Source organism: Epilithonimonas mollis (assembly GCF_900142325.1).
Lineage (GTDB): Bacteria > Bacteroidota > Bacteroidia > Flavobacteriales > Weeksellaceae > Epilithonimonas > Epilithonimonas mollis.
The window spans coordinates 288358-519043 of sequence record NZ_FRAM01000001.1 but is presented as its reverse complement, the minus strand read 5'-3'; the positions used below and the strand labels follow the sequence as shown (position 1 = coordinate 519043).

The following is a 230686-nucleotide window of genomic DNA, read 5'->3' as shown; positions in this document are numbered from 1 at the left end:
TCGTTTTTCGATTCTAAAACCCAAGGCGTTTCATCCAGTAACAATTGTTTCAGTTCCTGATTTTTTTCAAGATTCGAAATCAACAAACCTTTGGATTGGTATTCATCAAAAACGGTTTTAAGTTTCGGATTCGCTTTAAAAATTTCTGAAGCCAAAACAGCTGCAAACCATTTGTTGAAAACAACATCCGCAGAATTATTAGTGTCATCTTTTAAACTTGGCAGCGCAAACATAATCTCCCAAATCGGATTCGTAGTCAATTCCAAAGTGTTGGAAATATTAGTCAGAGTTTTAGAGTTGGAATTTTTCAAATTCTCCAAAGTAAAAGTTTTCGTTTGTCCTTCTTTAACAAAAATTGGAAGCGCATTTGTTACCAACATTCTGTTCGGAAGAACTGCGATTGCTTTTTGTTCACCGTCAGAGAAATTACCTCTTGCACTGAGCGGAGTCGAAGTGTTAGCAACGATTTTAATAATAATTGAAGAAACATTATTCGGCACTTTCAATTTCCACATTGCGGATGTATTTCCATTTGCATCCAAAGAAAAAGATTGCTCTTTATTATATCCGGAAACCGCGGTCAATGTGGTAATTCCGAATTTATCCGAAATATCTTCATTCGTAAAAGCGTCCAAAATCTGCAATTGTGCAACGCCAGTTAATTTTTGATTGACCAAACTTGAGATTTTAGTTTGAAGATTAAGTTCGTCGCCTTCTCGCAAGAATCTTGGGTAATTTGGAGTAATAGAGAACTCTTTTTGTGTTACTACAGATTTTTCCAAAATTGCTGTTCTTGCATCTTTGGTATGAGCCAAAAACATTAGTTTCCATTGTGTCAAAGCTTCCGGGGAAGTGAACTCGAATGAAACATTTCCATCTTTGTCTGTGAGAAGATTGGGGTAGAAAAATGCCGTTTCGTTAAGGTTTTGACGGATAGGGATTTTTTCTAAATTTTCTTGTTTTGTAACAACAGTGTATGAACCAACTTTCATTGAAACAGTTCTCTTCTCCATTCCTTCTTCATCATCTTCCATATCTTTTGTTTTTTCTCTATCTTGTATAGAAGCTACGCCTCTAATAACTATATCTGCTGCTGGTGCTGCTTCTTGAACAATATTCAATCCAGCAGCTCTAACACTACTATTATAAAGTCTACCATCAAACCAATTAAACTGAGGCGAATTAATATTATAATTCTTCAAAAACTCGAATCTCTTATTATAATATTGCTGCTCCAAGCCATTTCTTAATTCATAAGAACTTTGGTAGAAAGGCGAATAGAATTTCTGCCAACTCCAAGAATTCACAGCAAATTGGTCAAGCGATTTATCATACATATTCGCCAAAACTTCCGCATTGATTTTTTCCTTATCAGCGCCAGAAATTTTTATTGTCCATTTTTCTTTTTGCCCAGGCTGTAATTTGTCCCGGAAAGTCACGGTTTCGATTTTCAAATCATCTTTACTATCCGCAATTTTCAAATCAACCGATTCCGTTTTTACATCATTAAAAGCAACCAATTGGAACTGCAAATTCACTCTCGTGATACTTTCGTCTTTCGGAATCATCGTTTCATATTCCAAAATTCCGTTCTTGAAAGATTTAATTTCAGTAACCGTTTCTCCTTTTCCATTTTGAATGAAAATATTGACCAAAGCATCCGGAACGGCCGAATAAACAAAGACTTTTGCTTTTTCGCCACGTTTAAAATCCTGAGTTGGTTTAATCACTTCCAAAAACGGATTTTGATTTTGACCCAACGATTTTTTGTCCCAAACTTTGAAGAATTGCTCCGTTTTTATCGTGTCTTTTCCTTCGATATTATACAATTGAAGTTTGTAGATTCCGGCTTCCAGTTTTCCCAAATCTAATTTGGTTGTTGGTTGTTGGTTGTCGGTTGTTGAATTTTTTGTCACACTGAGCGGAGTCGAAGTGTTTTGTATTTTATCAAGAATAACTTTTTCCACCTTCCAGTTCTTCACATCATCATTTTTATCAAACCTGTCGTGCGGGAATTTCTGTGCAAATTCTTCTTTAGAAAGTTTCGGCAAATCCTGAACAACAGAAGCAAAATTCTCTCTGAAAATCTGTTTTGGTTCTTGCAGTTTTTCCAATTTTACGTTGTAAGATTTTGGCAGAACTTGGTCGTTGTAATTTTTGGTTTCAACGTTCAGTTTTACAGTTTCATCAGAAAAATATTCTGTCATGCTGAGCCCTGTCGAAGCGTCGTTCGCTGTGATATAGTGAGAAACCGAAGCGACTTTTACATTCGTATTCGCAGATTGCGTTTCGCCGTTGATGTCTGTCACAGAAGCGTTGATAGCATAATTATCAATCTGAATGCCTTCCAGCGTTTCATCTTTTTTCAACTCGATTTTGATGGTAAATTCTCCTTTATCGTTGGTTTTCACATTACCCAAAATCGAATTTTCATTGTCATTTCCGCGCGGATACCACCAGAAATATCTCCAACGGATATTCTGTTTTTTGATTTCATAATTCACTGTTGAGTTGCTAAGAGGAACGCCTGAGAACATCATCGCTTTTCCTTTCAGTTCAATAGTTTGACCATACTTATATTCGTCTTTAATCGGTTCAAAAGTCACTTCAAACTTGGGACGTTTATATTCCTCAACCTGGAAATCCATATACCCGGAAATGTTGTAACCTGAAGTATTGTCGCTTTCTTTGACTTGGATGTTAAAGTTTCCATTCAGTTTGTTTTTTGGAAGCGTAAAACTGCCACTAACAGAACCGAATTCATTGGTTGTCAGTTTCAGAGTTTGCAGTTCTTCGCCGTTGGCATCTTGTAAAGTGATATTCAAAGGAACCTTTTCAAGGACTTTAACTTTCTGAGTTTCACCGTTGATTCCTGTTGCTATAACTTTAAAATAAACAATTTGTCCAGGTCTGTAGATTTTTCTGTCAAGGAAAATTTGGGCTGATTCCTGGTTTTGAGACTTGTTTCGGTTATTGTAATTATCATAACCATAAACATTTATCATTGAGAAATTGTTCCCGTTATTAATGAGGAAATTTCTGTAGTAGTCTTTGTTGTCAGAATTCGGAATTTGGAAATTCCCCGATGCATCGGTTTTAACCGAATGTTTTACGATTTGTTTTCCTCGAACATATTCTGTGATTTCAAGAGTTTCATTCGCAAAAGCTTTTCCGTTTTCGTTATTAACGAGTTTCAGGATATTCGCTTTTGGATTTGCGTCATCTTTTTTAGAAAAGACAATTTTAGAATCTGAAACGATGAAATAATAATTTTCCTGTACTGAATTTTCAACAATATATTCTGCCAGATAAATCCCCTGCGGAAGTGCTTTCAGCTCCAAAGAAGTTTTATGCGTTTTGAAGTCCGAAGATTCGGGCAAAGTGAATTGGTCTTTTCTTATCAACGATTTTCTGACTTTCGCAAATGGTGTTTTATAAGAATCAAAAACATAATTCAGAAAACCGGCATTGTCATCAGCTTTATAAATATTTAATGAAAAGTTTTTGATATTTTTTCCTTCGGCAACAATATGAATCGGCTTGTTGCTTTGTGTTTCATTTTCATAAAACAAATTCAATTGAGGATTTTTGATTTGATTTTCTTTGTTCTTGATATTATTGATGAACTTCGATTTCGGAAACATTTCCTTTGCATTATTTGCCCAAATCAAAGCTTGCTTGAAATCCTGTTTTTCCTGAAGAATCTCTATTATATCATCAATAATCAAAACTTTGTAGTCACCTTTTGCAGATTCGTCTTGAACCAATTTTTCAAGGTGAGCCAATTTGTCTTTGCAATTATTTAATTCACAATTATAATTGATTTTTTGATGTCTGAAATACAACTGAGCATTTCCCGAAAGCGATGCAATTTCCGAGTTATAAATTTCATTTATTCTCTTGGTATTGACTTTCAGTTCATTCGGTGTGAAAAAGTTCTGATTGTTAAGAAACTCAAGATAATTATAATTGTACCAGTCGGCAAGAGTTGGGAAATATTCGAAATTGTCCGTCACATCAAATATTTCGCTGTATTTTTTCATCTGTATTTTTCTCAAAGCAGCATTGTCTTTTTCTAATTCCGAATAATTTTTGGATAAATAGTTTTTGAAATCCAGCTTGCTCCAGGTTTCTATTTGCGACAAGTCTGCATTGTCAATGTTAGTTTTTTGATTAATTTTCCAGGAATTGTTCTGATAATAATCATTGATAAATTCCAAAGTCAGAAGATAAAACAATTGCTTTTCGTCGCCTTTCAACTTGGCTTCCGTACTTTTAAGTTTTGCGAAAAAAACAGACTTTTCATCATTTTTGACATCATCATAAGTCTGTTTGGTGATACTGAATTCCGCTTTCAGAGATTTAATCAACTGAATTGAATTGTTATCTTTCACAGCCTGACTTTGTATTTCGAGAATGACCGGGAGATTGGATTTGTAAGTTCCTTTTTTATAATTGTCCTCGACTTTTTTCCATTGCTGGTCATAATAATTTTGTGCAGAAAAATTTATAGTGATAAGCATCAGCAAGAATACTGAAACTGACTTTATAGAGTTCATAAGTTTATTTTTTCTAGAGTGTAAGATAGTTTTTTCCGACATTTGTTAAAATAAAATGTCGATTTTAAATTTAGCAAAAAAATATGTCATTGACAGTCAGATATATGTTTCTTTGATGGGAACTGGTCTGGCTGCTTTTTTCATGCTGGAGCAAAACATATTCCGCTGGCCTAGTTTGCTTTTGATTTTTATTACTTATTTTAGCGGTTATCTTTACACTAAGTATCAGTATGACAGAAAAATATTCTTCAAAATACTGATTTTCAATTTTATATGTGGAATTATAAGTGTGATTCTTATTCTGAAAAATCATAATGAAATCCGACTTTTGAAATGGGCGATTATTGTTATTCTTGGCTTGCTTTACAATTCTTTTTTTCTTGAAAAATTTATTCGGAAGATTCCATTATTCAAGATTTTTTATGTTGGTTTGACCTGGGCTTTGATTAACTCCTGGCTGATTCTTCCGGACTTTGACTGGGAAATTTTCATTATTACCTGGCTGTTCGTCACAGCTTTGGTTTTACCATTTGATATCAGGGATATGAACAGTGATGATGTTATTACTTTTCCAATTCTGATTGGTGTCGGATGGACAAAAGCTATTGCTTACATATTAGTTTTTATTTCTTGCCTGCTGAGCGTTTTTTATCTTAACTTTGGATTTGCGGTTTGCTTTCTTTTTACAACAATAATCACATTTATATTAATTTATTTTTCAGAAAATGATAATAACGAATCGTACTTTTCCTTTATGGTGGAAAGTTGCAGTGGATTGCCTATGGTAGGGCTTTTAATTTATTGGCTTGTAAATTGATATTGCAGATTGGCTAAAATAAAATATTGATGAATAAATCGATTTTCTTGATCATTCCGTTTTTTTGTTTTTTTTCCTTTGTCAGGGCACAGGAAAAAAAAGATTCGATCTATTATAAGATTGAGGAATTTTCGGATAAAAGAAAATTTACAAAATTCATCCATCGTTTTATATTTCGTCGCGAAGCGGATTCGGCTTCAGTATCTTCCAGAACTGCGAAACAGTCCCAGGAAAGTTATGACGGAAAGTTTATCCGGAATATAAGAATAGAAACAATCGATCCATTCGGATACAACACAAAAGAGAAAAAAGAAAAGTCCAAATGGTATGATTGGTTCACGAACCATCTTCATTCCAACACGAGAATTTCTACCGTTGATAATTATCTTCTTTTCAAAAAAGATGAAGAATATAACGCTCAGAAACTCTACGAATCTGAACGTTTGCTAAGAGAGATGCCTTTTGTAAACCGTGTAAATATTGCGGTGACAAACACGACCACGGATTCAATTGATATTGTTGTTAAAGTGCTGGATTCCTGGAGTCTGAAACCCAGATTAAGTTATTCCGGAAGCAAAATCGGATTGGGTGTAACAGAAGAAAATTTCCTCGGACTTGGTCATGAAACTGATTTTCTTTACCGAAATGATTCCAAAGAAAAACAGGATTATTTCTACGGCAGTTATCTTGCCAATAATTTATTTGGCAGTTACATCGATGCTCAGATTTTAGGCGAGCGAGACTTCCTGAAGAATGAAAGGATCAATCTTAGCGCAAGGCGGGATTTTTTCTCACCGCTGACAAAATGGGCCGGCGGCTTTACCTTCGAATATTTTATGCGTAATGTAGCTTTGCCAATGGAAGATGTCACATCATTCCCGGAAGTTCAGATCAAAGTTTACAGTCAGGATTTTTGGGCTGGCTATCAGATTCCAGTTTCATCCAATCCGAAAGAAAGAATCTCCAGCAACATCGCTTTAATCGGTCGTTTTCAAAATTATCAGTATAAAGACAGTCCGGGAATAGATCAATACAAATTTTTCCGTTCCTATAACAGCTTTTTAGCATCTGCAGGATTCATTCAAAGAAAATTCTCTGTTCAGCAGCAGGTTTTCCAATATGATTTGCCGGAAGATATTCCTTATGGGAATTCTTTTAATTTTACTGCAGGATTTCTTTCCAGGAGTAAGGATGTCGTTCCTTATGCAGGTGTTTCTGCTGCTTATGGTGATTTTACAAACATCGGATATTTTAATGTTAAAGCACAGTTCGGAAGGTTTTTCAATGAGGAAAGGATCAACCGTGACGCATTCCGCCTGGATGGTACTTATTTTACCAATCTTATGGACTGGAGGTTTGCAAAAGTCCGGCATTTCTTTTCGCCAACTTTAGCTTTGGGAAATCCTCAGAATAATTATTCTTACAAAGACCGTATCAGTCTCTCTTCTCAGGACGAGTTTCCTGTTTACACGTATGATTATATCGGCACGAAGAAATTGGTTCTAAGATACCAGCTTCAGTTTTTCATTAATAAAACATGGAAAAATTTCCATTTCAGTCCCTATTTGACGACAGCTTTCGGCTGGCTTGGTGTTCCTGATGAAAAATTACTGAAAACCAATGTGAATACCAAAGTCGGACTCGGTGTTTTGATTAATAATCCTTACCTGGTGTTCAATAGAATTCAAATTTCCTTTATTTATTATCCGCGTGTTCCGTTTGACAATAATCCTGTTTTCGAATTTAACAGCTACCGGAACAGTATGATGCCGATTCATAATTTTGCGGCCGAAGTTCCGCATTTTGTGAATTTTGGAAATTAAATCATTTGGTAATAAATTTTGAAAACTTTTATTTTTAGACGACTTTTGTAATTGCAAATTTCTCTTATAATGGTCATCAAGAAGCTTTCACTCATCAATTTTAAAAATCATTCAGAATTGAATTTTGATTTTTCGGCGCAGATCAATTGTTTTGTCGGGAACAATGGGGTAGGTAAGACCAATGTTTTGGATGCGTTGCACTACCTTTCTGTTGGTAAGAGTTTTCTGGGAAACTCTGATTTTAATAATATAAACACAGGTCTCGATTTTTTCGTCATTCAATCAGAAATTCTGAATGAAGAAAAAGAAGATATCATCAAAATCCTTCAGCCAAAAGATTCCAAGAAAGTCATCAGGAAGAATGATAAAAGCTACGACAGATTGGCCGATCATATCGGTTATCTGCCAAGTGTAATGATTTCGCCGTACGATTCCAATCTGATTTCCGATTCCGGAGAGAGCCGAAGAAAGTTTCTGGATGCAATGATTTCCCAGACGGATTCATCTTATCTTTTTGATTTGATTCAGTATCAGAAAACGATTCAGCAGAGAAATGCCTTGCTGAAATATTTTGCGAAGAACAGAAGTTTTGATAAAGATTCGCTGGAGATCTATGACGAGCCAGTTTCCACTTATGGAACAAGGATTTTTGAAAAAAGAAAAGATTTTGTCCGGAAACTCAATCCAATTGTTCAGTATTATTACGAAATCATTTCCGGCGGAAAAGAAAATGTAAATGTTATTTATGAATCCCATCTTTTAACGGAGAATTTTTTCAGTCTTTTATCCCAAAGCATCGAAAAGGACCGTGTTTTGACCTATACATCAAAAGGGACGCATAAGGATGACCTGCTGTTTGAAATGAATGGGAATTCTATCAAGAAAATTGGTTCACAGGGTCAGCAGAAATCTTTTTTAATTGCTTTGAAACTGGCTCAGATCAACAGGATTAAAGAATTGACCGGGAAATCTCCGATTCTTCTTTTGGACGATATCTTTGATAAACTGGATGATACCAGGGTTTCTCAATTGATAGAATTGGTCAACAAAGAAAAATTCGGACAGATTTTCATTACTGACACGCACAAAGAACGCACGGAAAATGTGGTAAAGCGGATCAATGAAGAAAGCCGGATTTTTGAGATTTGATTTTAGTAATACTTATCTACAATCTTATGCTTCTACAAAAGCCATAGAACTGCCAATCCAGATTGCATCTTTTTTGTTGAAATCTACGTTTACCATTGACGCTTTTGTCATTCTCACAAGATTGATCATGAGCTCGGGGTTTTCTTTTTCCTGATCCCAGGCAAAAAGCAATCGGATCTCAGCTTTAGAAAAATCTCCATTAATGTCCTCAAAAAGTGGTGCGTAAGATACTTTTCTTTGAAGGATATAATTATTTTTATCTGTAATTTTATTGATTGTTTCCTTTGTTGGATTCAGGTTTACACCACTTCCGGCAAAAGAAAAAAGAGGCTTCAGAACAAAGTTTTCCAATGTTTCGGTTTCAGGAAAATCAGAAAGGAAATAACTTTTCGGAACATATTCGTGCTTAAGTTTTGGCAGGATATATTTTGATATTTTGAAAAACCAGTTAGGGTGTGTGATCCATTCTACGTCAACATGTTCCCGGAAGTCAAACTCTATTTCAAGGCCTTCGATTTTATCCAGTTCGTCAAAAATTACGCGGTTATAAATGCGATTAATCTGAATTAATTTGCCATTGTTTTCGTAGAATAATTTTTCGCCCTGCTTCTTGATTTTTGTCAGGCAAACCGTTCGGATTCCAAGATATTGCTCTGTCAAAACAAAATCAATCGCAGTTTTCTGTCTTTCAGGATAGATCTCAAGCAGGATCACATTTTCAGGATTTTCATCTCCTATAATGACTTGCTTTAACTTTTCGATGTATTCATTTTGCGGAATGGAACTTTTCAATCTGTTCAAAAAAGGATAAACTTCGGTAATCACTTCCTCAAATAATTTCTGGAAACCAAATAAACTCGGAAAAGCCTGAAGCTCTATCAGTTGCGGAATAATATCTCCCTTGTCATCCTTGCAAATCCCGAAATCAATGGCTAAAAAATGCGGTTTTTTTGTATCATTTGGAACATTGCAATTGGCTGGAATTGCTTTTGTCAATTCTCCTTCAGACATTTCCCTGATCTGAGAAATAATCGACTGAGATGTATCATTCAGTTTTTGCCAAAAATCCTGAGTAAGGAAAATCGGACTTTCAGAAAGTCGAAAAGCGGCTTCGTGACCGCATTTCTGTTTTATTATTTCGTTTGTCTTTTGATATTTTTCCTGAGAAAATTCTGTATTGAATTGTGTTCTGTATTTTGGAATCATAATTTGTGTTTTGGCTGTATGTATTGGTTTTAGTTTTATTTGTGGACAACTATTAATCAAATACTAATTTTTTGGTAATTTGTTCAGCAGCGAGTTGTAAAAATCTCGGGATGATCTGTGCCTGCGTCAGGATAATTTTATCTTCGTCATTCATTCGGTCAATGGTTTCCAGGTATTTTTCCATGCCGAAAGTTTCTATCATCGCTTGCTTGTTTTTTTCATTTTCAAGATTTTTCAAAAAGCCAATTGGATCGGCTTCCGGATGAAATTGTGTGCCGAAGATCTCATCAGAAAAACGAACTGCCATCACGGCTCTTTCCAAATGAACGGCGGGTCGGATTTTTTCCAATGCTACGACTTTCATTCCCAATTCCTCGATTTTTTGTTGGTTTGGTTCGATACATTGGTATGCTCTGGAATCTACACCATAGAAAGGGTCGGGAAGGTTTTTGAAAAGAAATTCGTTATCCCCTTCTTCAGATTTATGAATTGGCATCACACCGAAAGAGTAGGACTTGCGTTTGCAGACATTGGCAATTCCAAAATGGATAACCGCCAACTGAAAAGAATGACAGACCAGAAACAGGTATTTCTTATTATCGTTGATTCTGTTATGTTCCCAGATATGATCCAAAAAGTCGGCGTATCTGTTTTCCCATTCATAACCCTCACGATGTGGATTTCCTGGTCCGCCTGACGAAATAAAAATGTCAAAATCTTCAAGATGAGGTATTTCATTTTTATATCGGACATCAAAAATTTCTACAGCAACATCATATTCCGACTGATCCTGAAAGGTTTTTGAAAGTTCTTTTATATTTCTCATCCCTTGATTAGGATGATTATTATTCATATCAAGAAGCGCAATTCTTACATCATTTTTACTCATATTCATAAATTTACACAAAATTAAGAATTTTAAAATTGATTCAATTTATAGGTTGTAAATTTCTGACAGTTAAATAGTGGTTGTCAATAATTTATTACTGATCATTATTAATCACAGAAGTCCTTTCTCTGTTTCGTAAATCATATAATCCACTACTTTTTTCAAATCGCCGCCACTTTCGTTAAAGACTTTCAGTTGTCTGTCTGCACCAGTTCCCATCTTGCAGATTTCTCTAGCATATTCTACTTCATTTCTGCAACCCAAATCGTCCACAACATCATCAATGAAAGCCAGCAATTCTTCCAAAAGTTCACGATAAGGAACACTTGCTTCTTTCCCGAAGTCAATCAAATGTGCATCGATTCCATCCTTTGAGGCTCGCCATTTATTTTCGGTTAAAAGTAATCTTCTATAACTTCTGTAGCTCGTATTTTGCTGATGCATTTTGTAGATTTTTGCGACCAAAGACTGCATAATCGCCGCAAGACAAACGGTTTCGTCAATTGTCATCGGCATATCGCAAATCCTGAATTCAATTGTAGGATAAAAAGGATGAACGCGTAAGTCCCACCATATTTTTTTAGCATTATCAATCGTTCCGGTTTTAACCATCAGATTGACGTACGCGTCGAATTCTGCGACACTCCCGAAATAGCTAGGTAATCCGGTTCTTGGGAATTTGGCAAAAACTTCCTGCCTGTAGGATTTAAAACCTGTCAGTCTTCCAACCCAGAAAGGAGAGTTGGTGGATAATGCGTAAACGTGTGGTAAAAAATAACGCATCACATTTTGGATTCTAATTCCCTCTTCACGGTCAGGAATTCCGATGTGAACGTGTAAACCGAAAATCAGATTCGACCTCGCCACATCGCCCATATCGCTGACGATTTTGTCATAACGTGCGTCTTTTGTGATGACATTATCTTTCCAGTGGGAAAAAGGATGCGTTCCGCCTCCGGAAACTCGCAAGCCTTGCTCGTGGGCTGTTTTCACAAGATGTCTTCGCAGGTCGGTCAGTTCCTGACGAGCCTGCTGAATATTTTCACAGATGCCTGTTTCCATTTCAACAACGGACTCGTGCATCTCGTGTTTCAGATTTTCGCTGAGAACTGCTTTTCCTCCTTCTATTATTTTGGAAACGTGAGAAACCAAATCGCGGCTTTCCGCATCGATGATCTGATATTCTTCTTCAACGCCTATGGTAAATCTGTGCATTTTTTTCTTTTGTGTTAATTAGTTAGTAGTTAGTTATATTTATAATTTTAAGAAGAATTTCACGCAGCCAGACTTGAACGGAAATCCTTTTTTGCTTGCTCTAAACTGACATAAAGACTATAATAGTTTAAAGTTTATTGGTTACAAATTTCCCCCATTCGATATTGATTTTTCCAGGCTTGTAATCTTTTGCTTTTTCAATGGCCAGTTTTGCGGCGTGTTCTACAATCCATTGGAAATTTTCTTCACCAACAGAATTTCTGTCTGCATCTGGCGCAGGATTACAGAAATCAATCGCATAAGGAATGCCGTCTCTCACCGCGAATTCCACTGTGTTGAAGTCGTAACCCAAAGCTTCATTCATTTTCAGAGTATATTCTGTAATGGTTTTAAGTAGTTTTTCAAGTTCTTTTCCTTCTGTTTGATGCGTGGTTGCATATCTCAAATGATGTGGATTTCTCGGTTCGTAAGGCATAATGTGAACATATTTTCTGCCCAGACAATACACTCTATAATAGTCCTCGAAAACAATTTCTTCCTGAACCATCATCACCAGTTGCTCTGTTTCAGAGTGTTTTGCCCACATATCTTCCGGACTTTCAACACGGTAAACATTTCTCCAGCCGCCGCCATCATGCGGTTTCATATAAGCCGGAAATCCGATATAGTCGAAAATGTATTCCCAATCGTGAGGGAATTTCAGATTTCTGAAAGAAGTTTCTGATGTGTTGGTTGGTCTTTCGTGAGAAGGCAAAAGAACTGTTTTCGGCAACGGAATACCGATTTTTGACATCAATGCATTGTTGAAAAATTTCTCATCTGCACTCCACCAAAAAGGATTGTTGATGACGTAAGTTCCATTCACAGCAGCATTTTTAAGGTAAGCTCTGTAAAAAGGAACATCCTGCGAAATCCTGTCGATAATCACAGCATAGCCATAATCTGCACCTTGTTCCAGCTTGTCGATCTGAACAGGTTCTGCAATATATTCGCCTTTCCCGAGTTCATTAACTTTATCAATAAAAGCCCACGGAAAAGTGTCTTCCATTCCGAATAAAATTCCAATTTTTTTTGCCATAATGTTTTGTTTTTGGTCAGAAGTCCAATGTTGGATGTCTGAAGTTTGTATGTTTATTTATTTAAAGTTAATTGATTAACCAAAGAAAGTTCCGATGAATTTCGGGAAAACCATTCGCCAAAGCACCCAATCGTGGTCTATCCATTTTTGCTCATCGTACCAATGGTTAATTCCTTTTTCGGTTAAGATTCCTGCCATTTTTCTGGTTGGCTCCAGGCAAATATCACGGTCAGATGTGCTGAGTACAATGTGCATATGCTTGTATTTCCAAGCTTCGTCATTTTTAACAAATTCGTCTGGACAATTGAAATAAATCAATTGATCCTGATAGCCATCCATAAAACTTCTGATAGAAAAAGCACCTGACAGGCAGAAAAGATGCGAAACCAAATCAGGAAACCGGAATGCAAAATTCGCGGCGTGATAACCTCCAAAACTTGCGCCTGCAATGCCTATACGATGTGTGTTGTGCGTTCTTTGAATATAAGGAATGAATTCCTGGACCAAAAACTGAACGTACATTTCATAATTTGTGATTCTTTCATAAGGCGAAATTCCTTTGTCATAAAAACTGAATTTATCGATGGTTTGAATATTAAATAACTTCAAAATTCCATTATTTGTAAAGTGCGAAATGCTTCCGTTCAAATGGAAATCGGCATTCTGAGTATAAGAACCCTGCGAAGTGGGAAACATAATAATCGGATATCCGAAATGTCCTGTGATCTCGACCTGAAGGCTCATCCAAGGATATGTGAATAGTAATCTGTATGTGTTATTTGTGGCATCTTTTTTTAGTTGTCAGTATCAGTTAATAATTAGCTCGTTGGTTTGTCTTTTGGTGGCAGAATGTTTAAGATTTGTTCTGTGACAATTAAAGCGGCTTCATCCAATCTTTGTTGCACTTTTTCTGCAGTTTCAGCTTTATAAACAATACCGATATGATAATCAATGGGTAAGAATTTGTCGACTTCTTCATTTTGAAGATTGTGTGTGTCCGGATGTTTTTCTTTTGCCAAAGCGACGATGAGTCCGGAAAATAATTTTTTAGATTCTTCTACCGAATATTTATTGCCGGTTAACAAAGCATTTTCCAAAATTGCCCATTCCCGCCAGATATTCACGCCTGTCGCTGCTTCTACCATATCAGGAATGTGTGCGCCGCCAACTCTTGAAGATGTTTCCAGAAAATAATATTGTCCATCAATTCCTCTTATATATTCGCTGTGAGTTGCCCCATTCTGAATTCCGAATTTTTCCAGAACTTCTTTGTTGATTTTCTCCAGACCTTTTGCTTCTTGTGAATTTTTCTCCAAAGTTTTAGTGCGAAAAACACCACCTTCGTGCGACACCTTCATGGGCGGAGAAAGATATTTTGAATAACAACTAAACACAATTTCTTTATTATAAACCAGACAATCCACATGATAGACATCACCCGGTTTGAATGATTCCAGAAGAAATTTATACCGTTCATCACCAAGATTTTCCACTGCCGGCCAAAGTTCTTCTGCAGAATTTATTTTCTTGATTCCGCTTGAAGAAGCTTCGGAACGTGGTTTCAAAACCCAAGGTCCGGGAACATCTTGTGTGAACTGGTGAAGTTTTGCATCATTGAAAATGGAAGAAAATTCAGGTACGGAAATGCCATTGTCTTTAGCCTGCTGACGCATTGCCAGCTTATCCCGGAAATAACGGTGTGTCGTTTGTCCCATTCCCGGGATACGATAAGTTTCCCGGATCATCGCTGCTTTTTCCACATCATAATCATCCAAGGCGATAACAGCGTCAATCTGATGATTTTTCATCAGATAAGCAAATCCCTGAACCAGATGATCGAGATTCCAGACGGAAGGCTCGAGTTCTGGCATGTAATATACTTCATCTATAGCATGCCAAGGCCAGTTCTTTTCTTTCAGGTTCTCTGATGTAATCAAAATGACTTTATTGCCGAGTTTTTTACACTCGTCCATAAAGTCGTAGCCTTTGTAATAGCAAGAAATGCAGACAATCGTTTTTTCCATATTTAATTTCAAATTTGTATTGGTGTAGAAGTAAATTTACAATGATTTACTTTTTTAATTTTAATAATTTTCCAAAACATCTAATAATAGCTGGATGCCATAACCCGTTGCCGCTTTATCATTGGCATAACCAACATTTCCAAAAGCAACGCCGGCAATATCCAGATGTGCCCAATTCTCATGACGTTCTATAAACTGTTCCAGAAATTTTCCTGCAATAATGCAATCTCCGAAAGGTTTCATCGAGATGTTTTTAAAATCCGCAACATCCGAAGTGAAATCGTCTTTCCAGATATCCCAAAGTGGCAAATTCCAAAGTCGCTGATTGGTTTTGTCGGCTGATCGTTCCAGTTTCTTTTTCAGCTCATCATTGTTTGAAAAATAAGCACCACAAGTGTAGCCGAACATCCGCACAGAACTTCCAGTGAGTGTTGCCAAATCTATCAAAACATCGGTATTATAGTTTTTTGACAAGTACGAAAGTCCGTCTGCCAAAGTCAGTCTGCCTTCTGCATCGGTGTTCAGGACTTCGATTGTTTTTCCGTTATAGGCTGTAACAACGTCGCTTGGCAAATATGCATTTTCCGATACAGCATTATCAGTAATCGGAAGAATGGCGATGATATTGACAGGTAATTTCAGTTCAGAAGCAGTAATTAACGCACCTATAACAGCACTCGCGCCGCCCATATCGCTTTTCATATAATGCATATTGTCCGATGGTTTGATGGAGATTCCGCCTGTGTCGAACAAAACGCATTTCCCTACCAATCCAAAAGTTTTTGCATCGGCTTTTCCGCAATTGTATTCCAGGATCGTAAAAGCGGCTTCCTGCGAACTTCCCTGATTTACAGCCACAAATGCACCTAAACCTTCTTTTATCGATTCTTCTCTGTTGAATGATTTGTAGTTTAAACCATATTTCTCTGCCGTTGATTTCAGAAAATCTGAAATCTGATGCACTTTTTTGTGATTAGCAGGTTTGTTCAGCCATTCCATTCCGGCAAATTGTCCGTTGCAAAGTGCTTCGGTTTTTAAGGCTAAATTTTTAGCTTCATTATCAGAAATGTTCTCAAAATAAAGTTCGAAATTCTCCTGCCAAAACGGATGCGATTTTTCAAAAGGGTAGAGATAAGTTCCTAAAAACAAACCTTTCACAAATTCTTCCGTCAAATCCAATCCTAATTTTGAAACAACGGAAGTCGGAACAGATTGAATATTTTTCTTGTAATCATTTGCAAATTTGTTTGCTATTGCTTGGATTTCAAAACCTTTTGAATCTTTACCGATTCCAATGAAAAAACTGATTTCATCTGAATTAGTTTTGATGAAAATTTCATTCTTTTTTCCGTTGAAAAACAATTCAACATTCGGATGGTTCGATTTTTCCTGTTCCCAATCGTCTTCGCTGAACAGGAATATATTCTGAGTCGTTTTTTCTTTTTTATTATAAATTTTAATCATTGGTTTCGTTCTTTTCTAGTTCGTTTTTGGCTTTCACCGGACTTTCTAAACTATCGATGAAAAGCCATTCCACAGCTCTAGGAAATTCCTGTGACCAGAAAAATTCCTGATGCGTTCCTTTATCATTAATATTGGTTCTGACTTCAAAATCAAAAGATTTCTGAGTCGTCAGCTTTCTCAGTACTTTTTCAAATAGGCGGATTCTTCCCACCATTCTGGAACCTTCCAATCTTCCTCCATATAGATAAACTTTAATCTTATAAGGATTTGTGAAGTTTATCATTGGGAAATCATTTTCCGGTTCTACCCAAAGTGACGGCGAAAAAATCAACAATTTTGAATACACTTCAGGATATAGGAAACCACCATAAATACTGATCAGACCACCCAATGAACTTCCGCCGATACCTGTGTTTTCTCTGTCTTTCTTTGTTCTGTAATTTTTATCAATCCAAGGTTTCAAAGTGTCCGTGATGAATCTTAAATACTTTTTACCCTCAGCATTTTTCGTCACATCTTCATTATCGAAAATATATTCTTTGATTCTGTCGCCATTGCCATGTTCTACAGCAATTACAATCAATTCACCCCGCCCATATTCCGCAAGCAAGGCCAGTTTTTTGTCGATTTCCCAATTCCCGAATTCAGAACCTTCATTGAATAAATTCTGGGCATCCTGCAAATACAAGACCGGGTATTTTTTTTCCGAATTATAATAGTCATAAGGCAAAAGCGCCCAGACTTTTCTTGTTCTGTCCAACTGAGGAATGTAAAATTCATCATCCACCAATTCCACAATCGGGAAAAATTCTTTTTTGAAAGGTCCCCAATTCAGTCTCCATTTTTCTACACAATCCCGGGTTTTCTTTTTGTCCTTACTGACTTTTCTGTTGGGTGTTATGTTATCATATTTATCAATTTCTACATTTTCCCAGCCGCCTTTTGTAAACTTATATTCGATAATGTCAGCCAGTTTTTCATCAGCAATCTGAATGTAATAATTATGATCATCCAGTTTTTCCAGTTTGAATTTTGAATCTTTTGGATTCCATTTGTTAAAATTTCCGGTAATGAAAATTGCTCGGTCATCATTATCTTCTGAATTCAGAAAAAACTCCATTCTGTTTTAATACGGTTAATTGATTATAAATTTATAAAATTATTTCTATTAATGAAAAATTGTTGCGTATTTTTCTTTTAAAATTTAAGTTTATTAATAAATATTAATCTAATTTTTAAAAATGTTGAATTAATGGAAATTTAATTTTTCGAAATAATAATCTTAAAAAATAAAAAAGCTTTCGAAGATTAACTGCGAAAGCTTGAATTTCTGTCCGAAAATCTTAATTATTTATTCCGATTTTACAACCTCGGTTCTCTCCGAAATTCCATTTGCATTAAATGCTTCAATCTGGAAATAATAAGCATCTGTTCTGTCAGCACCCGTAAAGAAATACTCATTCTTGCCATAAACCATTATGCTTCCATATAATTTATCCGGTGATTTTCCCCAATAGATGACATATCCGTCAGCATCAGAATTCTGTTGCCATTTGAACCAGATGCTTCTTCTTTCGCCATATTTTTTCGGGTCGGCTCTTAATGAAACAAAATTCTGAACTTTTCCAGGTGCTTTGCCTGCTCCTTTTCCAAATACCCGGAGTCCGCTTAATGCAAATTTTCCTGTCGGCATTTTCAGATTTTCCATTTTCAGGAATCTTGCTTTCACAGGCGTTTGAAGTTCGATGTAATCGTGAGGAACATCGGTTTGATTTTTAGATTTGTCGACAATTACTTTCCAGTTTTTGCCATCGTTAGAACCATAGATTTTGTATTGATGCATCTTGCCAAGCGTTTTTCCCATAAACTCTGCATCTTGGTCAGCATAATTAACCTGAATCGCATTAATAGTAGAAACTTCCCCTAGATCCGTCTGGAACCATTCACCGGAATTTCCGGTCTTGGCAGACCAGTATGTTTTGATGTCTTCATCCACAGCATAATTAGAATGATAACCGCCCAAAGTCGATGAAACCTGAACAGGTTTATTGTAATTTAAAAGCATCCACCCAGGAAATAATCCTTTTGAAAAATCTTTTCCCTGGGCAAATTGCGGCAAAAGAGTTGGATAATCGCCGTAAGCTGTGTTGGTGTACATTACATCATCTTTATCAAAACCTGTTGGCCAGATTCCTAATCGTCTTTCAAAATTATTTTTTGTCGAAATGAAAATCGTCGAAACGTGCCACCAGTTTCCAAAATTATCTTCGAAGGTTGCTCCGTGCCCTGCGCCTCTCGCAAAACCTCCAGGTTTATAGGAAAACGGATTGTGCTGCTGATATTCAAAGCCTTCCAAAGGATTTTTGGAAACGTATACACCATCAGAATAACCACTGAATTCCGTAGCGGGTGCACCATATTGAAGATAATATTTGTCTTTATACTTAGTCATCCATGCGCCTTCCACAAAAGGCTGAAGAAAAACATTGTCATTATATTCTCCAAATCTTTCCCAGCCATGGTCTTCAGGTTTTAGTCGGATAACTGGCTTTACAAAACCTTCCGACTGCAGAGTTTTTGTTTTGACTTCGGTTCCGAGAAGTGGCCATTCGTTGCTGGAACCCCAATAAAGATACAGCTTGTCTTTGTCTTCATCATAATGAAAAGCCGGATCCCATGCGCCGACTTTCAAAGTATCAACAGCGATTTTCCAATCGTCTTTTGTTGGGTTTGTGCTTTTCCAAATCGGGAAATCCTGTTCCCAAGTGGAGCCGAAAACGTAAAGCGTATCTTTCATCGCCCAAACTGCTGGAGCGTTCAGATCATGCGTATATTTATTATCTAAAAGAAATTTTCTGTGGACAAATTTCCAATCCAGCATGTTGTCAGAATACCAATAACCTTCCTGATTTGTGGAAAACAGGAAAAGCTTTTTCTGGAAATTGACAATTACAGGATCGGCTGTTGCCCGGTGTTTTCCTTGCCTGGAAAAAACCTCGAAAGGTGTGTAGCCGTAATCTATATTAATAGGATTGCAGTAGGTTTTTTGCTGCGCAGACAATAGAGATACGACCGAAATAGAAATTATTAAGAGTAAATTTTTCATTTAAATTTATTTTAATTCCGAATATATTGAAAAATATCAGAGTGACACAATTTATTCCTTCCAATTTTCCTTGATCAGATCCAGAAGAAAATCAGGACATCTTACAATTTTATTGGTTTCAGCATCCAGAAAAAATAGGGTTGTAGAAGCTTCTGTGATTTTGATTTTATCTTGATTATAAATTTCATAATCGAACTCGATTTTCACACCCGGAATTTTTCTGATATAAGTATGAATTTCCAAAAGCTGGTCATAAAGTGCTGGTTTCAAATACTTAATTTTATATTCAGAAACGGGAAGAAAAATCCCTTTCTTTTCAATTTCGTCATAAGACATCCCAAGCTTGCGGAAAAGCTCAACTCTTGCTACTTCAAAATATTCTGCGTAGTTCCCGTAATAGACGTATTTCATCGGGTCTGTTTCTCCGTAACGCACTCGTATTGAGTTGGTTGTATGTATCATTTTAAGTCGTTAATAATTCATACAAATATATTTTTTAATAATCAATAGCGAAAAAATTTTTTTATGAAAATTAATAATTAGATATTTGTTGTCTTCTTAAAAAACTAAAAATCCCACCGGAAATAGCAGCAGCAAAATGAATGAAAATTTAGTATTGATCTGGGATAGATGCCTTCAGTTTATGAGGGATAATCTAAACGCAGCGGAGGATAACACAGACCTCAAAAAGTTAGAAAACTCTTTCGACTTGTTATTTGATAAAGTTCAGCCAATTTCTTTGGTGAACAATAATCTCACGTTGCTTGTTCCCAGTGATTTTTACAAAGAATATATCGAGGACAATTACTTGTCTTTACTGTCTGCTGCGCTTAAAAAAAATATCGGTAAAGGAGTAAAATTGTGGTATTCTGTGATGGAAAATAAACCTTCCGGAAAAGAAAAGCCTATTACTGTGAACGTGAAGGGGATTTCTACACAAACGCCGAAAATACAAGAAGCTCGTCCGGTTATTAAGGAAAATAATATCAATCCTTTTGTTGTTCCCGGAATTAAAAAAATCAATATTGATTCTAATCTGAAAGCAGATCAGTCTTTTGATAATTTTGTAGAAGGAGAAAGCAATAAATTTGCCTGCACAGTTGCAAAATCTATCGCAAAAAGACCAGGTTCAACGGCTTTCAATCCATTATTTGTATATGGAGGTTATGGCGTTGGGAAAACACATCTTGCTCAGGCAATCGGGCTGGAAGTGAAAGCTACTTATCCGGAAAAAGTGGTTTTGTACCAGTCTTCAGAAAAATTTATACAGGATTTTGTAAAGGCTGCGAAGTCTCAGAATAAAACCGATTTTCAGCATTATTATCAGATGATTGATGTTTTGATTATCGATGATATTCAGTTCTTGTCCGGTAAAGCTGCGACGCAAGACAGTTTCTTTCATATTTTTGATTACCTTCATCAAAATGGCAAACAGATTATCCTGACGTCTGATAAAGCACCAGCTGATATTCTGGATACACAGGAGAGAATTATTTCCCGTTTCAAATGGGGACTTTCTGCAGAAATCAAATCGCCGAATTTTGAGACAAGAAGAAAAATTATCGTTGATAAATTAAGCCGTGACGGGATCGAATTGACGGACGACATGCTGGACTATCTTGCTTCGGAAGTGAAAACCAACGGTGTCAGAGAGCTAATTGGCGTTGTGAATGCAGTGATCGCCTATTCTACAGTTTATAAATCCGACTTCAGCCTGGATCTTTTAAAAGATACAATCAATAAGTTAGCGACAACTCAGAAGAAAACCATCAATATTCCTTACATTCAGGAAGTTGTATGCGATTATTTCGGGATTCAAAGAGAGCAATTGCTGTCTAAAACCCGAAAAAGAGAAATCGCTTTGCCAAGACAATTAGCAATGTATTTCGCAAAAGAATATACAAATGCTACGTTTACGAAAATCGGTGAAGAAATGGGCGGGAAAGACCATTCAACAGTAATGTACGCCTGTGACACGATCCGGGATGTGTCCAAAATCGATAAGGAATTGAAGAAATACATCAAGGATCTGAAAGATAAGATTGCTCAATAACAATACAGGGATTTAAATTTTTTTAAATCCTTTTTTTTTTAATAAATTTAAAGTTATTACACTTTACAATTTTTGAAATTATGAAAATACTAATGGTTTGTCTCGGAAATATTTGCAGAAGTCCTTTGGCTGAAGGAATTTTGAAATCTAAGCTTGATGACAGTTATTTCATCGACAGCGCAGGAACTATAAATTACCACGAAGGAAATGGCCCGGACGAACGTTCGGTAAAAACTGCTTTCAAAAACGGAATCGACATCTCGATGCAGAAATCAAGACCAATCAAGAAATCAGATTTTGATGAATTTGATCTGATTTTCTGTATGGATAAAAATAATTATAAAGATCTTCTGAAAATGGCGGATGATTCTCAGAAACATAAAATCAGATTGATTCTCGATAACGAACTCGAAGTTCCTGACCCTTATTTTGGAGGAATCGACGGTTTTGATAAAGTTTATAAAATGCTGGATGAATCTTGCGAAATAATCGCAGAAAAAATAAAGAACAACATGATATAATTCATAAACAATTCTAAATTTGTAAGACAAGCCATTCTTATGAATCTCGACATTGAACAAAACCCAATAAAATCTAAAAAACTCTATAAGCATCTTTATATTCAGGTATTAATCGCAATCGTCTTCGGTGTTTCCCTCGGATATTTCTATCCTGAGTTGGGCGAGAAAATGAAACCTTTAGGTGATGGATTTATCAGACTGGTGAAAATGATCATTGCGCCAGTGATTTTCCTGACCGTTTCTACCGGAATTGCCGCAATGAGCGACCTCAAAAAAGTTGGGAGAGTTGCAGGGAAAGCTTTTATTTATTTCTTTACATTTTCTACTTTAGCATTGATCATCGGGATGATAGTCAGTCATCTTGTTCAGCCGGGAAAAGGTCTCAATATAGACCCGAATACTCTCAACGGCGCAGAAATCGAGAAATATGTCAAAGCCGCCCATGACAATTCGATGGTCAGTTTTATTTTCAACATCATTCCGGAAACGCTTTTCAGTCCTTTGACGGGTGATAATATTCTGCAGGTTTTATTGGTAGCTATTCTGTTCGGAGTTGCTTTGGCCATCACATCCGATAAAAGTCAGCCAATTCAGGATTTTCTCCAGACTTTGACGATTCCGATTTTTAAGATTGTAGAAATTCTGATGAAACTAGCTCCCGTCGGTGCTTTCGGAGCAATGGCTTTCACGATTGGAAAATACGGTGTAGAATCTCTGAAAAATCTGGCAATGCTTGTCGGAACATTTTATGTGACTTCGGCGCTGTTTGTTATTTTGATTTTGGGAAGTGTGGCGTCGTATAACGGATTCAGTATTTTCAAATTTCTGAAATATCTTAAGGACGAGATTTTATTGGTTTTGGGAACAAGTTCTTCTGAGCCTGCACTTCCCGGACTGATGAAAAAAATGGAAAACGCAGGCTGTGACAAAGGTGTTGTCGGTTTAGTCGTTCCTACAGGTTATTCTTTCAACCTTGACGGAACCAACATTTATATGACTTTGGCAGCACTTTTTATCGCTCAGGCCTGCAACATTGACTTGACTCTGGAACATCAGCTTGGTTTGCTTTTGGTGGCGATGCTTAGCTCGAAAGATGCAGCGGGTGTTTCAGGAGCTGGATTTATAACATTGGCGGCGACTTTGGCGGTTGTTCCGGAAGTTCCCATTGCCGGGATGACTTTGATTTTAGGAATTGACAAATTCATGTCAGAATGTCGCGCACTGACCAATGTCATTGGAAATGCTGTCGCTACGGTTGTCGTTTCCAACTGGGAAAACCGATTGGATAAAGAACGTTTGCAAGAAGTTCTGAATGGATAAAACTTAAAAGTAAGAGCGTATAAATCTCAATTTGTGCGTGTGTCTATTCTGATCCTTGTTGAAGATTCCGCTGGAGTCTAGGCTGTCGATCCTTACTTTTCCGTGGGCATGGATGATTTTCTGATCAGTCAGGATAATTCCAACGTGATGGATTCTGCCTTCCGGATTTTCAAAAAATGCAAGATCACCAGGCTTTGCTTCTTCGATAAAGGTTAATACTTCCCCAATTTCCGCCTGCTGGTAAGTATCTCTCGGAATTTTGATGCCATGGATTTTATAAATAATTTGCGTGAAACCGCTGCAATCGATCCCGAAAAAGCTTTTACCGCCCCAGAGATAAGGGACGTTTAAAAATTCTTTCGCACAGTTTACGATGCTTTCGCTAAGATTTTCGCCTCTGGTTGGAGAAGTGGTCTCAAAAGTCACTTCGGATCCGATGGAAAGCAATGTTCTTCCGTTTTCTGCCATCGCAGACTGGAAAGCCTCTTTTACAAGATTGATTTTTCTTGACTTCAGGAATTCCTCGGTAACAGGCGAGATTTGTTTTGTGTCCATCCACGCTTCATAATTATCGTAATGTGTTATGATTTTGGTCCAGTTATCTTTCACTTCGATGATATCCGCAGATTCACCGTAAAGAAGTTGGGATACAATCTCACTTTTGTCTGAGCTGTCCGCTCTCATCGGAGCGATGGAAACATTGCAGATGCCTTTGGTCATTTCAATCAATTATGAATTTAAAAATACGAATTATTTCTTTCTGATCAGATTTAATCCGTCTCGCAAAGGTAAGATTAGATTTTCGAAATCAGGATCATCGGAGATGATTTTATTCACGAGTTTGATTTGTTCCGTTTGCTTGTCTTTCGGATTATTTTCAAGGACTTTTCCATACCAAAGAACATTATCGATAAGAATGATACTTCCTGAACGTAGATTGGGTTTGATGAGTTTCAAATATTCCAAATAGCTTTCTTTGTCGGCATCGATGAAGATCAGATCCCAGACTTTATCTAATTTTTTGATTTCTTGTTTTGCATCACCGATGATGAATTCGATTTGGTCTTTGTAATCACTTTCCGCAAAATATTTTTTCGGAATATAAGCTAAATCTTCGTTCTTGTCAATCGTGTATATTTTTCCGTCTTTTGGTAAACCTTCAGCGATACTCAAAGCCGCATAACCTGTAAAAGTTCCGATTTCCAGAACGTTTTTTGGCTGGACGATATGGGACAAAATACTTAAGAGACGACCTTGCAAATAGCCGGAAATCATATGCGGCTGGGTCGTTTTCTGATACGTTTCTTTTCTTAATTTTTTGAGAATGGCAGGTTCTTCGGAAGCGGTTTCTTCCAAGTATCTGTCCATTTCTTTGTCTAATTCTTCAAAATAACTCATTGGGAGTTTGGAGTTTTTGGCAAAGGTACTAAATGTTTAAGTTAGACCAATGTTGATTGATGTCTAATCTGCAGCCCGACTTGAACGGAGCTCATTTTTTATGGCTGGAAAAGCAAAGGCAAAAAATAGCGGGAGTGGAAGGCGGATAAAGCTGCCCAAATAAAAAAACCTCGCCATTTCTGACAAGGTTTAGTTTTCTAAATTCTGAATGAAAAGCAATTATCATTCATCTTTTATCATTTATTTCTTAACTGGCGCAATGTCCATCAGCTTCATAAATTCATCCAGCTTAGGCATAATGATGATCTCCGTTCTACGGTTTTCGCCACGTCCGGAAACTGAAGCGTTGGTTGTTTTAGGATTATATTCTCCTCTACCACCTGCGGTAATTCTGTTAGGATTCACGCCAAACTGATTTTGTAAAACTTTCGCCACTGCTGTTGCTCTGAGTGCGGAAAGGTCCCAGTTATCTCTTGGAGCGTTAGCGCTACTAAGTGGTGTGTTATCGGTATTACCTTCAATCAAAACGCTGTAAGTGTCATAATCGTTTATGACTTTTGCAACCTTCGCTAAAACGTCTGCTGCAGCTGGCTGGATGTCATATTTTCCAACTTGGTAAAGCATCTTGTCTGATAATGAGATCAATACGACACCTTTCAGAACTTTCACATCTACATCCTGGTCTGCAACGTTATCAAGAGAACGTTTCAACTTGTTTGATAAAGCCAAGTTCAAACTGTCATTTTTGCTTTTTCCTGAAATCAATTGCTTGATGTAAGCATTGGAAGCGTTGATCTCCCCAACCAATTTATCAATGTTAGCAGAACCTTTTCCTGCATTAGATAAACAAGCGTCCAAACTGGATTTAAGAGCGTTGTTTTGTCCCACAAGTAAGTCGTTTTGACCTTTCAAAGAAGAGTTTTCTCCTTTCAAATCTTGGATTTGGCGCATTCTTTCACCCGCATCTTCTATACATTGTTTGTAGTTCAGATTAAGTGCATCGAATTGTTTTTTGCTGACACAAGAAGCAAGGGAAAGTCCCACAGCTGTAATGGTCAAAATTTTAAATAATCTCATAGTAAATATTTATTTGTTTATTGCTTTTATTGAGTGGTTATTGGTTTTATGGTTTTTAAATCGTTTCAAAAGTAAGAATTAATAACTGTATATTTGTGCTTATAACTTAATGTTTCGTTATAAAATTGTGTTAAGTCTCTTAAAATTTCAAAACCTGTTAAAGCAAATGCTCCACCAACCACAACAAAAAACATACCTTTTAGCTGTAAGTGGAGGGGTAGACTCGATGGTTTTAGCTGATTTATTTCAGGTTTCGGGATTTAATTTTCATATTGCGCACATCAATTATCATCTTCGTAATGAGGATTCTAACCTTGATCAAAAGCTGGTTTCTGACTTTTGTAAACAGCATCAGATTCCTTTTCATTTGTATGATGTTTCTCAGAAAGATAATCAACCGGAAAATTCGATTCAAAATTGGGCGAGAGAATTGAGATATCGATTTTTCAGAGAAATTCAACAGAAAGAAAATCTTGATTTCCTAGTAACAGCACATCATCTGAATGACCAATTGGAAACTTTTATCATTAATCTTTCCAAAGCTTCCGGCATCCGTGGTTTGAGTGGAATTCCACAAAATGAAAACGGAATTATTCGCCCGCTTCTTGATTTTTCTAAGGATGAAATTTATGAATTTGCAAAAGAGAATCAAATTGATTTTCGGGAAGATAAATCCAATCAGAAAACAGATTATCTAAGGAATAAAATCAGACACAAAATTATTCCTGAATTGGAAAAAATCAATTCAGATTTTCTAAATAATTTTTCGAAAAGTATCAATTATATTAATCAAGCTAAGGATTTTATCAATCAATCAGTTGATGAAAAAATTGAAATTCTCAAAATAACTTCTGACGAAAATCAAATCATCATCGATAAACAAACATTCTCCCAAGAATCTGAACTGATTCAATATGAGATTTTAAAAAGATTTGGTTTCAATGATGACAAGGAAATGCAAAAATTTCTAACTGCTCAAACTGGAAGCTCGTTTTATAATTCTGAATTTGAACTAATTATTAATCGACACGAATTGATTTTTAGACAAAAATCGAAAGTCGGAAATCAAAAATTGGAAGATTCAATTATTCTGGATATTGTAGGAAATGAAATTGTTATTCCTGAACATATTAAAAATGAAATAAAAACGTTTGGTAATTGTTTTTGGAAGATTGATAAAAATAAAATCCGATTGCCTTTGAAATTGAGAAAAAAACAAGAAGGCGATTTGTTTTTCCCTATCGGAATGATTGGTAAAAAGAAAATTTCGAAGTTTTATAAGGATGAAAAATTGTCTATTTTAGCCAAGCAAAAAATCTGGCTTCTTTGTGATGCTGAAGACCGAGTTTTAGGAGTTTTGCCTTTTCGTCAAGACGGAAGGTTTTCATCTTCAAATATTGAAAGTTTAGAAATAAAAATTTAACCACAAAGAATACAATGTTTTGTGGCAAAGCTCACAACGTTGTGTACTTTGTGACAAAACATTGTGAACCTTGTGGTGAAAATGAAAAAAGAAAGAAAAAAATGAAAGATTTAAAACTGGTGTTATCAACACTTTTTCTATTAATAATAACCCTATTCAACGCACAGATAAAAAATCCGGTTAAGTTCAAATTTGATGTGGTTTCCGTTGGAAAAGATGAATATGAAGCTGTTTTGACGGGAACTATTGAGGACAAATGGCATATTTATTCTCAGGATTTGCCACCAGATTCCGGTATTCCGACCGAGTTTAAAATCACATCAAAGCAAGGAATTCAGTTGCTTGGGAAAGTTCAGGAATTGGGGAAAAAACACGATGAATTTTCGGAAGCTTTTGGCGCTCAGATTGTTTATTATTCCAATAAAGTAGTTTTCAAGCAGAAGTTCAAACCAAAAGATGCGACGAAGCCAGCGACAATCACGGCTGAAATAATGTATCAGACTTGTAATGACCGCGTCTGTCTGGCCCCAAATACTCTCGAATTTGAAAAGCAGATCGAAGGCATCAAAACGGTTGCCTCTACTGAAAATGTTGATAACACAAAAGATACCGTCTATGAAGTTGCTCCGGCGGGACAAGTTGGAACCGTTCTGAAACCAACAAATATTGAATCGCCTGCAGTTGCAAAACAAGACGGTTTGAAAATCAATTCTTTAGATTTCAAGAATCCTTTGACCAATTGTGGAACTGCTCAGCAAAAACCAGCTAACGATAATTGGCTTGTTCTGGGATTAGGATTTTTAGGTGGACTGATTGCATTGTTGACACCTTGCGTTTTTCCAATGATTCCGTTGACGGTTTCATTCTTTACAAAAGGTAACAAAGACAAAGCAAAAGGGAAGCGAGATTCGTTTATCTATGGATTTTTCATTCTGTTGATTTTCGTTTTATTGAGTATTCCATTCCATATCATTGACGGGATTTCGGGTAATATTTTCAATCAGATTTCGACGAATATCTGGCTCAATTTATTCTTCTTCGCCATATTTTTATTTTTTGCATTGAGCTTTTTCGGCTATTACGAAATTACATTGCCAAGTTCTATTGCCAACAAATCTTCCAAAGCCGAAGAAGCGGGCGGATTGATTGGGGTTTTCTTTATGGCTTTGACCTTGGTCATCGTTTCGTTCTCTTGTACAGGTCCGATTTTAGGAAGCTTGTTAGGAGGAGTTGTTGCAGGCGCAACGAATGTTCCGACATTATTGACGTTTGCTTTGGCTGGTTTCGGATTGGCTTGGGCATTGGTTTTCGGATTGTTAGCATTGTTTCCTCAAGCGTTGCAAAGTTTACCAAAATCTGGTGGTTGGATGAACACTGTGAAAGTTGTGCTTGGATTCATCGAGTTGGCTTTAGCTTTAAAATTCTTATCCAAAGCAGATTTGGTTTCCAAAACTTTCTTGCTGAAAAGAGAACTGTTTATCGGGCTTTGGATAATCATTGCTATAGGATTAGTTATTTATTTATTCGGAAAAATAAGGTTTCCGCACGATGATAAAAATCCGAAAATCAGTTTGGGAAGAAGAATTCTGGGCGTCTTCGGAATTGTATTTGTGGTGTATTTGATTCAAGGTTTAATTCCTTCCGAGAAGCCAAAATTACAATTACTAAGCGGGATTCTGCCACCATTGAATGTTAGTTATTTCCATAAAGAAGAAGATGGAATTCTAGGTTTGAAACCTTATCACAATTACTTCGAAGCGATAGAAGTAGCGAAGAAAGAAAACAAGCCTGTATTGATAGATTTCACAGGTTATGGTTGCGAAAACTGTAGAAAAATGGAAGAGTTTGTCTGGAGTCAGGATGATATTTTACCGATTCTCCAGAATGATGTGATTGTCGCTTCGGTTTATGTGGATGATAAAGAAGAATTACCGGAGAATGAGCAAATCAAAATTGATATGGGCGAAGGGCAGATGAAGAAAGTGAAAACTATTGGCGACAAATGGAGTTTGTTCCAGCAAGTTAATTTCAATAATAATTCTCAGCCGCATTATGTTCTGGTCACGCCTGATCAAAAAGTTATTAATTCACCGGTTTCCGGCTATATGCCGAAAGAAGATTTCAAAAAATTCCTGAAATGCGGAATTGAATATTATAAAAATAAATAACTATGAATTTTAGAGAAGCTAATATTAATGATATTCCACAAATGCAGACTGTTCGTAATTCTGTGAAAGAAAATCAATTATCAAATCCTGATATTGTAAAAGATAAAGATTATGAAATCTATCTTAAAGACAAAGGAAAAGGCTGGGTTTGTGAAATTAAAAATAAAATTGTCGGTTTTGCCATTGTGGATTTAGCGAAGAATAATATCTGGGCGTTGTTTGTAAATCCGGAATTTGAAGATCAGGGCATTGGAAAACAACTACATAACCAGATGCTGAATTGGTATTTTAAACAAACAAAAACTCCTGTTTGCTTAGGAACAGAACCAGATACAAGGGCAGAAAAATTCTATAGATTTTCTGGTTGGGAAGAAATCGGGACGTACGGAAAAGAGATCAGATTCCAGATGACTTGGGAAAAATGGCAAAATTTATAATTCATTGAATAGTATTTTATAACAAAATAACGAATTAGGTATATAATTTGTATTCAAAAATCCATAATGATAACAAATCGTTATGGATTCTTATTTTATATTGCTAACTACTAAAAATTAAGACTATGGCAGAAGTACAAATTAAAGAGCAATCTACCGGAAAGAAAACGCAGAACAAAAAGCCGATTCGGGTAGATATGACGCCAATGGTGGATTTGGGATTTTTACTGATTACATTTTTTATGTTCACCACTAATTTTTCTAAACCAAATGTGATGAATGTCGGATTACCTGCAAAAGGACCGATCAATACAACAGAAGTGGACGTTAAAAATTCAATTAGTTTTATTCTTGGACAAGAAGGAAGAGTTTTTTATTATCAGGCTGATAAAAAAGATCTGACAGATAAAAGTCTGAAAGAAATTTCTTTTGATAAAGCTCAGGTTGCAAAAACAATTGAAGCTGCAAAAGCAAATGCTAAGGATAAGAATATTTTCACAGTTATCGTAAAACCGGCTGATGATTCACAGTACAAGACAGTGGTTGATATGCTGGATGAATTGGCAATCACGAAGTCGGAACGATACGGAATAGCTGAAATGAATGATAGAGAAAAAGAGTTGTATCAAAAAAGAATTGAATAATATTTACTAATAATTTTAATAAGAGTGTCTGTCAGACGCTCTTTTTTATTTATTTTCGTGAGGAAAATTGAAACTATGAAAAATATTTTAACGGTTATTATTTTACTTTCAATCGTTGCCTGTAAGAAATCTTCTGAATCTGTAACATCAAAAGCTGACAGCGTAAAAATCATTGATTCTATCAATGCAGCGAGAACAAAGATCAATGATAGTATTTTGAGCCACAATCGATTCAGAGACTGGGATGGCACACATATTCTTACACATGATATGATTGCCGGAAAAGGAAAAATAAGCTTTACAAAAACCGGCAGAGACGAATATAAAATCAAAGGTGAAATCCGGAACGGAAAAAATTATCTGACAATCGAAGGCACTGGTGATATGCTTTCTGAAAGACATCTCAGTTTTGAAGGGACAATCAGGCAAAGCATCCGTGAAAATGATAACGGAAAAACAGACATCAGAAAAGGGCGGTTAACATTCCTGACGAAAGACGGCGGAAAATCCTTCAGGCTGCAGCAATCTGTAAACAGTTCGGGATTCTCTGATGAGATCTATATTAAATTTTAAATAACTCAATTATAAAAATGCTTAATTATATTATAGAAGGTAACGGTCAAGAAGATCTGGTTCTTTTGCACGGGTTTATGGAGAATCTGTCAATTTGGGATGATATGATTCCGTTTCTGTCGGATAAATTTCGTTTGATTAAAATCGATTTGCCAGGCTTCGGAAAGTCCGAAATTGTTGCAGAAATCCAAACTTCTGAAATAATGGCAGATGAAGTCAAAAAAGTTATTGACGAATTGGGCTTGACAGAATTTCATTTGCTGGGACACTCGCTGGGTGGTTATATTTCTCTGGCTTTTGCTGAAAAATTTCCTGAGGTTTTGAAATCTTTCACCTTATTTTTTTCCACTTATTTTGCGGATGACGAAGCTAAAAAAGAGACCAGAAAAAAAGGTTTGAGAATCATCAAAGAAAATCTTCGTGCTTTCGTCAATGCTGGTGTTCCTAACCTTTTTAACCCCAATGAGCATGATATTCTTGAGCCTAAAATCAAACTTGCAAAAGAGATCGCATACGGCTCTTCTGTCGACGGCGTTCTGGCCTCACAAAAAGGAATGATAGAACGTCCCGACCGAACATCCGTCCTGGAAAACTTTGAAGGCAGAATTCTGGTTTTGTCCGGCAAACACGATTCGGCGGTCAATTCCGAAAAAACCATCAAAAACCTTCCCGACAAAACCAATATCAAATCATATATTCTGGACTGCGGACACAACGGACATTGGGAAAAGCCGGAGATTTGTGCCTCGGTTCTTAATACGGAATTGCTGCATCATTTACCCAAAAAACTTATTTTATAATATGGAAATAATCTCAAAAATCCTTATCGGAATTGTTGCGCTGGAACATCTTTATATTCTTTACATGGAAATGTTTGCGTGGGAAACACTCGGCAAAAAAACCTTTAAAACCATTCCGTCAGAACTTTTTAAACCAACGAAAGGTTTGGCCGCCAATCAGGGGTTATACAACGGGTTTTTGTCTGCAGGACTCATCTGGAGCTTATTGATCTGCGACCAGATATGGGCAAAAAATGTCGCCGTTTTCTTTTTGGTTTGTGTTATTGTAGCAGGCATTTATGGCGCAATGACAGCTTCGAAGAAAATCTTTTTCGTTCAGGCATTACCTGCAGTTATTGCGTTGATTGCCGTTTTGGTAAGATAATTTTGGAGCTGTTTCCCGCTATCCGCTATATCTTTTTTGCCGGGTTATTCCTCAGCAAAAAAGGATGCCGCTGCTATCGGGGCTAGGGTCTTTGTCTGTCAAATCGTGTTTCTGTACAGAAAATTAAATTCAGCTTTAAAATACTTCCTGTTCCACGATATCTTTAAAATCCTCGATGGTATCTTCAATCGACTTGAAATATTTCCCGCCGGAAGCATTGATATGCCCGCCGCCGTTGAAATGTTTTCTGGCAAACTGATTCGTGTCAACATTTTCTTTGGAACGGAAAGATATCTTGATAAAATCCTCGTAAAGATCTTCCATAAAGAAAACCGCCATTTTTGTCCCGGCAATACTCAGTCCATAATTTACGAAGCCTTCCGTATCACCTTTGTCAAAACCATATTCTTTCAGTTCGGAACGTTTCAGCCAGAGAACAGCTACTTTTCCTTCCTTTACAAGTTCTATTCTTCCGAGAACCAGAGAGAGCAAATGCAATCTGGAAATCGTATTCGTGTCCCAGGTGTTTGAGGTAATAATTGCGGGATCTGCTCCTTTTTCAATGAGTTCGGCAACAATCCTGTGTGTTGTAGCACTGGTAGAACGGAACCGGAATCCCCCGGTATCGGTCATGATTCCTGTGTAAAGGCATTGTGCGGCATCAGTATTTAGCAGGTTTTCTTCGTTATTTTCCTGGATGAAATGATAAACCATCTGGCAAGTCGCAGGAACCGTGGTGTCAGAATAAACATAATCAAACTGTTCCGGCATCTGATGGTGGTCGATAAGTACTTTTTTGGCTCTGGACTTGGTAACCCACTCACCGAGAATTCCTATTCTGGAAGGCGAATTGAAATCCAGGCAGAAAATCACGTCTGCGTTATAGATCGCTTCACCAGCTACTTTTCTTTTATATTCTCCGATCACGATTTTCTTAGCATCCGGCATCCATTTCAGGAACTTTGGAAAGTCATTTGGCGTAATGACGATGGCTTCTATGCCTTTTGCTTTCAGATAATGTTTAAGACCAAGAGATGAGCCAATGGCATCGCCGTCCGGATTATGATGCGTCACGATAACGATGTTGTTTTCCGGAACGAGAAGATGATTGATTTCTGAAATTTCTTTGGCTGTAAACATAAATGATTATTTGAAAAAAGTAAGGCTCCAAAGGTAAAACTTTAAAATAAAAAAATCGGCTCAAAAATGAACCGATTTTTATTGTTTTTTTATAGTAATTATTTTTTAATAATTTTCTGAATTGGTTGTCCGTCAACCTTCAGATAATATATTCCCGAAGGCAGATTTTTAATATTAAGTTCAGTTCTATCAAACTTAATAGAAGAAATTGTTTTTACCAATTTTCCAGAGCTGTCAAGCAATTCCAAAGATGAATTAGGTTTCAAATTATCTACGATAATATAATCTGTTGCAGGATTGGGATACATATTAATTTTAGCAAATTCGTTTTCTTTAACAGAAAGATTTGCGGATTTAAAATGAATTTCCTGAAAGATGGAGTTGCTGATAATTAATGTTTTTTCATTGCCGTTATCTTGTATGCTGTAATAATGACCGTTACCCACATTAAAAAAACTGCATAATAATCCGAAAAACTGGTTAACCTGGCCATTATCATCCATATAATCTCCCGAAGTACAAGATTTATTATTTACACTGAACATATTATCACCACTGAAAGTCAGGTTGGCTGAAACATTATTAAAAAATGATATGCTTAGCTGCGGAGGGCTGGTACTAAAAGTAGTGGATTGTTGATAGGGCATTGAAGGCGCATACAGATTGCCAGGTAATAATTCTCCCACAATTTTTGTGATTTGCCATTTTGTATTCAACAAATCTGGATTTTGAGCAACGACTAAGTTCGTAGTAAAAATTAAAAAGTAAAGTAGTTTCATAAGCGATAGTTTTTATTGGCTATAAAGTTATTAATTAATTAAAATAGAATTGTAAAATATTGACGGATTTACTATTATATAATCTAAAATTGTCCGTCAAAATTTCCGTAACTTTGCAGTGCATTAAAATTTATTCTCATATCTTTTCATGTTAATCATTTAATTTAAAATCAATGCATAAAGCAGGATTCGTAAATATAGTCGGAAAGCCAAACGCAGGAAAATCTACACTTCTTAATCAACTGATGGGAGAAAAGCTGGCCATTGTCACTCAGAAAGCACAGACAACACGCCACAGGATTTTCGGGATTTATAATGAAGAGGATTTGCAGATCGTATTTTCGGACACGCCTGGGGTTCTGGATCCGAAATACGGATTGCAGGAAAAAATGATGGATTTCGTAAAAGATTCTTTGCAGGATGCGGACGTTTTTTTGTTTATTGTAGATGTAACAGATAAGGCTGAGGCATCAGAATTCCTGATCGATAAACTGAACAAAATCCCAGTTCCGGTTTTGTTACTGTTAAATAAAATTGACCAGACCACACAAGGGGATCTGGAAAAAATTGCAACCGACTGGCACGAGAGAATACCAAAAGCAGAGATTCTTCCGATCTCCGCACTCAACGCATTCAATACAGACGTGATTCTCCCGAAGCTGAAATCCATGTTGCCGGAAAACCCGCCTTATTATGACAAAGACCAGTACACAGACAAGCCGGAACGTTTCTTTGTAAATGAAACCATCCGCGAGAAAATTCTCCTGAATTATGATAAAGAAATTCCATATTCCGTAGAAGTCGTGACAGAGATGTTCAAGGAAAAAGAAGGCATTATTTTTATCGATTCCATCATTTATGTGGAACGCGATACACAAAAAGGGATTCTGATCGGTCACAAAGGCGAAGCTATCAAAAAAGTGGGAACAGAAGCCCGCCTGGACTTGGAAAAATTTTTCAGCAAAAAAATACATCTCAATCTTTTTGTTAAAGTCAAAAAAGACTGGCGCAAGAATGACAGAGACCTGAAAAATTTTGGCTATCGTTAAAATCCTTTTATCTAAAGGATTTTTTTGTAGCTTTGATCTAAATTGTTTCAGAAATGAGAAATTTCAATTCTTCCCGGACAAGTGAAAATGTATTGAACCTTTTAACTCTGACACTTCGTCTCTTCATCGGAATATCAATGCTAACACATGGTTTGCCAAAATTGGAAAAACTGATTGCGAACGACAAGATAGAATTCATGAGTTTTCTCGGACTTGGCTCAGCGATTACGCTTGTTTTAGTTGTTTTTGCAGAGGTGGCTTGTTCAGTTTTCATCATTCTTGGATTTCTTACAAGGTTTGCTGCAATTCCTCTTATGATAACAATGCTGGTCGCATTTTTTATAGTGCACGGTCCGGATGAGTATTCAGAAAAAGAACTGAGCCTTTTGTACTTTTTCTTCTATTTTTCAATATTAATATTAGGCGCCGGAAAGTATTCTGTGGACTGGATATTTTCCAAAAAAGAAGCGGTTTATTAGTCAAACCACTGTGAAAAATAATCTCTGATGATAACCCAGAAATTCTTGCCTAGAAAATAGATCAGTGTTGAAGTGATAATGCCTTTTACCGTAAAAAAAATAATCCCACCGATTCCAAAACGTTTTACCCACAGTTTCCACTTCGGTATTTTAACGTCAGGTTTTTCTTTATTATCCATTTTTATTTTTTTCAAAAGTAAGAAAAATCCCGCAGTTTAGATTGATTCAAAATAATTAAAATTTTGACTGCCGTCTTTTCCGACTCTATCGTAATAAAGAGGTTGGTCTGCGGGCAGTTGCTTTCTGGTGGAAACTTGCAGCTTTTCACCAGAAGAGCTCCGATAATGCCTTCGCCTTCACGCATTGGTAATTCAATCATACCTCTCTGATCTCAAATTCTTTATTTTCATACTCAAAAGTATCTTATTAACACAAATACTAACGCTTGTTAGTTTTTTAATTTTGCCGGTCAAAATATATTTTTATCTTTAGGGACTTTAAAAAAATTAAAAATTTATGTCCTCAGTTTCGATATCAGAAAACCTGAAAAGATTAGGAATCACATCAGAAAACCATGGTACTTCCACAGGCCGGGATTTCTTTTCTTCAGGTGAAAAAATAGAAAGCTACTCGCCGGTAGACGGAAAACTTATTGGTTCTGTTAACGCTTCAGACCATCAGGATTATGAAAAAGTTCTTGCAAAAGCACAGGAAGCTTATATAGAATTCAGGCAGATCCCGGCTCCCAAAAGAGGGGATATGGTTCGTCAGTTCGGTAACAAATTGAGAGCGTACAAAGACGATTTGGGGAAATTGGTTTCCTACGAGATGGGGAAATCCCTTCAGGAAGGTCTGGGCGAAGTTCAGGAGATGATCGACATCTGCGATTTTGCAGTGGGCTTGTCAAGACAGCTTCATGGTTACACAATGCACTCCGAAAGACCAGGCCACAGGATGTACGAACAATATCATCCGCTGGGAATTGTAGGTGTTATCTCAGCTTTTAATTTTCCGGTAGCCGTATGGAGCTGGAACGCAGCCTTAGCATGGATATGCGGCAATGTTGTCATCTGGAAACCATCAGAAAAAACGCCTTTGTGTGCAATTGCCTGCCAGAATATATTCAACGAAGTTGCTAAAGAAAATAATCTTCCGGAAGGTATTTCAAATCTGTTGATTGCAGACCACGAGATTGGCGACAGACTGGTAAAAGACAAAAAAGTAGCATTGGTATCTTTCACAGGTTCTACAAGAGTGGGAAGAATCGTTGGAAAAAATGTTGCAGAACGTTTCGGAAAATCAATTCTGGAATTAGGCGGAAATAATGCGATTATCATTACAGAAAATGCTGATCTTAATATGTCAATCATCGGCGCAGTTTTCGGCGCAGTGGGAACAGCTGGCCAAAGATGTACTTCTACAAGACGACTTATCATCCACGAATCCGTATATGACGAAGTGAAAAACCGTCTGGTAAAAGCGTACGGACAATTGAAAATCGGAAATCCTCTGAATGAAACCAACCATGTTGGTCCGCTTATAGACCAGTCTGCTGTAAAACAATATCAGGACTCTATTGAAAAGTGTAAATCTGAAGGTGGAAAGTTCGTGGTTGAAGGTGGTGTTTTGGAAGGTAATGATTACAAATCAAGTTGTTACGTAAAACCTTGTATCGCAGAAGTTGAAAATAGTTATGCAATTGTTCAGCACGAGACTTTCGCTCCGATTCTTTATTTAATAAAATACAAAACTCTGGACGAAGCAATCGCAATCCAGAATGATGTCCCACAAGGATTGTCATCAGCAATCATGACGCAGAATCTAAGAGAAGCAGAATTATTCCTATCTTATGGCGGCTCCGACTGTGGCATTGCAAATGTTAATATCGGAACTTCCGGTGCAGAAATTGGTGGTGCTTTTGGTGGCGAAAAAGAAACCGGAGGCGGTAGAGAATCAGGTTCAGATGTATGGAAATATTATATGAGAAGACAGACAAATACCATTAATTATACAACCAGTTTACCTTTGGCGCAGGGAATTAAATTTGACCTTTAAAATACAAATATGATAACAGCTACAGAAAATAAAGTTAAAGAAACCCTAGGAAAACATATCCTTGCCGACGGTTTCGATTTTGTAATGGATTTTGAAAAATCCCACGGATCTTATATTGCAGACCGTCTCACAGGAAAAGAATATCTGGACATGTTCTCCATGTTTGCCTCAGCTTCCATAGGATACAATCATCCTTATGTATTGGAAAGAGCTAACTGGCTGGGAAAAATGGCCGTTTACAAACCAACGCTGAGTGATGTTTATCTTCAGGAATATGCGGATTTTATGGAGGTTTTTTCCAGAGTTGCAATCCCGAAAGAACTGCCTTATTGCTTTTTTGTCGAAGGTGGCGCTCTGGCGGTTGAAAACGCTTTGAAAACTGCTTTCGACTGGAAAACGAGAAAAAACTGGCAAAAGAATATTGACAAAGAAGCAGGAATTGTAATCCATTTCAAGCAGTCTTTTCACGGAAGAAGTGGTTATACATTATCTTTAACCAATACTTCTGACCCAAGGAAGCATCAGTATTTTCCAAAATTTAACTGGCCAAGAATTACCAATCCGAAGCTGAATTTCCCAATCACAGAAGATAATCTTGAGGAAACAGTCAAACACGAGCAATTGGCTTTGTTACATATTCAGGAAGCGATATTGGCAAATCCTGATGAAGTGGCTTGCGTTATTATCGAACCGATTCAGGCAGAAGGCGGTGACAATCATTTCAGAAATGAATTCTTCACTGAGTTAAGAAAAATCTGTGATGAAAACGAAATTCTTTTAATTCTTGACGAAGTACAGACGGGAATAGGAATGACCGGAAAAATGTGGGCTTATCAGCATCTTGACATAATTCCGGATATTATAACTTTTGGAAAAAAAACACAGGTTTGCGGGATTCTTGCCAATAAAGAAAAACTGGATCAAGTAGAAAACCACGTTTTTAAAGAAAGCTCCAGGATCAATTCTACCTTTGGAGGTAACTTTATTGATATACTACGTTTTCAATTGGTTTTGGAAGTGATAGAAAATGAAAATCTTGTAGAAAATTCCAGAGCCGTTGGTGAGTTTTTACTGAACGGATTGCAAAAGCTGGAACAAAAATTTCCGGACCATATTTCTGCAGCAAGAGGGAAAGGTCTGATGTGTGCATTCGACCTGAAAGATGGCGAGTCAAGAGAATGGCTGAGAAGCAGACTGTATGATGAGGGAATTATCATCCTGACCTGTGGCGACCAGTCGCTTAGATTCCGTCCGCATCTTAATGTAACAAAAGAAGAAATCCAGATTATTCTAGATAAAATTAATGATATATTTCAGGATTTAATATAATGAATTTTAGATTTTGATATTTTTTTCGTAAATTGCTTTGCTTTTAAAATCAAAATCTAAAATTATGGATGCAACAACTAGAGTGGCTGTTTATGAAAGCAACAGTCCGCAGGAGATCCAGCTGGTAAAATCGAAGCTGGAAGATGCAGGTATAAAATGCGATGTAGAGAATTCTTATCTTAGTTTTCTGTCTACACCCACTGCAACCAATACTTTTGTCAAAGTAGATATCAAAGACGAGAAAAAAGCTTTCGAAATTATCGACGAATATTTAAAATCAAACCAAAATTGATTTCATATTTTTAAATTTTACGTTTTACAGAAATCGGGTTCAAAATTTTTGATCCCGATTTTTTTTAGCATCAAAAAAATCCTTATCATTGCAAAAGAAATGGGGAATTAGCTCATCTGGCTAGAGCGTTAGACTGGCAGTCTAAAGGTGACGGGTTCGATCCCCGTATTCTCCACTTTTATTTTATTTAAATCAATCTTCTGAAATTCAGGAGATTGATTTTTATTTTGGCAAAAAATTTGTATGCTATTCCGTACAGTAATCGAGTTCATAGAAAACCCGATTATTGATTAAAGGGGGCACTAGTTGCCCTCTTATTTTTTTAGTTTATCGCAAAATTTATTATCGGCTGTTATTTTTTAGCGCATTTTTGTTTCAAATATTTGTTTTAAATATTTAACTGTGCTACTTTTGTTAGGTAATCGAAAATAAAAACTATCGGGGAAAAACTATTTTTTGCTATAACTCAATGAATAAAACTGTATTACTCATACTTCTCTCGATGGTTCTGATGTCTTGCGGCACTTCCAGCTCTGCCAGAAAATATACTTATAAAAAACCGACAGCTACGAAATCTGTCAATCTTAAAAAGCTTAATTCCAACTATGCCGGAAATGTTTCCGGGAAACGTGCTTCAGTTATCAACGACGCTGAATATTATCTGGGAAGTCCCTATAAATATGCGGGTAACACAAAAGCAGGCTTTGACTGTTCCGGATTGGTTTGTAAGGTTTTTGATGAGAATGATATGAAACTTCCCAGACGATCCCAGGATCAGGCTAAAGCAGGAAATTCTGTCGAGGTTTCAAAAGTCAAACCCGGAGATCTTCTCTTTTTTGCGACGGCCGGCGGTTCCACCATATCGCATGTTGGCATTGTCCACGAGATTACCAACAGCGGCGAGATTACTTTCATCCATTCTTCAACATCAAAAGGCGTTATTATCTCATCTCTGAATGAAGCTTATTGGAACAAAGCTTTCCTTTTCGCTAGAAGTGTGCTTTAGTTTTTTTATTTTTGCATTGGATGAAATTTAATCCAAGATAACATCAATTATCCGTTAATCAATTATCATTTATAAATCATATGTCTTTACAGGAAAAAATCGAAAAAGCTTGGGATAACCGCGAACTTTTGAAAGAAGAAGAATACCAGAATGCAGTGAGAGAAGTAGTTGCAAAACTAGATGCCGGCGAATTGCGTACGGCAGAACCAACCGAAAACGGATGGCAAATCAACGAATGGGTGAAGAAAGGCGTGGTGATGTATTTCCCAATCCAGACAATGGAAACGATAGAAGTTGGTCCATTCGAATTTCACGATAAAATTCCTTTGAAGAAAAATTATGCTGAAAAAGGGGTAAGAGTTGTTCCTCACGCAATTGCAAGACACGGAAGCTTCGTGGCGAGTGGTGTGATTATGATGCCTTCTTATGTGAATATCGGTGCCTATGTAGATTCCGGAACAATGGTTGACACTTGGGCTACCGTTGGAAGTTGTGCTCAGATTGGTAAAAATGTTCACCTGAGTGGCGGCGTAGGAATTGGTGGTGTGCTGGAGCCTTTGCAGGCTGCACCGGTAATCATCGAAGATGATGCTTTTATTGGCTCACGTTGTATCGTTGTTGAAGGTGTTCGTGTTGGTAAGGAAGCGGTTTTAGGAGCTAATGTTTGTCTCACAATGTCCACTAAAATCATAGACGTAACGGGAGATGAGCCTGTAGAAATGAAAGGTTACGTTCCGGAAAGATCTGTGGTGATTCCGGGAAGTTATACGAAGAAATTTCCAGCTGGAGAATATCAGGTTCCTTGCGCCTTAATTATCGGAAAAAGAAAAGAATCTACGGATAAAAAAACCTCTCTTAATGATGCTTTGAGAGAAAATAATGTAGCAGTTTAATAGCTATCATTTTTAAACTTATATTTGTCATTCTAATGGGAATTAACGTCTTGCTAGGATGACATTTTTAATTAATAACCAAAAGACTGTGAAAGGAAAGTTCTTAAAATTCATTTCGGATTACCGGATTATATTTGTGATTTACGTGATTGTTTCTGCGATCACGGCTTATAGCAAATACAGAAGAGGAACAGGCGGTTACAACAACTATCTGATTTTCAAAGGTGTGTTTTATAATACGTTGCAGGAACGAAATATCTTCTCGCAATATCCCGATTTGTTTTTTGACAGCAATCATTATGGTGTCTTTTTCAGTCTTTTGATTGCGCCTTTTGCGATGATGCCAGACGGTTTTGGTGCAGTTTTATGGAATGTTGCAAGCACTTTAGTTTTCCTTTTTGCGATTTACAAATTTCCTTTTTCAGATAGAAAAAAATCTTTTTTTGCGTGGCTGTGTCTTCAGGAATTTATCACTGCGGCGACTTATTTTCAGTTTAATATTATTCTGACGGGGTTACTGATGTTGTCTGCAATTTACATTTATGAAAGAAAAGAAGCCCAATCTGCTTTCGCTATTCTCATCGGAGTTTTTGTAAAAATCTACGGAATAGTAGGACTTTCCGCGTTTTTCTTTGTTAAGAATAAAACCAAATTCATTATTTCATTAATTGTAATCTCAATTCTATTTTTCGTCTTACCAATGATGATTTCAAGTCCGAAATTTGGAGTTCAATCCTACTTTGATTGGTACACTTCTTTGTCGGGGAAAAATCTTGAAAATCAAGCTTTGGGAACACGTCAGGATTATTCTTTGATGGGCGTTGTAAGAAGAGTTTTGGGCGATGCGAGCATTTCCAATTTGATTTTTTTGATTCCTGGATTTATTATATTTATGTTGCCTTATATCAGAACAAAACAGTTTAAATTTTTACCATTTCAAATGATGATTCTATCTTCAACATTATTGTTTGTAGTACTTTTCAGTTCGGGCTCAGAAAGTCCGACTTACATTATTGCGATTGCCGGGGTGATGATTTGGTTTCTGATGCAGAAAAAATTAACCAGAATTGACATTGGTTTATTGATTTTTGTAATGATTTTCACTTGTTTTGCATTTTCGGATTTATTTCCAAAATCAATCAAAGAAGATGTTTTTATGAAATATTCTACCAAAGCAATTCCGTGTATATTAGTTTGGTTCAGAGTGATGTATGAATTGCTGACAAAAGATTTTGGAAAAGATTATCAATTAGATTAATGATTTTAAACTGATGAAAAAGATTTCCATCGTTATCCCAGTTCACAACGAAGAAGGCAATATTTCCTTGATGCATCAAAGAATCCAAGCTGTCTTTTCCAAACTTGAGAATTACAATTTCGAGATGATTTTCGTGAATGATGGAAGTCGGGATAATTCTCAAGCGATTTTGGAAAAACTCAGTCAGGATTTTAATAATGTCAAATTCATAGAATTTTCACGAAATTTTGGTCATCAGCCTGCCGTAAAAGCAGGTTTGGATTTTGCAGATGGAAACGCCGTTATCTCGATGGACGCCGATTTGCAACATCCGCCGGAACTTATTCCAGAACTCATTCAGAAATGGGAAGAAGGTTATGATGTGGTTTTGACCAACCGAAAATATCCCAAAGAAATATCTTTTTTTAAGAAGAAAACCTCCGAAATATTTTACAGATTTCTTTCTAGAATTTCCGATGTCGATTTGAAAAATGGAGGTGGTTCCGATTTCCGATTAATGGATGCGAACGTTGTTCAGTCTTTCCGAAATTTCACCGAAGATGATTTGTTTCTAAGAGGTCTGACGAGTTGGATGGGTTATAAACAAACCACAATCAGTTTTGTTGCAGGCACGAGAAATGCCGGCGAGAGCAGTTATAATATCAAGAAAATGATGAAGTTTGCCTTCACGGGAATTACGGCTTTCAGTGTGAAACCTTTGTATCTTGCGGCGTATTTGGGCTTTATGTTTTCCGTGCTTTCTGTGGTTGGTTACGGGATTTATGTGATTGAATCCTTCGTCTCTGGTACCGAAATTTCAGGTTGGGCATCGCTGATTATGACCATTGTTTTCTTCGGTGGCCTGCAGTTGATTATTTTAGGAATATTCGGGATCTACCTGGGCAAAATTTTCAAACAAGTCAAAGAACGTCCTAATTATATCGTTCGTTCAAAAAAATTATAAATGATTTTACTAAGTTTCGACATCGAAGAATTTGATATGCCTTTGGAATATAATGGCGAGATTCCCTTTGCGGAACAACTGGCTATTTCCAGAAAAGGTTTGCAGAATATTCTGAAAATTTTAAAAGAAAATAAAATCAAGGCGACTTTCTTTTCGACCGTTGTTTTTGCGGAAACTAATCAGGATTTAGTCAAGCAATTACTTTCCGAAGGTCACGAATTGGCTTCCCACACTTGGTTTCATTCAGATTTTGAAGAAAAACATTTGTTGGAATCGAGACTGGAATTAGAAAAATTATTTGATACAAAAGTTGTTGGACTGAGAATGCCGAGAATGAGTCCGGTTTCGGAAGATGCGGTTTCTGAGGCCGGATATTTCTACAATTCTTCCATTAATCCCACTTATTTGCCAGGAAGATATAATAACTTCAATGTCAGCAGAAAACCTTTTTGGCAAAAGAAAGTTTTGCAGTTTCCGGCTTCGGTTTCTACAATATTCAGAGTTCCATTGTTTTGGTTAAGTTTTCATAACTTTCCGCTTTGGATTTATAAATTTCTATCAAAGTTGTCTTTAGATTCAACAGGATTTTTGAACATCTATTTTCATCCTTGGGAATTTGCAGACATCTCGAATCCAAAATATAAATTACCTGCTTTTACTTTCAAAAATACGAATGCTGCAATGGTCAATCGTTTCGATGATTTTATCAAATGGGCGAAGAAAAATAACTATCAGTTTTCCACAACCAAAGATTTTTTGGAAAACTGGATTCAAAAAAATAAGAATTAATGAAGATTGCTTACGACGCCAAACGTATTTTTTCCAGCTGGTCTGGCTTAGGAAATTATTCCCGCGATCTGGTCCGGGTTTTAGCAAGTTATTTTCCTGATAATCAATATTTATTATTCAATAAAAAGAAATCAGAACGTGGCGAAGCAATATTGAAATTGCCAAACGTGACCTTTATCCAGACAACAAAAGGAATGCTTTCGCGACAGCTCAAAACAGGAATCGATGCGCAAAATAATGGTGCAGAAATTTTCCACGGTTTGTCCGGCGAATTGCCTTTGCGATGGAACTCGAAACCCATCAAAAAAGTCGTAACCATCCACGATTTGATTTTCGAAAGATATCCGGAATATTACACTTGGATTGATAGAAAAATTCATTTTTGGAAATTCAAAAAAGCGGCTCTTTCTGCGGATAAAATTATTGCGATTTCCCAGCAGACGAAACAGGATATTATTCATTATCTTAAAGTTCCGGAAAATAAAGTCGAAGTGGTTTATCAAGGTTGTCACGCCGGTTTCAAAGAAAAACAATCGGAGGAAATTCTTAATCAAATCAAAGAAAAATTCAATCTTCCTGAGAAATTTCTTTTGAATGTCGGAACCATTGAACCTAGAAAAAATCTTTTGAATGTTGTCAAAGCTTTAAAAGATTCTAAAATTCCTTTAGTCGTTGTAGGAACAATAAAACCGAAATATTTTAGCTCAATCGAGAAAGAAATCCGGAAAGGAAAAGTTGAAGTTCAGTTTTTGTCTGGCGTTTCTATGGACGAATTAGCCGGGATTTACAAACTCGCAGAAATCTTCATTTATCCCAGTTTTTTCGAAGGTTTCGGGATTCCCGTTATCGAAGCCTTGTTCTCAGAAACTGTTGTGATTACAAGCAATACAAGCTGTCTTCCGGAAGCTGGCGGACCGGATTCTGTTTATGTGAATCCTGAAAATGTGGATGACATCCGCGCAAAAATCAATTTTCTCTGGGACAACGAATCTGAAAGAAAACGCCGTGCTGAAAAGGGTTTACGATTCGTACAGAAATTCAATGATGAGGTGATTGCTGATGAAGTGATGAAGGTTTACAAAAGTTTGTTTTAATTGAAGTTTAATTTTGCAAAGGCTTCGACCCTTCGACTTTGCTAAGGATGACAATCCCAACAACCATCGACTATCAACTAAAAACTAAAAACTAATAATTCCTTTCTCCAAAAATAGCCGAGCCAACTCTCACGGAATTAGAGCCACATTTGATTGCGAGAGGAAAATCGCCGCTCATTCCCATTGATAGAGTTTCTAATGGTTTCAATTCGGACAATTCATCGAAAAGATTTTTGAGTATAGAAAATTCCTCACGGATTTGAATTTCATCATCCACAAAACTGGCCATTCCCATCAAACCTTTGATTTCGATATTTGGATAATTTCCATTAAGATAATTGTTGAAAATATCTTTGGCTTCATCAACTGTTAAACCAAACTTAGTGTCTTCTTTTGCAATTTTAACTTGTAGTAAAATATTGATTTTCCGATTGTTTTTCAACGCTTCTTTATTCACTTCTTTCAATAGTTTTTCGCTGTCAATGCTTTCTATAATTGCAACGAAACCCGCAATGTATTTTACTTTATTGGTCTGAAGATGTCCAATTAAATGCCATTCGATATCATTGGGAAGAACGGATTCTTTTTCCAATAATTCCTGAACTTTATTCTCTCCAAAAGCGCGTTGTCCCAAGTCATAAACTTCTCTGATTTTTTCTACAGGATTAGTTTTAGAAACCGTTACCAGTTTTACATTTTCTGGAAGTTGAGAAATTATATCTTGATAGTTTTGGTAGATTGACATTTCAGTTGAATTTTAAAAAACTATTGCAAAAATAGAGATTAATTATGTTATAAATGAATTCCAGAATTGCTCCAGAATTTGTAAATTTGAGGAAATTTTTATTCGAATAATAATCACAAAGATATGAGTCAATTTGATGTAACCGTTATCGGTTCTGGTCCTGGGGGATATGTTGCAGCCATCAGAGCTGCGCAATTAGGTTTTAAAACTGCAATTATTGAGAAATATCCTACATTGGGCGGAACTTGTCTTAACGTGGGTTGTATCCCTTCCAAAGCTTTGCTGGACAGTTCTGAGCATTTCGAAAAGGCGAAACACGAATTTGCTGATTACGGAATTATCATCAACGAGCCGAAAGTAGATTTGGCAAAAATGATCGAGCGTAAAAACGGCGTAGTAGAGCAGACAACGAAAGGAATCAACTTCCTGATGGACAAAAACAAAATCACAGTTTTTGAAGGTCTTGGAAGCTTCGAATCTGCGACTCAAATCAAAGTGACAAAAAATGACGGTTCTTCGGAAATTATCGATTCAAAATATACAATCATCGCAACCGGTTCAAAACCTTCAAGTTTGCCTTTCATTAATTTAGATAAAGAAAGAATCATTACTTCTACAGAAGCTTTGAATCTGAAAGAAATTCCTAAGCATTTGGTAGTTATCGGCGGTGGTGTTATCGGTCTTGAGCTTGGTTCTGTTTATTTGAGATTAGGATCTCAGGTAACTGTTGTTGAGTTTATGGATAAAATCATTCCGGGAATGGATGGGAGCTTGTCGAAAGAATTGCAAAAAGTGCTTAGAAAACAGGGGATGAAATTTGAGCTTTCTACAGCGGTTTCTGCAGTGGAGAGAAACGGAGATTCTGTAAAAGTAACAGCTAAAAACAAAAAAGGCGAAGAAGTAAACTTTGAAGGTGATTATGTTTTGGTTTCTGTTGGCAGAAGACCTTATACAGACGGACTTGGTTTGGAAAAAGCCGGTGTAGAGCTGGACGAAAGAGGAAGAGTGAAAACCAACGACCATTTGCAGACCAATGTTTCTAACATTTACGCCATTGGTGATGTAATCAAAGGAGCAATGTTGGCTCACAAAGCGGAAGAAGAAGGAACTTTGGTTGCTGAAATCTTAGCTGGACAAAAACCTCACATCAATTATAATTTGATTCCGGGCGTAGTTTACACCTGGCCGGAAGTTGCTGGTGTTGGTAAAACAGAAGAGCAACTGAAAGAAGAAGGTGTAGCTTACAAAGTTGGGAATTTCCCGATGAGAGCTTTGGGAAGAAGCCGTGCTAGTGGTGACACAGACGGCTTTGTAAAAATCATTGCTGATGAAAAAACAGACGAAGTTCTAGGTTTCCATATGATCGGCGCAAGAGCAGCAGATTTGGTAGCAGAAGGTGTTATCGCAATGGAATTCCGTGCCAGCGCAGAAGACATCGCAAGAAGCTCCCATGCACACCCGACTTACGCAGAAGCCGTGAAAGAAGCCGCTTTGGATGCGACGGGAAAAAGGTCTATCCATATGTAAGAATTTTTTGACAGAATATTTAAAGGGAAGCTTTTAGCTTCTCTTTTTTTTTTCAATAATTTTTTACCTGATCTTTCTTGCCTGCTGAATCAGCTTATGAATCCTGGAATCTAAATCTTCACTGGTCAGGGTCTGTCGCAGACTATCCACTTTTATCGGGAAACTTAGTGGTGTAAAAGTATTGGCAAATTTCAGGATGACTTTTGATTTTTCGATTCTTTTGAAAGCTTCAACCAAGCGTTGCTCCTGCAGTTGTGCATTGAAAACTTCGGTGTAGGCCTGTCTCACCAAAAAATGATTTGGATCATAGTCTTCCAGCACTTTAAAAATCAAACCAGCAGAGCTTTGCAAAGATTTGTTAGAACGTTGGGTTCCTGCATAATTTTGAATGACCATACCCGAAATCAATGCAATATCCCGGAATTTCCGCCTTGCCATTTCCGCAGAATTGATACTTGATATTACATCATTCATCAGATTTTCTCTGGTCAGGATTTTCTCTAGATTTTCTTCATTCAAAGAGATTTCCTTATCGCTGAATAATTCAAAACCATAATCATTCATCGCCATAGAAAAAGAAATCGGAGATAGTTTAGATATTCGGAAAGCAATCAAAGCAGCCATCACTTCATGTACCAACCGGCCTTCAAAAGGATACATAAACAAATGATAGCCTTCACGGTTTTTGATTAATTCCACCAAAAATTCATCTTCTCTCGGAATATGCGACCGTTCTTCCTGATTGGCCAGAAGCGGATACAGAAATTTCAATTCTTTTTCAGAAGCTTTCGGATTCAATGCGCCGGATAATTTTTCTCTTAAAAAATGGCCGAGGTTAGAGCTCAACGGCAATCTTCCGCCTAAATAACTTGGAGCCTGAGCCTTTCCTTTTGAAGCCCGAACGAAAACTGTCATGTCTTTTATCATTGCAACTTCCAGAACTCTTCCTGCTAGAATAAATCTCTCTTCTTTCTTTAATCTTGAAATAAAATATTCTTCGACCATTCCGATATAACCACCGGAAATAAATTTAACTTTCAGCATTGCGTCGCTAACAATAACCCCCATATTCATACGGTGAAGCATTGCAATTTTTCGGGATGTCACTTTGTGCAAACCGTCTTCCATCACGACAATTTTGTGGAATTCTTCATAGCTTTTCAGAACGTTACCTCCAATCGTTAGAAAATCAATTATGGTTTTCCATTCTTCCTCGGTCATTTCCTGAAAGCCAAACGTCTGCTTGATTCTCGGATATAACTGCTCGGGATAAAAGCCGTCGCCAACCGCCAAAGTCATCAGAAACTGAACCAAAACATCAAAGCATAAAACCTGTGGTTCGCGAGGTTCAATCACTTTTTGTTTAACAGCTTCTTTCAGAGCGGCAACCTCTATTAATTCTAAAGAATGTGTCGGAACACAGAATATTTTTGAAGTTTCAAAAGGGGAGTGGCCACTTCGTCCGGCACGTTGTAAAAATCTCGCAACACCTTTAGCAGAACCAACTTGTATCACAGTATCAACAGGCTTAAAATCAATTCCCAAATCTAAAGATGATGTGGAAACCACCGCTTTCAGTTTTCCAGAACTGAGATTTTCCTCAATCCAGATTCTTAATTCAGCATCAATCGAACTGTGATGGATGGCGATTTGTCCGGCAAAATCTGGGTAAGCATTCAGCAAAAGCTGATACCACATTTCACTCTGGCTTCGTGTATTAGTAAAAACGATGGTTGATTTGGATTCCAGGATAATCGGCACGACATTATCCGCTAATTTTTGTCCGAGATGTCCTGCCCAAGGCAAAATTTCAACTTCATTCGGAAAGACGGAAAGAATCTCAATTTTCTTATGTTCTTTGGCTGTGATTTTTGTTTTTTTAATATCATAAGGAATCAATACGTCCTGTGCTTCATCAAGGTTTCCGATCGTTGCTGTGATGCCCCAGATTTTAAGTTTCGGCACATAATGAAAAAGCTGAGAAATTCCTAATTCCACCATGACGCCACGCTTTGAGCCCAATAATTCGTGCCATTCATCCACTGCAACGCAATGCATATTTTTGAAAAACCGCTGATTATCTTTTTGACCTAAAAGAAGATGTAAACTTTCAGGAGTAACCACTAAAACTTCAGGCATATGTTTCAGCTGTTGCTGACGGACTTTTGGATCAGTGTCACCGTTTCGTACATCAACTGTCCAGTCCAATCCGATTTCGTCAATCGCTTCCTGCATTGCTTTGGCAATATCTTTTGATAGGGAGCGGAGTGGCGTAATCCAAATCATTTTCAGTCCTGTTTTGTATTGTTCCGGATGATTTAAAAAGTCTGAAATTAATGCTAAAAAAACAGAAAAAGTTTTCCCAAAACCGGTCGGAGCTACGACCATTCCACTGTAGCCATTCCCGAATTTGTGCCAAGTCTGAACCTGAAATCTAAATGGCGAAATACCTTTATCGCTCATCCAGTTTTGGATGATTTTGTAGCCGGCGGTATTTTCGAATGTTGTCAAATAATTATATTTTATAAATTAAAAAAGTCTTCGATTCCGCTCAGACTGACATTGCTGAAAACATTTAGTATTAGAATTGTCACGCTGAACGCAGTCAAAGGGTTTATTGTATCAATTTCTTTATCTCTTCAATATCATCAATATCATCAACTGTTTTATCTTTCCGCCAGCGCAAAATCCTCGGGAAACGCAATGCTACACCACTTTTGTGACGGTTACTGAAACCAATTCCTTCAAATGCTATTTCAAAAACCAGTTCAGCTTTTACAGTTCGGACTGGACCAAATTTCTCAATTGCATTTTTGTTTACAAACTTGCTGACTTCCATAATTTCCTTGTCCGTCAAACCGGAATACGCTTTGGCAATCGTCACCAATTTATCGCCACTTTTCACGGCAAAACTGTAATCGGTGTAGTAGCCACTTCGTCGACCGCTTCCTTTTTGGGCATAAATCAGAACGGCATCAATCGTCAAGGGATTTATTTTCCACTTCCACCAATCGCCTTTTTTTCGTCCCGAATGGTAATGTGAATTTTTCTGTTTAAGCATCAATCCTTCACTGTTGATCTCTCTGGAATTTTCTCTGGTTTGGTTTAATTCGTTCCAGTTTTCAAACTCAATTTGCTGAGAAATTTTGATGTTTTCAGGATTTTCATTCAGTAATAATTCTTCCAGCATTGCACGTCTTCCGGAAACCGGTTTTTCCCGTAAATCATTGCCTTGTAATTCTAACAAATCATATGCAAAAACCTGAATCGGAATTTCGGAAAGTATTTTCTTGGTTAGGGTTTTTCTATTGAGACGCTTTTGCAATTCGTTAAAATTTAAAACTTTATCATCTTTTACAGCAAGAATTTCACCGTCAATTACAAAGTTCCCTTTCATTTGCTGAATGACATCTCTGATTTCTGGAAATTGTTCGGTAATCAGTTCTTCTCCTCTTGACCAGATAAAAACTTCGTCATTTCGTCTGATGATTTGACCACGTATGCCGTCCCATTTATACTCAATCAACCATTCATCAGGTTTTCCGAGATCTTCCAAATTCTTTTCCAGCGGATAAGCCAGACAAAAAGGATATGGTTTTGAATTGTCAGGATTGATATTTTCAGCCGAAATCAGTTCCTTAAAACTTACTTCATCAGGCTGCCATTTCCCCATCAGGCTGTGCATCAGAGTACTGGCTTCCTGTCCGGAAAACTTCGTCAGAGAGTTAATCAATGTCTTAGAAGAAACCCCAATTCTGAAACTTCCGCCTAGTAATTTATTGAAAATCAAACGTTCAGTGTAGTCTAAACCATTCCAGGAATTCAGAACAAATTCTTTCTTTTCAGCATCAGTTTTTGATTTTAACCCAATAATTTCGTTCATCCAGTCCGACAGCGTTTTCTCTATTTTTTCACTGGGTGGCGGAAGAATCAAAGAAATTGTCTCGCCCAAATCACCCACCGAAGAATAACTTTCCTGTAACAACCAGAAAGGGAGTCTTGTAATTTCTAACGCCCATTCTTTCATATAATTGGTGTTCACATTTCGCTTCGGTCTTTTCCCGGTAAACAAAGCAATAAACCACAACTTATCATTATCTGGCGCACGCTCCAGATAATCGACAATAGCATCTATTTTGGTATTCGTCTTATTGGTGCTTTCCAAAGCGTTGATGAGTTCTGCGAAATGTCTCATATTTCAGGATTTTCGATGGTTTCTTTTTCAACTGTTTCATCGTTATCGTCACCGTATAAAGTTTCCACTACATCAGATTCAATCCCGATTTCATTTAAGTATTTAGAAAAAACTTCGGTTTGTCCGTGTGTGACATGAACGATTTCAGCTTCTGTAGCTTTGACAGTCTGTAGAAGACCTTTCCAGTCGGCATGATCACTCATTGCAAAACCAGCATCAGCACTTCGCCAACGTCTTGCACCCCGGACCTGCATCCAGCCCGAGCAAATCGCTGTCGCCGCATCCGGAATTTTCTTGATCACATTAGAATCCAGCAAAGCCGGTGGAACAATAACTATATCGCCCGAAACGTTTTTTATATTTTCCCTGAAATCTGGAATTTCGTACTCCGGAATTACAATTCCAGCCTCTTCAAAGGCCTGATTAAGTTTGCCGATAGAGTAGTGCACGTGGATTTTCCCCATTCCTTCCACTGCTTTCATTACTCTTTGAGCTTTTCCCAAAGAATATCCGATGAATACAGAAGTTTTCTGGTTTTCCTGATTCCTTAAAACCCAGTTCTGCATTTTTTTATTCAGGTCATCCACTTCCAGCCAATTGTAAATAGGAAGTCCGAATGTACTTTCCGTCACAAATTCATTGCACTTCACGAGTTCAAAAGGCGTACTCAATCCATCGTCCTGAACTTTATAATCTCCCGAAATCACACTGACATAACCTTTATATTCCAAACGAATTTGGGCCGAACCAATAATATGACCTGCAGGATGAAGCGAAAGCTTAACTCCATTGATGTCTAAAACTTCACCATATTGTAAAGTCTGACATTCGATATCTTCAGCAATTCTTTTCTTTAAAATAGGTTTTGTAAAATGATGACATAGGTATTTTTTCATTCCCCATCGGGCGTGGTCGGCATGACCATGTGTGATGACCGCAAAATCTACAGGTCGCCAAGGATCAATATAAAACTTTCCTTGTGGACAATAGATACCTTTATTTGTGAATGTAATGAGTTTCAAACGATTGATGATTAGTGTATTCCTGATTATTCAAAAAGCTAACCAAATTCTTTCTTTTAAATATTTTTATTAATGTTTGAATATTGTGATCAAAAAAAACTCCAACAATAAACTTTATTGTTGGAGATTATATGATTAAATGCTAATTAAATTTTAGCGGTTCCTTCCACACCATCGGAATTGTCAGTTTTATTTCCTGTAATTGCAGCGGCAGCAAAGCTCAATAAACTTACTATTTTTCCTGCTTTCGTATCCCAATAATAAGTTTCCTTTGGTTGTACTCGAATAATAGAAACATTGGGATCATCTTTTCCGTCAAACCATGCGTTTGCCATTGGTGACCATTTATCTTCGATTGTTGAACGATCCGTGTAAACAAAAGCTTCGCCATAAACCGAAAGATATTCAGAATCGCTGTTGTTCATAAAATAGAGCTGAACACGATTGTCTTCCTTTATTTCAAAATTTTTGTTGCTTGTCTCGCTGCTTATGAACCAAAGATTTCCGTTATTGTCAGTTTCTTGCAAGCTCATTGGTCGCGAATTGACTGGTAATCTGTCAAGTTCTGTACAGAACATGCATATTCTTGCTTTTTCAGACAGTTCTTTGATTTTTTTTACTGCTTCTTGATTGTTAAGATTTTCTGTTGACATAATACTTTATTTTTTTTAGTGTTTTAAAACTATAAATTAGCCATTAACAATTTCCCCGCCATTCGGATGCAAAACCTGTCCGCTGATATAGCTTGAGTCCTCACTTGCAAGGAAAAGAAAACTTGGAGCTACTTCATTCGGCATCCCTGCGCGTTTCATTGGAGAATCACTTCCGAATTCCGAATTTTTTTTAGGCTCAAAAGATGACGCAATGAGTGGAGTCCAGATAGGTCCCGGAGCAACTGCGTTAACACGAATTCCTTTATCGATCAAATTGGCTGATAAGCTTCTTGTAAATGCTACAATAGCACCTTTCGTTGAAGCATAATCAATAAGTTCCGGACTTCCTCTGTAAGCTGTGACAGATGTTGTATTAATAATGCTGGCCCCCTTTTTAAGATGAGGCATTGCGTATTTTGTGATCCAGAAGTAAGAGAAGAAATTATTGTGAAATGTTTTTGTCAATTGTTCCGTTGTAATATCTTCAATAGATTTTGATTCCCAGTGTAATGCTGCATTGTTAACTAAAATATCAATTTTCTTGTGTTTTTTAATTACCGTATCAATGACTTTTTTACATTGATTTTCTTTTCCCAGATCACCTTTTATCAAAGTGCATTTCCTTGAATAGACCTCTACTTCTTTTTTAGTTTCCTCTGCATCTTTGGTTTCGTTGAGGTAAGCAATGACAATATCAGCACCTTCCTTCGCAAATAATAAAGCCACCGCTTTTCCAATGCCGCTGTCACCACCAGTTATCAGTGCGACTTTGTTTTTCAGTTTTCCTTCTTTTGGATATTCGATGGGGTCGGTCTCTGGAGTAGGAAACATATTTTTTTCAAGTCCCGGTCGGTTTTGCTGTTGTTTGGGTCGGATTTTCTTTTTGGTTTCTTTTTCCATTTTTACTTTCATTTTTCTAAAGCAGTTACAAATAATGTGCTATTTATTAAATGAAGTGAGATTAATTTAAATCATAAATTTTAAATACTTTATACTGATGGAATGTTTATTGTAGAAAATTAGATAATAAATGTTCATTATTAATATCAAATCAAGATTCTAATTATGAGAGCAATTTGGAATGGTGCCATCGGCTTTGGTCTTGTAAATATCCCTATCAAATTGTATTCGGCAACAGACTCAAGTACTTTGGATCTGGATATGCTTGACAGCAAAGATCTGAGTAATATCAAATTCAAAAGAGTGAATGCCAGTACAGGAAAAGAAGTGGTTTGGGAAAATATCGTGAAAGGTTATAAAATTGAGGATAAATACATCGTTCTGGAAGATGAAGATTTTGCAGCTGCCAGTCCGGAAAAATCTAAAATACTTACCATCAATCAATTTGTAAAAGAATCCGAAGTTGATACCGCTCTTTTTGAAACGCCCTATTTTTTAGAACCTCAGAAGAATGGCGAAGCGGCTTATAAATTATTGCTGAAATCATTAATCAAAACAAAAATGGCAGGGATGGGTTCCTTTGTTTTAAGGGAACGGGAAATATTATGTTTGATCAGACCGTATGAAGACAAAATATTAATGGTGAACAGAATGCGTTATCCGGAAGAAATGAGAGCATATGAAGATTTGAAAATCCCAACAGGAAATGCTCCAAAACCTGCAGAACTGAAAATGGCGGAACAATTGATAAAATCTTTGGCAACGGAATTTGACCCGGCCAAATATAAAGATACCTACAATGCTGACCTTTTGAAAATAATCAAACAAAAAGCAAAAGGAAAGAAAATTAAACTAACGGAAGTGAAAGAGCCGGAAGGCAAAGCAACGGATTTGATGGCAATGCTGAAAGCCAGTCTGGAGAAAGGCAAGAAGAAAGTCGGGTAAAAGAAATGATTAATAATTGACATTAACAATTAATAATTGAAAGAGATGGCTTTAGAAGACTATAATAAAAAAAGGAATTTCAAAGAAACTTCTGAACCGGAAGGAAAAGAAAAGGCAAGCGGAAAGAAACTGAAATTCGTGGTTCAGAGACATGCTGCATCCAGACTTCATTACGATTTTCGTTTGGAAATGGAAGGTGTTCTGAAAAGCTGGGCCGTTCCGAAAGGGCCTTCGCTCAATCCTTCTGACAAGCGATTGGCAATGATGGTGGAAGATCATCCGTTCTCCTACAGAACCTTTGAAGGCTCGATTCCGCAAGGAAATTATGGTGCGGGTGAAGTTGAGATTTGGGATGAAGGAACTTACGAGCCGATTGAAAAAATTTCCGGAAAAACGGATGATCTGGTGATGCGGGCTGAACTTCATAAGCAATCATTGAAATTCATCCTTCACGGTAAAAAACTGAAAGGCGAATTTGCACTGGTCAAAATCAAAAATCCCAAGGAGGACAATGCCTGGCTCCTCATTAAACATAAAGATAAATTTGCAGTGGATGAAGATTATGATGCCGAAGAACACACACTGAAAACCTCCAAAGTAACTGCTTATCTCGCTGAGAAAGAAGGTAAAAAAAAAATAGCGAATCCGGAGGAATAAAGTCTTTCAAAAATTATGCGCCCGCACTTTCCGGTGCGAAAAAACTGTCAGAATTCATCAAACCGATGCTCTGTAAAGTCTCTGACAAAGCTTTTGATGACAAAGAATGGGCGTTCGAAATCAAATGGGACGGTTATCGTGCAATTGCAGATCTGCGGAAAGATGACATCCGGTTGTACTCCAGAAATGGAATCGATTTTTCTCAGAAATTCAAAAAGGTGACTCATGCGCTGAAACTTCAGGGGCATCATCTGGTTCTGGATGGCGAGATTGTGGCTTATGATGAAAAAGGAAAACCAAATTTCCAATGGCTTCAGCAAATTGGCGATAATCCTAATCTGGCATTGGCTTTTCAGGTTTTTGATTTGCTTTGGCTGAATGGACATTCGACGGAAAATCTATCTTATCTGCAACGGCGGGAATTGCTAAAAGATGCTTTGGTGGAAAATGAGGTCATCAAGTTCAGTGACCATATTCTGGAAAACGGCAAAGAGTTTTTCCAGGCTGCGAAAGATTTAGGTTTGGAAGGCATTGTTGCCAAGAAAACAGACAGCCTTTATAAAGAAAATATCCGAAGTTCGGAATGGCTGAAAATCAAGATCAACAAAAGTGATGAGGCGATAATTTGTGGATTTACAGAGCCCAAAGGCTCACGGAAGAAGTTTGGATCCCTGATTCTGGGTAAATATCTGAATGGTGAAATGGTTTTCTGCGGCCATACAGGCGGCGGTTTCAGTGACCAGTCGCTTGCCGAGATCTATGATAAAATGCAATCTTTGATTACCCCGAAATCAGTTTTCAAAATCACACCGAAAACCAATACCAAAGCAACCTGGATAAAACCGGAACTGGTTGCGGAAATCAAATTCACGGAGCTGACCAAAGATCATATTTACCGTCATCCGATTTTTATGAGACTCCGGGAAGATATCGAAACGGATGATGTTGAATTCAATTCTGAAAATCAATCAAAAAAAGAAGTTATGAAGAAAGAAGAAACGAAAAAACGAACTTCCAAAGAAGATATCAATAAGAAGATAGGAAAGCAGGAGCTGAAATTGACCAATCAGAATAAGATTTACTTTCCTGATGATGATGTCACGAAGGGCGATGTGATTGAGTTTTACCAAAGTATTTCGAAATACATTTTGCCCCACCTGAAAAACCGTCCGCAATCTATGAACCGCTATCCGAACGGAATCGAAGGGATGAGCTTTTACCAGAAAGATGCTTCCGAAGAGACGCCGGACTGGATAGAAACACAGAAAGTTTTCTCGGAAAGCACAGATAAATACATCAATTATATCATTTGTAACGATAAGGAAACGATGGCTTATCTCAACAATCTGGGCTGCATTGAACTGAATGTTTGGACGAGTAGAATCCAGAAAGCAGACAACCCGGATTATCTCGTTCTGGACCTTGATCCCTCTGATAAAAATTCATTTGAAGATGTTATAGAAACGGCTCAGGCTGTGAAGGAAGTTCTGGATATGGCAGGGATCAAAGGTTATCCGAAGACATCGGGAAGTTCCGGAATTCATATTTATATCCCGATGAATGCGAAATATTCTTATGATCAGGTTAAGGATTTCGGACATCTTCTGATGCAAATGGTTCAGCAAAAACTACCTGGTTTGACAACACTCGAAAGAAGCCTGCAAAAGCGGGATAAGAATAAAATTTATCTTGATTACCTTCAGAACAGAAGGGGACAGACATTGGCCAGTGTTTACAGCCTCCGGCCAAAAAAAGGTGCGCCGGTATCTATGCCCCTGGAATGGGATGAGGTGAAAAACGGCCTCAAACCAACGGATTTTAATATTCATAATTCCTTGGAAAGATTGAAAGAAAAAGGTGATATCTTCAAACCGATCCTCGGCAAAGGTATCGATATGCTGAAAGCCATTAAACGGCTGGAAACATAACAATTGGTCCGGCTCCTGTTCTTAGTGGATCAGGGCAAATTCATTAATCCATTATTAGATATAAAAAACCTGCGCAGCTTTTGCCTAAAACCTGCCTAGGTTTTGCCCAACTTGTGCTTAGGTTTTGATCAACTCCTGCGCAGGAGTTTTCGCGGAGTTGGGCACGAAATAAAAAAGAGCACTCCCTTTCAGTGAATGCTCTTAGTGATAAAAACCTTAAAATTCAAAAAAAATTATAATGAAACCCCTCGTTTCCAGGGGATAAATACATCCTGCTTCAGTTGGTCAGCCTTTGTTTCTACGTTGCCGCTCGCCAATTCTATGATATAATCTACAATCTCTTCTCCAACTTCCTGAATGCTTTTTTCGCCCGTGATCACGGTTCCGGCATTCACATCGATGATGTCGGACATCCTGCTGATCAACGCAGTGTTAGAAGATATTTTCACAACAGGAGCAATTGGATTCCCCATCGGATTTCCTAATCCTGTGGTGAATAGAACGACTGTTGCACCAGATCCTACCAGTCCTGTGGTGCACTCTGCATCATTTCCCGGGGTGTTCAGTAGGTTAAGACCAGGTTTCGAAATATATTCGCCATAGTCCAACACATCGACAATCGGTGCTGTTCCTCCTTTTTTGGAAGCGCCAGCAGATTTCATTGCATCGGTGATCAAACCGTCTTTGATGTTTCCGGGCGATGGATTCATGTCGAATCCTGAACCTGCATCGACAACAGATTTTTCGAAAGCTTTCATCAGTGTCAGGAACTTATCTGCTTTTTCCTCATCCACACATCGGTTCATCAATTCCTGCTCCACACCGCACAATTCCGGGAATTCTGCCAGAATCGTTTTTCCGCCTAACGCAGCGAAAATATCAGAAACGACACCCAATGCCGGATTCGCAGAGATTCCTGAAAAACCATCGGATCCGCCACATTCCAGACCAATGCTCAGCTTGGAAACAGGCGCAGGTTTGCGTTCGATCTTGTTGGCTCTTTTAATTGCTTCGAAAGACTCTTTGATCACCATCTGGAACATCTTGTCCGTAGTTCCGATTTTCTGCTGTTCAAAGATCAGAACCTCCTTATCGCTGTTCGGACTCATTTCTTTCAGAGCATTTTGAAAAATATCGACCTGCAGGTTCTGGCATCCTAAGCTGAGAACTGTTGCTCCGGCCACATTCGGGTTGTTCACATAACCGGCAAGCAATTTCGCCAACAGTTCCGAATCCTGCCGGATTCCGCCACAGCCACCTTGGTGATTGATGAATTTCACTTCAATGTTATCCAGAAGATTTTCATTCCTGGATTGATCCTCCACTTCTTCCACACTTTTTTCTTCAATCAGGGAGCGCAGGAAGTTTTTGTACGAAACTTCTTTCTTCGGAAGCAATTCGTTTTCGAAGATGTCTTTCAGCTTTTCGATATTTTTGTTCTCACAGAAAACCAACGGGAAAAACAACCAGACGTTCTTGGTTCCGACCTGCCCGTCAGAGCGGTGGTAACCGTTAAAGGTCTTATCTTTCCATTTGTCCACATTTGGGGGTGTCCAGCCGAGATTCCCTGTCTTTTTGAAAACTTCTTCACTCTCGTGTTTCACGTTTTCCGTCGTAATGACTTCGCCTTTCTGAATCGGCTGATTCGCTTTCCCGACGATAACACCGTACATAATGATATGATCGCCCAACGAAAAATCTTCTGCTGCGAATTTATGTTTTGCTTTCGTATCTTTAAGAACCGTGTAATCAGCATCGTCAAGATGCACAATGTCTCCTGCAGGCAAATCCGTCAGTGCAACAATGATGTTGTCTTTAGGATTAACTTTTAAAACTTTCTTTTGCATAATTTTCAGATTAAATTATCTCAACAATTTTGGCAGCTATTCCGCCTGTAGTTTATACTGAGCTTGTCGAAGACTTTTCAATTATTGATTAATAAAACTTTTATAACCTTCTTCAATTCCTGTGGAATCGATTGCACTCAAAGCTTTAGTTATAGCTTCTGTCAACCCAGGAACTGCTGTAAGATCCTGATCCCAGAAACTTGGTTCAGACAATGCCGCTTTGGTAACTTCTCCAAGATCACTAGAGGACCAGATTTCTCTGAATCTTTCCAAAACCGGAGCATCATCGCTCACAGGAAGCTGTTTTCCATCAAACACACCTTGATAGAACCTGATTAGTGCTGCTAAAGCAAATGTGAGATTAGTAGGCAATTCATTTTTGATTTCAACATATTTCATTAAGCTTGGTAATACTCTGACCTTAAATTTTGAGACCGAATTCAATGCAATGCTGGAGAGCAAATGCTTCAGAAACGGATTTCTGAATCTGTCAAAAACTTCATCCGAAAACGCTGTCAATTCTTCCGTAGGTAAATCCAGAGTAGGAATGATCTCATTATAAACCGTATCGGAAATCCATTGTCCTGCAAAATCCGCATCAATCGCTTCTTTCACCGTTTCTTTTCCGTCCAGGACAGAGAATGCCAACATTGCGGTGTGAGCACCGTTCAGGATTCTGACCTTTCTGGTTCTGTATGGTGTGATGTCATCCACAACCAAAACCTGATCATCGATCTTATCAAAAGGAATCAGCGCTTTCAGTTTTTCATCACCTTCAATAACCCAAAGTAAGAACGCTTCACAAACCACCATCAGATTATCATCATAATCCAATTTAGCTTCGTATTCGTCTTTTTCTTCTCTTGGATAACCCGGAACAATTCTGTCTACCAAGGTGTTATGGAAATGATTGCTATTCTGTACCCAAGCTGAAAAATCTGCTTCAAGATTCCAAAGCTGGGCATATTTCAGAATATATTCTTTTAATGTCAATGCATTGTTTTCAATCAGTTCGCAAGGAATGATGTGAAGGCCTTTGTCATCAGCACCGTTGAAATGCTTGAATCTCTCATAAAGAAAAGAAGTTACTTTTGCAGGAAAATTCCTGTGAGGTCCTGAATTCAAAGACGTTTCCGACTCATCAAAAGCAATTCCGGCTTCTGTTGTATTCGATAAAATGAACTGTAGATCTTCACCTTTTGCCAGCTCAAGATATTCAGCGTAATTATCATAAGGACTGAATGAACGCTGAACGGCAGAGATCACACGCTGGTCATCCACAATCTTTCCTTTTTTCACTCCTCTCACGAAAAGCGTGTAAAGATTATCCTGCGCTTCCAGCATATCTACAAGTCCGCCCTGTGTTGGCTGAACAACGGCTACGCCAGCGTTGAAACCAGCTTCTTTGTTCATCTTGTCAATCAGGTAATCAACGAATGCACGAAGGAAGTTGCCTTCTCCGAACTGTAAAAATTTTATGGGTAGCTTTTCGTTTAAACCTAAGTTTTCACGGTTGAGTTTTTGTTTAATTTGATATTCCATTGTTTAATCTTTTATGATTTTATATTTCGGCACCAGTGATTTCATCACGAACCACGCAATCAGATAAGCTACTGCGCAAACTGAGAAAATAATCATGTAGCCTTTATCTATACCGTCAGATATTATTGCACCGGAACTTTTCAGTTGGGTTAACAGATCGTCAGGAAGTCTTGTATTCTTAAATTCCGGATATTTTTCTAAAAGCGGAACGCCGTCAATTGTTGTCCATGCCATGTGCGCATGGTCGAAAAGTAATCCAGAACCTTTATTGATCAGGAAAGAACCAATTCCGCCGGCCATGCCGCCAATTCCTGTAATGGTGGCAATTGCTTTTTTGGGGAACATATCGCCAACTGTTGAAAAGATGTTTGCCGACCAGGCCTGATGCGCTGCTCCTGCAATACCAATAATCAACACAGGAAACCAATATGATATCTGTCCAGCCGGTTGTGCAATAAGTGCCAATAGGGGAAAGAATGCGAAGATCAACATGGCACGCATTCTTCCTGCGTAAGGATTCATCCCTTTTTTGTCCACGAAATATTTTGGAAGCCAGCCTCCAACAATGGAAACCAGGGTTATCATATACAAAACGAAGAGTGGTAACGCACTTTGCGTGCTGTCCATTCCGTAAACCGAACTTAGGTAAGCCGGAGTCCAGAACAAATAGAACCACCAAACACCGTCTGTCATAAATTTACCAAAAATAAATGCCCAGGTCTGTCTGTATCCGAAAGCTTGTTTTAAGCTCATTTTTTTCTGATGAACTTCCGTTGTTTCTTCTATGACATCATCCTGATCCTGCTGAATGTATGCCAATTCGTGCTCGTTAACTTTCGGGTGCTGATGAGGTTTTTTGTAATAGAAAATCCAAAGTCCCATCCATAAAAATCCTAAAGCACCAATAATGATAAATGCCATTTCCCAACCCATAGATTTGGCGATGAAAGGAATGGTCACAGGTGCTGCTAACGCTCCAACAGTTGCTCCCGCATTGAAAATACTTGTAGAAAACGCCCTGTCTTTTTTAGGAAAATATTCTGCAGTCGTTTTAATCGCCGCAGGGAAATTTCCTGCTTCTCCAACCGCCAAAACAAATCTGGCAAAGATGAAAAGCGTTACACTTGTGCTTGTAACAAGTGAAATATCGTTTAAAGTCCCGATAATTTTCTTCGATTCTGCGAAGCCAACCAACCAGTTTCCCGTCAGTATTCCGGATGTTGCAATGCCGCAGAAGGCGTGTAAAATTGCACCAATCGACCAGATGAAAATTGCCCAGAGAAATCCTTTTTTTGTATCCATCCAATCCACAAATTTCCCTGCAAACAACATACTGATTGCGTAGAAAATTGAAAATAATGCCGTAATGTTTCCATAATCGTTATTATTCCAATGAAATTCGGGCTGGATAAAGTCTTTCCAAGTTAAAGAAAGTACCTGCCTGTCTAGATAATTAATCGTGGTAGCAATGAACAGAAGTCCGCAAATAGACCATCTGAAATTACTGGGTTTAAAGGATTTAACTGAACTCATATAGTTTTAGGAATTTAGTTTGTTCTATGATTATTTGATAGATCGGATGATTTCCAATACTTTTTTAGTTTCGTTTTCTATGGTTGTGTAATCTTTGGAGGCCATCAGTTCTTTACTTACTAATTTACTTCCCATTCCAACAGCAGAAACACCAGCTTTGAACCAGCTTTCGATATTTTCTTTGGTAGTGTCAACACCGCCTGTTGGCATAAATTTCAGATTCGGAAACACATCTTTGATGGCGCTCATAAATCCCGTTCCAAGTGCATTACCAGGGAATAATTTCACGAAAGTCACGCCTGCATTTTCAGCTTCGATGATTTCTGTCGGCGTCATACAACCCGGGCTGTAAAGGACATCTTTCGGAATCAGGAATTCAGCAACTTCAGAAACAAATCCTGGACTGATGAAAAAGTCAGCACCAGCATTATAATAATCTTCCGCTTGTTTCTGATTTTTTATGGTTCCGATTCCAAGCAGCATATCCGGCATTTCAGCATTTCGGATTTCTACCATTTTTGTGAAATTGCTTAGTGCAGATTCACCTCGGCTTGTGTATTCCACAGCTCGGATTCCTGCTCTGTAAAGCGATTTCAGTATTTCTAAAGTTACCGTTTCATCAGCATTATAGTACAAAGGCAAAAGTCCTTGCTTAATAATGGCGTTTGTAACTAATTGAATCTTTGTCATATTAATTTTGTTTAGCTAATTGCTAATGGCCAATGGCGAATAGCTTTTTATCTTTTAATTCTTCCTCCTGAATTGCCGTTCATTACTTCCAGAATATCGTTAGCGCTGCTCAGATTCACATCGCCCAAAATGGTGTGTTTGATGGCGCAAGCTGCGTTGGCAAACTTCAAAGCTTTCTCATCATCGAAGTGGATTAAACCGTAAATCAAACCTGCAGCAAACGCATCGCCGGTTCCGATTCTGTCCACAACAGGATTCACTTCCAGACTCTCTGTTTCAAAATATTGTCCGTTGATCAAAGCTCTTCCCTGAGTGGCCTGATTACTTGCCGTAATTCCAATTCTGGTTTTATCAAATACTTTTTTGATGGAAGGAATTTCTTTCATTAATGTCTCAGCAGCCTTGATGAAACTGTCTTTATCATAACCGAAAGTTGTTCCCAATATTTCATTGATTTCATTTACGCCACCGATGAAAATCGTGGAGGAGGAGATGAGCTCTTTAAGAACTGCGAATCCTTCTTTGCCATATTTCCAAAGATTGGAACGATAAGCCGGGTCCGCTGTGATTTCGATTCCTTTTGAATAAGCTAATTGTAAACCTTGCTTCAAAGTCTCGTAAGCACCTTCCGAAATTCCGGGAGAAATCCCTGTCCAGTGGAAATATTCTGCACCTTCGAGAGCTTTTTCCCAATCTACCTGTTCCGGTTTGATGTTGGCAAAAGAACCGTTTAATCTGTTGTACGAAATTCGGCTCGCACGCATTGCAGAACCAACTTCCAGGAAATATAAACCAATCGGATGTTCTGTTCTGTTGACGAATTGTGTATCAATTCCGTAACTTTTCATTGTTGCAATGGCTGATTCTCCGATGAAACAATCGGAAACATTGGTGATGTGTCTCGTTTCGCACCCCATAATGGCCAAAGACGCACCGACATTCATTTCTGTTCCTCCAAAGAAGAATTCCATTTCACGGCTTTGTCTCAGCATTTTGCTATCGGATGGAGACAGTCTCATCAGTACTTCGCCAAAGGTTACAACTTTGCTCATTAATTTTTATTTTTTTCTGAACCTCACAGGTTTTTAAAACCTGTGAGATTTGAGTTTTTACTTTATAAAATCTTCTCTAAACGGACTGAAAACATCTACCAAAATTCCGTCTTCCAGACATTCGACGCCGTGAAGAACATTCGAAGGAACGAAAAATGAATCGCCTTTTTTCAAAATTGAAATATCTTCGCCGATGTTCACTTCAAATTTTCCTTCCGAAACATAAGTCACCTGAATGTGCGGATGTTTATGCTTGTAGCCAATTCCGCCTTTTTTGAAACGGACATTCACCATCATTACAGATTCGTCGTAGCCTACGATTTGGCGGTCGATATAGTCATCGATTTTTTCCCATTCTGTTGTATCGGATTTGTAATATATTTTGGATGTTTGTTTTGTTTCCATTGCTTTGTTTAAACGTTAAATCGCAAAATTGTTAATTTGCAATTTGTTTTTAATTTCGTAATCCTTTGTATTACATTAAGATTACATTCACTAATTTTATTTTAAATTTTGTCATTCCGTAGGAATCTCAACTGGTTAGATTGACTTCGTCGAACCACTTCGTTAGGTTTCCTGCGGAATGACAAAAAATGCTTTTTTAATATTACTGCTTCTTCTATGTCGAATCTGCAGCCCGACTTGAGCGGAAATCCTTTTTTGCTTGTACTTGATTTCTTTTTAATGTGAAATCGTAGTGCAAAAAAGATTGGGAGCGGAAGGCGGATTAAGCTGCCCAAAAAATTTTAAAAAGTGAAATAGTCTTTTGCATTCTGATAACAGATGTCTGAGACGATTTTTCCTACTAAATCCAGGTCTTCCGGCAACTCGCCACTCGCCATTTCTTTTCCTAACAAGTTACACAAAACTCTTCTGAAATATTCGTGTCTTGGGAAGGAAAGGAAGCTTCTGGAATCGGTCAACATCCCAACAAATGTGCTGATCAGTCCCATATTAGAAAGAGCGTTCATTTGTTTTTCCATTCCGTCTTTCTGGTCCAAAAACCACCAGCCAGAACCGAATTGTACTTTTCCTTTCACAGAACCATCGTTGAAATTCCCAATCATTGTTGCCATAATTTCGTTATCGGCAGGATTCAGATTGTAAATAATCGTTTTGGTCAATTTATCTTTAGAATCCAATGTATTAAGGAATCTCGAAAGGTTCGCAGCCTGACTGAAATCACCAATGGAATCCCAACCTGTGTCCGGCCCCAAAACTTTCAACATTCTTGCATTGTTATTTCTCAATGCGCCCAAATGATATTGCTGAACCCAACCAAGAGAATGGTATGTCTCTCCCAAAAACAACAAAATGGCTGTTTTGAATTGCTCAATCTGATGTGGCGTCAATGTTTCACCTTTTCTTTTTATTTCAAAAATTGAGTTGATTTCAGAATCTGTGAACGTTTCAAAAGAAATGTTGTTCAATCCGTGGTCACACAATCTGCATCCGTTGGCGTGAAAGTATTCAATTCTCTTGATCAGCGCATCCTGTACATCCTTGTAAGAATTGATTTCGATTCCTGCAGATTCTCCTAATTTATCGATGTAAGCATTATAATCGTCGTTGTCAATCAAAATCGCTTTGTCGGGACGAAAAGCCGTGCTGACTGTAATTCCGATATTGTTTTGTTTGATTGTTTTATGATACTCTAAAGTGTCAATCGGATCTTCTGTGGTACAAACCGTTTCCACGTTTCTCATTTTCAACAATCCGTGAACAGATTTTTCTGGTGTTTGAAGCTGAGCTGAAACATTTTCATAAACGTCGTCCGCATTTTTTTCGCTTAACAAATCATAAACGTCAAAATATCTTGCTAGTTCCAAATGTGTCCAATGGAATAGAGGATTTCTCAACGTATTGGGAACTGTCTTTGCCCAAGCTGCGAATTTTTCTTTGTCAGAAGCATCTCCGGTGATGAATTTTTCGTTCACGCCCATTGTTCTCATCGCTCTCCATTTGTAATGGTCGCCACCAATCCAAACCTGAGTAATGTTCTCAAACTGACGGTTTTCTGCAATCTCTTTCGGAGGCAAATGGTTATGATAATCGATAATCGGTTGGTTTTCAGCAAATCTGAAATACAACTCCTCAGCGAATTTGTTCTTTAATAGAAATGTATCTGTGATAAATGGTTTTGTAAGTGTACTCATTTTTAATTATTAATGATAAATTATTAATTATGAATGTTTATTCGTTTGAAGGTTTTCCGATGGTTGCTAGGATTCCGCCGTCAACATAGATGATTTGTCCATTGATGAATTGACTCGCTTCTGATGCTAAGAAAATTGCTGTTCCAGCTAAATCTTCGGGATTTCCCCAGCGACCTTCCGGTGTTCTGCTGATAATGAACTCGTTGAAAGGATTGCCGTCAACTCTGATGGGTTCAGTCTGTGACGTAGCAAAATAGCCGGGACCGATGCCATTCACTTGGATGTTATGTTTTGCCCATTCTGTTGCCAGATTTTTGGTCAGCATTTTTAATCCGCCTTTTGCAGAAGCGTAAGCCACAACGTTGTCGCGACCCAGTTCGCTCATCATCGAACAAATGTTAATGATTTTACCTGATTTTCTGGCAATCATACTCTTTGCGACCAATTGGGACATAATAAAAGGTCCAACTAAATCTACATCAATGACTTTTCGGAAATCGGAAACTTCCATTTCTAAAGCAGGAATTCTTTTGATGATACCGGCATTATTAATAAGGATATCGATTTGTTTGTGATTAGCTTCGATTTCTGCTACTTTTTCAGCGGCGATTTTCTCATCGGTCACATCAAAAATATAGCCTGTCGCTTTATATCCTTTTGACTGGTAATAAGCAATGGCTTCTTCTAGTTTGGAAGGCGTAGTGCTGGTAACGACCAATTCTGCACCAGCAGAAGCCAGACCTTCTGCCATTGCCAAACCTAAACCGTGCGTTCCACCAGTAATTAATGCTACTTTTCCTGTTAAGTCAAATAAATTTGTCATTTATAATATTTTATTTCTCGCTGATTTTACAGATTTTGCTGATTTCAAATCTGCTTAATTAGCAAAATCTGCGAGAATATTTTATTATTTTAATTCATCAGTTTTTACAGTATCCATATCGCCGTAGTCCATATTTTCTCCGGCCATTCCCCAAATAAAGGTGTAACTGGAAGTGCCAACACCTGAGTGAATCGACCATTCTGGCGAAATCACTGCGTCATTATTTTTAAGAAAAATGTGTCTCGTTTCCTGAGGATGTCCCATAAAATGCGATATGGTTTGCCCTTCTTCCAAATCAAAATAGAAATAAGCTTCCATTCTTCTGGTATGCGTGTGAGAAGGCATTGTGTTCCAAACGCTTCCTTCGTGCAGTTCGGTCATTCCCATTTGAAGCTGACAGGTTTCCAGAACGCTGTTTACCAATAATTTATTGATTGTTCTTCTGTTTGCATATTTTGTATCACCTAATTCTACAATTTCCGCTTCATTCTTGGTAATCTTTTTTGTAGGATAAGAATGATGAGCCGGAGCAGAATTGATATAGAAATAAGCTTGTTCTCCATCAAGGTTCTCAAAAGTTACCTCTTTGTTTCCTTTTCCTATATATAACGCTTCCTTATTATTAAGTTCGTAAACAGTTCCGTCCACGGTAACTTTTCCTTTCCCGCCAACATTGATGATTCCGATTTCTCTTCTGTCTAGAAAGTTCTCGGCTTTTAATTCGTCAATAGTTTCAAGAGTCAAGGCTTTATCAACAGGTAAAATTCCTCCTACGATCAATCTGTCATACATTGTGTAAACCAGTTTAATAGTATTGGGTTGGAACAAATCATTGATTAAAAATTCTTCCCGAAGTTTTTCTGTTGTGTAATTTTTGGCATCGTTTGGATGATGCGCATATCGGAATTCTGATTGAGTCATCTTATTTTTATATATATGAACTGAAAATTAATTTGTGTAATCGATTGCATTAAAATACATTGATTTTGGCACAGAAAATTATTTGTGTAAATATATATATAAAAATTAATCAAAAAAGAAAAAGTTTAACTATTTTATAAAATACTGTATATCATTCATTTATATTCAGTGGTTAAGTGATTCAATACTGAAATTTACTATTTAATAATGTTGTGAATCCTCTCATAATGCAATTAATTGTGCAATATTCTATGTCTAATGTTTTTTTATACTGATTTGAATTACTTAAATGGATTTGTTTTTAAGTACTTGTTTATCAATTATTTAAATATTTCAGTTGTTCTTGTTTTATATATGGGGATAAAATGTTTGAGCTGAAATAATTAGCACTTAAAAAAATGAAATTTGCCAAAATTTATCTTCTTACGTTAATTTTTGGTTAAATAATTTTTGAAAAATTATCCTATTCTTTTGCCTGCTTGTCTGAAAATTAGATTAAAAAATTATTAATAATAAAAAAACTGACTCATAGATTATTTAATATAATGGATTTTATGTTATTGGTAATCAATGTATTATTATGTGTTTTATATTTTAATCATGCTTAATGTTAAATTAATATTAATAAAAAAGTATATTTTTTTATTTGCCAATTAAAAAATAATCTTAGTTTAGTCGAGTTAAGAAATCATAAAAATTTAAGTGCAATCGATTGCGCTTTTTATTGAAGTTTAATACCATTATTAAGTAAAAAACAAATTACTAATTATAAAAACTAAAAATATCTATGAGTGGTTTAAAATTAGGTATTCAAAGTGCTTTTGTAAAAACAACGATCGCTTCTGTGTTTTTGCTGCCTGCATTTGGATTGGCTCAGGAATTAATTAAAGTTTCAGGAACCATCACCTCAGAACAGAATAAGCCTCTGGCAAATGTGGAGGTCACTGTAAGGAATTCCAAGTTCTCTACAATGACTGACAAGTCAGGGAAGTACTCTCTCAATGTTCCGAAAAATGCAATACTGGTTATCCGTTCAAAAGGCTTTGAAGAGCAGGAGGTGAATGTCAATGGAAAAAACATCATCAATATTGCATTGGCGAAATTTGACGGTGGCAAGGAAAGAGCCATTGATGAAGTTGTTCTGGTCGGATATACAACGGTTTCCAAAAAAGATGTTACGAATTCAATCGCATCTGTAAAAGGTGACCAGCTTGTCGACATGCCTGTAAATACTGCTGCTGAAGCTATCCAGGGCAGAATGGCTGGGGTTCAGGTAACTTTTGGAGAAGGTTCTCCCGGCTCTGACCCGGAAATCAAAGTGAGAGGCGGAACATCTATTACGCAGGACAATGCGCCGCTATATATTGTTGACGGTGTCCAGATGGATAATGCATTATCGGTCATCTCACCAAAAGAAATCGAGTCTATAGAAGTTCTGAAAGACGCAGCTTCTACTTCTATTTATGGTGCAAGAGGTGCAAACGGTGTGGTTCTGATCACTACTAAAAGTGGCAGAAAAAACACCAAAACAATGGTTAATTACAACGGCTTTACCGGTATAAGGACAATTGCAAAAACGCTGGATGCCATGAGTCCGTACGACTTTGTACAATATCAGTATGAATTGCGTAACAGGGACGGTTATCAGGACCAGATAGACAAATTTATCGAACTTTATGGTAATTATAAACCCACTTATAATGATAAAGGGGAACTTATAGATGCGGGAATAGAAAAATACAGAACGATCCAGTCGAAAAATTGGCAGGAAGAGGTTTTCGGAAAAGAGGCTTTCAATTATACCCATAATATCAATATCTCCGGAGGTAATTCCAACTCTGCATTTATATTAGGTCTGAACCATGTAGAGGAAGATGGCATCATGCTGAATTCCGGATACAAAAGAAGTATGGCTAACTTCAAATATGATTTTGATATCAGTAAAAAGCTGAAAGTAGGATTGACTGCCAGATATAGCAGGACTTCCATTCTGGGAGCGGGAACATCCTCTTCGGGGACGCAGACTACAAACAGACTAAGAAATGTCATCCGTTACAAGCCTTTTGAAAATGGTGTAAAAACAGGAGCGGGTTCTGATGAATTCGATACAGATGACTTTGCAACTACCAATCTCATCAATCCTGTATTACTCGCTAATAATGAAATCAAGTTTAATGATGTTAACAATTTATTCCTGAATGGTGTCATCACGTACAATATTTTTAAAGATTTGACTTTCAAAAGTACGATTGGTTATGTTCAGAATGACCAGAAAATCAGCCAGTTTTCCGGACCATCCACTTATCTCTCCAGAATCAATGCTGATTTGTCTGTAGTTCAGTTAACAAATACACAAAGCAGAAGAATAACAAATAGTAATACACTTGCTTATAAAAAGAAATTCGAAAATAGCAAATTAGATTTATTGCTTGGACAGGAGATCGTACAAACAGATGGCAACAAAACAGATATGACAATAAGATGGTTGCCAACATCTTTATCAGCAACCCAGGCTTTTGCAAATATTATTCTTGCAACTCCTCCTATGGGAATGGTTCAGGAAGCTCCTGTTGCAGCAGTTCTGCCACCAATGAGATTGGCTTCATTCTTTGCAAGAGCCAATTATATCTATAATAACAAGTATATTGCAACATTCTCTATAAGAAGAGACGGTTCCAGCACATTTGGAACTTCTAACAAATGGGCCAATTTCCCTTCAGCATCATTGGCTTGGAAAATTGGGGAAGAAAACTTCCTGAAGGATTCTAAAATCATAAGTGACCTTAAATTACGTGCAGGCTATGGACAATCGGGGAATGACAGAATTGCATCTTTTTTGTTTGATACTTTCTACACGCCATCAAGTACTTATGGTTATACAGGTGGTGTAGGTATAATTACCGGAGCAGCCCCAAGTAATATCAAGGCTAACCGTAATATAAAGTGGGAAGCGACTGTTTCCCAGAATATTGGTTTGGATTATTCATTGTTTAATAACAGAGTTTATGGTGCTATCGATGCTTACATCACAGATACTAAAGATCTATTGTTACTGGCAAAAATTCCTCAGACTAGTGGTTACGAGTTCGAATATCAAAACTCAGGTAAAACCCAGAACAAAGGTTTGGAATTCAGCCTTGGCGCTATTGTAGTAAGCAATGAAAGCTTCCAGTGGAAAGCAGATTTTAACATTGCTGCAAATAAAAACATGATAAAAAGTCTAGGTTCAGTCACCAATTCAGGAACTGATTATTATTTGGTTCCGTCAGGTTGGGTAAATAACCTTTTTGATTTCAAAGTGCAAGTTGGGGCTCCAGTCGGGACTTTCTATGGCTATGTAACCGAAGGAAGATATGAGATCAGCGATTTTGACTTCAATCCGGCTACCAACAGATATACTCTGAAACAAGGCATTGCGAGTTCCGGATCTGTTGCATTAGGTAACAGAGCACCGCAGCCGGGAGATCTCAAACTGAGAGATGTTAACGGAGACGGAGTTATTGATACAAATGATCAGACTGACCTTGGAAATGCTCAACCCAAATTCTACGGTGGTTTCAACCAGACTTTCCGTTACAAGAATTTTGATATGAGCTTATTCTTCAACTTCTCTGTCGGGAATAAAGTTTATAATGCCAATAAGCTTGAATTCACAACCAAGTTCCAGTATTATGATCAGAATATGCTAGCTGATATGACCAACCGATGGAAATGGTTTGACGGCGATGAAAGAATTCTTGACCCTACGAGATTGGCAGCTCTGAATGCAAACACAACGATGTGGACGCCGACTACAGGTAATTATTTCCTGCATTCTTACGCCATAGAAGACGGATCTTTCCTTAGACTGAATAACGTAACCATCGGATATACTTTACCAAAGGATTCTTTGAAAATGCTTGGGATTACAAATTTCAGATTGTATGCCACAGCTAATAATGTATTCACCATTACAGGTTACTCTGGTTATGATCCGGAAGTTAGTACAAGAAAGAATGCGCTTACACCCGGTGTGGACTATGCGGCTTTCCCAAGAAGCAGGTTTTTCGTAACAGGTATTGATGTAACTTTTTAATTCAAAAAAAATGAAAATTAACAGATTAATTTATATAATAAGTTGTTTGGCTGTCTTCAGTACTTTTACAGCGTGTGAAGATTATCTTAACCCGGAGAATATTTCCAGTTCCAATGAGGCACAGCAATTTGACAGCACAGCCGATACATTCACAGCATTGATTGGTGTATATAACCAGATCATCGGTGACGATGCTTACGGACAAAGATTGAATCTTTATTATCCTCAGTCGGCTGACGATTTCAAAATATCAGGAGATTTTAACTGTAATGACAGAAGAGGAATCAGCACTTATGGTGCCTGTACTTCCAATCCTGATTTGAACAAACCGTTTTTAAAATTATATTCAGGGATAGAAAGAGCGAATCTTTGTATCAAAAATATTCCGCTTTCGCCGGTTTATAAAACCGGTTCTGCAGCTGAAAAAGCTTTGATGGATCGATATCTGGGAGAGGCTATGACACTGAGAGCGCAGTTTTACTATGACCTTATCAAAAACTGGGGCGATGTTCCGATGCAGATGGTTCCGTCTTCTGATCTGGAAACGGTTTACCTTCCGAAAACTGACAGAGATGTTATCTATGACAAGATCATTGCAGACCTTGCAGTAGCAGCTGACCTTATTCCATGGAAATCAAAAGCCAATACTTCTAACACAAGAATTACAAAAGCTGCTGTTAAAGGGCTGAGAGCAAGAATTGCTTTGGCAAGAGCCGGATATTCTTTGAGAAGAGATCCAAGAGTTATGGCAAAAGGCTCTAACTCCGAAGTGTATTACAAGATCGCTTATGATGAATGTAAAGATATTATGACATCTGGAGAACATTCCTTAAATCAAAACTTTGAAGCAGTGTTCAGAGCATTGCACGATAATTCGGAAGATGCTGCCAAAGAAGTGATTTTTGCGGCAGGCGCTTTCGGAGGTAATGCTGCAACTGACAGTAAGATAGGTTATTTTAACGGGATGAAGCATGATGATAACTCTAATTGGAAAGGAGGTGGGAATGTACTTGCACTACCGGTTTACTTCTACGAGTTCAGCAAATATGATGTGAGAAGAGATCTTAGCGTTGCTGTCAATAAAGTTAATAATGATAATCTTTCAGAATTATTGACAGGTGCTTTGTGGACGGATGGTAAATTCAGAAAATCATGGACGAATGTGACGGGAACTTCCCAAAACCTGGGAATCGATTGGCCATTGTTGCGTTATTCAGATGTTTTACTCATGTTTGCAGAAGCGGATAATGAATTGAATAATGGTCCGTCAGCACAAGCCATCAAAGCTGTCAGAGATGTGAGAGAGAGAGCCTATGCTGGAAATCTTGGACAGGCTGGAACTATTCCGACTGACAAGACAGGATTCTTCAATTATATCGTTCACGAAAGATTGTTAGAGTTTGGAGGCGAGGGTCTAAGAAAATATGACCTGATCCGTTGGAATCTGTTGGCAACAAAAATCGCTGAAACCAAACAGAATCTTACCAATTTCTTAAACGGTACCGGCAAGTACGCCAATGTTCCTTCTATACTATATTATAAGGTTTCACCATATGATAAAACAAAAACGGCACAGGCTACGCTTAATGGGATAGATATTTATGTTCCGGCTGGTGTCAGTAGAGAAGATGTGTTTTATACGCCAACACCAGGAACAGCACCATCAGGTTATAAAACTATCAACTGGAGAGTAGCGGTGAATGCAACTTATATCAATGATCCTCTGAAAGGTTATGCACAATATTTTGAAGCCAACAGAAAAGAACTACTTCCTATCTACAACGATATTATATTATCTAACTATAATCTGACACAAGATTATGGTTATTAGAAACAGTAAAATTCTGAACCGGAATTTTTAAGTTATTATATTTTTAATTTTTTTTGAAGACTCACTCTATCAGGGTTTTATATCCTGATAGAGCTGAATCTAAGGAGATTGTCATCTCTAATTCCAAAGAAAGAAAACACATTATTTAAAATTAGTTAATGAGAGGTTCGTTGATGATCAACACTAATTCTAAATGTATAAAACTCATTAAAATTCATTAAATATTTATATGAAAAAATTTAAACTACTTTATCTATTCCTGTTATTTGCGATGATGCAGGTTTCAGGTCAGTCTGTTACATTCAGTGAATCGAAAGGCTGGATAGAAACGGCTTTTGTAAAATGGCAGCCGGTACAAAACGCCAGCAGATACAATGTTTACTATTCCGGCGAAGGTGTCGTAAACAAGCAGGTTGATGATTATCTCATCCGTAGTTACGGATCTTATTTCAGAGCTGATGTTTTAGGGCTGAAAGCCGGAACTTACACCATTACAGTAAAACCCGTGATTCTGGGTGTGGAAGGAACAGGAGCTACAACAGCTTCTCTTACTGTTCTCCCACACGACAGAAACGGATTCGCATTTCATGGCGGAAGAGTTCCGGGAGGTTACAAGGCCGACGGAACTCCAAAAGATAATGCCGTTATTTTATACATCACTGAGAAAAGCAAAAACACAGTTTCTTTCAATGTAATTACAAATAATAACGGAAATACAACTAATTATGTCGGTTTCCAGAATATCTTTTCCGGAATCAAAAAAGGAATTGATAAGAGACCATATATCTTCCGTCTGGTTGGGAATATAACAGACTTTACTGATATGGAGAACGGTGATTTGGTAGTAGAAAATAAGAATAATGACCAAAGCTACATCACTGTAGAAGGTGTGGGCGATGATGCCGTTGCAAACGGATGGGGAATCCGTATAAAAAATGCAACTAATGTTGAAATTGCAAACCTCGGTTTTATGAACTGTGACAGTGGCGAAGGTGATAATATAGGGATGCAGCAGAACAATTCCTATATCTGGGCTCATAATAATGATCTGTTCTATGGCCATGCAGGAAGCGATGCAGATCAGATTAAAGGGGATGGCGCACTGGATAACAAAGGGACGACCTATGCAACATATTCCTACAATCACTTTTGGGACTCAGGAAAAGCAAGTCTTTTAGGACTTAGCGAAGGTTCAAATACAGGATTATATGTAACTTACCATCACAACTGGTTTGATCATTCAGATTCAAGACATCCGAGAGTACGTTATTACTCGGCACACATTTACAATAATTATTTTGACGGCGTTGCCAAATATGGTTCAGGTTCTACAGAAGGTTCGTCTTTATTTTTGGAAGGAAATTACTTCAGAAATTCCAAAAATCCTATGATGATTTCACTTCAGGGTACAGACGTCTGGAGTCCTTCCAAACAGCAGAATGATCCTGGCAATCAGGGAACTTTCTCAGGAGAAGACGGCGGTATGATCAAAGCATTTAACAATACAATGGATGCTGACATAGCTACCAACTCAATGCGTTTTGTAGCTTATGCTGACCCGAATCCTTTATATAATATCCCGGGTAAAATCAGCTCTACAATAGATTTTGATGCTTATGTGGCAACAACACGAGGCGAGCTTGTTCCTAATTCTGTTAAGTCTTTTAAAGGAAATAATGTTTATAACAATTTCGATACTGATGCTTCTCTTTATGTTAAAAATCTGACTGTGGAAAATCCTGCAACAGCAAGAGATAATGTAAAATTATATTCAGGAAGAGTAGAAGGTGGCGACTTCAAATGGACTTTTGATAATGCGGTTGATGACAAATCTTATGCGGTTATTCCGGGTCTGAAAAGCGCTCTGACCAATTACGGAACATCAATGGTTTACATCCAGGCAGAAGGAAGCACACAGACTTTGGTCAATACTTCCGGAAACAAAGACCAGACTGTGGCAACTGGTTCGCCAATCGCTCCGATTGTATTCACATGGGGTGGCGATGCAACGGATGTTGTGCTCACAGGAATTCCGGCTAACGGACTTTCATTTACCAAAAATGCAACAGCAAAAACCGTGACCATTACAGGAACGCCAACAGCGACAACAAATTATACAGTTACAACAGTAGGTACAGGAAATGCAACGTCTATTAGCGGGACTGTTAAAATTGGCCCTGGCAATCCGGGTGAGCCAGACGGTCTGATCCATAATTTTACAACTTCCGGAAAGGTAAGCACTTTCTATGCGATCACAGGAAACATGAATTCTACAGATGGTACACAATCTTATGACGGATTGACATTGACAAAACGTTTCAAGATGGAATCTTCTACCAATATCAAATATACTACTACAGAAGGATCTACTCTGACTTTGGTTTTCGATGCAGATTTCTCAAAAGTGGTGAAGTTTGATGGCACCAATTATACAGCCGCTAATGGTATTGTAACGATTAGCAATATTCCGGCTGGTGAACACACGATCACAAAAGGTGATACAGCCAACCTGTATTATATCAAAACGGTTTATGCAACGATGTCAACATCAGACATCAGCAAAGCTCAGGTAACTATCTATCCGAATCCGGTTTCTGATTATCTGAAAATCAAAACGGCGGGTGAAAAAGTGTTGAATGTAAAAGTTTACAGTTTTACAGGTTCTTTGGTTAGTAATCTTGATGGAAAAGCAGATTCTTTTGATCTGAAACATCTTCCGGCTGGCAATTATATCATCTCTGTTACAACTGATAAAGGAACAGTTACTAAAAAAATTATCAAAAAATAACCTTACATAACTTAATGTCTGCCTGTAGTTTTCAGGTCACATTATTTAATTGTTAAATTCATGCAGGTTTTCATCCCGAATGGGGTGAAAACTTGTATTTATTTAAAATCCATATCAATGAAAACCAACATTCTTTTATTGTTTTTTTCTTCAATATTAGTCTTGATTTGTAACAGTTCTTTCAGCATTATTCATGATTCTGAAGAAATTTATACAGTTTCAAAAGACGGGAAAGGAGATTTCAAAACAATTCAGGAAGCGGTGAATGCAGCAGGAAATAACTGGAATGATAGAACAAAAATTATTGTCAGAAAAGGCGTTTATAGAGAGAAAATTATAATTCCTGCAACAAAAAGTGCCATTTATTTTGAAGGTGAAAGTTTTGCAGAAACCATTATTGTCAATGATGATTTTGCATCAAAGAAAAATACTGAAGGAAAAGAAATGGGAACGACCGGCTCTTCCACGGTTTTTATTTTTTCGGATAATTTTTCAGCAAAGAATATCACATTTCAGAATGATGCAGGAAAAGTCGGACAGGCTGTTGCTGTTTTGATTACAGGAGATAAAGCTATTTTCGAAAATTGCAGATTTCTTGGATTTCAGGATACATTATACTTGAAAGGTGAGCAGGATGTTCCGACTCCAAAAAGAGAAATCCGTCATTATTTTAAAAACTGCTATATCGAAGGGACAACCGATTTTATCTTCGGAGCGGCAACTGCGGTTTTCAGGGATTGCACAATCTACGCCAAAGAAAACGCCACTTTTATTACTGCAGCTTCTACACCGGAAAATACCAGGTTCGGTTTTGTCTTTATGAATTGTAAAATCAAAGGCGATGCAAAATCAGAATCGGTCTATCTGGGAAGACCTTGGCGGCTCTTCGCAAAAACGGTTTTTATCAATACAGATATGTCTGAAATTATAAAGCCGGAAGGCTGGCAAAACTGGAAAAAACCAGAAGCTGAAAAAACAACTTATTATGCGGAATATAATTCCAAAGGTGTGGGATCAGATCCAAAGATGAGAGTCAGCTGGTCTCATCAATTATCAAAGAAGCAAGCCAAAGAATATTCAGTAAAAAATATTCTTTCGGGAAGTGATAACTGGAATTTTAAAATAAATGATTAGAAGCTGATTTAATCTAATTTCTAAATCTAATGTAAAAATGAAAAATATAACCCTCAAAACTGTTTATTCCGGACTCCTGATCAGTTTCATCAGTTGTTCCGCACAGACAGATGTCATTCAGAAAATCAGGAACAACGGAAACGTGCCATTTTCTTATGCCGAGTTATCGGTGAAAAAAGGCGGAAAATGGGACGGAAACAAATACCTTGGCGGAACTTTTGAAAACGTAACCGGACTCACTATTCCTGCAGAGCATACGGATCATTCATCATACATCCGCTACGAAGGAATCGGTCTGGAAAACAATCAGATTGGTTACAGGTTATATCTCGATTGGCGAAATGCCACCGATATCTTCGGAAAAAAAGTAAATACTTTGGTTTTGCCGGATATTGGCCAGGACGGTTTCGAATCCTATCATCATGATGCGGCCTGGGGGCAGGATATCCTGAAATCCGGTCGCACCATTGGCATCGGTTCATACGGAAGATACGATGACCAGAACGATTTTGTAGAAACTTTTAAAACGGTGAAGTCAACCACTGCAAAAGTGGTCAATGAGAAAGATAATTCTTACGCCGTTATCGATTATAAAGACTGGAAAACCTGGGGAGATGCGGTTGATTTGCAGTCCAGGCTAACGATTTTCAACAGGGATCGATTTGTAAAAGTAGATTTATCCTTAAGCAGCCCGATTTCCGGATTGGCGACAGGTATCGTTGCATTTCCAGATATTCCGGTCAGACAGGCGGTGAGCAAAAATAAAAAATGGGCTTATGTTGCGACTTTCGGACAGCAGACTTTAGCAAAAAAAGAAGATAATCTCGGGATGGCCGTTTTCTATCCCGTCGAAAGTTTTGATAAATATGTTAAAACAAAATCCACACATACTGTCGTTTTTAAAAAAACTAAAAATGTAACATATTATTTTCTGGGAGCCTGGTCACAGGAACCTGGTGGCTTCAGAACTGAAACCGAATTCTATCAGGATTTAGAAAAAAAATTAGACCGGCTCGACCAGGAAAATAAATTATAAATTAGAATTATGGCAGCTTTATCCGTCCTCCGTTCCCGCTATCCGCCTCTGGCGGATGAGCTCCGCTCAGGCCGGGCTGCATGCGATTCGGCTGGAAATATAATCTGTAAGAAAAATTAAAATTGAAACAAATGAAAGGTATCAAAATATTAAGTTTATCTGCTTTAGCTTTAGGAATAATACTTTCTTGTGCTCAGAAACCATTGCAGTCAGAAGCTAATGAAAAACCTGCAAGTACACAGATAAAAACCATTTCTTCAAAATTACCTTGGTCAGAAAGAATGATGCAATCCGAAATGAAACGTTTCCCGGAAGCCTGGATGCTCGATTTTTTCAAAGCACCAAAATGGAGCTATCCCAACGGATTAGTGCTGAAAGCCTCGGAACAGCTCTACAGGAAAACCGGAAAACCAGAATATTATGATTACATCAAAGCCTACGCAGATGAGTTGGTGAATGAAGATGGAACGATAAAAACATATGATATCAGGAAGTATAATATTGATATGCTCAACTCGGGAAATGTTTTGATCTATCTTTATTCCGTCACGAAAGAACAGAGATATCTGAAAGCGATTCAGCTGCTACGTTCGCAATTGGATGCTCATCCAAGAACATCGGAAGGTGGTTTCTGGCACAAGAAAATCTATCCGAACCAGATGTGGCTGGACGGATTGTATATGGGACAGCCTTTTTATGCCAGTTACACAAATCTTTTTGACACAGGTGTAAGTGCAGAAAAAACTTACAATGATATTGTCAATCAGTTTGATATTGTCCAGAAACATATGGTAGATCCAAAAACCGGATTATTATACCACGGCTGGGACGAAAGCAGAGAACAGGAATGGGCCGACAAAAAAACTGGTCTTTCCCCGAATTTCTGGGGAAGAGCAATGGGATGGTATGGAATGGCAATAGTCGATGTCCTTGATTTTCTTCCTGCAGATCATCCTGGCAGACAAAAACTTATCAATTATCTAGTGTCTTATTCCGATGCGTTGGTGAAAGTGCAGGATGGGAAAACCGGGCTTTGGTATCAGGTTTTGGATAAAGGTGGAGAACAAGGAAATTATCTGGAAGCTTCAGCTTCATCCATGTTTGTTTATACATTTGCAAAAGCTGTCAGAAAAGGTTATTTGCCAGATTCTTATAACACTGTTGCTAAAAGAGCTTACAACGGAATCCTTAAAAATCTCATCACCGTAGAAAAGGACGGAACGGTTAATCTGAATCAGAATTGTGCAGTTGCAGGTTTAGGCGGCATACCTTACAGAAGCGGAACATACGATTATTATGTCCATGAAGAAATCCGGTCCAATGATCCGAAAGGAACTGGTCCGTTCATCCTTGCAAGCCTGGAACTGGAGAAATAGATCATTTGAATTTATCTTTTAATCAAATAATTAAATAATAATGAAATTCAAAAACATTCCGGTCTTGTTGTTTCTTGCAGCTTCTGTACTGACTTTTGCCCAGACAGAACAGGATAATCAAAAAGAAAGAATTATTGAGCCTGCCAAAGATAAGAAGACAACCAATATTTTTCTAGCCGGAGATTCCACGGTTACGGACTACACACTGGAAAATAATTATCAGGAAAAACGTTATCCGCAGCAAGGCTGGGGCGGCGTTTTTCAGGCATTTTTTGTTACGGACAGTCTGATAAGTTTAAAATCTTCTCCACTTGCAAAAAATGTAATCGTCATCGACAAAGCAAAAGGCGGAAGAAGTACAAGAACTTTTTTTCAGGAAGGCAGATGGCGTTATATTTTCGAAAATCTCAAACCAAAAGACTGGGTTCTGATTCAGTTTGGGCATAATGATGAATCGCCGAAAAAAGTGGACCGTTATGTGGATATTGCAGGTTATAAGGAATATCTAAGATTGTATATTCATCAGGTTCGGGAAAAAGGAGCAACGCCGGTTTTGGTGACACCAGTTTCCAGAAATTATCCTTGGGCTGACGGTGTTTTGGGTGACAGTCATCCGGAGTATGCTAAAGCCATGCTTGAAGTCGGGCAGGAACAAAAAACCGATGTTATTGACCTGAACAAGCTTTCCAGGGAATTTTTCACACAAAAAGGAAAGGATTTCGTAACAGTCAATTATTTTATGAATCTTCCGGAAGGCAAATTTGAAGCTTATCCGAAAGGTCAGAAAGACGATACCCATTTTCAGCCCGAAGGTGCTAAAGCCGTAGCTCAGCTGGTCTATAATGAGTTCAAAAAAATAGTAAATAGAAAGTAGCTTTTAACTAAATTTCCCAATGATTAATCGGATTTGCGATTTAGAAAAAATCTGATAAGGCAGGGACTTAATTAAAGACATCAATAAATTAAATAAAATAAGAATGAAGAAATCAATCAAAATATTGACGTTGAGTTTAGCAACATTAATTTCAGGAAATGTTTTTACGCAAACTATTTCTGATATTTATAAAAATGTTGAATTTAAAATGCCGGCAGTTGCAGAAACATCATTTCCAAATACGACGGTTAATATCAAAGATTTTGGAGCCGTATCGGGAGGAATTGTTAAAAACACAGAAGCTTTCCGAAAAGCTATTGATGAAACATCTAAAAAAGGTGGTGGAAAAGTTGTGGTTCCAAGAGGAATGTGGTTAACCGGACCAATTGTTCTTAAAAATAATATCAACCTGCATCTGGAAGATGGCGCTTTGCTGATGTTCAGTCGCGATTTTAATGATTATCCATTGGTTGATGTGAGTTTCGAAGGCCTGAACACCATCCGGTGCCAGTCGCCTCTTTCTGCAAGAGGAGCGAATAATATTGCCATCACAGGAAAAGGTGTGATTGACGGAAACGGCGATGCCTGGAGATACGTTAAAAAAGGAAAAATGACCGACGGACAATGGAAAGAACTGTTGTCAAAAGGAGGTGTTTTGTCTGCGGACAAGAAGATCTGGTTTCCGAGCGAAAGCTCGAAAAAAGGATTCGAAAATACTGCAAACTTCAATATTCCCGAAAAGCTCACAACAAAGGCAGAACTGGAACAGGTGAAAGATTTTCTGCGTCCCGTGATGGTAAGTCTGGTCAATTGTGACAAAGTTCTTCTGGACGGACCAACATTCCAGAATTCGCCAGCGTGGAATATCCATCCATTGATGTCCAGCAACTTGATCCTGAGAAATATCACCGTGAGGAATCCATGGTATTCTCAGAACGGTGACGGTCTGGATCTGGAGTCGTGTAAAAATGTTTTGGTCTATAACAACACTTTTGACGTTGGTGACGATGCTATCTGTATCAAATCCGGAAAAGATAAAGACGGCCGTGACAGAGGAATCCCTACAGAAAATGTCATCATCAAGAACAATACAGTTTACCATGCGCACGGCGGAATCGTTATCGGAAGCGAAATGTCAGGCGGAGTGAGGAATCTTCACGCTTCGGATTGTACGTTTATAGGGACGGATATTGGTCTGCGTTTCAAAACAACAAGAGGCAGAGGCGGTATTGTTGAAAATATCTGGATGAGCAATATAAATATGACAGGAATCCCGGCTCAGGTGATCGGTTTCAATATGTTTTATGAAGGGAATTCGCCAATTATTGAAGAAGACCAGAATGCAGATGATGAAAAGAGCGTTGAAAAACAAATGCCTGTGACGGAAGAAACACCGGTTTTCAGAAATGTTTTCTTCAAAAATATTACCGCTTCCAATTCCTACGAAGCCTTGTCTCTGAACGGATTGTCAGAAATGAACCTTAAGAATATTGTAATTAAAGATTCTCACTTTGACACCAGAAAAGCTTTAACAATCATGGATGCAGACGGCATTACATTGAAAAACGTAATAATAAAATATACCGATGGAACAGGTGCAACCATCTATAATAGTAAGAATGTTGATATCTCCGGTCTGACACTGGAATCCTCAAAAACCCTTTTGGTAAAGATTGTTGGAAATAAAACCAAATCCGTCAGATTGCCAAGTGGATTGTCAGCCGACAAGCTTTATGTCTCTAAAGATGTCCCAAAGAATGCAGTAAAATAATTTCTTATTTTTTCTTAAAAACGGATGAAGCTAACCAAAAATTATTTGAATCTCAATAGTAATCTGCGGAATGTTTTCATCCGTTTTTCTATTGTTTTGATTTCGGTTTTGAAGATCTCTGCACAGCCTGCTGAAAGGCCTAATGCCCAGCCTTATACCATAGAATCTACATTTGAAAAGCTGAAAAATAAATATCCCTTTATACAACCTCTGAAATTGGAATTTCCGAAGAATATTAAAGTAAAAAAAGATATTGAGTATAAATCCAGAAAAGGGAAAACACTTTTAGCGGATATCTATTATCCTGAGAATTCTTTGCAGAAATATCCTGGAATTATTCTCGTTCATGGCGGCGGCTGGATTTCCGGGAGCAAGGATAATGAAAGGTTTCTGGCTCAGGAATTGGCTTCGAAAGGTTATGTTGTAATGGCGGTTAATTATAGCCTGAGCGATGATGCAAAATATCCCGCAGCTGTCGACGATATCAAAGATGCGCTGAGGTTTTTTAAAAGAAATAATACGTTATTTTATCTTGACAAAAAGAAAATTGCGATTGGCGGGAATTCAGCCGGTGCACAACTTGCGACTTTAGTCGGTGTTCAAAGTAAAGTCCGGGCAATTGTGAATATTGATGGAATAGTTTCTTTTATTCATCCCGAATCCGAGGAAGGTTCTTATGCATCCTATTGGTTTGGAGTCAATAAATCGCAGGATTTTAAAATTTGGAAACAAGCTTCTCCTTTGGAATATGTTGGAAAACATACACCGCCAACATTGTTTATTAACAGTTCTCAGCCGAGATTTCACGCCGGAAGAAATGATATGATGAAGTTATTGAAGAGTTATAATATCCCGACGGAATTTCAAGAAATCAAAGATTCTCCGCATTCATTTTGGCTGGTTCAGCCTTGGTTTGATGAAACTTTGAGATATACTGTTGATTTTCTGGATAAAGTTTTGAAAAATTAATCCTATGAAAAAACTATTTTCTTTTCTAAGTTTTTCGTTCGTGATTTTGTCTTTGGCACAATCGCCTTATATCACGATTACTGTAGCTAAAGATAATTCGGAAGATTTCAATACAATTCAGAGTGCGATTAATTCGGTTAGGGATTTAGGTCCGGGCGAAGCTTTAATTAAGATTAAATCTGGAATTTACAATGAAAAAGTCGTGATTCCCTCTTCAAAACATTGGATTACGATTGAAGGCGAGAGTAAGGAAAATACAATCATTACCAATGATGATTTTTCCGGAAAACTCAATTCTGCAACCAAAGAAAAATTCAACACTTTTAATTCTTATACTTGTTTAGTTGCGGGTGATAACATCAAAATTTCAAATGTAACTATCAAAAATTCTTCGTGTAACCAGGGACAGGCGGTTTCACTTCATGTGGAAGGTGATCGGTTCATCATGAAGAATTCTAAAGTTATAGGCTGTCAGGATGCGCTGTACGCAGCGAGGGATCATAGCAGGCAATACTATGAAAACTGTTATATAGAAGGAACTACGGATTTTATATTCGGACAGGCGACTGCAGTTTTTAAAAATTGCGAAATCAGAAGTCTGGCAGATTCTTACATTACTGCTGCGGCTACAAGTAAAGAAAATCCTTACGGTTTTGTCTTTATGGATTGTCATTTAACTTCAAAAGAAGGTATTGCCAATGTTTTTCTTGGACGGCCTTGGCGGCCATTTGCAAAAACGGTTTTTATCAATACAAGAATGGAAAATCATATTTTACCCGATGGATGGAATCCCTGGAAGGGCGATAAAATGTTTCCTGATAAAGAAAAAACAGTGTTCTGTGGAGAGTTTAATAGTACTGGAAAAGGTGCTAATCCTGATAAAAGAGTAGAGTGGTCTCATCAGCTGTCAGAAAAAGATATTAAAAATTATACACTGGATAGGATTTTCAACAGATCAGATTTCTGGGTTCCATAGAATTGTTGCACAACAGACTTTTTGTATATTTTTCGTAATTACTTTTTTAAGTATAATTTTTGGGTGTTTTTATGCAATCGATTGCTTGGTATTTTGAATTATATTCAATGAAATTGTCCTCTTTGATGCAAACATGAGTAAAATTTATCTAAACATTCATTTAGTGTTTAAGCATGCTGTATTAAAGGAATTTTAATTTAATATTAATGATGATTAAGAGACATTATTGTAAATTACTTTAAAAATTATTGTAGGATTTAGAAATAATTTTATATTAGAAGTATCGATTTATCACATAAAATAGTGTAATCGATTGCGCAAATAATAAAAACAATTATAAACTCATTTAATATGAAAAAACTATTATTCTCTTTGATGATTGCAGGTTTTTCTGCAGTAACTGTTAGTGCCCAGTCAAAAGTATGGAACTTCAGTGATACTTCTAAGTTTACAGCCGGAGCTATATCTTCTTCCACTACAATTGATGGCTTGACCTTTGAGCCTGTTGGGAGTAACCTAACCATTGCTACCAACAATCTGGCTACCTTTACAGATCTTTTTGCTCCGACGCAACGGCTGCAGTTTGGTGGTAATAGCTATGCGGGAAGCGATAATCCTGCGGAAGGCGTTACTTCCATGCCAACAAGACGTTATGTGAAATTTTCTGTTCCTGGCGCCGGTACAATAAAGTTATGGGCCAGAGGCGGCGGTGCGAACAGATCCTTACTTATCTCTGATGGTGCCGGTAAAGTCCTGAAATCTTTTCCTTTTGCAAGCAATGCCAATACGGATCTTCCGACATTCGAATATTCTTACACCGGTAGCGCAGGAACAATTCTGATTTCTACAGGAGCGGGAGATAACAGTCTTTATAAGATTGAATACATCGACGGTGCAACAATGGCTGCAAATGATATAAAGTCAAATATCCAGGCAAAAGTCTTTTCCAGTGGAAATAGGATTTTTCTTTCAGGGTTGGATTCCATCAATACTCAGGTTGATGTTTATTCAGCTAACGGATCATTGGTAAAAACATTGAAAACGGCTTCTGACATGAGTTTTGATATTGCTGCAAAAGGAATCTACATTGTGAATTTGAAATCTGTTGCAGGAGAAAAGTCTGTGAAGGTAATGATGAGATAAACTAAAGTAAATTTTTTTTTATATTTTTTTTAAGAAGAACCCTTGCAGTAATTGCTTGGGTTTTTTGATGAAAATTCATAATTGTTTTTTTATGGGAAAATTTAAATTTGGACAAATTAGAAGGTTTTTCGGTAAAATTTAGTTAAACGATTGCACATATTTTTTGTTAAAAAATCAATTTTTTTATAAAAATGAAATCAGATTTTTTTTATTTTATATTCCTGAAAGTACTATAAATAAAAGGTTTTTATTGTTGTTAATAAAAAATTAATGTAAAATTATTAAAAATTATTTTTCAATTGAATAATAATTTTATATTAGAACCAGCGAAAAATCACATTGTTTTGTGTAATCGATTGCATTAAATTTAAACAACATTAATAAATTATTTTATCATGAAAAAATCATTACTTATTTTGGCAATCTCGGTTATTGCTTCTGTTAATAATTTCAAAGCTCAGACAACCTGGGATTTTTCATCTGCTGCCTGGCCGGTGATAGCCGGGGAAACTGTTGCAACAGTTAAAAACAACATTGCGCTTGTTCCTGGCCCTCCAAGCGTAGTCAACTTTGCTCAGGTCGAAGCAAACTCTGCAACTTTTGAAGATGGTTATACTGCATCAAAACGTTTCAAATTGAACGGAGGCGGTTTTACATCCACCGGTGTTAATACAACACCTACACAACGTTATATATATTTTAAAACAAACGGAAACTCAACCATTAAAATCTGGTACAAAAACGGTGGAGGCGGAGACCGTACATTATATATCGGAACCGGAACAGCAATTTTAACATCTAAGACTTATTCTAATTCCCAGGATGGAATTATTTTCACATACGAATATGTAGGACCGGCGGCTAATATCTACATCTATGGCGATCAGTCTCTGAATATCTATAAAATTACGGCTGCTAATGTTGGAACTACTGTGCTTGGTGTAAACGATGTGAAAAAAGAACTGAAAGCCAATGTCTTTTCCAGCGGTAACAAAGTTTATGTTTCCAATCTGGATGCGAAAAACACACAGGTTAGTATCTTGTCTGCAAACGGATCTTTGGTGAGATCTGCAAACATCTCTGCTGATTCTAACTTCGAAGTGAATGCTAAAGGTGTTTATTTCGTTAACCTGAAATCTGAAGCGGGAGAAAAGTCTGTAAAAGTTTTATTGAAGTAATTTTTACAGCAAAAGAAATACCCGGTAAAAAATTTATGAATTAAATTTTTCATTAATAAGGTTTGATGAAACATGTTTTATCAAACCTTTTTTTTACCTTTTTTTCTTTTTGAATTTTTTAAGTGATTGGTAATCAAGATTATATAATTTATTAAAAGTTATTAGTATTATTATAATGAAAAAGATAGTTCTAATTTGCACAGTATTGCTAACGTCAATGCTAAGTCAGATCAATGCCCAGTGTGCCGTTTCCGGGTGGGCTTCTACCAATGGTGTTACAGGCGGCGGCAATGCCACTCCGACAATAGTAACAACCTATGCAGAATTAAGGACTGCAGTCAACACAACATCAGTGAAAGTGATTTATGTCTCTGGACAAATTACTTTTCCAGCCTCGGGACGTCTTACCCTCAATAATCAGAGCGGGAAATCTATTCTGGGATTAGCCGGAGCACGATTGATATCTACGGATCTTACTTCTGGCGGATCGGGAATCCTGACCCTGAAGAATAGCTCAAACGTCCTTATTAAAAATATCACTTTTGAAGGTCCGGGTGCATATGATGTCGATGGAAACGATAATCTCACCATTGACAACTGTACCAATATCTGGGTTGACCATTGTACTTTTCAGGATGCGCTGGATGGGAATCTGGATATCAAAAATGCTTCAGATCTCATCACGATTTCCTGGACGAAATTTGAATATCTAAAACCTCCTATTTCTGGCGGTTCAGGTGGTTCGAATGATCATAGATTTTCTAATCTCTTCGGATCATCAGACAGCGATACACAGGACCAGGGAAAATTGAGAATCACGATGCAATATTGCTGGTGGGGTGCTGGTGTGAGAGAAAGAATGCCCAGAGTGAGATACGGAAAAGTGCATCTTCTGAACAATTATTTCAGCAGTACAGGAAACAACTACTGCATCTATGCCGGTTACAAAGCAGATATCTTGATCGAGGCCAATTATTTTGATGGTGTCAAAAATCCTATCAGATTAGAAAACGGAACTTTTACAGCAGCTCAGTCCGTTGATAACACATTTGTTGGAGTAACTGGAACTTCGGTTGGTTCCGGCACTGCGTTTACGCCACCTTATCCTGTCTCAAGAATTCCGTCTCAGGATGTAAAACAAACGGTCATGAGTGGTGCCGGGGCAGTGCTTTTGCAACCGACAGACTGTCTTTTTTTATCCGCTAATGAAGTGAAGCAGAACTTACAATCTAGTTCTGTTTTTTATCCGGTTCCAGCTTCTGATAAGATTTCTTTTAAAACCATTTCTAATGATAATAAAACTATAAGAATTACTGTAACTGATATTTCTGGAAAAACTGAGGGTGTAATTTATGAAGGAGACCTGAAAAAAGGTATCAACACTATTAATTCAATTTCTATAAAAAAACTTACTAAGGGTGTGAAATTCTTTCAAGTGAAAACAGATACTGATTTCTTCACACAAAAAGTAATTATTAATTAAGAATTCAATTAATTTTTTTCAAACTAAACAAAATTGTCCCATGAAAAAAAATCTTCTTTTGCCTGTTGTGCTTTTTAGTACACTCACGCTTTTTGGAATCGGAAAATCTGTATCCAATTTTTCGGATTCTAATAATGAAAAATCATTAGCTGAAACTGAAAAAAGTGATCATCTGCAAACTGTTAAATCAGAGATCAATACATGTGAAAAATCACTGTTCGAGTCCACTCCAGCATCAGTAACATGGCCCTTTATTACAGATATTACTACAAAATCTTTAGAGGGCAATCTGGAGTCGAGTTTCAGCTATCCTTCTGCAAGTGTTTCTTATCAGGTCAATACAAAAATTGATTTTACAGGTGATTCTGTTACCGACAGTAACACTGTTTTCTGGCAGGGTACAAGTAGTAATAACAGCTGGACCGGAACAGGTGATATCAATGTCTTCAATTCTGCAGTTTATCTTCAAGTAGATGTAAATCCGACTAACGGCGGAACTTTTACCATTGATAAGATTCAGGGGCTGGTGGGAGCTGCAGGAACTGGAAATATGTACTATCAGGCTTTTTACAGTTTGAATTCGGATTTTTCAAGTCCGGTTCAGATTCAGACTGCCACCAAGCTCCCGAACAATGGTTCTTCTGCTCTTAATGTTAATTTATCTTCGGCAGTCGTTCTCACAGGTAGCCAAAAACTGTATGTCAGATTTTATCCTTACCTTGCTTCCAGCGCGACTAATAAGCAATTTGGTCTCAGAAATATAAAAATATCCGGAACTATGGAAGGTGCAGTTGCAAACCCTGCCACAGTGTCTACAACAACGGTTTCTAAAATTTCTACAACTAAAGCAACTTCCGGAGGAACTATTTCCAGCAATGGCGGCGGAATCGTTACTAATAGTGGAGTGGTCTGGAGTACCAATCAAAATCCAACTATTTCAGATTCAAAAACTACGGAAGATGTAGCTTCAGGACCTTTTATCAGTAATTTGACAGGATTGCTTCCGGGAACGACTTATTATGTCCGTGCTTATGCAACCAATTCTGCGGGTACATCATATGGAAATCAGGAAAGCTTTACCACTCTCACAAATATTGTTGCCCCGTCTGTTACAACTGTTTCTCAGTCTCAGGTAACAAATAAATCATTTGTGATTTCTGGCAACGTGACAGACTGGGGCGGTGCGGATGTTACTGAAAGAGGAATTGTATATTCCACAACACCTGATCCAGCTATCGGAAGTGCGACAAAAGTACCCAGCGGAACAGGAACCGGTTCTTTTTCTTCATATGCTTATGGCGTCAATCCTGCTACATTGTACTATGTAAAAACATTTGCAACCAACTCTGCAGGAACAACTTACGGAACCCAGGCTACAGTAACCACTAAAGTTACAGATCCTGATGTTTTAAAAACGATAGCGAAAGATGGTTCCGGAGATTATACAACTGTACAGGCAGCTTTCGACGCTGTTCCGGATTTTTACACAGGCAGATGGATCATCCATATCAAACCGGGAACTTATACAGAAAGACCGACATTGAATCAGAATAAAACCAATGTATTTTTGATCGGAGATGATGCCGGTACAACTATAATTACAAATAACATCTCTGCAGGAGCCATTAATCCTGATACAGGACAGGCTTACGGAACTTCTAACTCGCAAACAATGGCAATTTTCGGCAGCGATTTCACAGCTTCCAAAATAACAGTAGCCAATACTTTTGTCAATTCTACAGCCAATACACAAATCAATTCATCAACACAGGCTGTTGCACTGAAAACACAGGGTGACCGTCAGTCTTTTTATGACTGCAAAATCGTTGGTTATCAGGATACTTATCTTGGTAACAGCATTGGACGTGCTTATTTCAAAAATTGCTATATAGAAGGCAATGTTGATTTTATTTTTGGACGACAGACGGTTATTTTCGATCACTGTACAACTTATATCAACAGGAATAACAGTGTTGTAACCGCACCTTCAACAGAGGCTACTACGAAATTCGGGTTTGTATTTTTGGATTGTAACCTCACGGTTCCTGCTGCCGGAACAATGGATTTTAACGGAACAGTTATCAATAATTTCCATTTTGGAAGAGCCTGGCAGAATGTTCCGAAATCGGTATTCATCAGATGCGAAACACCTTCTATACTTAATCCTACAGGATGGACAACGCCTATCAACGGCACACTTCCTGTAATCTTTGCAGAATATGGCAATACAGGTGCAGGTGCTACACCGGACAGGTTGACCCAGCGGGCAAACGGAGGCACCGTTCTTACGGAAAATGAATCGCAGATCTATACCATTGCCAATGTCTTTAAAAAAGAAACAGATCCTTCATTTGTTTTCGACTGGATGCCGGAAAGTTCTGTCAATATTGATTTTGGGACACTTGCCGTTAATAATTTCGGGAAAGGTCAGGCTTTAGTTTATCCAAATCCATTTGCGGATCAGGTAAAAATTTCTTACCATCTGAAATCAAACTATGATATCAGCGTCAGCATTTATGATATGAATGGAAGAATTGTGAAAAGTATTGAGAAATCAAATCAGAAATCAGGCAATAACGAATTGGTGATTGACGGAAACGATTTGAAACCGGGTATTTATTTTTACTCATTGAAAACAGACTCTCGTCAGATCAACGGAAAACTGATCAAAAAATAAAAATTTGGAATTATAAAATAAGCCGTTCCTTTTTATTTTGAACGGCTTATTTAAAAAAAATAATTTCGGACGGGCGTTAACTGAGTAGGAAATCAAAAGATTTTGGCTCTGAAAGCAGTTGTGACAGGTATTATTTATATATTTACATTCAAACAATACAAATATTCATAAAAGGATATATGACGAAAAAAAACACGACCATATATGACATTTCAAAAAAACTGAATGTGAGTGTAGCGACTGTCTCCAGAGCGCTAAACAATCATCCGCGAATCAGTCAGGAAACCAAGGAACTCGTGATGGCAACCGCCAAAGAAATGAACTATAAGCAAAACAATCTTGCCAAAGCACTTAAAAGCGGTGAAACAAAGACTGTAGGCGTTATCGTTCCTTATATTAACACCAATTTCTTTTCATCGGTCATCAGAGGATTAGAGGAAGAACTGTCTCCGCATGGTTACCGAGTTATCATCTGCCAGAGTCATGATGATGCGGCTATTGAAAAAAAACAGCTGAATACACTTTTGCATACTCAGGTGGACTGTATTTTCATTTCCATCTCCAGAAACACATCTGATATGGAATATGTTAAAAAAATTCTTACAACTACGAATACGCCGATTATATTCTTCGACAGGAAAAAAGATATCCCCGGTATCAGTACCATTACCATTGATGACCACAAAGGTGCTTACGCTGCGACTGAACATCTCATACAACAAGGCTATAAAAATATCTACCATTTTTCAGGAGATCAGAATCTGGAAATTTATCAGAATCGTCTGAACGGTTATATGGATGCCCTGACTGCTTACAAGATGCCTGTTATCAAAGACAATATCATCAACACCGGAAGCTCGATCGAAGAAGGAATCAGTGCCATGAAAGCTATCTGGAAGCGAAAAATAAAACCGGATGCAATTTTCTCTGCCAGTGATTTTACTGCCCTTGGTGCCTGTAAGGAAATAAAGAACCTGAAACTGAAAATGCCTCAGGATATTGGTGTTATAGGATTCAGTAACGAGCCGTTTACGCAGTTTATGGAACTTTCTATCAGTTCTGTTGATCAAACACCTGTCCTGATGGGAAAAATATCCGGTAATGTTTTTTTAGAAAGTATCAAAGACAATTCTTCCGGTATTACTATTGAAAAGAAACTGGTTCTCACGCCCACGTTGTATATCAGACAATCATCCAAGAGAAAATAAAACAACTCCCGAATTTTCGGGAGTTGTCATTTTTACTGTTTACAGAATCTATTTATAATTAATTTTTCCGCCCACTACTTTTTTATCATTTTTGGAAGGGGGATTACCATATATATCGATAACACCACCTGCTCTGGTAGTTGCATCAACAGCTTTTGCGGCGAAAACCGAAGCTTGTCCGCCGGCATTCGTAGTGATGCTGGTGATGTCTGTCTTCAGATTTTGACCGTCATATTGACCGCCGGTATTTACAACCACCGACTGAGAATCGGCTTCACCTGAAAGTCTAAGGATACCGCCTGTGTTTACTTTTCCATCTACTACACTGGCGTCAACATTCAGATCAATCTGTGAACCTTCGTTGGAAGTCACTTCCAGTTTTGATGCTTTTACATTATCACCTGATGTTACAACTGCACCCTGACTGGCCTGTATACTGCTGATATCTTTATAATAAAGTACAACTTTTACATCATCACCCTGCATTAGCTTTAAGGTTTTCATTCGGATTTTCAGCTCATTTCCGGAATTTACGAATTCTACATCATCCGCTTTTGCTCCTGTAACTTCTGCTTTGTAAGAAGAAGAGGATACCAGCTGAACAGGGATTTTATCAAATACCTTTAATGATGAGAAGGCTGCTACCGTTTGACTTTGAGCAAATGAATATTGAGAAACCAAAAATACAGATGCCGCTAATATTACATTCTTCATTTTTCTAAAATTTTTTAATGGAGTTACAAAATTAAAACCAATTTATGTTAGCATAATGTTAAATTTAATTTTAATTGTAATTAAATTTGTTACAATTAGTTTTTTTATCTAGATTTGCACCGTTATGAACAATACGAGATTTGCGACAGCAATACATATTATGACACTTCTTGCTCAGGATCAGCAGGAATGGCTAACATCAGACTGGATTGCCGGAAGTGTGAATGTCAATCCCGTGGTTGTCCGTAAAGAATTGATCCATCTTAAAAAATCAGATTTAATTGAAAGCCGCAAAGGAAAAGAAGGTGGTGTAAGAATTGCCAGAAATCCGGATCAGATTAGTATTTCTGAAATTTATCAGGCTGTAAAAAACACAGAAGTGCTGGGTAAAAAAAATCAAAATCCAAATCCGCTTTGTATTGTCGGAAAGGGTATTAACAAGAATCTTGAATTCCTCTTCAGGGAAACGGATGATTTGGTTTTACAGTTTCTGAAGAATAAAAAGTTATCGGATTTCGCAAAAGAGTTCAATTAAATTTTTTTATCATAAAATGTAACAAAATATATTACAATTAATAAAATTTTTAGATTATGAAAAAAATATCAGTAATCGGAGCAACAGGCTTCGTTGGGAAACAGTTGGTAAACGAATTGTCAAACAGAGGTTATGCAGTGAATGCTATTGCAAGAGACAGCTCAAAGGTTACAGTTAAGAATAATGTGACTGCAATCAACGCAGATGTGAACAATGTTGAAGAATTATCAAAAGTTCTTGAAGGAAGTGATGCAGTTATCAATACCTTCAATGCAGGATGGACCAACCCAAATCTTTATGATGATTTTTTAAATGGTTCAAGAAATATTGAAAAAGCAGTTGAAAAATCCGGTGTGAAGAGATTCATTACAGTCGGTGGTGCAGGCAGCTTGTTCATCGATGGAAATCAGCTGGTTGACAGTCCGGATTTTCCGGCAGATATCAAACCTGGCGCTTTGGCAGCAAGAGATTACCTGAACGAGATCAAACATAACGAAACACTAGACTGGACATTTTTCTCTCCGGCAATCGAGATGCATCCGGGAACAGCTGGTGTCAGAAAAGGAACTTACAGAACTGCTTTGGAAAATCCTGTTTTTGATGAAAGCGGAAGAAGCCTTCTTTCTGTGGAAGATGTGGCCGTCGCATTAGTGGACGAGCTGGAGCAAAACAAATTTGTAAAGAAACGCTTTACAGCAGCTTATTAATTTTCGAATTATTAATAACGAAACCCTTTCAAAACTTTTGAAAGGGTTTTATACTTTTGACAATAAACAAAAATCTATTTATTTTATCAAGTCTAAAAACTATTTCTCATAAACCACATATCCGTAAGCGGGGAGATTCATGTCAGAACCTTTGATTAATTCGGATTTATTATTCGTAAAAACATTCTTGTAGTTCCCGACAGCATTCTCGTCTTCAATTTTGAAATTCACAGAATCCTTACTTGTATTAATTAAAACCAAAACTTCGCGCTCTCCGTTTTTTCTGAGGTAAGCCAAGACTTTGTCATTGGAAGTGGTATTGACCCAATATGTTGTAACGGCAGGATCGCCACCTCTGAGAGCAGGATTCTCAGATTTCAGATTCAGTAATGTTTTGTAAAAATTTTCCAGTTCATATTTTCCAGTCCACGGAATCGGATCCTTCTCGAAGAATTCCAGACGCTTGGTTTTCAGAGGTAATTCCTGCCCGGAATAGAGTAGTGGAACGCCATTCCATGTTGCTGAGAAGACAGCCAAAGCAGGTGCAGAATCTCCGTATTTTTCATACTCCGTTCCGTTCCAGGAGTTTTCATCGTGATTAGTTGTGAACCAGGCGCGCATGGAGTTATCTCCGATTTTGGAATATTGTTCCAGAAGATTTTTCAAATCAGAGAGTGGCAGGTTTTTCTGGTAAAAATCCTGAGAAAGATGCATCCATTTCCAGCTGTAGCTGGCATCAAACACTTTTCCGTAATCCGGATTCTCCAGCTCATCAAATTCGCCAAGAAAGAAAAGTGGTTTCAGCTTCTCAACTTCAGGTCTTGCCTGTTGCCAGAAATCTACTTCTACCCAGCTTGCAAGATCACATCGGAATCCGTCGATATTGGTTTCTTTTACCCAATATTTCATGGCTTCTATCATTGCCAGGCGCATTTCTTTGTTTGTATAATCCAGCTCGATGATATCGTCCATGCCGCTTGCTTTATGGAAACTTCCGTCTGCATCTTTGAGAAACCACTCCGGATGAGATTTCGTCCAGACGTGATCCCAGCCTGTGTGATTGGCAACCCAGTCGATGATGACCTTAAAACCCATTTTATGCGCTTCGTCCACCAGGTGCTTAAAATTCTCCAGCGTTCCGAATTCCGGGTTGATACTGGTATAATCATATGCAGCATACGGACTTCCCAAGCTTCCTTTCTTATTGAGTTGTGCAATCGGCGTGATAGGCATAAACCACAATGTTTTCACACCCATTTTTTTTAGTCTTGGCAAGTGTTTTTCGAAGGCTGCAAAAGTGCCTTCCGATGTGTATTGTCTTACGTTGACTTCATAAATATTGGTCGTGTGTTTCCATTCTTGTGGTAGTTCCATAGCTTGATTCTGGGTTTTACAGGATAATAATAAAGTGGCGATGGCCGGAATAAGAATCAGTTTTTTCATTCTAATTTCTCTTAGGTTTTGTGAATTCTCTTTGTCTATCCTGTAAATGTAATAAAAATAAAAAAGCCCGGAAAACCAGGCTTGTTAATATTTGTATAAAATTGGATTAATCTTCATCATCTTCTTCGAAGACGTCGTTGTATCCAGTTTCTTCTTCATCGTCTACAAAATCGTCATCTTCATCATCGAAGCTGCTTTCTTTGAAGTCGGCGTCGAAATCATCAAAATCCTCATCCAGTAAAGGCATTACAGAATTTTTGCTTTTCCCGTTAGAAGAACTGCTTTTGGTGGGCGCCTTCAAGGGAACATTCCCAAATCTGTAAACTGTGATAGGATAATTGACCGCAGGTTTTTCGTCAATTATTTCCAGCAATTCGCAGAAAAATTCCCAAAGGTCGATGAAGCCATACTGAAACCTCATTTTTTCCCCGACTGCAGGGAAACCTTCATTAAGGTAAATATCCGACATGATTTCTCCGTCACCTTCATCGCTCATATCTTCCAAAGGCACTGCGCGACCTTCGCTCCATTCATCATCAGAAAAATAAAAAGATGACAACTCCTCTCCTGGTAAGCTGAACGCACTTTTGATACCCAGATGCAGATTCCAAAGTGTTTGCTTGTCTTTGATCTCGATGTCCCGGAAGATTGTTTCTTTGGCGTCTAGAATTACTCTTATCTTATAAACCATTATTGTTTTTACTTTAACTTTATTGTTATGACTTAATGTTGCAAATATAAAACAAATGAAATTTCGGAAAAGTTTCTTGGAAATTTTTTTATAAAAAAGTTTTTTATAAATTTTGCACTTTTCGATGACAGCTTACGCTGTAGCATTCGTTTTATTCTTCTTTCCGTTCACAGCGGGTTTTCCCAGCTTGAATTTGAATTTTGTTCCTGACAGATAAGCACTTTCCACACTGATAGTCTGTTTATGAGCTTCCAGGATATGTTTTACGATGGCAAGTCCAAGTCCTGATCCGCCTTCTTTCCTGCTTCTGCTGCTTTCTACGCGGAAAAACCGCTCAAAGATCCTTGGCAGATTTTCCGGTTTTATGCCCATTCCGTTGTCTTCTACAGAGATGTGAATGCTCTTCGTTCCTTCTCTTGTGGAAACAATGATCTGCGCCTCTTCTCTGTTGGCGTATTTTATAGAATTGGAAATAAGATTAATGAGTACCTGCGAAATCCTTTGCTTATCAGCAAATACAAAAAGCTGAGACTGTGTGGTCTGGAGCTGCATTGTCATCAGATGTTTTTCCGCTTCCATTTCCAATAAGTCAAAAATTTCCTGTATCAGAAGATTGATGTCAAAAATACTGTATTTCAGATCAATCTGGCCGGATTCGTAACGGTTGATCATGTCCAGGTCTTTCACGATATTCAGTAGCCGTTCCACCGAGCTGTCGATTCTCTGCAGGTATTTGTCCCGGATTGTAAGATCTTCCACGCCGCCGTCTCTGAGTGTTTCTATGTATCCCTGTATTGAAAAAAGCGGAGTTTTCAACTCATGGGAAACGTTGCCAATGTATTCTTTACGGTAGTTTTCCATCTCTTTCATCATATCGATTTCGGCATTTCTTTGGTTCATCTCGTGCATTTTTTCGCCGAGTTCCTTGAAGCCGAGATCTGTGTCATAATCGTGGATGATATCTTCCGGAAGAATATTGGTGATTCTTCTGATTTGATTTTTACTGTAGAAGCTGAATAGAAATTCCAGAACAAAATAGTTGAGAAAAAATAAAAGACCGAGTGTAAAGACTAAAAAATAATTAAAGTCTTTGGTTTTGAAGTAAACATCGTCGGTATAAAACTCAAACAGCAAAACAGCAGTGCCAACAACAGCTACAAGTGAAAAGGAAGCTGCTGCTGATAGCCAGTTGATTTTTACGGCATTTCTTATCATTTCAAAAAAAAGATTTTCTAAAAAGAAAATCCTAAACTACTAATTTATAACCAATTCCTTTCAGTGTCTGGATGGTATTGATGCCGAGTTTCTCTCGCAGCCTTCTGATGTGGACATCGATTGTTCTTTCGCCCACGATAACATCATTTCCCCAGACTTTTTCCAGAATTTCTTCTCTTTTAAAAACCTTATCCGTATTGGAAGCCAATAAATAAAGCAGATCAAATTCTTTCTTGGGAAGCAAAAACTCTTCTTTCCCTTTTGATACCTTGAAGTTATCTTTATCAATAACCAAATCACCAATCTCGATATAATTGGAATTTTCCTGAGATTGTGCACCTAGCTGTAAAAGGGCGGCTACTTTGGAAACCAGAACTTTTGGTTTGATCAGCTTTACGATATAATCATTGGCACCGGCCTGATAACCCGCCAGCTGGGAAAATTCTTCGCTTCTTGCGGATAAAAATACAATCAGTGTCTTTTGAAGTTCTTTGATTTTGCGAAGATCCTGACAAGTTTCTATTCCGTCTTTTTCCGGCATCATCACGTCCAGAAGAATAAGATCAGGCAATATTTCTTTAGCTTTTACTATTCCTTCATTACCGTTGCTTGCTGTAAAAACCTGATAGCCTTCTTTTTCCAAATTATAAGAGATGATCTCAAGAATGTCCTGTTCATCATCAATTAAAAGGATTTTTTTACGATTCATTTCGATTTATTAATTATCCCAAAATTAAAAAAAAATGAACTCTATATCACCAATTGTTTAAAGTTCACACAAATTTAACATTTACAAAACAAATATTCCAGGTTTTGGGATAATTTTCGATATAAATAATCATCTATTTTTATAAGACATAACCTTTTATTTTTACGGGAAATTAAGTTAAATTTGCACCTCACGTTCAGATTTATGGAAGAAGAAAAAAAACCACTCAATTTCATTGAGCAAATTATAGAAGACGACTTGGAAAATGGCCTGGGTGCGGAAAAATTGCGTTTCCGTTTTCCGCCGGAACCAAACGGTTATCTGCACATTGGTCACACCAAAGCAATCTGTATCAACTTTGGTTTGGGGCAAAAATATAATGCGCCGGTCAACCTTCGGTTTGATGATACCAATCCTGCGAAAGAAGAGCAGGAATTCGTAGATTCGATAAAAGCAGATATCGATTGGCTGGGTTTCCGGTATGATCAGGAATTATATACTTCTGACTATTTTGGACAATTATATGGCTGGGCTGTAGAACTCATTAAGCAAGGAAAAGCTTATGTAGATGAACAGTCTTCCGAAGATATCACAGCTCAGAGAAAAAATCCTTTTGAACCGGGTATCAACTCACCTTTCAGAGATCGTCCCATTGAAGAAAGTCTTGAACTATTTGAGAAAATGAAAAATGGGGAATTCGAAGAAGGCGCAATGAGTCTTCGGGCGAAAATCGATATGGCTTCCCCGAATATGAATATGCGTGATCCTGTGATGTACAGAATCCTGAAAAAACCACATCACAGAACAGGAGACCAATGGAAGATTTATCCAATGTACGATTGGGCACACGGAGAATCTGACTATATCGAACAGATATCGCACTCTTTATGTTCGCTGGAATTTGAAAATCACCGTCCGCTATACGAATGGTATCTGGATCAGGTCTACGATAATAAAAGCGTTGCACCAAAGCAGAGAGAATTCGCAAGGATGAACGTTTCCTATATGGTAACATCCAAAAGAAAATTGCAAAGATTGGTTCAGGAAGGCGTAACAACTGGTTGGGATGATCCGCGAATGCCGACGATCTCAGGACTGAGACGAAAAGGTTATACGCCTGCAGCAATCAAAAATTTCATTGAAAGAGTTGGCGTTGCCAAAAGAGAAAACCTGATTGATATCCAGTTGCTGGAATTCTCTGTGAGAGAAGACCTTAACAAAATTGCAACGAGAGTAATGGCAGTTGTGAATCCTGTGAAGCTAATCATCGAGAATTATCCTGAAGATAAAGAAGAATGGCTGGAAACTGAAAATAATCCTGAGGATGAAAACGCAGGAACAAGACAAGTGCCTTTTTCAAGAGAAATTTACATCGAAAGAGAAGATTTCAAAGAAGAAGCTGATAAAAAGTTCTTCAGACTGAAACTAGGCGGAGAAGTTCGTCTGAAGTCAGGTTATATCATCAAAGCGGAAAGGGTTGAAAAAGATGCTAAAGGACAGATCACTACCATCTATGCAACTTATGATGAAGACTCGAGATCAGGAAGCGGAACTGAAGCGAGTCTGAGAAAAGTAAAAGGGACGCTGCACTGGGTTTCTGCAAAACATGCTTTACCGATCGAGATCAGAACTTACGAAAAACTGTTCACCACAGAACAGCCTGATGCCGTGAAGGAAATTGATTTTATGGAATTTATCAACCACCAGTCACTGCGGGTATCACACGGCTTTGCTGAACCTAGTCTTAAAGATGCTACTTTGGAAGATCATTTCCAGTTCCAGAGAATCGGATATTATATCAAAGACAGAGACTCTTCTGCAGATAAATTGGTATTCAACAGAACGGTTACTCTTAAAGATGGTTACAAACCTTAAAATTAAGAGTAATAAAATACTAAATTGAAAATCAGGTTGTTGCCTGATTTTTTTTGTTTTAATGTAATAGATTTTGTGCGGACGTTGTCTTATCTTCAAGTGAAATTAACTATGAAAACTAAATTTTCTATTCTTATAATCTCTCTTTTATTCTGGCAAATCTCGGCTCAAAAGCCTGTAGTTGCTGACAGTATTTCCAGAAAACAGTTGTCGGCTCTCAAAAGAGATCAGCCCGTAAAAATTGATGGGATACTGGATGATGAGATTTGGAAAAATGTTCCGGCAGCGACCAATTTTGTAGAACGACAGCCCAATAACGGAAAACCACAGCCCGATAGTTTAAAAACTGAAGTCAGATTTCTTTATGACGACACGGGATTATATATCGCTGCACAAATGTACGATCCGGATCCTTCAAAAATTTTGAAGGAATTGACCGAAAGAGATAATATTGCCAATGATGATTTTTTCGGAATTATCATCAATGGCTATAATGACCATCAGCAGAGCCTGGAATTCATTGTGACTGCTGCCGGTGTACAGATTGATGGAAAACTGACCACAGAAAATGAAGACATGTCCTGGAATGCAGTCTGGTATAGTGCGGTGAAAATCAATGAAAAAGGCTGGGCTGTAGAAATGAAGATCCCCTTTTTTGAGCTCCGTTTTCCGAAAAAAGATAAGCAGAAGTTTGGTCTTAATATGATTCGTAAAGTCAAAAGAACCAATACGATGTATGACTGGAATCACGTTGACAATGAGAAAGGCAATTATACTCTATATGATGGTGTTCTGAATGGGGTGACAGATGTTAAAACCCCCACCAGGCTTTCCTTTACGCCTTATTTTTCAACCTATGTTAACACCTTCGAGGGGAAAACAGAAACTAACGTAAATGGAGGAATGGATCTGAAGTATGGAATCAATGATGCATTCACATTTGATATGACGTTAATTCCGGATTTTGGACAGGCTAATTTTGATAATTCGATTCTTAATTTGACACCTTTTGAACAGCAGTTTGCAGAGCAACGCTCATTTTTCATGGAAGGAACAGAACTTTTCAGTAAAGGTGATATGTTCTATTCCAGAAGAGTTGGCGGGAGTCCTTCCCGCTATCCGAATATTAATGAAGAAAAAGAAATTGTGACCGAATATCCTTCGAAGGTCAAATTGTTTAATGCCTTCAAAATTTCCGGCAGAACGAAGAAAGGTTTGGGAATAGGGATTTTCAATGGTGTTACTGAAAAAATGGAGGCCACGATTCAGAATAATGAAACGGGCACAATCCGAAAAGAAGTTGTAGAGCCGTGGACGAACTATAATGTTTTGGTCCTTGACCAGAGATTCGGCGGCAATTCTTCTGTCACTTTGGTAAATACCAGCACAACCAGAAACGGTGATTTCCGCGATGCCAACGCAACCGGGCTGCTTTGGAGCATTAGTAATAAAGCCAATACCTATACCTATTACGGGAATCTGAAAGGGAGCTGGATAATGAATGATGATACGAAATTCGGTAACAGAGGAACGGTTGGTATCGGTAAATTTTCCGGTAAGCACAGATTCGAGGTCAATGCAAATTATGTCAGCAAAGACTGGGATATCAACGATCTGGGATTTTCCACCAAAACCAATTACGGAAATCATAATGTCTGGTACGGATACAGGATTCTTCAGCCTACAAAGCATCTTAATAATATGTACCTGAACTTTAACCTGAATTATTACCATCGGTTAGAGGCATTTCTTAACCAGAAATTGATTTTCAACCATAATAATTCATTTACCAATAAAAAGTTTCAGAGTTTCGGCGGCGGCGTAGAGTTTACACCTTATGGTGAAAAAGATATTTATGAACCGAGATCTTTCGGAAGATATCTGAAGGTTCCGGGCTATTTTGACAGCTGGCTTTGGTTCGAAAGTGACAGTCGGAAAAAAGTTCAGTATAACATTAATATAGATTATTATGCCTATGATGAAAAAGGGCGGAATTATCTAGTGCCATCTTTATATCTGCGTTATAGAGCTTCTGATAAACTAAATCTGATCTGGCAGTTCAATCCTGTTTTCAGTAATAATGAGGTTGGATATTCCGGAAAAGATACTGACAATATTTATATGGGAAGAAGACAGAGAAATACGTATGAAAATGCCATCACGGGACAATATACCTTTGATGAGAAGATGTCGCTGGCACTGGCATTCAGACACTATTTTTCGGATGTTACATATAAGCAGTTTTATATTTTAAATAATGACGGAAGCCTGGATAGCAATACAAGCTATCATCCTAATCTAAACGGAACCTATAATTCATGGAATGTGGATCTGCGTTATTCCTGGTGGTTTGCGCCAGGAAGTCAACTGACATTGCTTTACAGAAATGCGACGACCAATTACCTCGACATTTCCAGGATGAAGTTCAAAAATAATTTTGATGAATTATTTAATTCGCCGATGATCAATAATTTTTCGCTAAGAATCTCTTATTTCCTGGACTATAACCGGATGAAGAAATGGTTTTAACAAAAATCTTAGAATAGAAAAGACAAAATCCATTTCAAAGCTGAAATGGATTTTTATATCGTTTATAAGTCATCATTATAAAACATCTCTGATATCCTCATTCTTCTGGAAAGTTGCCTTCGCAAACGGACAAAGCGGAATGATTTTCAGGTTGTTTTCCCGTGCAAATTCTACAGCTTTATAAACCATTGCTTTACCAACACCTTTTCCGTTATAAGCAGGTTCAACTTCTGTATGATCGATAATGATTTTGTCATCGCCGGCCCAGGAATAAGTCATCAGTCCTGCAGGTCTGCCATCAAAGTTTGCCGAAAATTCGCCTTTTGTTTCTCTGTTATTTTGTGTTACTTCTATCATTATTATGAGATTTTAGTTAATATTTCTATATCGTTGGTTAATATTTTATGAATCGGGCAGGCATCAGCAATTTTTAAAAGCCTGTCTTTCATATCTTCACTGATTTCTGTCGTTCCGAAATCAATTATTCTGCAAAACTGTGCCGTTTTGCTTTGGGGATAATTTTTCAGGTCAACAACAACGTTGATCTGCGGGATTTCCCATCCTTTTCTGTCGGTATACATTCTCAGCGTTGCAGCCGTACAGCTTGCAAGAGATGTGGCCAATATCTCAAACGGGTTAAAACCTTTGTTGCCGCCGCCTTTATCAATAGGTTCGTCTGTAATGATGCTGTTGTCTCCAGCGATCACTTCTGTATAATAGTTTTCCGTTCCCAGACTTGCTTTTACTGTTACGCCCATTTTAAGAATTTAATTTATAGCTCAAAGCGCCGGAAGGGCATTTTGACAATTGTAGTTTCAGTTCTTCTGTCGTTGCATTTTCTGGTTTTATCCAGGGTCTGTCTTTCGGATTATAAACTTTGGGCAACATTTTCACACAGAGTCCTGCATGGATACAGATTTTCGGTTTCCAGAGAATCGTGATTTCACCAGTGTTATATTCATGTGTTTCCATTGTTATATTTGGTTTTTGAAGTTTTTGATTTTAGAATTAATTTCGGTCAATAATTCGGGATTGATAATACCGTTTTCCATATCAAAATTCTCATAAAACTTTGGAAGTGAAAAGGTTTCCTTGATATCTGCCCCGAATTGCGGAAAGAATTTATGCGCTTCAGCCATCACATTCCCACCACCAAAACCACCAGGCGAAGTGGTCATAAGAAGCATTGGTTTATCCTGAAAAACTTTGACATTGATTCTGGAAGCCCAGTCAAAGATATTCTTAAAAGCCGCACTGTAGGATCGGTTGTTTTCTGCCAAAGAGCAGATAATGACATCACAAGCTTCAATATTTTTCAGGAATTTATAAGCCGCTTCCGGAAAACCGTTTTTTTCCAGATCGACAGAGAAAACAGGCATCAGATAATCATTAAGATCTATAAGATTCGTTTCATCATCCGGAAAGCTTTTCAATACAAATTTTACCAACTGTTTGTTGATAGATGTTGAGGAGTTGCTCCCTGCAAATGCAAATATTTTCATGTTTGAGATTGATTTTAAAGTTCATCGTAACCGCCGAATTTCTCGTCCACAATTTCTTTCCATTCCGGATGCTTTTTAATATATGCAAAAACATAAGGACAGAAAGGCAAAAGTTTTTTACCGCTTTCTTTGATATAGTTGAGCGTTTTTTCCACGACAGCAGCTGCAGCGCCTGTCCCGGCTAGTTCAGGATCAGCTTCTGTGTGGACAAGTGCAATCTGATGCGTTCTTTCACCATAATTGATAAATGCATAATGACCATTCACCTCGATTTCAAAACGTTTTCTGGCTTCATTCTTTATAAGAGGTATGGCTTCGAATTCTGCTTTCATAATTTTATTTTTTATAAAGTTAGTAATTATTTGATACCAAAATTATAGAAACAGAATTGGCTGGATATTGATATAGGATATTTTCGTGTAAAAAAAATCCTGTGAAAAAAGCTCACAGGATTCGGAAAGTATAAATATTGATTAGTGTTTCTTTTTATTGCTTATTTTCCAATCTTAATCTGGAAGATCGCACTGACTTTGCGATATGATTTAGTTTTATTACGTTATTTCCGTAAAGTATTCCCGCTTTATAAAAAAAACTTCGTAATCCTTTTCTTGTTTTTATGGTCACAATAAGCTTATAATCAATAAGTGTTTTTTCGATTTTAAAAGAAGCTACTTTATACATAGGAATTTCTAAAGCGGGTCTGCGGACAGTGGTCCACGGATGGTTGTATTTTACAGATAGTACGTGTTCAGATACTTCTAATGATAAAATTCTTATGGTTGCTATTTTCCATATACAAAAAGCAAAGATTATTAAAAAGATACTGTATAAAAACTGTGCAGGTATTTCGAGCTTTTTTTTTGCAAAGATCAGGAATAATATATCTGCGGCTATCAGAAGAAAGAATCCATACATCATCGCTGAGGCTTCTTTTTTATTATCCATTTTTAATGTGTTTTTGTATTTTTTTTGATTTTTTAAGTATCTTTTACAGAGTCTGCAGACTCTGTAAATCGATACCGGATTCATTCGTATGTGTTCTTAGAATCAAGCCTCAAATTATTATTTATTAAAACCACTATATAAATTATAATTTGATGACTTTTATTAGTACAAAGGTATCTCAATATGGGATTTGCCTCCTAATAAAAGCTTTAGAATCATTTCGTCGGATGTGTAGATTTTTTTCTACAAATCTTATTAATAAAGGTCAAAAAAAATCCCGTAGTTGCCTACAGGATCATAATCATTGTTTGTGCTTTTAGAATCGAAATAATTTAGTCCGTAACTGGGTTTCAGATTATTGTTATTATTTCTATAGCAAAACTATGATTATATAGATGTCGCTCAAAATAAAATCTTTAGATAGAAATCGATGTGTTTGTAGAAGTTTTTCTACAAATTTGCCGGAGTATTAACGGTAATCCTTCATGAGTGCCACCAATTCAAGAATATTTTCGATTTCCAGTTTTTCAAAAATTCTTTTTTTGACCGTGCTCACCGTATTTTGTTTGATTTGTAACTTATTGGAAATTTCCAGGTTTCCGTGACCTTTTACATACATCTCTGCAATTTCTATCTCTCTCTCTGTCAATTTTAAAAGTGGATTTATAATTTTTGGGTTCCGGATGGAATTAATCAGTAAACTTTGTGTGACAGAAGAGATGTATTCGCCTCCATGATATATTTTGAGAATGGCATTTTTCAGTTCTTGTTCTTCGCTTAACTTGCTTAGAAAACCGTTGGCACCTAGATTAATGTATTTCAGAGATTGCGTGGTTTCATCAGTTCCGGTGAAAATCAAAATTTTTGTATCCGGGCTTATTTCCTTTATTTCCGGCATGATGGAGAGACTGTTTCCTTCCGGAAAATGAGCATCCATGATGAGGATATCGATCTGGTTTTCTTTAACGGTTTCCAGAATCTTTGACAGGTTGGAAGCATGAAAAACCTCACATTCAAAATCCAGATCATCCAGAATAAATACAATTCCCTGACGTATAAGACTGTGATCATCGGCAAGCAGGAAAGTGGCTTTTGGTTTTACTTCATTCATTTTTTTAGGTCAAGATTAATCATGAAACTCACCGTAGTTCCTTTTCCGGATTCACTGTCAACAGTAATATGCCCGGAATATAATTCTACAATTTCCTTGCAGAGACTCAATCCGAGACCTGCACCCAGATTTTCTACATCTTCTGACAAAACGCCCTGATAATAGGGTTCAAATATTTTTTCCAGATCAGATTTAGAAATGCCAGTCCCTGTATCCCGGATCACTGTAACCAGAGAAACGGTGTTATCATCAACATCCTCGGTTCTTGTATCAACTGTGATCTCTCCGTTTTCTGTGAACTTATTGGCATTTCCGAGAATATTCATAAAGATTTGGTTGATCTTCGTATTGTCAGAATAAACGATCGTATCAGGTTTTATATTCTCAATGACAGTAAATTTGTTATTTCTGGTTTCTATATAGGGTTCTATAGAAGTCAGGATAGAATCTATCTCATCTTTAATATTAAAAGTCGTCGGGACTAATTTATTTTCGACGTGTTGGTTTTTGGTATATTCCAGGATTTGATTCGCCTGCATCAGCAATGTATTATTGGTGAAGCTGATTGATTTTAAATACTCCTTGATACTAGTATCGTTGGTTTTTTTGTTAATTCTGTTGATGAAAATTCCTATTATTTTTAAAGGTGAACGCAGCTCGTGACTCAACATTCCCAGGATTCTGTTCTTGAAATTAAGGTTTTCTTTGATCTGGATATTCGCAGCTTTCAGCCTTTTCTCATAGACAAAAGCAATTCTTGTCAGGAGCATGATCAGGATAGAGACAATGAACATTAGTACCATAGCTCCAATAATAAGATAATTTCTGATCTCGTTATTTTTGGAAGTCTGTTTTTCGTATTCCTTTTGTAATTCAAATTTAGAATCCTTGATCGCTACGTCGTAGATACTCATCAGATCATTGCTGTATATCAATAAGTTATTGAATATCGTATAGAATTTTCCGCTGTGGTTTTTATTTTTTGTAACATTAATCTGGATTTTCTGCACTTCTTTAGAGTAATGGTTGTTGATGGTTTTTACAATACTGTCCATATCGGACTTTATTTTTTCACCGGTTGTCAACCCTCCATTTTTAACGGTAACGATCGTGCTTTCTTTTTGTACGTCTATTTTGCCTGCGATCGCATCACCGAGACGCCCGAACAGACCTTTCTTTTTCACAGTATCCGAGACTGTTTTGGTCTGGATGTCAAATTTCTCATAATTATAATTCCGGAAATCGTATTTCTTGAATTTTGGCAGATCCTCGCTAACTTTGAAACTGGATTTTGTAGAAAAGTGATAACTGGAATCTGCCAGAAGCTTTAGCTTCCGGAACTCTGAGGAATCTCTTTTCTGAGGGATTATTATATTTTCCAGCCTTGGATTGTTATAGCTGTTGATACTGTCTATATTTTTAGTCAGCCTGTTTACCGACTGAAAATACGAATCAAGATATTTCTTATCATTCGTGATGAGGTATTTCTGAAAATAATCCTGTGATAATACAAGTTCTCTTTTAGAATCGTCGGTAAGATTTTCCAGAGAATGGATTTCTTTCAGCTGATTTTTAAGAAAGGTCAGATTTTCTTTGCTCCTGAATTCATTATAAAAATATCCGGCTAAAATTAGCTGAATCAACAAAATACATACGATCAAAGAATAATGGACAATTTTTCTGAATCTGAAATTGGAAAATATCGAAAACTTATCTTTTGATTTCATTATTTGTGTTTTATATGGAGTGATTAAAATTAATAAAAAATCCTGTAAAAATAATATTTACAGGATTAATAATTTATAAAAATAATTAATTATAATGTTTTAAACTGATCCAGCATACGAATGTCGTTTTCAAAGAACATTCTGATGTCACTCATTTGATAAAGCAACATTACAATCCTCTCGATTCCCATCCCGAATGCGTATCCGGAGAATTTATCAGGATCAATATTCACATTGGTAAGAACTGCAGGGTCAACCATTCCGCAACCCATGATCTCCAGCCAGCCTGTTCCTTTCGTGATCCTGTAATCGGTTTCAGAATTCAGTCCCCAGTAAACATCTACTTCCGCACTTGGTTCAGTAAAAGGGAAGTAAGAAGGTCGCATTCTTATTTTTGATTTGCCAAAAAGTTCCGTCGTGAAAAACTGGATGGTCTGCTTGAGATCTGCAAAGCTTACATTCTCATCAATATATAACCCTTCGATCTGATGAAAAATACAGTGTGAACGGGAAGAAACAGCTTCATTCCGGAAAACCCTTCCTGGCGCCAGAATTCTCATAGGCGGCTCGTTCTCTTCCATATAACGGATCTGGACGGATGAAGTATGTGTCCTCAGCAGCACATCAGGATTCTGTTCAATGAAAAAAGTGTCCTGCATATCTCTCGCCGGGTGATATTCGGGAAGATTCAGAGCCGTAAAATTGTGCCAGTCATCTTCTATCTCCGGACCGTCCGCCACCGCAAAACCAATGGATTTGAAAATGTCTATTATTTTATTTTTAACCAGATTGATCGGGTGTCTGGAACCTAACTCCAAAGGGAAAGCCGGTCTTGTAAGATCTTCTTTTTCAAGAATGATTTTACTTTCCGAAGACGTTTTTAATTCTTCCAGTTTTTCGTTTACTGCATTTCTTAAGATGTTGATTTTCTGTCCAAAATCTTTTTTATGCTCATTCGGAATTAGTTTTAAAGAATCATAAAAGTCATTCATAATCCCTTTCTTCCCATTGAATTTTAACCGGAATGTTTCTATTTCGTCTTTCGCAGAAGATTGAAAATTTTGTACTTCTACCAACAGTTCATCAATTTTCTCTAGCATTGGTTTATTTAAAAAAATAGACTGCAAAAGTACGGTTTTTAAACTAAAGATTCCATAAAAAATCTGCCTTTGTAAAAGCAGATTGATATCTATATTCCTGAATTCTCAGTCAGGAGGGAAAATTTAATTATTTTTTCTCAATAGCTTTGACCTTCATCTGAACATTGATTTCATTTTTAATCAAACCTTCCGCCGCAGGCATCTGAAAAATGATCCCAAATTCATCTCTGTTGATGTCTTTCGGTTCTGTGGCAATAGTTAGCTCGCCGTCTTTTATCTTTACATTCGCATTGAAAACTGCAGGTTTCGTAATGCCTTTAAGCGTGAGATTGCCGTCAAGAACGGTGTTATAATCGCTTCCCGAAGGTGCTTCCGATATTTTAGTAATTTCAAAACTTGCGGTCGGGAATTTTTCTACATCAAAGAAGTCTGCACTTTTAAGATGTCCGAGAAGTTTTCCATTAGATTCTGCATCTTTCAGATCTTCATTTTCGATAGAAGTCATATCGATCACAAATTGTCCGCTTTCCAGCTTGTTGTCTTTAACCGTCACCTCTCCGCTTTCGAATTTAAGAGTTCCGATATGGCTGGTATTATCAGATTTCACAACCTTGAAACCTTTCCATTCCGCTTTACTGTTCATGGTATCGATCACATAGATCTGTCCGTTGTTGGTGGTGAGAACATCATTACTTTCACTGGTTACAGGCTTGTCTTTTCCGCAGGAGATAATGAAAACCGAGGCAGAAACCAGTAAAAATGCGGCTATTAATGTTGTCTTTTTCATAAAGAAAATTTTAAATTATAACTAAATTTGTGTTTTTGCTAAAATAATAAAATTATTATGACTTCAAACTACTAATTTTGTAATATGCTTTTAGAAGTTAAAAATTTATATTTCAATTATCAGGCCGATAAACCGCTATTTCAAAATCTTAATCTGAATGTAGATAAAGGCCAGATCATAGCTTTGGCAGGCGAAAGCGGTTGCGGGAAATCGACTTTGCTGAGTTTGATCTATGGTCTCATGGATTGGCAAAGTGGTGATATTTTATTTGAAGGTGAAAAATTATTCGGACCAAAAGGCAATCTTGTGCCGGGCGAATCTCAGATGAAATTTGTAGCCCAAAATTATGATCTCATGCCTTACGGAACGGTTTACGACAACGTCGGGAAATATATCTCTAACATCAATTTAAAGTCTAAAAAAGAAAAAGTCGAGGAATTGCTGGATGTGGTGGGCTTGACAGATTTTGCAAAAGTTTTGCCTAAAAATCTTAGTGGAGGACAGCAACAAAGGGTTGCAATTGCGCGCGCATTGGCAATTCTTCCAAAAATGCTTTTACTGGACGAACCTTTTAGCAACCTCGATTTTTCGAGAAAATTTGAATTGAGAGATAAGCTTTTTAATTATGTGAAGGATAATTATCTAAGTCTGGTAATTTCAACGCACGATCTTGAAGAAGTGTTGCCCTGGGCCGACAAAATTGTGGTTTTACAAAACGGACGACTGATTCAGAATGATTCTCCGAAAGAGACTTATGAAAATCCTTATAATGATTATGTTGCAAAGCTTTTAGGTGAAGTCAACATTTTCTCAGAGGATGAGAAAATGCATTTCGGTCTTCCAAAAAAACATTATTTTCCGCATCAGATAAAAATTGCTGAAAATGGAGTAGAAGCATCTGTTTTGGAAAGTCTTTTTGCCGGTTCGCATTACAGAAATAAACTTTTGATAGACGGTAAATCAATCATTGTTTATTCTGAGTATCGAGTTTCAGGACAGCTTTTTCTGGAATTTTAATTTTGTTATTTTCCAATTTGTTGATAAAATATGGATAACTTATACATTATCAGTTTGTTGAAAAGTAAAATTTTATTAGCTTTGTCTTAATAAAAAATAAAGGAATTTTTTGGTTAATTCTCTTTCTGCCTGAGAGACTGGAAATTAGTTCGCAACCTGCGTACAATCAAGGTCTTTGGAAGATTACCCTGCCAAATCTTTCCTTTTTTTTGTTTGCAATTTAAAAAGCCGGATTATTTTTATTGTTATCGGCTTTATGCTTTTTTCACGAACTCAGATTTCAGAGCCATAGAGCCAAAGCCATCAATTTTGCAGTCTATATTATGGTCAGAATCAGGACGAAGACGGATGTTTTTAACTTTAGTTCCCGCTTTTACAGGTTTTGGAGCGCCTTTTACAGGTAGATCTTTAATCACAATTACAGCATCTCCATTTTGTAATTCTTTCCCAAGAGAATCGAAAATTTTTCCTTCAGATGAAACTTCTTTCGGATCCCATTCGTGGAAACATTGCGAGCAAACTTGCAGATTATCTTGCTCGTAGGTGAATTCGGAATGGCATTTTGGACAAAGAATAGCGTCGCTCATAATTGATAAAGTTTAATTTTAATGTTCAAGGTTTAAAGTTGAATTGCAAAGATAACCAAATTGCGAATGAACTTCAACCAACATTTATCAGTTAATTTTAAAATGTATTATCTGGCATTTATTATCTAAAATCTTCTTTATATTTGTGCGCAACTAAAATAAATCTTCCTTTTAAAAATGAAACACCTGTGGTGTTCCATCTAACCATTAAAAAAATTAAATTTATAGATGAAAAAAACCGCTTTGTACGATAAACACGTTTCTCTGGGTGCGAAAATCGTTCCGTTTGCAGGATTCGAAATGCCTGTTCAATATTCAGGAGTTACAGAAGAACATTTTGCTGTCCGTGAAAAGGCGGGGATTTTCGATGTGTCTCATATGGGACAATTTTTCATTGAAGGTCCTTCTGCAAAAGACTTGTTACAGTTTGTCACTTCTAACAATATTGATGTTTTGGAAAACGGAAAAGCGCAATATTCTTGTCTTCCGAATGAAGATGGCGGAATTGTAGATGATTTGATTGTTTACAAAATCGAGGATGAAAAATATTTTATAGTAGTTAACGCTTCAAATATCGATAAAGACTGGAATCACATTTCGAAATATAATGAGAAATTCGGAGCGAAAATGACCAACGCTTCGGATGAGATGTCATTGATTGCTATTCAAGGTCCAAAAGCGACTGAAATTCTTCAGAAACTGACAGAGACAGATTTGTCAGCGATTCCATATTATCATTTTACAATCGGTTCTGTAGCCGGTTTTTCTGATGTGATTATTTCTAACACAGGTTATACAGGAAGCGGCGGATTCGAAATTTATTTCAAAAATGAAAATGCGGAACAACTTTGGGATGCGTTGACAGATGCTGGGAAAGAATTTGGGATCATGCCTTGCGGATTGGCTTCCAGAGATACTTTAAGATTAGAAAAAGGTTTCTGCCTTTACGGAAACGATATTGATGATACCACTTCTCCACTGGAAGCAGGATTGGGTTGGATCACGAAATTCGATAAAGATTTTGTGAACAAATCATTCCTGGAAAATCAAAAAGCAGAAGGTGTCTCCAGAAAATTAGTCGGTTTCGAAATGCAGGAAAAAGCAATTCCAAGACACGATTATGAAGTACTTGATTCAGAAGGAAATATTATCGGAAAAGTTACTTCCGGAACAATGTCGCCAATGAAAAAGATAGGATTGGGTTTGGCTTATGTCGATAAACCGAACTTCAAATTAGGTTCTGATATTTTTATCAGAATCAGGAACAAAGATATTCCTGCAAAAGTGGTGAAATTGCCTTTTATTTAATTCTGGACTGAGATAAAAGACTGATAGATAATAGAAAAGCGTTCAAAAAAAATGAACGCTTTTTTCGTATGTATAATTTTTTAAAACGAACTAGGATGTCTTTCATCTATTCGTCTATTATTTCAAAGTCTCTTAAAATCTATTTCAAATACTTCGTAATACTCTCACTCATCGGATTGATTTTACTTTCAAAACTGTCTATAATATTTCCTTTTTCATCTAACAGAATCTTGGTGAAGTTCCATCCAATTGTTGTGTTTTTTACACCATTTTCTTTTTTGTCTGTCAGGAATTTGTAGATTGGTGCAATGTCATCGCCTTTTACAGAAATTTTTGCAGCCATAGGAAAGCTCACGCCATAGTTTCTCTGACAAAAAGTAGCGATCTCTTTGTTAGAGCCTGGTTCCTGACCACCAAAGTTATTGGCAGGAAAGCCAACTACTACAAGTTTGTTTTTGTAGGCTTTAGATAGCTTTTCAAGATCTGCATACTGCGGCGTAAATCCACATTCGGATGCTGTATTCACCACCAATATTTTTTTGCCTTTGAATTTGGAGAAATCAATTGTAGAACCATCCAAGGCTTCTACTTTAAATGTGTGAATCGATTTTGCCTGCGCTTTATTTTTTGAAAATCCGAATAATGATAGCATAATAACAAGTAAGTATTTCATATAAATTATTTAAATTTTTTAATGACTCTGTGCAATCACTATTCCGTTAATATTGCTCCGGAAAATTATGCAGGGCGAAGTCATCAGATTAATTTGAAATTCAAAGTTAAAACAAGTTTTGGAAATACATATCAATTATCAATTATAATTATTTCAAATAAATCCCCAATCAATTGCTTTTTTGACAAGCTCGGATGTTTTGGTACAGTCTGTTTTCTGAAAAATATTACGCCGATGAGTAGTTATGGTATGATAAGACAGATCCAATATACCGGAAATCTGTTTTGCAGAATGGCCAAGAGCCAGTAATGATAATATCTCCAATTCGCGTTTGGTCAAAGAGTAATCGGGTAATTTTTGTCCGGGCTTTTTGTTATAATGCAACTGGTGAAAGTCATCTCTGTATCCAATTCCTGCCACCAATACTATATAGGAATTGGTTTGGGTGATATGCTGAATGTTGGTGTGGATGTTGACAGCCTGCAGCAATGCGCCGCTCTTATCTTTCGAAATATGAAGCGACTGATGATGAAACATCTCATAAGTTCCTTTTGATGTAAGCATTCGGAAGCAGTAACTGCATTTTAAACTTTGCTGATGTTCCCACCCGATCTCGCTCATTTTTTCAATGGTCATTCGTTCTGCTTCCATCACGAACTCAATGTCATCAGGGTGAATTAAATCTATAATTTCTTTTAGATATTTTGGATATTTTTTGAGATTATGAATTTTAAGGATGTTCGGATGCAGATTTACCAGCGTGCTGTCAGGAATATTGATCGCATAATAATAAAACTCACCCATTGCAAACATGTCGCCAATGATTTTTTCTATTGATGGCGGGCTTGTAATACTTTTTGCATTGTTGCTGAGTGATTGAGGATAGTCATTCCAGACATCAAGAAGAGGATGCTCCCGCTTAGATGAAACTTTATATTGATTTTCCATTTTTATTAAATTTTCGGGCTAAAATTAGCTAAAAATTCTGATGAAAAATACCTTTTTTGTGGTATTTACTTATATAGGATATCGATTTATATTTGTTTAAACTAATTAATAATGAGAAACATACTTATAATTTTTGCAATATTTTTTGAAGTAACTGTAAATGCACAAGCTAAACATAATTATCTATCAGGCAGGTGTAAACTGGCTGGACAGCTAAGAGCAGAAAGTGGCTATTGCCCGGGATGTGCAGAAGACGATAGAAAAAACAACGAAGCTAAAAAAATAGAAGCTAAAAGAATACAAGCTATAGCAGTTCAGAAAGCAGAAGCACAACGCCAAAAAGCGATTGAAGAAAACAAGAGACAAAACGAAAAAATTGCTGCAGAAATAAAAAAGCAAAAAGAGAATGAGCTGCATTTTGGAAGAATAGAAAGTAAAAATAGCAGTCAAACAGAAGTAAAAAAAGAAAAAATAACAACTGATAAACGTTTTCAACTGAAAGATAACAAACGAGATAATAAATGGGGATTTGACGATGCCAATGACGAACCATTACTTTATTCTGAAGATTATGAATACACTAAAACGAAAGACGGAACAGATGGTCTCAGATATCCTGTTGGATACGGTGTAGTGTATTACAAAAATAAAAATGCCGATATCGTAGATTACAAAGGGAATAGAATTTTGAAAGATGATACGATAAACCAAATACTATATGTTTGGGATAAATGGTTTCTCGCATTATCTGGATATGGAGAACTTCGGATGTATTCACGTGATCGTCAATTTAAATACGGATATTTTGTTGATATTGAAACGGGTGAAAAAGTGACTATTCCTTTTAGTGGGATTATAGTTGCAACCGATAAAGGTAGTGCAGCTTACTTAGATTCAGGCTTTGCGGGTTTAATTACAAATATTCGTCCTTTAGAAGAATATACTGGAAACAGAGGTGATAAAATGAGATTATTGCTTTCAGATTTTATCGGCATAGATATAAAAGATTGGAAAGCGTTAGTAAAATTCAGGATGAATGATAATTCTGGTTACGGAGCTTATTATTATATAGATAAAAATAAAAAATTAATAAAAGTCAATTCTTCTATAAGCTTTTATAATCTCAAAAGACAGTATCAAGATAAATATGGGTATTTAGAATGGTAATTTAGATTCAACAAAAAGTTTTATAATAATCTTAAAGCGTAGAATCCTATAAACTATGCCGTGTTTAATGATTGGTTGGTGGATATCAAAAAAAACTAATGACATTATGAAAAAATTTCTCTCAATTTTACTAATATTTCTGATCTGTATTAGCGTTTTATCACAAGAAGACGTCGCAGATTACGAAAAATTTGAAGCACTGGCTAAAAAGGTGAACGATATCCAAAAGACAGCCAATGGCAAAAGGTTAAAATATGAAGAAACCGATGTGGTAATAACCATTCCGGAGAATAATTTTATTTTCAATTACTATAATCTCAGTGCAAATAATATCGTTAAAACAGGGGATGGCTTATTGGTATTTGAAAATATTGATTTTGCTGACGTAAAAGATATAGGAATATTGGACGAGTCATTCGGAGATTGCGGAATGGTAGTCATTACAACAAATAAAAAGCATCAATACACAGCAGTTGTAGATGGAAAAACAGCTACTAAAGAGATAAATAATGTGGGTTTTTATTTTTCGTCAATTGAAAGTATTAAAGGAAATGAAATGTTTAATGCTTTAGTGGAACTGATCTATTTATCCAAAATAAAAAAAGGATTATTATCCGAAAAGCAAGCTGAGTTACAAAAAACAAAATGGAAAGACACAGCTTCCAAAAATACAGTGGTGGACTACTATAATTATTGGAAAACTGAACCCGAAAATATTTTTGATGCACTTGCTTATACAAGACTAACGAGACTTGATAGATCTTTTAAACTCGAAAAGATTAATACCGGTGATTTTCATTTAGGAATGACAAAATCTGAATTTGAAAATCTGCTTGCGCAAAAATTAAACGAGGTAAACAGTGACAACGAAGTGGTAAAAGAAGCTTTGAAAAGCCATAAAAGCCGCTATTATGAGCGTAAAGACCAGACTGTTTCCACAACCGCTGAGTTTTCAAAATATAATACATCAGTTTCAGGTAGAAAATTAGAAAAAAATAAGAACGAAATAGATCAGCTTATAAAATCAGTTTTTAAAATTGAAGGAAAGGATATTGGTAATAATTTAAACGGATCCTATGGATTTAGATTAGAGAAGATAGAATTCGATAAATCTCTAAAAGCAACATCAATCGAAATTGTAGCCTATCCATTAGACAAAAAGCTAACGAAAGATGGGATTCTATCGATTCTCGGAAATGATTTTGGAAATATTACTTATAAGAATCAAGATGAGTCATATTTTAGGTTTTCAGGCTATGCAGATAAAGAGTTATTCCTTTATTTCTCTGATTCTGATGAAATTTGGATTACATTAAGAAATAAGAAAGACTAATATCTATAAAATAGATTTGATTTTAAAATACTTAGTGACAAAATATTAAACAACTTCAATTCCTAATTTTTCTCTCTCAAAGCCTGCTGTTTCCCGGCAGGTTTTTTTGTTTTTAACGGCGATTCAAAAAATATAAATACCTTTAAACCATTGAAAAAGTTAAAAATGAACAGAAAAGATTTCATCAGCCTTTCAGGACTAGGATTTTTAGGGTTATATGCCTGCGGAACTTCAAACCTTATGAATAACAGAATACCATTAGCTATTCAGATTTATACCGTTCGCAATGCGGTTGCTGAGAATTTGGAAAAATCCTTGGAACATTTGGCTGGATTGGGTTTCAAACAATTGGAAATCTATGGTTATGATGGAAAATTCTTCGGAAAATCCAGGACAGAATTTCAAACGATTCTGAAAAATGTTGGTTTAGAAGTCATCAGTTCACATCACACAACCGGAATTGTTCATAATAGCAAAGGAACACTTCTGAATAATTGGGAGCAAGCAGTTGAAGATTTACATTCCATAGGTTCAAAATATATGGTTTGCTCTTATCTTTTTGAAGAAGAAAGGACTTTGGACCATTATAAAAAACTCCCTGAATTACTTAATCAATCTGGTCTAATAACAAACAAAGCAGGAATCGGTTTTGCGTATCACAACCACGATTTTGAATTTGAAAAATTCGAAGACAAAATAGTTTATGACTTCATTTTAAATAATACTGATTACGATTTAGTCAAAATGGAACTCGACCTTTATTGGATTGTGAAAGCAGGTTTTGATCCTCTAGATTATTTCGAAAAATACCCCAAAAGATTTCCTCTGTGGCACGTGAAAGATATGAAAGCAGGAAGCAAAGATTTTGCTGAAATCGGAAACGGAACGATTGACTTTAAAACAATTTTCGAAGCCAAAGAAAAAGCGGGTCTCGAATATTGGTTTCTGGAACAGGACTCCAGCGACAAAGATATTTTTGAAAGCATCAGAATAAGCAAAAATTTTATTCAGGAACATCATTATTTCCAGCAATAATAAAGCATTGTTTAACAAAATTTTATGATTTGTAAAATAAATGCCTTTTCTTTGCCGTTCATTTATTCTGTGGGGTTTTATATTGTTAACTAACATTTTTTTCCGCACAGACTCTTCAAAACGGATTATGAGTGTTGTAGCAAGGCAGGGTATCAAATATTCGATCATCGGTTATCTCGGTTTTTTGCTGGGAACCTTTTCTGCTATTTTCATTTTTCCGTACGATATGGAGTTTTACGGAAAGCTCCGTTACATACTGCCGACTGCTGAGATGATTGTTCCGATTGTTGTTTTCGGTCTGAGCTTTTCCAATGTCAAATTCTTTAGCAAAGTCAATGCAGATGGCAGACATCACAATATGCTATCACTGTCTTTGCTGGCTGTTGTCGTTAACTTTCTGATTTTTACCGGTGGCTATTTTGTAGTGAATTTGCTCTTTCCCCAGTTACAGAAAACCGAATTGTGGGAGATGAAACGCCTGATTCTGCCCATGGTTTTGGTGCTGGCTTTGTCATCAGTTTTTAATAAATTTCTGACCAATTATAAAAGGATCGTTGTTCCGAATATATTCGAGAATTTTATTCCGAAATTAGCAAATCTTGGTGCTTTTTGTCTGTTTTTCTTTTTAGGATTTGCAGAGAAAACCGCATATGGATTTTTCTTTTTGATGTTCCTGATGTCACTTTTGGGATATGGTTATTACACCAACAGGCTGGAAAAGATCAAACCGGATTTTGGTGTCAACTATTTCAAAAAAGATAATTTCTACCGTGAAATTTTTACTTACAGTTTGTTCGGATTTTTAGGTAATATCGGTAATTATATTGCCATCAGGATCGATAATTTTATGATTGGCGAATTCATCAGTTTTGAGGAAAACGGAATCTACAGCAATATTTTCTCTATTATTTCGATCATTGTTGTTCCGCAGATGGGGCTTTTTAATATTTCTGCGCCCATTATCAACAAAGTGCTTATAACCGGCGATTATCGCGAATTAGACAGGTTTCATAAGAAAACCTCGCTCAGCTTATTTTTTCTAGGTTTGGTTTTGTTTTGCTGCATTGTCGTTGGCTTCCCATATCTGGCGGATTTTATGAAGAATGGAGAAGACCTGCGCTCTTCCGAACCTGTGCTTTGGATTCTTGGTTTTGCGATGTTATTCGATCTGGCAACCGGCTTCAACGGACATATTATTTCGCTTTCGAGATATTATAAATTTAACATTGTGGTAATGCTGATTCTTGCGGTTCTGACGATTAGTCTCAATATGATTTTCCTGAAAAAGACCAATTTGGGAATTCTGGGAATTGCTATAGCTTACGCTATCTCACTGTCATTATTCAACATTATCAAGATAGTTTTTAACTATTGGAAATTCAAGGTTTTTCCTTTGGGTATTGAGATGATCTATGCAATGATCCTTGGCTGTCTTTCTATTAATGTTGCCATTTTTCTTCCGGATTTCAAACTGAATATCATCAATCTTTTCTACAAGCCGGCTGTGGTGTTGATCCTTCTTTTCATCGGGAATCATTTCCTGAAAATATATCCGCTTGATAAGTATCTGAACAAATCTTTTATAAAGAGTCTTTTTAGATTTTAGGAATTAGTTTTTTTATTTCAATTCTGCTTTTAAATTTTTTCGTCTTTAAAAATAAATTCAAATGTTACACAGATTTTTCTTTCCGGGAATTTACCACTAAATATTACGTCAATATAAGATTAATTTCTGAAATAATTTTTTCCAAGTCGATTTTAAATTTTGTAAACAATGAGGTGGTTTTCAAAGTATTTTTTTTACGCCTGAATGTTCTGTGAAAATCTGTCATGCAGATGGGTCGTCAGGTACAGCTTCCTTATTCTGTCTTTCTAAATAATTCTTTATGTCGTAAGCATGTTAACCATAAGCAAGCCTTTTTATAAACTCGTTTATATTCATTTTATTTTGATGATTTTCTGTTTTTGGTTAATATTTTATCGGTAGCTTCTTGTTTCATAAAGTTTAAAAGGTTAAGAATGTGTTGTTGAGTATGGCTGTAAAATATGAGTTTAAAAAACCAAAGTCCGTCTGCTAAACTGTTGTTTTCAATTCTCCACTTGATTTCCAAAAGGTCAGATATAATGTCGGAAAGGTCGTCAATTGCGTCATTGATTGTGTTATCCTTTAAATTGCCAATGTCGTTAATGTCAAGGATTGTTTTATAGAAACCGAAATCCTTAAAATTGCTTGAAACATTTTGTCTGATATCAGGAAGTTGCGATTTGTCAAAGTCAGGAAAGTCCGTTTCGTCATATTTATATTCTATGTCAAAATACAGGTCATAAATTTTCACGAGGTGTCTTTCCAACAATTTTTCTTTATCAGTTACAGTCAATTTTGGTTGAAGTCCATACTTGACAATTTCGTTTATTGTCGGAATTAGTTCTTTCATTGTAGTGTTTTCTAATATGGCACCTAACGTTTTCGGGCTTTACGTTCGGGCGGGTTTCGGAGCACAAAACTGTCAACCAGCACGGAACTTGAATAGAAGCACAAAGCTCCATGTTTGCACGTCACCCCGCCTGACGCAAAACCCGTGTTAGTGGTAGTGCTTTTAGTTGTATTTTGTCAAGAATTCAGTTAAGCATTCAGGAGTTTCTGCATAGCAAGTCAGTAGTGTCAAAGCCGTTGAATTATCCATATTGTATTTAACCTTCTTTTTAAGTATTTTACGTTTAGAAGTATCAGCACCGTCCTCAATTAACTTCCTAATAAATGTGGTCATAAAGTTAAATACATATTTACCTCTTAAAACCATTCGTAAATCAGCAGCATTTAATTCATTTATGACAGTTGTGAGTTCATCAGCTGTGTATGGTAAACTGTCAGGGTATTTTTCTAAAATACTCTCAATTGTGTATTTTGGAGTTATACTCTCTAATGAAAGTTCAATATAGCTTGGAATTAAACTATCACTTAAACTAACATTATTTGGTTGATTTAATTCTTTATTTTTTATTTTTTGTAACTTATACCAAGCATTAAAGAGCAATGAAGCCTTTAAGAAATCAGATTGTAAATTTTGGTATAAATCTAAAATTTGGCTATGTATTGGATTGTCTTCACCAATTTGAAAATCTGTCTTTATTAACTCTTTAATAGAGTTTGTGTTACAATATAGATTTTCTATTGAATAGCTGGGAGTTTCATAAATTTCAATGAATTTGTTTTTTATGCTTTCATCAAAATCTTTGTCAATAAAAAATGCTAATTTGTATTTATCATATTCTTTGTGACCTTTTATTAAATCAAAAGTTTTTTTCACCATTGTTTTGTTTCCGCAACTTATGTAATGAAAATCCCCCTTATAAATAGTTTTGATTCTAAGATGATAATATGGGGCATCTTTATTCTCAAAAAAGCAAAATAGCGAGTCAGTACTTATGTTTGTTAATAGTACAAAACTCTGATATGCTACAGACGCAGCTTTTTCCTTTTCCCTTAGTAAATCTTCTACAGTTAGTCCCATATTAGTATTTAATATATTGGTTTAAACCTATAGCGTACTTTTCCAAACCATTCTCAAAAATAAATGGTGAATGAGTTACTGAAAGTAAAAATTTACATTTGTTGGAAGCTACAATGTCAGGAAGTAACAATTTTTGCCAAAATATTGAAAGAGACAATTCAGGTTCATCAAATAGCACTATAAAACTTTTACTATCTGAAAGATATATTCTAGAAAAAAGAGAGATAATTTGTTTCTCACCTGATGAAAGTTTACTCAGCAATTGAGTTAGTAAAACCTTTTTGCCACCTCTCGATATTAAATAAAATTCAACTTCACTTGCTTCATATTGAATTTCTTTCTCGGAATATTTAAGATACTTATTACAAATTGAAATAAAACTTTCAATCGCATTGTCAATTTCCCTCTGCTTCTCATAAATAGTTATTAACTTTTGAAGGAAGTAAACTAGGTATTTGTCATCAATATCTTTTAATTTTTTTGCAGAAACAATGCTTGTTATTTTCTCTTTATCATCTTTCGAAATAGCCTCACCAACTCTTGCTAAAATAATATCAATATCTTTCTTTGATATATTTTGTAAGGCACTACTATTTATGTTTGGAACACCTTTAACTAGTTGACTTAAAATTTCAGAAGAGATTTGTGATAATCCTTTGCTGGATAATGTATTAATCTCCTTCTTTAATTCATCAAACCTTTCTCTAACATCTTTCATCCCGAATTGAATAAGTCTTACATCACCTTGATTTATCTTATTCTTTTCATCATCTAATCCTAAATTAATTAAGTCTTCTTCAATTCTTCGGAACGTTGGAAAATATAGGATTTCTGTTTCTAACAATTCCTTTTGTAAAGTTTCTTTCGCTTTTCTGATTTTTTCGTTTCCCTCACCAAATCCGCAAATTACTTTAAGAGCACTCAAAACCATTCTTGTAGGATATCTTCTAAAAATATCTGATGAATACCTTTGCATTTCAATTCTGTCTAAAATCATATGAGGATGCACACCTCGTGACAATAACTCACTTATTTCAATTATTTCCCTTGTATCTAAACTTCTTGAAAGTGAATTAATTAATTGAGGAGGTAAGTTCATTTCCAAGTCTTCGTCTGACGATAACAATTTGTCTTTATCAATTGTAATTTTTTGTCCATCAGTAAAAGACAATTCAAGGGATTTAAAGTCAAAGTCTTTAAGCTTAAAAAGTTTACTAGTCAAGGTATAGTAGAGCATGCTAAGAACTGTAGTCTTACCAAGTCCATTTTCCCCTATAAGGATTTTAACATCATCTTTAAAAGGAATAACTACTGTTCTGTCGCCAAATAGTCCCTTTATTGTGAATGATTTTAAATTACTATTTCTCATATTTTTTGAATTCAATTGTTTGTTGTTGTCATTATAGCATTACCACTAACGTTTTGCCGCTTTGCGAAGGCGGGGCTTTTCAGCACTAAACTTCATTAGATGCACAAAGCTTGAATTTAGCACTACACTGTCATTGAAGCACGAAACCCCCGCTTTTGCAAAACGGCTGTTATGTGCCGTATTTCTTACCATTGTCCTTGTTCGTTCTTTTTGCTTTTAAGCCAGTCCCACGCCTCAGTCGGAAGAATACCCCAATATGTTTTTAAGTCAACTTCCATTACTAAAAATCTGTCCCCTGATTTGTTAGTCCCAATGCGATTATAAATATCTTTAACGCTTAGTCTTGTTAATACAAGCCAAGAACCTTGAAAATAATTAAACCAGTCACCAAGCAATTTTATGTTGTCTTTAATGCTTTGGTCGCTACCTTCAACATTATATATTATGATTACGAATTTTTTCATTGTCTTAATTTTTAACTTGTGATTGGATTGTTACACATTTACTCATTTCAGCAAGTCGATGTTCCCATCTATTATTCCAAGTTATTGTAACGATATGTTCAATTGGTTTGGCATTTTCAGAATACACTATAAATTTTGCTGTCCAAGTCCCGTTAGAATAAACGTTGGGCGATTCTGTATCCCCAATTTTTATTTTGGGCATTGGGACTGAACTTCCTGCTTGTTCAGTTGGAACAGATTGAGATTCTGGGGATATTATTTCTAATATTGGAACCGTTGCTTTTCCAGTTGCTGGTATTAAAATAGCAGTGTTAGAATTGTTGTGCCAATTAAGTGGTTGTCCAGTCAGTGGAATGTCTTGCGGTGTTGGATATGTGCTACTTTTAAATTGAAGTCGTTCTAAATATATTTCGCAACTTTTTGCTGCCAAACTACCTTGATTTTTTATTAGTAAAATTGTTTCATATTTTTTGGCTTTGTAATTACTTGAAGAAGTTTCATTGTCAAGAATTTCGTGCAGAACATTGTCGTCTCTGAAGCAAACAGAAAGGTCTGCCTTATCCCAAATTTTTCTGATGTCTTCTTTAAATAAGGCGACTACAACCGCTAAAAATGTTACTGTTGTCCCAATGACTGAAATTACTCTTGTGTAAAGGTCATTAAGCGTTAAGTCTTTGTTTATAATTGTCGGCCGTAAATAGTCAATTGGTAAAAATTGTCCTATGATGTAACCAAATAAGGTCAACCCTAAGAGAATTAATATAACGTGTCTAAGTTTCAGTTTATTCATACTGTTGTCTGTTTAGATGTTGTCGTTTATATGGCACATAACACCCAAATATACGCATTGCCCAAATATAAACTATATCCAGTTGCGCTTATCCAGTTTGATAATTTTTATAACTAATTGTAAATGATTTAATTAATTTTTTTATCTTTGGATAAACGCAATAATCATGAATTCTAATTTTATACAACAGTTTGTCACTATTCTGCGGATGCAACGTTATGCGGACAGAAGCATCAAAACCTACACATCGCATCTTACTTATTTTCTTAAAGTCTCTTCTACACTAAAAACTGAAGATATTACCCAGAGGCAGCTGGAAGATTTTATCATCTGGCTGGTAGAAAAGAAGAAAGTTGGCCAGTCCTACCAAAAAGCAATGATTGCGACGATTACCAAATTCTATAAAGAGATTTTCCAGCGCAATATCAACCTGAAACATCTCTATCCCAAGAGAAAAGAAAACAAACTCCCAAAGTTCCTTACTAAAGATGAAGTCAAGAAAATTCTGGATGCCACAGAGAATCTGAAACATAAAGCTATTCTTACAACAATCTATTCCTGCGGACTTAGACTGAGTGAAGTGCTGGAATTAAAAATTGCAGATATCAAAACGCTAGAAAATTTGCTCCTAGTCCGTCAGTCAAAAGGCAAAAAAGATAGGGTAGTGGTGCTCTCTCCTTTGCTGCTGGAACTTCTCAGGACATACTACAAAAGCTATAAGCCCAAAACTTATCTGTTCGAAGGACATGAAGGCGAGAAATATTCCGAACGCAGCGTCCAGCAGATTCTGAAAAATGCACTGGTAAAAGCAACTGTTATCTCTCCCGCATCAGTTCATACACTTCGCCATTCCTATGCCACACATCTGCTAGAAAATGGGACAGACATCAGGATAATAAAAGAATTACTTGGACATAATAATATCAAAACCACAGAAATCTATACCCATATTACAGATGTAAGCAGGGCAAAGATAAAAAGTCCGCTTGACTATCTGTAAAAGATCTAGGTTTATTCTGTGATTTCTGGCAAGACTCATCTAAGTTTCCGTCGAAGTAAATCCCATACAATACCGGTACAAGTCCGATACAAATCTGATAATCTATCATATTTGTAACTAACTAACATCGGTTTTATATTCCTGTTTCATAGAACGCAAGACGAACGGTCCACTTACAAACCATCATCGAAAAACACAAAAAAATGGCAAGACTCAAAAAAAACGGCAACCTGAGCGGTGCAATCGGCAATATAGTATTTGTAAACGACGGCAAAAGATCCTATGTCCGTTCCAAACCTGATACCGTGAAGCAGACAAAAAATACCATAGCCTCGGCATCTGTTTTTGGATGGGTGAGTGCGCAGGAAAAGCAGTTCAGACTGATTTTGCAGGATAAGATTGGATTGATCCCGCAACAGTATTTCGCTGCGAGACATGTGGCGAGGCTCAGGAAAACAGTCATACGGGAAGAGGGCAGTTCAGGAAATACCATAGCCAAATTTCAGGATCCGACCGCACTGATTGGCTTTGACCTTAATCCTAAGCAGGAGTGGGAAAGGTGTACCAACTTCTTTCCGGCCTTCGAAACAGACGAAAAAAATGTCTTTACAGCAAAAATACCAGCTTTATCCTGGATCAAACAAGTGAAACCTCCCCAATATGCCAGCCTAGCAACAATTAATATCCACGCCATCGCAACAGATCTGAATCAGATAAGTGTAACTGCGGAGTTGCTGTCTTCTCTTTCTATGACGATGAAAGAAAGAGAAATCATACCATCTCAGGAATGGTCATTCAGTATCCCGGAGACAACAAAATGGCTGCTTGTTATTGCTATTATCAATTTTCATTCTGATAAGAATCAGCTGGGGAAAACAGAAAGAACAATTGGCAACTACCTCTGGGCAAAGAAAATAACAGACTGAATTTCCCCTTCCTCGCAAGGGTGTCAGCCAGCGGACAGGGTGGTTTCTGTAAATGAAAAACTTTAATACTAATTAACAAAATCTTTATCAGATGTATCAATTAATTTCTTTATCTTGGTAAAGGTATTATATTAAATCACAAGCCACCATTTATAATTCATCATTCATTATTTATACTTACCCTTATGCCGGTTCAGCCTTATTCATTATTTTCTGATTTTGATATCTACCTTTTCCGTTCGGGGAAACATACAAGGCTCTACGAAAAATTTGGATCTCACAAGGTCGAAGTGGATGGCGTTTCCGGTGTATATTTTGCCGTTTGGGCACCCATGGCGACCGAGGTTTCTGTGATAGGGGATTTCAACCGTTGGGATGCTTTTTCACACAGGCTGGCAGGGCGCTGGGATCAGTCCGGGATTTGGGAAGGTTTCATTCCGGGATTGGATTTTGGAGAAGTTTATAAATACGGCATCCGGACAACTGATGGTATTCTGCTGGAAAAAGCAGATCCTTTCGGCCTCTGCTTCGAGAACGCTTTGCAGGCTGGTTCTGCAGTTTGTACAACCTGGTACGAGTGGCAGGACGAAGAGTGGATGCAAAAACGCTGGCGATACAACAGCCTGGAATCACCTATCTCTGTTTACGAGATGCATCTCGGCTCATGGATGCGTGATCCCGGAAATCCGGAAAGATTTTTAAGCTATGGCGAAATAGCTGACAGACTTGTTCCCTATATCAAAGCCATGAATTTTACGCACGTCGAGTTCATGCCTGTTATGGAATATCCTTATGACCCGAGCTGGGGTTATCAGATTACGGGATTTTATGCCGCAACTTCCAGATTCGGCGGACCGCAGGAATTGATGTACCTGATTTCTGAACTTCATAAAAATGATATCGGTGTTTTCCTGGATTGGGTACCGTCTCATTTTCCGGGAGATGCCAACGGATTACACCGCTTTGATGGGTCTTATTTGTACGAACATGAAGACCCGAGAAAAGGCTTTCACCCGGATTGGAAGTCATATATTTTCAATTACGGAAGACCCGAGGTCAAATCATTTTTAATATCAAATGCCATCTTCTGGCTGGACCGTTATCACGCTGATGGATTGCGTGTAGATGCTGTAACGTCAATGCTTCATCTCGACTATTCCAGAAACGAGGGCGAGTGGGAACCGAACATCTATGGCAGTAACGTCAATCTGGAAGCGAAACAGTTTTTGCAGGATTTCAATACGGAAGTTTATAAAGAATTTCCGGATGTCCAGACCATTGCAGAAGAAAGCTCCGATTTTCCGAAATTAACTAAACCTGTTCACGATGATGGAATCGGTTTTGGGATGAAATGGATGATGGGCTGGATGCACGACACACTGGATTATTTCAAAGAAGACCCGATTGCAAGAAGTTATCATCACAACAAAATCACGTTCACGAGCACCTATATGTATAATGAAAACTATATGATGCCCTTGTCTCACGATGAGGTGGTGCACGGAAAAAGCAGTCTGATTTACAAAATGCCGGGAGACGAATGGCAGAAGTTTGCCAATCTTCGCGCAATGTATGTTTATATGTTCACCAATCCGGGAGCAAAATTATTATTTATGGGTGATGAATTTGCACAGACCACGGAATGGAATTTCAAAACCTCTCTCGATTGGCATCTGCTTCAATATCCTGTCCATAAGAATCTTCAGGATTTTGTAAGAGATCTGAATTTGCTTTACAAAACGCATCCGTCTTTATATGAGCTTCAGTTCTCGCCTTATGGTTATGAATGGGTGGACGGGGATGACAGAGACAACTCGATTTTTATTTACCTGAGAAAGAGCAAAAATGAAAAAGAAGTTCTGATGACCATTCTTAATCTAACTCCGAGAAGTTTCGATTACAGAGTTGGGGTTGATGAACATACGGACTGGAAGGTGATCCTGAATTCAGATGACAAAAAATACAGCGGGAGCGGTGTAGAAGCAGTTATTTCCCAACATCTTGAGGAAGGCTGGAACCATCGTGAGAATTCGGTTATTATAAGGTTGCCACCACTGTCCGGATTAGTACTGCAACAAAGTAAACGCATCAAGAAATCAAAGATCTCCGAATTTTTGAAACGTAAAAAATAAATATTTAAGATAGAGACCTATGAAAATATTTCACCTTTCTATGGAATGTTACCCAGTCGCAAAAGTCGGTGGATTGGCTGACGTGGTGGGAGCTTTGCCAAAATATCAAAACAGAATGGGGCTGGATGCCAAAGTTGTTATGCCTTGGTACAACAAACCTTTTTTTTATAACCATGATTTTGAAATTGTGTTTGACGGCTTTATCCATCAATCGTTTCACATGTATCAGGTTCAGGTTTATAAAGAGAAAAGTAATGTTTTGGGGTTTGAGCTTTATCTTGTAAAGATTCCGGGATTACTGGATAGGGAAAACGTTTATGGCTACTGGGACGAGAGTCAGCAGTTTATCGCTTTTCAGCATGCTGTTTTACATTGGCTTAGCGCGATGCAGATTCGCCCGGATATTTTGCATTGCCATGATTACCATACAGGTCTGGTTCTTTTCATGATCGAGAATTGTTATGAATTTCGTTTTCTGCGAGGTATCAGGACTATAGGAACCATTCATAATGGCGAATATCAGGGAAGTATGGATTGGCAGATGTCCAGTTTTCTGCCACATTTTGACGGCTGGAAGTGGGGACTTCTGGACTGGAACGGCAGGATCAACCCGATGGCGGCCATGATAAAATCCTGTAATGCCTTCAACGCAGTTTCCAGGGGCTATCTGGAAGAGTTATTTTATAGTTTCCAAGGCCTTGAACCATTGATGAATCAAGAACGAAAGAAAGCTTTCGGGATTATTAACGGAATCGATACCGAAGTCTGGGATCCGCAGACGGATGATATGCTGAAGTTCAATTATAATAAAGATTATGCAGAAGAAGGAAAATGGGAAAATAAAAAAGTCATCTGTGCAGAGTATGGACTTAATCCGAACCTTCCGCTTTTTGGATTTATAGGAAGATTTGCAGGTGAAAAAGGTGCAGATCTTTTGCCGGACATTGTTGAAAAAAGCATCCAGGAGACCAATGGCTCCCTGAATATTATTGTCCTTGGATCTGGAAATCAATACATCGAAAACAGATTGAAGGAATTGCAGCATCAGTTCAATATTAACTTTGCATTAGATTTGGGATATAAAGAATATCTGTCGCATCAGATTTATGCTTCGGCAGATTTCTTGCTCATGCCAAGCCGCGTAGAACCCTGCGGACTTAACCAGATGTATGCCATGCGCTACGGAACTGTCCCGATTGTAAGATATACAGGCGGACTGCGGGATACGGTTCAGGATATTTCTACAGGTGGGAGCGGGCTCAATTTTACCAATGCCGGTGCAGATGACGCTGTTCACGCCATAAAGAGAGCTTTGCATATCTACAGCCAGAAAGACCTGATGCAGGGATTGATTTATAATAACATGTCTTTTGATTTCTCCTGGGAAAAATCAGCAAGTAATTATTCTGAATTATATAATTATTAAATAATATCATTTTCAATAAAAATTAAATACGAATATTTTTTGTTAACATTGGCTTAATATTTGAAAACAATCATTAACTTTATGGAAATAACTCAACAACTTACAAATAACCAGCACATTTTATGAAAGAAAGTGTAATCTCCATTGTTTTAGGAGGTGGGAGAGGAAGCAGATTGTTTCCTTTGACTTACAGCAGATCAAAACCGGCGGTCCCGATTGCCGGGAAATACCGTTTGGTGGATATTCCTATTTCCAATTGTCTCAACTCCGGTCTTAACCGTATCTTGGTTCTGACACAGTTTAACTCGGCTTCGCTCAACTCGCATATCAAGAATTCTTACCACTTTGATATTTTCAGCAAAGGATTCGTAGATATCCTTGCAGCTGAGCAGAATGTTGAAAATGAAAACTGGTATCAGGGAACTGCCGATGCCGTTCGCCAGACGATGAAACATCTGGAAAAATATGAATATGAATACATTCTTATTCTTTCCGGTGATCAGCTTTACCAGATGGATTTTAAAAAAATGATTGATTTTCATAAAAAGCAGGGCGGTGATATTACTATCGCAACAATTCCTGTAATTGCTAAAGATGCAACAGGATTCGGGATTATGAAAGCTGACGAAGAAGGAAATATAACCGCTTTCACAGAAAAACCTAGCCTGGATGTTTTAAAAGACTGGAAATCCGAAACCAGTGAGGAAAGCAAGTCCAAAGGAAAAGAATACCTTGCATCTATGGGGATCTATGTTTTTACTAAAGATGTTCTTAGAAAATTGTTTGCAGATTATGAAGGGGATGATTTCGGGAAAGATTTTATTCCGGCGTCTATTGGGAATCTCAATGTTTTGAGCTACCAGTATGATGGTTACTGGACAGATATCGGAACGATTGAGTCCTTTTATGAAGCAAACCTGGATTTGGCGCAGGATCTGCCGCAGTTCAATCTGTTCAGTTCCAATCCTATCTATACCAGGGCGAGAATGCTCCCGCCGACCAAGATCAACGGATCTTATGTTAGCAAGACGATTTTCGGAGATGGTTGTATTATTTTGGCCGATAAGATAGAGAATTGCATTATAGGTAACAGAACCAGAGTCGACAGGGGAACAACTATAGTCAATTCTTATGTTATGGGTGCGGATTATTATCAGACTGCAAAAGAGGTTGCTGATAATGAGGAAAATGGAAAGACCAGCATGGGAATTGGAAAATACTGCTATATAGACATGGCCATTCTTGACAAGAACTGTTTCATAGGCAATAATGTGAGGATCATTGGCGGAAAACATCACCCCGATGGTGATTATGACACACATTCCATCAAAGACGGCATTGTTGTAGTGAAGAAAAACGCGGTAATACCCGATGGAACCAATATCATGTAGAATAGATATTAAAACCTTTCGGAGACGAAAGGTTTTATTTTTTTAATTTTGGCAAATTATTTGTCTAAGAATTTATTCAAATCAAAAAATTAATGAAGAACATTTTCATCCTTATCGGGTTTTTAATTTTCAATTCGGGTTTTGCACAATTCGATAATATCAATGCAGGAGAGGTTTTGAACTATAGAATTCATTATGGTTTTATTACTGCAGGCAATGCAAGTCTTGCAACTACTAAAACGTCATATAAAGGCCAGCCGGCATTCTATGTCAAAGGGACTGGAAAAACAAGTGGTGCCGCGAAAGCATTTTTTAAAGTAGAAGATGTTTATGAGAGTTACATCAATGAGAATAAAGAACCGCTTTTTTATGTAAGAAATGTGGCAGAAGGCAGTTACAGGCAACATTTGCAAAGTACATTCAACCCTGCTAATAACACATTGGTTTTGGTGGATAAAAAGCATACCGACAGGCCAGCAAAAACGGTAAAAGTTCCTAATGATGTTCAGGATATGATGTCCTGCTTTTATTATCTAAGAAGCCTGCCTTCGGAAAATCTTCGCATAGGAAGTATTGTCAGGATGAACGTATGGGTGGATGATGAACTGTTTCCTTTTCAGTTGAAAGTAGTCGGGACAGAAAATTTGTCGACTAAATTCGGAAAAATTAACTGTCTTAAAATCATTCCTTCTGTGATCAGCGGAAGAGTCTTTAAAGAAAAAGAAGGTGTGACGATGTGGGTTTCCAATGACCAGAACAGGGTTCCGATCCTTATCAAGGCAGAGCTTGCGGTTGGTTCGCTTAAAGCAAGTATCGATGGTTATAGCAATGTAAAATATCCTCTGAATTTTTCGAAATAGATATTATAGAAATCACTCTTTCCTGAGTGATTTTTTTATTGGATTAAAATTATTGTCTTAGGACAAGTTGAACCATTCAGAATAAAATTATCTTTGGTATAAACCATTCAAATGAAAAAACTGACTGTGTCATCAGAGATTAATAAACCGATCCATAAGGTATGGAATTATTTCAATACTCCTGCTCATATTACAAAATGGAACTTTGCCCACGAAAGCTGGGAATGTCCCGCTGCTAAAAATGACTTGACGGCCGGCGGCAAACTGGAAGTCAGAATGCAGGCAAAGGACGGAAGCTTTGGTTTTGATTTAGTCGGAATTTATGATGAGATCAAAGAAAATCAATTAATAAGATACCATCTCGAAGACGGAAGAGAAGTTGAAGTCATCTTTGAAAGTTTATCGGACAATCAAACGAAATTAACAGAAAACTTCGACCCGGAAAATCAGAATCCTTTAGAATTTCAAAAAGATGGCTGGCAAGCCATTCTTGATAATTTTAAAAAGTATTCAGAAAGTATATAGTAATTTCTAAACTCTAACATTCAGACTTTTGAAAATGAACAACAACATATTTCCCTGCTACTGGTTCAATCAGAATGGTGCCGAAGCGGCAAGATTTTACACATCGGTTTTCAGAAATTCAAAAATTACAGTTGATACTCCAATGGTTATCAACATAGAAATCGAAGGTCAGAAACTCATGTTCCTGAATGCCGGACCGATGTTCCGGCCTAATCTAACTTTATCATTAATGATGATGTGCGATTCTAAAGAAGAAGCGGAAGGTTACTATCAAAAACTTTCCGAAAACGGAAAAGTGATGATGGAACTGGATTCTTATCCCTGGAGCGAATGTTATGCCTGGGTGGAAGATCAATACGGAATTTCGTGGCAATTGTATTACGCTAAAGAAGCATACCGGCAAAAATTCTCTCCCGTTATGATGTTTACGGGTCAGAATAATGGTAGATGCCGAGAAGCATTAAAATATTATACTTCAATTTTTCCCAATTCCAAAACAGAAGGAATAATGGAATATGAGGAAGGGCAAGGCGATATAGCTGGAAATGTAGCGCATTCTCAATTCGTTATCAATGATTATGTGATGATGGCAATGGACAGTTCACACGATCATAAAGCCAATTTTACCGAAGGAACTTCAATAACAATCATGACAAAAGATCAGGATGAAACTGATTATTATTGGAACGAGTTCACAAAAGAAGGTGAAGAAAGTATGTGTGGCTGGCTGAAGGACAAATATGGATTCAGCTGGCAAATTGTCCCAAACCGATTGATAGAATTGACCAATACGCACGAAGTTGATAAAGCACAGAAAGCTTTTGGCGCAATGATGAAAATGAAGAAAATCATCATCAAAGATATTGAAGACGCTTATAATTCCTAAAATCAAAGTTATGGAAACATTAAAATATCAAATTGAGATAGAAGCACCGGCAGAAAAAGTCTGGGATGTTCTGTGGGATGAAAAAACCTATTCGCAATGGACGCATTATTTCAGCCCTGGTTCTGTAATGAAAACGGATTGGCAAATAGGCGGTAAAACCTATTTTACCGAAGCGAGTGGACAAAACGGAATGGTAAGTACGATTGAACGTATCGAAGAACCAAAAATTCTTGTATTCAAGCATCTTGGCGAGCTGAAAAATGGAGTAGAAGATATTGATAGCGATCAAGTAAAAGAATGGAACGGAAGTTTAGAAGCTTATCACTTAGAAGAAATACAGGATAAAACTATCTTGAAAGTAGAAGTAGATGTAGATCCCAGCTACAAAAGTATGATGGACAATGGCTTCAGTAAAGGATTAGAAGTTGTGAAGCGTCTCTCTGAAAATTAATTGAATAGAATGAATTCTAATAAAAATTATCAATATACTTTTCATTCCAACAAAACTGCGGAAGAAATTTTTCCGGTATTGCAAGATGTCAGACAGTGGTGGATCGGTATATTTGGGGAGACTATATCGGGCGAAACCAATATTATCGGGGACGAATTTTCATTTTCTGCGGGTCATGGTGCTCATTTCTCAAAACAAAAATTAATTGAAATAAAACCCAATAAAGAATTGGTCTGGCTGGTAATCGAAAGTAATTTATCATTTCTCAATGATACTCAGAAGTGGAAAATACAAGAATTATATTAAATCTCGAAGGGACAGCTCACGGAACAAAAATTACTTTCATACACGCAGGTCTGGTTCCGAATATCGAATGCTATAAAAATTGTACAGACGCCTGGACGCAATAACTGGAAAAACTTGAAAAGGCTTTAAACTCATAAATAATATGACACCAAAATCAAAGGGTTATAAAAACGCTAATCATATCAATCTTTATTATGAAATATATGGCGAAGGAAAACCTCTGGTTCTGATTCACGGTGGCGGTTCATCAGGCTCTTATGATTTCGAAGAAACCATTAAAAGGCTGGAGAATGAATTTCAGCTGATTGTTATTGATTTACAGAATCACGGACGGTCCGGACATCGTTATATTCCCGAAACTTTTGAGCAAGATGCAAAAGATGTAATGGCGGTTTTGGAGCAGCTGAATGTCTCAAAAGCCTCATTTTTCGGTTTCAGTAATGGTGCAACAACGGTTTTGAAGATTGCTCAGCTTTTCCCCGGTAATGTGGAAAAAATTATTGCTGCTTCGGGCGTTACAAAAAGAAGTGGAATGGTAGATGGTTTTTTTGAAGGAATGTCCAAAGCGAGCATCGACAATATGATGCGAAAGCTGAAAGATAATTTTCTGAACATCAATCCGGACGAGAACCTGTTAAAGAATATGTTCGAAAAGGACAGTCAGCGGATGTTGAACTTTCAGGATGTTGGAGATGAGGTATTAAAGTCTATTAAAAGGCCTGTTTTCCTGATTGCCGGAGACAAAGATGTCGTAAAATCACAGCATATCGCTGAGATGAGTCAACTCACTCCGGATTCCCGGCTGATGATTTTGCCGGCCGGACACGGAGATTATATGATGGCTGATGAAAACGGAACTATTGATAAGGAGCTTATTGATTTCACAATATTGCAGATCAGAAGTTTTTTGAATAAATAAAATAAAGTACAACTATAAAAAATTAGAAAAATGGCAAAATTAAATCCATACCTCAATTTTGATGGTAAAGCAGAAGAAGCTTTCAGATTTTATCAATCGGTTTTCGGCGGAGAGTTCATAGGCGGTGTGATGAAAATGGGAAATGCACCAGGAACAGAACATCTTTCCGAAGATGAAAAAAACAGAGTGATGCATATCGCATTACCAATCGGAAAAGACCTGTTGATGGCTTCGGATATTATGCCTTCCATGGGACAAAATCTAAATCAGGGAAATGGAAATTATATTTCTGTTTTTCCGGACAGCAGAGATGAAGCGGATCGTATATTCAACGGACTTTCTGCTGGCGGAGAAGTGGAAATGCCAATGGAAGATCAGTTTTGGGGTGATTATTTCGGAAGCTTCAGAGATAAGTTTGGCGTATACTGGATGGTAAATTACAGTCAGGATTCTGGTTACGAAGGATAATCGTGAATGAGAAATATAATTTCCTTTATGCACATATCTCTCGATGGCTATGTTGCAGGTCCAAACAGAGAAATGGACTGGATAAAAGCGGATGAAGAAATTTTTGATTATGTAGCGCAACGTATTGGCGAGAGTGATACGGCATTGTATGGTCGTGTGACTTATGAAATGATGGAAAGTTATTGGCCGACTGTTGCAGACAAACCAAATGCAAGTAAGCACGATATCAAACATTCCGAATGGTACAAAGATGTCCACAAGATTGTTTTATCCGGAACGTTTGAGAGTCAGCATTCAAATAAAACAACAATTATCAATCATAATTTTGTTGACAGAATCAATGAAATAAAACAACAATCCGGTAAAGATATTTTACTTTTTGGGAGTCCGTCCGCTACTCATTCACTAATTCAGCAGAATCTGATTGATGGATTTTGGTTATTTGTCAATCCCATTATTCTCGGTCAAGGTATTCCGTTATTTGTGGGCATTAAAACCAAAATTGATCTGAAACTTTTAAGTACTCAACAATTCACCAATGGCGTAACCGAACTGAATTATATAATTGAAAAGTAATGATGAAAAAAGTAACAGCAAAAGCGTCTATAGGCATTCAAAAACCTGTTTCAGAAGTTTTTGAAGCAATTATCAACCCTGAAATAATGCAGAACTATTTCATCTCCAAAGGTTCCGGAAGAATGGAAACCGGTAAGGAAATCTTCTGGTCTTTCCCGGAATTTGATGGCTCTTATCCAGTAACTACAAAAGAAATAGCCCCAAATGAAAAAATCATTTTTATCTGGGATCCGGAATCTGTTGTAACGATTGAGTTAAAACAATTATCTGAAAATAATACTCTGATAAAAGTTTCGGAAGAAGGGCATGATACAGATGAAAAAAGCATCAGATGGGCGATAGGTCAAACCGAAGGCTGGGCTAATTTTCTGGCTTGTATGAAAGCCTGGCTCGAATATGAGATACATCTGCGGAAAGGCGCTTTCGAATTTATGAAATCTAACTAAATCAAAGCTTTGCAATTGCAAAGCTTTTTTAAAATTTTCGCACGGAAACCATTTTCAAGTTTCACAATTAATCCTTACTTTTGACCAATGGAAAATTTCATCGTATCCGCACGCAAGTACCGTCCGCAAGAGTTTGACACTGTTGTAGGACAATCTCACGTTACCGATACTTTGGAACATGCTATCGACGAAAGTCAGCTGGCTCAGGCATTGCTGTTCTGCGGACCGAGAGGCGTTGGCAAAACAACCTGCGCCAGAATCTTAGCCAGGAAAATCAATGAAAAATCAGGAGCAGCGGACGACGATGGATTTGCATTTAACATTTATGAACTGGATGCCGCTTCCAATAACTCTGTTGATGATATCCGGGAACTTATTGACCAGGTAAGATTTGCGCCTCAGGTCGGGAAATATAAAGTTTACATTATTGATGAGGTTCACATGTTGTCTCAGGCTGCTTTCAATGCTTTCCTGAAAACTTTGGAAGAACCGCCTGCACACGCTATTTTTATTTTGGCGACGACTGAGAAGCACAAAATCATTCCTACGATTCTTTCCAGATGTCAGATTTATGATTTCAAAAGAATCACGATTGAGGACATTCAGGATCATCTGAGAAAAATTGCCGCAAAAGAAAACATTGCCTACGAAGATGACGCCCTTTATCTGATTGCCCAGAAAGCCGACGGAGCGTTGAGAGATGCTTTGTCAATCTTTGACAGGCTAAGCACATTTTCCCAGAAAAATATAACACTTGAGAAAGCAGCGGAAGTGCTTAACATTCTGGATTACGATCAGTATCTGAAGATTGTTGATTTGGCAAAAGAAAATGATATTCCGGGTGTTTTGACAGCTTTTGATGAGATCGTTAAAAAAGGTTTTGATCCGCATATTTTCGTTGCAGGATTGGGAAATCATTTCCGGGATCTCATGATGGCGCAAAATCCTAAAACTCTGAATCTGATAGAGGTAGGAGAGAAAACAAAATCAAAATTTTCCGAACAATCCCAAAAATGGACTGCCCAGCAACTGATTGACGGCATCGAAATATGCAATTTTGCCGACATCAATTATAAAAATTCCAAAAACCCTAGACTGACTGTCGAGATTGCACTGATGCAATTATCAAGTCTGACTGCGGGTTTGGAAGCTAAAAAAAAAAATTCCTGATATTAGCGCCGCTTCTTGAAGCTAATCTTCTCAAAGACTCAAGTCCAAAGATTCAACAGTCAGAACCAGAAGAGAAAACCAACAACAATGTCATCCTGAGCGGAGTCGAAGGACAACAACCGACAACTCAAGTCTCTTTTGAAGAACCGAAAAAAGTAATTCAGAAAGCTTCCGAGCCGCTTGCAAAAACACCTTCCCATTCTCTGTTTAGCATAAAAGCAGCTCTGGAGAAAAAAGAGGAAGTCGAAAAAGATCAGTTTGCAGAAGTCAAAGATGAAAACCTGCCTTCCAACCATTTTTCACAGACGGATCTGGACAGAGAATGGGATATATTCCTAAAGAATCTTTCTAAGACCAATACTTTTGTTTACAATGCTATCAACAGTTTTAAACTGGAAAAAGCAGATGAACATCAGGTTGTCGTCAAGTATTCTTCTGAAACGGCAAAGGCAGAATTTGACAGGCTCAGTCCCGAATTTTTCAACCATTTCCGCCACAGAGTCAATAATTTTAAAATTGAAATTGAATATCAGACCGACATCACCATCAAAAAAGAAATAGTTACCAAACGAAAGATATTCGAAAAATTTGTGGCAATCAATCCGGTTCTGAAAGATTTAGACGATTTGATGAAGTTTGATTTGACATAAATTTATATCTTTGCTCAGGATTTCTCCGAGACCAGGAAGAAAAATATTAATCTAAATCAGCTCAAGTCCTTATTAATAAAGGATATAAATCATGGAAGCCAATAAATTTCCATATTTCGTCACTAAAGAATCTGCCTTTTTTTGGGGTGGATTATTCAGCTTTTTTGGATTTTATTATAGAAATTTCAGAAACTATTATCGATTTTATTGGTATAGCTAACTGAATTTCTTTCTCAAAAAACGGTGCTCCTTCATTGGCCCGTTACTCATTTAAAAGTTTTAAACAGTATTTTTTTGAAAAGGAATTATAAATCAGGATTTATAACAGGTAAACTGTTGCATTAATATTAAAAATAATAAGATTACATAAAATGGACTTAAACGAACTGAAAAATGACTGGATTAGTGAATTCGCAAATCCAATGATCATAGCCGGGCCATGCAGCGCAGAAAGTGAAGCGCAGATGCTGGAAACCGCAAAAAGACTGAAAGAAAGCGGCGCAGAAATCTCCGCTTTCCGTGCCGGGATCTGGAAACCGAGAACAAAACCAAACGGCTTCGAAGGCGTTGGCGTAATTGGTCTCAACTGGCTCAAAAAAGTAAAGGAAGAATTCGGTTTCAAAACGGCTACGGAAGTTGCGAATGCACATCACGTTTTCGCAGCCCTGGAAGCAGATGTGGATATTCTCTGGATTGGCGCACGCTCTACGGTTAATCCTTTTACGGTGCAGGAGATTGCACAGGCTTTGCGGGGAACTGATAAACCGGTTTTGGTAAAGAATCCCGTCAATCCTGATTTGGCACTCTGGATTGGTGCTCTGGAAAGACTTTTGGGTCAGGGTGTAGAAAATATCGGTGCCATACACAGAGGCTTTTCAACTTACCAAAAAACGAAGTACAGAAATATACCGAATTGGCAGATCGCTTTAGACTTCAAAAACCAGTTCCCGAATATCCCTTTGTTTATCGATCCTTCACATATTTGCGGCAACAGGACTGGTTTGGCTGGTGTTGCCCAGGAAGCCTTCAATGTGGGTTACCAGGGTGCGATCATCGAAAGTCACTGCGATCCGGATAATGCATGGAGTGATGCATCTCAACAGATCACACCAGAAGTTTTGGCCGGGATGATCACCAACCTTCAGGTCCGTAACTCAGATATCTCCGGTTACGAGGACGAAATGGGGAAACACAGGACTTTGATTAGCGATATGGACTTTCAGCTGATCGAATTATTGTCGCAAAGAATGAAAATCTCGGAGAAAATCGGAACTCTGAAAAAAGAAAATAATATTGCTATTTTCCAGCCCGAGCGTTGGAAAGTCATCACAGAATATGCCACTCAGAAAGCCTTCGAAACAGGAATGTCCCAGGAGTTCATAGAAAAAGTTTTCAAAGCCATCCACGAAGAGAGTATCGAGGTTCAGAATCATATTATGATTGACAGATAATAATTATTTGGGCAGCTTAATCCGCCTTCCACTCCCGCTATTTTTTGCCTTGGCTTTTTCCGGCAGCAAAAAAATGAGCTCCGTTCAAGTCGGGCTGCAGCTTCGCAAAATTGAAGATTTGTCATCAGTCAAACTTATCTGTAAAGACGAAATTAAAAACAGTAAAAATCAGAACGAGCGGAAAACCCGATGAACACGTGAAGATGCCTCATCGTAATGCATCAACGCCTTATCGTAATGCATCAACGGCTCATCGTAATGCATCAACGGTATATTGTAATGCATCAACGGCGCATTGTAATGGATCAACGATCCAGCGTAACGGATCACCGGATCTAAGTAATGATACAAAGACGAACCGTAATGCATCAAAGCCCAAAGTAACATGTTTTCGTTAAAAAGTCTTTCGCCGGTCTGGAAAACCTGAAAAGATCACGATCACAAAACCCTTTCAGAATTTCGATTTCTAAAAGGGTTTTTGATTTAAAAACAGATAAAAGCTTTAACTTTGCGAAACATAAAATATATTTTTTGAAAGGAATCATCATCAAGTCAACCGGAAGCTGGTATCAGGTCTTAGAATCGGAGACAAAACAAATCTATGAAGCCAGAATCCGTGGAAAATTCAAATTAATCAAAACTCGTCTCACCAATCCGCTGGCGGTAGGGGACGAGGTCGAGTTTTCTTTGGGGCAGGATGATGTTGCCTGGATTACCAAGATTTTCCCGAGGAAGAATTATCTCATCAGAAAATCAGTTAATCTTTCCAAAGAGGCCCATATTATTGCGTCGAATATCGATGTTGCCTGCTTTATCTATACTATTAAATTTCCGGAAACATCCTTAGGTTTTCTTGACCGGTTTTTGGCCTGTTGCGAAGCTTATAATATATCGGCCTTGATTCTTTTTAATAAAATGGATGTGCTGTCCGCTGAAGAAAAAGAAATCGTGGAAAATATCGAAGCGATGTATGAGAACATCGGATACAACACTTTGGAGATTTCCTCTTATTCCAAATTGAATCTGGATCTTCTGGAACATGATATCAGGGACAAAACTTCTGTATTCTTCGGACATTCAGGCTGTGGAAAATCCACTTTGGTGAATGCATTGCAACCAAGTCTGGACTTGAGAACAGGAGAAATATCAGATACGCATCTCAAAGGGAAGCATACAACAACCTTTGCCCAGATGCATTTTTGGGATTTTGGGGGTTCTGTTATTGATACGCCGGGCGTTCGGGAGTTTGCAATGATCGATGTCGAAAAGGAAGAAATCCAGCATTATTTCCCTGAGATTTTCAAAAAAGGAAGAGAATGCAGGTACCACAACTGTATGCATATCAATGAGCCAAAATGTGCTGTCATTGCAGGACTGGAAACAGGAGAGGTGGAGGAAACGCGATATATCACGTATCTGAAACTGATGGAAGAAGCGGAAGAAATCAATCAGAAATAAAAAAAACCTACAAAGCGATTTGTAGGTTTTTTTATATTTAGTTTTGTTTAGAATCTCCAGCCAAGTGTTACAAAGAAATTGTCTCTCTTGTTTTTTACTTTTGATACAGCATAAGCATCACTATTGACATCAAATCCTCCGTTGAAATACCCGGAATTGAAATCTGCATTTCCCTGTAAAAAAGGGCTCGAATATTCTGAACTGATATTCTGATAAGAGGCATCTAAATAAAATGCTTTGAAATCATAACCGATTCCGGCTCCGATAATATTACGCTTCCCGACAAAAAGATTTGAAAAAGATCTGTTTGCTACGGATCCGTTATCGTTGTAAGCTGCAAGGGAAAGGTTGTCAAAGCTGTTTCCCTGATATGCATAACCGCCTCGAACTCTGAAATCTGCAATTCTGTATTCAGCACCTACTCTCACTTCTGAAGAATTTTTATAAGAATCCCCGAAGAAATCATTCAGTTCCTGTTCAGCTGCGCCATATTCTTTGTATCGCGGTTTTGTTACACCCTGGATATAATCCACATTCAGCGAGAAATTTTTATTCGGAACAAAAGCTGCACTCAAAGTTGCTTTCATAGGTGTAGATAGTTTTCTGTCCTCTCCGAAAAGGTCAATCTGATTGTTCCCGAAATAATATTGATTATAAACCCTGTCAATTGTCCACCAGGTTGGCGTTTCAATAGCTGCTCCAATTCTGAATTGATTATTAAGCTTTGCGATTACACCGATGTTTGCAGAAAATCCGTTTGCACGCTCTTCATAATCTGTGTATTGCTTATTGTAAGTGAGATAGGTATCATCATAATCCGAAAAAAAGTTGGCGCTGTCGTACTGTCTCAGATAAGAATTATGAAAATTAAGCCCGGCTCCGAAATATAATTTGTTGTCGTAATTGGCACCCAGCACAAAATTGGTTTTCGAAAGATCACCATATCTGTTATAAGCATGTCCTCCAAAAGTATAGTTGATTATAGTCCCGGGATAGGAAAAATCATCAACCACTTTTATGTTTTGATTTCCTGGTGACTGAGAATAATTTTCAATAGATTGTGTGTTATAGTTGAATCCAACATTGACAAACTTCCATTTAGAACTTTCGCCAAGATTGATACTCAACACACCGCCGGAATTATTCAGATCAGTATGATTAATTTTATAATTCATGGCTGAGTTTCCCAGCGTTGTCGTATTTTTATTACTGTTAACACCTAATGTCAGGTTGACATCACTTGCAATGAAGACGCCAATTCCAGCAGGGTTTACAAAACCTGATGAAATGTCGCCGCCAAGTGCGCCCATTGACCCTGCCATTGCGTTGTATTTTGAAGTTCCATTGATGGAATTGCTGGAATATACATCAATTGTATTTGTAATTACCGATGCATCCTGTGCTTTCAGATAAATAAATGAAACAGGGATACTAAGCAGTAAAAAAGTTTTTTTTAACATTTTAAAATTGAATAGTTTTTTAATTAAAAATTATCTTCTTCCGCCACCGCCGGATCTCATACCGCCACCGCCAGATGATCCACCAGATCTCATACCGCCGCCGGAATTGAATCCTCCTCCTGAGCTGCCAGATCTGGAAGGAGAATTGTTAAATCCTTCATTTCTGAAACCACCGTTCGGATTGCTTCGGACTCCGCTGTTGTTTGGATAACTATTTCTGATTCCGCTATTGTTCGGATTTGTTCTTATATTGCCGTTGTTTGGGTAATTCCTGATGCTGTTATTTGGATAATTTCTGACACCGTTATTAGGGTAATTTCTTACGCCATTGTTTTGTGTTCTGATATTCCCGTTATTATTTCCACTAATTCTTTCAGAACCTCTGAATGCACTGCTGTTAATACCCCGGAATCCGTTTGTGTTTTGTCTCCCCTGAGGAAGCATACCGGATAATCTCCCGTTTGATCCGGATCTGTTATAATAGACCGGCTGATAATAACCGCCATAGAATCCGTGGTAATGTCCGCCCCAGCCATAGTTCCAGAATGGATCATAAAATCCGCCCCATCCCCAAGGTGAGTAAAAAGAATTACCGAATCCCCAGCCAAATCCCATACCCCAACCCCAGGAGTTGAAAGGACTATTCCAGCCGTACATTCCGTATCCGGGATAGCCCCAGCCTCCCCATCCGAAGCCGCCGCCCCAGCCCCAGTTATTAAAACTGGTATAATTGGTTTCGGTTCCTGTAAAAGTTCCCCAGTCAGAATCGTGAGAGAGACTGTATCTGTTCTGCTGATCCTGAATGTTTTGCTGGTTGTTATCATAAATACTGGGATATGTGTCCTGATAATTATAATAATTATCTACTTGGTTTCCATAATTTCCGGAATAGCTTCCGGCAGGTAAAGAATCTTTATTGGGGTCATAGTAAACACCATCTGTTTCTGAATAACCACCCGTATAGATGACGCAGGATGTCAAAAGAAAGCTGCTGGCTATGAGGAGCAAACCTTTTGATTTAATCAGATTGTATAAGCTTTTATTGTTGAAATTTTTCATTTTATGAGAAGTATTAAGTTTCTTATATTTGCATTTCCTAAAAGAGACCAAATTTTATACCATTCGAAATTAAAAAATACGTGTAAAATTAGGCTTTTTATTTAGATTAAAAAGTTTAAAAAAAGTTAAAACTTATAGCAAAAAAATTATGGCAAAGTTAACATCAAGAGCAGAAGATTACAGCAAATGGTATAATGAACTGGTCGTTAAAGCAGATTTAGCAGAGAATTCCGGCGTGAGAGGTTGCATGGTGATTAAACCTTATGGTTATGCAATCTGGGAGAAAATGCGGGATGAGATGGATAAAAAATTCAAGGAGACCGGTCACCAGAATGCTTATTTTCCTCTTTTCGTTCCGAAAAGTCTGTTTGAGGCGGAAGAAAAAAATGCTGAAGGTTTTGCCAAAGAATGTGCTGTTGTCACACACTACAGACTCAAAAATGATCCTAATAATCCGGGTAAATTAATAGTTGATCCCGAAGCGAAACTCGAAGAGGAGTTAATCGTGCGTCCTACTTCCGAGGCAATTATTTGGAATACATATAAAAACTGGATTCAGTCCTATAGAGATTTACCAATTCTGATTAATCAATGGGCTAATGTTGTGCGATGGGAAATGAGAACGAGGTTGTTCCTCAGAACGGCAGAATTCCTTTGGCAAGAAGGACACACAGCGCATGCTACAAAAGAAGAAGCCATAGAGGAAACTGAAAAAATGATTGAGGTTTATGCAAAATTTGCTGAGGATTTTATGGCAATTCCTGTTATCAGAGGTATCAAGTCAGCTTCTGAAAGATTTGCCGGAGCTGATGAAACTTATTGTATCGAAGCGATGATGCAGGATGGAAAGGCTTTGCAGGCCGGAACTTCGCATTTCCTTGGTCAGAATTTCGGAAAAGCTTTTGATGTCAAATTCACTACGAGAGAGGGAAAAATAGAACATGCATGGGGAACTTCCTGGGGAACCTCTACAAGATTGATGGGGGCTTTGATCATGACCCACTCTGATGATCTCGGTCTGGTATTGCCGCCGACATTAGCACCGATTCAGGTAGTGATTGTTCCGATTTTTAAAGGTGAGGAGCAGCTGGCTCAGATTAGTGAAGTGGCTTTGGATATCCAAGCGAGACTAAGATCAAAAGGGATTTCCGTAAAATTTGATGATGATACGCAGAATAAGCCGGGCTGGAAATTTGCCGAGTACGAGCTGAAAGGTGTTCCTTTGAGAATAGCAATGGGACAAAGGGATCTCGAGAATAAGACTGTCGAATTGGCAAGAAGAGATAATCTTACCAAGGAAACTGTTTCATTAGATGGTTTGGAAAATTATATCGAAGAATTGCTTCAGATCATTCAAAAGGATATTTATAATAAAGCTTTGACCTATAGAGAAGAAAATATCACCAAGGTTGATTCCTACGATGAATTTAAAAAGGTTCTTGAAGAAAAAGGGGGATTTATCCTTGCGCATTGGGACGGAACCGAAGAGGAGGAAGAACAGATCAAGCAGGAAACAAAAGCGACCATCAGGTGTATACCACTTAACAATGAAAAGGAAGATGGTGTTTCTCTCATCTCAGGAAAACCTTCTACGCAACGGGTTGTATTTGCAAAATCATACTAATAAAAACCGCCTCATTAGTAATATTGAGGCGGTTTTTTAATTTTATAAAAAGAGGTTTGTTGTTTGATTCGTTGTTAAAGTTTTACTAAAATTATTAATCATGTAAAAATATGGATTAATATTTGGTAATATTATAAAACTAATCACAAAATAAACTACTATGTCAACTAACTTAATCGACCTAATCAAAGGTCAGCTAGGACAGAGCACAATTTCCCAGGCAGCCATAACACTTGGTGAAAGCGAGTCCGGTATTTCAAAAGCTGTATCAGCATTGCTGCCTGCAGTCATTGGCGGATTTGTAAACAGCAATGCACAATCAGAGTTATTCACTTACGTAAAAGAAGCTTCATCTTCCGGTCTTTTGTCAAATCTGCTTGGAAACCTGAATAGCAGTGATTCGCTGATTTCAAAAATACTTTCTCTTATTTTTGGAAATGGTGATAAGCTGGAAGCAATAACAACGTCTGTTTCAGAATATGCAGGAATAAGCAAAGATTCCACAGATGCCTTACTGAATATTGTCACCGCTTCCACAGCTGGAACTATTGGCAGATATGCATCAGAAAATAACCTGGATGCATTTTCTTTTGTAAATCTTCTGAATGAACAAAAAAAACATCTCTCTATGTTATTGCCTGCAGGCTTTAGCTTTGCATCCTTAGGATTGGGGAATTGGTTCGGTAATATTGATGCGGAACCTGTAAATGTAATTCCCGAACCCAATCAAAACCCAATTCCGGAGATCAATCCAACGACTCCGATCACGGAAAAAGCACCTGTAGCCGATTCTCCGGCAATCGATGTAACGAGAAGTGGCACTACTCACGAGATTGTTTCAGGAAATGATTCTGGAGGTAACATCTGGAAATGGTTGTTGCCATTGCTGTTATTACTTTTATTAGGATGGTTTTTCTGGAAGCAGTGCGACAGGAAGCCTGTGCCGGCAGCAGTAGCCACGACGGATTCCACAGTGGTGGAGAAAGATTCTACAAATGTTGCTGGTGATACAGTTGCCGTTACAAGGGAAACAACGGTGGTAAGCTTGCCAAGCGGAAAAACTCTGCAGGCCTATAAAGGTGGAATTGAAGACCAAATGGTTACTTTCCTGAAATCTGATGACTATAAAAATTCAACAGAAGCACAATTGAAAGACAAATGGTTCAACTTTGACAATTTAAATTTTGAATTCAACAAGGCTGTTTTAACACCCGAATCCCAGGTTCAGCTTGATAATCTCAAAATGATCCTTGCTGAATTTCCTGATGCTAAAATTAAAATTGGTGCATACACTGATAAGAAAGGTGATGAAAATACCAATCTTAAATTATCTGAGGACAGAGCGAATACTGTAAAATCGGCGCTTAACTCCGCTCAGGTAGCGGACGCTGAAGGCTATGGTTCTAAATTTGCAAAAGTTCCTGCTGAGGCTTCCGATAAAGCAAGAGAATCTGACAGAAAAACAGCTGTAAGATTCGTAAAGTAAATTTTATAATTTCAATCCAATATAAACTGTCAATTTTTTTGACAGTTTTTTATTGCCTTATTGTAGGATAAAAAAACTATTGTTAATTTTGTTAGTCTAATCTAACAATTGTACCTCTTTGGATAATTCAGATATCAACAAAGGCTGGCGAAAAGAAAAAAGCTCAAACTCTCTCAACGAAGTTTTCTCCAGCATCAAAATTCCGGAAAATGCCAGTTCATGGAAAAAGTTCATGGCATATGTTGGTCCGGGATTATTAGTAGCCGTTGGCTATATGGATCCGGGAAACTGGGCTACGGATATTGCCGGTGGCGCACAGTTTGGCTATACATTGCTTTCGGTGATATTGATTTCCAATCTTTTTGCCATAGTTCTGCAGCATCTTTCTGTAAAACTGGGCATTGTTGCGGAGCGGGATCTGGCACAGGCTTGTAAAGATCATTTTTCTCCCGGGGTCAACTTTGTTCTGTGGATTTTTTGTGAGATTGCTATTGCTGCCTGTGATCTGGCAGAGGTTATCGGTTCTGCAATTGCTTTGAATCTTTTGTTCGGGATTCCGCTGAGTGTGGGTGTGGTGATAACTGTTATTGATGTTTTCCTGATCTTGTTTTTACAATCCAGAGGCTTCAGATATATAGAGAGTATTGTTGGGGGATTAATATTTGTAATCTTTTCTGCATTTCTGTATGAGATTATTCTCAGCCAACCTGCAATTTTTCCGATGCTGGAAGGGCTGATTCCAAAAAAAGAGATTATCACCAATCCATCGATGCTTTATATCGCTATCGGAATTCTGGGCGCAACTGTTATGCCACACAACCTTTACCTTCACAGCAGTATCGTGCAGACCAGAAACTACCCGAGAACTACTGAAGGAAAAAAGGAAGCACTGAAGTTTGCAAGTCTGGACAGCAGTCTCTCGCTCATGCTGGCCTTTTTTATCAATGCAGCTATCCTGATTATATCGGCCGCTACTTTTCATACGTCCGGGAACAAGGATGTTGCAGACATTAATGATGCTTATATGCTGCTGTCTCCACTTTTAGGTACTACGCTGGCCAGTATTTTTTTTGGGATTGCATTGCTGGCATCGGGACAGAATTCTACTCTTACTGGAACACTTGCGGGGCAAATTGTAATGGAAGGTTTCCTGAATATCCGTTTAAAACCGTGGGTACGCCGTCTGATCACAAGATTGATTGCTATTATCCCGGCATTGATTATTTCGATGCTGTATGGGGAAAAGGGAACTGCAGAACTATTGGTTTTCAGCCAGGTGATTTTATCAATGCAACTTAGTTTTGCTGTGGTTCCGCTGGTGATGTTTACAGGAAGCAAAGCCAAAATGGGAAAATTCGTTAATAAAATGTGGCTGAAGGTGCTGGCATGGACCATCAGCGCTATCATTATTATTCTTAATCTTTACCTGTTGAAAGAAACAATCTTTTAGGTATAAATAAAACGTCTTGATGTTTTTATTAAAAGGTCAGCTTGTTTTTTCCGGCTTGTCAAATCTGATAATTTTTGAGAATAAAAAAAACCGGAAGTTTCTTTCCGGTTGTCTGTTGATTTTTAGTTTTCAACTGCTTTTTTTGCGAAGCGCGCCCCGGGCTGAACGGAGCTCTTTTTCTTTTTTAATAAAAAGAAAAAAGCGGGAGTGGAGCACGGATAAAGGCGCCCAAATCAGTTATCCCAGTTTCTTGGAATCGGCTACAAACTGTGCCAGACCAGAATCCGTCAGCGGATGCTTCAGCAGGTTAAGGATCGATGGTAGAGGAGAGGTGATCACATCTGCCCCGATTTTTGCACAGTTGATGATATGCATCGGGCTTCTGATGGATGCAGCAAGGATCTCTGTGTCGAAAGCGTAATTGTCATAGATTACTCTTATTTCTTCGATAAGATTCAGTCCGTCAACAGAGATGTCATCTAATCTTCCAAGGAATGGAGAGACATAGGTTGCACCGGCTTTTGCAGCCAAAAGTGCCTGTCCTGCTGAGAAAATCAGAGTACAGTTGGTTTTGATGCCTTTATCGGAAAAATATTTGAGAGCTTTTATCCCATCTTTTATCATTGGGATTTTTACCACAATTCTTTCATGGAGTGCGGCCAGTTCGTCTCCTTCTTTGATCATTTCTTCGTATGTTGTAGAAAGGACTTCTGCGGAAACGTCTCCGTCTGAGATATTGCAGATATCAACATAATGTTTGTTGATGGCTTCTTTCCCGGAGATGCCTTCTTTTGCCATCAATGAAGGGTTTGTGGTCACACCATCCAGAATACCCAGATCCTGTGCTTCTCTGATCTGATCCAGATTGGCTGTATCGATAAAAAATTTCATATAAAGGTTTTATTTGTTTTAAAAATATTGTTAGTGCATCGGGAAGATGCAAAAAGAAGTCCGAAGACCTCTTTTTTATTATTTCAGAGCAGCTTCTTTTGCTTTGAATTCATTGTACTTTGCAGTATTCTGAGTGGTCATGTACATTCCTTTTAAGAGGCTGACCACTTCTTTATTGTTAGGGTCATTTGCATACAGCTTTTCTGCATATGGGAGTGCTTTCTGGAATCTTGCTCTTCTTTGTTCCAGTATTTTATTGGCTTCATCGATTTTTCCTGCTTTTCTCAATTCTCTGTATTGATTGATAGAGGCCTCGTCTTCACCAATGATTGCAAATACAAGATTGTTAAGTGCATTCGGGTATTTTGGATCCAGGTCGGTTAATTTTTTGAAAGTAGATTCTGCTTCTGCCTGTTTTGCGGGATCCTTGCTCAGCATAACGCCCAGGTTGTAAAGACTTTCCTTGTCATTAGGATTCGCAGCGATCTTAGCTTTCAGGTTGTTGACGAATTCGTCTGTTTTTCCTGACTTGAAATAAGAATTGCTCTGGACCTGTGACAACGATTGGTTTTTTGGGAATTTTTTCAGACCTTCTTCTGCAATTTTCCCTGCTTCATCATATTTTCCCTGTTCGAACAATAGTGACGCTGTTACTTCATAGAGTTCTTCCTGTTTGCTTGGTGTTTTCTCTGTCTTGAAGTCAGTGTAACCGGCATTAGCCTTTTTATACAGATCAAATGCAGCTTTGTCAAGCGTTTCTACTTGTCCGCTTTTGGTGTTTTTTGCAGTATATACAGTTTCTTCTCCAGTATAGTTTGATTTGATCAGGGACTGGAGAATATCGGTTGCCTTAGATTTGTTTTCTGGTGACTGTGCATATGCTACACCTGCATAATAAAAGAAGTTCTTATTATCCTGGCCGGCAGCTTTGAAAAGATAGTAAGTCTCGGCAAACTTTTCACCGGCTACATCAAATTTTTTGTTATTATAGTTTGTTGTAGCCTCTTCATTAGCCTTGCGCAAAAGAGGATCTATAGCAGTTCTAAGCTTTTCTGTAAGTGCTGGTGAATATTTTTCCTGTTTGAGAGACAGTCCGTTCCCAAATTTATCTGCAGCTTCTTTACCGACAAAATAAACTTTATTTTTATCAGCATCTTTACCTGCATAGATCGTTTCTGTTCCTAAAGTTGAGATTTTTGCAAGGTATTCGGCACCTTCAATGTTTTTCCCTGCTTTTAGCAGAGATAGACCTTTTGCATAATAATATTGCTCCAGCAAAGAAGGCTCTAACAGGTAAGTTTTGTCGCCAAAAATAGATTCTGCTTTGGAAATCTCTGAGTTTGCAGCTGTAAGATCTCCTGAATCAACTGCTTTTACAGCGTTAGCAATTTCTTTTTTTTGCGCAAAAACAAATGTCGCAGAGAGCATTGCTAAACTAAAAATTAATTTTTTCATATTACACTTTTAAAATATTTATTCTTTGTCCTCATTTTCCTCAGCTTCTTCATCCTCGATCTTTCTTAGTTCATCTTTGTCGCCGATGTTGATCTGATTGTCTCCTGTCTGAGGTTTATCTTTGAATTCCGGATTATTGCTGTCATTTTCCGCAGCTTCATCAGCTTCGTCTTCTACTTCTTTATCCATTTCTACTTTAGCAATAGCAGCAATTTCATCATTTCCTTTCAGGTTAATGACTTTTACGCCCTGGGTATTTCTTCCCATTACTCTCAGGTCAGCCGTATTCATCCTGATGGCAACACCAGACTTGTTGATGATCATCAATCCATCTTCATCGGTTACACTCTGGATGGCAATCAGATTTCCTGTTTTTTCTGTGATGTTCAAAGTGATAACACCTTTTCCGCCACGGTTTGTGATTCTGTAATCTTCAACAGCAGTACGCTTTCCGTAACCTTTTTCGGATACGACCAGAACTGTATCATTCTCCAGGTCATTAACAACAATCATTCCGATAACTTCATCATTATCTTCAAGAGATATACCTCTCACCCCGATTGAGCTTCTGCCAACAGCCCTTGCCTTTTCTTCAGGGAAACGGATACATTTTCCATTTTTGGTTGCAATCATGATTTCGGAATTTCCGTCTGTCAATCTTGCGCCTAATAAAGCATCATTATCACGGATTTCGATAGCATTCACACCATTTGTTCTAGGTCTGGAGTAAGCTTCCAGAGAAGTCTTTTTGATGGTACCGTTTTTGGTAATCATCACTACATTCATCTGGTTGATGTAGTCCTGATTTTTAAGATCTTTAGTTCTGATGTAAGCTTTGATCTTATCATCGGGTTCGATGTTGATAAGATTCTGAACCGCTCTTCCTTTCGATGTTTTAGAACCTTCCGGAACTTCGAAAACTCTCAGCCAGAAACATTTACCTTTTTCTGTGAAGAATAGTAAATATTCATGGTTAGTTGCGGTTACAATATATTCCAGGAAGTCTTCGTCTCTTGTAGTCGCGCCTCTGTTTCCGACGCCACCTCTGGATTGTACTTTATATTCGGAAAGTAAAGTTCTCTTAATATAGCCAGCGTGAGAAATTGTTAATACAACTTTTTCATCAGGAATAATATCTTCAATGGACATTTCGCCACCGGAATAATCGATTTCTGAGCGTCTTTCGTCACCATATTTTTCTTTGATTTCCAGTAATTCATCTTTGATGATCTGGTAACGTCTTGGTTCATTAGAAAGAATATCTTCCAGATCTTTAATTAAGGCCATTATTTCCTCGTATTCTGCACGGATTTTGTCAAGCTCCATTCCTGTCAGACGAGCCAATCTCAGGTCAAGAATAGCCTGGGCCTGAATTTCCGATAACTCAAATTCAGAAATCAATCCTTCTTTTGCAGCCTGCGGATTGGCACTGTGGCGGATAATCGCAATTGCTCTGTCCAGAGAATCCTGAGTACCGATAACCTTCATAAAGCCTTCAAGAATGTGAGCTCTCTCTTTGGCTTTTCTAAGTTCATATTCTGTTCTTCTAACGATCACTTCGTGTCTGTGCTCTACAAAATGATGAATCAGATTCTTCAAGTTCAATTGCTCAGGTCTTCCTTTAACAAGAGCAATGTTATTAACTGAAAAGGAAGTTTGTAGGGAAGTGTATTTGTATAAAAGATTTAATACGACATTTGGAATAGCGTCGTTCTTTAGTTCATAAACAATACGGAGACCTTTTCTGTCAGACTCATCACGGATTTCGTAGATTCCTGTGATTTTTTCATCTTTTACGAGTTCTGCAGTTCTGGCAATCATCTCGGCTTTATTTACCTGATAAGGTACTTCCGTTACAATAATTGCATTTCTGTTTCCGATCTCCTCAAAATTGACTTTTGCTCTCAGAACAATACGTCCTCTTCCTGTGTGAAATGCATCACGAACGCCGTCATAACCATAAATAATACCACCTGTCGGGAAATCCGGTGCAATGATATGTTTCATCAGATCATCGATAGTAATTTCTCTGTCGTCTATGTATGCACAGATGGCATCGATACTTTCCGATAAGTTATGGGGCGCCATATTGGTGGCCATACCAACAGCGATCCCGGAAGTACCATTTACTAAAAGATTTGGTATTCTTGTTGGAAGGACTGTTGGTTCCTGCAAAGAGTCATCAAAGTTATTCTGAAAATCTACAGTTTCTTTATCAAGGTCAGCAAGGATTTCGTCGGATATTTTTTTAAGTCTTGCTTCGGTGTAACGCATTGCTGCCGGCGGATCACCGTCCATAGAACCGAAGTTTCCCTGGCCGTCAACCTGTTCATAGCGCAAGCTCCAGGGCTGAGCCATTCTTACCATTGCATCGTAAACAGAACTGTCGCCGTGCGGGTGATACTTACCCAAAACATCTCCAACAATTCTCGCAGACTTCAGATGTTTTCTGTTTGAAAACACATTAAGACCATACATACCGTAAAGAACACGTCTGTGGACCGGCTTCAGTCCGTCTCTGACGTCGGGTAAAGCTCTAGATACAATGACCGACATCGAATAATCGATGTAAGAGGTTTTCATTTCGTCAACAATGTTGATCGGTATTAACCTTTCTCCTTCCTTTTGCATAAATATTTTTAATTATTTGTAAATCAGAAGAATATATTAACTTCTGACCCATTAAGTTTTTCTAATTTTTATAACGGGCTAATTTACAAAAAAAATACGATTTTTGCAGTCTCAATTTATTAACATTAATCATAAAAAAATTAAAGATGAGCATTCTTAGCATCACATTTCATACTACAGAGAACAGAATCCAGGATTGGGACGAATATATGGAAAATGAACTTCATCAAATGATTGAAAATCTAATAGATGTGGATAAATATGTTCTTTCTGATGTCTATTCCGAAATGATAAATGAAGGTAAAAATACAAACCTTTTTCTGTGGTTTGACAGTGACAGATTACGAAACGAGTTCATGGAAAACGAAATGCTGAATATCGAGGAAATAATATTGCAGAAATTCGGGTCGGAAGTGATGATCTTTCCAACCTTTCTGGATCCGAAAAAGAAGAGATTTTAAGTTTTTCCTGAAATTATATATTTTTTAATATGTTAATTATCAGTGTTATATATAAAGTGGAATTGCCTAACTTATCCTTATTCAAATAAATACATTATTTTTGTGCCTAAATTCTAGACGAAATATCAATATTAAAGTACTCAATACGGAGTACAAACAAAACAATTTATGAGTGCACCTCAAGCAATTACAGAGCTGATTACTCTTGCAGACGGCAGAGAAATCACAATCGAAACAGGGAAGCTGGCAAAACAAGCTGACGGATCTGTGGTAGTAAAAATGGGCGGAACAATGCTTTTAGCAACTGTTGTAGCCAACAAAGAAGCCAATCCTGGTGTAGACTTTTTACCTTTAACAGTTGATTACAGAGAAAAGTTCTATGCAGGTGGTAAAATCCCCGGAAACTTTTTCAGAAGAGAAGCCAGACCATCTGATCAGGAAATCTTGACAATGCGTTTGGTAGACAGGGTTTTGAGACCTTTGTTTCCTGAAGATTTCCATGCGGAAGTTCAGGTAATGATTTCATTGATTTCTTATGACGGACAGTCGATTCCTGATGATTTGGCAGGTCTTGCTGCATCTTCAGCAATTGCGATCACAGATATTCCCTTCAACGGACCGATGTCTGAAGTAAGAGTGGTAAGAATCGACGGAAAACTTTCTATCAATCCAAAACTGGAAGATCTTAAAAATTCTGACCTTGATATTATGGTTGGAGCGACTAAGGATTCTATCGTGATGGTGGAAGGTGAGATGAAAGAGATTACTGAAGCAGAAATGTTGGAGGCTATTACTTTCGCTCACGAAGAAATAAAAAAACAAGTGGAAGCTCAGGAAAGATTAGCAGCAAAAGTTGGAAAATCATTCCCTAAAAGAGAATACAACCATGAAAATCACGATGAAGCCATCCGTGAAAAAGTATGGAAAGAAACGTATGATAAAGTTTATGAAGTAGCAAAGACACCTTCCGGTAAAGAAGAAAGAAGCGAAAAATTCAAAGCGGTTCGTGATGAGTTTTTAGCTCAATATATTGATGATGCAGAAGAACTGGAAAGAGTAACGCCTTTTGTAAAAGTATATTATCACGATGTGGAAAAAGAAGCGATGCGTCAGATGATTTTGAATGACAAAATCCGTCTTGATGGTCGTGATCCTGAAACAATCCGTCCGATCTGGAGCGAAATTGATTATTTACCGGGAGCGCATGGTTCTGCCATTTTCACAAGAGGGGAGACTCAGTCTTTGACTGCTGTAACCTTAGGGTCTATCAAGGATGCCAACATGGTAGATAGTGTAATGATCAATTATGATGAAAGATTTTTCTTACATTATAATTTCCCGCCATTTTCAACTGGTGAAGCCCGTCCTTTGAGAGGAACTTCCAGAAGAGAGGTTGGTCACGGAAATTTGGCTCAGAGAGCTTTGGCAAATATGATCCCTGAAGAAAATCCTTATACCATCCGTATCGTTTCTGATATTCTTGAATCCAACGGTTCATCATCTATGGCAACTGTTTGTGCAGGAACTCTAGCGTTGATGGATGCAGGTGTTCAGATTGCGAAACCGGTTTCCGGAATTGCAATGGGATTGGTCACTGATGTGAAAACAGGGAAGTTTACAGTACTTTCCGATATCTTGGGAGACGAAGATCACTTGGGTGATATGGACTTCAAAGTGACAGGAACTGCAGACGGAATCACTGCCTGCCAGATGGATATCAAGATCCAGGGACTTTCTATGGATATTATGGAAAAAGCACTTTTGCAGGCCAGAGAAGGCAGACTTCATATCTTAGATAAAATCACTGAAACTATTGCTGCGCCAAGAGAAGATGTTAAACCTCACGCTCCGAAAATGGTAATGATGGAAATCCCTAAAGATTTCATCGGTGCAGTGATAGGGCCTGGTGGAAAAATCATCCAACAGATGCAGAAAGACACAGATACAGTTATCGCTATCGAAGAAGTTGGAGAAATCGGAAGAATCGAGATTTCCGGTGTCAGCAGGGAGAAAATCAACGAGGCGATTGCAAAGATCAACGAGATTACTTTCGTTCCGGTTGTAGGCGAAGTTTACAAAGGAAAAGTGGTAAAAGTAATGGATTTCGGTGCCTTCGTAGCGATTGCTAAAGGAACAGAAGGTCTTCTTCATATCTCGGAAATAGAATGGAAACGACTGGAAAAAGTACCTTATGCTGAAGGTGATGAAGTGGAGGTGAAGTTTATGGGCTATGATGACCGTAAAAAAATGAAACTTTCCAGAAAAGTTTTATTGCCAAGACCTCCAAGACCAGAACAAAAACCTAGATCAGAAGGACAGGGAAAACCAGAAGGCGAAAAGTCTGCGGAAAACCATAACCCTTCCACAGAAGCATAAGATTCAAATCTTATATATTTTAATCCCCCGAAACTTCGGGGGATTTTTTTTACATATTATTCAAATTTGAAAATATTATTTTACAATGAAATGATATAATTCTATTGATTTTGATTAAAATTTGTGTTTCTTTTAATTTCTTATTCATAAAATAATTAATTTTATAACTTGTATTACAATGAATTGTAAATAAGATACTATTCTTTTTACCCCTTTGTGTAATTGATTATAAAAATACCAGTTTCCATCTTTGTAAAAAAGATAATGAAGATTACCGTTGCCATAGTAGAAGACGAAAAAACATACAGCAATACGCTGAGAAAAATTATTAATCACCAGAATGATCTGATTTGTGTTGCGCAATTCTTCAGTGGAAAGGAAGCGAAAAATGATTTGGAAAAATATCATCCTCAGGTTGTTTTAATGGATGTCCAGCTGCAGGATGCAATCGGGACGGATTTGGTCAGGATTCTCAAACCATTATTACCGGAAACCAAATTCATCATGTGCACCACTTTTGAAGATGAAGAGATTATCTATGAAGCACTGAAGAATGGAGCCTGCGGCTATTTATTAAAAGATGAAAGTATGCAGAAGATCACATCATCTATCAGGGATGCTGTAGATGGGAGTGCCCCGATGAGTAATACTATAGCGCAAAAAGTTTTGAGCTTTTTTCAGAAAAACCAGCAGGCTGATAATGAGCTCAGGACACTGACGCCTAAGGAAATGGAAATATTAAAAACCTTATCCGAAGGTTATCTTTATAAAGAAATCGCTGATCAGAAATGCATCAGCATCGATACAGTGAAAAAGCATATCGGGAGCATATACCGTAAATTGCATGTTGCCAATAAAATAGAAGCTGTCAACAAATATAATCAAACCAAATATTAAACTATGAGTACAAAACTAGACCAATTGAAAATTGCTTTTGAGGATTACATTTTAGAAATTTTTGAAAGCAACGGGCAGGATTCTGATGATAATTCTGACCGTACTATTCAGAATGCTGAACAGCAAATCAGGAATTATATCAATATTGCGGAAGCCACAATGACGGGACATGAGATTAGCGAACAAAGAGCTTCCAAACTTAAAAGAAATCTGGAAGTCTCCGCTCTGAAAGAATTTTCTTATAAATATACGATAAGTAAAAAATGCTTAGAGTTTATTGCAAATAATGCGACAGATAATTCAGAGCTGATGTTTGATCTTATTTCAGTCCCCACGAACGGATCCGAAGATAAGAAGATCGGTTTTGCATTGAGTTTTCCCGAAAATCCATCGAAATATTATCAGGTTTTGGATACAGATGATTATATCGATATTTCCAAAGATTTCAAAGGCTATAAAGATTTCTTTGACCGGGAATATAAGCCTGTTTTTGATGATGCCTTTGCCGGTAATATCTTTTCCGGCAATGAAAACACAAAAAAAGTGAGCATCTATTATGAAAAATATTTCCGGTCATTATGCAGAAAGGTTATAGACAGCCAGGATTCTAAAAGCGTTCTTACACTCACTACCGGGATCGTAAGCTTTGATATGGAAGATATCATCCGCGGAGAATCTCGGCTCAGCTTTTTCAATATGGGTCAATTTACATTCTACTATTCGGTGGAAAGTGGCGCTTTGAAAGCAGCAGGACATGGTGATGTGAACCCGACCTATCCACCAGGCCCGAATATAATAAACGGTTAAAACATGACAGAGACATTTGACGGATGTCTCTGCTTTTATTTTTCTTAATATCTCTTCTATGCATGGTTTTTATTATGTCTATATCATTCTGGTTGGAGTCTGCCTCTTAAGGTCAGTGATCAGAAAAGATATACTGACGGTATATTTTTCAGTAGTCCTTTTGGTGGATCTCTATATGTTTTTCTTTTACAAACAGATAGGATTCAATTTACATCCTTATGCTATTATATTCTATTGCTGTTACTTCATCTATTATTACAGATCATTGGCAGCAAAGCCAGGTGTTTCTTACGGACTGATATTTTTGATATTATGCCTGGGGCTGGGACTTGTTTTCAGTTCAGAAAATCCCTACAGTATTCCGCTGATCATGATGCTGTCCGTAGTGTATATCGTTATTCCTCTGTTGTGGTTTTTTAATGAGATAATGTCTGGCAATGACCAAAAAATAACCGATAAACAAAAGTTCTGGACCAGCACGGCCATGCTGTTCTGGATTGTTTTCTTTATTTTCAAAATGATACCGCTTTATTTTTTTGACAGCAATGACCCGGATTTTCTCAGGGTGCTGGATAATATCTATCAGGTAGCTACTATTATTTCCTATCTTATATTCTGTAAAAGTTTATACCACAGATGAAATTTATTCCGGACGAAATAAAGCTTACCTATCTCATCTCTATATTTGTGATGATGTTTTTTGTCGGGTTTTTGATCTTTCTGGTATTTATATACAATAAAAGACAATTATTTTTTCATCAGCAGCAGAAGCTGAGAGAATCCGAGCATCAGAATCTTCTTCTTCAGAAAGAACTTGAAAAGCAAAAAGAAATAGAAAACGAAAGAGTACGCATCTCGAGCGATATGCATGATGACATCGGAGCCAGGATATCTGCTCTGAAACTGCAGGGCGAGTTTATCAAAGAAAATTACACCCACGACGCAGCGCTGCAATCAGAACTGGAAGAACTGCTTAATACCACAAGCGAGATGACTGTTGCAATGAGAGAAATGATCTGGAGCCTAAAGACTGAAAATGATTTCTTGCTCAACTTCATCGACTTTACTCACAAGTATGCTTCAGATTTTTTTTCCAGATCGAAAATGAAACTTCATTTTAATAATAACATCAAAGACAATATTCCGCTATATTCCGAAGTGCGAAGGAACCTGCTGTTTTGCTACAAAGAGACGCTGAATAATATCTATAAGCACAGCCAGGCAAGCGATGTGTCAATTCTGTTCAGTATAGATGCCGGCCAGCTGAAGCTGGAGATCTATGACAATGGAATAGGGATGCCTGCAAATTCTGAACAAATCTCGTCCGGGAATGGAATTTATAACATGCAAAACAGAATGAACAACATTGCAGGTAGGCTTGACATTCCTCAAATAGACAACGGCTGTAAGCTTGTTTTTACTTTACCGTTCTCAAAATAAAACTGGGTAAAAAACTACCCATATGTGTAATTGACAGAAGTTCTTTTTTTTCTCAATTTTGGCGCAACTAAAAACTACGAAAACCAATTAACCCGCCAAAAAAACTAATGATTATCCTTCAGTTCCGGCTGAAGGTTTTTTTATTTTAAAAATACCCATTTGTGTAATTGATTAGGATGTTTTTAATGCTGAAATTTGTCCAACTTTAAACTAATAAATTATGATAACCATCAAAGAATTCTCCCGGAAATATGATTTGGATATTATTCCTGTATCGTATGAAGACCTTACCTTAGGAAAATGTGTATGGGACGCCGGTGTTTTCGGGAAGCCAAAGTTTTCCCATGGAAGCATGCCGGATTATGCCTTTTCAACTTTTGTGTCCGCAGGGCTGATGTCTCTTGAGGATGCTGATGACACATTGAACAGGTTTCGTGCACAGCCCCTTAGGAAAGCAGCATTTTTCAATGTCAATATCGATATAGAGACCTCAGTGGCTGTAGATCTGGAACTGGATGATGCTACGAGACTTAAGAATGAAGTTAAATCCGATAAAATTGTAAAATTCACATTTTCCGATATCCGGTATAAGGAAATTGAATTTAAAGAACGGTTTATGATGGATGAAAAACTGGACCGGATCAAGCAAAACCATTGGAAAGAATATGATCAGGATCTGAGAAGAGCTTATCTGGTTACACAGCTATACTACGGAACTATAAAAGTCTATATAAAAAAAGAGTTTGAAAATCAGCTTAATCTTACCACGAAGGGTTTCACTTTAAAAGGTGATGTCACTTCGGACTCCATCCTGGAATATGAGTTCAACAATTCTGATCTTCCTTTTTCGATGAGGTTAAGCAGGATTAAGCATTTTAATTAAATCATCATTTGTGTTCTTCTTCATTAGAAAACCCATCAGTTAAATGATGGGTTTTCTTTTTTTGACAATCCTCCGGTTGCTGTTTTCTTGTATTTTCAGTTGTATCTGCTTAAGCTGGTTTTTATGATCCCGAAACCTAACTCTGTATTGGAATTATTGCTTTATGCTTTCCTCTCATCATTCAGGTGTCTGCATAGATTGTGCAGTAATTGGTTGACGTTGCTTCACCTATCCCGAGACGTTCTTTACGCCTTCGGAGCGGTCTTTCAGCCCTCCGGAGACGTTGTTTAATGGTCTGGCGGGGTTGTTGACTGTTCCGGATACGTTCCGGACGTGTCGGGATCGGTCTTTTACCTGTCCGGATAGGTTGGGTGACCTATCAGGAGGCGTCCATAACCCCGTTGGAAGGGTGAACAACCCCGCCGGATGTTTGCGGGACGTATCTGGAGGGTTGTAGAACGTATCGGGATAGGTTCCGGACGTGTCGGCAGGGGTTTGAAACGTGAATTGTTGGTTTTATACTCTCACTAGCATGAGCATATTCATATAGATTGGCTTTGCTGCCGCTCGCAATAACGGTATTTTTCCTGATGTAACATTGGGTTTGTTTCTCGCCATGCATTTAGGCATTACCCCGCCCGTTGCTTCAGATCATCTGCGCCACCGGTCTTCCTTGGTTGGCCGGATTTTCCTGAGCCAAAATTGTAGGTGTAGGAAAGCGTAACCACACGGGTGTCTCTTCTTACGGTGAAGTTTTCTATGTAGCTGGAGTAGATATTCCGGGCTTCGGGGTTGCTGGTGAGGAAGATATCGTTGAAGGTGAACCTGAGCGTACTGTTGTTCTTAAACTTCTTCTGCGCACCGATGTTGACGGACCACATTGGTTTCAGGAACATATAGGCGTAGACTTCTTTTGCTTTGTAATTGCCTGTGAGTTCGGCAGAAAAGCCGTTTCCTATTTTGAAGGAACTGATGCTGTTGAGGTCAAACGTGAAATTCCCCTGATTCTTAATATAAGTGTCAGAAATATTGCCGGTATAGCTACCATAATAGAAATTGGCACTGTTGTTCATTTCCCACCACCTGGTCACTTTTACAGGCGCAACCACGTTAAGTCCGTAATAAGTAGCGGAACTCAGATTCTCATTCGCCTGCACGACTACAATGTTTCCTTTTTCTACTATCGGTTTTAAGATGTCGGTAATGTTGTTCAGTGTTTTGCTGTAACTGAGGGTTGCAAAATATTTGTTGCTCAGGCTGTATGTGAATTCATAATTCATTGTGGTCTGCGGATTCAGATCGGGGTTTCCGGCCTGGTAAGTTGTAGGGTCCAGATAGAATTTGAACGGATTGAGCTGTTTATAAGTTGGCCTTGTGATTCTTCTGCTGAAGTTGAGTTCTATGCTGTTTTTATCATCCAGATCATAAGAGAAAACCGCACTCGGGAATAGTTGGGTGTAGTTCTTTCTATTGATTTGACTGGTGGTAAGCTGGTTTCCGGTGACGTTTGTGTTTTCCATTCTCAAGCCAAAATTGACTTTGAACTTTTCCCAATTTTTAATCACATTTCCATAAACAGCATTGATGTTTTCTTCGTAGATGAAATGATTGGTCTTTGTTGTATCAATTACAGGGATCCCGGAACTGGAATCAAAAAACTGAAGGTCATTATCGGCTTTTACAAAGCTGGTTTTGATTCCGGTTTCTAATTTCCAATTCTTTTTAAAGACTTTTGTAAGGTCAGTTTTCAGGGAATAAATATTCAGATTTCCGCCTAAGTCGCCTTTCAATAGGTAAGGTTTGCCTTCGTTGCCGGCGGTATCAAAATGTCTTGTGTTGAAGTTCTGAAGCGAGGTGTTGGCATAATTGATATAATCCAGATCAGTCGTAAGTTCTGAGCCAAGAGAATCGATTTTGTATTTGTGGTTAAAGTTCAAGGAGGCATTTTTCCAATGGTCGCGGTTGTTACTTTTGGTATTGAACGTTCCGCTTGGCTGATAATTTTGATTCAGAACCTGCGTATCGTTATTACTGGTCGGGTCGAATCTATTGCTGACGAATCCTACTGAAAATCCTAAAATATTTTTATCGTTGGCGTAATAATCCATGCCGGCTTTGGCGATATGGTTGCGGAAGTTCATTTTCAGAAAGTTATCCTGAACATAGACTTTTTGTAAAACACCATTGTCGTAAAAACTTCTGTCCAGCAACAATTTGTTGTAAAATTCTCTGTACGCAAAGCTGTAACTGGCAAATAAATTAACCTTTTTATTTCTGTGATTGATGCTGAAACTGTTGTTGTTCTTCACATATTTTCCTGTTCCTAAAGAAGTAGAAAGACTTCCGTTCGTGCCTTTTCTCTGGTCTTTTTTGAGTCTGATATTGATAATCGATGTTCCGGAAGCATCGTATTTTGAAGATGGATTGGTGATGAATTCTACTTTCTCTACAGTGGAAGACGCAATGCCGCGGAGGTAATTGGCAAGATCGGTTCCGTTCATCGGGGTGTTTTTGCCATCGATCTGGACGAGGAGATTACCTTTGCCACGAAGGGTGATATTGTCGTTGCTGTCGATTTTCACACCGGGTGCTTTTTCCAAAACCTCGAAGGCAGAATTACCAGTTGCGGCGATACTGTTTTCTACGTTGAGAATCATTTTCCCGTCCTGACGTTCGATGTAAGGTTTTGTTTTGGTAATGGTAACGGTTTCTATGGTTTTTTCGTCGAGGGAAATGGCAGGGAGTGTGGTGTTTCCGCTGATGGCAACTTCGGACTTATAGACCTCGGTTCCGTTTTTATTGATTTTCAGATTGTAGCTGCCTGACGCTAAATCATTGAAACTGAATTTCCCGTTTTGATCTGCGACTTCGGTTTTTAGCCATTTATTTTCTGTATTGAAAAGATTGATTTCGACCTGATTATTATTGTCGTAATCTATGGTTCCCGAGAGGGAATAATTCTGGACGGACTGCGCAAACATGTTTGTGAAGAAGGCGACCATCCACAGGAGGATGGCTAAGAATATTCTGGTCATTGCGGTTGTTTTTGGATTGAATTTTTTGGTATTCGCTGATTTTATTTGGCAGATGATGTTGCTTAAGATTTATTTTTCGTGTTGATGCAGTTTTCTGCTATTTTGAGAAGGGTATTGTTCATTATTTTCAGCTCTTGTCTGGAAACGTTTTGTAAAGCAACACTTCTGTTGTTTTCCACGAGGTTCTGGACTTTTTCGATGATATCTTTTCCGGATTTGGTCACGCTAAGGTTCGTTTTTCTGCGGTCGGTTGGATGGACTTTGCGTGTGATGAACCCGGATTTGACTAACAATTCGATGATTCTGGTGACGGAAGCATTGTCTTTAAAAACCAGATTTCCTATTTCGTTCTGTGTGATTTCGGGATTTTCGAGCAGGGCTTTGATGATGAGCCATTGGTCGATGGTGATGTTGAACCCGTTTTCTCTGAGTTGTCTCTGGGCATAATTCCTGTAGGCCCGGATGGCTTTGTCGATGTTATAAAATATGATTGAATCTAATTTTTCCATAATCTTTGATTTAAAATGATTTATCAATTATTGATATATCAATTAATTAGTTGCGTCAATTTTTGGATTGTTACAAGTGGGTGAAAAAAATCCGTTAAAAAAAATGGATAAAATGAGTTGTGATACAAACAATAATAAATATCAGGATGGAATTGTTATTTTAATTGATATTTAAAATATAAGACAACTCAAAGCTATGGATAATTAAATATTAGTAAAAAAAATAAAAATTTGAATATTTTTGAAAAAAAAGATTAGTAAAAAGCAAAGTTAAGCAAAACGATTAAATCCGTTGCTATACAATGTTTTATAAAGAAGTAGTCTTTATTTGGAACTCGGTGTCTGATAGGTTTTGGGCTTGAAATGACAAAGTTAAGTTACTAATTCGTTACCGATTAATAGAGGTTCCTTATTAGTTTAAACGGTTATATTTCAGTGTTTTGCACTTATTTTTATATTTCCTTGTAACTCAATGTAAATTAATTTTAAACATTAAACATTTGAGTTATGACGCAGACAAAAAAATCAACGTTCAAACTGCTTTTCTACTTGAAAAAGAACGAACTGAAAAAAAATGGTAATGCTCCGATTATGGCACGTATTACCATTGACGGAACACCTAAAACTTTCGGGACAAAGTTAGAAATTGACCCTAGCAATTGGGATCTAAAATATGGAAGAGTTGAGGGTAAAAGCGCAACAGCTTTAAATATTAATAAAAAGTTGGATAACATACGTGGGCGTATTGACAAAATTTATGAAGATATGCTGAAACACGAGGGCTTTGCTACTTCCCAAAAAGTAAAGCTCTCATTCTTGGGTGTTGGTGTAATGGATGATGCAATTCTAAAAGTCTTTAACGATAAAAATGAGGATTTTAAAAAATTGGTTGACAAGGAAGAACGTTCACAAAGCACCTACAACAAGTACATCACGGTTTATAATCATCTTACCACTTTTATCAAAGAACGCTATCATCGTGATGATATGGCCTTTCGGGAATTGACTGGAGATTTTATTAGGGAATTCGATTTTTATCTTCGGTACGATTTACAATCTACACATAATACGGTTTGGGTTTACACGATGCCCGTACTAAGTCTGGTAGAATTGGCTATAAAAAAAGGTTTGATACGTGATAATCCGTTTCAAGATTATGAAATTAATATGGAAGAAACCGACAGGGGTTATATTCTTAAAGAAGATGTAGAAAAACTGATGATGTGTGCACCGCCCCACCCACGGTATGAGCTTGTAAAAGATCTTTTTATTTTCAGTTGTTTTACCGGACTTGCTTATGCGGATATTAAAAAACTAACAAGGAACAATATTCAGTCTTTCTTCGATGGCCATCAATGGATCATCAGCAGAAGAAAAAAATCAGATATTGCTTCTAATGTTCGGTTAATGGAAATCCCAAAACGTATCATAGAAAAATACCTCGGTAGCACTCGTAATGAGTTTATCTTTCCAGTTCCAACCAATGTAACCTGCAATACTCACATTGGCAAATTAATTGAAAAAGCTAAAATTATTACAGAACAAAAAGTAACTTTTCACACCGCAAGACACACATTTGGAACGATGTTTTTGACAGAAGGTGTTCCCCTTGAAAGCCTTAGTAAAATGATGGGGCATAAAAATATTTCTACTACACAGATTTATGCTAAAATTACCAGCCAAAAGATTAGTAAGGATATGGATTTGGTAGCTCCTAAATTTAAGGAGATTGAAGAAGCGTTTTTACAGGTTATATAGTTAATCACAATTTGATAATTACGAGCAGAACTTAACGGTTCTGCTTTTTTTATGCCCATATTTTATAGCCAAAGCACATTTACTTCGCTCTGCTATTCCCTTTCTGTAAAAGAGCTTTTCGGCTACTTCTGGAACAGAAGATTAAAAAATGTTGCCATCTACGCCTCCCACACAAATACAATTTTTTAATCCTCTATTAGTGTGGCTTTGATAGCCCCACCGCTTTAAAAAAGTGTTTTAAAAATTCAGCGAATTGGAAGTGTTATTTCAATTCACTGTAAACCATTTCTCAATGCCATCTTCTTAGCTTCCACATTCATTTTTATCCAAAGACCCGTATGCTTTTTGTCCCATTTCAAGAGCAAAGGTATTTCCGTGTTCTTAACGCATCACAAAGGTCAAGCAAGTTTGGAAAATAATCTCCACCCGTTGGGTAGTATTTTTTTCCAAAACCTTGGTGATGCTAAACACGAACCTTTTATGCTCGTGAAACGAAACATAGCATACTCCGGCTCTTTAAACGAATAAAAAAAATGTCAGATACGAAAATTAAAAACATTGGAAATGGTAATGAAACGAAACAGCACCTCCTCTCATTGCCGAATAAATCTAAAAAAAATCAAAATCAATAACTAAAAATTAAAGAATATGAACATCACAGGAAGACTGACAAGGGATGCGGAAGTACGCACAACGTCACAGGACAAACAAGTAGTAAATTTTTCAGTAGCGACCAACGACAGCTACCGTAACAAGCAAGGCGAACGCATAGAGCAAACAACCTATTTCGACTGCTCCTATTGGATAACCCCGAATGTAGCCAAGCTACTCACAAAAGGCACTTTGGTAGAACTATCGGGACGAGTAAGTACAAGAGCGTGGACAGGTAATGATGGAGAGCCAAGAGCAGGTCTGAATTTCCACACCTCACAAATCAAATTGCACGGAGGTAGTAAGAGAACCGAAAGCGTACAAGCTACTGCACAAACAGGAAACAACAGTACAGCAGGAAAAGGTACAGAAGACGACCTTCCATTTTAATCAAGAACATTCAATCCATTTTTTATATCAAAATTTTAAACATTATGGCACATAATATCAATTTCAACGAGAGAACAGGACGTTATTCATTTTTCAGCGTTCAGCAAAAAGCGTGGCACGGTTTAGGGCAAATCGTGGAGCAATACCCAACAAGCGAGGAAGCTATCAAACACGCAGGATTAGATTACGAAGTCGTAAAATCCCCACTATTTACCAAAGGTTCGGGCATTATCGAAACCACCAACGGTATAGAGATAGGCAGTAGCGAATTGGAAGTACCTAACTATTTCGCCAACATACGCACCGATAACAATGCCGTATTGGGCGTAGTCGGTAAGGATTACCATATCGTACAAAACCGTGAAGCCTTTAATTTCTTTGATGCTATTGTAGGCGGTGACGAGGGCATTCTGTACGAAACCGCAGGAGCAATAGGCAACGGAGAACGCATTTTTATTACAGCCAAATTGCCCGATTATATTCGTGTAGGCAATGGCGATGATGTTACAGAAAAGTACATTTTCCTTACCACTTCGCACGATGGTAGCGGAAGCATCACAGCCGCATTTACGCCTATCCGTATTGTTTGCCAAAACACGCTGAATGCATCTTTACGCAGTATGACCAATGTTGTTCGTATCAAACACACTTCGGGAGCAAAACAACGTATCGAGAACGCTCACAAGATTATGGGACTTGCCAACACATTAAGCAATCAATTGGAGAGTATTTTCAACGAATGGGCAAAAGTAAAGGTAACGGACCAAGAGGTTAAAAAGCTAATCCAATTGGCACTTTGCCCGAATAAGGAAACGCTTGACCTTATCAAAAAAGGTGCAGAAGATGAAATTTCCACCGTGTTCAAAAACACCGTTGAAGATGCTTTTGCATACGCAATGATAAGCGACACCCAACAAATGGATACGACAAAAGGAACATTGTTCGGAGCTTATAATGCGGTTACAGGTTACTATCAGAACGTAAGAAATTACAAGAATGATGAAGCCAAGTTGCAGAGCATTGTATTGGGTGGCACTGCTCAACTCAAATCACAGAAAGCATTTGAATTGTGTAATGGTTTTGCTTTAGATGGTGCAGAAATCCTAAACCTTAATTAAATAACAACAGGCTACCGCTTTAATCGGTGGTAGCCTACTAAAAACAAAAGTTATGGCAAATTGGTGCAGTAATACAGTTGTATTCGAGGGGAAACCCGAAACAATCACAGCAATACAGGAACTTTTTCAATCAATGAAGGAAAAGGAAGAAAAAACCGAAGAAGGGCAACTACCCGAATTTATTTCTAAAAATAATGGTGGTTATTTCTTCAATATCTATTGGAATGAAGGCGATGAAGGGCAATTTCAGTATGAAACAAAATGGTCGCCCAATATAGAAGTAATTCAAAAGATAGCGGAACATTACGAAGTGAACTTTACACAGGATTATGAAGAAATGGGCAATCTTATATATGGTAGGGCAACATTTTATGACAAGCTACTCACAGATATTTATTTGGAAGACGAAGATTTTGAACAATACGGGTTTGATGAAGAAACGGACACCTACCATTTCGAAGGAGAAATTTACGAAAGTGATTACGAGATATTGGAAACCTTGTTGGAACGAAAAATCAAAAATCAGCAACCTTAAAATCTACCGCAATGGAAATAGTAACAATAATAGCTACAAAGTTTGTACGCCAAGATGTACCCGAATTGGCAACCCTGCAAAATGCAAAGGTTTACCTATTAAGGGAAAAACTGAACAAAGGCGACAAGTTGAACCGAGCCGAAAAAAATTGGCTTGCCGAAGCAGTAAACCGAAACGCCTATTTCAAAAGAGCCGTCCCGCTTATGGGTTATCGTTTTGGTTTCGAGGATGTTTTAAAATCCTATATCGTAAAGCAGTACGGCAGTTGGGCAGAATACAACGCTCCCGACAAAACAAGTCTTAGAAGTATCATTTATGGTAGGATTGACCAAATAGCGGAAATCAGTAAATAACACTTAAAGCCAAGTACGATGAAAATCATAGATAAAAAAGGGAATTGGATTGAAGTTACCGACCTCATAAAAGCTATTCAACAAACAGGTTGGTATAAAGAATATCTGCACGACCCACCAACAGAAACAGACAAGGAAAGACAGGAATATTGGGCAGATATGCACAAGAAACTTAAAAAAGAAAAAAGTAATAACAATTAAAATTTAAGAACGATGAATACAAATTTTTTCAATCAGATACAGCAGTTGGACTTTACAGGAGTATTGCAACTGAACATTTCAAAAGGAATAGAAAGCAACCTAATTGTAACGGTATTGCTCAACAACGAAGCGTGTGGAGATACTGCAAAAAATCTAATTCCCCCATTGACATTTAACGCCACGCCCCAAGAGTTTGATGAGGGATTTTTTGAGCAGATAACCACACCTATACAAAAGGTATCGGGCTTAATGGTGGATATGGAGAAATTTCAAAAGCAACTTGATGAAGCCAAAGCACAATCGGCAATCGAGAAAGCAAAAACCGAAAAAGAGAAAAAAGAAAAAGAAGCCAAAGACAAGAAGTTTAAAGATGCAATGGCAAAGGCGGACGAGTTGGAAAAAGAGGGTAAGTTCCGTGAAGCGTGGATAAAAGTACCCGATTTAACGGAGTTTCCCGAAAAAGCAGACGAGATACGCAAACGCAAAACAGCATTATCCGACAAATTCGCAACACCGAGCCTTTTCGGAGCAATGGACGAAGCAAAACCCGAACCACCAATAGAACAAGAAATTACTGCCGATTATCCTATTGATGAAACAGACGAAGATGAAAAGAATAGTAATCATTAAAACAGAACATTATGTTATTAGCAACGCAATTAGAAAGAGTTTTTATACTCAAAGATAAAGGACAGGACATCAGACTGACCGACCCAGAACCACGTTGGAGCGTGGAAGCCGTGATGAATTTTTATGCCAATATGTACCCCATTCTGACAACTGCAAAAGCATCTGCACCGCAAATTAAAGATGATGCAGTCGAGTACAAATTTGAAAGCGTAATGGGTACGAAAGGTTAACCAAATATTAAAGCGATGAATTATGCAACGCAACATCATATCGGGAACTATCAGCATACCCGAACAAAAACGACAACGGCAATTGCGCCGACAGTTGGGCGAGTTCGCCAGTTGGATGCAAAGACCAAAGGACGCAAACCAAGTGCAGAAAGACAAGCAGAAATCCGTACCGATAGCAATGCTCCCAATGGTATTCTAAAGTGTACGTTTCTGCCCAAACTGAAAACAGCACAATCCGTAGAGGCTTGTCAGAAAACGGAGAGGGATTTTTACAAGTCCCTTTCCAAACTTGCCAAGCATTACAGGATTGAACCAATGCAGACCAACAGTTTTAAGTTTCCCTACAATATAACATTGGCTATGTGGGATATGGAAAACAAAGTAAAGCGTACCAACAGCAATTGGGATGGTTTCAGATTGGTAAAGGATAGCAGGAAAACCTATTTTATAGGCGAGGAACGATACAACACAGGAACAACCTTGTATTACATTCCCGTTGTGCCACTCTTTAAAATGCTCAAAGACCCAAAGCGTAAAAAGACCGCACAGCTTTTACTATCGGTATGTAGTTATCTGTATCATATCGCTCAAATTCCGTATTACAGGCAGGAAGAAAGTTACTTGTATTGGCTTTACGAAATGATGAACGATTGGGTGGAACAGGACGAGGAAACGGAAGAAACTGAAAGCTATAAAAGTGAATTGAAAAATGCCGAATACATTGGCGATAGAATAGAACAAAAGCTATTTAATCGAACGAATCTAAAGGTATTTGAACAGCGTTTGAACCGATTTAAAAGTGTTGATATGTTCGACAAGGAATGTTGGCAAGTGGCTTGTAATGCGTTTGCCCTTTGCACAGAATATCCGAACACCACTATTTTTAGCAACGCAACATTGCCCGAAAAAGACCCTTATGATGATGATGAAAATGAAATAATCGGAATGGAGAAATACATTTCATTTATTGCAGATACTAAAGGCTGGTTATACGAAAGCCTTTCAGATACCATCAACAATGAATTTAACGAGTACGGAGCAATGGAAGAACCTACTATTTCCAAGCGGTTTGACGGAAGCGAAATACCAACAGCCAATCTTGATTTTGAGAACCGATTGTTTGGTTTATTGAATGATTTGAGTGGAATATTATACAAATATAAAACAATAGAAAAATGAATACAACAACAGATATAAAAGACCATTTTGGAACATTGTACTATGCAAAATCCGCTTTGGTTTTCTATGAAACCAAAGGAACAGAAAACGATATGTACGTGGAGCATTTTGATATGGACAGCAACGGAATGCCTATCAATGCCCATCCATTAACCGTAAAGGAAGCCAATATTTTAGCAAAGTCCTTACAGACCGATGAAGAAAAGAACCAAGCCTTTTTAAAACCAAAGGGAATTTTGCCTACCAATATTCTGCATATCAATCCAAATGCGGAAAAAGGTACGGTACTTTGGTACACCAAAACACAGCAACGGAAACTGTATTTTGTGGATAGTTTGGGCATATCCAATGGAAAAGCACAAGTACCACCAATGCTTTGGTTAGCGAGCAAAAGCAATCTTACGGTATTTGCTTTGGCAAGCGACAGAAGACCAACCGAGAAAGCACCTTTGCACTATGCACCTTTTTTCAATATTTATGAAAACGGCAATGTATGTATGGGTACGGTAAGCATAGACATTAAAAATTCGGCTTCGGTTGAGGAATTTATTCGCGCGTGGGAGCATTATTTTTTCAATTCCTATTTCAGCCATTCATTATGCGAAAACTTAACCAAAACAAACATTGTAAACCTTTGGAAAGACCTTGTTGGTACTAATAAACCTTTTCCGAAAGAAGTATTAAAAAAGAACAACAAAACCCTTAAAAATCTATTGTAATGAATACAGCAAAAACCGCAGTACATTTTACAGATAATTACCTGCTCAATCCTACCAATCCGATTTCGGTAAACCTTATCGGAGCAGGTGGCACAGGCTCAAAAGTATTGACCGCCTTAATGGAAATAAACGAAAGTTTGATAGCATTAGGACACGCAGGGTTCCAAGTCCACCTTTGGGATGATGATGTTATCACGAGTGCTAATTTAGGCAGACAGCGATTTGCAGAAAGTGAAACAGGATTGTACAAATCCGTTGCTTTAATCAACCGTTGTAACCGTTGGGCAGGAACAAATTGGAAAGCCGAAACGGTAAAGTTTGAAAAGGACAATTTTGGCAGATTGCCCGAAAAAGCAAGGGCAACAATTACCATTACATGTGTGGACAATGTACAGGCGAGATTTGGTGTTGCTGAAATTCTAAAAGAAATAAGCTACCGCAGACACTACCAAGATGAGCCAAAATATTGGCTGGATTTTGGCAACAGCCAAGATACAGGACAAGTGTTACTATCTACCATCGGAGAGATAAAGCAACCCAATTCAGAGAAATACCAAACGGAGGCAAGCCTGCCATTTGTTACCGATGAATTTGGCGAACTATTGAAGCAATCCGAACAAGAGGACAGCACGCCAAGTTGCTCACTTGCCGAAGCGTTGGAACACCAAGATTTGTTTATCAATTCATCGCTTACACAAATGGGTTGTTCTTTGTTATGGAACTTGTTTCGCAGGGGAATGACTGAATACAAAGGATTTTTTCACAATCTGAAAGATTTCCGCACCCACCCGATAAAAGTTGCCTAAAAGCCGAAATCGGCGGGCAAAAATGCAATTCCTTCCTACGGTCGGAAACGCATTTTTGCGGTTTAAAGCGGATGCAATCACTTTGCAAAAATGCACCGGCCCACAATTCCCTTTCCTTACATTTTACCAAACAGGTTGCGAGTTTTTTGCGTGGGATATTCAGTATCCCATTTTTTGTATTTGGTAATGACTTCTTTTCTTTTCACACAGCGACCAAAGAAAAGAAGCAAAAGAACGTCGCCTGATTAATGATGGTTTATAATAGAATATTTGCCATAACCCTAGCATCTAATTCATTAAATTTGTCCTTAAAACAAATAGACTAATTCCTATACAAAATACCCAAATTTTCTAAATTATGGGGTTAGCGGTAAAGCTATAATACAGGTCATAAAAGATGAAATACTTAGTAAAGGACGAGGAACTCGAATTGAAATATGAAGCAGGTAAAGGTGCTTGGACATATCACATCCAAGTACCTAACACTAAACATATCGTAGGAAAATGGGGTTCATTGAAAGTATCTGGTACAATTGACAACTACACAATTGACAGTATTAATTTGTTTACGATTGGAGGACAAGACAAGCTAATTTCAATTAATGACAAAATCAGGAAAGCAATCAGCAAAAGTGGTGGCGACACTGTAACTGTGACACTTTACTTATTGACTTCAAAGGAGCCGATTACAGAAAAAGAAATATTAGATACTTTTAGAAATTCGGGTGTTTTAAAATCGTTCAATAAATTACCAAAAGAAGATAGGATCAAAATTATTGAAAAAATATCCTCTACAAAATCCGAGGACAAACAAGTAAATCTAATTTTGAAATACATTGACCAATTGGGTGACGACAATGATTAAGCAGTCTTCACTTGATTTCCTTTCTACTCTCAAGCACAATGGTTTGAACAAAAAAATGGCATTACTTTAAAACTGTCAGTAAAAATAAATTTCAAAATGATTGAAACTGAAATCTCAATAACCGTAAACAGGAAATCCGATATTACCTTATTAGAGCAAACAATCGTCGGGAACAAGTTCCAATTTCCGGTTTACATTCGGGAATATGAATTTAGCTATCAAATAAATTTTACAAGTGATTATGAGGAATGGGAATTAGACACGGCTATTCTCAATTCTTTTCCTGGATATGAATTTACCACCGACCTCGAAAAAGGACGGAAGGAAATACGGATACAAATATCCCGATACCAATCAGAATTATCGACTGATGGCTGGGGAAGACGGATTGAAAATCCTTTGGATGAAACGAAATATCTTGTGAAAGCATCGGCAAATAAGTCTGAAAAATTCAACTCTAAAATCAAAGTTTTGTTCGAAGATAAAGAGCAGTTCTACTTTGTAAACATTGTGGATGGTGTTAACAGTACAACCGAAGAAAAAGGTTTTTTGCTTCTGGATCATTTTAAAGCCAATGAAACGGATGAAGCAACTTTTTTTAAAGATAGATTATACAAATCTCCATTAGAAGCTTTTCATTCAGGATACTATAAGTTATCTGAATTGGTTGACAAGGATTTTAGCACTTATCTTGAAAACAAAAAGAAAGAAATCAGAGAAATTCAAAAACAACCACGAAAAATCATCAGAGATTTTATAAACGCCTGTAACAGTTCCGATGAAAGTAGTATCCTGAAAAATCTTGACGAAAATATCGTTTTTGAAGTTCGTAAAAACTGGAAAACAATATTTGAAATCGAAGGGCTTTCAAAATTCAAAGAATATCTGAACTCATCCGATCAACAATTGTGTGGTAAGAATTTTAAAATCAGGTCATCTTGGAGTTTTAGTTTACCAAACGTGACTATTGGAGTAAAATATTTTCCGCCAGTTACAGAAAAGGATATGCACCCTACTCAAAAATATGAGCAGATAAGGTTTGTACTAAATGATAAAAAAATCGCTAGTATTTTGTATGAGAATTAGTGAATTTTATCCTAATTGATAACGGCTTCTATTACTTTTCTAAAATATTCCGCATCATTACCAATCAGCAAGTAACTTGAAAAACCAATATCTAAAAGATATTTACCCACTTTCTCATCATCAATATCACTATGTGCAATAAGTTTTATAGTTGGATATTTTGTTCTTAATTCTTGAAGTTCAACAAAAACATTCTTGTTGTAAAAATCAAGGTCGATAATACAAATTTTTGGGAGTTCATTTAATGAAGATAATTGTGACAGTCCATCTTCAATGCTTTCTGAACGAAATAAGACTTCAGTTCCTGAAGCAATGAGGTCTTTACAAATGAAATCTAAAATTGGGCTTTTATCATTGATAAAGGCGAGTGTAATTTTTTGTTGGGATGTACCAGTTTTCATATCATCATACTTTTTTAAAGTTGATGTAGCCCTGCACAAAAAGAAAGCGCAGGCCACTACACTTACCGCACATTGAGGCACTGGTATACCCGACAACGAATAAGCGAGCGCCCACGCCTATGGCATGAGCGTTCTTCCTTATCGTCCCGTTGTCTAAAAATTACCAGTTTTCAATGTGGGACTTAAAGCAAAAACACTTTAAGTATTTCTATATTTTACATAGCAAAGATACTAAACTCTTGCTATTAGATGTATTAATGCAATAAAAAAGCTTAGTCTGAATTAGTTTTGTGATTGATATAATTCTGCTCCAATATTGTCATCAAATCTGTTTCCTTATAAATAATTTTGCCACCAATCTGAATATACGGCAGGATATTATCATCACGATATTGCTGTAAAGTGCGTTTGCTAATGTGTAACAGTTTGCATACATCTTCGCCCGACAAATAAATTTCTCCATTCATTACAGGACGATAGTTTTTTAATATGCTTTCAATACGGTTTCTCAACATCAAAATCATTTCTTGATGGGAAATGATTTCTTCATTCTCATTCGTCAATAAATCCATTGTCATTGGTATTTTAAGGTTGGTGGGCTTCGAGCAAAGCCTGTACATCCGAGCGTTTATAATAATTCTTCCGGTTTAGTTTGGAATAAGGCAATAAGCCTTTGTCCTTGTAGGTCTGCAAAGTCCGTTTGGTAATATCCATCATCAGGCACACTTCCTGGTTATCGAGCCATTTTTCTTCTTTAAAAATTGAAGTGTATTTCAGTGTGGCATTTTCGGTCAATTCCAAAAGTGCTTTCAGTTCATTTTTCATTCCGTCCAATACGGATTTTTGTATTGCGATAACTTCCATTTTTTGCTCAATTTTGCTGTGGAAGTCGAATTTATCAAGGATTTGTAAAGGCTTGGAAAATGTTGTATTGATTGTCGTTGAAAGGTAGTATTTGGCACTGGAACAACAATTTAGAAACAATTTATTTTGTAGATTTGGAGAAAGTAATTTTGCCGTTAAACATACAAATTTTACATTTTGTATGTTTGAGAATTTAATAGCAAGTATAACCAAAAAATACCTAGCAAGAAACTATGAATAGAAAACTTACGACAAACTCAAGATTAGTCAATGAATTATTTGCTAATTACATCAGCACATTCACTGCTTTTTGCGAACTATTAAACAACTCAATTCAAGCAAAGAGTAAAAACATTTGGATCGACATAGATTACACTTTAGAAACTGAAATACATCCTCTTTTAATCAAAAAAATATCAGTAAAAGATGATGGTAACGGAGTTCATATGTCTGATATCGAAAAAAAATTATTGGATATTGGAACAGCAAATAAAGATGGCGGAAAAGGAATTGGAAGATTTGCCAGTTTTCAAATTGGACAAGAAATCGAAATTGAAACTATTGGATATTCATAAGAAGAAAATACTTTTACTGAAACATACATTCCGTTATCATTTAATAGTTTTGGTAAAAACATCAATGTTTCTGAAATTGAGTTAGCGACAAAAGAAAATATTCTAAAAGGAAATAATCATAATACTTACTACAAAGTAACTATTTCAAATTTGTATCCACATACGACAACAGAAAATGAACCAAAAAAGAAAATAATTGATAAATTTCTTAAAGATAATATTTCAGATGCTATTTTTGAGAGATACCCTTTAAAAATTTTCAACAAAGAAGTTACATTTCACATTAATGGTAAAGCTTTAAACCCTAATGATTTCGTAATTGACAAACCTATAAAACTAGCCAAGACTTATACTGACACTAAAGGCAAAGAACACAAAGTTCTTTTTGACTTTATGCAGATTAAGAAAATGGATAAAATAAAAGTTTTTTTAACTGCACAAAATGCTGGTCTAAATACAATAGCAGGAAGTCTGGAGTATGATGCCAGTTGGTTGAGCCCAAAAATAGGAGGATGGTTTATTTATGTATCTTCATCTACGCTCTCATCTGATATTTATAGAAACATAGATTTAGATGATTTAGACCCAGATTGGAGAAAAGTAAGAGAATTTATTAAAGACAAATTAAACACATTCTTCAAGGACAGAAACTTTGAGTTTGACAATTTTTCTGACAACCTTAAAAATGACGATTATTATCCATATAAAGAACGGGCAAGCTCAAAATCAAAAGTTATACTCTTTGATAAGTTAGCATATTTAGTGGAAGATAAATACCATATTTTAAAAGATAATAATCAATTAAGAGAAATCATTTATCCGCTTATAGATAGAACAATTTCCAATGGAGAATTGAATAATATTTTAAGAAGCGTTCTAAAATTAAACAACAAAATGATTTCTAAATTCTCGGATTTATTGGAAAAAACCGATTTAGATAATATTGTTGAATTTTCTGATAAAGTTGCTTCGAAAATTGAAGATATTGAATTTCTTGAAAAACTTGTTTATAGCGAAATATCTAAAAATGTGAAAGAACGAAAAGAACTTCATAAGTTTTTAGAAAGGATGTTATGGGTTTTTGGAGAAGAGTATTCCGAAAGTACCAAACTATTGTCAGATAAAAATTTAGAAAAAAATCTAACTCAATTAAGAGACGATTGCTTAATATTTAAACCATCAAAAGATGGAGATAACATAAATGTCATTGATGAAAAACCGGTAAAATCTATTACTGACCTATTTATGTATAATGAACGGGTTTTAGACGCTAAAAGAAGAGAAGTTTTAGTTGTTGAATTAAAAGCCCCAAAAGTAAAAATTAGCCCAAAAGAAATTGAGCAAGTAATGAAGTATGCCAGAGAAATCGAAAAACTTGATGCTTCAAGTTCAAATATTCATTACAAAATTTTATTGATTAGCTCAAAGATTAATTCTGATGCAGAATTTCAAATAAAAGGTAATCAAAGAAACGAAGACAATCCTTACTTCTATTTTAGGAATGAAAATAAAAATATTGAAATATGGATAATGAAATGGTCGGATTTATTGGAAAATGTAAAAAGAAAGCTAAAATATATGTCTGCTATCTTAAATACCAAAGATATTGATGTTCAAGAAAAAGCAGAAAAAGATTTTGCAGATATTGAGTTCAGTAAAGTGAGCTCCTCTCTAAAAAGAGTGGCGATGTCTTAAATTATAAAAAAAGTAGTAAATAGAAAATGTTATCATACAGTACAAACGAAAAAGCTAGTACTTAAAGTAAAACAAGAAAATTTGTATCAGCGTTGTGCAGGCTGTTCCGTTTTTACGGTAGTCTGTTGTTTTTCTTTCATCACACGAGAATAAACCCAAAGTGATAAAAGTCCAAATATAATCAATCCATAAGCTACCCATTTACCAAACTTTTCAAGCAATTTAATAATAACCGAACTTTCATAAGATGAAAAACCTTCGGCTCCCATCGGACCACGCCTGTAAAACTTTCGTCGGTTAAGCCAATAGCGAAGTCCTAAACCTGCAATCAAAAATATTATTCCTATAACCAATGATGCGACCATAACAAAACACTTAAAATCTACTTTTTAAATTTACAAAAAAAAACAGTTTTAATATCCCTTAAAAAGAGAAATCCTGCTTTTTGTGGCAGGATTTCATTGTTTTTAATCAGCACTATTAAACTGAAAACTTATCTGTTTTTCATTTCCAAAGCTGTCCGAAATCCAAACATCAAAGGATTGCGAAACGGCAGATGTTGAAGTATAGTACAACCGAAATTGCTCTGTGGGTAATGGGTATAAATCGTTCGGTAAATATGGTTGCTCATCGTAATACCGCAATGTGCCTTGTCCGTCAAATTGGAAATAGCGAAGAAAATACTGTGTGTTGCTGTAATTGCCTGTTCGCTGTATGGCAATGCGTATTTCTACCGTTTGTCCATTGGCTACATCTTTTGGAACTGGCATCACGTTTACCTCGAAAGGAAAATCGTTCTGTATTTCGAGTTCATCATCTTTACTACAAGATACTAAAGTTACCGAAGCTGTGAGGATTGCCAGCATTACATATATCGGCAGTAATCCTATTCTGAATTTATTAAATATTGCTATCATTGTTTTAAGTTTTTAAAAATTAAACCTTAATCCCACACCTGCGGATGGTCGGAATTGCTCTAAGTCCGTACCCCAAAATACTTTTGTGCGTCCTTGCAGGATTAACACAAAACGGTCTGATAGATATGTTTCAAGAGTGAGCCGTCCACCAGCTCCGTAGATGAAGTTATCCTCGCTCAAAATCTTTGCTCCGTCATACAACATCGCTTCGCCACGATTGATGCTTTCATAACCGACCACACCTGTTATTCCGAAGTTCAGTGTGATGTTTTTACGGGCATCACCCAACAGAAAGAAACTGTAACCGCCTTCGGCAGTATAAGTTTCCTGCGGTATGCGGAGGTCTTTATAATTGTGGTATTGGTGCGTGTATTCCAATGCCCAAAGCTGGTAGTTCCCGTTTTTACCGTTCACGGTCATTCCGATATTGAGGTAATAATCATTACCGATTTTATCATCGGACAGTATTCCTGTGCTTATTTCCAATCCTTTCTGTTTTGGGAGCATTCTTTGTGCCTGTGTAACCGTCATGGCCATCAAAATGAACATCACGGTATAGATATACTTTTTCATATTATTGCATTAAAATGTTATTAAAATTTTAGGTGCATATCGTTTATCAAACGAGCTTTTATCAAATCCGAATTTTCTACCTGCAAAGTTTGATGTCTGCCACCGTTCTTCTCGAAAATCTCAATCAACAGTACCTTGTCATCGGCAATGGTAAATTGGTCTAACAGGAATACGTTTTGTTCGGTTAGTTTTCCGCCAATCTCGTCCAAAGGCTTGTAAGTTCTGAGGGGTATCATCGGGCGTTCTTGTACCACAGTACGTTTGGCTACCTTTTTATCTACTACTTTGAAATTGATAAAATCAATCTGGAAAGGCACATTGGTTTTATTTCTCAATTCCGTATGGAAATAATATTTGCCATTGTGAATGTAAATGCCTTTGAGGATAAACTGAATGCCGAAACTCTTAGCTCCAATATGCTTGACTATCCGCTTGTCTTTCTTGTAAATCGTTTCCAATAGCAAGCCTGCTAGTGAAGGCGAATTATTGCCCAACTCTTCAAGAAGCACATCGTTTCCATTGGCTTTGTCTACTGCCTTTTGCATTGTGAGCAGGTCATAACTCAATGCCTCGGGATAGGAACTGTAATATACATTGAAACTGTAAAAACGTCCGTCATTGGTAATGACCGAAAAATTGGTTTCTGGTTCAAAATCCCTTACCGTTGCTTTTACACGCAACACGTTTTCTGCATCTTCTGCTTTTCCTGCAATCAGATATTCGCTTCCCAAATCCACATAACGGATAGCGGTCGGAAAAATCAAGTGCGAAGTTTTATCGTAGGTAACTTCCATTTTATACGGTTCTATCTTGCCTAATGCAAGCGGAGTTCTGATGCTGTCTTGTGCAAAAGATTGTACGGCAAAGCCGAGTATCAGGACAATTGCCCAAAAGGTTTTTAAATGATTTTTCATTATTAAAATTATTTGAGTTCAACATTATTTTTTAGATACCAAGAAGACTTGATATCCTGCTTTCAGCGTAACTTTTGGGGTTCTTACCTTTTTGGCGAAGTAGCCCGAAATTCCCTGTACCACGCCACGACTAAGGTCTGCTGCAACCTGCTGTCCAGCATTTTGCGTGAGCATTACGCTTGTTCCGCCTGTCTGGCTCATATTGCCTGCCATTTCGGTAAGGGCATTCATTTCCGGCGAATATGGAACGTACAAGCCTTGCTGTCCGTCCAAATCGTAAATGGTTATATCTACCGGGATGATATTGCCCTCCAGTTCTATCGAGGTAACTTTTAGTTGTAAACGCCCTCCCTGAAATTTCGCATTAGCCGTTAAAATCGTTCCTTTTGGAATGGTACGGCTCGGTGTTTTTGCAGGCTCTAATAATCGTAAACGCACACCTGTTTCGCCAACTACTGTTTGGGCATCGTGTACACAGGCTTTGATACTGTTTTTGGGTTGTGCCATTTGTTCCACAGAACCAGCGGTATAAAACCCACGGTTCTTTGTTTCGCTCCAATCCGCTAAAAAAGCACTGTCCGATGGTTCACGGTAAAGGGTTGATACTGTATTTTTTCTTGCTGATGTGAACGATACAAAATGCTCTTTTTGGTTAGTAGCCATAGCACTAATAGCATCCGGAACAGCACCATTAGCAGGTGTTGAATTTTCGGTATTCGCATTTTTTGGCAGATACTTTGCTGCCATTTCATAGGATTTCTCCATTAGCTTCAATTGGTCATCAACTGTGGCCACAGGTGGCACATCCTTTTCTGATAATTTTTCTTTCAATTCGTCCACCTGCTTACGCAGTTCCATTGTTTCAGCGTTATCATCTTGATAAAAGGAACTCAATGCGCTTTGGCTATTTCGATAGCTGTTCAAAGCAGGGTTACTGCTTCTTGCCGAATTTCTCCCACTACCGCCAAAGCTGTTGTTTTCCTCTTCTTCATTAAACGGTTCGTCGGTTGGCTCTTCTTTGTCTTCTGTATTCCAGTAGTCTGAAAGTGTAGCCAATGCATTGCGTTTTTCCTGCTCTTTGCGTTCGAGCATTTCCTGTTCATACGCCTTGCCTTTGTCGGCAGGCATTCCAGTTCCAGTAGCCTCTGGTACCGCATCGTTCAGCCCTACATTTTCAATTGTCTTTTTGTCTTCGGATGGTTTAAATATGAGGTACATACAACCCACGAAAACAATCGCCATTAAGCCGAAAATTAAGGGCTTTTTGAGCTTCTCCTTATTATTCTGTGTGCCGTCTTGTAACACATCAGCAGTTGCAGACGGATTACCTTCTGTTACCCGAACAACTGATTTTTTGTTCTCATTTTCTTTCATAAATTTTATTTTTTAAATTGTTGATACACTATCCTGCAATCTTGCAGGACTTCCATTTTTTTTGAGGACAGGATTTTCGATATGCTCTATGATCATATCGTTTCCAGACTTTGAGGTATCGTACCAGACTTTGAAAATTACACCAGCGGTAAGCAGTAGATATCCCACAAAAAAGCACAGGGTATATTGGTGCTGCTTGCGCACTGGCAATGCCTGCCAACGTTCGTCGAGCTTATCAAAATACCTATCCATATTTGCTCTTAGTTTTTTCATACTCTTAATTTTTTATGATGATGTTAGAGCTTGAACCGCTTGGAGATTTTACCCACATTTTGCTTTTGTTCATCATTAACCAAAGCAATAACCTCAACTGCATTGGGTACGACTATTAAAGAGAGGTTTGTCAGTTCCGATTTTTTTAGCAATTGCCCAAATTGGTCTTTTCTTGCCACCTCCATTCTGTTGAGTGAGAATTTGCCGTTCAGATAATTTACCCACATACTGCATTCTACACTTGGCTTGTCTTCTCCCGACCATTGCAGGTAGCCTGTCAGCAGTAAGTCCTGCTTAGGCAAAGTATCTGCACCTTTTTGGCAGCTTTCGAGGTATTCGCTGATGCTGTCTTTCAGCTTTCCGGCATACGCACCCTGCGTATGGAAATACCCGTTATATCCTTTGTCGGTAAGGATTTTTGCGAACGTGCTTAAATCTGATAATGCTTCCATAAGATTGTTTTTTAGCGTTCGATGACCTCTATATCCTTATTTTCCACGACTGCAAATTTTTCAATATTGAAGCCCTGCGGATTATTGTCGGAACGAACGGAGTTGACGAGATAGCAGGAAGTAATCAGGTTTCGCCTGGTTACATTGCTTGACCGGATAATGAACTGTTTGGCATAGGTGCGCACTGCATACGGGTAGTTGTCGAAATTGCACACGACACTATCCACCTCGATGCGTTGCTGCACGTTCCCCGAAATGATACGGCTGTAATAGCCCTTTTCCGACAAGTCTTTGTAGTAATCAAAAGCACTTTTATCGGCAAGGTTAAATGCCCTGCTCATATTGCTTTCAATAGCGTTCTTGTCGGGAGCAAGCGTAAAGAACAGTTCGTGAAATCTCCTAACGTGTTCCCTTGCTTCAACCGGGCGGTTGATGCTCGCATCCTGCGATAAGGCAAGCATCAGGGATTTGCCGTTATCCAGTACATAGATTTTTTGGCGTTGTTCTTCTGCAAAGCGGTAGGAACGCCATACGGCGTAACCTACCACGCTAATGCAGAGAACCGCAAACACAATGGCATATAATCTTATCTGCCTAAAGCTGTTTTCGATATTTCTTAGCGTTTTAAATTCCATTTTTTAGAATGATTAATGATTATTTATTCATCAGTTTACCGCCGATGTTTCCAACTGTTGAGCCTGCGCCTGCTCCGGCGATGTTTCCGGCTTTCATTGCTGTGGAGTTTACATTGCGGGTAAAGTTTCCTGCGCCTCCGGCTTGGATTACCCAACCTGTTACGGTCGGGATAGTGAAGTACCCGATGATGCCGATTATCATAAAGATGATGTACACGGTATTGCTCGTATCAGGTATATAGGTGGGGTCGGCAAGCATTGCTATATCCCTTTCCAAAATGAGGGATTGTATTCTTGCCAACATTGAGCTGAACAAATCCGAAACAGGAAGCCACAGGTAAACGCTGACGTACCTCGTGAGCCATTGCGTGAGCGTGGACTGAAAGCCGTCCCATACGGAAATAGCAAAGGCTATTGGTCCGAGTATGGAGAGGACTATCAGGAAAAACGTTCGTATGGTATCAATGACCAAAGCCGCTGCCTGAAAGAGTATTTCCAGTAGATTGCGAAACCAATCCTTTATGGCTTTCTCAATCTTGTAGGCTTGCCTGTCCATATACATACCCGCCATTGTTCCAATGTCGGAGGGCGACCATCCCAGTTCATCCAGTTTTTTATCAAACTCTTCGTCTGATACCATATAGGCAGTTTCGGGGTTCCTTACCATTGCCTCGTATTCCAACTGGTCTTTCTGCTGTTGCAGCTTGTTCAGGTCAAGCACCTGGTCTTCGAGTATTTGGTGGGTTCCTACTACCACGGGGCTTAATACCGCATTGATGGTTCCCAAAACAATGGTTGGAAAGAACATTATGCAAAGCCCCAAAGCGAACGGGCGCAGCAAAGGGAACATATCAATAGGTTCGGCACGGCTTAAAGCCTGCCAAACCTTTAATGCCACATAGAACAATGCTCCCAATCCCGCCAAACCCTTAGCGACTGCCGCCATATCGCCTGCAAGTGGCATCATATCATCATAAAGCGACCGCAGGAGTTCGTGAAGATTATCCCATTCCATAGTTTACCAGTATTTTTGGTTAGCAGTTCCGTAGAGTTCAAGCACTCTTTGGGCATCGTTTTTCTTTTTCGCTCTTAGGTAGCTTACAGAAATGTTCTTGTTGGTGTAGTAGCGTACAAGGCTGTGGTAATCCTTTACCTCTTTGTACACACGGTCAATCACATCCATACGCTCTTTGTCATTGAGCGAAAGGCTTGATGAGGTTATAATCTGCTTCAGTTCTTTCAGCAGTTCGGTACTTTCATTGAGCAGTGCCGAATAACCGTTGCCGATAGCGGTCAGTTCCTGCGGTGTGAAATTTGGGTCGTTCATCATCTTGCCGAAGTTGTTCACGTACATTTCGGAAACATCGCCTACCAACAATACCGTTTGTTGCACTTTACGGGCATCTTTCACAAGGTTGTTGATAGCTTTCAGCTTGTCGTAATATTCCTTGCCCTGGTCGTAAACTTTTTTCACTTCGTTGAAGTTCTTTATCACGTTGCTTACGGTGGAAGAAGTCTGCACGATTTCGTTTGCAGAGTTGATAATGCCCGAAGCCAAATTAGCCGGGTCGGTTACAACCCACTGGGCTTTTGCTGACGGTGCTACGGCGAGCATCAGTGCCGTACACACCAGATACAATACTTTTTTCATTGTTTCTGAATTTTTAAATTGTTAATGACTATTGATTTGAATTGTCCCGCCTTTGCATTGCGATATGCTTAATGGCGAGTTCTACATTACCATCCAGTTCGGAAGCAAGCTGCATTACTTCCATTTTTTCGGTTTCTTCTGTCGTGTAGGCGAGGTATTCCTCCAAACTAACTTCGGTGGCATAGACTGCCGAGTGCGTACCACCTAAGCCAATCCAAACCTCTTTGTAAAGTCGGCTTGCATCGTTGTTCATATTGATGGAAAGTACCTGCCCTTTCTCTTTGTCCGTAAGCCCCAACATCGCCTGTATATCATCAAACTTGTTCATATACTTGCGTTGGTCAAGCAGGATTTTACAGTCGGAGTTATTGATGATACTTTCCTTGACAATGGGCGACTGGATAATATCATCGACCTCTTGCGTTACGACAATCGCTTCTCCGAAAAATTTGCGGACGGTCTTAAACAAATACTTGATGTATTCTGCCATTCCTTCTTTGGCTATCGCTTTCCAAGCCTCTTCAATCAGGATGAGCTTACGAATACCTTTCAATCGGCGCATCTTGTTGATGAACACCTCCATAATGATGATGGTCACAATGGGAAAGAGGATTTTGTGGTCTTTAATCGCATCAATCTCAAACACGATAAAGCGTTTGGAAAGCAGGTCTAACTGCTTGTTGGAGTTCAGCAGGTAATCATATTCGCCACCCTTGTAATAGGGTTCGAGTACGTTCAGGAAGTTGGCAATGTCAAAGTCCTTTTCCCTGACCTGCTTTTCTTCCAGTACCTTGCGGTAGTCGCCTTTTACATACTCATAGAAACCGTTGAATGACGGGTAAACGTCTTCCGTTTTGATACGTTCGATATAACCGCTTACCGCATTGGAAAGGGCAACTTCTTCAGAACGGGTTGGCGGCTCATCGTCACGTTTCCATAAGGTCAGTATCAAAGTCTTGATACTTTCCCGCTTCTCAATGTCGAACACGCCATCATCGGTATAGAAAGGGTTAAAGGCAATTGGGTTGTCTTCTGTATAAGTAAAGTAAACACCGTCTTCGCCTTTGGTTTTACCTTTAATGAGTTCGCACAAACCTTGATAAGAATTTCCGGTGTCCACAAGCAAAACGTGAGCGCCTTGCTCGTAATACTGTCGTACCATATGGTTTGTGAAGAAAGATTTACCACTTCCCGATGGACCGAGTATGAACTTGTTACGATTGGTAATAATTCCACGTTTCATCGGCAAATCCGAAATATCCAAATGGATAGGCTTTCCAGTCAGGCGGTCAGCCATCTTGATACCAAATGGTGATGGCGAATTGTGGTAATTGGTTTCTTCCGTAAAAAAGCACAATGCAGGCTCAATAAAAGTGTAAAAACTTTCCTCTGCGGGAAAATCACCTGCATTACCCGGCATTCCTGCCCAGTACAATGTTGCTACATCCGTAGTGTTGTGTCTGGGTTTACATTCCATCAATGCTAAAGCACTTCCACAATCATTTTTTAGCTGTTTCAGTTCTGCCGGATCATCCGACCACGCCATAATGTTGAAGTGAGCACGAACAGAAGATAGCCCAAAACTGTGGGCTTCGTTTAGGTACTTTTCTATCCACTCTTTGTTGATTTGGTTGGCACGACTGTAACGAGCCAGTGAGTGCATATTCCTTGCGGACTTCTCAAACTTTTGTAGACTGGCTTCGCTGTTATCCAAAAACAAATATTGGTTGTAAATGTGGTTGCAGTTTAACAACAAGCCCACAGGTGCGGCGAATGACAAACGGCAATCACTTCGGTCGGTAGATAGCTTTTCAAAACGGGTATCAGCCGATACCATTCCGGGTAAATCGTCAGTATCGGACAAGGTGTGCAGGCTCAACCTTTTGTTCCCGATACGGACTTCTTCCGTTCCGAGAGCGATGTCCTGCATCGGTGTTCCAGCTTCCCTTGATAGCGTAAGGTACTGTTCCAATAATCCCTGTTTTTCGTCCGTTCCGATAATGTCATCTTCGGTAAGACGTTTCAGGGTTATGAAACCGCTATCGTTTACGATACGTTCAAATTGTGCCACTGCTTCCATAAAGCGGTATATTGTTTCCTTATTCCTAATTTCCTTTGGTATCAATGAACCTTTGCAAAGCGAACTGAAGTTGCTTTGCATTCGCATTCTTTCCTTAGTAGTCTTGGTTAGGAACAGGTAGCAATAGTGATTTAAGAATGGTCGCTCGTTGAAATGGCGTTGATAGGATTTAGCCAAAAAACTCTGGCCTTCTTTTGCCAAATCGGGAGCATAATTTTCCTTGATATACCAATCTTGCTTGTGAACAACTGTAAAATCAGGCAAAGTTTTAATAGCCTTATGCCAGGCGGAATGAATGGCTTCATATTCCGCAGAAGCTACAGTAAACAGTTCCGGCAAACGAACCTCAAAGCAGGCGGTAATATCTGCATCTTTAGATAGGATGCAGTTGTTTTCTACCGCCAACAAAGGAAATTTGTTCTCCAGCGTTGTTGTTTTAGATATATTTCTCATATTACATTCTGTTTAGATGTGAATTTTAAATAGCGGTGTACAGGCTTGCGACAGATGATGTATCGAGGATGTCTTTTATTAGCAGCTATCTTCATTAATCCGTGTTCGCCGTATTTTCGGTTGAGCGAAAAGGTCTGCCACACAATCAGCGAAGCACCGCCTGCTCCGAGAAAAAGACAGATGTAAGAGTTTACGCCAGTCATATATAGTATCATCACGAAAATGATCGTACCGAGTAGTCCGCCAGCGAAGATGAACAGGTATTGTGCTTTCAAACCTTTAAATTCCACCGTCCTTCCAATGCCTTTGTTTATGTTGTAATTGTTCATAAAGCAAACAATTAAAGAAAGAATGAACGCAGGATGGTAGCTGCCACGATTAAAAAGATACACGCACCAAACCAGCTTGCTGCCGTTTTGCTCGTGTCGGGGTCGCCCGAACTGAATTTGTTGTACACCTTAACACCTCCGATTAACCCGACTACTGCACCTATGGCGTAAATTAATTGGGTTGCGGGGTCGAAATAAGACGTTACCATTTGGGTAGCCTCGTTGATACCTGCTGTACCGTTTCCCTGTGCGAAAGCACCAATTCCTGACAGCATAGCCACGGCTGCCAGCAAAACTTTTTTTCTCTGTTTTTCCATAATTGAAACACATTAATTTGTTATTGTTATCCCGCACCTTGCAGGCTTTCGGGACAAAGGTGTTTCAGAAATGAAGGCGTTATAACAAATTGGCAGTCAGAGGAATTGTTTGGCGGTGAGTGGCTTTTTTGGGTTTAATTCTAATTACTTCGTAATAAAGTTTTTCCAAAATTTGAATTGCTATGAAATATTTGCATAAATTTGACACAATATGTCAACAGAAAATATGTCAACAGAAACAATAGGAGAAAAATTAAGACACATCCGAGAAGAAAGAGAACTACCTCTGCGGAAAGTTGCAGCCTTACTGGATATTGATGTTGCTATTTTAAGCAAAATGGAACGAGGGGAGCGGAAAATAACAAAGGAGATAATACTGAAACTCGCAGATATATATCACTGTAACTCCGATGAACTAATGGTTTCATTCCTAAGCGACAAAATCCTATATGAAATTCAAGATGAAGATTTGGGTATGAAAGCACTGAAGGTGGCAGAGGAAAGAGCAAAATATATAAAACAGAATAAGAAGAAATGACAATAAACCAACTCATAGAAAAATATTCTGCTGACAGAAAATATTACTTAACAAACAAGTATAACGAAACACTGCTTCGGAGTGATTTCTTAGACCCATTTTTCGAGTTGTTGGGCTGGGATATTAAAAATAATGCAGGAAAATCAACTAACGAAAGAGAAGTAATTTTAGAAGAAGCATTAAAAGCAAATGCTTCCGAGCATTCAAAAAAACCAGATTATACTTTCCGCTTGTTTTCTGAAAGGAAATTCTTTTTGGAAGCAAAAAAACCTTGCGTAGCAATTGAAGCAAGTAACGAAACAGCTAAACAAGTAAGGCGGTACGGCTTTACTGCCAAATTGAAAATTTCCGTTCTTTCAAACTTTGAATACTTAATCATTTACGACACTTCGGTAAAAGTCGATGAAACCGACAATTACAATAAGGCATTAATCAAAAAATATCATTATACCGAATATGAAAGTAAGTTTGAAGAAATCAAAAACCTATTGGGTAAGGACGCAGTGTATTCAGGTGCGTTCGATACCGAATGGCAAACTATTGAAAACAAACTAAATCAATATTCAATTGATACACTTTTTCTACAACAATTTAACGAATGGAGAAAGTTATTAGGAAGTGAGATATATAAACACGACCCTAAAATAAAAGAGCAGGAATTAAACGATATTGTTCAAAGCTATTTGAATAGGATTTTGTTCTTGCGTGTTTGTGAAGACAGAAATTTAGAAGATTATCAAACGCTTTTAGCCTTTGCCAACAAAAGTGATTTTAAAGCATTAATCAAAAAATTTGAACAAGCTGACAAACGCTATAATTCAGGATTATTTGACCAGTTACTTAAAGATAAAATTGTAGAAAATATTAGCTCTGCATTTTGGACAATTATCAAGCAATTGTATTATCCAGAAAGCCCGTACTCATTTAGCGTATTTTCGTCCGACATCTTAGGTAGTATTTATGAGATTTTCTTATCTGAAAAACTGACTGTACTAAACGGAATAGTTGAATTGGTAAAGAAGCCTGAAAATGTGGATAGAGATATTGTAACTACGCCAACATTTATCATCAATGATATTTTGCGGAATACGGTTTTATCAAAATGTAAGGACAAGACCGACAAAGAAATTCTGAAACTGAAATTTGCAGACATCGCTTGCGGTTCAGGTGCATTTTTATTGGAACTTTTTCAATTGTTGAATGATATTTTAATTGACTACTATTTAAAAGCAGACAAAACAAAACTTATTCAAACAAATATCAACACTTACAAACTTCCTTTCAAAATAAAGAGAGAACTATTATTGAATTGTGTTTACGGAGTTGATAAGGATTACAATGCAGTAGAAGCTGCAAAATTTGGCTTATTGCTCAAATTATTGGAAGATGAAAATACATCATCTACCAACACAAGCAAACCAGTTTTACCTGATTTATCAATCAATATTTTCTTTGGAAATAGTTTATTAAATCCAACACAAGTTGAAAAGAAAAACCAAACAATCATCAATCCGTTTGATTTTTCAAAGCTTCGTTTTGATGTAATTATTGGTAATCCGCCTTATATGAAGTCGGAGGATATGAAAAATATTACACCGCTTGAATTACCACTTTACAAAGCAAATTATACATCTGCTTATAAGCAGTTTGACAAATACTTTTTGTTCCTAGAACAAGGTATAAACTTGTTAAATAATGATGGTGTTTTAGGTTATATTGTTCCAAGTAAGTTTACCAAGGTTGGTGCAGGTAAAAAATTGAGAGAAGAGCTTTCAACTAAAGGTTATTTGCATTCAATCGTTTCTTTTGGTGCTAATCAGATTTTTGCAGACAAAACAACTTATACTTGTTTGCTGATTTTAAACAAAATATCGCAAAAAACTTTTCAATATGCAGAAGTAAAAAGCCTGAAAAGCTGGAAAGTTCGTGAACCAGAAGCTGTAAAATATGCTTCTAAGAAAACTGAAGAATTAGACAATGAAGTCTGGGTTTTAGTTCCACCCGAATTAACCAATGCTTATAACAAGATCATTGCTCAAAGTTCCAAACTGATTGCTTTAGTTGGTAGCGAAAATATTTTTAATGGTATCCAAACAAGTGCTAATGACATTTACATCTTCATTCCAACGAAAGAAGATGCGAAGCATTATTATTTTTCCAAAAAGGGAATTGATTACAAAATTGAAAAGGCGATTACCAAACCTTATTTTCAAACATCATCAGGAGAAGACAACCTATATACCTACAGAACTTTCAAGCCGAATGCGAGAGTTGTTTATCCTTACCAAAACACGAAAAAAGGTATTGATGCAATTCCACTAACAGAAATTCAAAAGAAATATCCGCTTGCTTTTGACTATTTACAGAAACATAGAGCAATTCTGAACAATCCGAAAAGAGATATTAAACCAGAACCTGCAACAGCAAACGAATGGCACCGTTTCGGAAGACAACAAGGACTAAGCATTTCGGATAAAAAAGAGAAGATAATACTTGGTGTATTATCGAGTGGCGACAAATATGCAATAGATAATTACGGAACGCTTTTTACATCGGGCGGAACAGCAGGTTACTGTGCAATTACAATGCCTGATAATTTCGATTATTCCACATATTACATTCAGGCAATACTAAACTCAAAATATGTTGAGTGGTTTGTCATCTTAACAGGCGAAGTATTTAGAGGAAGTTATTTTGCAAGAGGCACTAAAGTCCTCAACAATTTGCCTATTCGCACCATTGACTTTGCGAATGCGACAGAAAAAGCACTTCACGACAAAATTGTTGAAACACAAAAAGAACTTATCCGCATACAAGACCAAATAGACGTGAATGTAGGAAACAAAAGGACTTTGACACCGTTACAAGGACAATTTACAAGAGAAAAAGCAAATTTAGAAAAGCTGTTAGCCAAATTATATGATTTAGGCGATGACGATTTATTAATCCCTTTAATCAAAGATTTGTATGAAACTAATTGAAAACGCAACAGCTGAAAAACTAAGGGGCGGATTTTATACGCCTGAACCCATTGCGGAGTTTATTTTGCGTTGGGGAATTAATGGTAGTGCCGATTTTGACATACTTGAACCAAGTTGTGGCGATGGAGTTTTTTTGAAACAATTAAAGAATTTAAAATCAAAATACAATTCCATTACAGCCATTGAGTTTGACGAAGTAGAAGCAAAAAAAGCCGATAAAATTGATCTTAAAAACAAGCGGGTAATCAACGATGATTTTCATACCTACTGCAATAACACAGAAAAGCGTTTTGATTTAGTGGTGGGTAATCCACCTTATATCCGCTTTCAGTTTTTTGACAGAAATCAGCAAGCAGAAGCAGAAAATATTTTTGTTAGAGCAGACTTAAAATATTCCAAATTAACCAACGCTTGGGTTTCATTTGTGGTCGGTTCTTCCTTATTGTTAAAAGACAAAGGAGGAAAAATCGGTTTTGTTTTACCCGCAGAAATTTTACAGGTTTCCTTTGCTTTGCAATTGCGAAAATTCCTTGCTCATTTCTACAACAAAATCAATATCATTTCTTTTGAAAAATTGGTTTTCCCTGATATTCAGCAAGAAGTTGTTTTATTGCTTTGCGAAAAGAACGGAACACAGGAACACAACATTGAACACATCGAATTAAAAGATGCAAACGAATTAAAAACGCTTGACACAGCAAGGTTAAAAAGTCCTCAAAAGAAAATTGATTTCAAATCCAATAAATGGACTTTCTATTTTTTAGAACAGGAAGAAATCGACTTTTTAGAAACCATTGCGAAGAAAAGAAACATTGCAACACTTGGAAAGTACGCTAAGGTTGAAGTCGGTATTACTACAGGAGCAAATAATTATTTTACAGTTCCGCTTACTACCGTTGAAGAATATAATCTTTACGACTATGCCAAACCGATGGTGGGGAGAAGTGTGCAAGTAAATAGTGTTATTTTCACAAAAGAAGATTGGGAAAAGAATAAATTTTCCAAAGCCAAAGCACATTTGTTAGCGTTTCCTGACAGGCAAAACCTTGACCAAAACAACGGAGCAGTGAAATATATTGCTCACGGAGAAAGTTTGAATATCCATAAAGGTTATAAAACAGGGATTAGAAATGATTGGTTTGTAGTGCCGTCGTTAAAAATTTCGGATGCTTTGTTTATCAGGCGAAACAACCTTTATCCAAGGTTAATCATAAATGAAGCAGAAGCCTACACAACAGATACTATGCATCGTGTTTTTGTAAAGCCTGACACCGATATTAAGGCATTGACTGCAAGTTATTACAATTCGCTTTCATTAGCATTTACAGAAGTTTCAGGACGAAGTCACGGAGGAGGCGTATTAGAATTAATGCCCAATGAAGCAGAGAAAATATTACTTCCATATAATAAAGACAATGCAGAAATATTGTCAAGAATTGATGAATTAATCCGAGACAAAACAGACATTGAAGAGGTATTAAAAATAACTAATGAAGTAATCTTAAAACAGCATTACGGCTTGACGCAAAAGGAAATAGATTTGGCTCATAGTATTTGGAAAAAATTGTCTAAACGTAGGTTAAATAGAGGAAAAAAAATATAATAAAGGGCAAAGATCAGAGTAAGGAGATGAGAATATAAACTAATCAAATACTATAACCACTATTATGAAGATAAAAAAAATAGAAGTTGAAAATTTTCGATTACTGAAGACTTTCTCAATGGACCTTGAAAATGAACTTTCTCTTGTTATCGGGAAAAACAATACAGGAAAGACTTCTATTCTGTCAGTTCTTGATAAATTTATAAATGAGAAAAGCAAATTTTCTTATGATGACTTTAATATTGATTTTAAAAACGAATTTGAAGATTTAATTAAGTCAGCTGATGTTCCAGATGAATACCCACCCAAAGGCATTAAACTGAAAATTTATATTGAGTATGACGATAATGATGATTTATCTAATGTTAGCAGAGTATTGATGGATTTAGACCCAGACAATAACAATATTGTTTTAGGTTTTGAATACACTGTAACTTATGATGAATTTTTAAGAATAAAAGCTGACTATGCAGTCTTCGCAACCAGTGAAAATGCCAAAAATGTTAAGAAGAAAGAATATAAGCCCAGGGAATTAAAAGATTTTTTAAAACAAAACTTAGAAGCTTATTTTAAAATTCATAAATTCTCTTTTGAGTACGATACTGCTACAAACGAGATTACCGAAACTAAACCAATCGACCTTATTAGTGAAAATATTAATTTAAAGGACATCATCAGCTTCAAGTACATTAGTGCAAGAAGGGATGTGACAAATAAGGAAAAGGAAAACACGCTCTCAAAACAAACTTCAAGCCTTTATAAAAAGAAGGAAGATAGTAGTGATAAGACCCAAGCTACAGAAGATTTTAAAGACCAGCTTTCAGAAACCGACAGTACATTAAGTGACATCTACAAAGACTTATTTAAAGATGTAATAAAAAAGGTGCAGGATTTTGGTGGCGTTAAGTTGAATGATACTGATATAGCAATTATTTCAACACTACAACACCGTGAATTGCTTGAAGGAAATACTACAGTGGTGTACACTCACGATGATCATAAGTTACCAGAGCATTACAATGGTTTAGGTTATATGAACCTAATAAGTATGATTTTTGAAATTGAAATTTTAGTCCAGGATTTCAAAAAAGATAAAGACAAAAAGCCGGCAGATATTAATTTGCTCATTATAGAAGAACCGGAAGCTCATACCCATCCCCAAATGCAGTATGTCTTTATAAAAAATATAAAAAAACTGCTTGGAGAAGGTGTAAAAAGAGATGATGGTATAAACAGACCATTACAGTACATAATCACAACGCATTCATCACACATTGTCGCAGATAGTGATTTCGATGATATTAAATATTTGAAAGCAATAGCAAAGAATAACGTAACTGCAAAAAATCTGAAAGATTTAAGAACTCAATATGATGCTGACCCAAAACAGTATCAATTCTTAAAACAATATCTAACGATTAGTAGAGCTGAAATCTTTTTTGCTGATAAAGCTGTTCTTATTGAAGGAGACACAGAAAGAATTTTGATACCAACTTTTATGCGAAAAGTTGATTTGGAAGAGGCTTCACGTTTAGAAGCTGAAGGAAATGGAGATACCTTCTTACCGCTTCTATCGCAAAATATATCAATTATCGAAGTTGGGGCATATTCTCAAATCTTTGAGAAGTTTATCGACTTCTTGGGTATTAAATCAGTGATATTAACAGATATAGATGCTATAAAGGTAACAGGTCAAAATGCAAAAGGGCAAGAAGAATGGGCAGCGTGTCCTGTAAATGAAGGCACTAAATCAAGTAACTCAGCAATTAATCATTTCTTGAATGCTATAACTTGGGACGATTTAAAATCTTTACCTCTTGCTAATAGAACAATTATCGTCGGGAGTTCCACAGTTTGTATCTGTTACCAACAGGAAGAAAGCACCTATCACGCAAGAAGTTTTGAAGATGCCTTTATACACCTAAATAGAGCATTCGTAAAAGGAAATAAAGATACTTTCCACGGTATAAAAAATGCTGCTGATTTTGATGATGATGCGAAAAGCCCTTATTTTTTAGCAGCAAATTGTGTTAAGAAGAAAACACATTTTGCCTTGGATATCTTATACCACAGTGATGAAAAATTTAGTAATTGGAATATTCCGGCTTACATTAAAAATGGTTTGTTATGGTTGAAGGAAGATTAAATTTAGAACCAGAAGTACAGGAAATTTTTCAATCTATTGATAATGGCAGAAACTTTCTATTAAGCGGAGGTGCAGGCAGTGGAAAGACTTACTCCTTAGTAAACGTAATTAGGCAGGCAATTGCTGAAAATCCAACGGCTAAGGTTGCTTGTATGACTTATACTAATGCAGCAGTTAAAGAAATTGAAGAAAGGGTAAACCATAAAAATCTTAATGTATCTACGATACACGATTTCTTATGGGATAGTATTAAACATTTTCAAAAAGAGCTTAAAGAAGCACTTATTTCCTTAGCAAACAATGAGGAGGTAGCCAGAATTTCAATTGAAGAAGTCAATCCTGTACCGGAAAACTATTATGATGATTTACCTGATGGTGTTCAGTATAAAGAGTTTGTTAGAATACGTGACGGAATTATCTCTCACGATGAATTACTCATAGTAGCCAACTATCTTTTTGAAAAATACCCCAAGCTTAGCAGCATCGTAAAAGATAAATATAAATTCATATTCATTGATGAATATCAGGATACGAGTAAAGCTGTTGTAGAAACATTTCTTACACATTTTAAGAAAAGTGAAAGAAAGAATATTATAGGTTTTTTTGGAGATGCTATGCAATCGATCTATGAAGATGGTATCGGTAACTTAGACGATTATAAAGGAGATGATGCAGAAGAAGTAAAAGAAATTCCGAAGAAGCAAAATAGAAGAAATCCCAAACATATTATTGATTTGGCGAACCAACTTCGTACTGATGGTATAACTCAAGAACCATCAGCCGACCCGAAAGCCCCTAATATGGCTGGTGGTGTAATAAAGCAAGGCACTGTTTTATTTTTGCATTCAACTGATGGAGACATCAACAAGATTGAAGCATTTCTAGAAACTAATTATGCTTGGGATTTTAGTAATTCAAAGGAAACTAAAGAACTTAATCTTACTCACAATTTAATAGCAGGTAAAGCGGGTTTTAGAACTTTGATGGATATTTATGATAAAGACCACATATTAAGTTTTAGAGATAGAATTAGGAAGTACATTAAAGACAACAATGTTACTACTGACTTTTTAGAAAATACATTTGGAGAAGTAATTGAAGTATTACAGCAAGGAAAAAACGGTAGAGAGCTGAACGCAGTTCGTCCTACAAACACAATGCAGGTTTTTATTGATGGCAATGCTGAATTGTATAATTATGCGAAATCATTAAAATATTCTGAATTTTCCAAAATGTATGTTGACAAAGACCAATTACTTGATGATAAAAAGCAAGATAATGATGACGAAAACAAGAAAGGTTCAAAAAGAGATAATCTTATAAAACACTTATTTAAAATTCAGAATAATATTTCTCTATATCAAAATAAAAAGTACAATCAGTTTTTAAGAGCCACAGATTATCATTTTAAAATAACAAGTATCGCAAGTAAAAGAGCGTTAAAAGACAATATTGAAAGCCTTGTGAATGTTGGGGATAATACAATTGAAAAAGTCATTAATGACGCTGATGAGAAGAGAATTTGTTTGATTGATGATAAGCTAATTGCTTTTAAAGAGCATAAGGAATATTTATATAATCGAGTGAAGGATGTCAAATTTAGTGAATTTCAAAAACTATATGAATACCTTGAAGGACAAACACCATTTTCAACACAGCACAAAACCAAAGGTGCAGAATTTGACAATGTCTTAGTCATACTTGATAATGGCGGATGGAACAATTATAACTTCGGTAATCTTTTTTTAGAAACAGGTTCGGCTAGTGTATTGGATAGAACCCAAAAAATATTTTACGTTTGTTGTACAAGGGCTAAAGAAAATTTAGCAGTTTTCTTCCACAATCCAGATGTAGATGTAATAGCGAAAGCCAAAGTCTGGTTTGGAGAGAATAACGTAATTGATATTGGTTAAACTTATTCATAGAAAAACATTGGGAAATCTATATAAACTCCCCAATGTCAAAATCACTCAAATCACTTTTCCGCAAAGTGGAAGAACGGGCTTCCGTTTCAGATGAAAGGGTGCTATCCAAAAGCTCGGCTATTTTTCGGGAAGCATCTTCCATAGAATTTTCCAATAGGCTGAATAATTCGGTTCCCTGTATTTTTTGAACTATGGCTATCGCTGTTTCCTTTTGGGCTGGTTCCAATTCTTCTTTTTGGAGCAACATCCCCACGGAGCTTAGTTCTTCAAAGGTAACCCCTTGGGCAAAACCGTTATCACCACCAGATATTCCGTACCTGTTCCATTCTTCTTTCTCTTCCTCCAAATCAGGCATATTTCTGAAAACTTCGTCCAGCTCTTCCTGCGGAATTTGAACACTTACGTTTTCATTTTCGTCGTATTCAATATCTAAATTAGCGGGGTTTATCTCGGGTTCCTGAATTTGGCGTTCATTGGCAGTATTTAGCACTGAAAGGCGTTCTACAGGTTTGGGCTGTCCCATAATATCGGGTAAGTTCGGGTTGACTTTTTTATGCGGAGGGTCTTGTTTCGACCTTTTATGAATTACAATTTTATCCTGCAATAGCAGGACAATGACTATGAGTAGGCATATCACAATTACTATTTCCATAGCTTATAGAATAGGTTTAAAATGTTCGTTGAAATAATCGGTAATATCTTCACCGTACTCCCTAAAATGATGTTCGAGAATGTTGTCAATGTAAGAGTAGAGCGTTGTTCTTTCTTCCCTTGTCAGTTGAACGATGCGGAGCAATCTTTCGTGGTATTCAGGGCGTATGTAAACGACCTTACCGTTACGCCCCGAGGGAAACCGATTAACCAAAAACGTTTCCTCATAGTCAGCTTTTTTTGATGAACTGTTACGGGCTTTTTCCCTTGGCTTGGTTTCCTTTGGTACATCCTGCTTTTTGTTATTGCTCGGTGGAGCTACAAGCTCATCGCCGCTTATGATGTTCATAAGGTATTCCTCATCAACATTGGGCTTTTCAAAATCGTTGTTTTTGTTATTTGAAGCCATACTTTACTGTTTTTATAGATGAGTGATTTTTAAAAATTCCTCGACAAACAAATCCATTTTCGTTGCTTTCATCAACTGTGGTTCAGCAGGCAGCAAACTTGATCGGAACACATAACTGCCTGTGTCTTCTGTTTCCTTTCGGAAACGTTTACTGTCCATTATTCTTGTTTCCATTATGGGTAGGTTGAGTTCTTTGATGACAATTTGATAAGCATCATACAATCCTGTTCTTTCCCTCCCGTCCACTTGGTTCCAAAATAGCCACATCTCTTGTTCGGGATTTCCCTCGTCCGTTTGGGGAAGTCCGAGAAAGGCTTTGGTAAAGCCCAATGTACTTTCCACTACCAAACGATCGGCAGTAATGGGCGAAAAGATAAAGTCCATTTTTTTCAAGGTAGTCAGTACGCCTTTGGTATTGGCTGTTCCGGGCAGATCGAAGAAAACCACATCCGGTTCAACCACCGACTGGCTTGTATATTCCGATGCTTTATCCAAAGCCGTTTCAGCCTTGCATTTAATAATCGGGTACGCTTTTTTGTTGATGGTTTGAAACTGCTTCATTGCTGCCTTTTTATGGTAGTCGTTCTGCATTATGGTTCTCTTATCCCTTTCACGCATATTGGTCAGGCTGTGTTGTGGAAAGTCGCAGTCCATCACCAGTACATTAAAACCTAAACGGTAATGAAGCACACTTGCCAGCAAGGTGGTCATCGTGGATTTTCCCACACCGCCCTTTTGGGTGGAGAAGCTGATTTTTAAAGTTTTCTTTGTTGTTTCCATTATTTAAAAATTTATTGTTACACACTTTATCTGTTTTGCAGGATTGAATATTTGTTTGTCTGATTATAACCTCATTCCTATATTCCTGCATTCTCTTTTGGGTACTTTCCTGTACAGGTATTTGCTTTCATTTTTGCCTTGTCAGGTACATTCTTTGGCAAGTGGAAAAACTTGCAACAGGTAAATTGCTTTACCGCTTTTATGCTTTTACACTTTTATTGTTTTATGCTTTTAAAACCTTATGCTTTTATTCCAAACTACCTGTTTGCAAACCTGATTTTCTTCTTTGTTTAGATACATTTTTTACTACCTGCACTAAAATTATACGGCAAATAAAGCGATTGATTTAACCGCTGATTGAGCTGTGGCGGTGTTTGGCGTTCAAAGGCAGTGTTTGGCACTGCGATACAGTATAAACCTTTCGTAAACAGGTATTTACTTTGTAAAATGATTTTTATTAATGGATTTATGCAAAAGTCTTTTGACAAAACGGAAGGTAACGGGAACGGCATCGAGCCGTTTTTCCCTGTTACATTTAATCCGTCCCGCAGGGCGGATTTTTGTGTTCAACGGAACACGGCAAGTTGTGTTTTAAGGCACTCGAAACCGAGTTAGTGCCTCAAAACAACTTGCCCTGCTTGGAGCTTAAAAAACGTCTTTCCGAAGTCAGCGTTTTTGTGTGAATTTAAAATGAATTAGTGATGAACGAGAACAATAACAAAAAACAGAATAAGGGCGGACGGAGAGCTAAGACCGACCCAAGCATCCACCGCCACGTTTTCCGCCTTACGGACGAAGAAAACGCCAAACTTTTATCGCTTTTTGAAGCATCGGGAATGCCCAATAAAGCAAAGTTTATTATTTACCTGCTGTTTAGTAAGGAAATGAAATCGGTTAAAATTGACAAGGGAACGGTTGATTTTTATATGCGACTGACTTCTTTTCACAGCCAGTTTCGTTCCGTAGGTATAAACTATAACCAGATTTTAAAGCTGCTGTACAAGAATTTTTCCGAGAAAAAAGCCGCGGCATTCCTGTACAAATTGGAAAAACAGACGGCTGAAATGGCGATGCTATGCCAAAAAATCATTCAGCTAACCGAAGAATTTGATGCGAAGTATATGAAAAAATAGCCTTAGAAATGATAGCGAAAATCGGAAGAAGCGGAAATTTACACGGGGCTTTGGCGTACAATCATCTTAAAGTGGTAAATGAAAACGGAAAAATTTTGTTTACCAATAAAATGATAGAAACACCTCACGGCCTCTATTCCGTTGCCCAATTAGCACAATCTTTTGCACCTTACCTGATATCCAACCGCAATACCGAGAAACATACGTTGCATATTTCACTCAATCCCGACCCAAAAGACAAGGTAAGTGATGACAAGTTCAGGGAAATGGCAGAGAAGTATATGCGTGAAATGGGTTACGGTGAACAACCTTTTATAGTCTTTAAACATACTGATATTGACCGCAGTCATATCCATATTGTATCAGTTTGTGTGGACGCGGAGGGCAAAAAGATTTCGGACAAGTTCGAAAAAATGCGGTCTATGAAAGTGTGCCGTGAACTCGAAAGGAAACAAGATTTGATACCCGCAACGGAAAAGGAGCATCGGCAGAACGACAAGGTTTTCCGGCAGGTAGATTATAAAGCAGGCGATGTGAAAAGTCAGATAGCTTCAGTAGTCCGACACCTGCCGAACTATTATCAATGCCAAACTTTGGGAGAATACAATGCTCTGCTTTCCCTGTTCAATGTTACCACCGAAAAAGTAGAGGGTGAATTGCAGGGGCAGTTACGGCAAGGTTTACTGTACATTCCCTTAAATGCAAAAGGGGATAGAGCCGGGCATCCGTTTAAGGCTTCGCTTTTCGGAAAGAACGCAGGGTTACCGACTTTGGAATTACATTTTGCAAAAAATAAAGAGGCTTTAAAAGCTCACCCGACAAAGCCAACCATTAAAGCTGCCGTTACCATTGCCCTAAAGTCAACAAGTGATGAGCAGGCTTTTAAAAAATGGTTAAGCGAACAGGGCATTAATGTAGTGGTTCGTAGAAATGACACAGGACGTATTTACGGAATAACTTTTATAGACCATAATTCTAAAACGGTTTGGAACGGCTCACGATTGGGAAAGGAACTTTCTGCCAATACATTTAATGATTGTTGGAACAATAATATCAAACTGGAAATTAAAGAGCCTGTTGAACCACAATCGAAAATATCAGGACCTCATGAAGCAGAACTACCTACTGAAGAACCACATCATTTGTTCGACTTCCTGAATACTTCTGAAAAACACGAAGACGGCTTGATTGAGGCGTTAGGTGGATTGTTGCCCGAAGACCGGGGCGAAGATTACGAGGAACAGGATTTTGCCAACAAAATGAAGAAGAAAAGAAAACGTCAAAGATAGAAATAAGCCAAACACGGCCACGCACTGCCATTAACTGCCACATTCTTATAGTAACTATTTAGAGCCATTAAATTCACGCCCGAACATTAAAACTAATAAATAATGCAGGGAGAAGACGATTTAAGAGGTTTAGCCAAAATAATGGCTTTTATGCGGGCAGTAAGTATCCTTTTGGTACTGATGCACCTTTATTGGTTCTGCTATGGTTTCTTTATAGAACGTCACTGGACTTTAGAAGTAATCAACAAAATATTAGGTAATTTTCAGCGTACGGCTGGACTATTTTCGCACACCTTATATACCAAACTGTTTGCCTTGGTAATGTTGGCATTAAGCTGTTTAGGTACAAAAGGCGTAAAGAATGATAAAATAACCTGGTCTAAAATTTATGTGGCTTTGGGGATTGGCTTTATCCTGTTTTTTCTGAATGCACCTTTATTAAGGCTATCAATAAACACCGCCACAATCCTTTATATCCTTACCACAAGTTTAGGTTATATCTTTTTAATGGTAGCCGGAGTTTGGATGGGCCGATTGCTCCGTACCAATCTGATGGATGATGTTTTCAATAATGAGAACGAGAGTTTTCATCAGGAAACTAAATTGATGGAAAACGAATACTCCGTCAATCTTCCCACAAAGTTTTATTACAAAGGAAAATGGAACAATGGCTGGATTAACATAGTCAATCCTTTTCGAGCCTCGATTGTGTTGGGAACTCCAGGTTCAGGAAAATCGTACGCAATCGTAAACAACTATATCAAGCAACAGATTGAGAAAGGGTTCTCAATGTACATCTACGATTTCAAATTTGACGACCTTTCTACCATTGCCTACAATCATCTATTGAAGCATCGGGATAAGTACAAAGTTCAGCCCAAATTCTACGTGATAAATTTTGATGACCCACGCAAGAGCCACCGTTGCAATCCACTCAATCCCGACTTTATGACAGACATTTCTGATGCTTATGAAGCAGCATATACCATTATGCTGAACCTTAATCGAAGCTGGATACAGAAGCAAGGGGATTTTTTCGTGGAAAGCCCAATTATCCTATTGGCAGCAATAATTTGGTATCTGAAAATATACCAGAACGGTAAGTATTGCACTTTCCCACACGCTATCGAATTGCTAAATAAAAAGTATTCGGATGTATTTACTATTTTAACTTCATATCCTGATTTGGAGAATTATCTGTCTCCCTTTATGGATGCGTGGCAAGGAGGGGCACAAGATCAGTTACAAGGACAAATAGCATCGGCAAAAATTCCTTTATCAAGAATGATTTCGCCGCAACTCTATTGGGTAATGACAGGCGATGATTTTTCGTTGGACATCAACAATCCAAAAGAGCCGAAGATTTTATGTGTAGGTAATAATCCTGACCGCCAGAATATTTATTCGGCTGCATTGGGTTTGTACAATTCAAGAATTGTAAAGCTCATCAACAAAAAAGGGCAATTAAAGAGTTCCGTTATTATAGATGAGCTACCCACGATTTACTTTAGAGGGCTGGATAACCTTATCGCAACGGCAAGAAGTAATAAGGTGGCAGTTTGTTTGGGCTTTCAGGATTTTTCGCAATTAACAAGGGATTACGGCGACAAAGAGAGCAAAGTTATTCAGAATACAGTAGGTAATATTTTCAGTGGTCAGGTGGTTGGCGAAACGGCAAAGAGCCTTTCGGAAAGGTTCGGAAAAGTGTTGCAGAAACGCCAAAGTCTGACTATTAACCGTAACGATAAATCAACTTCTATATCCACACAGTTAGACAGCCTTATTCCGGCTTCCAAAATTTCAACGCTTACTCAGGGTATGTTTGTTGGATCTGTATCAGATAACTTCGATGAACGTATCGAACAAAAAATATTTCACGCTGAAATCGTGGTGAATAATGAAAAGGTAGCTTCCGAAGCAAAAGCCTATCAAAAGATACCGCATATTTTATCCTTTGTAGATGAGCAGGGCGATGATAAAATGAAACAACAGATTGAAAGCAATTACCGTCAAATAAAACAAGACATTGTACAGATTATCGAAACCGAATTGGAGCGTATCAAAAACGACCCAAATTTGCAGCATTTGGTACAAAAAGAATAGCCAATGGAAGTATATGAAAAAAGCTGGTCATTATTTGCCAGCTTTTTTATTTTGCAAATACAGTACAAGTCACAATACACCCCTGGGTAATTGAATACCTTTTGTCTGTACAATACTTTCAGAAACCTTTGGGGCTTCTTTCTGTTTTTCGGTTTGTTCCAGTGGTTCTTCTTTAGTTTCAGGCGAGATAGACAATTGTATCTTCCGCTCAACGGCAGCCAGTTCTGTTTTGAGTTCACTCAATCGGTTTTCCTTAGACCACGTACCGTTTACCACTTCATGAAGAACAGGCAGGTCTTTTTGTGTTTCAGTAATTTTCTTTTGTTCCTGTTCGATATAAGCAGGTAGTTTTTCCAACGCATTAAGGAAATTCAAGGACGCTAATTTTTCATCTTTGGCAATGATACCATTATTGTAAGTATATTTTATGTTTCCTTCGCCTTCAACCAAGAAACGGTTTATCCGAATATCCAAGCCTTCTTTTTCAGACATTTCGGTTTTGACCAACAAAGTAAATCCGTACAAGCTGCCAATTTCTACATACTGACCTCCTGTACGGGCTTTGTCCGCAAGCTGATTGAGTTTTGCACCGATTTGTTTGATATCCGCATTGGGCGGCAAACCATCCAACTGTACAGGATTTGCCATTGTACCGTCCGAACGTTTTTTGATTCGCCCTTGCAGATTATTCCAATCAAGGCTCATTCGGTCAAAGCGGGATTGGGCTTTATCAAGTTCAGCCTTATAGTCTTCCAATTTGTACTTCGCACTATACTTTGAACGGTTGAACGCCTGTTTTTCGCTTTCCAATCCGGCAATCTGTTTTTCTAATTTGGCTTTATCCAACAGGTCGGTATTTCCAGAAAGGATAGCCACATATTCCGAAAAATTCATTCCTGATTTTTCGTCCATACTGCCCTCGTCAATAGTCCGTTTGCCAAGATTATTGTTTTTTAATTGGTCAATGAATAGCTGTTTATTGTACAGCAGGTTAAACTTATAGCTATCCAATGATTTTTCTACAGCATAGATAATCACATCTACTTTATTGTCTGCAAAGAATTTGGCAATCTCATTGCCTTTACGAACAGCTCTGCCATCCCTTTGGGCAAGGTCGCTTGGTCGCCACGGCGTATCCAGATGATGAACGGCAACGGCTCTTTTCTGTGCATTGACACCTGTGCCCAACATACTTGTAGAACCGAACAGCACACGGATTTTTCCCTCGTTCATTCCTTTGATAAGCTCCTTACGCTGTTTATCATTTTTGGCTTCCTGTATAAAACGGACTTCGTGCATAGGCAAGCCGTGGTCTTCCACGAGCTTGCGTTTGATTTCGGAGTACACATTCCATTCGCTGGGCTTATATGTTCCCAAATCAGAGAAAACGAACTGCGTCCCTTTTTGTGCGTTGTATTGGTTGTAGTACTTGGCAATGTTTGCCGCACAATGCGAAGCCTTGTTGTCGGGGTGGTCATCATACGCACCGCTTACCATACGCATATCAAGCGACATTTTACGGGCATAATCCGTAGCGATGAGCATCTTTGCTTTTTCTTCACTTTGTGATAAAGGTTCTCTTCCTAATAAGGTCGCATCGCCTGTTTTGGCAAACTGCATCAGGTTTTGGATAAATTCTTCCTGGTCAGGTGTAGGCGGTATATTGTAAAGTACCTCGTTCTTGTTGGGGCGGTCAATACCTATATCCTTTGCTGTTCGGTAATCCGTAATTTCAGAATAGAATTGGGCAAGCTCTGGTACTTTGATAAAGTATCTGAAACGCTCTTTGGCTACGATATTGTTCGCTACCGAAAATTCATAATCGGTCGTTTTTCTTGCGTAGATAGCTGCCCACGCATCAAAAGAGTGAATACCCTGTTTTTCCAATGCTCTTGGTCGCAGGTATTTGAATAATAAGTACAGTTCCGTCAACGAATTACTGATAGTTGTGCCAGAAAGGAAAGTTGCCCCCATATCCGCATTGATGCGTTCCTGAATGGTACGGATAGCAAAGAGCAAGTTCATCGCCTTTTGGCTTCCGTCCACATTGCCCAATCCGGCAACCCTCGTATGCCGTGTGTTGAACATCAGGTTTTTGAATTGATGACTTTCATCTACGAACAAATGGTCAATGCCCATCATTTTAAAATCTACCACATCATCTTTGCGGTTTTCAATATCGTGTTGCAGGGTTTTGAGTTTGACTTCAAGGTTTTCTTTCCGCTTGATTACTCCGGCAAGCATTCCTCTGGTCACTTCTTTGCCTTGCGATTGTAACGCATCGAGGTTTCGTTCCACGCTGCCCAGTTCTATTTCGAGGATTTCCTTTTGAATTTCGGGCGATTGCGGTATCATCCCGAATTGGTCGTGTGTCAGTATCACACAATCCCAATCGTTATTTTTAATATCGCCAAATATCCGCTGACGTTTTTGTGGTGTAAAATCTTCTTTGCCCGGAAACAGGATTTTGGCGTGTGGGTAAGCAGTGCGGTAGGCTTCGGCAATTTCGTGAACATTGCTTTTCAGCCCTATAATCATCGGCTTGTGAGCCAATCCCAAACGCTTCATTTCCTGTGCGGCGGTACACATTACCAACGTTTTTCCTGCACCTACTTCGTGGTCGCAGATAGCACCATTGTTCAGCTTTATAATCCAAACGGTATCCTTTTGGCTTGAATACAGGTCTTCGATGCCCAATGCTTTGCGGTCCAGTCCCGGAAAATCCTGATGGCTTCCGTCATAGTTTGGTCGGACGAAACAATTAAAAGTGTCGTTGTATTGGCCCGTCAGCCTGTTTTTAAACCCATCGTTTTGGGCGTGGAGCCATTCGGTAAAGGCGGTACGGATTTCGTCAATCTTTGTGTTCGCCATTTGTATGGCTTCCATATCCCGTACTTTGACCTCTTGGTCGCCAACCGTGATTTTTTTGGTAATATCGGGGGTGGTATTGACAAGGGCGTGTTTGAGCAAGGCAATCCCGTCAAACGTCCGGCTTTCAGCTTTGACAGCGTATTTTTCCCATATATGCAAATTCTTACGGTCGCACTTTACTGAAAAGTCATCCGAACTTTCAGAATAATGAACCAGTACGTCCGTATCAAAAAGATGTGAAGCAAAGCGGGCATAAATACCAGTGGGTATCCAGCGTTCGCCTAAATTAAAATCGAGTTCCTCAAACTCAATTCGTCTTGGTCGGGCTTCTTCCAAAACGGTAAGGCTTGTTTTGGCTTCGGTATCATTGGGATTGTTTTCAATGTAGTTCTGTACCTCTTGAGCTTTCTCTACTACGTTTCCTGCAACCCAGCGTTCGGCTATTTCATATTCCTTTTGCAAAGGATTGTAGTAAATACGACTGTGTAATGCTTCTTTCAAAGCATCATCGGTCATACCGCTGATTTCGGACATATAGTCCAAATCCACATTTCCATATTTGTTCAGCGAAGCCGCTAACGCTTCTTCGGGATTGTCCGTTGCTATTGTTAAGGTGGAGAAACTTACCGGACGGCTGAATATATCCGCTTTGTGTACCACGCCACCAACGACACGCTCCAAATAAGGGATTTCCTTGCCGGAACTATCCATTTTAATGAGCTTGATATTATTGGCACTATTGAGGTTTCCATACCTTTTGACAAAGGCATCATAAAGGAGGTTAAGGTTTTCCCTTTCTTCTTTTTGTTCAGTCTGCAACGTTGCCTCTTTATTGTAAAGCTCTTGGTAAACATCACGTACAGCTATGTACGCTTCGGCTCTTGCTCTTTGTAAAGGTGGTAGCTGCAAAGGGTGGAAAACTGCCATACCGTCTGATGTATCTACATCTTGCAGATGACCGACCCAACCATTATCCACAACAAGGCAATCGTTACGGTGGTACGATTCCAGTTCGCCACTATAAGTAGCAGATTCGGGAATGGTATCGGGAACGGCTGGCTTATCAGCTTGGCCATTCCCGTTTATTTGTGAAAACAGGTCGCCGATAGCTTCCTGTTTTTTACCATTGATAGATGTATTTCCATTGGTGGCTCTATTAGTAACAGGCGGCGTAAAAGGTTGCTGCATCGCACTACTGAACAGGTCAGGTTGGCGACCTACTGCACCTCTTCTCTTGTTGGTGCTTTGTCTTTTAACTTGTGGTGTTCTTTTGGGCGTAGCAAGAACCATTACAGGTTCGTCCATATTTTGAAACAAGTCAAAAATGCTTAGTTGCTTTAATTCCTGCGGACTTTCCCGATTTATTATCGGAACTGATATAGGTTGTATTTCCTGCCGAATGGTTACAGGTTCGACAATTGGAGGTCTAACTTTGGGAGTAGCGGGAATTTGTGTTATTGACTCATCGTTCAGTTCGCCTTTATATAAACTCAAATTCAGATGTTTTCCAAAATCATCCGAAAGCATTCGTTTGAGGTCTTTGGCAATTCCGGCAACCCCGCCTTTATGCATATAGATGAGTGCAGGCTGTCCGTAAGGGTCGGTATCTAATTTCCGGTCGGTATGTACAATTCTTGTATTGTCCTGAAAGAGTGCATTGCCCGGAGTATTATATTCTGTTTGCCTGCTTTGGCAAAACAGATCTTCCCTTTCGGTCAGATTTTGTTTTGCCGTATTCTTTTGCAGGATAATCAGGTCGCTTCCGACTTCCGTACCTGCATATTCCGTAAACAGGCTGTTGGGTAAGCGGACAACCGAAACTAAATTATTATCCTGCATCAACGCCCTGCGTATCGGCTCGTTCTTTGGGCTATTCAGAATGCCCTGCGAAGTAATGTAAGCCAACAAACCACCCTCACGGAGCATATCAGCACCTTTCAGGAAAAAGTAATTGTGTATGCTTCGGGCAGCCAGTACTTTTGCACTGTCCTTGCTTCGGGAATAGGAAAGGTCAAAAACGGAAGTGTCTCCAAACGGTATGTTGCTGGCGATTACATCATAGCTGTTTTGTTCCTTGTCGGGGATTTCTTCAAAACCACTTACACGGATATTGCTTTCGGGATAAAGCCGTTTTAAAATCTTGCCTGTCAGCAAGTCTTTTTCATAAGCGGTAACACTTTGTTGGTTTTCCAAAAAGGATTGTATGAATGAGCCGATACCTGCGGAGGGTTCGAGGAATTTATCGATGTTCAGACCGCTTTCACGCAATACGGAGGAAACCGCATCTATGACCTGTGGCGGTGTATAAAAAGCTGTCAGTACAGAGCTTTTCATACTATCCACATACCTGCGGTATTGCTTTTCGTCTTCGGAATTTTCTTTGAGTAGCTGGTGTAGTTCCTGCGTAATCGGGAAAAGGTCGTGTTCTGTTTTTCTCCAATTATTGATGTCTATTTCGTTCGCTATGGGGTTCAACACGAATTTAAGACCGCCAAATCCGCTGTATTGCATCATTAGCAGTCTTTCGCCTACGGTGGCTTGTCGTTTCTCCTTTTCCAGTTTAAAAGCAATTCGCAGGGCATTAATATTCTGTTGGAGATGTTGCTTTTTACTGAAGCCCATTTTCGGTTATCCATATAGCGATGGTTCCTGTTATTTCGGTATAGAGCAGGTCAAACTCATAACCGTATGCGAAGTCATCGGTTAGTTTATAGTTGGAGAAAACAGGCTCGCAAACTGGGAACATTTTAAGGGCAAACGGTCGCAGTTCCTCGTCTGCCATTATAGAGTCGAACTCATTGCATACCACCTGAAACACGGTATCGAATTTGGAGAAATGCAGTTTTTCAAACAGGATATAATTGGCTATTTCGTTGCATTGCTCAATAGTATTTCCAGAACGAAAAGCACCCTCGTAGGCATTGGCGGCCCACGAGGAACGCTGGTCTATAAACTTTTGGTCGTATGCTTTTTCGGGAAAGCTGGTGTTTAATAACCCTTGCAGTCGTAACCTGAAATACGATAGGTCTTTTTGTTGTGTATCCATACTATAATTTTGTTTAGAATTTTAAAATTATAGCAGTTTAGAAGAGCCTTTGTTAAAGTGGTAGGGTTTGGCTTTGAGAGGAAGAGTTTGGCGTAAGTTCGTAAATGAAGGAGGAATTAATTCGTATTTTTGTGGTTGACAAATGAGCTTTTTAAGTTTGCATATAAAATATACGCATTGCTTATATTTAAAGATTACATGTAATAAAAAAAACTCGAACTCGAAAAAATTAATTCAGAATCTCTATCTTTGTAGTCTGATTTACTAATTAACATATTATCTGTGTCTTTCTCAAAAAGACAAGCTCGACAAAACGAGCAATTAATGCATAAAATCTTCTGATTTTTTAATGCGCAGATAATCATATCCAGTTATTTCATCCAATCTTAAACAAAAACAATTGATTACAAATCGATTGCTTTATCACTTTGCAATGTGTTCAATATTTCAATAAGTGATGATAATACAATGATTAAAAATGAACAGTAAACAGTTAATAAGCAGAAATATAGAAGTATTTTATAATAATGCATCAGAAGAAAACAGACTTGATAAAGGAATGGGCATATTTGAATTTGAAAGAATTAAATCACTTATAGAAAAATATATCCCATCTACATCGTCAAAAATAATTGATATTGGAGGCGGTACAGGAAAATATTCAGAATGGCTTGCAAAAAAAGGACATCAAGTTCATTTAATAGAACCAGTTCCTAAACATATTAAGTTAGCCCAAAATAGAGCGAATAAATTAAAAAACAAATTTTCTGTTCAATTGGGTGAATCTCGGAAATTAGAATTTAAAAATAATTTTGCCGACTTAATAATACTTCACGGACCACTTTATCATCTTCAAAAAAAAGAAGACAGAGCTTTAACCATTAGTGAAGCTAAACGAGTTCTGAAAAATGACGGAATTATATTAGCTTTTGCCATTAATTATACCGCATCAACTTTGGTCGGTCTTTTAAATGGACTAATTCATAAAAATTCATTTTTTGAAATGTGCAAAGAAGAATTGACATCAGGAATACATAATCCACCAAATGATTTCCCTTGGCTTTTAGCAGAAGCATATTATCATAAACCTGAACAACTAAAAGACGAGTTTATAAATCATGAATTAACCCATATTAATACTTATGCTGTTGAAGGAATGGCTTGGTTGGATAAAGAATACTTTGCAAGTATGTTGAATAACAAAAAGAAAAAAACATTATTAGAACTTATTAAAATCACAGAAAATGACAGTTATCTTTTACCTTTTAGCCCACATATGATGATAGCTGTTCAAAAAAAATAACTTATGGAAATTAAAGAAGTATATTACAAAGCACTAATCGAAAATGATGGTCAACTAAATGAAATTGACCTTGGCGAAAAAATTGGACTTGGTGAAGATAAAACAAGAGAAATAATTGTACAGCTTCTATCTGAACATAAAATCGAATATGTCGAATATAGGTCTTGCAATTACAGATTGAACAAACTCAAGAAAAGGAAAAAATAACTGCAGCTAACACCTTAATAATTGCTTGTTTTAGTGTTAAACAAAGTTAGTTGCTGTTTTGCTACATCTGATTTTTCTGTAGAAAACACTCGTACAACTTATTAATAAGGATCAATTCAAAACGAAACCCTCTTAATTATCAGAGGGTTTATTGTTTATACAAAATTTGTAACATCCTTCCAACCTCAATATCCATTCTCGAAAAGGCAAACCATTTTTTGCCCAAATCTTTCAGTGATGCTCCAATATGGTAAAGTTCCGTATCGTCAATTATCAAAAAACGATCGTGAGTATCAGAGAAAATTTCAATTTCAATCTGGGGATATTGGCTGTTGTACCTTTGCAAATCCAGCCGTAACTGATTGTTGATATTTTTGGTATAGATGGTGGCAGTTATATTGGCATTCCGTTTGCCCAATAAAGTCAGTACTGTATCATCCACATAATTATCCAAAAGGATAATGGAGGTTTTGGCACTTCTGATAATATCGGAAACAAAGGTATAGGCATCAAAAATTTGTCCGTTGTAGAAAATTCCCTTTTCGTTATGGAGTTTATCGCTTTCCAAAGCCTTAAAGATTTCTTCAAATTTCTGGTCGGCTTCCAGTTGTTTAATTTCAATCTTATCCAAACGATGAAACAAAGAAGCGTTGCTAATAAGCATTCTTCGCATTTCTACAAAAGCTTCCATAATTTCAATACTGACTTTGACCGCTATATCTGAACGGAGTATAGCAGAAGCCATTGCAATGCCTTGTTCGGTGAAAACATAAGGCAAATAACGTCTTCCTCCATAGCTCAAACTTGAGGTTCCAAATTGGAACCTCAAGTTTTCAACTTCCTCTTCGGTCAGTTGAAAGCAAAAAGAAGCAGGAAACCTTTCAATATTTCTTTTTACGGCTTTGTTGAGGTTCTTGGTTTCCACCTGATATAATGAAGCTAGGTCGCTATCCAGCATCACTTGCTTGCCACGTATGGTATATATTAGGTTCTTGATTTCCATCTGGCTAATGGTAGGCTTATTTTCCATTACTTTTTGTAGCTTTTATTTTTGGCAAATTCAAAGGAAGTTTTGTAATCCTCATTCAACACGATGTATGCATCGAATTTCTTTCCGGCTTTGCTTGTCATTCCTTTGATGAGTGAAGTTTTCCCTTTGCTGACAAGGCTTTCAATATCGGCTATACCGATTTGTATGGCACACACATTGCGGAACTGTATCCAATTACAATCCTCATCAGAACATTTGACAATCTTATCACGGATAATGAGTTGTTGACTTCTGCATTTCGGGCAAACCAATTTAGGCAGGTTGTTTTGAGCAATGGAAGTTTGCAACAATTCATTTGTAATGGATGAAGCATAGTTTTCCATTTCCTTTTGAAAAGCCTCTGCATCCGCTTCGTTGTTTTCGATTTTTTGCAATGCGAGTTCCCATTCGGCAGTCATTGCAACGTCTGCAATTTTACGTTCTTTGACCAACTCATAAACCTGCAATCCCTTTTCAGTCGGGATTAAAGATTTCTTATCCCGTTGGATATAATTGCGGGTAAACAGGGTTTCGATTATTGCGGCTCTTGTAGCCGGAGTGCCAATACCTATATTTTGCAATACTTTCCGTTCGTCTTCATTTTCCATTTCCTTTCCGGCAGTTTCCATAGCCGACAAAAGCCCTGCTTCGGTATAAAGTACGGGTGGTTTGGTTTTCTTTTCTAAAACAGAGGCTTCTTTGATTTTAAGTTCATCACCTTTTTTTAGTTCTGGCAAATCCTGTACAGGTTCGGTATCATCATCGGAGAAACTGCCTTTGATGGAACGCCAGCCTGCTTCTAAAACCTTACAACCCTTTGCTGTAAAATCATAATGCAATGCCTGTAAACCTACATCGGTTATCGCTTTGATGCAGGCTTGTGAAAGGGCTTCGAGCAATCGAAAGGCAATCATATCATAAATGGAATTTTCCTTTGCGTTCAGGGCAGACGGGATTTTATCAGTAATCAATAATCCGTGGTGGTCGGTAACACGCAGGTCATTTACAATACGTTTATTGAACCGTCCCCATTTCATTTTAGATACGGCTTGCTTGTAGGTTTCCCTATCCTGCAAAGCCCTTACGAGGTTGGGTATTTCAGCCCAAACATCTTCGGGAATATATTTGCTTCCAGTGCGTGGGTATGTGATAAACTTCTTTTCGTAGAGGCTTTGGGCAATATTGAGCGTTTCTTCGGCAGAAAGGTTCAGCTTTTTGTTGGCTTCCTTTTGTAATCCGGTAAGGTCGAACAATAAAGGAGGTTGCTCTGTAACACTTTTGGTTTCTACGGACGTAACCGTTGCTGTTTCGTTTCGCTGAATGGCTTTAAGCGTATCATCGGCAAGTTTTTGGTCTTCCCATTTGGTTTTGGAAATGCTTTTAAAATCTATCAGCTCTTTGTTGTGCGATAACTGTATATGCCAATATTTCGTTACCGAGAAATTTTTGTTTTCCAGATAGCGTTTGCATATCAATGCCAGCGTAGGTGTTTGTACTCTTCCGAGCGAATAAATTCCATTTCCTGCGGCTATGCTCAATGCTTGTGTAGCATTGATGCCCACGAGCCAATCGGCACGGCTTCTGCCTTGCGCCGCCTGATACAGTCCGTCAAATGCTGCCCCGTCTTTTAGATTGTCAAACCCTTGTTTTATAGCTTTTTCAGTTAGTGAGCTTATCCAAAGACGTTCAAAAGGCTTGTTGCATTTCAGGTATTCATAAATATACCTGAAAATGAGTTCGCCCTCACGACCTGCATCGGTGGCTACAATGATACTGCTGCTACGGTTAAAAAGCTGTTCGATGACTTTCAGTTGCTTTAACGCTCCTGTATCGGCTGTATAACCTTTGTCTTTTTTCACTTTCCGGACGGTCAGCAAAAAAGTATTTGGGAGTATTGGTAATGATGCCTTATCAAACCCCGAAATGCCGTACTCTTCGGGCATTCCCAATCCTATTAAATGACCGAATGCCCACGTAACAAAATAGCCGTTCCCTGTCAGGTAGCCGTCCTTTTTATCGGATGCTCCCACAAGTCCGGCTATTTCTCGGGCTACGCTTGGTTTTTCTGCGATTATTGTTTTCATACTTTACTACATTTTTCTGCCTTTGGACTTTGCAGGTGTTTCGGGTTTTTCCTGTTGCTCCTGCTGCTGTTTGTTTTTCGGTCTTTGCTGTCCCGACTTCAAAGGCTCATTGATATTTTTGGTTGCTTCATTAGTCTTGCCCTCCGAATTGACGGCAATTTGCGTTTTGTGGGCTTCGATGGGCTGCATTCTTTCTTTATATTGATTAGGAAACTCAAAGCCTGTTTTTCCGGTATCTTTGTCGAAAGTGATATAGCCGTTGTAGGTTTGTCCTTTCTTATCAACCAGCCCTGCCATATAAACGGTTTGTCCGGCTTTGAAATCCTTATGTTGCTCATCGGTCAGTTCTTTACCTCTGAACGTTTTTGGAGCTTCCTGCGGCTGGCTTTGTTGATTACTTTGTCCGTTGCTTTGGGTTTGCCTGTTGGAATTATTGCGGTCAAACAGGAACTCTACATAACGCTTGTCTGCATTGAACTGTACCGTTGCCGAGAACTCCGTTCCTTTAGTGGAAATCATACCGTCTAACTTTAGCGGTTTACCCTCCATTAAAGTTTGCTTCTGCTCATCGTTCAGCTTTACACCTTTAATTTCATCGGGAATTTTTATGAAATCCGTCCTCAATGCAATTACGTCATTGGTTAGCCTATCTATACTGATAATGGACGGCATCAGTTCGCCAGTTTTAGAATTGGTCAAGTTAACCACACGCCCCATATTACCCATTTCGAGCAGGTTCTTTTTGTCTTCATCGGTAAACTTGTGTCCGAAAAACTCAAAATGCAGGTTTGGTTCTTTTTTGATACCGTGTATTGCTACGATAACATTTCCATCTTCGGCTTGCTGTAAAGACAATCGGGCATCTGTGCGAAGAACAGAACCTCCGAAATTAATGCCTATCGGCAAGAGTTCATTGGTTTTGTAACCTCGTAACAAAGGGTCAAGCAGATTTCTTTTTTCAAGGTATTCCTTGCTTAATCCGAGGTTTTTCATTGTGTCCCAATCAATCTGCTCGGGCTTGTAGCGGTACTCGCTGGTTTCCGGTGTTGTTTGTGTTGTTGCCATATTATTTTGATTTTCTTGTTTCTTATCTTGTTGCAGTTCTGTTTTTACTTCGTGTTCCTTCATCACTTTTTCGCCTTCGGGAGTTGGCTTATCTACCTGCTTTTGCATTTCCTGTGCTTTTTCAACTGCGACGGGTGCAGGCACTTTGAAGAATGAAAAATTGGTAGGGTTCTTTAACTGGCTGAAAAAATTAGAGAAGAAGTTGGAAAAAACGTCACCATTTTTATCCACACGCATAAACTGGTTTTGGTTTTTCTTCGTGGGGTCAACGGTTTCCATTTTCCCATTCTCGTCAATACTCTTTACGGCTTGGATTTTCATTTTTTCTTTATCCAGCACTAATAGTATGTCCGATAATTGTTCGGGCATTTCCGGGTTGTTTGTGATTTCTTTGCTCATATTTTTGAAAATTTAAAAGTTCACTGCCGAATGTAAATTAAGCGTTGGCTGTATTGCCCAATGTGGCACTCAAAGGCAGTCTTTGTCTTTCATTGTCGTTCATTTTGAGAGTGGGTTAAAGCTCTCTCTAATGAACTGATGTACATCAGATAGCTTGTAATACAATTTTCCGCTTATGGTATAATAGGGCAGCCTCCCAATAGAGCGATACCGTTGCAGGGAACGGTTACTGATTTTAAGCATTTGAAGTAAATCCTGGTTATCGAGCAATTCCTCGCCGTCAATACTATTGCGTTTCTTTTGCAACTCATTTATATTGTCGCCCAGCATATCAAGACGACCCATCAGGCGTTCCATCCACGCTAAAAATTCCATTCTGTCAATATTCATAGGGATATACTTTTAGGGGTTCATACCTATTTTTTGTCTGTCTTTAGCTTTCTGCCTTTTTCGATATAGCTTTTGCCTTTTGCCATAAGCTCCTGCACAAACTGATCACTGCTCTGTATGGCATTGGCATTGAGCATATCCTTAATTGCTCCAATAGTGTAGAAATATTGACCGTAGATTTTTGAATAAGCAATCTCGCCTTTGGTGCGCATACGCCACAAGGTCTTTTCGCTGATGTGCAGGTATTGGCATACCTCGTGGTTATTGAGCCACAGGTCATCATACCCCGTATCATCCAATCTTTTCAGATAGTCGGCAATGGCATTAATACGGCTGTTGAGCTGTTGCCACGCTTCTTCTTCAATGGTTATTATTTTCATTGCACAGCTTTTTAAAGTTCACTATGCAAAATTGTTTAGAGTGGCAGTGTTTGTCTGCCAAGCCTTGCCAATTGGTTTGGCGGTTTTTTGAAATTTTTTACAATTAGGAAAAACCCTTGTTTAATAAGGAGTTCAGGCATTTTGAGTATTTTGTAACAGGGAATTGCCGACATTTGCTAATTGGCAGATATGGGCAAAAAAAAAAGCAGTACATTTTGTGTACTGCTTTGAAATTACTGTATTAAAACAGCTAAAGGTCTTTATCCATATATTCTTCGAGGGATATTTTGAGCTGGTCTAAAAATGCCGTTCTTGAACCAGTACGGGTTTTCATCCGGTGAAACGCATGATGCAAATCGCTAAGCGGAATACGGAAAAGCACCTGAAACATCAGACTGATTTTTCGGATTCCAATTTTACCGTGAGAGATCACACCCGAAGCATATAGGGCATAAATCAATTCGACGAGTGCATTTTTGCTATCTGTCCAAAATATATCTTTTGAACTTTCGGTTTTTTGTAAATTCGTATCTAGACTTTCATCAGGATTGATTTTGGTAAGCAGGTAAGTGTAGAGCAGTTCATTAGCGATAATCCTTGAAACTTTGTAATCGAAGAAGGTTGAGAATGCTGGATCTATTTCAAATACAATGCTGTTTAGTCCATCATGATAATTGATATTGCCACGTTTGAAATAAATGTCATCTCGATCAGTTCGTCCCGAACGATAATACCTGTAAAAATCGGCATTGCAGATATGTTCAATATACTCCCGTTTAAGATTTGCCAATTGGCTAGAAAAATAACTATAATACATTTTACCATTACTGACCGGACAAGTAGTCTCTATACGATAAACCTTATTGTAATAAATTAGTTTGCCAAGTATTTGAGGTTTTATGGTACGGAAGAAATTGATTTCTTCAGCTTCATCATTAAATCCCTTTTGGGTAATTGACTTTTTGACTGAAAATAAAATATCTTGGAGATACAGGATCATTTCGTAAGCTTCATCAAGCAGGCTCTTGCTCTGAGATGAAATCTTATCCTCTTTGTTGTGTATCTCTAAAAGAATGTTTTGTAGAGAATTTTTCATAGCTCATGATTTTTTAGAACAGTTTGACTTTCCAGAAAGTGTTCTTCAATTAAATCACAAACCTTATGAATTCTAGCGATAAATTCCCCACAGTTGGGGGTAACTTGGGTGATATTTTTTTATTTTCCTTCTTGTTCGTCCATTTTTTTTATTAAGGAATCTTTCAAAAGATCTAAAAATTTTGTTCGATTATTCTTTCTATTTCTTAGCTCCAAATATGTATGATAGAAATCGCCTAAATCAATTCCAAAGGTATTTTCAAATATTCTTACAATAACCTTTATTTCGGAACTACCGTCATCAAAAGCTTTGAAAGCATGCAACGCATAGATTAATTCTATTAGGGATGTTTTGCTTGCAGTCCATTTTAATAATGAACTACGTATTTCTTTGGATTTTGCTCTAGAAAATTTATTCATGTTTAATATCTGATCTTCTAGATATACTTCTATTAAGTCATTTGCAATAACTTTAGCTACCTTATAATCATGAGAAGTTGAAAAACTATGATCTGATTCGAAATAAAATGTGTCTAAACTCAATTTAATATCAAATTTTCCTCTCACAAAATACTTCTCATCGAGATACGTGCTATTAGTTCGATAGTATTTATAAAACTCTAGATTATTATCGAAAAACCGCTTTAATTTCGCCAATTCATTATTCAGATATTTTTTAATTATTCGTTGGCCTCCATGAGGCTTTTTCATCTCTATTTTGTAGATCGCATTGTAATAAATAAGTTTTGAAACAATCTTGGGTTTCAATTCTTTAAAAAAGATAATTTCATCCTCGATTGTCTTGAACTCATTTTCGTTAATAAATCGCTTTAGTTTCGTCAATTTTTGTAAGGTAATTTCAATCATAGACTCGCATAAACTTATTTGGTCACCATTATCAATATAGCGTATACCAATTTCCTCTTCAAGTTCTCGAATAATTTTACAATAAAAGTCTCTCACAGAATTTTTTTATTTTTTCAATTAGGCTTGATTTAATTTTATTGTTTTTTATTTTATTTTTTGCTGGTTTTATAATACTGTATCCCGCATTCTAGAAAATTTTTAAAATCATCTTTTGACATATAGCCTGAAACAGGGGAGTTAATAACTTTTCCATCTGGTGTTACCATAACATAATGTGGTTGCGAATTATTGTTAAAGTTTATTTGTTGAAACATAGACCATTGGTCTCCAACTGTTTTAATTTTTTTCTTCTGTCCATTCCCCATATCAATTGATCTTTGTTGTTCTTTTGGTAACTCTTCGCGATCATCTACATATAAGGAAGCCAATACAACCTCGTTTTGAATTAGAGGTAAAACATCTGGTTCACTCCAAACAAATTCCTCCATTTTACGACAATTCTCGCACCCGTATCCGGTAAAATCTATAAGAACAGGTTTATTTTTTTCTTTTGCTACTTTAATAGCTTCATAATAATCATGTTCTGGATGTATTCCAAAAATGCCGTCCTCTGGGGAAGTATAGAAGCTTACATTTAAAGGAGGCAGAATGCCACTTAGTAAAGATAAACGTGGTTTCTCTGAGTGTAATAAGCCCGGTATCAAATACAATACAAACAAAATACCTGCGATCCCAAAACTTTTTCTAACAGTTGTTATCTTTTCATTTTTATCATCATGTGGGAATCGGATTTTACCAAACAGGTACAAAACTAGACCCACTGTTACTATAATCCACAGTACAATAAATACCTCTCTCTTTAGCAAAAAAGTCTTGGAAACTAAATCCGCTTTTGATAAAAATTTTAATGCTAATGCTATTTCTATAAAGCCCAGACATACTTTTAATGTATTCATCCAGCTTCCTGATTTTGGAAGTGATAATAATACTTGCGGAAATAAAGCTAAAAATCCAAATACAAATGCCCAGGCAAGTCCAAATCCTCCAAGAGCAAATGACAGTAACGTTGGGACATCTTTAGAACTAGAAGCAACTCCGCCTAAAAGACTACCTAAGATAGGGCCGGTACACGAAAAGGAAACAATTACTAGTGTTAATGCCATGAAAAATATCCCTACAATTCCCCCAGCTTCTTCTGCTTGGGAGGATCTATTGACAATCCAAGTCGGTAACGTTATATTATAATATCCAAAAAAACTTAATGCAAAGAATAAGAATACAACAAAGAACACTAAGTTCAACCATATATTTGTTGCTATCTCATTGAAAACATTTCCACTGATACCATCTAAAATATGGAAAGGAATACTTAGTACTAAAAAGATGACTAAAATAAACCCGCCATAAATCAGTGCATTCCGTTTTCCTTTAGATCTATCAGTAGCATTTTTTGTAAAGAAAGAAACTGTCAGTGGAATCATAGGGAAGACGCATGGTGTCAACAACGCTATTAATCCTCCTAGGAATCCTAATAGCAATACCAGCCAATTACCAGATTCTTCTGTGACTTGCTCATTACCACAATCTACCAGGGGATTTTTAAAATCTAATGTATTGACCTTAATGTCACTTTGCAGATGAGCTAAATCAGAATCTTGCATTTCACTTACTATGATTTTGGACTTTGTTTCCAAATCATTTTTTGCATTTACTATTTCCTCAAATTCTATCGTATTTGGAGCTAAACAAATTTTATCGTTGCATACCTGAAAAATAATCTCAGTAGCTATCTTGGGATTGATTCCGTTACTTTTTAATCTGAATTTTTGAATAAATCTTACAGAATCGGCAAAATATACTATTTGAACACCAAATGCTTCACTGAACTCTTCTGTTTTTTTTCCCAGCTCTTTTACGTCTCCTATTAATTCAACGTTATTACTAACAATTTTCATTTTTGTTGGTATACCGCTATCCTTTGGTAAATCCTTAGAGTAAAGATGCCAACCTTCGTCTATCTGTGCTTTCAACACAGCCTCATATTCATTGTCTGCGATTTTATTAATTTTATAATCCCACTTAACAACTTCCTTTATCTGAGCCTGTAAGTTTGTTATTTGGAACAATAGCAAGACCCATAACCATTTTTTCATGATAATTTTTGTAAGTTTATTAAAATAATGTTGGGCTGTTTTCGGCCCATGTTAGAGGAAGCTTATCTGTCTTATTTAAGCGTATCAGGCTCAAAATCCATTGAAATGGAATTCATACAGTAACGCTTATATGTAGGGGCGGGGCCATCATCAAAGATATGTCCGAGATGCGAATTACAACGATTGCATTCAACCTCTGTTCTATGCATGCCATGTGAATTATCTTCTTTATAGACGACACTGTTTTTAACGGGTTCGAAAAAACTAGGCCACCCACAACTGCTTGAAAATTTAGCATCTGAACGGAAAAGTTTATTTCCACACACCGCACAATAGTAGGTGCCTTTCGTTTCACTATCCCAATATTTACCAGTAAATGCCTGTTCAGTAGCCTGTAATCTTGCAACTTGATACAACTGTGGATTTAAGACTTTTTTCCATTCTGCATTACTGATATTTAATTTTTTTTTATCGGTTCTGGAATAATAGGGATTTTCCATATGTTCCTGACTTATACCTTTATTCGTTTCCTGCGCATAACAACTACCTAAGAAAAACATGCATCCAATTAATATCAATATCCTTTTCATTTATATTTCGGTTTAACTTTATTCTTAAACACTTTTTTAAACTTGTCTAGCTTAGGTTTAATCACTCTCTGACAATACGCGGCCTCTGGATTATTCTCAAAATAATTTTGATGATAATCTTCTGCTTTGTAAAACTCTCCATAAGTTGTTACTTCGGTTATTATATTCTTTGGATAAACCTGTTCAATATTCAATTCAGCAATGATAGCTTCAGCCAATTTCTTTTGACTTTCATCATGGTAAAAAATAGCGGACCTGTATTGTGTTCCAATATCGTCTCCCTGTTTATTTAATTGGGTCGGATCATGCGCGACAAAAAAACCTCCTAATAATTCTTTATATGATATTCTTTCAGCATCATAGACTATATTACAAGCTTCTGCATGCCCGGTCATACCAGTACTTACTTCTTTATAGCTAGGATTTTTCTGATGACCACCAGTGTATCCAGAGGTTACAGATTCCACCCCTTCTAGTAGTTTGAATTGTTCTTCTACACACCAAAAACATCCGGCAGCAAACGTGGCAATTTCACAATTTTTACTATCTATTTCCATGACTCCCTTTCTTTCGACTTCTTTTTTTCCTATTTTTTTATTGATTTTCTGTTGACCACAGGAAACCAAGGGTATTTCGACCAATGCCAATAACCAAGTTTTTAAGTATTGCCCTATTTCCTAGTGTTCTTTTAATTCTTTAGCTAAAGGAAAATCTATTGGCACATTTAAAACTTTGCTTGTGAAGTTTGTGATGAAACTATCACCTACGACATGCAACGCATCAATCAGATTTTCATGATTATAGCCCATTTTAAAACATTGTTGAAGCAGTTGCACACTAATCCTATTTTTTTCTTCAACTACATTTTTAATGAATTTTACCAGCGCATCTAATTTTTTATCAAATTCAGCATTCCCCCGACGAAGCTGTAATATTTGATCTTCATCAAAACCATTTAGCTTTCCGATCATAGTATGGACACTTAGACAATATAAAGAATTGTTTTTTTGAGAAACCACTAACATAATCGCTTCGCATTCTTGCTTTGACAAAGAAACCTTTCTAGTATGAAATTGATAGTAATTACTTAATGCATTTTCTGAATGCATCATCGACGCATAAAGATTAGGGACACTCCCTAAACGCTCTTTGAAGTATTTCAAGAACTCCTTGTTTTTTTTACTAACTTCCTTATTATCGGGTATTTCTATTGTTAACATTGTTATATCTTCATTTTTTTAACTAAGACTCTTATTCTCTAAATTTGGAGATGTTTGTACCGGTATACATTTTAAAAAATCTGCTAAAATGTGCCGGACTTTCAAAACCTAATTCGTATGCAATTTCCTTTGCCGTTTTGTCGGTATAATGCAGATATCTTTTTGCTTCCAGGATAATCCTATTTTGTATTATTTTTGATGGAGCAGGTTGCCTCAAAATCGCGAAAATATTACTCAAAGTTTTTGGTGATTTATTTAACGCATCTGCATAAAATTTCACTCCATGTTCCTTTTTAAAATCTTCTTCCAGTAATAAGGCAAACTTTCTGATCATATCAAGTTTTTCATCTGAAAATTTTGAATAGCATTCACTTTGCTGTTTTGCAGTACGGGTCGTTTTAATTATTAGATGTTTCAGCAAAGTCCTAAGCATTTCTCCTTGAAAATTATCTTGCGATAACCATTCATCAGAAAACATTTTTTCTAAGTATCGCATTTCTTCTTTCTCATCCTCATTTAATTTAATAAACATAGGATGTTCAATACCATAAAATAGAAAACCAACGCAACCTACTTCAGCATCATGATCTACTATGCAATAAAACTCTCTGTTAAACTGCCAGGCAATTAATTGATCTGGTTTTTCAAATGTGAAATTTTGATTGGATACTAATGGTAATAAAGACCTTTCGGGCATTTCATAGTCAATTTCATCAATTTTTACTTTTTGCTTAGAACCTTTATTATAAACAAAAGTGTTGATAGGTGCTGTTGGCTTACGAAGTCCTGCTCCTTTTAACTGATCACTGTTCACATGCATGACGAATCTTGCTGAAGTTATTTTATCTTCGTATTCCCTTACCATATTGATTTGCCTTTATTTTATCGTTTTTAAGTGGATACTAATTTAATTTTTCTCCCTCTTTATTCCCTTATAATATCCATCACGTTTCCCCAATTATCTCATACTTACACTACATCATAAGACACCCTCTCATTTCACATTTATATGTTCTTATATATCTTACAAAATTGCTGCTGTCGCACCTCCGTCCACTACAATATTTTGACCGCTCACATACGATGCCTTATCCATTGCTAAAAAAGCAACTACCGCTGCTATTTCTACATCTTGGGCCACGCGTCGCAATGGGGTTCTGTTTGTTATTGCACTTAATTTTTGTTCATCTGCCAATACATTTTTTGTTGCTGGTGTTTCGGTAAACCATGGCGATACCGTATTTACTCTAATTTTATCTTCTGCCCATTCATTCGCTAGGTTTCTTCCCAATTGAATTAGCCCTGCCTTTGACATTCCGTAAGGAGCACCAGTTCTAGCATCCAATATTCCCGCTACAGACGCAATATTGACCACCGCACTTCCTGCCCCGTCCAAAAGGCTTGAATATAAAATTCTACTTAATTCAAATGGGGCTAACACATTTACTTCAAATACAGATCTGTATTCTCTTTCTTCATATTCGTTACTTGGTTTACGAATATTAATTCCAGCATTATTGACCAGCACATCTAATTTACCCCATTTTTTATCTACCCACATTTTAATTCTCAAACGATGATCTGTACTAGTTACGTCAGCTGACATACCATATACATTTAATCCTCGCTCTCTCAAAGCACTCTCTACTTTAATGACCTCCTCATTATCGCGTGCAGTAAACAATACTTCGGCTCCTAATTCCGCAAACTCTGTGACTATTGCTTTCCCAATCCCTTTGGAACCTCCCGTTATTACTACTTTTTTCCCTTCTAAATTCCAATTTTTCATGTCTTTATATTTTCAGTTATTTTTTCTTTGAAGCCTGTTCACCAAATTCTATCAACTGCTTTCCATTGACAAATCCTATTTTTGTCATCACTAATTTACCTTGTGGAGTGAAGAATAATAATGTTGGATATGCTGTCACTTTCCATTTCTCTGCTAATGCAATACCTTCACCACTCTCCATATCAATGGTCACATTAATGAAATTTTTATTAAAATACACTGCTGCTTCTTTCTCTTTGAATGTTTTAGATTTCAGTAATTTACAAGGCGCGCACCAAGTTGTATAAGCATCCACAAAAATATATTTATTACTTTTTTTTGCTTTTGCAGCAATTTCGCTCCATTTCCCATTAGTAAAGTCAATTTCCTGACTTTCCTTTTTCATACCGGCTTTTGGATTATTTTGGGCAAATGACATACTTACTAAAGACACCAATGCAAAAATTAGCATCGTATAAGTCATTACTCTTTTCTTAGTTTTTAACATCGTTTCTGTTTTATAAGTCTTTAAATATTGTTTGTGCTACTACCTTTAATAATTCAGGCTTTAACCTTTTTGTAATATCTGGATTGATGTATTCAAAATTTATTTCACCATTTTTGCTTAATATAAATACCGATGGAACAGGTATCAACAAATCAATGTCTTTTCCGCCAGTAGACTTAGGGAGAAAATCCCAATAACCTTTAGGGGCTTTATACGCGATGCCGAATTGCTTAGAAACTGCCAGATCTGCATCTGACAACAATGTGTATTCTAAGCTTGCTTTATCCATTGAAGCGTTTAAACCTTCAGGCTTATCGGTGCTTATTGCAATTAACTGATATCCCATTCTTTCCAGATCGCCTGATATTTCTTGTAATCCAGATAATTGTTTAGAACAGTATGGACACCATCCACCCCGATAAAAAACTAAGATAGTAGGTTTCTCAGCTACCATTTTATTTAAATCGACAATTTTCCCTTGCTGATTCATCAACGTTACCATAGGTATTTTCTCTCCTGCCAAAAGTGGGCTGATATCCTCAGCTTTTTGAGGATACATATTCTCTCCCATAGCCATCCTCCCCATTTCCATCTGGCTTTTTTCTTTATGGTCCATCATGTTCTTTTGTTGTCCTTGGGCATTGGCCTGACTAACCATTATAAGCAGACCAAGTATGCTCATAATGTGTTTTATTTTTTGTGTTATACTTTCCATTTTTAGTTAATGAAGTGTGATTAAATGTTTTTTGCTAAAGGAAAATCTATCGGTACTTGTGTTACGGCATGTAATAAGTTGCCAGGATTAGCAGGAGCAAAAAATAAATCGTTTGACCATCCATACATTGTTGCAAATGATACAGCCTGTCCTTTACCTGCATATAATTGAATTGAAATTGATTCTCCTGGCATAATTAGAGGAGAACCGCCATTATTTTTAAATGTTCCTGATTCAACTAAAGGTCTGGAGTCCAATACATTTTCAATTGTAATCGTTGACGATGATGACATTTCCATCATGCCATCATCGTCCTTACTACATGATGCTAAAACTAATGATAGTCCCAAAAGTGATAACCACCCAAATTGTTTGTGTCTCATAAATTATTCTGTTAAAATTTTATAAAACAAAGGTATTTGATGATATTAGTTATACTGATGTCCAAATTTCCCTATCATATGACTGAATTTCCCGATTTACGGTATCTATCTGTTTAACTCGAAAAAATTATTGATTTGGGAGATTCAAATTGACAAAATTAGCTAACTTAAAATGTCAACCACCTATTCAAAGGAAAATTTGAAACAGTAAATCGAAGACAGAATCAAAAAAAGAGAATTAATACCATGTTAACATACAATCCAGCCATGTATTCATCAATCATATTCTATTCCTTCACAGGATAGAGGTCTTAGCGGGTTCTATGTAAAAATGGTATCATGACTTACTTGCACAAATTGCTTGGGTAAGTGGTTTTTTATATTCAAAAAAATACGCAGATTCCAAAACATCATTAACGGCAGTGTGTCTAAAAACCTAAACCTAACTGCTGAGAATCGAATATACGCGAATTTTGTAAGATAGGTGCCCGTGTATGAAATTGTGATTTGAGGTTATTACACAGTTTGACGGTCAGCACCTCATGGCAAATGCGAATTGGTGGAGTGGTCTTTATTACATTTAGTCTGCTAAATTCCGAATATAAAATTTCAACATAAGGACCGTTGACATAGGATCACGGCTCTCACTATATTACCTGATAATATTTGCTTCCCTTATATCTTTTAGTGGTATGTACGAGTATCTACACAAGTAAGTATATATGCTTATGTAATCCTGTAGTGGCTATATTGCTTAGTTTATTCTTCACAAAAGATAAAATCACTTTAATTCTATGATAGGCCTTTTTATTATTTTAGAAAGCATCTTATTCATGAATATAAAAAATACGGAACAGCTTTAAATTAGAATTAGAAAGAAAGCTATTCCAATTTAGTCGATAAAAGGAAATTTCGTCATGTATTAGGGAAATATGGACTATTAACCGCGCTGTTTTATAAATATCTTTGTTTTATCAAATAAAAAAATAAAAAAATGGAAAAATCAAGCAACATAAAAACGCCAAGTATCGGGCTATTAATCATGGTTCTAGGTACAGCAGTTGTTCTACTCTGGATCGGTGCTTTTAAGTTTACATTAACGGAAGCTAAAGGAATTAAATCTCTCGTAGAAAATCATCCTTTAATGGGATGGAGTTATGAAATATGGTCAATTAGAACCGTTTCAAATATAATCGGCATAATTGAAATTATCACGGGATTAATGCTGTTGATAGGAATAAAAATAAAAAATAGCCTAAAATGGGCTGGATTGCTAATGATTTTGACTTTTGGATTTACAATTAGTTTTTTATTTACTACTCCTGGAGTATGGAAGACAGTAGATGGAGTACCTGTTACGGACTTTTTTATTTTGAAAGATTTAGTCTTTTTGGGATTTGGTGTGGCCTTATGGAAAGATAGTATTAAATGAAGCCTCGGTAGCTGAAGAATCAATCGAATCAACGATAAAATTGTATTGTGAATAAATAATTAATGAAAACAAGATTAGAAATAATGGGAGGCGTTAGTATGAGGTTACTTTTAAGTAGCCTTGTATTGATTTTGTTGAGCTTCAATCGTATGGATATACGATTGAAGCTCAACAGGCTTCCCATATGGAAATCTCTTATTGCAATCCTTTAAAAAGTGATTCTAAATCACATCAATCCGGTAAGACAAAAAATAATAAATGTAAAGGGGAATGTGCAAGTAAATGTTGCGGGAAAGCATGTAATAGTGGCTCTATTGTAGTCGCAGTAATTGAAAAATCTACGAAAAGAATATAATGTTGATCAATGTAAACGAAAACATGATCAATATATTTTATTAAAAGTATTCTGCCTTGATCCAAGATATATAACAACTGAAAAATCATCTATTTAATCCTAAGATGGCGCACAGTACTACAATACAATGTAGAAATAACTACTTCTTAATAAGCAAAGTGAAGGGAGAATAAACTGCCCGATGCATCTGGGAAATATCAAATAAAGTTTTTTAAAAGAGAATTTTAGGGAAAATCAAAAAAACAAATTTGAAATTATTGGAAGGGAATACTCGTGCGTTTTAAGATACATACATAAGCAGATCTTACATACAGATAAACTATTTCACCCACAATTTCTTTTTCGGTGATGGCTAACGTGTAAGTACTCTAATATAGCTAGTCAATTTGTACATCGTCAATATTTATTAAAACTTATCCGGAAGTGAAATTTTCCATATCGGGAAGTATAGACAACTTAAAGGGAAGTACGGACATTTGTGAAAGCTTTCCCTCGGCTTACCTTTGTACTATACAAACGAATAAATTTATAACATAACAATTTAATAAAAATGGAAAATACATTCAACGTCCTAAAAAGAGAAGAGGTTTCAGCAAAAAATCAACAGATATTCGATGGTCTGAAAAAAGCATTCGGTGCTGTGCCTAATTTGTACTCTACGTTAGCTTATTCCGAAAATGCGCTAGAAGCTTATATTAATCTTGAAAATAGCAAAACCTCGTTAACAAAAAAAGAAATTGAGGCGGTAACGCTAGTAGTTAGTGAGGTGAATAGTTGTTTATATTGCTTAAGTGCACATACTATGGTTGCCAAGATGAATGGTTTCACAGAAGAACAGACGCTTGAAATCAGAGGCGGAAGCGCAGGGTTTGATAAAAAATTGAATGCTTTGGTAAAACTCGCCAAACAGCTTTCAGAAAAAAGAAATGCAGGTGATGGAACATTGGTAGCAGCCTTTTTTGATGCCGGTTATTCGAAAGAGAACCTTATTGATATGATCGTGCACATAGGCGACAGAACTATCAGTAACATATTACATGCTGTAACCCAAGTGCCTAATGAATTTCCATTAGCAAAATCTATTAGCTAGTAATAACTATTCAGTTAACGTCAAAATAACTTTAAATCTATAGACTATGATGCCAAGAACACAAGCTCTAAAGCCGGAACAGGTGCCGGCTGACTCTAAACCAACTCTTGATACGTTCACCAGGATGCTCGGGTTCACGCCAAATATGCTTGCGACATTTGCGCAGAGTCCAATTGCGTTCAATGCATGGGCTACTTTCCGCAGTTCCCTGAACAAGGTGCTTGACGTGAAGACGCGAGAAATCATCAGCCTCGCCGTCTCTGAGGTGAATGGCTGCAACTACTGCCTGGCGGTTCACAGCTATGCGGCCAGTATGGCTAAGTTGCCGGCCGATGAAATTATTCTCGCTCGGAAAGGCCATGCTATCGATCCGAAGAAGGACGCCGCCGTCCAGTTTGCGCGCAAAATCATCGAGACCCGCGGTCAGGTCGGTGAGTCTGATCTGGAAACTGTTCGTCAAGCTGGATATACAGATGCAAATATCATGGAGATTGTCGCTCTGGTGGCTATGTATTCGCTGACGAACTTTTTCAATAACGTGTTCGATCCGGAGAAGGACTATCCCGCTGTTCCGCTGGCTGGTTCGATCTAACTTTTATTTGGTTGGATAAATGATCTTCTAAGAGACATGAACATGCTGAAAACAAGATTGCAAGATTATAAGCGACAGTAATATAAGTTAAAAACAAGAATGGACATCGGAAAAGCAGAACCTAAATTATACAGAGCGAGGGGGACTTCGGACAAATATTTACCAACTTTAGATCTGGAACCAAACCCCCAGGAACTTATCCGGACTTGGATTTCACTAATCAACGTTTGCGGTTACTATATAATCAGTCATACCCAAGCGGCATTGGAATTAGGGTAAACTCCGTAGCGCCTGTTTGTCCTGGCCGCATGGTGGGAAACACCTTTTTTACAGAAACAGAACAAGCTGTACTTAAACTGGCAGAAGAAATTGCCTAACTTGATAAAGCTGGGGTTTCTGATGAAACTTACGAGCGAGCACTAGCGCTGCTTGGTGAACAGAAATTAGCTCAAGTAATTTTTGTTACAGTTACCATCGGTAGCAGGAACCGAATCGCTATTGCCATGCATATGGTAACCGGAGAATAGCTCAATAGTGCAATTGATGTTATTTTTTTACATGTATTATATGAAAAAAAACGAAATCTGAACGGGAATGATCAAAGAATATAACGAAAATGCAACATTGGCGCGGTTTGTTATGCACAGCGATAATCAACTGTTTTCAGGATTAGGACTTAGCAATTCAAGTCCTAATCCCGTAAATACTTTTGTTTACAATAAGGGTGAATCGCAAGAAGTACTCATCGATGCGATAGCCTACACAATGCCACCACGGAGCATTCTTCCGCTCGTTTCCAATCAGCATTTTACCTTTCAGCATCCTGAGACCCTAACTGCCTGGCAATTTAACCGTGAATTTTACTGTATCATCGATCACGATTCTGAAGTTGGATGCGTCGGTTTTCTCTTCTACGGAATCCAGCATCCAATGTTTATCACACTAAATGCCGATGAAGCAGAAGAATTGTCCGACCTTGAAAAAGTGTTTTCTACTGAACTGATGGTGAGGGATAATTTTCAGGGAGAAATGCTTCGTACCTTATTAAAAAGGGTAATTATAAAAACTACACGAATAGCAAAGCTTCAAAGTGAAAGCTATTCAAAATTCCCTGACGAAAAAATGGATATTGTGAGAAAATTTGCATTGCTTCTCGAAAAAAATTTCAAAGAACAACATCAGGTTAATTTTTATGCAGGTGCCCTCCATAAATCTCCTAAGACATTGAGCAATGTTTTTGCACGATTAAAACAACCGGCACCTTCGGTACTCATTCGTGAAAAGCTTCTGTTGGAAGCCAAACGTTATTTACATTATACTGAAAAATCGGCTAAGGAAATAGCCTATGAACTTGGTTTTGAAAGTCCGGCACATTTCAGCAAGTTTTTTAAGCT

Annotated in this window: 210 protein-coding genes and 1 tRNA gene (2 of these 211 running past the window's edge); 111 read left to right on the top strand and 100 right to left on the bottom strand. The window is 37.5% G+C overall.

Features of this window, described 5'->3' with window-relative positions:
* Positions 1 to 4559 carry the 5' portion of an alpha-2-macroglobulin family protein gene (locus tag BUA97_RS02275; RefSeq protein WP_072997180.1) on the bottom strand. It extends 1432 nt beyond the left edge of the window, so 4559 of the gene's 5991 nt are visible here — the first part of the coding sequence; its start codon is at positions 4557 to 4559; its stop codon lies beyond the left edge, outside the window.
* Positions 4560 to 4614: 55 nt separating this feature from the next.
* On the opposite strand from BUA97_RS02275, the gene BUA97_RS02270 reads away from it, so the two are divergent.
* From BUA97_RS02270 to recF, 3 genes are all read left to right on the top strand, one after another.
* On the top strand, positions 4615 to 5376 hold the full coding sequence (locus tag BUA97_RS02270) for a UbiA prenyltransferase family protein (protein WP_175546162.1): 762 nt from the start codon (positions 4615 to 4617) through the stop codon (positions 5374 to 5376).
* A gap of 29 nt (positions 5377 to 5405) precedes the next feature.
* Positions 5406 to 7199, top strand: coding sequence for a hypothetical protein (locus BUA97_RS02265; protein WP_072996237.1), 1794 nt, complete (start codon positions 5406 to 5408; stop codon positions 7197 to 7199).
* A 69-nt stretch (positions 7200 to 7268) separates the two neighbouring features.
* Positions 7269 to 8348, top strand: coding sequence for a DNA replication/repair protein RecF (gene recF / locus BUA97_RS02260; RefSeq protein ID WP_072996236.1), 1080 nt, complete (start codon positions 7269 to 7271; stop codon positions 8346 to 8348).
* A gap of 24 nt (positions 8349 to 8372) precedes the next feature.
* Here recF and BUA97_RS02255 read toward each other — a convergent pair whose 3' ends face one another.
* The 10 genes from BUA97_RS02255 to BUA97_RS02210 all read right to left on the bottom strand — a co-directional run bounded on the left by BUA97_RS02255 (position 8373) and on the right by BUA97_RS02210 (position 19792).
* The gene (locus tag BUA97_RS02255; RefSeq protein WP_072996235.1) at positions 8373 to 9554 is read right to left on the bottom strand and encodes a hypothetical protein; all 1182 of its coding nucleotides are present in this window, start codon (positions 9552 to 9554) and stop codon (positions 8373 to 8375) included.
* 52 nt (positions 9555 to 9606) lie between these two features.
* Positions 9607 to 10443 (bottom strand): type 1 glutamine amidotransferase, encoded by an 837-nt coding sequence (locus BUA97_RS02250; protein WP_072996234.1) that lies wholly within the window; start codon positions 10441 to 10443, stop codon positions 9607 to 9609.
* Positions 10444 to 10554: 111 nt separating this feature from the next.
* Positions 10555 to 11658, bottom strand: coding sequence for a carboxylate-amine ligase (locus BUA97_RS02245; RefSeq protein WP_072996233.1), 1104 nt, complete (start codon positions 11656 to 11658; stop codon positions 10555 to 10557).
* A gap of 127 nt (positions 11659 to 11785) precedes the next feature.
* A complete protein-coding gene (locus tag BUA97_RS02240; protein ID WP_072996232.1) occupies positions 11786 to 12736 on the bottom strand; it encodes an ATP-grasp domain-containing protein in 951 nt (316 codons plus the stop codon).
* A gap of 75 nt (positions 12737 to 12811) precedes the next feature.
* On the bottom strand, positions 12812 to 13480 hold the full coding sequence (locus BUA97_RS02235) for an alpha/beta hydrolase-fold protein (RefSeq protein WP_245795789.1): 669 nt from the start codon (positions 13478 to 13480) through the stop codon (positions 12812 to 12814).
* A 74-nt stretch (positions 13481 to 13554) separates the two neighbouring features.
* Positions 13555 to 14760 carry an ATP-grasp domain-containing protein gene (locus BUA97_RS02230; protein WP_072996231.1) on the bottom strand — a complete coding sequence of 402 codons (1206 nt, stop codon included), beginning with the start codon at positions 14758 to 14760 and terminating at the stop codon, positions 13555 to 13557.
* A gap of 60 nt (positions 14761 to 14820) precedes the next feature.
* Positions 14821 to 16224, bottom strand: coding sequence for a M17 family metallopeptidase (locus tag BUA97_RS02225; RefSeq protein ID WP_072996230.1), 1404 nt, complete (start codon positions 16222 to 16224; stop codon positions 14821 to 14823).
* Positions 16217 to 17344: an alpha/beta hydrolase gene (locus BUA97_RS02220; protein WP_072996229.1), complete on the bottom strand. Its 1128-nt coding sequence runs from the start codon at positions 17342 to 17344 to the stop codon at positions 16217 to 16219. Before BUA97_RS02220 ends, BUA97_RS02225 begins: the two co-directional genes overlap by 8 nt.
* Before the next feature lie 231 nt (positions 17345 to 17575).
* Complete coding sequence (locus BUA97_RS02215) at positions 17576 to 19330, bottom strand: discoidin domain-containing protein (protein ID WP_072996228.1); 1755 nt, start codon at positions 19328 to 19330, stop codon at positions 17576 to 17578.
* A 51-nt stretch (positions 19331 to 19381) separates the two neighbouring features.
* A complete protein-coding gene (locus tag BUA97_RS02210; protein ID WP_072996227.1) occupies positions 19382 to 19792 on the bottom strand; it encodes an acyl-CoA thioesterase in 411 nt (136 codons plus the stop codon).
* Positions 19793 to 19928: 136 nt separating this feature from the next.
* On the opposite strand from BUA97_RS02210, the gene dnaA reads away from it, so the two are divergent.
* The 3 genes from dnaA (at position 19929) to BUA97_RS02195 (ending at position 23224) form a co-directional block, all read left to right on the top strand.
* Positions 19929 to 21383: a chromosomal replication initiator protein DnaA gene (gene dnaA, locus BUA97_RS02205; RefSeq protein ID WP_072996226.1), complete on the top strand. Its 1455-nt coding sequence runs from the start codon at positions 19929 to 19931 to the stop codon at positions 21381 to 21383.
* Positions 21384 to 21463: 80 nt separating this feature from the next.
* A complete protein-coding gene (locus BUA97_RS02200; RefSeq protein WP_072996225.1) occupies positions 21464 to 21904 on the top strand; it encodes a low molecular weight protein-tyrosine-phosphatase in 441 nt (146 codons plus the stop codon).
* Between the two features lie 39 nt (positions 21905 to 21943).
* The gene (locus BUA97_RS02195; protein WP_072996224.1) at positions 21944 to 23224 is read left to right on the top strand and encodes a dicarboxylate/amino acid:cation symporter; all 1281 of its coding nucleotides are present in this window, start codon (positions 21944 to 21946) and stop codon (positions 23222 to 23224) included.
* A 3-nt stretch (positions 23225 to 23227) separates the two neighbouring features.
* Here the strand turns inward: BUA97_RS02195 and BUA97_RS02190 are convergent, their stop codons facing one another.
* From BUA97_RS02190 to BUA97_RS02180, 3 genes are all read right to left on the bottom strand, one after another.
* Positions 23228 to 23944: a C40 family peptidase gene (locus BUA97_RS02190; protein ID WP_072996223.1), complete on the bottom strand. Its 717-nt coding sequence runs from the start codon at positions 23942 to 23944 to the stop codon at positions 23228 to 23230.
* Positions 23945 to 23974: 30 nt separating this feature from the next.
* Positions 23975 to 24622 carry an O-methyltransferase gene (locus tag BUA97_RS02185; protein ID WP_072996222.1) on the bottom strand — a complete coding sequence of 216 codons (648 nt, stop codon included), beginning with the start codon at positions 24620 to 24622 and terminating at the stop codon, positions 23975 to 23977.
* 240 nt (positions 24623 to 24862) lie between these two features.
* Positions 24863 to 25699, bottom strand: coding sequence for an OmpA/MotB family protein (locus tag BUA97_RS02180; protein ID WP_072996221.1), 837 nt, complete (start codon positions 25697 to 25699; stop codon positions 24863 to 24865).
* 166 nt (positions 25700 to 25865) lie between these two features.
* Here BUA97_RS02180 and tilS point away from each other — a divergent pair, with 166 nt between their 5' ends.
* The 7 genes from tilS to BUA97_RS02145 all read left to right on the top strand — a co-directional run bounded on the left by tilS (position 25866) and on the right by BUA97_RS02145 (position 32108).
* Positions 25866 to 27122: a tRNA lysidine(34) synthetase TilS gene (gene tilS, locus BUA97_RS02175; RefSeq protein WP_245795787.1), complete on the top strand. Its 1257-nt coding sequence runs from the start codon at positions 25866 to 25868 to the stop codon at positions 27120 to 27122.
* Between the two features lie 101 nt (positions 27123 to 27223).
* On the top strand, positions 27224 to 29290 hold the full coding sequence (locus BUA97_RS02170; RefSeq protein ID WP_072997177.1) for a protein-disulfide reductase DsbD family protein: 2067 nt from the start codon (positions 27224 to 27226) through the stop codon (positions 29288 to 29290).
* Between the two features lie 2 nt (positions 29291 to 29292).
* Entirely contained in the window at positions 29293 to 29727 is a 435-nt protein-coding gene (locus tag BUA97_RS02165) for a GNAT family N-acetyltransferase (RefSeq protein ID WP_072996220.1), read from the top strand.
* Positions 29728 to 29852: 125 nt separating this feature from the next.
* Positions 29853 to 30371 carry an ExbD/TolR family protein gene (locus tag BUA97_RS02160; RefSeq protein ID WP_072996219.1) on the top strand — a complete coding sequence of 173 codons (519 nt, stop codon included), beginning with the start codon at positions 29853 to 29855 and terminating at the stop codon, positions 30369 to 30371.
* Positions 30372 to 30446: 75 nt separating this feature from the next.
* Positions 30447 to 30944, top strand: coding sequence for a hypothetical protein (locus BUA97_RS02155; RefSeq protein ID WP_072996218.1), 498 nt, complete (start codon positions 30447 to 30449; stop codon positions 30942 to 30944).
* A 17-nt stretch (positions 30945 to 30961) separates the two neighbouring features.
* Positions 30962 to 31744 carry an alpha/beta fold hydrolase gene (locus BUA97_RS02150; RefSeq protein ID WP_072996217.1) on the top strand — a complete coding sequence of 261 codons (783 nt, stop codon included), beginning with the start codon at positions 30962 to 30964 and terminating at the stop codon, positions 31742 to 31744.
* Position 31745: 1 nt separating this feature from the next.
* Positions 31746 to 32108 (top strand): DUF1304 domain-containing protein, encoded by a 363-nt coding sequence (locus tag BUA97_RS02145; protein ID WP_072996216.1) that lies wholly within the window; start codon positions 31746 to 31748, stop codon positions 32106 to 32108.
* 135 nt (positions 32109 to 32243) lie between these two features.
* Here the strand turns inward: BUA97_RS02145 and BUA97_RS02140 are convergent, their stop codons facing one another.
* Complete coding sequence (locus BUA97_RS02140) at positions 32244 to 33248, bottom strand: DHH family phosphoesterase (RefSeq protein WP_072996215.1); 1005 nt, start codon at positions 33246 to 33248, stop codon at positions 32244 to 32246.
* Between the two features lie 98 nt (positions 33249 to 33346).
* Positions 33347 to 34027, bottom strand: coding sequence for a T9SS type A sorting domain-containing protein (locus BUA97_RS02135; protein WP_072996214.1), 681 nt, complete (start codon positions 34025 to 34027; stop codon positions 33347 to 33349).
* Positions 34028 to 34200: 173 nt separating this feature from the next.
* Between BUA97_RS02135 and era the strand changes: the two genes are divergently transcribed.
* Positions 34201 to 35076: a GTPase Era gene (era, locus tag BUA97_RS02130; protein WP_072996213.1), complete on the top strand. Its 876-nt coding sequence runs from the start codon at positions 34201 to 34203 to the stop codon at positions 35074 to 35076.
* Positions 35077 to 35129: 53 nt separating this feature from the next.
* Positions 35130 to 35555: a DoxX family protein gene (locus tag BUA97_RS02125; RefSeq protein WP_072996212.1), complete on the top strand. Its 426-nt coding sequence runs from the start codon at positions 35130 to 35132 to the stop codon at positions 35553 to 35555.
* On the opposite strand, the gene BUA97_RS02120 is transcribed toward BUA97_RS02125, so the two are convergent.
* Both BUA97_RS02120 and BUA97_RS02115 read right to left on the bottom strand, forming a co-directional pair.
* Positions 35552 to 35734, bottom strand: a complete 183-nt coding sequence (locus tag BUA97_RS02120) for a hypothetical protein (protein WP_139258188.1) — start codon at positions 35732 to 35734, stop codon at positions 35552 to 35554. The genes BUA97_RS02125 and BUA97_RS02120 overlap by 4 nt on opposite strands.
* Positions 35735 to 35745: 11 nt before the next feature.
* On the bottom strand, positions 35746 to 35934 hold the full coding sequence (locus BUA97_RS02115) for a hypothetical protein (RefSeq protein ID WP_072996210.1): 189 nt from the start codon (positions 35932 to 35934) through the stop codon (positions 35746 to 35748).
* Positions 35935 to 36071: 137 nt separating this feature from the next.
* Here BUA97_RS02115 and amaB point away from each other — a divergent pair, with 137 nt between their 5' ends.
* From amaB to BUA97_RS02065, 10 genes are all read left to right on the top strand, one after another.
* Complete coding sequence (gene amaB, locus BUA97_RS02110; protein ID WP_072996209.1) at positions 36072 to 37610, top strand: L-piperidine-6-carboxylate dehydrogenase; 1539 nt, start codon at positions 36072 to 36074, stop codon at positions 37608 to 37610.
* Between the two features lie 9 nt (positions 37611 to 37619).
* On the top strand, positions 37620 to 38939 hold the full coding sequence (gene lat, locus BUA97_RS02105) for an L-lysine 6-transaminase (RefSeq protein ID WP_072996208.1): 1320 nt from the start codon (positions 37620 to 37622) through the stop codon (positions 38937 to 38939).
* Between the two features lie 64 nt (positions 38940 to 39003).
* Positions 39004 to 39231, top strand: a complete 228-nt coding sequence (locus BUA97_RS02100) for a putative signal transducing protein (RefSeq protein ID WP_072996207.1) — start codon at positions 39004 to 39006, stop codon at positions 39229 to 39231.
* Positions 39232 to 39332: 101 nt separating this feature from the next.
* Positions 39333 to 39406 (top strand) — tRNA-Ala (locus BUA97_RS02095).
* A gap of 294 nt (positions 39407 to 39700) precedes the next feature.
* Positions 39701 to 40237 (top strand): C40 family peptidase, encoded by a 537-nt coding sequence (locus BUA97_RS02090; RefSeq protein WP_072996206.1) that lies wholly within the window; start codon positions 39701 to 39703, stop codon positions 40235 to 40237.
* Positions 40238 to 40317: 80 nt separating this feature from the next.
* Positions 40318 to 41130: a 2,3,4,5-tetrahydropyridine-2,6-dicarboxylate N-succinyltransferase gene (locus BUA97_RS02085; protein ID WP_072996205.1), complete on the top strand. Its 813-nt coding sequence runs from the start codon at positions 40318 to 40320 to the stop codon at positions 41128 to 41130.
* Positions 41131 to 41188: 58 nt separating this feature from the next.
* Positions 41189 to 42388, top strand: a complete 1200-nt coding sequence (locus BUA97_RS02080) for a glycosyltransferase family 87 protein (protein WP_072996204.1) — start codon at positions 41189 to 41191, stop codon at positions 42386 to 42388.
* A 13-nt stretch (positions 42389 to 42401) separates the two neighbouring features.
* Positions 42402 to 43331 carry a glycosyltransferase family 2 protein gene (locus tag BUA97_RS02075; RefSeq protein ID WP_072996203.1) on the top strand — a complete coding sequence of 310 codons (930 nt, stop codon included), beginning with the start codon at positions 42402 to 42404 and terminating at the stop codon, positions 43329 to 43331.
* Positions 43332 to 44120, top strand: coding sequence for a polysaccharide deacetylase family protein (locus BUA97_RS02070; protein WP_072996202.1), 789 nt, complete (start codon positions 43332 to 43334; stop codon positions 44118 to 44120).
* Positions 44120 to 45214 (top strand): glycosyltransferase family 4 protein, encoded by a 1095-nt coding sequence (locus tag BUA97_RS02065; RefSeq protein ID WP_072996201.1) that lies wholly within the window; start codon positions 44120 to 44122, stop codon positions 45212 to 45214. Before BUA97_RS02070 ends, BUA97_RS02065 begins: the two co-directional genes overlap by 1 nt.
* A 91-nt stretch (positions 45215 to 45305) precedes the next feature.
* Here the strand turns inward: BUA97_RS02065 and BUA97_RS02060 are convergent, their stop codons facing one another.
* The gene (locus BUA97_RS02060) at positions 45306 to 45959 is read right to left on the bottom strand and encodes a YggS family pyridoxal phosphate-dependent enzyme (RefSeq protein WP_072996200.1); all 654 of its coding nucleotides are present in this window, start codon (positions 45957 to 45959) and stop codon (positions 45306 to 45308) included.
* Positions 45960 to 46082: 123 nt separating this feature from the next.
* On the opposite strand from BUA97_RS02060, the gene lpdA reads away from it, so the two are divergent.
* A complete protein-coding gene (gene lpdA / locus BUA97_RS02055) occupies positions 46083 to 47486 on the top strand; it encodes a dihydrolipoyl dehydrogenase (protein WP_072996199.1) in 1404 nt (467 codons plus the stop codon).
* 63 nt (positions 47487 to 47549) lie between these two features.
* Here lpdA and BUA97_RS02050 read toward each other — a convergent pair whose 3' ends face one another.
* The 5 genes from BUA97_RS02050 to BUA97_RS02030 all read right to left on the bottom strand — a co-directional run bounded on the left by BUA97_RS02050 (position 47550) and on the right by BUA97_RS02030 (position 54268).
* On the bottom strand, positions 47550 to 49997 hold the full coding sequence (locus BUA97_RS02050) for a ligase-associated DNA damage response DEXH box helicase (RefSeq protein WP_139258186.1): 2448 nt from the start codon (positions 49995 to 49997) through the stop codon (positions 47550 to 47552).
* Between the two features lie 103 nt (positions 49998 to 50100).
* Positions 50101 to 51681, bottom strand: coding sequence for an ATP-dependent DNA ligase (locus BUA97_RS02045; RefSeq protein WP_072996198.1), 1581 nt, complete (start codon positions 51679 to 51681; stop codon positions 50101 to 50103).
* Entirely contained in the window at positions 51678 to 52703 is a 1026-nt protein-coding gene (locus BUA97_RS02040; protein WP_072996197.1) for a ligase-associated DNA damage response exonuclease, read from the bottom strand. Before BUA97_RS02040 ends, BUA97_RS02045 begins: the two co-directional genes overlap by 4 nt.
* A 146-nt stretch (positions 52704 to 52849) precedes the next feature.
* Entirely contained in the window at positions 52850 to 53356 is a 507-nt protein-coding gene (locus tag BUA97_RS02035; RefSeq protein WP_072996196.1) for a pyridoxamine 5'-phosphate oxidase family protein, read from the bottom strand.
* A gap of 36 nt (positions 53357 to 53392) precedes the next feature.
* Complete coding sequence (locus tag BUA97_RS02030; protein WP_245795784.1) at positions 53393 to 54268, bottom strand: SDR family oxidoreductase; 876 nt, start codon at positions 54266 to 54268, stop codon at positions 53393 to 53395.
* Positions 54269 to 54421: 153 nt separating this feature from the next.
* On the opposite strand from BUA97_RS02030, the gene ku reads away from it, so the two are divergent.
* From ku to ligD, 3 genes are all read left to right on the top strand, one after another.
* Positions 54422 to 55201 carry a non-homologous end joining protein Ku gene (gene ku, locus BUA97_RS02025; RefSeq protein WP_072996195.1) on the top strand — a complete coding sequence of 260 codons (780 nt, stop codon included), beginning with the start codon at positions 54422 to 54424 and terminating at the stop codon, positions 55199 to 55201.
* Between the two features lie 45 nt (positions 55202 to 55246).
* On the top strand, positions 55247 to 55858 hold the full coding sequence (locus BUA97_RS02020; RefSeq protein WP_072996194.1) for a DNA polymerase ligase N-terminal domain-containing protein: 612 nt from the start codon (positions 55247 to 55249) through the stop codon (positions 55856 to 55858).
* A gap of 65 nt (positions 55859 to 55923) precedes the next feature.
* Entirely contained in the window at positions 55924 to 57786 is a 1863-nt protein-coding gene (gene ligD / locus BUA97_RS02015) for a DNA ligase D (protein WP_072996193.1), read from the top strand.
* A gap of 233 nt (positions 57787 to 58019) precedes the next feature.
* Here ligD and BUA97_RS02010 read toward each other — a convergent pair whose 3' ends face one another.
* The 9 genes from BUA97_RS02010 to kduI form a co-directional block, all read right to left on the bottom strand.
* Positions 58020 to 59633, bottom strand: a complete 1614-nt coding sequence (locus BUA97_RS02010; protein ID WP_072996192.1) for a UxaA family hydrolase — start codon at positions 59631 to 59633, stop codon at positions 58020 to 58022.
* A gap of 81 nt (positions 59634 to 59714) precedes the next feature.
* The gene (locus tag BUA97_RS02005; RefSeq protein ID WP_072996191.1) at positions 59715 to 61175 is read right to left on the bottom strand and encodes a tagaturonate reductase; all 1461 of its coding nucleotides are present in this window, start codon (positions 61173 to 61175) and stop codon (positions 59715 to 59717) included.
* Positions 61176 to 61178: 3 nt separating this feature from the next.
* The gene (locus BUA97_RS02000; protein WP_072996190.1) at positions 61179 to 62708 is read right to left on the bottom strand and encodes an MFS transporter; all 1530 of its coding nucleotides are present in this window, start codon (positions 62706 to 62708) and stop codon (positions 61179 to 61181) included.
* A gap of 30 nt (positions 62709 to 62738) precedes the next feature.
* Positions 62739 to 63398: a bifunctional 4-hydroxy-2-oxoglutarate aldolase/2-dehydro-3-deoxy-phosphogluconate aldolase gene (gene eda / locus BUA97_RS01995; RefSeq protein ID WP_072996189.1), complete on the bottom strand. Its 660-nt coding sequence runs from the start codon at positions 63396 to 63398 to the stop codon at positions 62739 to 62741.
* A gap of 47 nt (positions 63399 to 63445) precedes the next feature.
* Positions 63446 to 64450, bottom strand: coding sequence for a sugar kinase (locus BUA97_RS01990; RefSeq protein WP_072996188.1), 1005 nt, complete (start codon positions 64448 to 64450; stop codon positions 63446 to 63448).
* A gap of 57 nt (positions 64451 to 64507) precedes the next feature.
* Positions 64508 to 64855 (bottom strand): cupin domain-containing protein, encoded by a 348-nt coding sequence (locus tag BUA97_RS01985; RefSeq protein WP_072996187.1) that lies wholly within the window; start codon positions 64853 to 64855, stop codon positions 64508 to 64510.
* 341 nt (positions 64856 to 65196) lie between these two features.
* The gene (gene uxaC, locus BUA97_RS01980; protein WP_072996186.1) at positions 65197 to 66606 is read right to left on the bottom strand and encodes a glucuronate isomerase; all 1410 of its coding nucleotides are present in this window, start codon (positions 66604 to 66606) and stop codon (positions 65197 to 65199) included.
* Between the two features lie 37 nt (positions 66607 to 66643).
* Positions 66644 to 67429: a gluconate 5-dehydrogenase gene (locus BUA97_RS01975; protein ID WP_072996185.1), complete on the bottom strand. Its 786-nt coding sequence runs from the start codon at positions 67427 to 67429 to the stop codon at positions 66644 to 66646.
* Positions 67430 to 67513: 84 nt separating this feature from the next.
* Positions 67514 to 68350 (bottom strand): 5-dehydro-4-deoxy-D-glucuronate isomerase, encoded by an 837-nt coding sequence (kduI, locus tag BUA97_RS01970; protein WP_072996184.1) that lies wholly within the window; start codon positions 68348 to 68350, stop codon positions 67514 to 67516.
* A 787-nt stretch (positions 68351 to 69137) separates the two neighbouring features.
* Here kduI and BUA97_RS01965 point away from each other — a divergent pair.
* The 15 genes from BUA97_RS01965 (at position 69138) to BUA97_RS01895 (ending at position 92869) form a co-directional block, all read left to right on the top strand.
* Positions 69138 to 72425: a SusC/RagA family TonB-linked outer membrane protein gene (locus BUA97_RS01965; RefSeq protein ID WP_072996183.1), complete on the top strand. Its 3288-nt coding sequence runs from the start codon at positions 69138 to 69140 to the stop codon at positions 72423 to 72425.
* 10 nt (positions 72426 to 72435) lie between these two features.
* Complete coding sequence (locus BUA97_RS01960; RefSeq protein ID WP_072996182.1) at positions 72436 to 74256, top strand: RagB/SusD family nutrient uptake outer membrane protein; 1821 nt, start codon at positions 72436 to 72438, stop codon at positions 74254 to 74256.
* 229 nt (positions 74257 to 74485) lie between these two features.
* Positions 74486 to 77044 carry a pectate lyase family protein gene (locus tag BUA97_RS01955; protein WP_072996181.1) on the top strand — a complete coding sequence of 853 codons (2559 nt, stop codon included), beginning with the start codon at positions 74486 to 74488 and terminating at the stop codon, positions 77042 to 77044.
* Between the two features lie 117 nt (positions 77045 to 77161).
* Positions 77162 to 78178: a pectinesterase family protein gene (locus BUA97_RS01950; protein ID WP_072997174.1), complete on the top strand. Its 1017-nt coding sequence runs from the start codon at positions 77162 to 77164 to the stop codon at positions 78176 to 78178.
* Between the two features lie 37 nt (positions 78179 to 78215).
* The gene (locus tag BUA97_RS01945) at positions 78216 to 79214 is read left to right on the top strand and encodes a DUF4861 family protein (RefSeq protein ID WP_072996180.1); all 999 of its coding nucleotides are present in this window, start codon (positions 78216 to 78218) and stop codon (positions 79212 to 79214) included.
* Between the two features lie 131 nt (positions 79215 to 79345).
* Positions 79346 to 80590: a glycoside hydrolase family 88/105 protein gene (locus tag BUA97_RS01940; protein ID WP_072996179.1), complete on the top strand. Its 1245-nt coding sequence runs from the start codon at positions 79346 to 79348 to the stop codon at positions 80588 to 80590.
* Between the two features lie 40 nt (positions 80591 to 80630).
* Positions 80631 to 81464 carry a rhamnogalacturonan acetylesterase gene (locus BUA97_RS01935; protein WP_072996178.1) on the top strand — a complete coding sequence of 278 codons (834 nt, stop codon included), beginning with the start codon at positions 80631 to 80633 and terminating at the stop codon, positions 81462 to 81464.
* 103 nt (positions 81465 to 81567) lie between these two features.
* The gene (locus tag BUA97_RS01930; protein ID WP_072996177.1) at positions 81568 to 83235 is read left to right on the top strand and encodes a glycoside hydrolase family 28 protein; all 1668 of its coding nucleotides are present in this window, start codon (positions 81568 to 81570) and stop codon (positions 83233 to 83235) included.
* 24 nt (positions 83236 to 83259) lie between these two features.
* Positions 83260 to 84204, top strand: a complete 945-nt coding sequence (locus BUA97_RS01925) for an alpha/beta hydrolase (RefSeq protein WP_072996176.1) — start codon at positions 83260 to 83262, stop codon at positions 84202 to 84204.
* 4 nt (positions 84205 to 84208) lie between these two features.
* Positions 84209 to 85180, top strand: a complete 972-nt coding sequence (locus tag BUA97_RS01920; protein ID WP_072996175.1) for a pectinesterase family protein — start codon at positions 84209 to 84211, stop codon at positions 85178 to 85180.
* A gap of 351 nt (positions 85181 to 85531) precedes the next feature.
* Entirely contained in the window at positions 85532 to 86323 is a 792-nt protein-coding gene (locus BUA97_RS01915) for a T9SS type A sorting domain-containing protein (RefSeq protein WP_072996174.1), read from the top strand.
* 395 nt (positions 86324 to 86718) lie between these two features.
* Positions 86719 to 87501 carry a T9SS type A sorting domain-containing protein gene (locus BUA97_RS01910; RefSeq protein WP_072996173.1) on the top strand — a complete coding sequence of 261 codons (783 nt, stop codon included), beginning with the start codon at positions 86719 to 86721 and terminating at the stop codon, positions 87499 to 87501.
* A gap of 175 nt (positions 87502 to 87676) precedes the next feature.
* Positions 87677 to 88984: a pectate lyase family protein gene (locus BUA97_RS01905; protein WP_084081234.1), complete on the top strand. Its 1308-nt coding sequence runs from the start codon at positions 87677 to 87679 to the stop codon at positions 88982 to 88984.
* A gap of 40 nt (positions 88985 to 89024) precedes the next feature.
* The gene (locus BUA97_RS01900) at positions 89025 to 91661 is read left to right on the top strand and encodes a pectinesterase family protein (RefSeq protein ID WP_072996171.1); all 2637 of its coding nucleotides are present in this window, start codon (positions 89025 to 89027) and stop codon (positions 91659 to 91661) included.
* 179 nt (positions 91662 to 91840) lie between these two features.
* Positions 91841 to 92869 carry a LacI family DNA-binding transcriptional regulator gene (locus tag BUA97_RS01895; protein ID WP_072996170.1) on the top strand — a complete coding sequence of 343 codons (1029 nt, stop codon included), beginning with the start codon at positions 91841 to 91843 and terminating at the stop codon, positions 92867 to 92869.
* 48 nt (positions 92870 to 92917) lie between these two features.
* Here the strand turns inward: BUA97_RS01895 and BUA97_RS01890 are convergent, their stop codons facing one another.
* Positions 92918 to 93583 (bottom strand): head GIN domain-containing protein, encoded by a 666-nt coding sequence (locus tag BUA97_RS01890; RefSeq protein WP_072996169.1) that lies wholly within the window; start codon positions 93581 to 93583, stop codon positions 92918 to 92920.
* 124 nt (positions 93584 to 93707) lie between these two features.
* Between BUA97_RS01890 and BUA97_RS01885 the strand changes: the two genes are divergently transcribed.
* Together BUA97_RS01885 and BUA97_RS01880 are read left to right on the top strand one after the other, a co-directional pair.
* Positions 93708 to 94118 (top strand): Rrf2 family transcriptional regulator, encoded by a 411-nt coding sequence (locus BUA97_RS01885; RefSeq protein WP_072996168.1) that lies wholly within the window; start codon positions 93708 to 93710, stop codon positions 94116 to 94118.
* 56 nt (positions 94119 to 94174) lie between these two features.
* Positions 94175 to 94825 (top strand): NAD(P)-dependent oxidoreductase, encoded by a 651-nt coding sequence (locus BUA97_RS01880; protein ID WP_072996167.1) that lies wholly within the window; start codon positions 94175 to 94177, stop codon positions 94823 to 94825.
* 99 nt (positions 94826 to 94924) lie between these two features.
* On the opposite strand, the gene BUA97_RS01875 is transcribed toward BUA97_RS01880, so the two are convergent.
* From BUA97_RS01875 to BUA97_RS01860, 4 genes are all read right to left on the bottom strand, one after another.
* On the bottom strand, positions 94925 to 96268 hold the full coding sequence (locus BUA97_RS01875) for an alpha-amylase family glycosyl hydrolase (protein ID WP_072996166.1): 1344 nt from the start codon (positions 96266 to 96268) through the stop codon (positions 94925 to 94927).
* A 106-nt stretch (positions 96269 to 96374) separates the two neighbouring features.
* The gene (locus tag BUA97_RS01870) at positions 96375 to 96959 is read right to left on the bottom strand and encodes an IS1096 element passenger TnpR family protein (protein ID WP_072996165.1); all 585 of its coding nucleotides are present in this window, start codon (positions 96957 to 96959) and stop codon (positions 96375 to 96377) included.
* A 132-nt stretch (positions 96960 to 97091) separates the two neighbouring features.
* Positions 97092 to 98174, bottom strand: coding sequence for a sensor histidine kinase (locus tag BUA97_RS01865; RefSeq protein WP_072996164.1), 1083 nt, complete (start codon positions 98172 to 98174; stop codon positions 97092 to 97094).
* A gap of 31 nt (positions 98175 to 98205) precedes the next feature.
* On the bottom strand, positions 98206 to 98883 hold the full coding sequence (locus tag BUA97_RS01860) for a response regulator transcription factor (RefSeq protein WP_072996163.1): 678 nt from the start codon (positions 98881 to 98883) through the stop codon (positions 98206 to 98208).
* 204 nt (positions 98884 to 99087) lie between these two features.
* Here BUA97_RS01860 and BUA97_RS01855 point away from each other — a divergent pair, with 204 nt between their 5' ends.
* Together BUA97_RS01855 and BUA97_RS01850 are read left to right on the top strand one after the other, a co-directional pair.
* Positions 99088 to 100758 (top strand): glutamine--tRNA ligase/YqeY domain fusion protein, encoded by a 1671-nt coding sequence (locus BUA97_RS01855; RefSeq protein ID WP_072996162.1) that lies wholly within the window; start codon positions 99088 to 99090, stop codon positions 100756 to 100758.
* 111 nt (positions 100759 to 100869) lie between these two features.
* Complete coding sequence (locus BUA97_RS01850) at positions 100870 to 103287, top strand: DUF5916 domain-containing protein (protein ID WP_072996161.1); 2418 nt, start codon at positions 100870 to 100872, stop codon at positions 103285 to 103287.
* Between the two features lie 75 nt (positions 103288 to 103362).
* On the opposite strand, the gene BUA97_RS01845 is transcribed toward BUA97_RS01850, so the two are convergent.
* The 10 genes from BUA97_RS01845 to BUA97_RS01800 form a co-directional block, all read right to left on the bottom strand.
* On the bottom strand, positions 103363 to 103641 hold the full coding sequence (locus BUA97_RS01845; protein WP_072997173.1) for a GNAT family N-acetyltransferase: 279 nt from the start codon (positions 103639 to 103641) through the stop codon (positions 103363 to 103365).
* 5 nt (positions 103642 to 103646) lie between these two features.
* The gene (locus BUA97_RS01840) at positions 103647 to 104045 is read right to left on the bottom strand and encodes an OsmC family protein (protein WP_072996160.1); all 399 of its coding nucleotides are present in this window, start codon (positions 104043 to 104045) and stop codon (positions 103647 to 103649) included.
* Between the two features lies 1 nt (position 104046).
* On the bottom strand, positions 104047 to 104259 hold the full coding sequence (locus BUA97_RS01835) for a (4Fe-4S)-binding protein (protein ID WP_072996159.1): 213 nt from the start codon (positions 104257 to 104259) through the stop codon (positions 104047 to 104049).
* A gap of 2 nt (positions 104260 to 104261) precedes the next feature.
* Positions 104262 to 104789 carry an NADPH-dependent FMN reductase gene (locus tag BUA97_RS01830; RefSeq protein WP_072996158.1) on the bottom strand — a complete coding sequence of 176 codons (528 nt, stop codon included), beginning with the start codon at positions 104787 to 104789 and terminating at the stop codon, positions 104262 to 104264.
* 14 nt (positions 104790 to 104803) lie between these two features.
* Positions 104804 to 105121 carry a GNAT family N-acetyltransferase gene (locus tag BUA97_RS01825; protein ID WP_072996157.1) on the bottom strand — a complete coding sequence of 106 codons (318 nt, stop codon included), beginning with the start codon at positions 105119 to 105121 and terminating at the stop codon, positions 104804 to 104806.
* Positions 105122 to 105275: 154 nt separating this feature from the next.
* The gene (locus BUA97_RS01820) at positions 105276 to 105734 is read right to left on the bottom strand and encodes a hypothetical protein (protein WP_139258185.1); all 459 of its coding nucleotides are present in this window, start codon (positions 105732 to 105734) and stop codon (positions 105276 to 105278) included.
* A 469-nt stretch (positions 105735 to 106203) separates the two neighbouring features.
* Positions 106204 to 106845 carry a response regulator gene (locus BUA97_RS01815; RefSeq protein ID WP_072996155.1) on the bottom strand — a complete coding sequence of 214 codons (642 nt, stop codon included), beginning with the start codon at positions 106843 to 106845 and terminating at the stop codon, positions 106204 to 106206.
* Positions 106842 to 108572, bottom strand: a complete 1731-nt coding sequence (locus BUA97_RS01810) for a sensor histidine kinase (protein ID WP_072996154.1) — start codon at positions 108570 to 108572, stop codon at positions 106842 to 106844. Before BUA97_RS01810 ends, BUA97_RS01815 begins: the two co-directional genes overlap by 4 nt.
* Positions 108573 to 108661: 89 nt before the next feature.
* Positions 108662 to 109672, bottom strand: a complete 1011-nt coding sequence (gene pheS / locus BUA97_RS01805; RefSeq protein ID WP_072996153.1) for a phenylalanine--tRNA ligase subunit alpha — start codon at positions 109670 to 109672, stop codon at positions 108662 to 108664.
* Between the two features lie 127 nt (positions 109673 to 109799).
* Positions 109800 to 110459: a YceI family protein gene (locus BUA97_RS01800; RefSeq protein WP_072996152.1), complete on the bottom strand. Its 660-nt coding sequence runs from the start codon at positions 110457 to 110459 to the stop codon at positions 109800 to 109802.
* 84 nt (positions 110460 to 110543) lie between these two features.
* On the opposite strand from BUA97_RS01800, the gene BUA97_RS01795 reads away from it, so the two are divergent.
* Positions 110544 to 111476, top strand: coding sequence for a sulfate/molybdate ABC transporter ATP-binding protein (locus BUA97_RS01795; RefSeq protein ID WP_072996151.1), 933 nt, complete (start codon positions 110544 to 110546; stop codon positions 111474 to 111476).
* 254 nt (positions 111477 to 111730) lie between these two features.
* On the opposite strand, the gene BUA97_RS01790 is transcribed toward BUA97_RS01795, so the two are convergent.
* Positions 111731 to 112063 carry a zinc ribbon domain-containing protein YjdM gene (locus tag BUA97_RS01790; RefSeq protein WP_072996150.1) on the bottom strand — a complete coding sequence of 111 codons (333 nt, stop codon included), beginning with the start codon at positions 112061 to 112063 and terminating at the stop codon, positions 111731 to 111733.
* Between the two features lie 228 nt (positions 112064 to 112291).
* On the opposite strand from BUA97_RS01790, the gene gcvT reads away from it, so the two are divergent.
* Positions 112292 to 113371 carry a glycine cleavage system aminomethyltransferase GcvT gene (gene gcvT, locus BUA97_RS01785; RefSeq protein ID WP_072996149.1) on the top strand — a complete coding sequence of 360 codons (1080 nt, stop codon included), beginning with the start codon at positions 112292 to 112294 and terminating at the stop codon, positions 113369 to 113371.
* 139 nt (positions 113372 to 113510) lie between these two features.
* On the opposite strand, the gene BUA97_RS01780 is transcribed toward gcvT, so the two are convergent.
* Positions 113511 to 114044 (bottom strand): glutathione peroxidase, encoded by a 534-nt coding sequence (locus tag BUA97_RS01780; protein ID WP_072996148.1) that lies wholly within the window; start codon positions 114042 to 114044, stop codon positions 113511 to 113513.
* Positions 114045 to 114197: 153 nt separating this feature from the next.
* Positions 114198 to 114992: a helix-turn-helix transcriptional regulator gene (locus tag BUA97_RS01775; protein WP_072996147.1), complete on the bottom strand. Its 795-nt coding sequence runs from the start codon at positions 114990 to 114992 to the stop codon at positions 114198 to 114200.
* Between the two features lie 111 nt (positions 114993 to 115103).
* Here BUA97_RS01775 and BUA97_RS01770 point away from each other — a divergent pair, with 111 nt between their 5' ends.
* From BUA97_RS01770 to BUA97_RS01755, 4 genes are all read left to right on the top strand, one after another.
* Positions 115104 to 116159, top strand: a complete 1056-nt coding sequence (locus BUA97_RS01770; RefSeq protein WP_072996146.1) for a hypothetical protein — start codon at positions 115104 to 115106, stop codon at positions 116157 to 116159.
* 106 nt (positions 116160 to 116265) lie between these two features.
* Positions 116266 to 117492 (top strand): hypothetical protein, encoded by a 1227-nt coding sequence (locus BUA97_RS01765; protein ID WP_139258182.1) that lies wholly within the window; start codon positions 116266 to 116268, stop codon positions 117490 to 117492.
* 165 nt (positions 117493 to 117657) lie between these two features.
* Positions 117658 to 118527 carry a sugar phosphate isomerase/epimerase family protein gene (locus tag BUA97_RS01760; protein WP_072996144.1) on the top strand — a complete coding sequence of 290 codons (870 nt, stop codon included), beginning with the start codon at positions 117658 to 117660 and terminating at the stop codon, positions 118525 to 118527.
* Between the two features lie 127 nt (positions 118528 to 118654).
* Entirely contained in the window at positions 118655 to 120133 is a 1479-nt protein-coding gene (locus BUA97_RS01755) for a lipopolysaccharide biosynthesis protein (protein ID WP_072996143.1), read from the top strand.
* 337 nt (positions 120134 to 120470) lie between these two features.
* On the opposite strand, the gene BUA97_RS01750 is transcribed toward BUA97_RS01755, so the two are convergent.
* The 5 genes from BUA97_RS01750 to BUA97_RS01730 all read right to left on the bottom strand — a co-directional run bounded on the left by BUA97_RS01750 (position 120471) and on the right by BUA97_RS01730 (position 124662).
* Positions 120471 to 120962, bottom strand: a complete 492-nt coding sequence (locus tag BUA97_RS01750) for a hypothetical protein (protein WP_072996142.1) — start codon at positions 120960 to 120962, stop codon at positions 120471 to 120473.
* Positions 120963 to 121124: 162 nt separating this feature from the next.
* Complete coding sequence (locus BUA97_RS01745) at positions 121125 to 122039, bottom strand: DUF4435 domain-containing protein (RefSeq protein ID WP_072996141.1); 915 nt, start codon at positions 122037 to 122039, stop codon at positions 121125 to 121127.
* 1 nt (position 122040) lies between these two features.
* Complete coding sequence (locus tag BUA97_RS01740) at positions 122041 to 123408, bottom strand: AAA family ATPase (protein ID WP_072996140.1); 1368 nt, start codon at positions 123406 to 123408, stop codon at positions 122041 to 122043.
* 185 nt (positions 123409 to 123593) lie between these two features.
* On the bottom strand, positions 123594 to 123872 hold the full coding sequence (locus tag BUA97_RS01735) for a hypothetical protein (RefSeq protein WP_072996139.1): 279 nt from the start codon (positions 123870 to 123872) through the stop codon (positions 123594 to 123596).
* A gap of 4 nt (positions 123873 to 123876) precedes the next feature.
* Positions 123877 to 124662, bottom strand: coding sequence for a hypothetical protein (locus tag BUA97_RS01730; protein WP_072996138.1), 786 nt, complete (start codon positions 124660 to 124662; stop codon positions 123877 to 123879).
* 166 nt (positions 124663 to 124828) lie between these two features.
* Here BUA97_RS01730 and BUA97_RS01725 point away from each other — a divergent pair, with 166 nt between their 5' ends.
* From BUA97_RS01725 to rsgA, 17 genes are all read left to right on the top strand, one after another.
* A complete protein-coding gene (locus BUA97_RS01725) occupies positions 124829 to 125662 on the top strand; it encodes a tyrosine-type recombinase/integrase (RefSeq protein ID WP_072996137.1) in 834 nt (277 codons plus the stop codon).
* Positions 125663 to 125865: 203 nt separating this feature from the next.
* Complete coding sequence (locus BUA97_RS01720; protein ID WP_072996136.1) at positions 125866 to 126588, top strand: hypothetical protein; 723 nt, start codon at positions 125866 to 125868, stop codon at positions 126586 to 126588.
* 185 nt (positions 126589 to 126773) lie between these two features.
* A complete protein-coding gene (gene glgB / locus BUA97_RS01715; RefSeq protein ID WP_072996135.1) occupies positions 126774 to 128720 on the top strand; it encodes a 1,4-alpha-glucan branching protein GlgB in 1947 nt (648 codons plus the stop codon).
* A gap of 19 nt (positions 128721 to 128739) precedes the next feature.
* Positions 128740 to 130146, top strand: a complete 1407-nt coding sequence (locus BUA97_RS01710; RefSeq protein ID WP_072996134.1) for a glycogen synthase — start codon at positions 128740 to 128742, stop codon at positions 130144 to 130146.
* Between the two features lie 122 nt (positions 130147 to 130268).
* On the top strand, positions 130269 to 131537 hold the full coding sequence (locus BUA97_RS01705; RefSeq protein ID WP_072996133.1) for a glucose-1-phosphate adenylyltransferase: 1269 nt from the start codon (positions 130269 to 130271) through the stop codon (positions 131535 to 131537).
* 92 nt (positions 131538 to 131629) lie between these two features.
* A complete protein-coding gene (locus BUA97_RS01700) occupies positions 131630 to 132397 on the top strand; it encodes a DUF3108 domain-containing protein (RefSeq protein ID WP_072996132.1) in 768 nt (255 codons plus the stop codon).
* A gap of 111 nt (positions 132398 to 132508) precedes the next feature.
* Positions 132509 to 132922, top strand: coding sequence for an SRPBCC family protein (locus BUA97_RS01695; protein ID WP_072996131.1), 414 nt, complete (start codon positions 132509 to 132511; stop codon positions 132920 to 132922).
* A 34-nt stretch (positions 132923 to 132956) separates the two neighbouring features.
* Positions 132957 to 133808, top strand: a complete 852-nt coding sequence (locus BUA97_RS01690; protein WP_072996130.1) for a VOC family protein — start codon at positions 132957 to 132959, stop codon at positions 133806 to 133808.
* Between the two features lie 10 nt (positions 133809 to 133818).
* Positions 133819 to 134259: an SRPBCC family protein gene (locus tag BUA97_RS01685; RefSeq protein WP_072996129.1), complete on the top strand. Its 441-nt coding sequence runs from the start codon at positions 133819 to 133821 to the stop codon at positions 134257 to 134259.
* Positions 134260 to 134268: 9 nt separating this feature from the next.
* Complete coding sequence (locus BUA97_RS01680) at positions 134269 to 134565, top strand: hypothetical protein (RefSeq protein WP_072996128.1); 297 nt, start codon at positions 134269 to 134271, stop codon at positions 134563 to 134565.
* Between the two features lie 142 nt (positions 134566 to 134707).
* Positions 134708 to 135484 carry an alpha/beta fold hydrolase gene (locus BUA97_RS01675; RefSeq protein WP_072996127.1) on the top strand — a complete coding sequence of 259 codons (777 nt, stop codon included), beginning with the start codon at positions 134708 to 134710 and terminating at the stop codon, positions 135482 to 135484.
* A gap of 30 nt (positions 135485 to 135514) precedes the next feature.
* Positions 135515 to 135952 (top strand): VOC family protein, encoded by a 438-nt coding sequence (locus BUA97_RS01670; protein ID WP_072996126.1) that lies wholly within the window; start codon positions 135515 to 135517, stop codon positions 135950 to 135952.
* A gap of 6 nt (positions 135953 to 135958) precedes the next feature.
* Positions 135959 to 136528: a dihydrofolate reductase family protein gene (locus tag BUA97_RS01665; RefSeq protein WP_072996125.1), complete on the top strand. Its 570-nt coding sequence runs from the start codon at positions 135959 to 135961 to the stop codon at positions 136526 to 136528.
* Positions 136528 to 136974, top strand: a complete 447-nt coding sequence (locus BUA97_RS01660) for an SRPBCC domain-containing protein (RefSeq protein WP_245795782.1) — start codon at positions 136528 to 136530, stop codon at positions 136972 to 136974. Before BUA97_RS01665 ends, BUA97_RS01660 begins: the two co-directional genes overlap by 1 nt.
* 87 nt (positions 136975 to 137061) lie before the next feature.
* The gene (dnaX, locus tag BUA97_RS01655) at positions 137062 to 138144 is read left to right on the top strand and encodes a DNA polymerase III subunit gamma/tau (protein ID WP_072996124.1); all 1083 of its coding nucleotides are present in this window, start codon (positions 137062 to 137064) and stop codon (positions 138142 to 138144) included.
* A 1021-nt stretch (positions 138145 to 139165) separates the two neighbouring features.
* Positions 139166 to 140245: a chorismate mutase gene (locus BUA97_RS01645; protein WP_072996123.1), complete on the top strand. Its 1080-nt coding sequence runs from the start codon at positions 139166 to 139168 to the stop codon at positions 140243 to 140245.
* Between the two features lie 531 nt (positions 140246 to 140776).
* Positions 140777 to 141703, top strand: coding sequence for a ribosome small subunit-dependent GTPase A (gene rsgA, locus BUA97_RS01635; protein WP_072996121.1), 927 nt, complete (start codon positions 140777 to 140779; stop codon positions 141701 to 141703).
* 47 nt (positions 141704 to 141750) lie between these two features.
* Here rsgA and BUA97_RS01630 read toward each other — a convergent pair whose 3' ends face one another.
* Together BUA97_RS01630 and BUA97_RS17080 are read right to left on the bottom strand one after the other, a co-directional pair.
* Positions 141751 to 143163, bottom strand: a complete 1413-nt coding sequence (locus tag BUA97_RS01630; protein ID WP_072996120.1) for an OmpP1/FadL family transporter — start codon at positions 143161 to 143163, stop codon at positions 141751 to 141753.
* Between the two features lie 30 nt (positions 143164 to 143193).
* A complete protein-coding gene (locus tag BUA97_RS17080; RefSeq protein WP_072996119.1) occupies positions 143194 to 144222 on the bottom strand; it encodes a hypothetical protein in 1029 nt (342 codons plus the stop codon).
* A gap of 148 nt (positions 144223 to 144370) precedes the next feature.
* On the opposite strand from BUA97_RS17080, the gene proS reads away from it, so the two are divergent.
* From proS to BUA97_RS01610, 3 genes are all read left to right on the top strand, one after another.
* The gene (gene proS / locus BUA97_RS01620; protein WP_072996118.1) at positions 144371 to 145846 is read left to right on the top strand and encodes a proline--tRNA ligase; all 1476 of its coding nucleotides are present in this window, start codon (positions 144371 to 144373) and stop codon (positions 145844 to 145846) included.
* Between the two features lie 160 nt (positions 145847 to 146006).
* The gene (locus BUA97_RS01615; RefSeq protein ID WP_072996117.1) at positions 146007 to 147332 is read left to right on the top strand and encodes an OmpA family protein; all 1326 of its coding nucleotides are present in this window, start codon (positions 146007 to 146009) and stop codon (positions 147330 to 147332) included.
* 118 nt (positions 147333 to 147450) lie between these two features.
* On the top strand, positions 147451 to 148782 hold the full coding sequence (locus BUA97_RS01610) for an Nramp family divalent metal transporter (protein WP_072996116.1): 1332 nt from the start codon (positions 147451 to 147453) through the stop codon (positions 148780 to 148782).
* Between the two features lie 237 nt (positions 148783 to 149019).
* Here BUA97_RS01610 and fsa read toward each other — a convergent pair whose 3' ends face one another.
* The 3 genes from fsa to gyrA form a co-directional block, all read right to left on the bottom strand.
* Entirely contained in the window at positions 149020 to 149673 is a 654-nt protein-coding gene (gene fsa, locus BUA97_RS01605; protein WP_072996115.1) for a fructose-6-phosphate aldolase, read from the bottom strand.
* Between the two features lie 78 nt (positions 149674 to 149751).
* The gene (locus BUA97_RS01600; protein ID WP_072996114.1) at positions 149752 to 151128 is read right to left on the bottom strand and encodes a tetratricopeptide repeat protein; all 1377 of its coding nucleotides are present in this window, start codon (positions 151126 to 151128) and stop codon (positions 149752 to 149754) included.
* Between the two features lie 18 nt (positions 151129 to 151146).
* On the bottom strand, positions 151147 to 153759 hold the full coding sequence (gyrA, locus tag BUA97_RS01595; protein WP_072996113.1) for a DNA gyrase subunit A: 2613 nt from the start codon (positions 153757 to 153759) through the stop codon (positions 151147 to 151149).
* A 146-nt stretch (positions 153760 to 153905) separates the two neighbouring features.
* Here gyrA and BUA97_RS01590 point away from each other — a divergent pair, with 146 nt between their 5' ends.
* The 7 genes from BUA97_RS01590 to BUA97_RS01560 all read left to right on the top strand — a co-directional run bounded on the left by BUA97_RS01590 (position 153906) and on the right by BUA97_RS01560 (position 160623).
* A complete protein-coding gene (locus BUA97_RS01590) occupies positions 153906 to 154220 on the top strand; it encodes a DUF4286 family protein (protein WP_072996112.1) in 315 nt (104 codons plus the stop codon).
* 168 nt (positions 154221 to 154388) lie between these two features.
* On the top strand, positions 154389 to 156596 hold the full coding sequence (locus tag BUA97_RS01585) for a polyribonucleotide nucleotidyltransferase (RefSeq protein ID WP_072996111.1): 2208 nt from the start codon (positions 154389 to 154391) through the stop codon (positions 156594 to 156596).
* Positions 156597 to 156860: 264 nt separating this feature from the next.
* Positions 156861 to 157493 (top strand): response regulator, encoded by a 633-nt coding sequence (locus BUA97_RS01580; RefSeq protein ID WP_072996110.1) that lies wholly within the window; start codon positions 156861 to 156863, stop codon positions 157491 to 157493.
* A 3-nt stretch (positions 157494 to 157496) separates the two neighbouring features.
* Positions 157497 to 158300 (top strand): hypothetical protein, encoded by an 804-nt coding sequence (locus tag BUA97_RS01575; RefSeq protein ID WP_072996109.1) that lies wholly within the window; start codon positions 157497 to 157499, stop codon positions 158298 to 158300.
* A gap of 58 nt (positions 158301 to 158358) precedes the next feature.
* Positions 158359 to 158940, top strand: a complete 582-nt coding sequence (locus tag BUA97_RS01570; RefSeq protein WP_072996108.1) for a hypothetical protein — start codon at positions 158359 to 158361, stop codon at positions 158938 to 158940.
* On the top strand, positions 158937 to 159740 hold the full coding sequence (locus BUA97_RS01565; protein WP_072996107.1) for a sensor histidine kinase: 804 nt from the start codon (positions 158937 to 158939) through the stop codon (positions 159738 to 159740). Before BUA97_RS01570 ends, BUA97_RS01565 begins: the two co-directional genes overlap by 4 nt.
* A 220-nt stretch (positions 159741 to 159960) precedes the next feature.
* Complete coding sequence (locus BUA97_RS01560; protein WP_072996106.1) at positions 159961 to 160623, top strand: hypothetical protein; 663 nt, start codon at positions 159961 to 159963, stop codon at positions 160621 to 160623.
* Positions 160624 to 161252: 629 nt separating this feature from the next.
* On the opposite strand, the gene BUA97_RS01555 is transcribed toward BUA97_RS01560, so the two are convergent.
* Both BUA97_RS01555 and BUA97_RS01550 read right to left on the bottom strand, forming a co-directional pair.
* Positions 161253 to 163658 carry a TonB-dependent receptor gene (locus tag BUA97_RS01555; RefSeq protein WP_084081232.1) on the bottom strand — a complete coding sequence of 802 codons (2406 nt, stop codon included), beginning with the start codon at positions 163656 to 163658 and terminating at the stop codon, positions 161253 to 161255.
* Between the two features lie 62 nt (positions 163659 to 163720).
* On the bottom strand, positions 163721 to 164167 hold the full coding sequence (locus BUA97_RS01550) for a MarR family winged helix-turn-helix transcriptional regulator (protein ID WP_072996104.1): 447 nt from the start codon (positions 164165 to 164167) through the stop codon (positions 163721 to 163723).
* Positions 164168 to 164674: 507 nt separating this feature from the next.
* Between BUA97_RS01550 and BUA97_RS01545 the strand changes: the two genes are divergently transcribed.
* From BUA97_RS01545 to BUA97_RS01485, 13 genes are all read left to right on the top strand, one after another.
* The gene (locus tag BUA97_RS01545) at positions 164675 to 165925 is read left to right on the top strand and encodes a site-specific integrase (RefSeq protein WP_003002515.1); all 1251 of its coding nucleotides are present in this window, start codon (positions 164675 to 164677) and stop codon (positions 165923 to 165925) included.
* Between the two features lie 648 nt (positions 165926 to 166573).
* Positions 166574 to 166966: a single-stranded DNA-binding protein gene (locus tag BUA97_RS01540; RefSeq protein ID WP_003002511.1), complete on the top strand. Its 393-nt coding sequence runs from the start codon at positions 166574 to 166576 to the stop codon at positions 166964 to 166966.
* A 44-nt stretch (positions 166967 to 167010) separates the two neighbouring features.
* Positions 167011 to 168084 (top strand): DUF932 domain-containing protein, encoded by a 1074-nt coding sequence (locus BUA97_RS01535; RefSeq protein ID WP_003002508.1) that lies wholly within the window; start codon positions 167011 to 167013, stop codon positions 168082 to 168084.
* Positions 168085 to 168136: 52 nt separating this feature from the next.
* The gene (locus BUA97_RS01530) at positions 168137 to 168619 is read left to right on the top strand and encodes a DUF1281 family ferredoxin-like fold protein (RefSeq protein ID WP_003002504.1); all 483 of its coding nucleotides are present in this window, start codon (positions 168137 to 168139) and stop codon (positions 168617 to 168619) included.
* An 11-nt stretch (positions 168620 to 168630) separates the two neighbouring features.
* Positions 168631 to 168972, top strand: coding sequence for a molybdenum ABC transporter ATP-binding protein (locus BUA97_RS01525; RefSeq protein WP_072996103.1), 342 nt, complete (start codon positions 168631 to 168633; stop codon positions 168970 to 168972).
* Positions 168973 to 168990: 18 nt separating this feature from the next.
* Complete coding sequence (locus BUA97_RS01520) at positions 168991 to 169173, top strand: hypothetical protein (protein ID WP_002978321.1); 183 nt, start codon at positions 168991 to 168993, stop codon at positions 169171 to 169173.
* Positions 169174 to 169185: 12 nt separating this feature from the next.
* On the top strand, positions 169186 to 169803 hold the full coding sequence (locus BUA97_RS01515; RefSeq protein WP_072996102.1) for a PRTRC system protein E: 618 nt from the start codon (positions 169186 to 169188) through the stop codon (positions 169801 to 169803).
* Positions 169804 to 169814: 11 nt separating this feature from the next.
* Complete coding sequence (locus BUA97_RS01510) at positions 169815 to 170033, top strand: PRTRC system protein C (RefSeq protein ID WP_002978317.1); 219 nt, start codon at positions 169815 to 169817, stop codon at positions 170031 to 170033.
* A gap of 15 nt (positions 170034 to 170048) precedes the next feature.
* On the top strand, positions 170049 to 171212 hold the full coding sequence (locus tag BUA97_RS01505; RefSeq protein ID WP_072996101.1) for a hypothetical protein: 1164 nt from the start codon (positions 170049 to 170051) through the stop codon (positions 171210 to 171212).
* The gene (locus tag BUA97_RS01500) at positions 171209 to 171931 is read left to right on the top strand and encodes a PRTRC system protein B (protein WP_072996100.1); all 723 of its coding nucleotides are present in this window, start codon (positions 171209 to 171211) and stop codon (positions 171929 to 171931) included. Before BUA97_RS01505 ends, BUA97_RS01500 begins: the two co-directional genes overlap by 4 nt.
* Positions 171931 to 172737 carry a PRTRC system ThiF family protein gene (locus tag BUA97_RS01495; protein WP_072996099.1) on the top strand — a complete coding sequence of 269 codons (807 nt, stop codon included), beginning with the start codon at positions 171931 to 171933 and terminating at the stop codon, positions 172735 to 172737. The genes BUA97_RS01500 and BUA97_RS01495 overlap by 1 nt, the downstream gene beginning before the upstream one ends.
* 397 nt (positions 172738 to 173134) lie before the next feature.
* Positions 173135 to 173602, top strand: coding sequence for a DUF1905 domain-containing protein (locus tag BUA97_RS01490; protein ID WP_065719241.1), 468 nt, complete (start codon positions 173135 to 173137; stop codon positions 173600 to 173602).
* Between the two features lie 96 nt (positions 173603 to 173698).
* A complete protein-coding gene (locus tag BUA97_RS01485; RefSeq protein WP_065719242.1) occupies positions 173699 to 174688 on the top strand; it encodes a hypothetical protein in 990 nt (329 codons plus the stop codon).
* 11 nt (positions 174689 to 174699) lie between these two features.
* Here the strand turns inward: BUA97_RS01485 and BUA97_RS01480 are convergent, their stop codons facing one another.
* From BUA97_RS01480 to BUA97_RS01470, 3 genes are all read right to left on the bottom strand, one after another.
* Positions 174700 to 175089: a response regulator transcription factor gene (locus BUA97_RS01480; RefSeq protein WP_037438467.1), complete on the bottom strand. Its 390-nt coding sequence runs from the start codon at positions 175087 to 175089 to the stop codon at positions 174700 to 174702.
* Between the two features lie 272 nt (positions 175090 to 175361).
* Positions 175362 to 175661, bottom strand: a complete 300-nt coding sequence (locus BUA97_RS01475) for a helix-turn-helix domain-containing protein (RefSeq protein WP_037438468.1) — start codon at positions 175659 to 175661, stop codon at positions 175362 to 175364.
* A 13-nt stretch (positions 175662 to 175674) separates the two neighbouring features.
* Positions 175675 to 175953, bottom strand: coding sequence for a helix-turn-helix domain-containing protein (locus tag BUA97_RS01470; RefSeq protein ID WP_037438469.1), 279 nt, complete (start codon positions 175951 to 175953; stop codon positions 175675 to 175677).
* Positions 175954 to 176186: 233 nt separating this feature from the next.
* Here BUA97_RS01470 and BUA97_RS01465 point away from each other — a divergent pair, with 233 nt between their 5' ends.
* Complete coding sequence (locus BUA97_RS01465; protein WP_072996098.1) at positions 176187 to 176528, top strand: ATP-binding protein; 342 nt, start codon at positions 176187 to 176189, stop codon at positions 176526 to 176528.
* Between the two features lie 150 nt (positions 176529 to 176678).
* A complete protein-coding gene (locus BUA97_RS01460) occupies positions 176679 to 178223 on the top strand; it encodes a hypothetical protein (RefSeq protein WP_072996096.1) in 1545 nt (514 codons plus the stop codon).
* Positions 178224 to 178309: 86 nt separating this feature from the next.
* Here BUA97_RS01460 and BUA97_RS01455 read toward each other — a convergent pair whose 3' ends face one another.
* The 13 genes from BUA97_RS01455 to BUA97_RS01395 form a co-directional block, all read right to left on the bottom strand.
* Positions 178310 to 178588 (bottom strand): molybdenum ABC transporter permease, encoded by a 279-nt coding sequence (locus BUA97_RS01455; RefSeq protein ID WP_072996094.1) that lies wholly within the window; start codon positions 178586 to 178588, stop codon positions 178310 to 178312.
* 102 nt (positions 178589 to 178690) lie between these two features.
* Positions 178691 to 179140, bottom strand: coding sequence for a DUF3872 domain-containing protein (locus BUA97_RS01450; RefSeq protein WP_072996092.1), 450 nt, complete (start codon positions 179138 to 179140; stop codon positions 178691 to 178693).
* 12 nt (positions 179141 to 179152) lie between these two features.
* Positions 179153 to 179713: a conjugal transfer protein TraO gene (locus tag BUA97_RS01445; RefSeq protein ID WP_045756196.1), complete on the bottom strand. Its 561-nt coding sequence runs from the start codon at positions 179711 to 179713 to the stop codon at positions 179153 to 179155.
* A gap of 20 nt (positions 179714 to 179733) precedes the next feature.
* Positions 179734 to 180627: a conjugative transposon protein TraN gene (gene traN / locus BUA97_RS01440; RefSeq protein WP_072996090.1), complete on the bottom strand. Its 894-nt coding sequence runs from the start codon at positions 180625 to 180627 to the stop codon at positions 179734 to 179736.
* 24 nt (positions 180628 to 180651) lie between these two features.
* Positions 180652 to 182001 (bottom strand): conjugative transposon protein TraM, encoded by a 1350-nt coding sequence (gene traM / locus BUA97_RS01435; RefSeq protein ID WP_072996088.1) that lies wholly within the window; start codon positions 181999 to 182001, stop codon positions 180652 to 180654.
* Positions 182002 to 182013: 12 nt separating this feature from the next.
* Complete coding sequence (locus BUA97_RS01430) at positions 182014 to 182274, bottom strand: nitrogen regulatory IIA protein (RefSeq protein ID WP_072996086.1); 261 nt, start codon at positions 182272 to 182274, stop codon at positions 182014 to 182016.
* A 23-nt stretch (positions 182275 to 182297) separates the two neighbouring features.
* Complete coding sequence (locus BUA97_RS01425) at positions 182298 to 182726, bottom strand: hypothetical protein (protein WP_072996084.1); 429 nt, start codon at positions 182724 to 182726, stop codon at positions 182298 to 182300.
* Between the two features lie 11 nt (positions 182727 to 182737).
* Positions 182738 to 183361 carry a conjugative transposon protein TraK gene (gene traK / locus BUA97_RS01420; protein WP_037440337.1) on the bottom strand — a complete coding sequence of 208 codons (624 nt, stop codon included), beginning with the start codon at positions 183359 to 183361 and terminating at the stop codon, positions 182738 to 182740.
* Positions 183362 to 183380: 19 nt separating this feature from the next.
* A complete protein-coding gene (traJ, locus tag BUA97_RS01415; protein ID WP_024566595.1) occupies positions 183381 to 184376 on the bottom strand; it encodes a conjugative transposon protein TraJ in 996 nt (331 codons plus the stop codon).
* Positions 184377 to 184379: 3 nt separating this feature from the next.
* Positions 184380 to 185012: a DUF4141 domain-containing protein gene (locus BUA97_RS01410; protein ID WP_048499037.1), complete on the bottom strand. Its 633-nt coding sequence runs from the start codon at positions 185010 to 185012 to the stop codon at positions 184380 to 184382.
* Positions 185013 to 185040: 28 nt separating this feature from the next.
* On the bottom strand, positions 185041 to 187545 hold the full coding sequence (locus BUA97_RS01405; protein ID WP_072996082.1) for a TraG family conjugative transposon ATPase: 2505 nt from the start codon (positions 187543 to 187545) through the stop codon (positions 185041 to 185043).
* Positions 187542 to 187874, bottom strand: a complete 333-nt coding sequence (locus tag BUA97_RS01400) for a DUF4133 domain-containing protein (protein ID WP_072996080.1) — start codon at positions 187872 to 187874, stop codon at positions 187542 to 187544. Before BUA97_RS01400 ends, BUA97_RS01405 begins: the two co-directional genes overlap by 4 nt.
* Before the next feature lie 11 nt (positions 187875 to 187885).
* Positions 187886 to 188191 carry a DUF4134 domain-containing protein gene (locus tag BUA97_RS01395; RefSeq protein ID WP_026706465.1) on the bottom strand — a complete coding sequence of 102 codons (306 nt, stop codon included), beginning with the start codon at positions 188189 to 188191 and terminating at the stop codon, positions 187886 to 187888.
* Positions 188192 to 188402: 211 nt separating this feature from the next.
* On the opposite strand from BUA97_RS01395, the gene BUA97_RS01390 reads away from it, so the two are divergent.
* The 5 genes from BUA97_RS01390 to BUA97_RS01370 all read left to right on the top strand — a co-directional run bounded on the left by BUA97_RS01390 (position 188403) and on the right by BUA97_RS01370 (position 197372).
* Positions 188403 to 188729: a helix-turn-helix domain-containing protein gene (locus BUA97_RS01390; protein WP_245795780.1), complete on the top strand. Its 327-nt coding sequence runs from the start codon at positions 188403 to 188405 to the stop codon at positions 188727 to 188729.
* The gene (locus BUA97_RS01385; RefSeq protein WP_072996078.1) at positions 188726 to 191710 is read left to right on the top strand and encodes an Eco57I restriction-modification methylase domain-containing protein; all 2985 of its coding nucleotides are present in this window, start codon (positions 188726 to 188728) and stop codon (positions 191708 to 191710) included. The genes BUA97_RS01390 and BUA97_RS01385 overlap by 4 nt, the downstream gene beginning before the upstream one ends.
* Positions 191697 to 193313 (top strand): Eco57I restriction-modification methylase domain-containing protein, encoded by a 1617-nt coding sequence (locus BUA97_RS01380; RefSeq protein WP_072996076.1) that lies wholly within the window; start codon positions 191697 to 191699, stop codon positions 193311 to 193313. Before BUA97_RS01385 ends, BUA97_RS01380 begins: the two co-directional genes overlap by 14 nt.
* Positions 193314 to 193377: 64 nt before the next feature.
* On the top strand, positions 193378 to 195459 hold the full coding sequence (locus tag BUA97_RS01375) for an ATP-dependent endonuclease (protein ID WP_072996074.1): 2082 nt from the start codon (positions 193378 to 193380) through the stop codon (positions 195457 to 195459).
* Positions 195441 to 197372 carry an ATP-dependent helicase gene (locus tag BUA97_RS01370; protein ID WP_072996072.1) on the top strand — a complete coding sequence of 644 codons (1932 nt, stop codon included), beginning with the start codon at positions 195441 to 195443 and terminating at the stop codon, positions 197370 to 197372. The genes BUA97_RS01375 and BUA97_RS01370 overlap by 19 nt, the downstream gene beginning before the upstream one ends.
* 28 nt (positions 197373 to 197400) lie before the next feature.
* Here BUA97_RS01370 and BUA97_RS01365 read toward each other — a convergent pair whose 3' ends face one another.
* The 3 genes from BUA97_RS01365 to BUA97_RS01355 are packed head-to-tail and all read right to left on the bottom strand — an operon-like array spanning position 197401 to position 199224.
* Positions 197401 to 198036 carry a conjugal transfer protein TraD gene (locus tag BUA97_RS01365; RefSeq protein ID WP_072996070.1) on the bottom strand — a complete coding sequence of 212 codons (636 nt, stop codon included), beginning with the start codon at positions 198034 to 198036 and terminating at the stop codon, positions 197401 to 197403.
* Positions 198037 to 198039: 3 nt separating this feature from the next.
* Positions 198040 to 198444 (bottom strand): DUF3408 domain-containing protein, encoded by a 405-nt coding sequence (locus BUA97_RS01360; RefSeq protein WP_072996068.1) that lies wholly within the window; start codon positions 198442 to 198444, stop codon positions 198040 to 198042.
* Positions 198445 to 198456: 12 nt separating this feature from the next.
* On the bottom strand, positions 198457 to 199224 hold the full coding sequence (locus tag BUA97_RS01355; protein ID WP_072996066.1) for a ParA family protein: 768 nt from the start codon (positions 199222 to 199224) through the stop codon (positions 198457 to 198459).
* A gap of 701 nt (positions 199225 to 199925) precedes the next feature.
* Between BUA97_RS01355 and mobA the strand changes: the two genes are divergently transcribed.
* The 3 genes from mobA (at position 199926) to mobC (ending at position 203749) form a co-directional block, all read left to right on the top strand.
* Positions 199926 to 200357, top strand: a complete 432-nt coding sequence (gene mobA, locus BUA97_RS01350; protein WP_072996064.1) for a conjugal transfer protein MobA — start codon at positions 199926 to 199928, stop codon at positions 200355 to 200357.
* Between the two features lie 8 nt (positions 200358 to 200365).
* The gene (gene mobB / locus BUA97_RS01345) at positions 200366 to 201646 is read left to right on the top strand and encodes a conjugal transfer protein MobB (RefSeq protein WP_072996062.1); all 1281 of its coding nucleotides are present in this window, start codon (positions 200366 to 200368) and stop codon (positions 201644 to 201646) included.
* A gap of 102 nt (positions 201647 to 201748) precedes the next feature.
* Positions 201749 to 203749, top strand: coding sequence for a conjugal transfer protein MobC (gene mobC / locus BUA97_RS01340; protein ID WP_070562173.1), 2001 nt, complete (start codon positions 201749 to 201751; stop codon positions 203747 to 203749).
* A 69-nt stretch (positions 203750 to 203818) separates the two neighbouring features.
* On the opposite strand, the gene BUA97_RS01335 is transcribed toward mobC, so the two are convergent.
* Positions 203819 to 209242: an N-6 DNA methylase gene (locus BUA97_RS01335; protein WP_072996060.1), complete on the bottom strand. Its 5424-nt coding sequence runs from the start codon at positions 209240 to 209242 to the stop codon at positions 203819 to 203821.
* Positions 209229 to 209666 carry a DUF1896 domain-containing protein gene (locus tag BUA97_RS01330; RefSeq protein ID WP_072996058.1) on the bottom strand — a complete coding sequence of 146 codons (438 nt, stop codon included), beginning with the start codon at positions 209664 to 209666 and terminating at the stop codon, positions 209229 to 209231. Before BUA97_RS01330 ends, BUA97_RS01335 begins: the two co-directional genes overlap by 14 nt.
* A 478-nt stretch (positions 209667 to 210144) precedes the next feature.
* On the opposite strand from BUA97_RS01330, the gene BUA97_RS01325 reads away from it, so the two are divergent.
* Both BUA97_RS01325 and BUA97_RS01320 read left to right on the top strand, forming a co-directional pair.
* Complete coding sequence (locus tag BUA97_RS01325; RefSeq protein WP_072996056.1) at positions 210145 to 210969, top strand: class I SAM-dependent methyltransferase; 825 nt, start codon at positions 210145 to 210147, stop codon at positions 210967 to 210969.
* A gap of 3 nt (positions 210970 to 210972) precedes the next feature.
* Complete coding sequence (locus BUA97_RS01320) at positions 210973 to 211176, top strand: hypothetical protein (RefSeq protein WP_072996054.1); 204 nt, start codon at positions 210973 to 210975, stop codon at positions 211174 to 211176.
* 148 nt (positions 211177 to 211324) lie between these two features.
* Here the strand turns inward: BUA97_RS01320 and BUA97_RS01315 are convergent, their stop codons facing one another.
* The 16 genes from BUA97_RS01315 to BUA97_RS01240 all read right to left on the bottom strand — a co-directional run bounded on the left by BUA97_RS01315 (position 211325) and on the right by BUA97_RS01240 (position 225823).
* Complete coding sequence (locus BUA97_RS01315) at positions 211325 to 212206, bottom strand: ORF6N domain-containing protein (RefSeq protein ID WP_072996052.1); 882 nt, start codon at positions 212204 to 212206, stop codon at positions 211325 to 211327.
* Positions 212206 to 214290, bottom strand: a complete 2085-nt coding sequence (locus tag BUA97_RS01310; RefSeq protein ID WP_072996050.1) for a type IA DNA topoisomerase — start codon at positions 214288 to 214290, stop codon at positions 212206 to 212208. The genes BUA97_RS01315 and BUA97_RS01310 overlap by 1 nt, the downstream gene beginning before the upstream one ends.
* Before the next feature lie 6 nt (positions 214291 to 214296).
* A complete protein-coding gene (locus BUA97_RS01305) occupies positions 214297 to 215754 on the bottom strand; it encodes a DUF3945 domain-containing protein (protein WP_072996048.1) in 1458 nt (485 codons plus the stop codon).
* Positions 215755 to 215853: 99 nt separating this feature from the next.
* The gene (locus BUA97_RS01300; RefSeq protein WP_072996046.1) at positions 215854 to 216144 is read right to left on the bottom strand and encodes a helix-turn-helix domain-containing protein; all 291 of its coding nucleotides are present in this window, start codon (positions 216142 to 216144) and stop codon (positions 215854 to 215856) included.
* A 26-nt stretch (positions 216145 to 216170) separates the two neighbouring features.
* Positions 216171 to 216524 carry a helix-turn-helix domain-containing protein gene (locus BUA97_RS01295; RefSeq protein WP_072996044.1) on the bottom strand — a complete coding sequence of 118 codons (354 nt, stop codon included), beginning with the start codon at positions 216522 to 216524 and terminating at the stop codon, positions 216171 to 216173.
* Between the two features lie 250 nt (positions 216525 to 216774).
* Positions 216775 to 217620 (bottom strand): RteC domain-containing protein, encoded by an 846-nt coding sequence (locus BUA97_RS01290; protein ID WP_072996042.1) that lies wholly within the window; start codon positions 217618 to 217620, stop codon positions 216775 to 216777.
* A 119-nt stretch (positions 217621 to 217739) separates the two neighbouring features.
* The gene (locus BUA97_RS01285; RefSeq protein WP_072996040.1) at positions 217740 to 218582 is read right to left on the bottom strand and encodes an RteC domain-containing protein; all 843 of its coding nucleotides are present in this window, start codon (positions 218580 to 218582) and stop codon (positions 217740 to 217742) included.
* Between the two features lie 53 nt (positions 218583 to 218635).
* Positions 218636 to 220639: a protein-disulfide reductase DsbD family protein gene (locus tag BUA97_RS01280; protein WP_072996038.1), complete on the bottom strand. Its 2004-nt coding sequence runs from the start codon at positions 220637 to 220639 to the stop codon at positions 218636 to 218638.
* 71 nt (positions 220640 to 220710) lie between these two features.
* The gene (msrB, locus tag BUA97_RS01275) at positions 220711 to 221229 is read right to left on the bottom strand and encodes a peptide-methionine (R)-S-oxide reductase MsrB (RefSeq protein ID WP_072996036.1); all 519 of its coding nucleotides are present in this window, start codon (positions 221227 to 221229) and stop codon (positions 220711 to 220713) included.
* Complete coding sequence (gene msrA, locus BUA97_RS01270) at positions 221226 to 221876, bottom strand: peptide-methionine (S)-S-oxide reductase MsrA (protein ID WP_245795778.1); 651 nt, start codon at positions 221874 to 221876, stop codon at positions 221226 to 221228. The genes msrB and msrA overlap by 4 nt, the downstream gene beginning before the upstream one ends.
* Before the next feature lie 30 nt (positions 221877 to 221906).
* Complete coding sequence (locus BUA97_RS01265) at positions 221907 to 222449, bottom strand: carboxymuconolactone decarboxylase family protein (RefSeq protein ID WP_070562137.1); 543 nt, start codon at positions 222447 to 222449, stop codon at positions 221907 to 221909.
* Positions 222450 to 222480: 31 nt separating this feature from the next.
* Positions 222481 to 223314 carry a helix-turn-helix domain-containing protein gene (locus BUA97_RS01260; RefSeq protein WP_072996034.1) on the bottom strand — a complete coding sequence of 278 codons (834 nt, stop codon included), beginning with the start codon at positions 223312 to 223314 and terminating at the stop codon, positions 222481 to 222483.
* Positions 223315 to 223473: 159 nt separating this feature from the next.
* The gene (locus tag BUA97_RS01255; RefSeq protein ID WP_070562130.1) at positions 223474 to 224238 is read right to left on the bottom strand and encodes an SDR family oxidoreductase; all 765 of its coding nucleotides are present in this window, start codon (positions 224236 to 224238) and stop codon (positions 223474 to 223476) included.
* A 16-nt stretch (positions 224239 to 224254) separates the two neighbouring features.
* Entirely contained in the window at positions 224255 to 224725 is a 471-nt protein-coding gene (locus tag BUA97_RS01250; RefSeq protein ID WP_221405645.1) for a thioredoxin family protein, read from the bottom strand.
* Positions 224726 to 224735: 10 nt separating this feature from the next.
* On the bottom strand, positions 224736 to 225440 hold the full coding sequence (locus tag BUA97_RS01245; protein ID WP_072996032.1) for a peroxiredoxin family protein: 705 nt from the start codon (positions 225438 to 225440) through the stop codon (positions 224736 to 224738).
* 20 nt (positions 225441 to 225460) lie between these two features.
* Positions 225461 to 225823: a hypothetical protein gene (locus tag BUA97_RS01240; protein ID WP_072996030.1), complete on the bottom strand. Its 363-nt coding sequence runs from the start codon at positions 225821 to 225823 to the stop codon at positions 225461 to 225463.
* 994 nt (positions 225824 to 226817) lie between these two features.
* Between BUA97_RS01240 and BUA97_RS01235 the strand changes: the two genes are divergently transcribed.
* From BUA97_RS01235 to BUA97_RS01215, 5 genes are all read left to right on the top strand, one after another.
* On the top strand, positions 226818 to 227255 hold the full coding sequence (locus tag BUA97_RS01235; protein ID WP_072996028.1) for a DUF417 family protein: 438 nt from the start codon (positions 226818 to 226820) through the stop codon (positions 227253 to 227255).
* Positions 227256 to 228160: 905 nt separating this feature from the next.
* Complete coding sequence (locus tag BUA97_RS01230) at positions 228161 to 228700, top strand: carboxymuconolactone decarboxylase family protein (RefSeq protein ID WP_072996026.1); 540 nt, start codon at positions 228161 to 228163, stop codon at positions 228698 to 228700.
* 46 nt (positions 228701 to 228746) lie between these two features.
* Positions 228747 to 229292 carry a carboxymuconolactone decarboxylase family protein gene (locus BUA97_RS01225; RefSeq protein ID WP_221405644.1) on the top strand — a complete coding sequence of 182 codons (546 nt, stop codon included), beginning with the start codon at positions 228747 to 228749 and terminating at the stop codon, positions 229290 to 229292.
* A gap of 99 nt (positions 229293 to 229391) precedes the next feature.
* The gene (locus BUA97_RS16960) at positions 229392 to 229571 is read left to right on the top strand and encodes a carboxymuconolactone decarboxylase family protein (protein WP_139258180.1); all 180 of its coding nucleotides are present in this window, start codon (positions 229392 to 229394) and stop codon (positions 229569 to 229571) included.
* A 315-nt stretch (positions 229572 to 229886) separates the two neighbouring features.
* Positions 229887 to 230686: the 5' portion of an AraC family transcriptional regulator gene (locus tag BUA97_RS01215; protein ID WP_072996023.1), read on the top strand. The gene runs 40 nt beyond the window's last position; 800 of the gene's 840 nt are visible here — the first part of the coding sequence; the start codon lies at positions 229887 to 229889; the stop codon falls past the right edge of the window.

What these genes read in the sequence shown, in the direction of transcription:
- BUA97_RS02270 (WP_175546162.1), top strand. Translation starts at nt 4,615, where the DNA reads ATGTCGATTTTAAATTTAGCAAAAAAATATGTCATTGACAGTCAGATA.
- BUA97_RS02265 (WP_072996237.1), top strand. Translation starts at nt 5,406, where the DNA reads ATGAATAAATCGATTTTCTTGATCATTCCGTTTTTTTGTTTTTTTTCC.
- recF (WP_072996236.1), top strand. Translation starts at nt 7,269, where the DNA reads ATGGTCATCAAGAAGCTTTCACTCATCAATTTTAAAAATCATTCAGAA.
- BUA97_RS02255 (WP_072996235.1), bottom strand. Translation starts at nt 9,554, where the DNA reads ATGATTCCAAAATACAGAACACAATTCAATACAGAATTTTCTCAGGAA.
- BUA97_RS02250 (WP_072996234.1), bottom strand. Translation starts at nt 10,443, where the DNA reads ATGAGTAAAAATGATGTAAGAATTGCGCTTCTTGATATGAATAATAAT.
- BUA97_RS02245 (WP_072996233.1), bottom strand. Translation starts at nt 11,658, where the DNA reads ATGCACAGATTTACCATAGGCGTTGAAGAAGAATATCAGATCATCGAT.
- BUA97_RS02240 (WP_072996232.1), bottom strand. Translation starts at nt 12,736, where the DNA reads ATGGCAAAAAAAATTGGAATTTTATTCGGAATGGAAGACACTTTTCCG.
- BUA97_RS02235 (WP_245795789.1), bottom strand. Translation starts at nt 13,480, where the DNA reads ATGAGCCTTCAGGTCGAGATCACAGGACATTTCGGATATCCGATTATT.
- BUA97_RS02230 (WP_072996231.1), bottom strand. Translation starts at nt 14,760, where the DNA reads ATGGAAAAAACGATTGTCTGCATTTCTTGCTATTACAAAGGCTACGAC.
- BUA97_RS02225 (WP_072996230.1), bottom strand. Translation starts at nt 16,224, where the DNA reads ATGATTAAAATTTATAATAAAAAAGAAAAAACGACTCAGAATATATTC.
- BUA97_RS02220 (WP_072996229.1), bottom strand. Translation starts at nt 17,344, where the DNA reads ATGGAGTTTTTTCTGAATTCAGAAGATAATGATGACCGAGCAATTTTC.
- BUA97_RS02215 (WP_072996228.1), bottom strand. Translation starts at nt 19,330, where the DNA reads ATGAAAAATTTACTCTTAATAATTTCTATTTCGGTCGTATCTCTATTG.
- BUA97_RS02210 (WP_072996227.1), bottom strand. Translation starts at nt 19,792, where the DNA reads ATGATACATACAACCAACTCAATACGAGTGCGTTACGGAGAAACAGAC.
- dnaA (WP_072996226.1), top strand. Translation starts at nt 19,929, where the DNA reads ATGAATGAAAATTTAGTATTGATCTGGGATAGATGCCTTCAGTTTATG.
- BUA97_RS02200 (WP_072996225.1), top strand. Translation starts at nt 21,464, where the DNA reads ATGAAAATACTAATGGTTTGTCTCGGAAATATTTGCAGAAGTCCTTTG.
- BUA97_RS02195 (WP_072996224.1), top strand. Translation starts at nt 21,944, where the DNA reads ATGAATCTCGACATTGAACAAAACCCAATAAAATCTAAAAAACTCTAT.
- BUA97_RS02190 (WP_072996223.1), bottom strand. Translation starts at nt 23,944, where the DNA reads ATGACCAAAGGCATCTGCAATGTTTCCATCGCTCCGATGAGAGCGGAC.
- BUA97_RS02185 (WP_072996222.1), bottom strand. Translation starts at nt 24,622, where the DNA reads ATGAGTTATTTTGAAGAATTAGACAAAGAAATGGACAGATACTTGGAA.
- BUA97_RS02180 (WP_072996221.1), bottom strand. Translation starts at nt 25,699, where the DNA reads ATGAGATTATTTAAAATTTTGACCATTACAGCTGTGGGACTTTCCCTT.
- tilS (WP_245795787.1), top strand. Translation starts at nt 25,866, where the DNA reads ATGCTCCACCAACCACAACAAAAAACATACCTTTTAGCTGTAAGTGGA.
- BUA97_RS02170 (WP_072997177.1), top strand. Translation starts at nt 27,224, where the DNA reads ATGAAAGATTTAAAACTGGTGTTATCAACACTTTTTCTATTAATAATA.
- BUA97_RS02165 (WP_072996220.1), top strand. Translation starts at nt 29,293, where the DNA reads ATGAATTTTAGAGAAGCTAATATTAATGATATTCCACAAATGCAGACT.
- BUA97_RS02160 (WP_072996219.1), top strand. Translation starts at nt 29,853, where the DNA reads ATGGCAGAAGTACAAATTAAAGAGCAATCTACCGGAAAGAAAACGCAG.
- BUA97_RS02155 (WP_072996218.1), top strand. Translation starts at nt 30,447, where the DNA reads ATGAAAAATATTTTAACGGTTATTATTTTACTTTCAATCGTTGCCTGT.
- BUA97_RS02150 (WP_072996217.1), top strand. Translation starts at nt 30,962, where the DNA reads ATGCTTAATTATATTATAGAAGGTAACGGTCAAGAAGATCTGGTTCTT.
- BUA97_RS02145 (WP_072996216.1), top strand. Translation starts at nt 31,746, where the DNA reads ATGGAAATAATCTCAAAAATCCTTATCGGAATTGTTGCGCTGGAACAT.
- BUA97_RS02140 (WP_072996215.1), bottom strand. Translation starts at nt 33,248, where the DNA reads ATGTTTACAGCCAAAGAAATTTCAGAAATCAATCATCTTCTCGTTCCG.
- BUA97_RS02135 (WP_072996214.1), bottom strand. Translation starts at nt 34,027, where the DNA reads ATGAAACTACTTTACTTTTTAATTTTTACTACGAACTTAGTCGTTGCT.
- era (WP_072996213.1), top strand. Translation starts at nt 34,201, where the DNA reads ATGCATAAAGCAGGATTCGTAAATATAGTCGGAAAGCCAAACGCAGGA.
- BUA97_RS02125 (WP_072996212.1), top strand. Translation starts at nt 35,130, where the DNA reads ATGAGAAATTTCAATTCTTCCCGGACAAGTGAAAATGTATTGAACCTT.
- BUA97_RS02120 (WP_139258188.1), bottom strand. Translation starts at nt 35,734, where the DNA reads ATGGATAATAAAGAAAAACCTGACGTTAAAATACCGAAGTGGAAACTG.
- BUA97_RS02115 (WP_072996210.1), bottom strand. Translation starts at nt 35,934, where the DNA reads ATGATTGAATTACCAATGCGTGAAGGCGAAGGCATTATCGGAGCTCTT.
- amaB (WP_072996209.1), top strand. Translation starts at nt 36,072, where the DNA reads ATGTCCTCAGTTTCGATATCAGAAAACCTGAAAAGATTAGGAATCACA.
- lat (WP_072996208.1), top strand. Translation starts at nt 37,620, where the DNA reads ATGATAACAGCTACAGAAAATAAAGTTAAAGAAACCCTAGGAAAACAT.
- BUA97_RS02100 (WP_072996207.1), top strand. Translation starts at nt 39,004, where the DNA reads ATGGATGCAACAACTAGAGTGGCTGTTTATGAAAGCAACAGTCCGCAG.
- BUA97_RS02090 (WP_072996206.1), top strand. Translation starts at nt 39,701, where the DNA reads ATGAATAAAACTGTATTACTCATACTTCTCTCGATGGTTCTGATGTCT.
- BUA97_RS02085 (WP_072996205.1), top strand. Translation starts at nt 40,318, where the DNA reads ATGTCTTTACAGGAAAAAATCGAAAAAGCTTGGGATAACCGCGAACTT.
- BUA97_RS02080 (WP_072996204.1), top strand. Translation starts at nt 41,189, where the DNA reads ATGACATTTTTAATTAATAACCAAAAGACTGTGAAAGGAAAGTTCTTA.
- BUA97_RS02075 (WP_072996203.1), top strand. Translation starts at nt 42,402, where the DNA reads ATGAAAAAGATTTCCATCGTTATCCCAGTTCACAACGAAGAAGGCAAT.
- BUA97_RS02070 (WP_072996202.1), top strand. Translation starts at nt 43,332, where the DNA reads ATGATTTTACTAAGTTTCGACATCGAAGAATTTGATATGCCTTTGGAA.
- BUA97_RS02065 (WP_072996201.1), top strand. Translation starts at nt 44,120, where the DNA reads ATGAAGATTGCTTACGACGCCAAACGTATTTTTTCCAGCTGGTCTGGC.
- BUA97_RS02060 (WP_072996200.1), bottom strand. Translation starts at nt 45,959, where the DNA reads ATGTCAATCTACCAAAACTATCAAGATATAATTTCTCAACTTCCAGAA.
- lpdA (WP_072996199.1), top strand. Translation starts at nt 46,083, where the DNA reads ATGAGTCAATTTGATGTAACCGTTATCGGTTCTGGTCCTGGGGGATAT.
- BUA97_RS02045 (WP_072996198.1), bottom strand. Translation starts at nt 51,681, where the DNA reads ATGAGACATTTCGCAGAACTCATCAACGCTTTGGAAAGCACCAATAAG.
- BUA97_RS02035 (WP_072996196.1), bottom strand. Translation starts at nt 53,356, where the DNA reads ATGTCAACAGAAAATCTTAACAATCAAGAAGCAGTAAAAAAAATCAAA.
- BUA97_RS02030 (WP_245795784.1), bottom strand. Translation starts at nt 54,268, where the DNA reads ATGAAAGTAAAAATGGAAAAAGAAACCAAAAAGAAAATCCGACCCAAA.
- ku (WP_072996195.1), top strand. Translation starts at nt 54,422, where the DNA reads ATGAGAGCAATTTGGAATGGTGCCATCGGCTTTGGTCTTGTAAATATC.
- BUA97_RS02020 (WP_072996194.1), top strand. Translation starts at nt 55,247, where the DNA reads ATGGCTTTAGAAGACTATAATAAAAAAAGGAATTTCAAAGAAACTTCT.
- ligD (WP_072996193.1), top strand. Translation starts at nt 55,924, where the DNA reads ATGCTCTGTAAAGTCTCTGACAAAGCTTTTGATGACAAAGAATGGGCG.
- BUA97_RS02010 (WP_072996192.1), bottom strand. Translation starts at nt 59,633, where the DNA reads ATGCAAAAGAAAGTTTTAAAAGTTAATCCTAAAGACAACATCATTGTT.
- BUA97_RS02005 (WP_072996191.1), bottom strand. Translation starts at nt 61,175, where the DNA reads ATGGAATATCAAATTAAACAAAAACTCAACCGTGAAAACTTAGGTTTA.
- BUA97_RS02000 (WP_072996190.1), bottom strand. Translation starts at nt 62,708, where the DNA reads ATGAGTTCAGTTAAATCCTTTAAACCCAGTAATTTCAGATGGTCTATT.
- eda (WP_072996189.1), bottom strand. Translation starts at nt 63,398, where the DNA reads ATGACAAAGATTCAATTAGTTACAAACGCCATTATTAAGCAAGGACTT.
- BUA97_RS01990 (WP_072996188.1), bottom strand. Translation starts at nt 64,450, where the DNA reads ATGAGCAAAGTTGTAACCTTTGGCGAAGTACTGATGAGACTGTCTCCA.
- BUA97_RS01985 (WP_072996187.1), bottom strand. Translation starts at nt 64,855, where the DNA reads ATGGAAACAAAACAAACATCCAAAATATATTACAAATCCGATACAACA.
- uxaC (WP_072996186.1), bottom strand. Translation starts at nt 66,606, where the DNA reads ATGAGTACACTTACAAAACCATTTATCACAGATACATTTCTATTAAAG.
- BUA97_RS01975 (WP_072996185.1), bottom strand. Translation starts at nt 67,429, where the DNA reads ATGACAAATTTATTTGACTTAACAGGAAAAGTAGCATTAATTACTGGT.
- kduI (WP_072996184.1), bottom strand. Translation starts at nt 68,350, where the DNA reads ATGACTCAATCAGAATTCCGATATGCGCATCATCCAAACGATGCCAAA.
- BUA97_RS01965 (WP_072996183.1), top strand. Translation starts at nt 69,138, where the DNA reads ATGAGTGGTTTAAAATTAGGTATTCAAAGTGCTTTTGTAAAAACAACG.
- BUA97_RS01960 (WP_072996182.1), top strand. Translation starts at nt 72,436, where the DNA reads ATGAAAATTAACAGATTAATTTATATAATAAGTTGTTTGGCTGTCTTC.
- BUA97_RS01955 (WP_072996181.1), top strand. Translation starts at nt 74,486, where the DNA reads ATGAAAAAATTTAAACTACTTTATCTATTCCTGTTATTTGCGATGATG.
- BUA97_RS01950 (WP_072997174.1), top strand. Translation starts at nt 77,162, where the DNA reads ATGAAAACCAACATTCTTTTATTGTTTTTTTCTTCAATATTAGTCTTG.
- BUA97_RS01945 (WP_072996180.1), top strand. Translation starts at nt 78,216, where the DNA reads ATGAAAAATATAACCCTCAAAACTGTTTATTCCGGACTCCTGATCAGT.
- BUA97_RS01940 (WP_072996179.1), top strand. Translation starts at nt 79,346, where the DNA reads ATGAAAGGTATCAAAATATTAAGTTTATCTGCTTTAGCTTTAGGAATA.
- BUA97_RS01935 (WP_072996178.1), top strand. Translation starts at nt 80,631, where the DNA reads ATGAAATTCAAAAACATTCCGGTCTTGTTGTTTCTTGCAGCTTCTGTA.
- BUA97_RS01930 (WP_072996177.1), top strand. Translation starts at nt 81,568, where the DNA reads ATGAAGAAATCAATCAAAATATTGACGTTGAGTTTAGCAACATTAATT.
- BUA97_RS01925 (WP_072996176.1), top strand. Translation starts at nt 83,260, where the DNA reads ATGAAGCTAACCAAAAATTATTTGAATCTCAATAGTAATCTGCGGAAT.
- BUA97_RS01920 (WP_072996175.1), top strand. Translation starts at nt 84,209, where the DNA reads ATGAAAAAACTATTTTCTTTTCTAAGTTTTTCGTTCGTGATTTTGTCT.
- BUA97_RS01915 (WP_072996174.1), top strand. Translation starts at nt 85,532, where the DNA reads ATGAAAAAACTATTATTCTCTTTGATGATTGCAGGTTTTTCTGCAGTA.
- BUA97_RS01910 (WP_072996173.1), top strand. Translation starts at nt 86,719, where the DNA reads ATGAAAAAATCATTACTTATTTTGGCAATCTCGGTTATTGCTTCTGTT.
- BUA97_RS01905 (WP_084081234.1), top strand. Translation starts at nt 87,677, where the DNA reads ATGAAAAAGATAGTTCTAATTTGCACAGTATTGCTAACGTCAATGCTA.
- BUA97_RS01900 (WP_072996171.1), top strand. Translation starts at nt 89,025, where the DNA reads ATGAAAAAAAATCTTCTTTTGCCTGTTGTGCTTTTTAGTACACTCACG.
- BUA97_RS01895 (WP_072996170.1), top strand. Translation starts at nt 91,841, where the DNA reads ATGACGAAAAAAAACACGACCATATATGACATTTCAAAAAAACTGAAT.
- BUA97_RS01890 (WP_072996169.1), bottom strand. Translation starts at nt 93,583, where the DNA reads ATGAAGAATGTAATATTAGCGGCATCTGTATTTTTGGTTTCTCAATAT.
- BUA97_RS01885 (WP_072996168.1), top strand. Translation starts at nt 93,708, where the DNA reads ATGAACAATACGAGATTTGCGACAGCAATACATATTATGACACTTCTT.
- BUA97_RS01880 (WP_072996167.1), top strand. Translation starts at nt 94,175, where the DNA reads ATGAAAAAAATATCAGTAATCGGAGCAACAGGCTTCGTTGGGAAACAG.
- BUA97_RS01875 (WP_072996166.1), bottom strand. Translation starts at nt 96,268, where the DNA reads ATGAAAAAACTGATTCTTATTCCGGCCATCGCCACTTTATTATTATCC.
- BUA97_RS01870 (WP_072996165.1), bottom strand. Translation starts at nt 96,959, where the DNA reads ATGGTTTATAAGATAAGAGTAATTCTAGACGCCAAAGAAACAATCTTC.
- BUA97_RS01865 (WP_072996164.1), bottom strand. Translation starts at nt 98,174, where the DNA reads ATGATAAGAAATGCCGTAAAAATCAACTGGCTATCAGCAGCAGCTTCC.
- BUA97_RS01860 (WP_072996163.1), bottom strand. Translation starts at nt 98,883, where the DNA reads ATGAATCGTAAAAAAATCCTTTTAATTGATGATGAACAGGACATTCTT.
- BUA97_RS01855 (WP_072996162.1), top strand. Translation starts at nt 99,088, where the DNA reads ATGGAAGAAGAAAAAAAACCACTCAATTTCATTGAGCAAATTATAGAA.
- BUA97_RS01850 (WP_072996161.1), top strand. Translation starts at nt 100,870, where the DNA reads ATGAAAACTAAATTTTCTATTCTTATAATCTCTCTTTTATTCTGGCAA.
- BUA97_RS01840 (WP_072996160.1), bottom strand. Translation starts at nt 104,045, where the DNA reads ATGGGCGTAACAGTAAAAGCAAGTCTGGGAACGGAAAACTATTATACA.
- BUA97_RS01835 (WP_072996159.1), bottom strand. Translation starts at nt 104,259, where the DNA reads ATGGAAACACATGAATATAACACTGGTGAAATCACGATTCTCTGGAAA.
- BUA97_RS01830 (WP_072996158.1), bottom strand. Translation starts at nt 104,789, where the DNA reads ATGAAAATATTTGCATTTGCAGGGAGCAACTCCTCAACATCTATCAAC.
- BUA97_RS01825 (WP_072996157.1), bottom strand. Translation starts at nt 105,121, where the DNA reads ATGAAAGCAGAATTCGAAGCCATACCTCTTATAAAGAATGAAGCCAGA.
- BUA97_RS01820 (WP_139258185.1), bottom strand. Translation starts at nt 105,734, where the DNA reads ATGGATAATAAAAAAGAAGCCTCAGCGATGATGTATGGATTCTTTCTT.
- BUA97_RS01815 (WP_072996155.1), bottom strand. Translation starts at nt 106,845, where the DNA reads ATGAATGAAGTAAAACCAAAAGCCACTTTCCTGCTTGCCGATGATCAC.
- BUA97_RS01810 (WP_072996154.1), bottom strand. Translation starts at nt 108,572, where the DNA reads ATGAAATCAAAAGATAAGTTTTCGATATTTTCCAATTTCAGATTCAGA.
- pheS (WP_072996153.1), bottom strand. Translation starts at nt 109,672, where the DNA reads ATGCTAGAGAAAATTGATGAACTGTTGGTAGAAGTACAAAATTTTCAA.
- BUA97_RS01800 (WP_072996152.1), bottom strand. Translation starts at nt 110,459, where the DNA reads ATGAAAAAGACAACATTAATAGCCGCATTTTTACTGGTTTCTGCCTCG.
- BUA97_RS01795 (WP_072996151.1), top strand. Translation starts at nt 110,544, where the DNA reads ATGCTTTTAGAAGTTAAAAATTTATATTTCAATTATCAGGCCGATAAA.
- BUA97_RS01790 (WP_072996150.1), bottom strand. Translation starts at nt 112,063, where the DNA reads ATGAGCGACGCTATTCTTTGTCCAAAATGCCATTCCGAATTCACCTAC.
- gcvT (WP_072996149.1), top strand. Translation starts at nt 112,292, where the DNA reads ATGAAAAAAACCGCTTTGTACGATAAACACGTTTCTCTGGGTGCGAAA.
- BUA97_RS01780 (WP_072996148.1), bottom strand. Translation starts at nt 114,044, where the DNA reads ATGAAATACTTACTTGTTATTATGCTATCATTATTCGGATTTTCAAAA.
- BUA97_RS01775 (WP_072996147.1), bottom strand. Translation starts at nt 114,992, where the DNA reads ATGGAAAATCAATATAAAGTTTCATCTAAGCGGGAGCATCCTCTTCTT.
- BUA97_RS01770 (WP_072996146.1), top strand. Translation starts at nt 115,104, where the DNA reads ATGAGAAACATACTTATAATTTTTGCAATATTTTTTGAAGTAACTGTA.
- BUA97_RS01765 (WP_139258182.1), top strand. Translation starts at nt 116,266, where the DNA reads ATGAAAAAATTTCTCTCAATTTTACTAATATTTCTGATCTGTATTAGC.
- BUA97_RS01760 (WP_072996144.1), top strand. Translation starts at nt 117,658, where the DNA reads ATGAACAGAAAAGATTTCATCAGCCTTTCAGGACTAGGATTTTTAGGG.
- BUA97_RS01755 (WP_072996143.1), top strand. Translation starts at nt 118,655, where the DNA reads ATGAGTGTTGTAGCAAGGCAGGGTATCAAATATTCGATCATCGGTTAT.
- BUA97_RS01750 (WP_072996142.1), bottom strand. Translation starts at nt 120,962, where the DNA reads ATGAAAGAACTAATTCCGACAATAAACGAAATTGTCAAGTATGGACTT.
- BUA97_RS01745 (WP_072996141.1), bottom strand. Translation starts at nt 122,039, where the DNA reads ATGGGACTAACTGTAGAAGATTTACTAAGGGAAAAGGAAAAAGCTGCG.
- BUA97_RS01740 (WP_072996140.1), bottom strand. Translation starts at nt 123,408, where the DNA reads ATGAGAAATAGTAATTTAAAATCATTCACAATAAAGGGACTATTTGGC.
- BUA97_RS01735 (WP_072996139.1), bottom strand. Translation starts at nt 123,872, where the DNA reads ATGAAAAAATTCGTAATCATAATATATAATGTTGAAGGTAGCGACCAA.
- BUA97_RS01730 (WP_072996138.1), bottom strand. Translation starts at nt 124,662, where the DNA reads ATGAATAAACTGAAACTTAGACACGTTATATTAATTCTCTTAGGGTTG.
- BUA97_RS01725 (WP_072996137.1), top strand. Translation starts at nt 124,829, where the DNA reads ATGAATTCTAATTTTATACAACAGTTTGTCACTATTCTGCGGATGCAA.
- BUA97_RS01720 (WP_072996136.1), top strand. Translation starts at nt 125,866, where the DNA reads ATGGCAAGACTCAAAAAAAACGGCAACCTGAGCGGTGCAATCGGCAAT.
- glgB (WP_072996135.1), top strand. Translation starts at nt 126,774, where the DNA reads ATGCCGGTTCAGCCTTATTCATTATTTTCTGATTTTGATATCTACCTT.
- BUA97_RS01710 (WP_072996134.1), top strand. Translation starts at nt 128,740, where the DNA reads ATGAAAATATTTCACCTTTCTATGGAATGTTACCCAGTCGCAAAAGTC.
- BUA97_RS01705 (WP_072996133.1), top strand. Translation starts at nt 130,269, where the DNA reads ATGAAAGAAAGTGTAATCTCCATTGTTTTAGGAGGTGGGAGAGGAAGC.
- BUA97_RS01700 (WP_072996132.1), top strand. Translation starts at nt 131,630, where the DNA reads ATGAAGAACATTTTCATCCTTATCGGGTTTTTAATTTTCAATTCGGGT.
- BUA97_RS01695 (WP_072996131.1), top strand. Translation starts at nt 132,509, where the DNA reads ATGAAAAAACTGACTGTGTCATCAGAGATTAATAAACCGATCCATAAG.
- BUA97_RS01690 (WP_072996130.1), top strand. Translation starts at nt 132,957, where the DNA reads ATGAACAACAACATATTTCCCTGCTACTGGTTCAATCAGAATGGTGCC.
- BUA97_RS01685 (WP_072996129.1), top strand. Translation starts at nt 133,819, where the DNA reads ATGGAAACATTAAAATATCAAATTGAGATAGAAGCACCGGCAGAAAAA.
- BUA97_RS01680 (WP_072996128.1), top strand. Translation starts at nt 134,269, where the DNA reads ATGAATTCTAATAAAAATTATCAATATACTTTTCATTCCAACAAAACT.
- BUA97_RS01675 (WP_072996127.1), top strand. Translation starts at nt 134,708, where the DNA reads ATGACACCAAAATCAAAGGGTTATAAAAACGCTAATCATATCAATCTT.
- BUA97_RS01670 (WP_072996126.1), top strand. Translation starts at nt 135,515, where the DNA reads ATGGCAAAATTAAATCCATACCTCAATTTTGATGGTAAAGCAGAAGAA.
- BUA97_RS01665 (WP_072996125.1), top strand. Translation starts at nt 135,959, where the DNA reads ATGAGAAATATAATTTCCTTTATGCACATATCTCTCGATGGCTATGTT.
- BUA97_RS01660 (WP_245795782.1), top strand. Translation starts at nt 136,528, where the DNA reads ATGATGAAAAAAGTAACAGCAAAAGCGTCTATAGGCATTCAAAAACCT.
- dnaX (WP_072996124.1), top strand. Translation starts at nt 137,062, where the DNA reads ATGGAAAATTTCATCGTATCCGCACGCAAGTACCGTCCGCAAGAGTTT.
- BUA97_RS01645 (WP_072996123.1), top strand. Translation starts at nt 139,166, where the DNA reads ATGGACTTAAACGAACTGAAAAATGACTGGATTAGTGAATTCGCAAAT.
- BUA97_RS01630 (WP_072996120.1), bottom strand. Translation starts at nt 143,163, where the DNA reads ATGTTAAAAAAAACTTTTTTACTGCTTAGTATCCCTGTTTCATTTATT.
- BUA97_RS17080 (WP_072996119.1), bottom strand. Translation starts at nt 144,222, where the DNA reads ATGAAAAATTTCAACAATAAAAGCTTATACAATCTGATTAAATCAAAA.
- proS (WP_072996118.1), top strand. Translation starts at nt 144,371, where the DNA reads ATGGCAAAGTTAACATCAAGAGCAGAAGATTACAGCAAATGGTATAAT.
- BUA97_RS01615 (WP_072996117.1), top strand. Translation starts at nt 146,007, where the DNA reads ATGTCAACTAACTTAATCGACCTAATCAAAGGTCAGCTAGGACAGAGC.
- fsa (WP_072996115.1), bottom strand. Translation starts at nt 149,673, where the DNA reads ATGAAATTTTTTATCGATACAGCCAATCTGGATCAGATCAGAGAAGCA.
- BUA97_RS01600 (WP_072996114.1), bottom strand. Translation starts at nt 151,128, where the DNA reads ATGAAAAAATTAATTTTTAGTTTAGCAATGCTCTCTGCGACATTTGTT.
- gyrA (WP_072996113.1), bottom strand. Translation starts at nt 153,759, where the DNA reads ATGCAAAAGGAAGGAGAAAGGTTAATACCGATCAACATTGTTGACGAA.
- BUA97_RS01590 (WP_072996112.1), top strand. Translation starts at nt 153,906, where the DNA reads ATGAGCATTCTTAGCATCACATTTCATACTACAGAGAACAGAATCCAG.
- BUA97_RS01585 (WP_072996111.1), top strand. Translation starts at nt 154,389, where the DNA reads ATGAGTGCACCTCAAGCAATTACAGAGCTGATTACTCTTGCAGACGGC.
- BUA97_RS01580 (WP_072996110.1), top strand. Translation starts at nt 156,861, where the DNA reads ATGAAGATTACCGTTGCCATAGTAGAAGACGAAAAAACATACAGCAAT.
- BUA97_RS01575 (WP_072996109.1), top strand. Translation starts at nt 157,497, where the DNA reads ATGAGTACAAAACTAGACCAATTGAAAATTGCTTTTGAGGATTACATT.
- BUA97_RS01570 (WP_072996108.1), top strand. Translation starts at nt 158,359, where the DNA reads ATGCATGGTTTTTATTATGTCTATATCATTCTGGTTGGAGTCTGCCTC.
- BUA97_RS01565 (WP_072996107.1), top strand. Translation starts at nt 158,937, where the DNA reads ATGAAATTTATTCCGGACGAAATAAAGCTTACCTATCTCATCTCTATA.
- BUA97_RS01560 (WP_072996106.1), top strand. Translation starts at nt 159,961, where the DNA reads ATGATAACCATCAAAGAATTCTCCCGGAAATATGATTTGGATATTATT.
- BUA97_RS01555 (WP_084081232.1), bottom strand. Translation starts at nt 163,658, where the DNA reads ATGACCAGAATATTCTTAGCCATCCTCCTGTGGATGGTCGCCTTCTTC.
- BUA97_RS01550 (WP_072996104.1), bottom strand. Translation starts at nt 164,167, where the DNA reads ATGGAAAAATTAGATTCAATCATATTTTATAACATCGACAAAGCCATC.
- BUA97_RS01545 (WP_003002515.1), top strand. Translation starts at nt 164,675, where the DNA reads ATGACGCAGACAAAAAAATCAACGTTCAAACTGCTTTTCTACTTGAAA.
- BUA97_RS01540 (WP_003002511.1), top strand. Translation starts at nt 166,574, where the DNA reads ATGAACATCACAGGAAGACTGACAAGGGATGCGGAAGTACGCACAACG.
- BUA97_RS01535 (WP_003002508.1), top strand. Translation starts at nt 167,011, where the DNA reads ATGGCACATAATATCAATTTCAACGAGAGAACAGGACGTTATTCATTT.
- BUA97_RS01530 (WP_003002504.1), top strand. Translation starts at nt 168,137, where the DNA reads ATGGCAAATTGGTGCAGTAATACAGTTGTATTCGAGGGGAAACCCGAA.
- BUA97_RS01525 (WP_072996103.1), top strand. Translation starts at nt 168,631, where the DNA reads ATGGAAATAGTAACAATAATAGCTACAAAGTTTGTACGCCAAGATGTA.
- BUA97_RS01520 (WP_002978321.1), top strand. Translation starts at nt 168,991, where the DNA reads ATGAAAATCATAGATAAAAAAGGGAATTGGATTGAAGTTACCGACCTC.
- BUA97_RS01515 (WP_072996102.1), top strand. Translation starts at nt 169,186, where the DNA reads ATGAATACAAATTTTTTCAATCAGATACAGCAGTTGGACTTTACAGGA.
- BUA97_RS01510 (WP_002978317.1), top strand. Translation starts at nt 169,815, where the DNA reads ATGTTATTAGCAACGCAATTAGAAAGAGTTTTTATACTCAAAGATAAA.
- BUA97_RS01505 (WP_072996101.1), top strand. Translation starts at nt 170,049, where the DNA reads ATGAATTATGCAACGCAACATCATATCGGGAACTATCAGCATACCCGA.
- BUA97_RS01500 (WP_072996100.1), top strand. Translation starts at nt 171,209, where the DNA reads ATGAATACAACAACAGATATAAAAGACCATTTTGGAACATTGTACTAT.
- BUA97_RS01495 (WP_072996099.1), top strand. Translation starts at nt 171,931, where the DNA reads ATGAATACAGCAAAAACCGCAGTACATTTTACAGATAATTACCTGCTC.
- BUA97_RS01490 (WP_065719241.1), top strand. Translation starts at nt 173,135, where the DNA reads ATGAAATACTTAGTAAAGGACGAGGAACTCGAATTGAAATATGAAGCA.
- BUA97_RS01485 (WP_065719242.1), top strand. Translation starts at nt 173,699, where the DNA reads ATGATTGAAACTGAAATCTCAATAACCGTAAACAGGAAATCCGATATT.
- BUA97_RS01480 (WP_037438467.1), bottom strand. Translation starts at nt 175,089, where the DNA reads ATGAAAACTGGTACATCCCAACAAAAAATTACACTCGCCTTTATCAAT.
- BUA97_RS01475 (WP_037438468.1), bottom strand. Translation starts at nt 175,661, where the DNA reads ATGGATTTATTGACGAATGAGAATGAAGAAATCATTTCCCATCAAGAA.
- BUA97_RS01470 (WP_037438469.1), bottom strand. Translation starts at nt 175,953, where the DNA reads ATGGAAGTTATCGCAATACAAAAATCCGTATTGGACGGAATGAAAAAT.
- BUA97_RS01465 (WP_072996098.1), top strand. Translation starts at nt 176,187, where the DNA reads ATGAATAGAAAACTTACGACAAACTCAAGATTAGTCAATGAATTATTT.
- BUA97_RS01455 (WP_072996094.1), bottom strand. Translation starts at nt 178,588, where the DNA reads ATGGTCGCATCATTGGTTATAGGAATAATATTTTTGATTGCAGGTTTA.
- BUA97_RS01450 (WP_072996092.1), bottom strand. Translation starts at nt 179,140, where the DNA reads ATGATAGCAATATTTAATAAATTCAGAATAGGATTACTGCCGATATAT.
- BUA97_RS01445 (WP_045756196.1), bottom strand. Translation starts at nt 179,713, where the DNA reads ATGAAAAAGTATATCTATACCGTGATGTTCATTTTGATGGCCATGACG.
- traN (WP_072996090.1), bottom strand. Translation starts at nt 180,627, where the DNA reads ATGAAAAATCATTTAAAAACCTTTTGGGCAATTGTCCTGATACTCGGC.
- traM (WP_072996088.1), bottom strand. Translation starts at nt 182,001, where the DNA reads ATGAAAGAAAATGAGAACAAAAAATCAGTTGTTCGGGTAACAGAAGGT.
- BUA97_RS01430 (WP_072996086.1), bottom strand. Translation starts at nt 182,274, where the DNA reads ATGAAAAAACTAAGAGCAAATATGGATAGGTATTTTGATAAGCTCGAC.
- BUA97_RS01425 (WP_072996084.1), bottom strand. Translation starts at nt 182,726, where the DNA reads ATGGAAGCATTATCAGATTTAAGCACGTTCGCAAAAATCCTTACCGAC.
- traK (WP_037440337.1), bottom strand. Translation starts at nt 183,361, where the DNA reads ATGGAATTTAAAACGCTAAGAAATATCGAAAACAGCTTTAGGCAGATA.
- traJ (WP_024566595.1), bottom strand. Translation starts at nt 184,376, where the DNA reads ATGGAATGGGATAATCTTCACGAACTCCTGCGGTCGCTTTATGATGAT.
- BUA97_RS01410 (WP_048499037.1), bottom strand. Translation starts at nt 185,012, where the DNA reads ATGAAAAAAGTATTGTATCTGGTGTGTACGGCACTGATGCTCGCCGTA.
- BUA97_RS01405 (WP_072996082.1), bottom strand. Translation starts at nt 187,545, where the DNA reads ATGAGAAATATATCTAAAACAACAACGCTGGAGAACAAATTTCCTTTG.
- BUA97_RS01400 (WP_072996080.1), bottom strand. Translation starts at nt 187,874, where the DNA reads ATGAACAATTACAACATAAACAAAGGCATTGGAAGGACGGTGGAATTT.
- BUA97_RS01395 (WP_026706465.1), bottom strand. Translation starts at nt 188,191, where the DNA reads ATGGAAAAACAGAGAAAAAAAGTTTTGCTGGCAGCCGTGGCTATGCTG.
- BUA97_RS01390 (WP_245795780.1), top strand. Translation starts at nt 188,403, where the DNA reads ATGTCAACAGAAAATATGTCAACAGAAACAATAGGAGAAAAATTAAGA.
- BUA97_RS01385 (WP_072996078.1), top strand. Translation starts at nt 188,726, where the DNA reads ATGACAATAAACCAACTCATAGAAAAATATTCTGCTGACAGAAAATAT.
- BUA97_RS01380 (WP_072996076.1), top strand. Translation starts at nt 191,697, where the DNA reads ATGAAACTAATTGAAAACGCAACAGCTGAAAAACTAAGGGGCGGATTT.
- BUA97_RS01375 (WP_072996074.1), top strand. Translation starts at nt 193,378, where the DNA reads ATGAAGATAAAAAAAATAGAAGTTGAAAATTTTCGATTACTGAAGACT.
- BUA97_RS01370 (WP_072996072.1), top strand. Translation starts at nt 195,441, where the DNA reads ATGGTTGAAGGAAGATTAAATTTAGAACCAGAAGTACAGGAAATTTTT.
- BUA97_RS01365 (WP_072996070.1), bottom strand. Translation starts at nt 198,036, where the DNA reads ATGGAAATAGTAATTGTGATATGCCTACTCATAGTCATTGTCCTGCTA.
- BUA97_RS01360 (WP_072996068.1), bottom strand. Translation starts at nt 198,444, where the DNA reads ATGGCTTCAAATAACAAAAACAACGATTTTGAAAAGCCCAATGTTGAT.
- BUA97_RS01355 (WP_072996066.1), bottom strand. Translation starts at nt 199,224, where the DNA reads ATGGAAACAACAAAGAAAACTTTAAAAATCAGCTTCTCCACCCAAAAG.
- mobA (WP_072996064.1), top strand. Translation starts at nt 199,926, where the DNA reads ATGAACGAGAACAATAACAAAAAACAGAATAAGGGCGGACGGAGAGCT.
- mobB (WP_072996062.1), top strand. Translation starts at nt 200,366, where the DNA reads ATGATAGCGAAAATCGGAAGAAGCGGAAATTTACACGGGGCTTTGGCG.
- mobC (WP_070562173.1), top strand. Translation starts at nt 201,749, where the DNA reads ATGCAGGGAGAAGACGATTTAAGAGGTTTAGCCAAAATAATGGCTTTT.
- BUA97_RS01335 (WP_072996060.1), bottom strand. Translation starts at nt 209,242, where the DNA reads ATGGGCTTCAGTAAAAAGCAACATCTCCAACAGAATATTAATGCCCTG.
- BUA97_RS01330 (WP_072996058.1), bottom strand. Translation starts at nt 209,666, where the DNA reads ATGGATACACAACAAAAAGACCTATCGTATTTCAGGTTACGACTGCAA.
- BUA97_RS01325 (WP_072996056.1), top strand. Translation starts at nt 210,145, where the DNA reads ATGAACAGTAAACAGTTAATAAGCAGAAATATAGAAGTATTTTATAAT.
- BUA97_RS01320 (WP_072996054.1), top strand. Translation starts at nt 210,973, where the DNA reads ATGGAAATTAAAGAAGTATATTACAAAGCACTAATCGAAAATGATGGT.
- BUA97_RS01315 (WP_072996052.1), bottom strand. Translation starts at nt 212,206, where the DNA reads ATGGAAAATAAGCCTACCATTAGCCAGATGGAAATCAAGAACCTAATA.
- BUA97_RS01310 (WP_072996050.1), bottom strand. Translation starts at nt 214,290, where the DNA reads ATGAAAACAATAATCGCAGAAAAACCAAGCGTAGCCCGAGAAATAGCC.
- BUA97_RS01305 (WP_072996048.1), bottom strand. Translation starts at nt 215,754, where the DNA reads ATGAGCAAAGAAATCACAAACAACCCGGAAATGCCCGAACAATTATCG.
- BUA97_RS01300 (WP_072996046.1), bottom strand. Translation starts at nt 216,144, where the DNA reads ATGAATATTGACAGAATGGAATTTTTAGCGTGGATGGAACGCCTGATG.
- BUA97_RS01295 (WP_072996044.1), bottom strand. Translation starts at nt 216,524, where the DNA reads ATGAAAATAATAACCATTGAAGAAGAAGCGTGGCAACAGCTCAACAGC.
- BUA97_RS01290 (WP_072996042.1), bottom strand. Translation starts at nt 217,620, where the DNA reads ATGAAAAATTCTCTACAAAACATTCTTTTAGAGATACACAACAAAGAG.
- BUA97_RS01280 (WP_072996038.1), bottom strand. Translation starts at nt 220,639, where the DNA reads ATGAAAAAATGGTTATGGGTCTTGCTATTGTTCCAAATAACAAACTTA.
- msrB (WP_072996036.1), bottom strand. Translation starts at nt 221,229, where the DNA reads ATGAAAAGGATATTGATATTAATTGGATGCATGTTTTTCTTAGGTAGT.
- BUA97_RS01265 (WP_070562137.1), bottom strand. Translation starts at nt 222,449, where the DNA reads ATGTTAACAATAGAAATACCCGATAATAAGGAAGTTAGTAAAAAAAAC.
- BUA97_RS01260 (WP_072996034.1), bottom strand. Translation starts at nt 223,314, where the DNA reads ATGGTAAGGGAATACGAAGATAAAATAACTTCAGCAAGATTCGTCATG.
- BUA97_RS01255 (WP_070562130.1), bottom strand. Translation starts at nt 224,238, where the DNA reads ATGAAAAATTGGAATTTAGAAGGGAAAAAAGTAGTAATAACGGGAGGT.
- BUA97_RS01250 (WP_221405645.1), bottom strand. Translation starts at nt 224,725, where the DNA reads ATGTTAAAAACTAAGAAAAGAGTAATGACTTATACGATGCTAATTTTT.
- BUA97_RS01245 (WP_072996032.1), bottom strand. Translation starts at nt 225,440, where the DNA reads ATGGAAAGTATAACACAAAAAATAAAACACATTATGAGCATACTTGGT.
- BUA97_RS01240 (WP_072996030.1), bottom strand. Translation starts at nt 225,823, where the DNA reads ATGAGACACAAACAATTTGGGTGGTTATCACTTTTGGGACTATCATTA.
- BUA97_RS01235 (WP_072996028.1), top strand. Translation starts at nt 226,818, where the DNA reads ATGGAAAAATCAAGCAACATAAAAACGCCAAGTATCGGGCTATTAATC.
- BUA97_RS01230 (WP_072996026.1), top strand. Translation starts at nt 228,161, where the DNA reads ATGGAAAATACATTCAACGTCCTAAAAAGAGAAGAGGTTTCAGCAAAA.
- BUA97_RS01225 (WP_221405644.1), top strand. Translation starts at nt 228,747, where the DNA reads ATGATGCCAAGAACACAAGCTCTAAAGCCGGAACAGGTGCCGGCTGAC.
- BUA97_RS16960 (WP_139258180.1), top strand. Translation starts at nt 229,392, where the DNA reads ATGGACATCGGAAAAGCAGAACCTAAATTATACAGAGCGAGGGGGACT.